At 39.2% G+C, this 230686-nt stretch carries 198 protein-coding genes and 1 tRNA gene (2 of these 199 only partly in view); 92 read left to right on the forward strand and 107 right to left on the reverse strand.

The features are described 5' to 3' along the window. The 6 genes in view from lpxD to Q4534_RS08970 are tightly spaced (at most 52 nt apart) and all read left to right on the forward strand, a layout consistent with a single transcriptional unit that may run on beyond the window. Positions 1-28 carry the 3' portion of a UDP-3-O-(3-hydroxymyristoyl)glucosamine N-acyltransferase gene (gene lpxD / locus Q4534_RS08945; RefSeq protein WP_303612828.1) on the forward strand. 992 nt of this gene lie to the left of the window's left edge, so the window shows 28 of its 1020 coding nt (coding positions 993-1020); its start codon lies off the left edge, out of view; it ends in the stop codon at positions 26-28. A gap of 51 nt (positions 29-79) precedes the next feature. Further along, entirely contained in the window at positions 80-1474 is a 1395-nt protein-coding gene (locus tag Q4534_RS08950; RefSeq protein WP_303612829.1) for a bifunctional UDP-3-O-[3-hydroxymyristoyl] N-acetylglucosamine deacetylase/3-hydroxyacyl-ACP dehydratase, read from the forward strand. Next, positions 1471-2250 (forward strand): acyl-ACP--UDP-N-acetylglucosamine O-acyltransferase, encoded by a 780-nt coding sequence (lpxA, locus tag Q4534_RS08955; RefSeq protein ID WP_303612830.1) that lies wholly within the window; start codon positions 1471-1473, stop codon positions 2248-2250. The genes Q4534_RS08950 and lpxA overlap by 4 nt, the downstream gene beginning before the upstream one ends. Before the next feature lie 2 nt (positions 2251-2252). Then, positions 2253-2879, forward strand: coding sequence for an ATP-binding cassette domain-containing protein (locus Q4534_RS08960; protein WP_303612831.1), 627 nt, complete (start codon positions 2253-2255; stop codon positions 2877-2879). 52 nt (positions 2880-2931) lie between these two features. Then, positions 2932-3411 carry a hypothetical protein gene (locus tag Q4534_RS08965; protein ID WP_303612832.1) on the forward strand — a complete coding sequence of 160 codons (480 nt, stop codon included), beginning with the start codon at positions 2932-2934 and terminating at the stop codon, positions 3409-3411. A 20-nt stretch (positions 3412-3431) separates the two neighbouring features. Next, a complete protein-coding gene (locus Q4534_RS08970; protein ID WP_303612833.1) occupies positions 3432-3857 on the forward strand; it encodes a nuclear transport factor 2 family protein in 426 nt (141 codons plus the stop codon). A 34-nt stretch (positions 3858-3891) separates the two neighbouring features. On the opposite strand, the gene Q4534_RS08975 is transcribed toward Q4534_RS08970, so the two are convergent. Together Q4534_RS08975 and Q4534_RS08980 are read right to left on the reverse strand one after the other, a co-directional pair. After that, positions 3892-6285 carry an endonuclease MutS2 gene (locus Q4534_RS08975; protein ID WP_303612834.1) on the reverse strand — a complete coding sequence of 798 codons (2394 nt, stop codon included), beginning with the start codon at positions 6283-6285 and terminating at the stop codon, positions 3892-3894. Continuing rightward, a complete protein-coding gene (locus Q4534_RS08980) occupies positions 6286-6636 on the reverse strand; it encodes a DUF4296 domain-containing protein (protein ID WP_303612835.1) in 351 nt (116 codons plus the stop codon). Positions 6637-6742: 106 nt separating this feature from the next. On the opposite strand from Q4534_RS08980, the gene Q4534_RS08985 reads away from it, so the two are divergent. Genes Q4534_RS08985 through Q4534_RS08995 form a run of 3 tightly spaced genes read left to right on the forward strand, consistent with a single transcriptional unit; the run spans position 6743 to position 9549 of the window. Then, positions 6743-7621 (forward strand): DUF58 domain-containing protein, encoded by an 879-nt coding sequence (locus tag Q4534_RS08985; RefSeq protein ID WP_303612836.1) that lies wholly within the window; start codon positions 6743-6745, stop codon positions 7619-7621. After that, positions 7614-8516 carry a hypothetical protein gene (locus Q4534_RS08990; RefSeq protein ID WP_303612837.1) on the forward strand — a complete coding sequence of 301 codons (903 nt, stop codon included), beginning with the start codon at positions 7614-7616 and terminating at the stop codon, positions 8514-8516. The genes Q4534_RS08985 and Q4534_RS08990 overlap by 8 nt, the downstream gene beginning before the upstream one ends. Further along, positions 8509-9549 (forward strand): VWA domain-containing protein, encoded by a 1041-nt coding sequence (locus tag Q4534_RS08995; protein ID WP_303613150.1) that lies wholly within the window; start codon positions 8509-8511, stop codon positions 9547-9549. The genes Q4534_RS08990 and Q4534_RS08995 overlap by 8 nt, the downstream gene beginning before the upstream one ends. A 327-nt stretch (positions 9550-9876) precedes the next feature. Here the strand turns inward: Q4534_RS08995 and Q4534_RS09000 are convergent, their stop codons facing one another. From Q4534_RS09000 to Q4534_RS09015, 4 genes are all read right to left on the reverse strand, one after another. Next, positions 9877-11298 carry a Gfo/Idh/MocA family protein gene (locus tag Q4534_RS09000; RefSeq protein ID WP_303612838.1) on the reverse strand — a complete coding sequence of 474 codons (1422 nt, stop codon included), beginning with the start codon at positions 11296-11298 and terminating at the stop codon, positions 9877-9879. Between the two features lie 96 nt (positions 11299-11394). After that, on the reverse strand, positions 11395-12309 hold the full coding sequence (locus Q4534_RS09005; protein ID WP_303612839.1) for an amidohydrolase: 915 nt from the start codon (positions 12307-12309) through the stop codon (positions 11395-11397). A gap of 18 nt (positions 12310-12327) precedes the next feature. Beyond that, positions 12328-13698 (reverse strand): TrpB-like pyridoxal phosphate-dependent enzyme, encoded by a 1371-nt coding sequence (locus Q4534_RS09010; protein ID WP_303612840.1) that lies wholly within the window; start codon positions 13696-13698, stop codon positions 12328-12330. Between the two features lie 113 nt (positions 13699-13811). Continuing rightward, positions 13812-17078: a VCBS repeat-containing protein gene (locus Q4534_RS09015; RefSeq protein ID WP_303612841.1), complete on the reverse strand. Its 3267-nt coding sequence runs from the start codon at positions 17076-17078 to the stop codon at positions 13812-13814. Between the two features lie 396 nt (positions 17079-17474). Between Q4534_RS09015 and Q4534_RS09020 the strand changes: the two genes are divergently transcribed. Further along, positions 17475-18980, forward strand: coding sequence for a hypothetical protein (locus Q4534_RS09020; protein WP_303612842.1), 1506 nt, complete (start codon positions 17475-17477; stop codon positions 18978-18980). A gap of 76 nt (positions 18981-19056) precedes the next feature. Here Q4534_RS09020 and Q4534_RS09025 read toward each other — a convergent pair whose 3' ends face one another. Together Q4534_RS09025 and Q4534_RS09030 are read right to left on the reverse strand one after the other, a co-directional pair. Continuing rightward, complete coding sequence (locus Q4534_RS09025; protein WP_303612843.1) at positions 19057-20661, reverse strand: SusD/RagB family nutrient-binding outer membrane lipoprotein; 1605 nt, start codon at positions 20659-20661, stop codon at positions 19057-19059. Positions 20662-20679: 18 nt separating this feature from the next. Further along, on the reverse strand, positions 20680-23904 hold the full coding sequence (locus tag Q4534_RS09030; RefSeq protein WP_303612844.1) for a SusC/RagA family TonB-linked outer membrane protein: 3225 nt from the start codon (positions 23902-23904) through the stop codon (positions 20680-20682). 587 nt (positions 23905-24491) lie between these two features. Here Q4534_RS09030 and Q4534_RS09035 point away from each other — a divergent pair. Genes Q4534_RS09035 through Q4534_RS09055 form a run of 5 tightly spaced genes read left to right on the forward strand, consistent with a single transcriptional unit; the run spans position 24492 to position 28680 of the window. Beyond that, entirely contained in the window at positions 24492-25175 is a 684-nt protein-coding gene (locus Q4534_RS09035; RefSeq protein ID WP_303612845.1) for a YggS family pyridoxal phosphate-dependent enzyme, read from the forward strand. A gap of 5 nt (positions 25176-25180) precedes the next feature. Then, positions 25181-25555 carry a DUF423 domain-containing protein gene (locus tag Q4534_RS09040; RefSeq protein WP_303612846.1) on the forward strand — a complete coding sequence of 125 codons (375 nt, stop codon included), beginning with the start codon at positions 25181-25183 and terminating at the stop codon, positions 25553-25555. Between the two features lie 18 nt (positions 25556-25573). Beyond that, on the forward strand, positions 25574-26863 hold the full coding sequence (locus tag Q4534_RS09045; RefSeq protein ID WP_303612847.1) for a D-alanyl-D-alanine carboxypeptidase/D-alanyl-D-alanine-endopeptidase: 1290 nt from the start codon (positions 25574-25576) through the stop codon (positions 26861-26863). Positions 26864-26871: 8 nt separating this feature from the next. Further along, positions 26872-27924, forward strand: coding sequence for an LD-carboxypeptidase (locus Q4534_RS09050; RefSeq protein ID WP_303612848.1), 1053 nt, complete (start codon positions 26872-26874; stop codon positions 27922-27924). Between the two features lie 6 nt (positions 27925-27930). After that, the gene (locus tag Q4534_RS09055) at positions 27931-28680 is read left to right on the forward strand and encodes a GDSL-type esterase/lipase family protein (RefSeq protein WP_303612849.1); all 750 of its coding nucleotides are present in this window, start codon (positions 27931-27933) and stop codon (positions 28678-28680) included. Between the two features lie 178 nt (positions 28681-28858). Here Q4534_RS09055 and Q4534_RS09060 read toward each other — a convergent pair whose 3' ends face one another. Continuing rightward, positions 28859-29707: an SDR family oxidoreductase gene (locus Q4534_RS09060; RefSeq protein WP_303612850.1), complete on the reverse strand. Its 849-nt coding sequence runs from the start codon at positions 29705-29707 to the stop codon at positions 28859-28861. 381 nt (positions 29708-30088) lie between these two features. Between Q4534_RS09060 and gntA the strand changes: the two genes are divergently transcribed. Continuing rightward, positions 30089-30772: a guanitoxin biosynthesis heme-dependent pre-guanitoxin N-hydroxylase GntA gene (gntA, locus tag Q4534_RS09065; protein WP_303612851.1), complete on the forward strand. Its 684-nt coding sequence runs from the start codon at positions 30089-30091 to the stop codon at positions 30770-30772. A 74-nt stretch (positions 30773-30846) separates the two neighbouring features. After that, positions 30847-31434: an urea carboxylase-associated family protein gene (locus Q4534_RS09070; protein ID WP_303612852.1), complete on the forward strand. Its 588-nt coding sequence runs from the start codon at positions 30847-30849 to the stop codon at positions 31432-31434. Between the two features lie 77 nt (positions 31435-31511). On the opposite strand, the gene Q4534_RS09075 is transcribed toward Q4534_RS09070, so the two are convergent. Both Q4534_RS09075 and Q4534_RS09080 read right to left on the reverse strand, forming a co-directional pair. Further along, a complete protein-coding gene (locus Q4534_RS09075; protein WP_303612853.1) occupies positions 31512-31904 on the reverse strand; it encodes a DUF1573 domain-containing protein in 393 nt (130 codons plus the stop codon). A 43-nt stretch (positions 31905-31947) separates the two neighbouring features. Next, positions 31948-33375 (reverse strand): ATP-dependent RecD-like DNA helicase, encoded by a 1428-nt coding sequence (locus Q4534_RS09080; RefSeq protein ID WP_303612854.1) that lies wholly within the window; start codon positions 33373-33375, stop codon positions 31948-31950. Positions 33376-33391: 16 nt separating this feature from the next. On the opposite strand from Q4534_RS09080, the gene Q4534_RS09085 reads away from it, so the two are divergent. The 4 genes from Q4534_RS09085 (at position 33392) to coaD (ending at position 35847) form a co-directional block, all read left to right on the forward strand. After that, a complete protein-coding gene (locus Q4534_RS09085) occupies positions 33392-33901 on the forward strand; it encodes an NUDIX hydrolase (RefSeq protein WP_303612855.1) in 510 nt (169 codons plus the stop codon). Between the two features lie 61 nt (positions 33902-33962). After that, on the forward strand, positions 33963-34544 hold the full coding sequence (locus Q4534_RS09090) for a hypothetical protein (protein ID WP_303612856.1): 582 nt from the start codon (positions 33963-33965) through the stop codon (positions 34542-34544). Between the two features lie 2 nt (positions 34545-34546). Beyond that, entirely contained in the window at positions 34547-35395 is an 849-nt protein-coding gene (locus Q4534_RS09095; RefSeq protein WP_303612857.1) for a DUF3822 family protein, read from the forward strand. Beyond that, positions 35392-35847, forward strand: a complete 456-nt coding sequence (gene coaD / locus Q4534_RS09100) for a pantetheine-phosphate adenylyltransferase (protein WP_303612858.1) — start codon at positions 35392-35394, stop codon at positions 35845-35847. Before Q4534_RS09095 ends, coaD begins: the two co-directional genes overlap by 4 nt. Here coaD and Q4534_RS09105 read toward each other — a convergent pair. Then, entirely contained in the window at positions 35835-36524 is a 690-nt protein-coding gene (locus tag Q4534_RS09105) for an NUDIX hydrolase (RefSeq protein WP_303612859.1), read from the reverse strand. The genes coaD and Q4534_RS09105 overlap by 13 nt on opposite strands. 83 nt (positions 36525-36607) lie before the next feature. Here Q4534_RS09105 and pyrE point away from each other — a divergent pair, with 83 nt between their 5' ends. Next, a complete protein-coding gene (gene pyrE / locus Q4534_RS09110; RefSeq protein WP_303612860.1) occupies positions 36608-37252 on the forward strand; it encodes an orotate phosphoribosyltransferase in 645 nt (214 codons plus the stop codon). Between the two features lie 102 nt (positions 37253-37354). On the opposite strand, the gene Q4534_RS09115 is transcribed toward pyrE, so the two are convergent. Both Q4534_RS09115 and Q4534_RS09120 read right to left on the reverse strand, forming a co-directional pair. Further along, positions 37355-38140 carry a TIGR02757 family protein gene (locus Q4534_RS09115; protein ID WP_303612861.1) on the reverse strand — a complete coding sequence of 262 codons (786 nt, stop codon included), beginning with the start codon at positions 38138-38140 and terminating at the stop codon, positions 37355-37357. Beyond that, entirely contained in the window at positions 38133-38693 is a 561-nt protein-coding gene (locus Q4534_RS09120; protein WP_303612862.1) for a hypothetical protein, read from the reverse strand. The genes Q4534_RS09115 and Q4534_RS09120 overlap by 8 nt, the downstream gene beginning before the upstream one ends. A gap of 148 nt (positions 38694-38841) precedes the next feature. On the opposite strand from Q4534_RS09120, the gene Q4534_RS09125 reads away from it, so the two are divergent. The 3 genes from Q4534_RS09125 to Q4534_RS09135 are packed head-to-tail and all read left to right on the forward strand — an operon-like array spanning position 38842 to position 42046. After that, complete coding sequence (locus Q4534_RS09125; protein ID WP_303612863.1) at positions 38842-40422, forward strand: peptide chain release factor 3; 1581 nt, start codon at positions 38842-38844, stop codon at positions 40420-40422. A gap of 21 nt (positions 40423-40443) precedes the next feature. Next, on the forward strand, positions 40444-41175 hold the full coding sequence (locus Q4534_RS09130; RefSeq protein WP_303612864.1) for an RluA family pseudouridine synthase: 732 nt from the start codon (positions 40444-40446) through the stop codon (positions 41173-41175). Between the two features lie 13 nt (positions 41176-41188). Next, complete coding sequence (locus tag Q4534_RS09135) at positions 41189-42046, forward strand: TraB/GumN family protein (protein WP_303612865.1); 858 nt, start codon at positions 41189-41191, stop codon at positions 42044-42046. Here Q4534_RS09135 and Q4534_RS09140 read toward each other — a convergent pair. Beyond that, positions 42043-42762, reverse strand: a complete 720-nt coding sequence (locus tag Q4534_RS09140) for a TVP38/TMEM64 family protein (RefSeq protein WP_303612866.1) — start codon at positions 42760-42762, stop codon at positions 42043-42045. The genes Q4534_RS09135 and Q4534_RS09140 overlap by 4 nt on opposite strands. A gap of 103 nt (positions 42763-42865) precedes the next feature. Between Q4534_RS09140 and Q4534_RS09145 the strand changes: the two genes are divergently transcribed. After that, a complete protein-coding gene (locus Q4534_RS09145; protein WP_303612867.1) occupies positions 42866-44011 on the forward strand; it encodes a cystathionine gamma-synthase in 1146 nt (381 codons plus the stop codon). Here the strand turns inward: Q4534_RS09145 and Q4534_RS09150 are convergent. The 5 genes from Q4534_RS09150 to Q4534_RS09170 form a co-directional block, all read right to left on the reverse strand. Beyond that, positions 44008-44841, reverse strand: coding sequence for a hypothetical protein (locus Q4534_RS09150; RefSeq protein ID WP_303612868.1), 834 nt, complete (start codon positions 44839-44841; stop codon positions 44008-44010). The genes Q4534_RS09145 and Q4534_RS09150 overlap by 4 nt on opposite strands. A gap of 2 nt (positions 44842-44843) precedes the next feature. Then, positions 44844-45806, reverse strand: a complete 963-nt coding sequence (locus tag Q4534_RS09155) for a Smr/MutS family protein (protein WP_303612869.1) — start codon at positions 45804-45806, stop codon at positions 44844-44846. A gap of 304 nt (positions 45807-46110) precedes the next feature. Then, the gene (leuS, locus tag Q4534_RS09160; RefSeq protein WP_303612870.1) at positions 46111-48885 is read right to left on the reverse strand and encodes a leucine--tRNA ligase; all 2775 of its coding nucleotides are present in this window, start codon (positions 48883-48885) and stop codon (positions 46111-46113) included. A 125-nt stretch (positions 48886-49010) separates the two neighbouring features. Continuing rightward, positions 49011-49955 (reverse strand): DUF6089 family protein, encoded by a 945-nt coding sequence (locus tag Q4534_RS09165; RefSeq protein WP_303612871.1) that lies wholly within the window; start codon positions 49953-49955, stop codon positions 49011-49013. An 82-nt stretch (positions 49956-50037) separates the two neighbouring features. Continuing rightward, positions 50038-50943 (reverse strand): mechanosensitive ion channel family protein, encoded by a 906-nt coding sequence (locus tag Q4534_RS09170; RefSeq protein WP_303612872.1) that lies wholly within the window; start codon positions 50941-50943, stop codon positions 50038-50040. 200 nt (positions 50944-51143) lie between these two features. Between Q4534_RS09170 and Q4534_RS09175 the strand changes: the two genes are divergently transcribed. The 4 genes from Q4534_RS09175 to Q4534_RS09190 are packed head-to-tail and all read left to right on the forward strand — an operon-like array spanning position 51144 to position 55760. Continuing rightward, entirely contained in the window at positions 51144-52688 is a 1545-nt protein-coding gene (locus tag Q4534_RS09175; protein ID WP_303612873.1) for a GNAT family N-acetyltransferase, read from the forward strand. Continuing rightward, complete coding sequence (locus tag Q4534_RS09180) at positions 52685-53230, forward strand: HAD family hydrolase (RefSeq protein ID WP_303612874.1); 546 nt, start codon at positions 52685-52687, stop codon at positions 53228-53230. Before Q4534_RS09175 ends, Q4534_RS09180 begins: the two co-directional genes overlap by 4 nt. A 23-nt stretch (positions 53231-53253) precedes the next feature. Continuing rightward, a complete protein-coding gene (gene kdsA / locus Q4534_RS09185) occupies positions 53254-54102 on the forward strand; it encodes a 3-deoxy-8-phosphooctulonate synthase (RefSeq protein WP_303612875.1) in 849 nt (282 codons plus the stop codon). After that, on the forward strand, positions 54099-55760 hold the full coding sequence (locus Q4534_RS09190; protein WP_303612876.1) for a murein L,D-transpeptidase: 1662 nt from the start codon (positions 54099-54101) through the stop codon (positions 55758-55760). The genes kdsA and Q4534_RS09190 overlap by 4 nt, the downstream gene beginning before the upstream one ends. A 376-nt stretch (positions 55761-56136) precedes the next feature. On the opposite strand, the gene Q4534_RS09195 is transcribed toward Q4534_RS09190, so the two are convergent. Then, positions 56137-56865, reverse strand: coding sequence for a murein L,D-transpeptidase catalytic domain family protein (locus tag Q4534_RS09195; protein ID WP_303612877.1), 729 nt, complete (start codon positions 56863-56865; stop codon positions 56137-56139). 489 nt (positions 56866-57354) lie between these two features. Here Q4534_RS09195 and Q4534_RS09200 point away from each other — a divergent pair, with 489 nt between their 5' ends. The 6 genes from Q4534_RS09200 (at position 57355) to Q4534_RS09225 (ending at position 60707) form a co-directional block, all read left to right on the forward strand. Further along, entirely contained in the window at positions 57355-57765 is a 411-nt protein-coding gene (locus Q4534_RS09200; protein WP_303612878.1) for a 6-carboxytetrahydropterin synthase, read from the forward strand. Continuing rightward, entirely contained in the window at positions 57725-58426 is a 702-nt protein-coding gene (gene folE / locus Q4534_RS09205) for a GTP cyclohydrolase I FolE (protein ID WP_303612879.1), read from the forward strand. The genes Q4534_RS09200 and folE overlap by 41 nt, the downstream gene beginning before the upstream one ends. Positions 58427-58573: 147 nt before the next feature. Then, positions 58574-59254, forward strand: a complete 681-nt coding sequence (locus Q4534_RS09210) for an SDR family NAD(P)-dependent oxidoreductase (protein ID WP_303612880.1) — start codon at positions 58574-58576, stop codon at positions 59252-59254. A 69-nt stretch (positions 59255-59323) separates the two neighbouring features. Further along, positions 59324-59587, forward strand: a complete 264-nt coding sequence (locus tag Q4534_RS09215; RefSeq protein ID WP_303612881.1) for a hypothetical protein — start codon at positions 59324-59326, stop codon at positions 59585-59587. 53 nt (positions 59588-59640) lie between these two features. Next, the gene (locus Q4534_RS09220; protein WP_368509151.1) at positions 59641-60084 is read left to right on the forward strand and encodes a hypothetical protein; all 444 of its coding nucleotides are present in this window, start codon (positions 59641-59643) and stop codon (positions 60082-60084) included. Beyond that, a complete protein-coding gene (locus Q4534_RS09225; RefSeq protein ID WP_303612883.1) occupies positions 60084-60707 on the forward strand; it encodes a flavin reductase family protein in 624 nt (207 codons plus the stop codon). The genes Q4534_RS09220 and Q4534_RS09225 overlap by 1 nt, the downstream gene beginning before the upstream one ends. Positions 60708-60851: 144 nt before the next feature. Here the strand turns inward: Q4534_RS09225 and Q4534_RS09230 are convergent, their stop codons facing one another. Then, a complete protein-coding gene (locus tag Q4534_RS09230; protein ID WP_303612884.1) occupies positions 60852-62312 on the reverse strand; it encodes a S1C family serine protease in 1461 nt (486 codons plus the stop codon). A 253-nt stretch (positions 62313-62565) separates the two neighbouring features. On the opposite strand from Q4534_RS09230, the gene Q4534_RS09235 reads away from it, so the two are divergent. The 4 genes from Q4534_RS09235 (at position 62566) to hslU (ending at position 69126) form a co-directional block, all read left to right on the forward strand. After that, the gene (locus Q4534_RS09235; protein WP_303612885.1) at positions 62566-63729 is read left to right on the forward strand and encodes a 1-deoxy-D-xylulose-5-phosphate reductoisomerase; all 1164 of its coding nucleotides are present in this window, start codon (positions 62566-62568) and stop codon (positions 63727-63729) included. 3 nt (positions 63730-63732) lie between these two features. Next, positions 63733-65052 carry an RIP metalloprotease RseP gene (gene rseP / locus Q4534_RS09240; protein WP_303612886.1) on the forward strand — a complete coding sequence of 440 codons (1320 nt, stop codon included), beginning with the start codon at positions 63733-63735 and terminating at the stop codon, positions 65050-65052. 194 nt (positions 65053-65246) lie between these two features. Further along, positions 65247-67733: an endopeptidase La gene (gene lon, locus Q4534_RS09245; RefSeq protein WP_303612887.1), complete on the forward strand. Its 2487-nt coding sequence runs from the start codon at positions 65247-65249 to the stop codon at positions 67731-67733. Positions 67734-67746: 13 nt separating this feature from the next. Continuing rightward, positions 67747-69126, forward strand: coding sequence for an ATP-dependent protease ATPase subunit HslU (gene hslU / locus Q4534_RS09250; RefSeq protein ID WP_303612888.1), 1380 nt, complete (start codon positions 67747-67749; stop codon positions 69124-69126). A gap of 28 nt (positions 69127-69154) precedes the next feature. Here the strand turns inward: hslU and Q4534_RS09255 are convergent, their stop codons facing one another. After that, positions 69155-71284, reverse strand: coding sequence for a molybdopterin cofactor-binding domain-containing protein (locus Q4534_RS09255; RefSeq protein ID WP_303612889.1), 2130 nt, complete (start codon positions 71282-71284; stop codon positions 69155-69157). Next, positions 71281-71742, reverse strand: a complete 462-nt coding sequence (locus Q4534_RS09260; protein ID WP_303612890.1) for a (2Fe-2S)-binding protein — start codon at positions 71740-71742, stop codon at positions 71281-71283. Before Q4534_RS09260 ends, Q4534_RS09255 begins: the two co-directional genes overlap by 4 nt. A 300-nt stretch (positions 71743-72042) precedes the next feature. On the opposite strand from Q4534_RS09260, the gene Q4534_RS09265 reads away from it, so the two are divergent. From Q4534_RS09265 to Q4534_RS09295, 7 genes are all read left to right on the forward strand, one after another. Further along, complete coding sequence (locus Q4534_RS09265; RefSeq protein ID WP_303612891.1) at positions 72043-73044, forward strand: beta-ketoacyl-ACP synthase III; 1002 nt, start codon at positions 72043-72045, stop codon at positions 73042-73044. 17 nt (positions 73045-73061) lie between these two features. Continuing rightward, positions 73062-73625 carry an elongation factor P gene (efp, locus tag Q4534_RS09270; RefSeq protein ID WP_303612892.1) on the forward strand — a complete coding sequence of 188 codons (564 nt, stop codon included), beginning with the start codon at positions 73062-73064 and terminating at the stop codon, positions 73623-73625. A 112-nt stretch (positions 73626-73737) separates the two neighbouring features. Next, a complete protein-coding gene (accB, locus tag Q4534_RS09275) occupies positions 73738-74193 on the forward strand; it encodes an acetyl-CoA carboxylase biotin carboxyl carrier protein (protein WP_303612893.1) in 456 nt (151 codons plus the stop codon). A gap of 29 nt (positions 74194-74222) precedes the next feature. Beyond that, positions 74223-75575 carry an acetyl-CoA carboxylase biotin carboxylase subunit gene (accC, locus tag Q4534_RS09280; RefSeq protein WP_303612894.1) on the forward strand — a complete coding sequence of 451 codons (1353 nt, stop codon included), beginning with the start codon at positions 74223-74225 and terminating at the stop codon, positions 75573-75575. A gap of 530 nt (positions 75576-76105) precedes the next feature. Further along, the gene (locus Q4534_RS09285; RefSeq protein WP_303612895.1) at positions 76106-78421 is read left to right on the forward strand and encodes a PSD1 and planctomycete cytochrome C domain-containing protein; all 2316 of its coding nucleotides are present in this window, start codon (positions 76106-76108) and stop codon (positions 78419-78421) included. A 1-nt stretch (position 78422) separates the two neighbouring features. Beyond that, complete coding sequence (locus Q4534_RS09290) at positions 78423-79880, forward strand: DUF1501 domain-containing protein (RefSeq protein ID WP_303612896.1); 1458 nt, start codon at positions 78423-78425, stop codon at positions 79878-79880. 37 nt (positions 79881-79917) lie between these two features. Continuing rightward, positions 79918-82059 carry a c-type cytochrome domain-containing protein gene (locus Q4534_RS09295; protein WP_303612897.1) on the forward strand — a complete coding sequence of 714 codons (2142 nt, stop codon included), beginning with the start codon at positions 79918-79920 and terminating at the stop codon, positions 82057-82059. A 28-nt stretch (positions 82060-82087) separates the two neighbouring features. Here the strand turns inward: Q4534_RS09295 and prfB are convergent. The 9 genes from prfB to Q4534_RS09340 all read right to left on the reverse strand — a co-directional run bounded on the left by prfB (position 82088) and on the right by Q4534_RS09340 (position 91647). Next, a protein-coding gene (gene prfB / locus Q4534_RS09300) for a peptide chain release factor 2 (RefSeq protein ID WP_303612898.1) occupies positions 82088-83192 on the reverse strand; the annotation gives its coding sequence in 2 pieces (ribosomal slippage) (positions 82088-83131 and positions 83133-83192; 1104 coding nt in all). A 185-nt stretch (positions 83193-83377) separates the two neighbouring features. Beyond that, the gene (locus Q4534_RS09305; RefSeq protein WP_303612899.1) at positions 83378-83893 is read right to left on the reverse strand and encodes a hypothetical protein; all 516 of its coding nucleotides are present in this window, start codon (positions 83891-83893) and stop codon (positions 83378-83380) included. A 44-nt stretch (positions 83894-83937) separates the two neighbouring features. After that, positions 83938-85005: a branched-chain amino acid aminotransferase gene (locus Q4534_RS09310; RefSeq protein ID WP_303612900.1), complete on the reverse strand. Its 1068-nt coding sequence runs from the start codon at positions 85003-85005 to the stop codon at positions 83938-83940. 6 nt (positions 85006-85011) lie between these two features. After that, positions 85012-85560, reverse strand: coding sequence for a cob(I)yrinic acid a,c-diamide adenosyltransferase (locus Q4534_RS09315; RefSeq protein WP_303612901.1), 549 nt, complete (start codon positions 85558-85560; stop codon positions 85012-85014). 21 nt (positions 85561-85581) lie between these two features. After that, entirely contained in the window at positions 85582-86298 is a 717-nt protein-coding gene (locus tag Q4534_RS09320; protein WP_303612902.1) for an ABC transporter ATP-binding protein, read from the reverse strand. A 78-nt stretch (positions 86299-86376) separates the two neighbouring features. Then, positions 86377-89145, reverse strand: coding sequence for a M48 family metallopeptidase (locus Q4534_RS09325; RefSeq protein WP_303612903.1), 2769 nt, complete (start codon positions 89143-89145; stop codon positions 86377-86379). Then, a complete protein-coding gene (gene gatC / locus Q4534_RS09330) occupies positions 89145-89432 on the reverse strand; it encodes an Asp-tRNA(Asn)/Glu-tRNA(Gln) amidotransferase subunit GatC (protein WP_303612904.1) in 288 nt (95 codons plus the stop codon). Before gatC ends, Q4534_RS09325 begins: the two co-directional genes overlap by 1 nt. Positions 89433-89449: 17 nt before the next feature. After that, a complete protein-coding gene (locus tag Q4534_RS09335; protein ID WP_303612905.1) occupies positions 89450-90184 on the reverse strand; it encodes a 1-acyl-sn-glycerol-3-phosphate acyltransferase in 735 nt (244 codons plus the stop codon). A 92-nt stretch (positions 90185-90276) separates the two neighbouring features. Continuing rightward, complete coding sequence (locus Q4534_RS09340; protein WP_303612906.1) at positions 90277-91647, reverse strand: nodulation protein NfeD; 1371 nt, start codon at positions 91645-91647, stop codon at positions 90277-90279. Positions 91648-91793: 146 nt separating this feature from the next. Here Q4534_RS09340 and Q4534_RS09345 point away from each other — a divergent pair, with 146 nt between their 5' ends. From Q4534_RS09345 to rpmF, 4 genes are all read left to right on the forward strand, one after another. Beyond that, positions 91794-92978 carry a LysM peptidoglycan-binding domain-containing protein gene (locus Q4534_RS09345; protein ID WP_303612907.1) on the forward strand — a complete coding sequence of 395 codons (1185 nt, stop codon included), beginning with the start codon at positions 91794-91796 and terminating at the stop codon, positions 92976-92978. A gap of 176 nt (positions 92979-93154) precedes the next feature. Further along, positions 93155-94174, forward strand: coding sequence for a 4-hydroxythreonine-4-phosphate dehydrogenase PdxA (gene pdxA, locus Q4534_RS09350; protein ID WP_303612908.1), 1020 nt, complete (start codon positions 93155-93157; stop codon positions 94172-94174). 69 nt (positions 94175-94243) lie between these two features. Continuing rightward, complete coding sequence (locus Q4534_RS09355) at positions 94244-94792, forward strand: DUF177 domain-containing protein (protein WP_303612909.1); 549 nt, start codon at positions 94244-94246, stop codon at positions 94790-94792. Between the two features lie 17 nt (positions 94793-94809). Further along, positions 94810-95001 carry a 50S ribosomal protein L32 gene (rpmF, locus tag Q4534_RS09360; protein WP_014019078.1) on the forward strand — a complete coding sequence of 64 codons (192 nt, stop codon included), beginning with the start codon at positions 94810-94812 and terminating at the stop codon, positions 94999-95001. A gap of 56 nt (positions 95002-95057) precedes the next feature. Here rpmF and Q4534_RS09365 read toward each other — a convergent pair whose 3' ends face one another. Beyond that, positions 95058-96641 (reverse strand): hypothetical protein, encoded by a 1584-nt coding sequence (locus tag Q4534_RS09365; protein ID WP_303612910.1) that lies wholly within the window; start codon positions 96639-96641, stop codon positions 95058-95060. Between the two features lie 139 nt (positions 96642-96780). Here Q4534_RS09365 and Q4534_RS09370 point away from each other — a divergent pair, with 139 nt between their 5' ends. The 3 genes from Q4534_RS09370 (at position 96781) to Q4534_RS09380 (ending at position 100390) form a co-directional block, all read left to right on the forward strand. Further along, positions 96781-97932 (forward strand): 2-isopropylmalate synthase, encoded by a 1152-nt coding sequence (locus Q4534_RS09370; RefSeq protein WP_303612911.1) that lies wholly within the window; start codon positions 96781-96783, stop codon positions 97930-97932. Between the two features lie 161 nt (positions 97933-98093). Continuing rightward, positions 98094-99347 carry an amidohydrolase/deacetylase family metallohydrolase gene (locus tag Q4534_RS09375; RefSeq protein ID WP_303612912.1) on the forward strand — a complete coding sequence of 418 codons (1254 nt, stop codon included), beginning with the start codon at positions 98094-98096 and terminating at the stop codon, positions 99345-99347. 14 nt (positions 99348-99361) lie between these two features. Further along, positions 99362-100390 carry a metallophosphoesterase gene (locus Q4534_RS09380; RefSeq protein ID WP_303612913.1) on the forward strand — a complete coding sequence of 343 codons (1029 nt, stop codon included), beginning with the start codon at positions 99362-99364 and terminating at the stop codon, positions 100388-100390. 33 nt (positions 100391-100423) lie between these two features. Here Q4534_RS09380 and Q4534_RS09385 read toward each other — a convergent pair whose 3' ends face one another. Continuing rightward, positions 100424-100774: a Spx/MgsR family RNA polymerase-binding regulatory protein gene (locus Q4534_RS09385; protein ID WP_303612914.1), complete on the reverse strand. Its 351-nt coding sequence runs from the start codon at positions 100772-100774 to the stop codon at positions 100424-100426. Between the two features lie 539 nt (positions 100775-101313). Here Q4534_RS09385 and Q4534_RS09390 point away from each other — a divergent pair. Further along, positions 101314-104430, forward strand: a complete 3117-nt coding sequence (locus tag Q4534_RS09390; protein WP_303612915.1) for a DUF5107 domain-containing protein — start codon at positions 101314-101316, stop codon at positions 104428-104430. 78 nt (positions 104431-104508) lie between these two features. On the opposite strand, the gene hemL is transcribed toward Q4534_RS09390, so the two are convergent. The 9 genes from hemL to Q4534_RS09435 all read right to left on the reverse strand — a co-directional run bounded on the left by hemL (position 104509) and on the right by Q4534_RS09435 (position 115512). After that, positions 104509-105795, reverse strand: a complete 1287-nt coding sequence (gene hemL / locus Q4534_RS09395) for a glutamate-1-semialdehyde 2,1-aminomutase (protein ID WP_303612916.1) — start codon at positions 105793-105795, stop codon at positions 104509-104511. Positions 105796-105801: 6 nt separating this feature from the next. After that, positions 105802-107460 carry an ABC transporter substrate-binding protein gene (locus tag Q4534_RS09400; RefSeq protein WP_303612917.1) on the reverse strand — a complete coding sequence of 553 codons (1659 nt, stop codon included), beginning with the start codon at positions 107458-107460 and terminating at the stop codon, positions 105802-105804. A 150-nt stretch (positions 107461-107610) separates the two neighbouring features. After that, the gene (gene guaA / locus Q4534_RS09405; RefSeq protein WP_303612918.1) at positions 107611-109140 is read right to left on the reverse strand and encodes a glutamine-hydrolyzing GMP synthase; all 1530 of its coding nucleotides are present in this window, start codon (positions 109138-109140) and stop codon (positions 107611-107613) included. A gap of 1459 nt (positions 109141-110599) precedes the next feature. Next, the gene (locus tag Q4534_RS09410) at positions 110600-111004 is read right to left on the reverse strand and encodes an HIT family protein (RefSeq protein WP_303612919.1); all 405 of its coding nucleotides are present in this window, start codon (positions 111002-111004) and stop codon (positions 110600-110602) included. Positions 111005-111067: 63 nt separating this feature from the next. Further along, positions 111068-111541: a transcription elongation factor GreA gene (gene greA, locus Q4534_RS09415; RefSeq protein WP_303612920.1), complete on the reverse strand. Its 474-nt coding sequence runs from the start codon at positions 111539-111541 to the stop codon at positions 111068-111070. A gap of 140 nt (positions 111542-111681) precedes the next feature. Beyond that, the gene (locus tag Q4534_RS09420; RefSeq protein WP_303612921.1) at positions 111682-112614 is read right to left on the reverse strand and encodes a 2-hydroxyacid dehydrogenase; all 933 of its coding nucleotides are present in this window, start codon (positions 112612-112614) and stop codon (positions 111682-111684) included. A 7-nt stretch (positions 112615-112621) separates the two neighbouring features. Then, on the reverse strand, positions 112622-113989 hold the full coding sequence (mgtE, locus tag Q4534_RS09425) for a magnesium transporter (RefSeq protein WP_303612922.1): 1368 nt from the start codon (positions 113987-113989) through the stop codon (positions 112622-112624). Further along, positions 113977-114759: a 16S rRNA (adenine(1518)-N(6)/adenine(1519)-N(6))-dimethyltransferase RsmA gene (rsmA, locus tag Q4534_RS09430; protein WP_303612923.1), complete on the reverse strand. Its 783-nt coding sequence runs from the start codon at positions 114757-114759 to the stop codon at positions 113977-113979. Before rsmA ends, mgtE begins: the two co-directional genes overlap by 13 nt. Before the next feature lie 234 nt (positions 114760-114993). Next, positions 114994-115512, reverse strand: coding sequence for a septal ring lytic transglycosylase RlpA family protein (locus tag Q4534_RS09435; protein ID WP_303612924.1), 519 nt, complete (start codon positions 115510-115512; stop codon positions 114994-114996). 437 nt (positions 115513-115949) lie between these two features. Between Q4534_RS09435 and Q4534_RS09440 the strand changes: the two genes are divergently transcribed. Together Q4534_RS09440 and Q4534_RS09445 are read left to right on the forward strand one after the other, a co-directional pair. Then, positions 115950-117185, forward strand: a complete 1236-nt coding sequence (locus Q4534_RS09440) for an exonuclease subunit SbcD (RefSeq protein ID WP_303612925.1) — start codon at positions 115950-115952, stop codon at positions 117183-117185. Beyond that, complete coding sequence (locus tag Q4534_RS09445; RefSeq protein ID WP_303612926.1) at positions 117182-120220, forward strand: SMC family ATPase; 3039 nt, start codon at positions 117182-117184, stop codon at positions 120218-120220. The genes Q4534_RS09440 and Q4534_RS09445 overlap by 4 nt, the downstream gene beginning before the upstream one ends. Positions 120221-120279: 59 nt before the next feature. Here Q4534_RS09445 and Q4534_RS09450 read toward each other — a convergent pair whose 3' ends face one another. From Q4534_RS09450 to Q4534_RS09470, 5 genes are all read right to left on the reverse strand, one after another. After that, entirely contained in the window at positions 120280-121482 is a 1203-nt protein-coding gene (locus tag Q4534_RS09450) for a glycoside hydrolase family 57 protein (protein WP_303612927.1), read from the reverse strand. A gap of 3 nt (positions 121483-121485) precedes the next feature. Beyond that, positions 121486-122766, reverse strand: coding sequence for a glycosyltransferase family 4 protein (locus Q4534_RS09455; protein WP_303612928.1), 1281 nt, complete (start codon positions 122764-122766; stop codon positions 121486-121488). An 11-nt stretch (positions 122767-122777) separates the two neighbouring features. Further along, positions 122778-124694, reverse strand: coding sequence for an amylo-alpha-1,6-glucosidase (locus tag Q4534_RS09460; protein ID WP_303612929.1), 1917 nt, complete (start codon positions 124692-124694; stop codon positions 122778-122780). Between the two features lie 565 nt (positions 124695-125259). Next, positions 125260-125335, reverse strand: a tRNA-His gene (locus Q4534_RS09465). Between the two features lie 78 nt (positions 125336-125413). Further along, entirely contained in the window at positions 125414-126757 is a 1344-nt protein-coding gene (locus Q4534_RS09470) for a dihydroorotase (RefSeq protein WP_303612930.1), read from the reverse strand. Between the two features lie 69 nt (positions 126758-126826). On the opposite strand from Q4534_RS09470, the gene Q4534_RS09475 reads away from it, so the two are divergent. Further along, a complete protein-coding gene (locus tag Q4534_RS09475) occupies positions 126827-128182 on the forward strand; it encodes a DEAD/DEAH box helicase (protein ID WP_303612931.1) in 1356 nt (451 codons plus the stop codon). Positions 128183-128233: 51 nt separating this feature from the next. On the opposite strand, the gene Q4534_RS09480 is transcribed toward Q4534_RS09475, so the two are convergent. Then, positions 128234-129088, reverse strand: coding sequence for an esterase family protein (locus tag Q4534_RS09480; protein WP_303612932.1), 855 nt, complete (start codon positions 129086-129088; stop codon positions 128234-128236). Positions 129089-129268: 180 nt separating this feature from the next. Here Q4534_RS09480 and Q4534_RS09485 point away from each other — a divergent pair, with 180 nt between their 5' ends. Next, on the forward strand, positions 129269-130225 hold the full coding sequence (locus tag Q4534_RS09485) for a sugar phosphate isomerase/epimerase (RefSeq protein WP_303612933.1): 957 nt from the start codon (positions 129269-129271) through the stop codon (positions 130223-130225). 92 nt (positions 130226-130317) lie between these two features. Here the strand turns inward: Q4534_RS09485 and Q4534_RS09490 are convergent, their stop codons facing one another. From Q4534_RS09490 to Q4534_RS09500, 3 genes are all read right to left on the reverse strand, one after another. After that, on the reverse strand, positions 130318-130773 hold the full coding sequence (locus Q4534_RS09490; RefSeq protein ID WP_303612934.1) for a DinB family protein: 456 nt from the start codon (positions 130771-130773) through the stop codon (positions 130318-130320). A 140-nt stretch (positions 130774-130913) separates the two neighbouring features. Beyond that, on the reverse strand, positions 130914-131501 hold the full coding sequence (locus Q4534_RS09495; RefSeq protein ID WP_303612935.1) for a hypothetical protein: 588 nt from the start codon (positions 131499-131501) through the stop codon (positions 130914-130916). Between the two features lie 167 nt (positions 131502-131668). Then, positions 131669-133168, reverse strand: a complete 1500-nt coding sequence (locus Q4534_RS09500) for a M28 family peptidase (RefSeq protein WP_303612936.1) — start codon at positions 133166-133168, stop codon at positions 131669-131671. 175 nt (positions 133169-133343) lie between these two features. Here Q4534_RS09500 and gcvP point away from each other — a divergent pair, with 175 nt between their 5' ends. Next, the gene (gene gcvP / locus Q4534_RS09505; protein WP_303612937.1) at positions 133344-136226 is read left to right on the forward strand and encodes an aminomethyl-transferring glycine dehydrogenase; all 2883 of its coding nucleotides are present in this window, start codon (positions 133344-133346) and stop codon (positions 136224-136226) included. Positions 136227-136301: 75 nt separating this feature from the next. On the opposite strand, the gene fumC is transcribed toward gcvP, so the two are convergent. The 5 genes from fumC to Q4534_RS09530 form a co-directional block, all read right to left on the reverse strand. Next, on the reverse strand, positions 136302-137702 hold the full coding sequence (gene fumC / locus Q4534_RS09510; RefSeq protein ID WP_303612938.1) for a class II fumarate hydratase: 1401 nt from the start codon (positions 137700-137702) through the stop codon (positions 136302-136304). A 122-nt stretch (positions 137703-137824) separates the two neighbouring features. Continuing rightward, complete coding sequence (locus Q4534_RS09515; RefSeq protein WP_303612939.1) at positions 137825-138307, reverse strand: hypothetical protein; 483 nt, start codon at positions 138305-138307, stop codon at positions 137825-137827. A gap of 28 nt (positions 138308-138335) precedes the next feature. Next, a complete protein-coding gene (locus Q4534_RS09520) occupies positions 138336-138716 on the reverse strand; it encodes a RidA family protein (protein WP_303612940.1) in 381 nt (126 codons plus the stop codon). 76 nt (positions 138717-138792) lie between these two features. Beyond that, positions 138793-139482, reverse strand: a complete 690-nt coding sequence (locus Q4534_RS09525) for a response regulator transcription factor (protein ID WP_303612941.1) — start codon at positions 139480-139482, stop codon at positions 138793-138795. Beyond that, on the reverse strand, positions 139479-141194 hold the full coding sequence (locus tag Q4534_RS09530; RefSeq protein ID WP_303612942.1) for a sensor histidine kinase KdpD: 1716 nt from the start codon (positions 141192-141194) through the stop codon (positions 139479-139481). The genes Q4534_RS09525 and Q4534_RS09530 overlap by 4 nt, the downstream gene beginning before the upstream one ends. A gap of 196 nt (positions 141195-141390) precedes the next feature. Here Q4534_RS09530 and lysA point away from each other — a divergent pair, with 196 nt between their 5' ends. Beyond that, the gene (gene lysA, locus Q4534_RS09535) at positions 141391-142623 is read left to right on the forward strand and encodes a diaminopimelate decarboxylase (protein ID WP_303612943.1); all 1233 of its coding nucleotides are present in this window, start codon (positions 141391-141393) and stop codon (positions 142621-142623) included. Between the two features lie 369 nt (positions 142624-142992). Next, entirely contained in the window at positions 142993-143232 is a 240-nt protein-coding gene (locus Q4534_RS09540) for a hypothetical protein (protein WP_014019116.1), read from the forward strand. Between the two features lie 597 nt (positions 143233-143829). Here the strand turns inward: Q4534_RS09540 and Q4534_RS09545 are convergent. The 6 genes from Q4534_RS09545 to htpG all read right to left on the reverse strand — a co-directional run bounded on the left by Q4534_RS09545 (position 143830) and on the right by htpG (position 150730). Next, on the reverse strand, positions 143830-144414 hold the full coding sequence (locus Q4534_RS09545) for a bifunctional precorrin-2 dehydrogenase/sirohydrochlorin ferrochelatase (RefSeq protein ID WP_303612944.1): 585 nt from the start codon (positions 144412-144414) through the stop codon (positions 143830-143832). A gap of 6 nt (positions 144415-144420) precedes the next feature. Then, positions 144421-145197: a uroporphyrinogen-III C-methyltransferase gene (gene cobA / locus Q4534_RS09550; protein WP_303612945.1), complete on the reverse strand. Its 777-nt coding sequence runs from the start codon at positions 145195-145197 to the stop codon at positions 144421-144423. Next, positions 145194-147296: a nitrite reductase gene (locus Q4534_RS09555; RefSeq protein WP_303612946.1), complete on the reverse strand. Its 2103-nt coding sequence runs from the start codon at positions 147294-147296 to the stop codon at positions 145194-145196. Before Q4534_RS09555 ends, cobA begins: the two co-directional genes overlap by 4 nt. Before the next feature lie 37 nt (positions 147297-147333). Next, a complete protein-coding gene (locus Q4534_RS09560) occupies positions 147334-148059 on the reverse strand; it encodes a phosphoadenylyl-sulfate reductase (RefSeq protein ID WP_303612947.1) in 726 nt (241 codons plus the stop codon). A gap of 129 nt (positions 148060-148188) precedes the next feature. Next, the gene (locus Q4534_RS09565; protein WP_014019122.1) at positions 148189-148605 is read right to left on the reverse strand and encodes an Rrf2 family transcriptional regulator; all 417 of its coding nucleotides are present in this window, start codon (positions 148603-148605) and stop codon (positions 148189-148191) included. A gap of 241 nt (positions 148606-148846) precedes the next feature. Beyond that, a complete protein-coding gene (gene htpG, locus Q4534_RS09570) occupies positions 148847-150730 on the reverse strand; it encodes a molecular chaperone HtpG (protein ID WP_303612948.1) in 1884 nt (627 codons plus the stop codon). Between the two features lie 234 nt (positions 150731-150964). Between htpG and Q4534_RS09575 the strand changes: the two genes are divergently transcribed. After that, positions 150965-153358, forward strand: a complete 2394-nt coding sequence (locus tag Q4534_RS09575; RefSeq protein WP_303612949.1) for a glycoside hydrolase family 95 protein — start codon at positions 150965-150967, stop codon at positions 153356-153358. Between the two features lie 451 nt (positions 153359-153809). Next, positions 153810-154187: an ester cyclase gene (locus Q4534_RS09580; RefSeq protein WP_303612950.1), complete on the forward strand. Its 378-nt coding sequence runs from the start codon at positions 153810-153812 to the stop codon at positions 154185-154187. Between the two features lie 106 nt (positions 154188-154293). Here the strand turns inward: Q4534_RS09580 and Q4534_RS09585 are convergent, their stop codons facing one another. The 4 genes from Q4534_RS09585 to Q4534_RS09600 form a co-directional block, all read right to left on the reverse strand. Then, positions 154294-155196, reverse strand: coding sequence for a TraB/GumN family protein (locus tag Q4534_RS09585; RefSeq protein WP_303612951.1), 903 nt, complete (start codon positions 155194-155196; stop codon positions 154294-154296). A 171-nt stretch (positions 155197-155367) separates the two neighbouring features. Further along, a complete protein-coding gene (locus Q4534_RS09590; RefSeq protein ID WP_303612952.1) occupies positions 155368-155601 on the reverse strand; it encodes a hypothetical protein in 234 nt (77 codons plus the stop codon). A 436-nt stretch (positions 155602-156037) separates the two neighbouring features. After that, a complete protein-coding gene (pafA, locus tag Q4534_RS09595) occupies positions 156038-157678 on the reverse strand; it encodes an alkaline phosphatase PafA (RefSeq protein WP_303612953.1) in 1641 nt (546 codons plus the stop codon). 122 nt (positions 157679-157800) lie between these two features. Further along, the gene (locus Q4534_RS09600; protein WP_303612954.1) at positions 157801-158445 is read right to left on the reverse strand and encodes a carboxypeptidase-like regulatory domain-containing protein; all 645 of its coding nucleotides are present in this window, start codon (positions 158443-158445) and stop codon (positions 157801-157803) included. 147 nt (positions 158446-158592) lie between these two features. On the opposite strand from Q4534_RS09600, the gene Q4534_RS09605 reads away from it, so the two are divergent. The 3 genes from Q4534_RS09605 (at position 158593) to pruA (ending at position 161466) form a co-directional block, all read left to right on the forward strand. Beyond that, positions 158593-158976, forward strand: coding sequence for a metalloregulator ArsR/SmtB family transcription factor (locus Q4534_RS09605; protein WP_014019128.1), 384 nt, complete (start codon positions 158593-158595; stop codon positions 158974-158976). Positions 158977-158982: 6 nt separating this feature from the next. Continuing rightward, a complete protein-coding gene (locus Q4534_RS09610; protein WP_303612955.1) occupies positions 158983-159678 on the forward strand; it encodes a YjjG family noncanonical pyrimidine nucleotidase in 696 nt (231 codons plus the stop codon). Positions 159679-159825: 147 nt separating this feature from the next. Beyond that, the gene (pruA, locus tag Q4534_RS09615; RefSeq protein WP_303612956.1) at positions 159826-161466 is read left to right on the forward strand and encodes an L-glutamate gamma-semialdehyde dehydrogenase; all 1641 of its coding nucleotides are present in this window, start codon (positions 159826-159828) and stop codon (positions 161464-161466) included. A gap of 163 nt (positions 161467-161629) precedes the next feature. Here the strand turns inward: pruA and Q4534_RS09620 are convergent, their stop codons facing one another. From Q4534_RS09620 to Q4534_RS09670, 11 genes are all read right to left on the reverse strand, one after another. Continuing rightward, positions 161630-163141 carry a glycoside hydrolase family 32 protein gene (locus Q4534_RS09620; protein WP_303612957.1) on the reverse strand — a complete coding sequence of 504 codons (1512 nt, stop codon included), beginning with the start codon at positions 163139-163141 and terminating at the stop codon, positions 161630-161632. A gap of 16 nt (positions 163142-163157) precedes the next feature. Further along, positions 163158-164366, reverse strand: a complete 1209-nt coding sequence (locus Q4534_RS09625; RefSeq protein WP_303612958.1) for a HAMP domain-containing sensor histidine kinase — start codon at positions 164364-164366, stop codon at positions 163158-163160. Between the two features lie 130 nt (positions 164367-164496). After that, a complete protein-coding gene (locus tag Q4534_RS09630) occupies positions 164497-165807 on the reverse strand; it encodes an ABC transporter permease (protein ID WP_303612959.1) in 1311 nt (436 codons plus the stop codon). Beyond that, a complete protein-coding gene (locus Q4534_RS09635) occupies positions 165797-166699 on the reverse strand; it encodes an ABC transporter ATP-binding protein (protein ID WP_303612960.1) in 903 nt (300 codons plus the stop codon). Before Q4534_RS09635 ends, Q4534_RS09630 begins: the two co-directional genes overlap by 11 nt. Before the next feature lie 67 nt (positions 166700-166766). Next, complete coding sequence (locus Q4534_RS09640) at positions 166767-167654, reverse strand: hypothetical protein (protein ID WP_303612961.1); 888 nt, start codon at positions 167652-167654, stop codon at positions 166767-166769. A gap of 69 nt (positions 167655-167723) precedes the next feature. Then, the gene (gene dnaJ, locus Q4534_RS09645) at positions 167724-168839 is read right to left on the reverse strand and encodes a molecular chaperone DnaJ (RefSeq protein ID WP_303612962.1); all 1116 of its coding nucleotides are present in this window, start codon (positions 168837-168839) and stop codon (positions 167724-167726) included. A gap of 6 nt (positions 168840-168845) precedes the next feature. Beyond that, positions 168846-169412 carry a nucleotide exchange factor GrpE gene (locus tag Q4534_RS09650; protein ID WP_303612963.1) on the reverse strand — a complete coding sequence of 189 codons (567 nt, stop codon included), beginning with the start codon at positions 169410-169412 and terminating at the stop codon, positions 168846-168848. A gap of 80 nt (positions 169413-169492) precedes the next feature. Then, on the reverse strand, positions 169493-170482 hold the full coding sequence (gene obgE / locus Q4534_RS09655; protein ID WP_303612964.1) for a GTPase ObgE: 990 nt from the start codon (positions 170480-170482) through the stop codon (positions 169493-169495). A gap of 116 nt (positions 170483-170598) precedes the next feature. Then, positions 170599-171171: an adenylate kinase gene (locus Q4534_RS09660; protein WP_303612965.1), complete on the reverse strand. Its 573-nt coding sequence runs from the start codon at positions 171169-171171 to the stop codon at positions 170599-170601. Positions 171172-171198: 27 nt separating this feature from the next. Beyond that, complete coding sequence (gene hpt, locus Q4534_RS09665; protein WP_303612966.1) at positions 171199-171735, reverse strand: hypoxanthine phosphoribosyltransferase; 537 nt, start codon at positions 171733-171735, stop codon at positions 171199-171201. Between the two features lie 78 nt (positions 171736-171813). Continuing rightward, entirely contained in the window at positions 171814-172731 is a 918-nt protein-coding gene (locus tag Q4534_RS09670) for a M20/M25/M40 family metallo-hydrolase (protein WP_303612967.1), read from the reverse strand. A gap of 175 nt (positions 172732-172906) precedes the next feature. On the opposite strand from Q4534_RS09670, the gene Q4534_RS09675 reads away from it, so the two are divergent. The 4 genes from Q4534_RS09675 (at position 172907) to Q4534_RS09690 (ending at position 176284) form a co-directional block, all read left to right on the forward strand. Beyond that, positions 172907-174178 carry an OmpA family protein gene (locus Q4534_RS09675; RefSeq protein ID WP_303612968.1) on the forward strand — a complete coding sequence of 424 codons (1272 nt, stop codon included), beginning with the start codon at positions 172907-172909 and terminating at the stop codon, positions 174176-174178. Positions 174179-174249: 71 nt separating this feature from the next. After that, positions 174250-174888 carry a uracil phosphoribosyltransferase gene (upp, locus tag Q4534_RS09680; protein WP_303612969.1) on the forward strand — a complete coding sequence of 213 codons (639 nt, stop codon included), beginning with the start codon at positions 174250-174252 and terminating at the stop codon, positions 174886-174888. Between the two features lie 14 nt (positions 174889-174902). Then, positions 174903-175829: a calcium/sodium antiporter gene (locus Q4534_RS09685; protein ID WP_303612970.1), complete on the forward strand. Its 927-nt coding sequence runs from the start codon at positions 174903-174905 to the stop codon at positions 175827-175829. Beyond that, complete coding sequence (locus Q4534_RS09690) at positions 175826-176284, forward strand: hypothetical protein (protein WP_303612971.1); 459 nt, start codon at positions 175826-175828, stop codon at positions 176282-176284. The genes Q4534_RS09685 and Q4534_RS09690 overlap by 4 nt, the downstream gene beginning before the upstream one ends. A gap of 48 nt (positions 176285-176332) precedes the next feature. On the opposite strand, the gene Q4534_RS09695 is transcribed toward Q4534_RS09690, so the two are convergent. From Q4534_RS09695 to Q4534_RS09705, 3 genes are read right to left on the reverse strand one after another with little or no spacing between them, the layout of a single operon-like run. Continuing rightward, positions 176333-177289: a hypothetical protein gene (locus tag Q4534_RS09695; RefSeq protein WP_303612972.1), complete on the reverse strand. Its 957-nt coding sequence runs from the start codon at positions 177287-177289 to the stop codon at positions 176333-176335. Between the two features lie 24 nt (positions 177290-177313). Beyond that, the gene (locus Q4534_RS09700) at positions 177314-178633 is read right to left on the reverse strand and encodes an outer membrane beta-barrel protein (RefSeq protein WP_303612973.1); all 1320 of its coding nucleotides are present in this window, start codon (positions 178631-178633) and stop codon (positions 177314-177316) included. Then, the gene (locus tag Q4534_RS09705) at positions 178614-179162 is read right to left on the reverse strand and encodes an RNA polymerase sigma factor (protein WP_303612974.1); all 549 of its coding nucleotides are present in this window, start codon (positions 179160-179162) and stop codon (positions 178614-178616) included. Before Q4534_RS09705 ends, Q4534_RS09700 begins: the two co-directional genes overlap by 20 nt. Positions 179163-179570: 408 nt before the next feature. Here Q4534_RS09705 and Q4534_RS09710 point away from each other — a divergent pair, with 408 nt between their 5' ends. The 6 genes from Q4534_RS09710 to Q4534_RS09735 all read left to right on the forward strand — a co-directional run bounded on the left by Q4534_RS09710 (position 179571) and on the right by Q4534_RS09735 (position 186160). Further along, entirely contained in the window at positions 179571-180293 is a 723-nt protein-coding gene (locus tag Q4534_RS09710) for a hypothetical protein (RefSeq protein ID WP_303612975.1), read from the forward strand. 68 nt (positions 180294-180361) lie between these two features. After that, positions 180362-181240, forward strand: coding sequence for a lipoyl synthase (lipA, locus tag Q4534_RS09715; RefSeq protein WP_303612976.1), 879 nt, complete (start codon positions 180362-180364; stop codon positions 181238-181240). Positions 181241-181481: 241 nt separating this feature from the next. After that, positions 181482-182078 carry an SPOR domain-containing protein gene (locus Q4534_RS09720; RefSeq protein ID WP_303612977.1) on the forward strand — a complete coding sequence of 199 codons (597 nt, stop codon included), beginning with the start codon at positions 181482-181484 and terminating at the stop codon, positions 182076-182078. A gap of 109 nt (positions 182079-182187) precedes the next feature. Further along, complete coding sequence (gene recJ, locus Q4534_RS09725; RefSeq protein ID WP_303612978.1) at positions 182188-183888, forward strand: single-stranded-DNA-specific exonuclease RecJ; 1701 nt, start codon at positions 182188-182190, stop codon at positions 183886-183888. A 2-nt stretch (positions 183889-183890) separates the two neighbouring features. Next, complete coding sequence (lptB, locus tag Q4534_RS09730) at positions 183891-184622, forward strand: LPS export ABC transporter ATP-binding protein (protein WP_303612979.1); 732 nt, start codon at positions 183891-183893, stop codon at positions 184620-184622. Positions 184623-184642: 20 nt separating this feature from the next. Next, positions 184643-186160, forward strand: a complete 1518-nt coding sequence (locus tag Q4534_RS09735; RefSeq protein WP_303612980.1) for a GH3 auxin-responsive promoter family protein — start codon at positions 184643-184645, stop codon at positions 186158-186160. A gap of 471 nt (positions 186161-186631) precedes the next feature. Here Q4534_RS09735 and mazG read toward each other — a convergent pair whose 3' ends face one another. Then, positions 186632-187435, reverse strand: a complete 804-nt coding sequence (gene mazG, locus Q4534_RS09740; protein ID WP_303612981.1) for a nucleoside triphosphate pyrophosphohydrolase — start codon at positions 187433-187435, stop codon at positions 186632-186634. A 74-nt stretch (positions 187436-187509) separates the two neighbouring features. Here mazG and Q4534_RS09745 point away from each other — a divergent pair, with 74 nt between their 5' ends. From Q4534_RS09745 to Q4534_RS09755, 3 genes are read left to right on the forward strand one after another with little or no spacing between them, the layout of a single operon-like run. Further along, complete coding sequence (locus tag Q4534_RS09745) at positions 187510-187740, forward strand: hypothetical protein (RefSeq protein WP_014019156.1); 231 nt, start codon at positions 187510-187512, stop codon at positions 187738-187740. A gap of 49 nt (positions 187741-187789) precedes the next feature. Next, the gene (gene glmM / locus Q4534_RS09750; RefSeq protein WP_303612982.1) at positions 187790-189178 is read left to right on the forward strand and encodes a phosphoglucosamine mutase; all 1389 of its coding nucleotides are present in this window, start codon (positions 187790-187792) and stop codon (positions 189176-189178) included. Positions 189179-189202: 24 nt separating this feature from the next. Next, a complete protein-coding gene (locus tag Q4534_RS09755) occupies positions 189203-190351 on the forward strand; it encodes a cysteine desulfurase family protein (RefSeq protein WP_303612983.1) in 1149 nt (382 codons plus the stop codon). Between the two features lie 7 nt (positions 190352-190358). Here the strand turns inward: Q4534_RS09755 and Q4534_RS09760 are convergent, their stop codons facing one another. Further along, on the reverse strand, positions 190359-191315 hold the full coding sequence (locus Q4534_RS09760) for a pyridoxal-phosphate dependent enzyme (RefSeq protein WP_303612984.1): 957 nt from the start codon (positions 191313-191315) through the stop codon (positions 190359-190361). Between the two features lie 151 nt (positions 191316-191466). Between Q4534_RS09760 and Q4534_RS09765 the strand changes: the two genes are divergently transcribed. The 4 genes from Q4534_RS09765 to Q4534_RS09780 all read left to right on the forward strand — a co-directional run bounded on the left by Q4534_RS09765 (position 191467) and on the right by Q4534_RS09780 (position 194931). After that, on the forward strand, positions 191467-192174 hold the full coding sequence (locus tag Q4534_RS09765; RefSeq protein WP_303612985.1) for a peptidoglycan DD-metalloendopeptidase family protein: 708 nt from the start codon (positions 191467-191469) through the stop codon (positions 192172-192174). Beyond that, the gene (locus tag Q4534_RS09770; protein WP_303612986.1) at positions 192158-193288 is read left to right on the forward strand and encodes an amidohydrolase; all 1131 of its coding nucleotides are present in this window, start codon (positions 192158-192160) and stop codon (positions 193286-193288) included. Before Q4534_RS09765 ends, Q4534_RS09770 begins: the two co-directional genes overlap by 17 nt. Before the next feature lie 4 nt (positions 193289-193292). Further along, positions 193293-194447, forward strand: coding sequence for an alanine racemase (gene alr, locus Q4534_RS09775; protein ID WP_303612987.1), 1155 nt, complete (start codon positions 193293-193295; stop codon positions 194445-194447). 79 nt (positions 194448-194526) lie between these two features. Next, positions 194527-194931, forward strand: coding sequence for an META domain-containing protein (locus Q4534_RS09780; RefSeq protein WP_303612988.1), 405 nt, complete (start codon positions 194527-194529; stop codon positions 194929-194931). Positions 194932-195034: 103 nt separating this feature from the next. On the opposite strand, the gene purU is transcribed toward Q4534_RS09780, so the two are convergent. The 4 genes from purU to Q4534_RS09800 form a co-directional block, all read right to left on the reverse strand. After that, entirely contained in the window at positions 195035-195889 is an 855-nt protein-coding gene (gene purU / locus Q4534_RS09785) for a formyltetrahydrofolate deformylase (RefSeq protein WP_303612989.1), read from the reverse strand. A gap of 49 nt (positions 195890-195938) precedes the next feature. Next, the gene (locus Q4534_RS09790; protein WP_303612990.1) at positions 195939-198875 is read right to left on the reverse strand and encodes a DEAD/DEAH box helicase; all 2937 of its coding nucleotides are present in this window, start codon (positions 198873-198875) and stop codon (positions 195939-195941) included. Positions 198876-198973: 98 nt separating this feature from the next. Continuing rightward, complete coding sequence (locus Q4534_RS09795) at positions 198974-200197, reverse strand: FtsX-like permease family protein (RefSeq protein WP_303612991.1); 1224 nt, start codon at positions 200195-200197, stop codon at positions 198974-198976. Positions 200198-200269: 72 nt separating this feature from the next. Beyond that, positions 200270-200659: a ribosome-binding factor A gene (locus tag Q4534_RS09800; protein ID WP_303612992.1), complete on the reverse strand. Its 390-nt coding sequence runs from the start codon at positions 200657-200659 to the stop codon at positions 200270-200272. A gap of 121 nt (positions 200660-200780) precedes the next feature. Here Q4534_RS09800 and Q4534_RS09805 point away from each other — a divergent pair, with 121 nt between their 5' ends. After that, on the forward strand, positions 200781-202151 hold the full coding sequence (locus Q4534_RS09805; RefSeq protein ID WP_303612993.1) for a hypothetical protein: 1371 nt from the start codon (positions 200781-200783) through the stop codon (positions 202149-202151). 21 nt (positions 202152-202172) lie between these two features. On the opposite strand, the gene rpiB is transcribed toward Q4534_RS09805, so the two are convergent. From rpiB to glyA, 3 genes are read right to left on the reverse strand one after another with little or no spacing between them, the layout of a single operon-like run. After that, on the reverse strand, positions 202173-202607 hold the full coding sequence (gene rpiB, locus Q4534_RS09810) for a ribose 5-phosphate isomerase B (RefSeq protein ID WP_303612994.1): 435 nt from the start codon (positions 202605-202607) through the stop codon (positions 202173-202175). Positions 202608-202617: 10 nt separating this feature from the next. Then, entirely contained in the window at positions 202618-203463 is an 846-nt protein-coding gene (gene tatC / locus Q4534_RS09815) for a twin-arginine translocase subunit TatC (protein ID WP_303612995.1), read from the reverse strand. Between the two features lie 11 nt (positions 203464-203474). Further along, positions 203475-204743: a serine hydroxymethyltransferase gene (gene glyA, locus Q4534_RS09820; protein WP_303612996.1), complete on the reverse strand. Its 1269-nt coding sequence runs from the start codon at positions 204741-204743 to the stop codon at positions 203475-203477. 449 nt (positions 204744-205192) lie between these two features. On the opposite strand from glyA, the gene Q4534_RS09825 reads away from it, so the two are divergent. Both Q4534_RS09825 and Q4534_RS09830 read left to right on the forward strand, forming a co-directional pair. Next, positions 205193-205564 (forward strand): UDP-glucuronosyltransferase, encoded by a 372-nt coding sequence (locus tag Q4534_RS09825; RefSeq protein ID WP_303612997.1) that lies wholly within the window; start codon positions 205193-205195, stop codon positions 205562-205564. Positions 205565-205638: 74 nt separating this feature from the next. Then, the gene (locus Q4534_RS09830; RefSeq protein WP_303612998.1) at positions 205639-206562 is read left to right on the forward strand and encodes an AEC family transporter; all 924 of its coding nucleotides are present in this window, start codon (positions 205639-205641) and stop codon (positions 206560-206562) included. A gap of 6 nt (positions 206563-206568) precedes the next feature. On the opposite strand, the gene Q4534_RS09835 is transcribed toward Q4534_RS09830, so the two are convergent. The 13 genes from Q4534_RS09835 to Q4534_RS09895 all read right to left on the reverse strand — a co-directional run bounded on the left by Q4534_RS09835 (position 206569) and on the right by Q4534_RS09895 (position 220854). Beyond that, a complete protein-coding gene (locus tag Q4534_RS09835) occupies positions 206569-209580 on the reverse strand; it encodes an AsmA family protein (protein WP_303612999.1) in 3012 nt (1003 codons plus the stop codon). A 343-nt stretch (positions 209581-209923) separates the two neighbouring features. Further along, on the reverse strand, positions 209924-210532 hold the full coding sequence (locus tag Q4534_RS09840) for an NADPH-dependent F420 reductase (protein WP_303613000.1): 609 nt from the start codon (positions 210530-210532) through the stop codon (positions 209924-209926). A gap of 224 nt (positions 210533-210756) precedes the next feature. After that, positions 210757-211554, reverse strand: coding sequence for an inositol monophosphatase family protein (locus Q4534_RS09845; protein ID WP_303613001.1), 798 nt, complete (start codon positions 211552-211554; stop codon positions 210757-210759). Between the two features lies 1 nt (position 211555). Continuing rightward, complete coding sequence (gene rsmI / locus Q4534_RS09850) at positions 211556-212236, reverse strand: 16S rRNA (cytidine(1402)-2'-O)-methyltransferase (protein ID WP_303613002.1); 681 nt, start codon at positions 212234-212236, stop codon at positions 211556-211558. 7 nt (positions 212237-212243) lie between these two features. Next, on the reverse strand, positions 212244-212474 hold the full coding sequence (locus Q4534_RS09855; protein ID WP_303613003.1) for a 4a-hydroxytetrahydrobiopterin dehydratase: 231 nt from the start codon (positions 212472-212474) through the stop codon (positions 212244-212246). Positions 212475-212485: 11 nt separating this feature from the next. Further along, positions 212486-212752, reverse strand: a complete 267-nt coding sequence (locus Q4534_RS09860; RefSeq protein ID WP_303613004.1) for a DUF493 family protein — start codon at positions 212750-212752, stop codon at positions 212486-212488. 96 nt (positions 212753-212848) lie between these two features. Beyond that, positions 212849-214963, reverse strand: coding sequence for a SurA N-terminal domain-containing protein (locus Q4534_RS09865; protein WP_303613005.1), 2115 nt, complete (start codon positions 214961-214963; stop codon positions 212849-212851). A 94-nt stretch (positions 214964-215057) separates the two neighbouring features. After that, entirely contained in the window at positions 215058-216317 is a 1260-nt protein-coding gene (locus tag Q4534_RS09870) for a hemolysin family protein (RefSeq protein WP_303613006.1), read from the reverse strand. Then, on the reverse strand, positions 216317-216535 hold the full coding sequence (locus Q4534_RS09875; RefSeq protein ID WP_303613007.1) for a hypothetical protein: 219 nt from the start codon (positions 216533-216535) through the stop codon (positions 216317-216319). The genes Q4534_RS09870 and Q4534_RS09875 overlap by 1 nt, the downstream gene beginning before the upstream one ends. Positions 216536-216544: 9 nt before the next feature. After that, complete coding sequence (gene lptC, locus Q4534_RS09880; protein ID WP_303613151.1) at positions 216545-217036, reverse strand: LPS export ABC transporter periplasmic protein LptC; 492 nt, start codon at positions 217034-217036, stop codon at positions 216545-216547. A gap of 494 nt (positions 217037-217530) precedes the next feature. Then, a complete protein-coding gene (locus Q4534_RS09885; RefSeq protein WP_303613008.1) occupies positions 217531-218835 on the reverse strand; it encodes a tetratricopeptide repeat protein in 1305 nt (434 codons plus the stop codon). Positions 218836-218846: 11 nt separating this feature from the next. Then, complete coding sequence (locus Q4534_RS09890; protein ID WP_303613009.1) at positions 218847-220142, reverse strand: hypothetical protein; 1296 nt, start codon at positions 220140-220142, stop codon at positions 218847-218849. Beyond that, positions 220129-220854: a type III pantothenate kinase gene (locus Q4534_RS09895; RefSeq protein WP_303613010.1), complete on the reverse strand. Its 726-nt coding sequence runs from the start codon at positions 220852-220854 to the stop codon at positions 220129-220131. The genes Q4534_RS09890 and Q4534_RS09895 overlap by 14 nt, the downstream gene beginning before the upstream one ends. Positions 220855-220959: 105 nt before the next feature. On the opposite strand from Q4534_RS09895, the gene Q4534_RS09900 reads away from it, so the two are divergent. The 3 genes from Q4534_RS09900 to Q4534_RS09910 all read left to right on the forward strand — a co-directional run bounded on the left by Q4534_RS09900 (position 220960) and on the right by Q4534_RS09910 (position 225002). Further along, positions 220960-222051 (forward strand): anhydro-N-acetylmuramic acid kinase, encoded by a 1092-nt coding sequence (locus Q4534_RS09900; RefSeq protein WP_303613011.1) that lies wholly within the window; start codon positions 220960-220962, stop codon positions 222049-222051. Positions 222052-222074: 23 nt separating this feature from the next. Continuing rightward, entirely contained in the window at positions 222075-223301 is a 1227-nt protein-coding gene (locus tag Q4534_RS09905) for a Glu/Leu/Phe/Val dehydrogenase dimerization domain-containing protein (RefSeq protein WP_303613012.1), read from the forward strand. A gap of 177 nt (positions 223302-223478) precedes the next feature. Then, entirely contained in the window at positions 223479-225002 is a 1524-nt protein-coding gene (locus Q4534_RS09910; protein WP_303613013.1) for a sodium:proton antiporter, read from the forward strand. A gap of 326 nt (positions 225003-225328) precedes the next feature. Here the strand turns inward: Q4534_RS09910 and Q4534_RS09915 are convergent, their stop codons facing one another. Beyond that, positions 225329-225892: a hypothetical protein gene (locus tag Q4534_RS09915; RefSeq protein ID WP_303613014.1), complete on the reverse strand. Its 564-nt coding sequence runs from the start codon at positions 225890-225892 to the stop codon at positions 225329-225331. Between the two features lie 5 nt (positions 225893-225897). After that, the gene (gene gpmI / locus Q4534_RS09920) at positions 225898-227427 is read right to left on the reverse strand and encodes a 2,3-bisphosphoglycerate-independent phosphoglycerate mutase (RefSeq protein ID WP_303613015.1); all 1530 of its coding nucleotides are present in this window, start codon (positions 227425-227427) and stop codon (positions 225898-225900) included. Between the two features lie 249 nt (positions 227428-227676). Here gpmI and Q4534_RS09925 point away from each other — a divergent pair, with 249 nt between their 5' ends. After that, entirely contained in the window at positions 227677-228078 is a 402-nt protein-coding gene (locus tag Q4534_RS09925; RefSeq protein ID WP_303613016.1) for a DUF4783 domain-containing protein, read from the forward strand. A 43-nt stretch (positions 228079-228121) separates the two neighbouring features. Further along, positions 228122-229000, forward strand: a complete 879-nt coding sequence (nadC, locus tag Q4534_RS09930) for a carboxylating nicotinate-nucleotide diphosphorylase (protein WP_303613017.1) — start codon at positions 228122-228124, stop codon at positions 228998-229000. On the opposite strand, the gene Q4534_RS09935 is transcribed toward nadC, so the two are convergent. Next, on the reverse strand, positions 228957-230686 hold the 3' portion of the coding sequence (locus tag Q4534_RS09935) for an ABC transporter ATP-binding protein (protein WP_303613018.1). 82 nt of this gene lie beyond the right edge of the window; only the last 1730 of its 1812 coding nucleotides appear in the window; the start codon falls outside the window, past its right edge; it ends in the stop codon at positions 228957-228959. The two genes, nadC and Q4534_RS09935, sit on opposite strands and share 44 nt — an antisense overlap.

A 230686-nucleotide genomic window follows, 5' to 3' on the forward strand; every position in this document is an offset into this window, starting at 1 on the left:
CAAATTAAGAGAGCTTGAAAAAAAATAATAAATTTGAAAATTGAATTGGAGCACCTCTAGTATATAGTTATATATTTAAATGAAAGTAAAACAGCATACCATAAAAAAACAAGTTACCCTGAACGGTGTAGGTCTACATACGGGAGTAGTAGCTAACATGACCTTTTTGCCCGCCAGTCCTAACCATGGGTATAAATTCCAAAGAATGGATCTGGAGGGACAGCCAATAATTGATGCTGATGTAGACAATGTGGTAGATGTATCAAGGGGGACTACACTAGAGCAAGGTGGTGCAAGGGTATTTACTGTTGAGCATGTATTGGCTGCGCTTGTAGGAATGGAAATAGACAATGTGCTGATCCAACTTAACGGGCCTGAGCCGCCAATTTTGGATGGAAGTAGTATCCAATTCATCAACATCCTAGAAGATGCAGGACTTGAAGAACAAAATGCCTTAAGGAGATTTTTTGAAGTTCCCGAAAGCATCCATTATAGAGACAGCGCCAGAGAGGTAGAAATTGCTGCTTTGCCATTAGATGATTTTCGAGTTACTGTAATGGTAGATTACAACTCTCCCGTATTGGGAAGTCAGCATGCCTCCATAACAGACATCAGCCAATTTCGACAAGAAATCGCTTCATGCAGAACATTTTGTTTCTTGCATGAGTTGGAGATGTTGTATAAAAACAACCTTATAAAGGGTGGTGATCTCAACAATGCCATTGTGGTTGTAGACAGAATAGTGGAAGAAAAAGAACTTGCTAACCTTGCGAAAATGTTCAATAAGCAAAAGGTAGAAGTTAAAAAAGAGGGCATATTGAATAATGTTGAGTTAAGGTATAAAAATGAGCCTGCCAGACATAAACTTTTGGATGTGATCGGAGACTTGGCATTAGTAGGACGACCACTAAAAGCACAAATCTTAGCAGCAAGACCCGGCCATGCCGCCAATGTAGCCTTTGCGAAAAAAATAAAACGAGCAATGGAGAAAGCAGGGCCCATGCACATCCCATATTACGATCCTAAATCACCACCTGTACTAGACATTAATCAAATTAGCAATATCCTACCGCACAGGTATCCTTTCCAATTATTAGACAAGGTGATCTACCTGGATGATAAAGTAGTGGCCGGTGTAAAGAACGTCACTATTAATGAACCGTTTTTTATGGGGCACTTTCCCAATAATCCTGTCATGCCTGGCGTTTTGCAAGTAGAAGCCATGGCTCAAACAGGCGGAATACTGGTTTTGAGTACTGTAGAAGATCCGGAAAATTATTGGACCTATTTTCTTAGTATAGAAAACTGCAAATTCCGGAAGATGGTACTGCCCGGTGACACATTGATTTTTAAATGTGAGTTACTTAATCCAATAAGAAGAGGAATAGCAAAAATGAAAGGGGAGGCATTTGTTGGAAACGCCTTGGTTTGCGAAGCAATTATGACTGCCAGCATTGTAAGAAAAGACGCATGATCAGTAAACTATCCGAAATAAGTGAAAAGGCCCATTTGGGGGAAAATGTTTCAATAGAAGCTTTCACGTCTGTCCATCCTGATGTTGAAATTGGGGATGGCACGTGGATAGGTTCAAATGTCACCATTTATCCTGGAGCAAGAATTGGTAAGAATTGCAGAATCTTTCCCGGAGCAGTAATCGCTGCAATTCCCCAAGATTTGAAATTCAATGGCGAGCCATCTTTGGTTGAAATTGGAGACAATACAACCATCAGAGAGTTTGTAACAATTAACCGAGGAACCGCAGATAAACAAACCACCAAAATCGGTGATAACTGTCTGATAATGGCCTATGTTCATATTGCCCATGATTGCATCATTCAAAATCGTGTAATCATTGCTAATTCCGTACAAGTAGCAGGACATGTTACCATTGATGATTGGGCTTTTGTGGGAGGGAGTAGTGCCATTCATCAATTTGTGAAAATAGGTATGCATAGCATGATCTCAGGAGGTTCTCTTGTTAGAAAAGATGTACCACCATTTACTAAAGCCGCTAGAGAGCCTTTGAGTTATGCGGGGGTAAATTCATTGGGTCTAAGAAGAAGGGGCTTTGAAAGCAATACCATTAGTGAAATACAAGAAGTGTATCGATTCTTATTTTTAAACAATTGGAACAATAGCAAAGCATTGGAAGAAATCGAAATCAATCTACCTGCAACCAAAGAGCGGGACGAAATAGTCAATTTCATCCGATCTTCGGAAAGAGGTGTAATGAAAGGTTATATCCAATAAGTATGTTGTCTGTAAAGCTGGAAGGGGCAGGAAAGAAATTTCAGCGAGAGTGGATATTTAGAAACCTAAGTCTTGCACTCAAACTAGGTTCAAAAACCGCTATAATAGGCAGCAATGGCTCTGGAAAATCCACATTGATTAAATGTCTATCCTCGCAAATGCCTTTGACAGAAGGAAAGTTGAGTTTCAATTGGAAGCAAAAGGAGCTTGCCATAGAGGATGTTTATAAATATTTGTCCATTAGTGCCCCATACCTAGACTTACCTGAAGAATTTTCTCTTAAGGAATTTTTAAAATTTCATTTCAAATTCAAAACACCTAGTGAGGGATTAAATATTCAACAGATTATAGAGATAATGTATCTGGAAAATGCTGTCAACAAACCCATAAATTATTTTTCCTCGGGGATGAAACAGCGATTAAAACTCGGCCTTTGCTTTTTTTCCAATTCACCATTAATGCTATTGGATGAGCCTACCTCTAATTTAGACGAAAGAGGCATTCAATGGTACCGTGATTTAATCCATCAATATGGAGGTAATAAATGCATCTTCATTGCCTCAAATGATAAAAGAGAGTTTGATTTTTGTGAAGAAATTGTTTCAATTGAAGATTATAAACTAAAGTGAATACTTTGATAAAATCCGGAAATGATTAATTTTACCTTTTAAGGATATGGATATGAGAGCGCTAGTGAGAAATTATTTTATTTTTATTTTAGTAGTATTCGCCGCTTGTACTGAGGGCACTAGTGGTGAACCGGAAAAAACTGCCGAAGAAACAGCCACTGAACTTTTGGCCGGCTTGGAAGGCAGTCAGACTTGGACACTAGCAAACGGAGGCTCCGTTTCTAAAGACGGAACCACAGTCACCAACGATTTCGAAGGCTTTGAACTCCGCTTTATAGCCAACAATACGGGTAAGTCCTATACTACAATAAACAGCAACCTATTGTTTGACAGCAATGGAAACTGGGTCTTTTCAGGATCAAATTACGATAAAATCACCCTTTCAGGCATTCAACCCGCATCAAACAAAGAAATTTCATTTACTAAAAACCAGGAAAAGTTACGCTTGGAATTTGTGGTGCCTGCACCTCAAAACGCCCGCGTTAATGCTTTGGCCGGTTTTTATGTCTTTGACTTAACCCTTCTCAATTAAACTCACAAAACAAGTAGAAAATGTTTAAATACTTCTTTACCCTATGTTTCCTTTTTTCTTCAGCATTAATGGCTCAAGAAAAACAAATCGTGGCAGTAGAAAATGCCGTTGCTGAATTAGTGGATGCCATGGTGGCCGGTGATGCCTCTCGCCTTGAGAAAATCACAGATCCAAACCTTAGCTATGGCCACTCAAACGGCTTGATTGAAAACCAAAGTGAGTTTATTAAAGCCTTGACTTCTGGGGTTTCAAACTTTACTGAAATTGACATTCAAAATCAAACCGTCAGTGTTACAGGGAAAACCGCTCTTGTCAGACATTTTCTAATAGGTAAAACGCACAATAAAGATAGTGCCCCGGGCCCTGTAAACCTTGGTGTATTAACGGTATGGCAAAAGAAAGGTAAATCTTGGATTTTACTTGCTCGTCAGGCCTATAAAAGATAAAAAAGGAAAACAGGGGTAACAGTTTTAACCGCTGTTAATCTTTAAACTGCACCAATGTTACCCCTGAACCTCCCCTATCTGCATGTTCATCAGAAAACCCTGCCACTGAGGAAGAATTTCTGAGGAGGTTTCTTGTCAATTCCCTAAGAATCCCATCACCTTTTCCATGGATTACCTTCACATCATTGATGCCCAGCATATGTGCTTCATCAATAAAATTCTGAATCAATCCAAAAACTTCTTCACCTCTCTTACCTCTAATGTCCAAGTTGGGTGAGAAATTAGCCATCTTAGAAGTGGTGTCATAACTCATTCTTTTATCGATTGCCCGCTTTTCTTTTTTAAGAGAGGTATTGGATATTTTTTCCAACCGATTAAGCTTCACTGTTGATTTTAGGTCCCCAATGACTATGGAAACCTGCTTGCCTTTGATTTCCAACACCTCTGCCAAGGCGCCATTGTCTTTGATCCTCACTTGATCCCCAAGGCCTATGGCTCCACTTTCCACCTTTATGGTTTCCTTCTGTACGATTGGTTTCTTTTCCGGTTTAATTCCGGCTTTATGTTCATCAAGTTCCTGCCTTATTTTTTTGGTCGCTTCCTTATTGGCTTGTGATTCTTTAATGGAGCGGATGGTATTTTCAATTTTCCGATTGGTATCGTCTAATAACAGCTTTGCTTGGGCTTTGGCTTCATTTAATATGGCCTTTTTCTGATCTTCAAGAGTTGCCTTCAGTGCATTGTATTCTTTCAGCCTGGAAGCCAGCAATCGGTCTTTGCGCTCAGCTTCAACTATTAGGCTCTCATACTTGCTTTTTTCACTTTCCACCTTTAAAAGCAACTTGTCATAGCGCACCCTAGTTTCTCCGATCTGGGCTTTTGCATGAAGTACAATTTCCTTCGGTATACCAATTTTACCTGCAATTTCAAAAGCAAAAGAACTTCCGGGCTTCCCTATCTCCAGCTCATATAATGGTTCTAGGCGATCCACATCAAACCTCATCGCTCCATTCACCATCCCATGACTCTTAGAGGCCAGCTGTTTTAAATTACCATAATGAGTAGTTACCAAACCAAATGCACCTGATTTATTCAATGCAATCAATAGTGCCTCTGCTATGGCACCACCAAACTGTGGTTCCGTACCTGTACCAAATTCATCAATAAAAAATAGCGTTCGCTTATTGGCAAAAAAGGTAAAGTGCTTCATATTCATCAAATGCGAACTATAAGTACTGAGGTCATTCTCAATATTTTGTTCATCTCCTATATCAATAAAGAATTGATCAAAAATAGCACACTTCGACTTGGGCTCCATCGGAACAAGTAAGCCACACTGAAACATATATTGCACCAATGCCACGGTTTTAAGTGTCACTGACTTCCCTCCTGCATTGGGCCCTGATATTACCAACAAGCGATGATTGGGGTCCAACTTTATGGAAACAGGCACAATGGCTTTTCCCTGATGCTTGAGAGACATTTCCAGAAGTGGATGCCTGGCTTTTTGCCAAGCCATCTCCCGTTCTTTTACCATCTCTGGATTAATCCCATTGATCTTTAATGCAAACTTGGCCTTGGCTCGAATAAAATCAACCATGCCCAAAAAATGAAACGCTCTCTTTAATGTGGGGATATATTCCCGGAGCTCATCGGTAAGTTTGGTAAGGATCTTTTGCACCTCTCTTCGCTCCATATACAAGAGGTCTTTGATATCATTGTTGATATCCAAGACCTCTGCAGGCTCTAGATATACAGTCTGGCCTGTTGCCGACTCATCATGAATAAACCCTTTGATGCGTCTTTTATACTCTGCTAGAATCGGGATCACCATTCTCCCTCCCCTGATGGTAATGGATGCATCTTCAGGTGTAAAACCCTGAGATTTTGCAGACCTATAAATACTATCGAGCACTTTTCGTATCCGATTTTCTTCATAAGCAAGCTGTGTCCGCACAATGTTTAACTCCTTGGAAGCATTGTCCTTCATTTTCCCCTTGTCATCCAAGACCCGGTCAATACTGAATGTGAGGGAAATATTATCTTCTACCATCCCCAAGAGCTGAAACAGTTGCGGGTATTCTTCAGCATTCTTTTTGAAGAAAAGCACGCAACTTTCCAGGGTCTTTAGACCCAAGCGGATTTCATGAAAATCCTCCTCAAACAAAAAGGTACCTTCTATTTTAGCCTTATTGAGGTAAGGATAAATATTGATATAATTGTTATTGGGAAATGCTTCTCCTGAGACCAATATCTGCCTGAACTCCTCAGTTTGGGTCAAAAGCCTGCTGAGCAACTTCCTGTCTTTTGAGAAAGCAATTTTTTTTACAAAATCAGCACCCAGTACACCAGTACATTCCTCTCTTATTAAATCTTTGATTTTATCAAAGTCTATTTTTTCCTCCAAATTTTCTGGATACAATTTCATTTATGGCTGTTGGTTTTGCTGTGCTTCTTTTTCCTTTACGGACAATGAATCTATGGTCCGTTCATATAAATATTCCATTTTGGCAGCATCCCTCAAATAAAATTCCAAACTTTTTATATAAACAGATTCGGGGACACCATGTTTCTCAAAAATTCTCCTTTCCAAAATTGGATAAAGCACCTTTGATGAATCATAGGGAATGGAGAGGGATTGCACAAAGCCCTCTGTCAGATGTATATCCACAAGAATATTAACCATGGTATCTTCTGACAAAATGTCTTCGGCTTCATTATTCTTTGCACAAGAAAATGTCCCGAAAAGGAAAGCAAAAGCTATAGATAGGTATTTCACATTTCAAAATTACCTAATTCCTTTTAAAATTGACAATAAGTAAAGGCTAAGTCGTTTTATTATTCGAATATGACTGCTAAATTAGGCCTCTGATTAAAAAATAAAAATGAATCAACTGATAAAAAAGCTTAGAAAATATGAAATCCTTCTGAGGAAAGTGGCCAATAGCCACCTTCAAGGAGACCATCAATCTATTTTCAAAGGTGCGGGCTTAGAGTTTGATGACCTTCGCCCCTATCAGTATGGTGATGATGTCCGGACGATTGAATGGAAGGTGTCTGCAAAAGGCCATGGAACTTTCGTAAAGACCTTCAAAGAAGATAAAGATCAAAGTGTATACTTTCTTTTGGATGTAAGTGGTTCACAAGACATCGGCAGTAAGGAAAGGAAAAAAATTGACCTTGGAAAAGAAATTGCAGGGGTCTTGACATTGGCCTCTATCCATGATGGCTCACAAGTTGGATTGATTAGTTATTCAGATCAAAAGGAAAAAATCGTACTGCCTGGAAAAGGCACCCGACAGGCCGTAAAGGTTATTCGAGGAATATTCAGCCAAGACATGAAATCAAAGAAAACAGACCTTGATGGGATGTTTACCTTTAGTCTCAATCTCATTAAAAAGAGGGCAATAATCTTCGTTATATCTGATTTTATTGATGAAGGATATGAAAGAACCTTAAAAGCTATGGCGTTCAAACATGATTTAGTGGTATTACAAATGACCGACCCAATAGAAGCAGCATTACCCTCGTTAGGAATTATACCTGTTTTTGACAAAGAAGAAGACAAAACCACTTGGGTAAATACTGCCTTTGGTGGGTTCTCCAAAAAGATCGCCTCATCCTTCGTCTCTGAACGAAACCATCTTAAGGATTTTTGCAAAAAAAACCAGATCAATTACCTTCAGATAGCCACAGATCAAGACATCGTCCTACCTTTGATGGAATTATTTAAGTCAAGAAATAAAACCATGAAACGTGGATAGAATAGTAAAACTAAGTTATTTGCTTGCCTTTCTTATCTCACCAATCTCCTTTGTACAAGGTCAAGATGTCACTGTAGAAGGGTATTTCCTGCAAGACTCTGCAAAGTTAGGTGAAAGGGTGGGCTATGTCTTAAAATCTAGCTATCCCAGCGAGCTTCCGATTATATTTCCGGACTCCACCTATGACTTTGGCGATTTTGAGTATTTAGACAAACAAATTTTCACTTCTTACACTAAAGACAGTATCACTTTGGACAGTGCTGTCTACTGGATTTCAAACTTTTCCTTGGATTCTATTCAAGAGTTTAAAATCCCAGTGTATGAAGTATTAAATTATGACAGCATAAGCCACTTCCCACAACCTGCTCCTTTGGCCCTTACTTTCACCATTGAGGAAATCCCGGAGGAGTTGGCTTTTGAACAAAACAACAGCTACCTCAATATCCCACAAGCTTTCAATTACCCCTACCTAATTATTGGAACCGTGGCAATCGTGCTGCTAGTAATATTGGCCATTCTGATTTTCGGAAAAGGACTGATTAAAAGGTGGAAAGCCTATCGAGAGCGTAAAAAGTGGCGCAAATTCCTTTCCAATTGGGAAAGCTCTATGCAGCTATTGATAAACAAACCCGGCATTCAGGAGGCCGATGAATTACTCGGCCTGTGGAAAAATTATTTGGAGAATTTGACAGGAAGTCCATATAAAGAATGGACAAGTACTGAGATCGCTGAGCATTTAAATAAGCCTGAAATAATAAAAGACTTTCGAAAAATAGAACTGATTATTTACGCCAATCGGGTAGATGATAATATTCGGGAAGCCTGTGATAATTTATTGAAAATATCAGAAGGGCTATTGGAAGAAAAAATTGATAAAATCCACAACCATGACTGATGTCTCTTCTTTTTTTTCTTGGAGCTGGTTTTCACCTGAAACCCTGCGAAGTTTTGAGTGGGAGAATTTCTTCTTACTCCATCTGATTTGGATTATCCCAATATTGTTATTGATCAGAAAGTTTATTAAACTGATTAAAAAACCGGTTTTAGAGCTTTCCCTTCCAAAAATAGTACCGACGAAGAACCCATGGACCTACCTTCGTCTTTTGCCTTCATTCTTTTTTCTTTTGGCTCTTTGGATGGTGGTGATTGCACTGGCCAGACCCCAACGTACCAATGAAAAGGTGGAACAGTATACCGAAGGAATTGACATCATGTTGGTAATGGATATTTCAGAATCCATGGATCTGCAAGACTTTACCCCTAACCGGCTGGAGGCAGCTAAGGAAACAGCAATAGATTTCATCAATGGCAGAATTGCTGATCGGATTGGCATGGTAATTTTCTCGGGAGAAGCATTCTCTCTAGCTCCCCTTACCACAGATTACGAACTTCTTACCGACTTGGTCAATAGTATTACCTTCAATATGATGGACGCTAAAGGGACGGCCATAGGCAGTGCCGTCTCTACAGGCATTAACCGTATGAGAGAATCAGAAGCCAAATCCAAAGTTATGGTTTTGCTTAGTGATGGAGACAACAATGCAGGAAATGTAGACCCGGTGTTTGCTGCCCAGCTAGCAGAAGCCATGGACGTTAAGATTTACACCATTGCCGTAGGAAAAGATGGGATGGTTCCTTATGGAACAGATTTTTTCGGTAGACCTCAGATGATTGAAAGTTACCTTAATGAAGAAACCTTAAGGAACATTGCCCGCATAACCAAAGCAGAGTTTTTTAGAGCTTCTGATGACAAAGCCCTAGAAAATATTTTCACAAAAATTGATGAATTAGAGAAAGCTGAGATTATTGAATCCCGCTATAAAGAAACCATGGATTATTACAGGCCTTATCTCATTTGGGGAATTATCTTTTTCTTTATCTGGCTGACTCTAAAAAATACGTTTTTCAACAATTTCCTCTTGGATTAATACTCAAGACTTTGTCCTTTACAAAACCAAAAAACCACTCAATTTTCAACTATTTAGTGGAAGCTAAACCTATCAATGGTATTTTCAAGTGATGGCCTCTTTTCGTTTACCAAAGCTTAGGTAAAAAATTTCAACAGTCCATCAGCCCAAGAAGGTAGAACAATATTCTTGCTTTTAAGCCTAGAAATAAAAAGACCGATTTAAATATAAAATCGGTCTTTTTATTAGAATATTGTGAACCGAGAAGTTGGCCAGCAGGCCTTGACCAGCAATATGGCATCTGGTTTTAGCGCTTGATCATTGACATTCTTCAGGTTAACGTTGAGCTCAGCTCATTTCCCAACCACTTCTTACTGGTTCTTTAATATATTTATCAGCCTCTGCAAGGCCGGTTGCCTTAAGATTTTCGGCATCCCAGTTAATTTTTTGTCCTTTCATCCTTAGAGAAAGTACTCCCAGCAATGTAATTTCCGTTAAATGCGCTCCATATTCAAAGTTTGAACTGGCTTCAGGACCTCCTTTAATCGCATTCACCCAATCTCTAAAATGTCCTTTAGAACGAGGAATAACTTCTTTAGGCTTTTTAATATTCTCCGCCAAACTCTTTGGAAAGACCTGTGGTTTTCGGTCTCCTCCATTCACAATAATCCCCTTGTCTCCTACAAACATCGCAGCTCTAGATGGCCATTGGTATCCTTCAGGCAATGCCGGATGTAATTTTGGCTTAAGTCCACCTGAATACCAGGTCAGTTGAATAGGCTTTCCGGTATTGTTATCAGGGAAATTATAGTAACCTATTTCCCCGTATGGGGCAATATTCTCATTGCTAAATCCTGATGGAAAAACCTCAATGGAATCCGGGTGCCCCAGTTCAAAAGCCCAAGTTGCGGCATCCATGTCATGGCAACCGAAGTCCCCTAATGCCCCACATCCGAAATCCCAAAAATCTCTCCATGTAACAGGGGTGTACCATTTATGGAATGGTCTATTGGCTGAAGGCCCTAACCAAAGGTCCCAATCAAAGCCATGTGGCTTTTCGGTATTGGTGGTAGGCACCCCTTGCATTTCATCTATCCACCTTGAAGCAGGTACCCAAGAATGGGTTTCCCTAACTTCTCCAATCACTCCTGCCCTCAAGTATTCCACTGTTTGTCGAATACCATCAGTGCTATGCCCAACATTTCCCATCTGCGTGGCCAAGCCTGTCTCTTTAGTCAATTGTTTGATCATCCTCGCTTCCCAGATATTATGGGTTAGGGGTTTTTCGCAATAAACATGCTTGCCTAACTTCATGGAAGCATATGTAACAAAAGCATGAGTATTGTCAGGGGTGGAGCAGCACACAGCATCAAGTCCTTGTTCTTTTTCAAGCATTTCACGAAAATCCAAGTATTCATTTACTTTGAAATTTTCGGTTTTATCTTCATAATGATCTTCTATCAAGCGCTTTACAGGCTCTCTACCGGCAATGGACCGATAATAAAAATTAGCCAAATCCCAGTACTCTGCAGGGTCTGCTATAGCAGTGATCTGTACATCGTCCAACTTCATTAAATCTATGGCATTTTTCCTACCTTTACCCCCTACTCCTATCATGCCGATATTTACTTTATCACTAGGGGCTACATACCCCTGTCCACCAAGCACGAATCTTGGCACAATAAAAAAACTTGCAGCACTTAATGAGGCAGTTTTAATGAAATCTCTCCTGGAATCAGGCTTTTTATTTATATCTGGTTTATCAAGCATTATTGAATTTTTAGTTTATCAAAAGAGTTAGCCTACTAATAATTTCTCTATAAATTTAGAAAAAATCCACTTTAAATTAAATTTTCCCCTGCTATATTATACCCTATAAACAGATCTAGCATTTTGGTGGTACAATTTTTTCTTTTCACTTGATGTCAATAATTTAGACAAGGCATAGAAGTCCCTAATCCAATCTTGATAACTGGCAGCTCGCAATAATACCGGCCAATCGCCACCAAAAATAACCCTATCAATACCAAAGACATCTAACACGGTATTGAAGTAAGGTCTCATTTGATCCAAGCGATTTCCCGATTGATTCGTCTTGGTTAACATTCCTGAAATTTTACAACTCACATTAGCTAAGGAAGAAAAAGGTAATATGGCTTTTGACCAAACTTTCCAATCCATATTCCCAATGTCCGGATTCGCAATATGGTCCAAAATGATCACAAGATCAGGGTTGGCTTTTGCAAATGAATAAGCTGCAGGCAGCTCAGCAGGCCTAATATTTAGGTCATAAGAGTAACCCATCTTTTTAAGTATTTGGATACCTGCATTAAACCCTGAATGCTCTGGCATAAAAGCCTTTCGAATTCCTCTAACAATATCCCTTTCAGCCAAAATCTCCATTTCTTTCATGCCTCCCTCCCCTTTCTCCAAAGGGAAATATGCCACCATTCCTGCTATTCTATTCTCTTTTTCTCGAACACCAATAACCCAATCTACTTCCTCAAGGTATTGATTTGGGTCACGTCCACACTCCACAAAAACCATTTTTTCAATCGGACAGCCTTGAGTGGCTATATGGTAATCTTTCAAAAGAAAATTTCGGGAAAGTATATTATTTGGATTTTTTAACCAAGGATAGTCCAAGCGGTCTAAATCCCATAAATGGAGATGTGTATCAACAATAGGAATTTCATCATCCATAATAAAAGGAGCGTATTGCGGTAGCGACAGTGCGCCACCGATCAACCCTCCTTTTCTTAAAAAACTTCTTCTATCCATGTAATGCTCCCTTCCTCCTTAAGCGGGGATTTCGGGGGTATTAAGTTTAGCAATAGATTTATCAATCTCTTCTTGTCCTAGTTCATGACTTTTAATATTACCGGAAAAATAATCGTCATAAGCCTTCATGTCAAAATTACCATGTCCGCATAAATTAAATAGGATGGTTTTTGAAACCCCTTCCTCCTTGCATCTCTTAGCCTCCTTGATGGCTGTGGCAATGCCGTGATTGGCTTCCGGAGCAGGAATAATTCCTTCTGACCTGGCAAAAAGAACGCCTGCATCGAATATTTCAAGGTTATCATGAGATTGGGCTTCAATCAATTTATCTTTCAGCAATTGGCTGACAATCACTCCAGCTCCATGATACCGAAGCCCACCAGCATGAATTGGTGCCGGTATAAAGTCATGCCCTAGGGTATACATAGGCAATAAGGGTGTCATTCCTGCTGTATCACCAAAGTCATACCTAAAAACCCCACGGGTAAGTTTTGGACAAGAGGAAGGTTCGCTGGCAATGCAACGAATATTTTTACCACCTTCCAAATTCAAACGTAAAAATGGAAAAGAAAGACCTGCGAAATTTGAACCTCCACCAAACGGTGCAATTACAATGTCAGGCATATCACTCCCGGCTTTTTCAAGTTGCTTGATGGCCTCTAAACCTATAATCGTCTGGTGTAATTTTACATGATTCAGAACACTTCCCAGTGCATATTTGGTATCCTCCCTGGTAGCGGCCATTTCTACGGCTTCTGAGATGGCTATCCCAAGGCTTCCCGGGGAATCAGGAAACTCTGCCAAAATCTTTCTTCCTGCTTCAGTCCTGTCTGAAGGAGATGGGTAGACATTGGCTCCCCAGGTATTCATCATCATTTTTCTATAAGGTTTGTCCTTATAAGAAAGCCTCACCATATACACATCACATTCAAGACCGAAATGCTGACAAGCAAAGCTCAAAGCACTCCCCCACTGTCCGGCACCGGTTTCTGTGGTGATTCTTTTCACTCCTTCTTGTTTGTTATAATAAGCCTGAGGGATGGCGGTATTGGGCTTATGGGAACCTGAAGGACTAACCCCTTCATATTTATAATAAATTTTTGCCGGTGTATCTAAAGCTTTTTCCAAGCCATATGCACGATACATTGGCGTAGGTCTCCATATGGAGTACATAGTCCTTACCTCATCCGGTATTGTAACCCATTTATCGGCCGTTACTTCTTGTTTTATCAAAGCCTCCGGAAATAATGGTGCAAGTGCTTCAGGCCCTATGGGCTCCATGGTACCGGGGTTCAATGGAGGCAAGGGTTTATTAGGCATATCAGCTATGATATTGTACCAATTTTCAGGAATCTCGCTTTCTTCTAAGATTATTTTTCTGTTTTTCATTTATAGAATGAATAAAAGGTTAACGGATATTTACTTAATATGTATCTCCCACCTAAAGCCGTGATTGTAGGGTTCATAATAACAATCACTTCAGGAGTGATACTACTAATTTTTTATTTGCTGTTTCCATTTAAATTATTGGTTGATAAACTTTTATTGAGCACATAGGCCTCCACCCCTTGGTTATTTATTCCCACCAATAATACCTTTAGATATGATAAATCTATTGTTTCGATACTTTTTACATCGCCTACAAATTTTAAACCTGAGACTGAAGGGGAAGCATGCGTAAACTCTCCATTTCCACTTCCTAGGTAGACCTGACCAAAATTTGCATCGATCATCCCCAACCGTAATCTGGTTGTATTTTGGTTTCCTCCAAGGATAAAATCTAAATCCCCATCTTCATCAAAATCCATGACACCAATGGCATAGACGGGTGCAAACTGAGCCTCAACCGGCAACTCATGTCTTACCAATTTATCACCTTTATTTTCTAGATAAATAGTCCTCAATTCATTTAACTCCACCTTTTCTGCCTTATCGATAGCTGTTTCACTAAATAAATCCTTTAGTTTAGCCTTAGAAAAAGAAGCATAATCAGTAAACTTACTCCGCATCCCATACATTTGATCCAGAAGCTCATCCCTACTCATAAATGGAAACAATTCCCCATCGACAAAGTGGTTTAAAATAGGGTCAACAGATCCATTTCCATCAAAATCAGCATAGACTAAAGTCAATGGTTGCTTTTCATTTGCCTTTAATTGGCTATTGGTCCCAAAATTACCAACTATAAAATCAAGGTCCCCATCCCCATCAAAATCACCGGAAGATAATTTAGACCATTTCCCTACCAAAGGTTTATTAAAGTATTGATCGGTTCGGTTAATGAGGGATTTACCCTTATTGTTTAAAAACACACTGATAGGCATCCAATCACCAACGATTACCAAATCATCCCAACCATCTTTATCCAAGTCCAGCCAAGCAGCATCGGTCACCATGCCTATTGCAGCTAATTCAGGTAGCAAAATTCCCGATTGGTCTTCAAACTTACCATGACCATCGTTGATTAGAATATGGGAAGAGGCAGGTTTTGGATATTGACCGGGGATAACCCTTCCACCAATGAATAAATCCAAATCCCCATCTTTGTCAAAATCTACTGCCTTTACCACACTTCCGCTGGTTTTAATATTGGGCAATGCTTCTTTTACTTTTTTAAAATTACCAGCCCCTTGATTGATATACAAGTGGTCTCTTAATTCAGGAGAATCCCTTTCAAAGTCATGGTATCCTCCTTTAACTAAATACAGATCTTCCAAACCATCCCCATTTGCATCAAAAAATATAGCATCAGTGGTTGCTGTTCCTGTCTCCTCCGATAAGTCTAAACCTTGAGATTCAAGGAACTGTCCGGTAGAAACCTGAAAATACAATTTGCCTGGTTTTTCAGAAGTTCCTCCGACAAATACATCTGTGAACCCATTGTTATTTACATCCCCCTTAGCAATTACCGGTCCGTTAGGTGACAACATATGTGACAAAAGCGGTTGCCTTTTGAAATCATTAAATCCAGCCTCTTCATGTTGGTATGGAATAGGTGAAACAATTTTGGTAAAAACAGGTGTTTGAGGTATATTATTTTTATCTGATTGCTTAATGGCCTCCCCCTCTTTTAATACAAGTATTTGATTTGCAGACACATTTTGCATCCATTGTTCCTTACCTCCGGGCCAGGTTATATTCAAAGAATCAATGTGATCAGCCATTCCCAATCCTAAATGCATGACATGGCTTACGGAAGATTGAAATCCTCTGGTAGGTTGTTGCTCTAGGTACTGTTGCTTGGCGTTGTAATACACCTTCACTTTGGCACCAATTCCACTTGAATTTAAACCATTCCCCTGTAATTTCAGCTTCAAGAAATTTCCTCCATTTTTTTCGGGCTTTAAAATATTGGCATAAATTCCTGCAAAGTCATTCAAGTGATTGATCACCAAATCCAGTGCCCCATCATTGTTTAAATCTGCGTAGGCTGCACCATTTGAGAAATTCGGATCTGATAGTCCCCAATCCTCAGACACCTCTTTAAAATTTATGCCATTTACGTTTTTAAACAGGTAATCATGGATAGGGGTAGAGCTCATACTAGTAACTAAATGAAGCGTATCTGCCTTTTCTTTTGCCCTGGCTTTATTGAAATAATAATCACCTTTGTATTTTAAAAAATCACGATTGGTATAATCGCGGAAATAGCCATTGCTCACGAATAAATCTTTCCAGCCGTCATTGTCAAAATCAGTAAAAAATGCAGCCCAACTCCAGTCAGTATTAGACATCCCGGCCAGCTGCCCTATTTCGCTAAATAAGCCTGTCCCTTGATTTATATGGAGCATATTCCTCATATTTTGATGGTAAAAACCCTTCATTACCATCAAGGCATACTGTTCATAATTCTCCGGACCGTAAAGCAATTTTTGACGTTCGTCATCCTCGGGAAGCATGTCTAATGTAAAAATATCTACCAGCCCGTCATTATTGACATCCGAAATATCAGAGCCCATGGAAAAATAAGATATGTGCTGCAAATTCTCTGTTAAACTTTCCGAGAATGTACCATCCCCATTGTTTATATACAGGTAATCCGGCTCTATATAATCATTGGAAATATGGAGGTCCGGAAAGCCATCATCATTGATATCAGCGACCGCTATCCCCAAACCAAAACCCATAGAGTTGCCCATAATCCCTGCACTTTCGCTTATATCGGTAAATACGCCTCCATCATTTCTAAACAATTTGTCACCTGCCAATGGGTTCCTATCCTTTCTTTTGGCATCAAAATCAATTTCATTAATCACTTGGGTGTTGTGGTTAAGCAGATACATATCCAAGTCTCCATCCAGATCAAAGTCAAAAAAAGCAGCCTGAATACTATTGGCCGGGTCTGCCAACCCATATTTTTCAGCCTCATTAATAAAAGTATTGTCTTTTTGATTGATGAATAACTCGTTTTTTCTAGAAGCTTCATTTCCTTTTCCGGAATAGCAAACATAGATATCTAAATAACCATCTCCATTGATATCAACCATTGTAGCCCCTGTAGACCAAGCATCCTTACCTCTTACACCGGAAGTTTTTCCAATATTCTTAAACTTAAAGTCACCTTGATTCAGGTAAAGTGTGTTTGGAGTCATGTTACCTGTAAAAAACAGGTCATCAAGACCATCGTTATTTATATCCCCGATGGCCACTCCTCCACCATTATAAAAATATTCGTAGGTTAAAATATTCCTTTGTTGATCTTCTATAAGTTTGTTTTGAAACTTCACCCCTGTCTTTCTTCCCGGAAGCTTTTCAAAACCCTGTGACATTGAATTAAAATATACTGCTTGAAAGATTATTAACAGAAAGAGGTATGTTATTCGCTTTTTTATCATTCAATCCTTTGCCTTTTATTCTTGTAATTATTTTGCTTATCAAGCAATAGTAAATCTACATTTTTTCAAGGGATCGAACAATAGCAAAAATTGCACAATAAAATGTTTAATTTAAAATATACATGCATTTTAACTACTCCCTTATATTAAATATTACACTTCACCTTTAACACCGTCAATCTTAGACTAAGGAATATTGTGAATCAAGGGAATAGACAAACCGCTAACTTGTAGCTCTAGCATAATAATAACAATTAGAAGCCGACTACCATAAGCTTGTCCATTGCTTAAAATTTCATTATTATTATTCTTTCGTCAACTTCCCAAGAAATGCCATCCCCTAAAACACTTTCAATTCTTTTTTATATAATCTTCCTAATCGTAATTGTCTCTTGTAATAAAAAAGAAAATAGCCGGTTGGTTTGGGAGTCAAATTTCCCAATCATTGGGTCTCAATCCTCCCCAAGAGCTGCAGACCTAAACAAGGATGGCGTTTTGGATTTAGTAATTGGTGCAGGGAAGAATGAATATGAGTATACAGCATCAGGCATTTTAGCCATCAATGGTCTGGATGGGAAATTGCTTTGGACGCAGGAAACAGTAGATCAGGTTTTTGGTGCTGCTACCTTTTTGGACATAAACCAAGATGAAACCCCTGATGTGTTTATTGGTGGACGTGGACCACACTTAAAAGCAATTGACGGACATACCGGGAATTTGATTTGGCAGTTTGACACCTTAGACCATCTCCACCATCCCATCCTTCAAAATGCACGGTTTAATTTTTACAATAGTGTGACCATTCCTGACCAAAATGGAGATGGAATCGAAGAGTTATTAACCAGCAACGGAGGAAATGCGAGGGTGGAACCCAACCAAACCGAAGGAAGATTTCCTGGTGTATTAATGGTAATTGACCCGGTTAATGGAGATATTTTGGCGGCAGACACCATGCCTGATGGAGGAGAAACCTATTTATCGCCCTTATTTATTGAACAAAAAAAGTCAGGAGAACAGCAAGTGTTATTCGGTAGTGGTGGGGAAACCCTTTCCGGAAATTTATATTTAGCTAAGCTCAGCGACCTTATGGGTAATAATTTATCCAATGCTAAGACTTTGGTACGTGAAAAAAACCATGGATTTATTGCTCCTCCGGTATTGGTTGACTTAAATGAGGATGATTTTTTAGACATAGTGGCCGTCTCACATGCAAGTACCATCACTGCAATTTGTGGGAAGAGCTTGGAAGAAATTTGGCAACTTAATGTACCAAAAACAGAAAGTAGCAACAGCTTTGCCGTAGGGCAATTTACAGAAGACGATATCCCTGACCTGTTTACCTTTGTAAGTAAAGGTGTCTGGCCTAAAAACACAGGTTTGGTCCAAGTTTTAATAGACGGGAAGTCAGGAAAAATTTTACTGGAAAAAGAAATGGGATGTTCCGGCTTTTCTTCACCAATTGCTTATGATTTAAATGGAGACCAAATAGATGAAGTCATATTCAGTATCAATGAATACGATTGTAATCGACCTATTGATGATCGATCGGCTTTTTCCATTGAAAACAAACTGGTACTGTTGGACTTTAAAGCCGACACAACCTATTTGCTAGACCAAACTAAAAGTTTTAAAAATATTTTTTCTACTCCTTGGTTGGGCGACATAGACGCTGATGGATATCTTGACTTGGTGCATTGTCAGTATTTTAGCAATTCGGATATTTTATCATTTTTAGGTATGAAAGTCAAGCGAATTGATTTACCTATTAGGATTAAAGAAAAACCGCTTTGGGGAAGTTTTATGGGCTCAGAAGGCAAGGCCATCTATAAAAAATAAAAGGCTGCCTGATGGCAGCCTTTTATAAAACACTAAATTAACCAAGTAAATATAAATATTTCCTAAATACTCCTGCCTAATTGGCTACATCCCACCATACTCGGGTGGTATTTACATCCGGTAGTGTAGCTCCAGCCTGAAAATTTGCATTTGCTGCTACTTCAGCTGCAGGGTACTTAAGTTTTCTCATGATCTGGCCTTGAGTGATATTTCCCGGGTAGTTAGTAGGGGTTAACTGAGGGTAGCCGGTTCTTCTCCAGTCAGACCATGCTTCCCACCAGTTGAAAAACTTACTCACCCACATTTGCTCTCCAATCATTTGAAGTGCCGGCTTCTCTTCCCCGTAAGGGTGTCTTGCGAGATAAGCTTCTACTTCTTCATCAGAAACCGTCAAGGATGCATCAAATGGTGTATACATTTGCATGGCTCCTTTTACACCTGATTCATAATGTTCCTTAGCAGAATTCGGGATCCCTGAACCAATCCCTCTTTCCAGGGCTTCTGCTTGCAAAAAGGCAGATTCAGCATAATTCATAAATATATACGGATCATCCAATTGCAACATCAAGTAGTTGATTCTTGAATAGGTTGTCACCAAATCTACAGTCTCCCCTGCCAGCTCATCTAGGCCTGCAGCATCGTATCCGTTTGGCATACCTTTCTGCTCCAAAGGGTTGGTATTGATTGGTGTCCATTCCAAAGCAGACCAATCGGCTATTCCACCACTAATTATCATCAACCTTGGATCTACTTCATCAGGGGCTGTAGCATCAGCTTTTAGCCAGTCAACTAGGGTATTACTCAAGTAACTCGGTTGCCCGCCATCACCAGGATAAAAAGCCCTGGAGATACCATTTTGATTGATCCACACACTAGGACCTGTAGCCATTGGTACCCAAGCATTGTCATCGTTGCTTTCCATGACTCCACCGGCAATGGCCTTGGTTACATATTCATCAGCCATTTGAGGAGCAACATTGGATACCCTCATCGCCAAACGCAACATTAGGGAATAACCAAATTTTTTCCATTTGGCAATATCTCCTTCATAGATTATATCAGCAGCAGCAAAGCCTTCATCAGGATTGGAAGTGCTCAAGGCAGCAGTAGCCTCTTCCAACTCTTTCAATAAATCAGGGTAAATTTCTGATTGTTCATCATACTCAGGAAAGAATACCCCTTCCATGCCTTGAAGGGCATCGAAATAAGGTATATTTCCATAGAAATCAGTTAACCGGTGAAAATTCAAAACCCTAATAATCCTTGCGGCATTTCTGGTGTTTATTTTATTTCCTTCATCATAACCTCCGGGACCTGTTTGCTTGATCACTTCTGAAAGATTCTTGAGTGCATCTCCATAGAAAAACTCAAAAGGTGCATTGTTTGACTCGAAGTTTTCAGTGTATTTATCCCCCGGAGCGATTCCCCCTCCTGCATTGGCTAGGTGTTGAATCAAGTAGGCTGTCATGCCTATATTTGTCCGCCAATCAAGGTATCTGTTATCTCCAGCAGAACCGCCTGAGGCTGACCCAAGCTGTGCTGCAGTAAACATGAAATTCAGATCAATTTCATTTACCGCTTGGGGGTTGATATTGAGATCATTTAATTCCTCTGTGTTACAGGAAGTTAAGCATAAACTAACCGCCAAACCAAATAGAAGAAATTTATTTATAATTTTCATAATTCTTTCTTTTAACGATTAAAACGAAGCTCTTAAATTGAATCCATAAGACCTTGATTGAGGCATTCCAAAATAATCAAGTCCTTGACCATTGCCTGAAGAATAACCTGACTCCGGATCTACATTATCAATGTTCTTCCAAAGGATAGAAAGGTTTCTGCCTACGAAAGACAAACTCACATTAGTAAATGGCGTTTTTTCCATCAAGCTTCTAGGGAAATTATACCCAAAAGTTATTTGTCTCAATTTGGCAAATGAGCCATCGTATATAAAATGATCCTGTACCCTATTGCCCATTTGGTTCCAATAATTATTGGCCTCTCCGGGTGATAAGGTCTTCGTGAAATCTTCATAAATAGGTGTGCCATCAGAAGTCGTACCTGATTGTATCACTCCACTTACAGTAAGCGGTTCTTCACCTTCTCTTCCCTGTAAGGTTTGCTTGTGCAATCCCCATTGGGTAAGCCTCACATTGGTTCCCGAATAGATTTCTCCACCCACTCTAAAGTCAATTAGTGCAGAAAGATTAAAGCCTTTATAGGTAATGCTATTGCTAAAACCACCAGTAAAATCAGGAATACCATTTCCGATTACTTCCATTTGGCTCGACTGTACCGGAGCCCCATTTTCTTCAAAAACCGGCTGTCCATCAGGGGATGTCTGTTGAACCCATCCTGCCAGCACTCCAAAAGGCTGCCCTGTTCTGTGTTGTACAAATACCGTTCTGGTTCTTGGCTCCTCTACGTTTAATATATCTGTTCCTTCAATCAAAGAGATCACTTTGTTTCTATTTCTGGCAATATTAAAAGAAACATCCCAGTTGAAATCACTTGTTCGGACAGGTGTTCCTGTGAGCAATATCTCAACTCCTTTATTTTCCATTTCCCCTAAGTTTACCAATGTTGACCCAAAACCTGAAGCCCTGGAAATTTGCGCATTCAATTGGTCATTGGTGCTTTTTTGATGGTAATATGTGAAATCCAAGCCCAATCTATTCTGAAACAAACGAACATCTAAGCCAAATTCTATTTCAGTAGATAGAAGTGGGACTAAAAATGGGTTTGGAATGGTCCCATTATTATTTCCAGCTGTGGCATAGGAGGCCATAGGGACGGTATTTCCTTCAAATCCAACTGCCGGAGCACCTAATAATGTATAGGTGTTTTGGATCTGATAAGGACTTACAGTGGAGCTTCCTACTCTGGCCCATGAAGCCCTTACTTTACCAAAACTTAACCAGAAAGGAAGGTCTTCCAATGCATCTGAGAAAACGAAACTACCGCCGACTGACGGGTAAGTGATGTCATTTAAAGAAGGGTCCAATGTGGAGAACCAGTCTGTCCTACCTGTTCCTGTCAGGAATAGTATATTTTTATAATTAAATTCAGCAGATCCATATACTGAATTTATTCCCCATCCTGAATAACTGTATCCAAAATTTCTTGCCTCAGCATTGTTAATGGCATGAAAGAAAGGCACGTTAAAGTTGGTTCCGTTTGCTGAGATATTTTCATTTTCTCTTCGCATCCTATTGGCCCCTAAAAAGGCCACTACACCAAAATCTCCAAATTGCCTGTTATAGCCCAACATGGCTTCCAGGTTTATTTCATTCACCCTTCGCTCTGATTCAGACATGTTTCCACCTCTAGAGTAACCTGTTCCTTGTGGAGTCAATGTAGTTCCTCTTCTAGTGTACCAATCCATACCTGCTCTTCCGGACAAATACAGATGATCAGTTATCATGTATTTTAAAGATCCAGAAGTGATTATTCTGTCTCTGGTATCGCTGATAGACAGTTGGTGCGTAGAGAAATAAGGATTTTGCCCCCAAGGGTTATTGGTCATCAGGTATTCTTCTTGCTCTGCAAAACCCCATACATTTAAAAGAGCCGGGTCAGTTCCTATAGGTATGGTCCCCAATCTATTAGGGTCTCCTTGTCCCCAAAGCACATTGACATTGGGGGGCAAAGCAAAGATGGACTGAAAAGCATTTCCCGGAGAATCAGATAACCTGGGGCGATTTTTGGTTCGTTCATTGGAATAAAGCACTTTGGCATCGAAAGTCAGCTTTTTACCAAATTTACCGCTTGTGGACAATGACATATTGATACGGTCAAATCCTGCATTAGGTATTACTGAAGTACTCCTTAAGTCAGTTACATTGAAACGGAAAGTTTGGGTATCGCTACCTCCTGACAAAGACAGGCTATTGGTAAATGATTTTCCGGTTTCATAAAAACGATTCCAATTGTCTCCTGCATATACATATGGTCTTTCAACCCCATCAAAATGCATGGCAGTACCGGAACCTAATCGTTCCCCCCAAGCTTGGGTTCCCCAATCATAGCCATCCCTTACAGTGGTTGGCCTTACTGCGCTCCCTGTAATTTGATCTCCTTGAAACCTTCCGGATCCAAATTCAGTTTGCATGTCGGTTTGATTATTGATCCTTTCAAACACGGCATTGGAATTGAATTCTACACCAATTCCTTTTCGTGAAGTACCTCTCTTGGTGGTGATAAGAATTACTCCATTTGCTGCGCGTGACCCATACAAGGCAGCCGCACTGGCCCCCTTTAATACAGACATGGATTCGATGTCATCCGGATTGACACTGGTCATGCCATCTCCCTGATCTGCTCCACCCCAAACGCCTGCTTGGCCAAAATTGGTATTGTCCATTGGCACACCGTCGATTACATATAATGGTTGATTTCCTCCTTGAAGGGAAGTGTTTCCTCGAATAATAACCCGAGACGATCCGGCTGGACCTGAGGCTACATTGCTTACATTCACCCCGGCTACCCTACCGGCCAGCTGATTGGCAATGTTATTCTCTCTGGCTTGGGTGAATTCCTCTCCTCCTACTTCTGTCATAGAATATTGGAGGGCTTTGACATTTCTTTCTATACCTAAAGCGGTTACTACCACCTCATTCAACTCAGAGGCATCTTCAGATAAGCTAACATCAATTGTACTGCGATTGCCAACAGTTTCTTCTACTGCTTCAAACCCAAGAAAGGAGTAAACCAGAACGGTCTGAGGTCCCTCTACATTGAGTTGGTAATTTCCATCCACATCTGTGGCGGTACCTGTGGATGTCCCCTTGATCAGGATAGACACTCCGGGTAATGGCATTCCATCTGAACTGTCAGTAACTTTACCAGTGACAGTTTGCCCCAGGACTCTTCCACTCATAGAAGTAAGAATTGCCATGAGGACAATAAGTAATAGGTTTTTCATAAAAGGTTATTTTGGATAAAACAAATCAGAAAGACCATCTATTCTTTTACACCAATGGTGAAACCACAAAATCACTATCTTTAATTTTAAGAAACTAAGCCCTTTTAACTAAAAACAATACTATTTATAAATGGCACCAAATAATGATGAAAGGTTAAATAATCTTAAATCTCGCAGAAATGTAGAATATAAAAAACAGAAAAAAAAATACTGGCATCCATTTTTCCGATTCTGAATTGAAAATATTTTTTTACAACCGGCGAATCAACCATTAATCCAACCTTATGAATTCAAGCTTCAACTGAATTCATTTAGGTGAAAAAAAACTTTATCACAGCTTTAATAAGTTACTGTTTTTGCATTAAAATTATCGACTAAATTAAAACATACACTTTTTCAAAAAACCTAAAAATTCAATATCAAAAGCAAAAGACCTCTTTACTAATTCCTCCCTTCATAGGAATATTTCTTTGGTATGCTATTATTAAAATAAACTTTCAGCTTGTTTAATGGATAATTTTTAGCAATGTCTCCAATATACCAATATCTTTGTTTTGATATTCTATTCTAGAGTAACAAATTCGAAAATGCAAACAATAGATATAAGCAAAAACCTAAAGGAAATCAAAGACACATTCCTTAATCCGGAATGTCTACTTGTGGCTGTTAGTAAAACAAAACCAATTTCAGCGATTCAAGAAGCCTATGAAGCGGGAATTAGGGATTTTGGCGAAAATAAAGTACAGGAAATTACTGATAAAGCCCCCTCATTACCCGAAGACATCAGGTGGCACATGATCGGGCATTTACAACGAAATAAGGTGAAATATATCGTCCCTTTTATTCATCTGATCCACAGCGTGGATTCTTTTCGCTTGTTGAAACAAATTAACAAAGAAGCTGAAAAAATAAACAAAACGATTCACTGCTTATTGCAAGTCCATATCGCCAAAGAGGGAACCAAATTCGGTTGGAACAAGGAGGAATTAAACGAGTTCCTTTTGGGAGATGAAATTAAAACCATGCATAATATTAGAATCATGGGGCTTATGGGGATGGCTACGAACACAGCAAATAAAGAGATAATTAAGGAGGAGTTCAGAACATTAAAGACACTCTTTGAAGCATTGAAGACACAGTCCTTACCTGAAATTGTGGAAATGAAGGAAATCTCTATGGGCATGAGCGGTGATTATCTGCTCGCACAGCAAGAAGGAAGCACCATGGTCAGGATAGGAAGTGCCATTTTTGGGTCAAGAAATTATAATTAACCATCATGAATTCAAGTAATCTTATTCAAACAGCTGCTGTATTTGGTGCCCTCGCAGTTATTTTCGGTGCTTTTGGAGCACATGCTCTGGAAGAGATGTTGGTGAGTACCGGAAGGTTAGACACTTATGAAACAGCGGTCAGCTATCATTTTTATCATAGTTTAGCCCTGCTAATGGTGGGTATATTAAGCCTGCAGTTTCCGGATAAAAAACGAATAAATTATAGTGCCCTATTTTTTATAGCAGGGATATTAATTTTCTCAGGAAGCCTATACATCCTTTGTTTAAGCCAAGTCACCTGGTTAGGTGCCATCACGCCTCTTGGTGGACTCTCATTTATTATAGGATGGGTAATGTTGCTTCTCAGTTTCGGCAAATAATAATATAAGATTGATTGTATGAAGTTAAAATTTTTAGCAGCTGCTATTGTATGGCTGGCCATTTTTCAAGAAACAGAAGCCCAAGATTTAAGATCTTCGTTTTTAGGATTGGACGAATTAATGGGGGAAAACTCATTTTTTGACAACCACCTTACAGGATTTATGCTATATGACTTAGATAGCCAGGTGGTTCGCTACGAAAAAAACAGTCATATTTATTTTATACCTGCCTCTACCACCAAGTTGTTTACCTTTTTCGGAGCTTTGATGGTGCTTACAGACAGTAGTACTTTTTTGCGGTTTATCCCTGAGGGAAATAAGGCAACGATCTGGGGCGCCGGAGACCCCTCATGGAAATACCCGCCCCTCCCAGTTCCTGCTATTAAAGATTTTTTAGCCAAATACGACACCCTTTATTATTCTGAGAGCAATTGGAAAAACGAGCCTTTTGGTTATGGTTGGCAATGGGATGATTTCACCTATTCCTACGCTGCAGAAATGTCCCCTATCCCCCTTTTCGGAAACTTGGTTAGTGCAAAAAATGTAAATAACAAGCCTGTTTTAAGCCCTGAAATTTTTAGCGTGGGCTATTCAGACAAATCCGTGAAAAATGTACAACGAAATTGGCGTAACAATCAATTTTATTATAACCCAAGAACCTATAATGGCAGGGACAGTAAAGTTCCGTTTATGACCTCAGCGGAAACTTTTGCAGAACTTGCAAGTAAAGAATGGGGCATACCTGTGAAGCTTTCTAATGCCACCCTTCCTCCTGACCATTTTGTATTGAAAGGAATACCTACCAAAAAACTTTATAAAGAGATGTTGCTGGAAAGTGACAATTTCATTGCAGAACAACTGCTTCTTCAAATTTCCGACAAGTTGTTTTTTGAACTGGACAGTGAAAAGGCCATTGAATACATTAAAAAAACGTATCTTTATGACTTACCTGATGACCCTCAATGGGTTGACGGATCCGGGCTATCAAGACACAATCTGTTCACCCCCCGTACCATGGTATCATTGGCTGAGAAAATTTACCGCTTATTTCCAGACGATGAACTATTCAGCCTTTTGCCGACCGGAGGAAGAACAGGGACTTTAAAATTTAACTATTCAGCGTCCAGGCCATATGTAATGGCAAAAACAGGGACCATTAGTAACCACCATAGCTTGGTTGGCTATTTAAAAACCAAAAACAATAAAATCTACGCCTTTGCCTTCATGAACAATAATTACCCCTATAAAGCCACAGTGGTAAGAAAAGAGATGGAAAAGGTGCTGTTATATATTCGCGATAACTTCTAATTGCAACCATGAAAAAACGACATTTTTTACAAAAAATGGGCCTAGGGCTTGGCGCTTTACCGGTTCTAGGTTTCACCCCTACCTCAACAAATTCTTTTGCCCCAAAAAAGGTTTTGCCATCCGCTTTACAAAAAGGAGACTTGGTTGGCTTAATAAGCCCTTCGGCAGCTACTGCAGATTTGATGCAATTTACTTTTGCCAAAGAAGCCATGGAGGCTCTGGGTTTAAAGGTAATTGAAGGAAAATACCTCAAAAGCCGTAGAGGACATTTGGCAGGCACCGATGAAGAAAGAGCAGCAGACCTGAATGAGATGTTCGCCAACAAGTCTGTAAAGGCAATTATCTGCATAAGAGGTGGCTCAGGAGCCGCTAGGATTCTCCCCTTAATTGATTACAAAACAGTTAAAAACAACCCGAAGCCTCTGCTTGGCTACAGTGACATCACAGCACTCCATAATGCCCTTTTTGCCCAAACAGGGCTGATTACTTTTCATGGACCAAATGGCTCGGGAACATGGGGTAAATTTAACGTAAATCAGTTCAAACAAATGTTCTTTGAACAAAATGAAAAACTGGTCTATGAAAATGAAGCAGAAGAAACAGAAGACCTGGTCGTGAAAAAAAATAGAACAAGGACCATCTTCCCTGGCAAGGCGACAGGAGATCTGGTAGGCGGAAATCTTACAGTCCTGACTTCTTTGGCCGGTTCCCCTTACCTTCCTTCCTTCAAAGGAAAAATTCTTTTCCTTGAAGACATTGGAGAAGAACCATACAGAATCGACAGAATGATGAGCACTTTAATGCTTATGGGGGTCTTCAAGGAAATTAAGGGCTTTGTTTTCGGGCAATGTACCGACTGTGATCCAAGCGGCGGATATGGAAACCTTACCTTAGACCAGATATTTGATGATTACTTGCTACCTCATAAAATCCCTGCTTTCCGTGGATCCATGATTGGACATGTCCCCAAGCAGTTTCTATTACCTCATGGAGCCCGAGTAATTATGGATGCAGATCAAGGAACTTTGACTACGGATCAATCCATTTTCGAGACCATTTAACCAAAAGTGGCAAACTGTTTATATGTAATTCTAAGCAAAGGAAAATACCATCTTCCTATTGCCTACCTATTGATACTTTCTGCATGTAATTACAATCAAAAAATGCTTGGAAATAAAAACAACGCTACAAATAAGTCGCCAACAAGAGCAATAAATTACTTGGCCTTGGGAGACAGTTACACTATTGGTGAAGGGGAAACGACACAAAATGCTTACCCTTGGCAAATCGCAAAAATATTAGCCAATGAGGGAATAAAATTTAACACAAAAGTGATTGCCAAAACAGGGTGGACAAGCAGTGAATTACTTCAGGCATTGAGTCAAGAGAAAATCGCTCCCAATTCTTATGACATCGCCAGTATACTTATTGGGGTAAACAACCAATACCGAGGGCAATCAACCGAACAATTCCATGAGGAGCTGATTGAACTGATTGAAACCACTCAAAGTTTCTTAAAGAGTAGTAAAAAACATATAGTGCTTGTTTCTATTCCCGACTGGGGAATTACACGTTTTGGCCAATCCAGTAAAAAACCGCAGGATCAAATTTCAAAAGAAATCAATGCTTTCAATAGAGTGATAATTCAAGAAGCAACAAAATACGGCCTACCATATATAAATATTACAGATAGTTACCGAGAAAATGGAGGTAATGCTGAAAACATGGTGGAAGACGGACTACATCCAAGTAGGTACATCTACAAAGAATGGGCATTCCAGTTAAGTAAAATTTTCAGGGAACTGCAACAACTATAAGTATTCACCTAAAAGCCAACAAAAATATAATCTTCAAAAAAAACGCCTTGTTTCTTTTGAATTGTCACACTACCCAAATTGTTTGGCAATTTATTTTTTCGATTCGAGTCCAAATCATATAGGCGCATGATTTAATTAGATTTTCACTGCATCTTTTGACAAAATTAAATTCAACCAATTACCCTCCAATCAATTCTCCCCCATTAATATGGATAAATTGTCCGGTCACATAACTACTATCTTCACTAGCAAGATACACATAGGCCGGGGCCACTTCGCTTGGCTGTCCAGCGCGTCCAAGAGGAGTATCTTGCCCAAATTGGGATACATCATCAAAAGTAGCTGGAATTAGTGGAGTCCAAATTGGGCCTGGTGCAACACCATTAACCCTAATTTTCTTTTTAGCCAGATTTTGAGAAAGAGAGCGTGTAAAACTTACTATTGCTCCCTTGGTACTTGAATAATCTATCAAATGTTCACTTCCTCTGTAAGCTGTAACTGACGAGGTGTTTATTATGGTATCACCTTCATTCAAATGAGGCAATGCTGCTCTAGTCATATAAAAGAAAGAGTATATGTTTGTTTCAAATGTTTTTTGAAGTTGATCACTATCGATTTCATTCAAGGAATCCTTTGGAAATTGCATCGCAGCATTGCAAATCAAGCTATTCAACCCCCCTAATGAATCAATGCATTGTTGGACAACTTCCTTACAAAAACTTTCTATCCTGATATCTCCTTCTATCAACACACACTTCTTACCTTCTTTTTCGACCAATTTCTGAGTTTCTTTAGCATCAGAAACTTCATTTAAATAAACAATAGCTACATCTGCGCCTTCTCTTGCAAAATGAACGGCAACACTCCTTCCAATACCACTGTCCCCACCAGTTATTAATGCAATTTTATTCTCCAACTTGCCGCTTCCTTTATAATTTTCTCTAATTACCTCAGGAATTGGATTCATTTTGTACTGATCACCAGGTTGGCTAAGAGACTGATCCGGAAATTGCTTCGGTTTATTCATATTTCAATATTATTTTTTAAAAAAACCAATTTAAGTAAGGGAAATATCACTTGAGCACTCAATTAATAAATTATTTAACTCATATGACAACATGAATCCAAAAAGACAGCGCTCTCTTTTTATAGAGCTTACAGTAAGCTTCCTACACATTGGAAAAGTGTTTGGAACAGTCTGAATCCGGCAAATTTCATTTAAAGCAAAAACCAAATTAGGGTTGTTTGAAATGATATTTCTTGAGTCTAAGGAATTGGATTAAAAAAATCATTGAGTTGATACTATTACTAAAATAATTAGCCCAAAAAAATCGCTTTATGCAAAAGGTCTAAAATTTGCAGTATTAACCCCATAATGAAAACGTTAACCAACATAAATTCAATTAAAATGAAACCCAACACCATAATTTCAAATACTGAGGCTAAATTAAAGGATATAAAACAAGCGTATAAAGAATTTATTATCGATAAAAAACACCCTTGTGTAATGGCAAATGCTGTATTCTCTTTAAATAATTTTGAAATGAAATTATTTAAGAAATTTGCTTCAAAAGATACTGCTCTAAAAATGCTCATTGCAATCAAAGCTTATTTGGCTAATATCGATTTTGAAAGCAATAAATTTAAATCTTTTATAGCTGTATTTCCAGAAACTCAAATAAACTCAGAAAAGGAATTTGAACATTTATTGTGGGATCAACTTCAATACATTCATGACATCGATGAACAGCCTTGGGATCCAAATGTAAGCTGTGACCCTGAAAATGCTTCATTTAGCTTTAGCATAGCAGGTCATGCATTTTACGTTGTAGGAATGCATCCTAAGAGCTCTCGATTAGCCAGAAGAACCCCTTACACCACCTTGGTATTCAATTTACATAGCCAATTTGTGAAATTAAGAGCCAATAAATCCTATCATAAAATCCGCGATAAAATAAGGGAACGTGATATCGACTTCCAAGGATCTGTCAACCCTGTCTTAAAAGACTTTGGCGAAAGCAGCGAAGCTGTTCAATATAGCGGGAGACAAATCACCGAAAAATGGCAGTGTCCATTCCATTCGAACAGTTGATTTCAGATTGTTAAAGAATATAATAAGTTGGAAAAGAGGTATTTAAAATAAAAAAACTAATCTAGTTAAGCTAAATGAACACAATTAATAAACAATCCGGAGTAGCTTTTGAATTAAAAAAAGGGCAAAAATTAAAAGTTATCGATCCTCAAGGTGGACAAGTAAGTGACATGGTATTGTTTAATGCAAATGATACTTTAGAAAAAATATCTTCTGGTAAAACATTGGATTTTGAAGAAAACATTCTCATTACTGCTGGTAATTTCCTTTGGAGTAACAGAGGAAATAAAATGATGGAAATTTTAGAAGACACCAATGGCAGAAATGATTTCCTACTAGCCCCGTGCAGTCCAGAAACCTTCAAGATCATGTATAATATTGATGATTATCACCCAAGTTGCTTTGAGAATCTGCATACCTCTTTGGCTCCTTATGGGATTAACCCTGATGATATTCCTACGGCTTTTAATATTTTCATGAATGTACAATTTGACCAAAAAGGGAGATTAAAAGTACTGCCTCCATTAAGTAAAGCGGGAGATTATTTGCTCTTTCAAGCTCAAATGGATCTTATTATTGCACTTACGGCATGCTCTGCTGAAGACAGCAATGGAGGAACATTTAAACCTATCCATTATGAAATCCTTGAAAGCAACCTTTAAGCACCTCTCATAAAAAAGCCTGCCTCCAATCACTCGGGGCAGGCTTTGTAAATTATGGGAAATAAAAACTTTATTTCTTATTTAGGCAACACATTTGAAATCAATGATACCTTCTCAATAGGTTCGCTGGCATTGGAATAAATTCTAACCACGCTGTTTTGTTTACCCATTTTTCCGGCACTATTAAATGAGACTTTGATTTCAGCTGTTTTACCAGGAGCTACCGGCTCCTTTGGCCAGCTGGGCACGGTACAACCACATGTTGCAGCCACGTTTGAGATAATCAACGGTTCGTTTCCTGTGTTGGTGAGTTTAAACACATTTTCCACCTTATCTCCTTGCTTGATATCACCAAAATCTTTGGAATCTGCCTCAAATGTAATGACAGGCCCCTTTACTGCTTTTTCTTGGGCAATTGCAAGTGCTGAGCTTAATACAATTGCCATTACTACTGTTAATAACCTTTTCATATATGTCAAATTTAATTCTTTCTCATTTTTATAAAAAACACTACTATTTAATGAAGAAATTGTTGTGAAAGTTCACCATAAACAATTCTTTTCTGGCACGTGTCATGGCCGTATATAGCCATCTCACGTAATTTTTGTCAATTTGTTCTTCGTTCAAATAACCTTGGTCAACAAAAACCGCATCCCATTGTCCACCTTGAGATTTATGACAAGTAAGCGTATAGGCGTATTTGACTTGCAGAGCGTTTAAATAAGGATCTTTACTCATCGCTTCTCTGATCTTACTTTTTTGTTCCAAATCCTGATAGTCCTCCTCCACCAACTGATAGAGCGCTTTCCACTCTTCCATTCCCAAAGCAGGTTTATTTGAATGTAAGGTATCCAGTATCACCCGTGCCTCAAAAGGGACTTCGTCGGGATAATCTATCAACCTCAATTCTAGCGTAGCAAACCTTAGGCCATAAATTTCCTCAAAAGAACGAATTTTAAGTATCTCTACAAAATCTCCATTGGCCAAAAAACTAACCTTCTCTGATGACTCCATATAGCTATAGTTATTTTTAACAATCATTAACCTTTCACCGGCACTTAACTCGTCTTCGTAATAAAAAATCGCATTTCTGATGTATTTATTGTATTGGACCGCAGCCTTATTGGACCTAGTAATAATCATGGTATTGTCCAGTCCAAATTTATCATAGGCATAACGTAAACCATCTTCCAGCCTCTCCCCGGTCATCCGGTAAAAATCTTTGAATCCTTTGGTGTTAAATGATATACTAGGTTTAGGCTTTTGGACTTCATTTCTAAGGGTAGTGGCATTGGCCAATATTCCTGAATCTTGCTCTTGTCTGGTTACTATAGTAAGTAATGCCTCATTTACATCCAATTTGAAATTTCTTATTAGGTAATTTTTATCTAACCCAGGACTGTCTTCACTTCCAACCGGAGGCAATTGGGCAATATCTCCAATCAATAGCAGCCTGTTTTCCGGATTTTGGAAAACAAAACCTATCAGATCTGCCAAGAGGGATTTCCCTCCCATTCTATCATCGGAAAGCATAGAGGCTTCATCCACAATAAAGACAGATTTTTGGTAATAATTTTTTTGAACAACGAATCCTTCCCCACCATCTACAAGCCCCTGCTTTGCTCTGTAAATTATTTTATGAATAGTAAAACCTGTTTTGTCTGCATAAGCACTCATAACCTTGGCCGCACGCCCGGTGGGAGCTAACATCACAGCCCTTAGGCCCAAAGAAGGCAAAGCTCTGACCAAAGCAGCTAACACAGTAGTTTTACCGGTACCTGCATAGCCTTTGAGAATATAGGTTGCCCCTGTAGGAATTTTTTTATCTAAAAAAGCATCCATGGCATTAAAGAAATACTCCTGGTCAGTCGTAGGGCTGTGGGGGAAATATTTTCTAATCCTTTGGGAAGGCTTTAAACTTGCGTGACTATCTTTATGCATCTATTGCGAAACTAAGATGAAAAACCCGAACATAAAAAAAGACATAATTGATAATTTCGGAAACCGCCTCAGGACGAGGGTTAACGGCATATTGATTCAGGAGAATAAAATTTTAATGGTCAAACATCAAATGGGCGATAATCACTATTTTTGGAACGTACCCGGAGGTGGAATGCAGTATGGTCATGATGCCAAATCGAATTTAAAACGGGAGTTTCTGGAGGAAACCGGATTAGAAATTGAGGTTGGAGCGTATCAATTTCTCCATGAATTTTTATCCCCTCCCTTACACGCTATCGAATTATTCTTTGAAGTTAGCCAAACAAATGGTAAATTAGAGGTTGGAATTGATCCTGAGTTAGAAACCGACAAACAGGTAATTGAGGAGGTTAAATTTCTAAGCATGGAAGAAATAAAAAATATCCCGTCTGATAAAAAACATGCACTATTTGGAAGAATAAATTCTTTGAATGATGTAAGAATATGGAAAGGATATTTTAATTTTGGAAATAAATGCATAAAATAGCATTCTAATACGAACCATCAATTCTTTATAATAATTTAATTACGCTTTAAAGCTATTCAAAATGACATTGAGTAAAATCTTATCGATTGTTTTTCTATTGGGAGCCTTAGGTCTCGGGTACAAGCTTTATCTGGGTGTAGATGAAGTTGTGGAAGAGGAAAAAATTCTCCAAAGGACTGAAGAAAGAATAATTGAGAAACTGGAAATGCTAAGAGATGCCCAAATCGCTTATCAGGCAGCAAATAATGAGTATGCTTCCACCTGGCCGGAACTTAAAAAGTTCATCCAAGAAGGTAATATTTACCTTATTCAAAGAACAGAAACTACCAAGTTGTTAGACTATGGTAAAGAAGAAACTACAGTAACATTGGATACATTGGGAGCTGTAAATGTTCAGGATTCATTATTCAGCACGGATAAATACCCTGATTTTGAACTTGACTTATTAAACGTAGTTCCTGGTTCAGGAGGTAAAACATTTGAGTTCTTTGCAGACAAGATCGAACGTAGCAATAGAGAAATTGCTGTGTTTGAAATCAGAGACCCTGCACCTCGCAACCCTGAAAGAAGAAGAAACAACAATGAGAAAGCACTTAGAGTTGGTTCAAGAACTGATTCTTCGACTTCAGGAAACTGGGAATAAATTTGGATAAGGTAGGATCCCATATTCAAAGTAAATTCATTAGCGATAAATATGATATGCAAGACATATCCTATTTATCGCTTTTCTTATATGAGAAACTTCTAGCCGTTATAGCCCATACGGAGGAGAGTCAAAAAATCACTGCTTCTTTTATCTATTCCTTCCAGGAACAGGAAACGGTAAATCAGATCATAGAAACAGAAGAAATTTTTAATGCCCCCAACTCTGAAGGTAAGCTTTACCTCCATCACCAAAGATTCACCCTTGTCCCCACTCAATTGTTTAATGCCTCTCAATGCTCCAAATACTTGAGCTTTGCAACTGAAGTAAATGAGGCGGAAGACAATATCACTTATACAGGCATTGCCAACAATGGTATCCAAGTGTTAGGCACTGCAGACAAGCAATTATTAGATCAACTAGACAAGAAATTGCCTGAACTGGAAATTGCACATGGGGCATCCCATGTTTTAGATTATTTCCTGAGTCAAAATCAAGACTTCCTAAACCAAGAGTTATTCATACATTCTTCACCTGACTGTATGTATTTGGCGGCTTTTACCGAAGGAAAACTATCACTATTCAACCGGTTTATCATTGCGGACGAAGCCTCATTTCTACGGTATGTATTTACATTTATCCAGCAGATGGCCTTTGACAGAACGCATTGTAAGATTCGTTTTTTTGGCAATCCTGAATGGCTTCACACCAGCAAGGAGGGCATGGATTTATACTTCAAAAACATACACATAATCACCCCTGAGCAAAACGTTTCCTATCTCTCGGGGGCAGAATCCTTTTTAAACACCCATCTTTTAGAGGCTTTCTGGCAACAAAAAATTATTTCATGAAAAAGACAGCACTGTTTCCAGGCTCTTTTGACCCTTATACAAATGGTCATCATGACATTGTCATGAGAGGATTAAACATCTTCGATGAGGTAATTATTAGTATTGGTCACAATACCACTAAAAAAAACAGGTATTTTGACATTGATTTTATGGTAGAGAAAATCAAGAAAACCTACAAGAACATTCCCTCCGTAAAAGTTATTGTTTATGATGAATTAACTTCCTCATTGGCAAAAAAACATGACGCCAAGTATTTGCTTCGTGGTTTGAGAAATACTACTGATTTTGAATATGAGAATACCATCAGTCAAATGAACAGGTATCTCAATGAATCGCTGGAAACAGTCTTTCTAATCACTACCCCAAAATATGCTGCAATCAGCTCTACTATTATCAGGGAAGTGCATAAATACGGTGGCAACGTCAATAAATTCCTTCCTTATAAGGTTTGAGCAATTTTAGGTGTCATTTTTAAAAACCTCTTGTACAAATAACGCATAGAGGGATAAGAATTAATCAATGCAGTTTTTGCTTCATGATGCTGCAGCCATTTAATATCATCGATCCCTTCTTCCACCTGAGGTTTCATCATTGAATCATCGATACTTTTCATTTTGTACCAATAAGTTTTTTTCAAAATACTTTTCTTATTTTGAGTATAGGTATGCCAAGTAATACAAATTGGCTTATTGAGCTTCACTTTTATATTGCATTCTTCCTCAACTTCCCTTACAGCGCATCCTTCCGGTGTTTCCTTCTTTTCAAACTTACCTTTAGGAAGATCCCATTTCCCAAGTCTATGGATAAACAATATCTTGTCTCCCTTAGTAACGACTCCTCCTGCCGCTTTTATTATTAAAAACCTACTTTTTATAAACTTCTTAAGGATTGCTTTCTCTTCAGTAACCAAAGTGATACTGTCCAGGTTTTTAAGCTTTCTGGACCGCAATAAATAAAGCAATTGGACGATTACATCCTTAGAGGGGTTTTTTATCAACACATCGTCATGAAATTCTGCTGACGGCGGTAATTCTTTAGGGTTATCATAAACACATTCAAAGGATTTTTTTGGCAAAAAATTCTTTGACCCAACTAAGTCTAATGGCTTATCGTTGATGAATATTTTCATAAACAGATCTAATTTTTCTAAAATTGCAATTTTTTTCCAGCGTGCACAACCCTGAGTAAATATTAAATGGTTAAATTTATCGCATGGAAATTTATGATCAAAGCACCGCTTCTCAAATTGCAAAAAAGCTACTTGAAATAAAAGCCATCAAACTATCGCCTAAGGATCCGTTTACCTGGGCATCTGGATGGAAATCACCTATCTATTGCGACAACAGACTTTCACTTTCTTTCCCTGAGGTAAGAAAATATATTCAGGAAAAATTAACAAGTGTAGTACGTACGCATTTTTTAAATATTGAAGCCATTGCAGGAGTAGCCACAGCTGGTATTCCTCAAGGTGTGCTTATTGCTGACAAGCTTGATGTACCCTTTATCTATGTGCGGTCTAAAGCCAAAGGCCATGGGATGGAAAACATGATTGAAGGGAAAATCACCCCCGGACAAAAAGTGGTGGTGGTAGAAGACCTTGTTTCAACAGGTGGAAGTTCTCTTAAGGCTGTAAATGACCTTAGAGCAGCAGGATTCGAAGTCTTGGGTATGGTTGCCATTTTCACCTATGGCTTTGAAATATCCGATCAAAATTTCGAAAAAGAAGGTGTAAAACTATACTGCCTAAGCGATTACAGTTCTTTACTACCACAAGCTCTCGAGCAAGGTTATGTTTCTGAAGCCGATATGAATACATTGGCTGACTGGAGAAAAGGACCGGATACTTGGCAGCCTTAAGAAAGAAAATTCTATAAATTATAAAGTCTACCCATAGCCAATCCCTCAGATCAATTGATTTGGAGGATTGGCTTTTATATGGAAATAAATCCCTTGTTATAATTACTTCAAGTTCATTTTTTGTTCCTTTTCCAAGACCCCTAAACCGAAGAGCGCAAAATCATATTTAATAGGATCTGCAGCATCCATCAGCCTTAAATTCTGTGTCAGTTCCATGGCTGTTTGCCAGTCAGTTTGTTTTCGCCGGATGAGGCCAAGCGTACGCCCTATTCTGTCTACATGTAGGTCACAGGGACATACCAATTGAGCCGGAGAGATTTTATCCCATAAGCCAAAATCAACCCCCTTCCCATCCTTTCTCACCATCCACCTTAAAAACATATTGATTCGTTTACAAGCAGACTTTTTCTTAGGACTAGCTATGTGTTTTCTTGTGCGCATAGGGGCCTCTTCTGATTGAAAAAACAAATCATGAAAATTGCTGAGGAGTACCTCCATGGCATCCACATCCTCACTATAGCCATGCGTAAAGGCCTGCTCTAAACTCTTATTTTCCTGATAATACCTTGAAAAAAAATCTATAAAATAAAGGGTATCTATATCATTAAAAGTTCGATGCTTAAATTTCATCAACTGTTTAAGCTCTTTTTCAGAGTGGTTTAAAACAAAATCATAGGGACTATTGCCCATCAAATCCATCAATTCCAAACTCTTATTAATGATGGTTTTACGCTGTCCCCAAGCAAGAACGGCAGCAAAGAATCCTGAAATCTCAATATCTTGCAACTTTGAAAACCGATGCGGAATGGAAATAGGATCGTCTTCAATAAACGAAGGCTGATTAAAAAGCATTACCTTTTCATCCAAAAAATCTTTGAGATTATCCATCAGTTAAAATAACTTTTACTTCTCCTCCTTGGGTGCCGTCAAACCATTTAAGTAATATACCTCCCTCGTCCTTTGAAGCAATATGCCAATCAAAACACTTAATATTCGCTAAACTTATTAAATGATCATCCTCAGGTTTGTAGAGACAAATATCGAAATCCGGGATATTGGCCAATTCGGTAGTATTCCATCTTTCCAGCAGCCATCCCTCAGGCAAAATAATGATCCGTTTCCCAAAGATAAAATCTTCAATAACTGAAGGTATCCCATCATTTCTTCTGAGATGATAACACTCCGGACCGAATATTATTTGTTTATGAAGTTTACCTTCAATTAACTTTGACTCCTCTGTCATTTGAATCCACTCAGATTTATTCTGTATTTTAGTATTGGGACCACCAATTTTCGTCAAAAGAGAAGATAGCCAAGAGAAAAAATAGGTTATACCAATAAATAACAGCCCAAAAGTTGCAAGTACGGGGTAAGTTAGGACGAAAATGGCATTCCAAATAAATTTGAAAAACCTATGGAAGAAAAGTTCAATTGAATTCATTATTTACCAATACAATTTCAAAATTAAGCCAAAATACCCAAACAAGCAAAAATCAAATTTTGCTAAACAATCCCTACTCCCACTAGGATAAAACCTGACATTGTCAACTGATTTGCCTACCTTTGCAGGCTGAAAACACCTAAGCACCATGACCCTAACTGAAGAGATAGCGAAGAGAAAGACTTTTGGAATTATAGCTCACCCTGATGCAGGAAAGACCACCTTAACAGAGAAAATGCTGCTTTTTGGTGGTGCCATTAAAACTGCGGGGGCTGTAAAGTCAAATAAAATTGACACAGCGACCAAGTCCGATTGGATGGAAATTGAAAAACAGAGAGGAATCTCCGTAGCCACTTCCGTTATGGGATTTGAATACAAGGGGCAAAAAATAAACCTACTTGATACCCCCGGACACCAAGATTTTGCTGAAGACACCTACCGTACACTGACAGCAGTTGACTCTGTCATTATGGTTATAGATTGTGTAAAAGGGGTGGAGATTCAAACCGAGAAATTAATGGAGGTTTGCCGAATGAGGAAAACTCCCGTTATCTGTTTTATCAATAAGCTGGATAGGGAAGGACGAGACCCCTATGACTTACTGGATGAAGTAGAAACCAAATTAAACATACAGGTGAGGCCCCTATCCTGGCCCATTTCCATGGGTAAATCCTTTAAGGGAGTATACAATTTATATGACAAGCAGTTGAACCTGTTTACACCTAGTCAGCGGAAATTAAGTGATGACAGGGTAGTCATTGAAGACTTGAGCTCAGAAGTATTGGATGACCGAATAGGCACCAGCTTAGCAGACCAACTTAGGGAAGATGTAGAATTAATTGATGGAGTTTATCCAGAATTTGATCCCAAAGAGTACCTTGAGGGAAGTGTTGCACCGGTATTTTTTGGATCAGCTGTCAATAACTTTGGGATCAAAGAAATGCTGGACACTTTCATTAAAATAGCCCCCGGTCCCAAAAGTCGCCAAACAGAGGAGAGAGAAGTTGTCCCTACAGAGGATCAATTCAGTGGATTTATTTTCAAAATCCACGCCAATATGGATCCAAAGCACCGAAACCGTATTGCATTTTTAAGGATTTGTTCCGGTAAATTTGCTCGAAACAAGCCTTACAACCATGTAAGAGGCACCAAGCCCCTGCGCTTTTCTAATGTCACCTCCTTTATGGCGCAGGATAAAGAAATAATTGAAGAGGCATTTCCTGGGGATATTGTAGGTTTATATGATACAGGAAATCTAAAAATTGGGGACAGCATCACTGACGGGGAAGACCTCACTTTTAAGGGTATCCCAAGCTTTTCTCCGGAGATTTTCCGAGAAGTGGTTAATAAGGATGCCATGAAAACCAAGCAGCTTGAAAAAGGATTGCAGCAATTGATGGAAGAAGGCGTCGCCCAGCTTTTTACTTTTGAAATAGGTTCAAGAAAGGTTGTCGGAACAGTTGGTCAGCTTCAATTTGAAGTAATAAAATTTAGGTTGAAAAACGAATACAATGCCACAGCTGATTTTGTACCAATGAACTTGTACAAAGCATGCTGGATCACTAGTACTGACAAAAAGAAACTGGATGAATTTACCCGTTCCAAACAAAGGCATATTGCCAAAGACAAAGATGGTAAACTTGTATTCATGGCAGAAAGCAAAGCTTGGCTTCAAATGGTTAAAGACAATTTTCCTGAAATTGAATTTCACTATACATCAGAATTATAAAATCATTAAACCTGATCAAACATGAAAAAGCCATTTAACGTTATATATGAGGACAATCATTTGCTGGTCGTTAACAAGGCTGCAGGTATATTGGTACAAGGAGACAAAACCGGAGACAAGACACTTACTGACTATTGCAAAACCTATATAGCCAATAAGTACAACAAACCCGGCGCAGTGTTTCTACATCCTGTACACCGGCTAGATAGGCCTGTAAGTGGTATTGTGGTTTTTGCAAGAACCTCCAAAGCCTTGGAAAGAATGACTGCTTTATTCAGGAAAAGAGAAGTTCATAAGGTGTATTGGGCAGTGGTTAAGAGAAGACCCAAAGAGGAATCAGGAAAATTAACGCATTGGCTGGTTAAAGATTCAGATAAAAACACCTCCACCGCCTATGACAAAGAGGTACCCAATTCCAAAAGATCTGAATTAACTTATAAGAGCTTGGGAAAGCTAAATGATCATTGGCTATTGGAGCTACGCCCTATTACAGGAAGACCTCATCAATTGCGCGTGCAGCTATCTACTATGAATTGTCCGATTAGGGGTGACATAAAATATGGGTTCTCAAAGCCAAACCCTGATGCAAGTATCAACCTCCATGCCTTCCATTTGGTATTTATTCACCCCATCAAAAAAGAAAAATTATTCTTAAGAGCTGCATTACCGGAAGAGCCGTTTTGGGAGCAGTTTTTGGAGTTCGAAAATATAAAATCAACCGACCGCCACTTAGATAACACATTTAGTGGCTAAATCCTTTTGCGTAATGTTGAAGAAATATTTTTTCATCTGTCTTTTAATTCTCGGGTCAATTTCAGCTTTTGGCCAGGAGGAAGAGGGGGTTTTTTGGGAAATTACCGGACCTGATTCCCCAGCACCCTCTTACCTTTTTGGGACAATTCACCTTATTTGTCAGGAAGATTTTGTAATCAATGATAAGATTTCCGACAAGTTAAAAAAAGCTGACTTCCTTGTATTAGAAATTGACATGGATGACCCTCAACTTCAGGTAGCAATGCAGCAGAATCTTTACAATAAAGAAGGCCAAAAAATCACAGATTTCCTCTCTGTGGAAGCTTACCAAACCATACATACTTTTATAAAAGAAAGGACAGGAATGGACATGGATATGTTAAAAGAAATGCGTCCTATGGTATTGATGTCACTTTTATACAACAACCTCTTGGAATGCGAAACCATGTCCTTAGAGATGGAATTGATGTCATTGGCAAATTCCGGAGACTTAGAAGTGCTTGGCTTGGAAACTGTTGAAGACCAAATGTCACTTTTTGACCATATCCCACTAAGTAATCAGTACGAAAGCTTTTATGCTTATATCAAGGATATTGAAAAAGGACAGGATGAGTTCCGTGAGCTTATCAATGCTTATAAAGAAGAAAATATCATTGACCTGTTACAGATGGTCGCCGAAAGTCCTGAATACAAAGATTACCAAGACGTATTCCTCTATGAAAGAAACAAAAATTGGCTAAAACCCATGACAGGTATAATGAAGGAAGGTCAGGCATTTTTTGCTGTTGGCGCCGGTCATTTAGCAGGACCAAAAGGATTAATCCACCTATTAAAAAGCCAAGGTTTTACGGTAAAAAGAATAGATTTTTAATTCCCTTTCTTAGAAACGGACTTGGTGAAAAAGGCATAAATCCCTACTAAGCTTACGATCAACAGGACTGCAATGAGCACATATTGCCAAACTGAGGATTTGGAAGATAGGGCTTCTTGTATACTCCCGGCCAAAGCCCCAGACGAAAAAGCTAGCAAGGTTCTGGGTAGCATACCTAAAAGCCCAAACCACAACACCCGCTTTATCCCTGTTCTCAGCAAAGCAAATACCAAATTTGAGATGGCAAAAGGGATCACAGGGCTTATTCTAACAAAGAATATTAAACTGCCCATTTGCCCTTTTTTCTCCAATATAAGCTTCTTTGCTTTCGGGTAAGGTTCCAAGAGTAAATCAAGGCTGTCTTTTTCTAAAATTCTGCCTAGAAAATAGCCTACTGCACTTGCGAGCGTATAAGCCAAAACCAAATAGGGAAAAGCCTGCCAGCCAAATACATACCCGGAAATCACAGCAAAGAAAGTAGTAGGAACAAAGGCCAACCCCATTAAGACAGTACCTGAAATGCAATAAATTAAAGCAATTTCTGGCTCAATTATTGGGGCCAAATTTATTTCAGACCAATGCCTATAAATCCAGTTTCCAAGCATTAAAGCACCTATTGAGGGAAGGATGCTTACCCATAGAATGGCTACAAGAACCCAGGGGTTTTGGTTATAGATATTCCTGAAATGCTTGAAAATAGGCGGTTTTTTATTCATCTTTGAACAAAACTAGAAATAATTCTGACTAAAATTTAACCGGACCAAGGCTTAATTAAAAAATTGTCTTGTTTGGTCTATAAAATCTATATAAATCAACCTTATGAAATTTGCTACAAAAGCCATACATGCAGGGATAAAACCGGACATCGGTACAGGGGCAATTATGACCCCAATTTTCCAAACTTCTACATATGTTCAAAAATCACCGGGAGACCACAAAGGTTTTGAATATTCAAGGACACAAAATCCTACCAGACAAGCTTTGGAACAAAATTTGGCTGCATTGGAAAATGGTCAGCATGGTTTGTGCTTTTCTTCCGGTATGGCCGCTATAGATTGCATACTTAAGCTTCTAAAGCCGGGTGACGAGGTTATCAGTACCAACGATCTTTATGGAGGGACTTATAGAATTTTCACCAAAGTATTTTCCAAATATGGAATAAAGTTTCATTTTGTCAACATGGAAAAACCTGAGGAAATTCTTCCCCTTATCAATGAGAATACCAAAATGATATGGGCTGAAACACCTACCAACCCCATGATGAACATTATTGATATCAAGGCCTTAGCAACAGTTGCCAAAAGCAACAACCTTTTATTGGGGGTAGACAATACATTCGCAACGCCATTTTTACAAAGCCCACTGGACCTTGGTGCAGACATTGTGATGCACTCCGTTACAAAATACCTTGCCGGTCATTCAGACGTGGTCATGGGAGCAATTGTAGTAAAAGATCAGAACCTTGCAGATGATTTGGCCTTTATTCAAAATTCCTGTGGAGCTGTTCCAGGGCCACAAGATTGCTTTTTAGTCTTGAGAGGAATCAAAACCCTACACCTTAGGATGGAAAGGCATTGCCAAAATGGAAAAACCATCGCTGCCTATTTAAAAAATCACCCTAAAGTTGAAAAAGTTTTTTGGCCCGGATTTGAAGACCACCCAAATCATACCATCGCAAAAACCCAAATGAAAGATTTTGGAGGCATGCTATCTTTTACCTTGAAGGGCAACAATATTGAAGATGCCATAAAGATCTTGGAGAATTTTAAAATATTCGTATTGGCAGAATCTTTAGGTGGAGTTGAATCACTTTGTGGACACCCTGCCACTATGACTCATGCCAGTATTCCAAAATCTGAAAGGGAAAAAGTAGGTTTATCCGATTCTTTGATCAGGTTAAGCGTAGGAATAGAAGATGCTGAAGACTTAAAAAATGACCTAGCTCAAGCAATGGGAAAACTTTAGTGGAGCATTCTTGTAAATAGCTGCTGACACCTGATTTCAATAGCATTGGTCAATTCCTTGTGATTCTTTTGTAAGAGGGTAAGTACCGGTTGGTATTTTTTACTTACATCTTCCTTCTTACCCAAATGGCTGCCCAAATGCTGGAGAAGAAGTTGATTTTTATACCAAGTATCCATATTTTTGGAAAGGATATCAATTTCTTGGTGAACTACATGTGTAAAAACTGAATTCAAGCCAATAGATAATCTGATTTTTTCCAGAGCAGTAACCTTCTTCAAACCTTTGTAAATATCGCTAATCGTTTGCGCATCTAGTCTCGTCTTTGTCCCAAAATAAAAATAGTCAATCTCTTCATTGATTATCTGATTGATTGCAGTATTAATATTCAAGATTGACATCCCTTGAGAAAACTTATAAATATCTCGGTAAAGGTCTTCCCATTGATGTAAAGGAACAGAAAGTATCAGCTCGTAGACTTCTGTATAAACCCTATCTTTATCTGAGGAAATAAGTTTCTGGTAGTCTGAGTACTGTCCTTTATCTGCCATATGGCTCGTAAATCCCTCTTGAATAAAGCGAATGTGTTTAACTTTACGAAGGTTTTTTTGAAGGGATTTAAAAGGAGAAAATATTTTACCAATCTTTTTTTTCTTATTGAAATGAACCCTTTCCAATAACTGGATATATACACTAAAAAAATCCAAATGGGCCTCCAGCTCGATGGCTTTCTTTGACCTCATTTTCTTTGAAAGTTCCTCAAACAATACCTTCCCGGCATCGTAGTGCTTGTCAAAAACATGTAAAACCAAGGGTAAGGTAGATGCTTCCATCGCTATTCATTTATTTTTACAGTTGTGGCTCCATATCCAAAATTAGTCTTTTGACTGTCTTTAAAGTATTTAATCCCTTGAAGTTGACTTAAATACTTGTGTATGTTTTTTCTTAAAACCCCATTCCCAATACCATGAATAAAAACAATCTCGTCCATTCCCGAAGCAATGGCATCATTGAGATTTGATTCAAATGTTTTCATCTGCAATTGTAACATTTCACTGTTACTCATCAGGTCATGGTCTTTAGTCAATTTATCTATATGTAAATCAATAGAAGCAGGAGGCCTTTTTATCTTTGCCGCAGGATAAACATCTTGTGGACTAGGATTAAGCTCCTTATTCAATTGATTTATATTCAATGTCTTGACAGCATTATCTAACCTAAAAAAATAGGCTTCTTTATTTATTAATGGCGCTTTCCCTTTATTTTTAAAAAATGAGGAAGCTTTTAATTTTATATTCCTTAACTGTACAGGTTGTTGTTTATCAAATCGTTTGTTTAAAAAAACCATCATTACACTGAATGGAGGCCACTGCTCGAAATCAGGAAGCATTTTTTCTCCTAATTTGGTGAAGGACTTTCCTTTCACTACACCGGCGCCCATATTTTTAGTGTTGTTCTGCTGATGTTCGTCAAAGGAATAAAGACAATCCTTGGTGAGGTTATTGATAAGTACCAGGTCATAAACCTGATCATTATAAGGAACATAAGCTACAAACAACCCTTCTTCAGAAACTGCAGGATCACTTTTGGAAAGCGTAGATTGAAATCCTGATGTTTTTTTTGGTTTGGTATCGAAATAAGCCTCTTCAGCCTCATTGATAACCACCACCTCTGATTTGAGGGCAGGGATTCTAAATCCATCCTCAATTTCAATTTCAACCTGGCCACCGGAAGAAAGTTTGGTAATTATACCTTCCTCTTTTCCATGCAACAACCTTACTTTATCCCCTATATTCATGTCTCAAATTTACCAAATAGATTGGGGAAATTCACATTTAATCACTTTTGATTCTAGGAATCCCCTTTAATTTCTATTTCAAGATTCGACAATCGTCTATCACAGCAACCTGATCTCCACCTGTATTCCTCTCCACATTTACTTGATCAAAATCTCCGATGTCTTTAGGTAAATCTCGGTCCTCAACCTCCACATTCCATTATATAACAAGCAAATCAGAAAAAAAAATCATTACCGGTTATAACACAAAGGCAATAAAACAAAAATAAACCCATTTCAAAATAAAATGGGTTTATTTTTACACTTATAATACAATATTTACAATTTTTCCCGGAACTACGATAACTTTTTTAGGCTGCTGTCCTTTTGTCCATTTTTGAATTTGCTCATCTTTTAAAGCAGCTTCTTCAATTTCCTGTTTTGAAAGACTCAAGGAAAGCTCAATTTTAGCTCTCATTTTACCGTTAATAGAAACCGGATATTGATGGCTATCCTCAGTAAGGTATTTCTCCTCAGCTAGGGGAAATTGAGCATGGATAATGGATTCCTCATGACCTAATAGCTCCCACAGTTCTTCTGAAATATGTGGTGCATAGGGAGACAATACTATCAATAGCGGCTCCAACACCTCTTTATTGTTACACTTCAAAGAGGACAGTTCGTTGACGCAAATCATAAAGGAAGAAACGGAAGTATTGAAAGCATGCCTTTCAATGTCCTCCTCCACTTTCTTCATGGTTTTGTGTAAGGATTTTAACGCTTCCTTAGAGGCCGGTTTGTCTGAAACATTCCATTTACCATTTTGATCATGAAACAACCTCCAAAGTTTTTTCAAGAATTTAAAGACACCATCAATCCCATTGGTGTTCCAAGGCTTGAATTGCTCCAAAGGCCCCAAGAACATTTCATACAATCTTAAAGTATCTGCCCCATAACTTTCAATGACATCATCAGGGTTGACTACATTGTATTTGGATTTAGACATTTTCTCCACCTCAGCCCCACAATTGTATTTACCATCTTCCAAAATAAATTCAGCATCTTTCAAATCAGGTCTCCAATTGCGAAATGCCTCTATATCCAACTGATCATTGTAAACAATATTAACATCTACATGCATGGGACTTACCTCATGATCACCAATTAAACCATGGCTCACAAAGGTATTGGTACCTTTTTTACGATAAACAAAGTTTGACCTACCTTGAATCATCCCTTGGTTGATCATTTTTTGGAAAGGCTCTTCTATAGAAACAAAACCTCTATCATATAAAAACTTTGTCCAAAATCTTGAATATAACAAATGTCCTGTAGCATGTTCAGCTCCTCCAATGTATAAGTCGACCGAGCCCCAATAATCTGCAGCAGCTTTGCTTACAAACTCCTCCTTATTTTGGGCATCCATATAACGGAAAAAATACCAACTAGACCCTGCCCATCCCGGCATGGTACTCATTTCTAATGGAAAAGTTCCTTCTGAAGTCTTGTACGTCCAGTCTTTGGCTCTACCAAGTGGCGGGGCTCCATCTTCTGTTGGTAAATATTTATCAACTTCAGGAAGAGGTAATGGCAAATCACTTTCCTTTACCAAATAGGGTAAATCATTTTTGAAATAAACAGGAAGTGGCTCACCCCAATAGCGTTGGCGTGTAAAAATAGCATCCCTCATTTTATATTGGATCTTCCCTTTACCTATTTCATTTTCTTCAAGAAACGCAATGGCTTTGTCCATTGCATCTTGCATTTTTAATCCACTTATGAAGCCGGAATTCATGATGGTACCGCCTTTTCCGGGAAAGGAACCTTCTGACATATCCCCTTCTATCACTTGTCTTTTTTCTAATCCAAAATGGTTGGCGAAATTATAATCACGCTCATCATGAGAGGGCACCGCCATAACTGCACCTGTTCCATAACCCGCCAATACATAATCTGCAATCCAAATCGGAATACTTTCCCCATTAAAAGGATTTTTTGCGTAACTACCGGTAAAAGCACCAGAGATAGTCTTGACATCAGCCATTCTATCCCTTTCAGACCTGTTTTTTGCCTGGGCCACATAACTAAGTGCGTTTTCTTTCTGATCTTCAGTAATTAACTTCCCTACCAATTCATGCTCTGGAGCCAATGCCAGATAGGTCACTCCATATATGGTATCAATCCTTGTGGTAAAGACCTTAATTTTTTCATTTAGACCTTCTACATCAAACACCATTTCTGCGCCCAAGGACCGGCCTATCCAATTCCTTTGCATTTCCTTAACAGGGTCAGGCCAATCCAAATTTTCCAAACCATTTAGCAATCTTTCAGCATAGGCGGTAATCCGCATACTCCATTGCATCATGCGTTTTCTTTCGACGGGATGCCCTCCCCTTTCAGAAAAACCATCCTTGACCTCATCGTTGGAAAGGACCGTCCCCAATGCGGCACACCAGTTGACAGTGGTCTCCGCCAAATAGGTAAGCCTATACCTTAGCAATACCTTTTGCTTTTCCTCTGTTGAATACTTCGCCCAATCCTCAGCACCAAATATTTGAGTATCTTCATCAGAAGCCGCTTTTACCCCTTTGTTACCTTCTTTTTCAAATACGGAAACAAGGTGAGATATTGGCATGGCCTTATCCGCTTCCAAGTCATAATAACTATCAAAAAGCTGCATAAAGATCCACTGCGTCCATCGATAATATTCAGGATCAGAAGTCCTAACTTCCTTACTCCAATCAAAGGCAAAGCCAATGTTTTTAAGTTGTTCGGTATATCTTTTTATGTTTTCTTCCGTCGTTATGGCCGGATGTTGCCCCGTTTGAATCGCATACTGCTCTGCCGGAAGCCCAAAAGAATCATAGCCCATAGGATGCAATACATTGAATCCTTTTAACCTTTTGTAACGTGTTACAATATCAGAGGCAATGTACCCTAATGGATGACCTACGTGAAGTCCTGCCCCTGAAGGATATGGAAACATGTCCAAAGAATAAAACTTGGGTTTATTAGTTTCCGGACTAGCATTGAAAATCCCCGTTTGCTCCCAACGGTCCTGCCATTTTTTTTCAATGGCGCGAAAATTATAATCAGACATTTTCAGTAATTGTAAAATTATTGGTCAATTCAATTCCAAAAGTATAAAAAATATCCCTATTCATTTCGAATATGGATAACTATATGTAAATCACTTTTAATTAAAAAATAATATGGCGAGTAATTCTACCAATTTCTAAATGCTCTGCCTCTTCTTTGGAAAACCCAATTTCTCCAAAATCCGTATGAAAAGTTAATTTCAGCACCGGCACTCAAGGTAAAGTATCCATCATACCGAGCACCGGGCTCGTTTAGTCTTGGGTCACCACTCCCTCTTCTTGCACTGCCCTTCGTACTTCTGATCAACTCTATATTAGGTTCCCCATTTGGGAGTAAGAACCTCTCTTGCCTCACTGAAAGCCGAAGTCTATCAGGGTCTTCTCCGGAAATATAATCTTCTATCAATTGGTCATAAAAGCCTGAAATATCATATGCACTGACATCATCTAAGTAATCAGAAAATGTAAACCTATAATTGCCTTCAATAAATACATCCAAATATAAATTTACTTTATATTTTATTCCTAGCCCCATAGGCATGATCACAACAACGTTATTATATAGCTCATTTTCAGTCCTTAATGGACGCAAAGCCACCCAGTTATCGCTGTAATTAGTATAAGGGTCAATTGTCGAAGCCCCCAAACCTAAAAAGACATATGGATTTAAGAAGGCTCTGTTGATATTGAATTTTTTTACTGGTTTCAAATAGTACTCTATCAATAAGGCAGCCTCAAAATTTTTACTTCGGAAATTTAAATTCCTGGGGATTCTACCACTATTCGGGTCAGCTTGATCATCCTGTCCAGAAATTTTGTAATACCCAATATCTCCTCTGGCTTTCAGATTGGTCCCAAAGGTGTACCTCCCACTAAAACCTGCGTAATAATCCGGATGGATCCCTTCCTTGTATTGCCATAGTGCATACAGGTCCCCAAAGTACTGTGAAGGTCCGCCTTGAACAGAAAAAGACCATAATTCCTCACGTCTATACTTGTTAAACCCTTGACCGAATGTTTGTAATAAAATACACGTTAAAAAAAATGTTATAAAAAATAGTTTCTTGCTCATCTTACGCTAAACCTAATCCCTCGCCATTAACCTATTGGCTATAAACCCCCTAAAGATAATATAGAAAGCAAGAATAAAAAAATTACTTTGTCGCAATTTTATCCAGACCTGAGCGGATGTGTAAATCTCGCTGAGGGAAAGGAATTTCAACATTTTCTTCCGCAAACTTTTTAAAAATGGCATAGTACAACTGACTCTTCAAGACATTGGGTTTGTTGGTGTACTCAGTTGTCCAAACCCTCAGATTAAAATCAATACTACTATCATTGTATTTATCAAAGAGCACATCAGGCTCGGGCTTCATGAGTACACCAGGATACTCTTTCACCACTTCCAATAATATTCGCTTTATCTTATCAGGGTCTTCCTTATAGGATACGCCAACAGGAATATTAAAACGGATATTGCTGTCATTGTGTGACCAATTGATAACTGAATTGTCAATAAATTGGCTATTTGGAACAATGATAGAAATATTGTCATTGGTGAGAATTGTGGTGGATCTGGCAGAAATTTTCTCCACATCCCCATAAACTTCATCCACCTCTATTCTGTCACCAACCTTAATTGGTCTTTCCAAAAGAATGATCAAACCACTAATGAAATTATTGGTGATATTTTGAAGACCAAAACCAATCCCCACACCTATGGCCCCAGCCAAAATACCTAATGCACTCAGGTCTACATTGCTGTTTTGTAAAATAGTAATTAATCCAATAATAATCAGCAGATACTTAAAAAAGGCAGCTATGGATTGACGGATCCCTAATTCAATTTTATATCTGGCTAAAATTTTATTGGCAAGAAACCTTCTTGCCAACTCGGAGACAATAAATACCAATACAATGGATATGGTAAGCCCTAAAAACAAACCAATGGTCAACTCAGTTTTACCTACCATCAGTAACTTGATATCGAGAAATTCGTTTAATTTATCAAATAAGGTGGCAAAATCTCCATTCCTTATATTTTGTAATAATTCTTTCATTTAGTTTGTCCTTAATCCACGAATTAAACCCTAGTAAGCTATTGAAAATAAAAAAGAAATGCTTTCAACACCCCCTTAACTAACACACTTATAAGCAAATAGTTAAACAATTTATAAGATAATACATTTAACCATTAAATTTTCTATTCTATTCCATTAAAAGCCCACATTTTAGGTACATTTGTTGCTAATTTCATGCCATGAGTAAACAAAACGAAGAACTCGAACATAGACTTAAACTCAGAAACATCAAACATTCTGATTTTAATGACATAAGGGAAATAATGCTTTCCACTTACAAGACAGAGGCCATGTCTTGGACCAAGGAAGAATTTAAAAACCAACTTAATGCTTTCCCTGAAGGCCAAATCTGCTTGGAAGACAATGGAAAGGTCGTAGCTGTGGCGCTTAGTATCATTGTTGACTATGCTAAATATGGCGACAATCACTCCTACGAGCAGATCATTGGCTATGGCAAGTTTGACACCCATGATGAGATGGGGGACACGCTCTATGGCACCGATGTTTTTGTAGACAAAGAATACAGGGGCTTGCGTCTGGGGCGAAGGCTTTATGATGCGCGAAAAGAGCTATGCGAAAATCTAAACCTTAGGTCAATAATTGCAGGTGGAAGAATTCCCGGGTACAGTAAGTTTGCTGACCAAATGTCTCCACGCAAATACATAGAGTTGGTGAAAAACAAAGAAATATTTGACCCGGTACTTTCCTTTCAGCTTGCCAATGAATTTCACGTAAGAAAAGTGATCACTAAATACCTACCCGAAGACACAGATTCTAGGGCATATGCCACACTTCTTGAGTGGATCAATATCTACTATGAAAAAGAAGAAAAGCTAATAGGGAATAAAAAAACCATTGTCAGACTTGGGCTGGTGCAATGGAAAATGAGGCGATTCAATGATGTAGACGACTTGATGCAGCAAGTAGAGTTTTTTGTTGACACAGTATCTGATTACCAATCAGACTTTTGCTTATTTCCGGAGTTCTTTAATGCTCCACTCTTGGCAGGTTTTAACAAGATGGACGCCTCGGAAGCCATCCGGAATTTGGCAGATTACACAGAAGAGATCATTAACCGCATGCGAGATCTTGCCTTGTCTTACAATGTTAACATCATAGCAGGAAGTATGCCTGAATATGATGGCAAGAAACTTCGCAATGTGAGTTATTTGTGCAGAAGGGATGGCACCATGGACAAGCAATACAAGCTCCATATCACTCCGGACGAACAATCCTATTGGGGACTACAGGGAGGAAATGGCATAAGCGTTTTTGACACCGATGCCGGAAAGGTGGGAATACTCATCTGTTATGATGTAGAATTCCCGGAGTTAGGACGTATTTTGGCTGAAAAAGAAATGGACATACTTTTTGTTCCCTTTTGGACAGATACAAAAAATGCCTACTTAAGGGTAAGCACCTGTGCCAAGGCCAGGGCCATCGAAAATGAATGCTATGTTGCCATCACAGGTTCCGTTGGAAATCTCCCTCGGGTAGAAAATATGGACATTCAACATTCCCAAGCAGCCATATATTCACCCTCTGATTTTTCTTTCCCACACGATGCAATCATTGGTGAAGCCTCCCTGAATACAGAAACTACTATTGTGGCAGACGTAGACCTGGCTTTATTAACCAAATTACGAAAAACAGGAAGTGTTCGAAATCTTGAACAACGCAGGCTAGACCTTTACTCAATACAATGGAAAAAAAATAGGCAATGAATCACTTCAATATAATAAATAAAGAGGTCCTTTCTAAAGCTAAAAATATTAAGCTTATTGTAACAGACCTAGATGGTGTGTTAACAGATGGAGGAATAGTCTTGGATGACAATGGAATGGAATACAAGAGGTTTCAGGTAAAGGATGGGCAAATTATCCGTTTCCTCCGTGAGTCCGGCATTAAAACAGGTGTCATTACCGGTAGAGATGTACCCGTATCAAAATTCCGTTGTGAACAAATGGGCGTAGATTTTCACCTGCATGGTGTAAATGACAAATGGCCTACATTAAAATCCGTTATTACAAATATGGATATAAAGGCCAGTCAAGTTGCGTATATAGGAGATGATATAATCGACTTGGAATTATTAACTAATGCCGGATTTTCTGCTGCTCCGGCAGATGCCATCTTCTATATCAAGGATAAGGTGGATTATGTTACTTTAAAGAAGGGGGGAGAAGGAGCCTTTAGAGAATTGGCAGATTTAATACTGTATGCCAATGAAAACCTTCCTTCTAACCCAAATACAACCGATAATTAATTGACCAAATAACAAGCTTAAAGATGAATATTAGCCAGCATACGATGACCATCAACAAAAATTTAAATCTAGGTGGAAATCAACCTGTATTATTTTCCGGCCCCTGCGCCGTCGAAAGTCCGGAAATATGTCTGGAAATAGGCACCAAAATAAAAGCCCTATCTGAAAAACATGGCTTTGGTTATGTTTTTAAGGCTTCCTTTGACAAAGCCAACCGAACTTCGACAGATTCATTTCGAGGCATTGGATTTGAAAAATCTTTACAAGTATTGGAAATGGTAGGTAAAACCCTTGATGTTCCTTTGGTTACCGACATTCATGAAAGTTATCAAGTGGAAGCGGTAGCTGAAGTAGTAGATGTATTGCAAATCCCTGCATTTCTTTGTAGGCAAACAGATCTACTAATTGCTGCCGGGAAAACCGGAAAAGCCATTAAAATTAAACGCGGCCAATTTATGGCTCCTGAAGACATGCAATATGCAGTGGATAAAATACGTGCTACAGGTAACGACAATGTGGCCCTCACTGAAAGAGGATTTTCTTTAGGATACCATAACCTTGTAGTAGACATGCGTGCCCTACCCATCATGCGTCAGTTTGCTCCTGTAGTTTTTGATGTCACCCACAGTGTTCAGCAGCCCGGAGCAAATAAAGGCAGCAGTGGCGGACAAAGACAGATGTCACCCTATCTTGCAAGAGCAGCAGCTGCTGCAGGTGTGGACGGCTTTTTTATAGAAACACATCCCAATCCTGAAGTTGCCCTAAGTGACGGCCCAAATATGGTCCCTTTAGACCAAATGGATGAATTTCTCGCCATGCTTAAAAATGCATGGATAATAGGAAATCAGTATAAAAACTATTCCTTGCTATGATGAAGGCTAAGTGGTTGTACTTTTTACTTTGGTTTGGGCAATTGTTTTGCTTTGGCACTAGTATCTTTGCTCAAAACCAACCGGTAAGTGACCAAATTAGAACACTTATTGAGGGAGACAGCACCTACTTTAACATTGCATTTGATCAATACCCTTTACACGCGAGAACGGAGCTAATAACATTTTATACGGAAAGGGCCTTTCAACCGGGATGGTCAAAAGATGAGCAGTTGACTTGCAATGCCATGGAACTCCGCTACCTTATTCAAAATGCCTCTTATGATGGCTTGCTCCCTGAAGATTACCACCTTGATGGGTTAAATACATTTTTTGAAAAATATTTTTCAGGAATACCCTTGACTCCATTAGACTTGGCCAAGGTAGATTTTCTGCTTAGTGATGCCTTTATCCTATATGCCAACCATATTTTTGGAGGGAAAGTCCATCCTGAACACCTGCATAGCACTTGGGAAATCCTGCAAAAAGGGAAAGAGCCCAAAGTATTGGAAAATCTTTATTTGGCAGTGTCGGAGAATAACGTGAAAAAACAACTTTTCAGCCTGCAGCCAAAATTTGCAATTTACCTTCGCATGAGGCAATCTATGAAAAAATACTTGGAGCTAGAACAAATTGACTCAGGAAATAATTGGGAGAAGATTTCGGTAAACGAATCAATTGAGCTGCTTCAAGAAAGTGAAGAAATAAACACCATACGAAAAAGGCTGCAGTTCTGGAAAGACCTAAAGCCTTATTCCATGCAACCCGGAACCGAAAATACCTATGACTCCGTTTTGTATCAAGGCGTAAAAAACTTCCAAGAAAGAAATGGGCTACATCCCGACGGCGTGCTAGGAAAGGCTACCATTGAAGCATTAAACAAGTCCCCTCAGGATCTAATCAAACAGGTAAGTGTAAATATGGAAAGGCTAAGGTGGCTTCCCGACACAACGCTACAGGAATTTATTTTGGTCAATATTGCCAACTACGCTTTAGATTATATCAACAAGAAGGACACCGTGCTTCATTCCAATGCCATTGTAGGAAAAACCTACAGAAAGACCCCTGTTTTCAATGGGGCAATGAGCTATTTGGTATTTAGCCCCACCTGGACCGTCCCTCCTACTATCTTAAAAAATGATGTAATTCCTGCTGTTAAAAAGAACCAGAATTACCTTCAGTCAAAAAACATGCGCATTCTTGACTTTTCAGGAAATGAAATCTCCCCTTCTTCAATCAATTGGAGCAAAGTAAATGGGGATAATTTTAAATACATGGTGAGACAAGATCCTGGCCCATCCAATGCTCTAGGAAGGGTGAAATTCATGTTTCCCAATAAACACAATGTTTATATTCATGACACCCCTTCAAGGTCACAATTTTCCAAAGAAGACAGGGCTTTAAGTTCAGGTTGTATTCGTATAGAACATCCCGTAGACCTGGCCAAATTATTACTTTCAGACCAAGAAAAATGGACAGATGAATTAATAAAAGAAGCACTTGCAGACAGTAAGGAGCGGTCAGTTAGCCTTACGAGAAAAATACCCGTTATTATACTCTATTTAACCTTGTGGACAGATAGCAGAAAAAAAGAGCAAGTCAGAAAAGACATCTATGATAGAGACAATGAACTCTATAAATTGATGCAAAAACCTATATAAACCACAGCTCGATTTAAATTGTCTTTAAAATGGCTACGTTGTTGTCTCAGCGAACCCTTTATGTGGCTTGCTGAGCTAGGAAAAGGTGAAGCAGTCTCGTCTGGGATCTCCAATGCTTCTTCTACTCAAATCCCTCCTTAAGCCAACCGATGACAGATTTTAAAAACCAGAGATAAGGCGCCAATGGAATTAGGGAAAAGCCGGTTTCACTATTGCGCTTACTGAAAGCTAATGCCCTAAAAAGCCAATGCATTAATACCCTGTCCTTCATCGGCTTACCCGAGGCTACAAAGATTGCATCCACCGGAATGCTGCATTGAATACTGTCATTTCGGAAATGTCAGGTCTCGGAATGACGATTTTTTTATAGTGAATATTAGCTTAAATCCTTCCCTTTTATATAAACAGATTGACTCCTATATTGAGGTTCACTTGCGTGGACAAACAAGCAGCTTTTTTCTTTGATCAAATCAATAATGGCTTCAAAATTATCTGAGGGCAAAGCCGGACATCCTAAACTTCTACCTAGCCTTCCATGACGTTTAACAAATGATTTTTCAGCATAAGCTGCTGCGTGCATTACAATGGCTCGTGCCCTGGCATTGTCATTAATCCCCTCTTCCATTCCATCTAGACGCAAAGATTTCCCATGCTTACCAAAATAGGTCTCTCCTGTCAGGTAAAACCCCAGACTACTCATATAGCTTTCCGGCACATTGGAGAACTTGCTCGCATGCAATTCGCCTGAATTCCTACCATGAGCCACAAGAGAAGCATATTCCAAGTCTTGATTGTCAACATCAATTACCCATAGCCTTTGATCAGATGAGGGCAAATCAAAATCAACTATTGTCAATGGCCTACCTTCTTCAATCAAGCCATCGTCTATCATTTTCAAATAACCTTTATAGGCCATGGACAAAACTTCCTTTTTTAGCAATGGGTGTTTCTGCCGGATATTGTCCCATAGACCATCTACGCTATAACTCCTTGCCTTAACTTCATCTTTTTCTAATGGATCTAAATTGACAAAACCGGAAGGTTTCATCTCGAACGAAAAGACAGGAAATACTACTAAAATTGTAAAAGCAATTATTTTCATCATAAGCAAACGCAAACATGTAAAGGCTAGTCCAAAGGGATAAACCACAATAAACCACAGCAATATAAGTCAATTTGACACCCAATTAATTCCCGAATAGTAAAAAAATCATGAAACATTTCGGATAGACTTGGTACAGAAGTTGAATAAAGCCATTCAAAAACAAATGAAATCAATTAATTTTGAGGGTTTTTAAACACTAATTTTATCAAGAGAATTAAAAAATCTTATAAAAATCCGCACAATCAAAGGCCTCTATGGGGAGATTTAAATTGCGAATCTATATTAATGTCCGGTCACTCTTTGACCTTTATTTGATTAATTTTGAACCGATTTGGTCTAATAATTTGTTCTTTCGGTTGAAAAAGGTGAAATGGCCTAAAAACATATTATAAGCCATTTAAAAAAAGCTTGAAACATTGCGATTTCTCCATCTTCAAGGGTTTAGAAACTTAAAAAAAACAATATTACAGGTATCCTGTTAATTAATTTATGAAAATAGCCATCTATAGAAAGGAACACTTTAATGCTGCCCATAGGCTTCACAACCCAAAGTGGTCAGCAGAAAAAAATGATGCAGTTTTCGGAAAATGTAACAATCCAAGTTACCATGGCCACAATTATGACTTGGAAGTAAAGCTTACAGGTCCAATCGATCCTGAAACAGGCTATGTCTATGACATGAAGCTATTGAAGGATGTAATTAAAGAAAATGTTACGAAAAAGTTTGATCACAAAAATTTAAATTTAGATGTCGATGAATTCAAGAACCTTAATCCAACTGCAGAAAACATTGCTGTGGTTATTTGGAATATTTTGAGAGAGAAAATTGAATTAAAATACGACTTAACAATTCGATTATATGAAACAGAAAGAAACTTTGTTGAATTCAGCGGGGATTGATCTCAATCAAGCCATTGACGACATAGGAGATGATCATATTTCTTCTTCCCATGAAACTCCATTGCGGGAAGATGCTTTTGAAATGGACGATGATCTGAAAATGGAATTGATTGAAAAACATTTTAAAGAAATCATGAATATTCTTGGCTTGGACCTGAAGGACGATAGTTTGAAAGGTACCCCAAAAAGAGTAGCGAAAATGTTTGTGAAAGAAGTTTTTTCAGGGCTGGATCCAAAAAACAAACCAGAGGTTAAATTATTTGCGAACAAATACAAGTACAATGAAATGCTGGTTGAGAAAGACATCACCTTTTTCTCCCACTGTGAACACCATTTTGTACCTATTTACGGAAAAGCACATGTTGCCTATATCTCCAATGGCAATGTAATCGGATTGTCTAAAATCAATAGAATTGTTCAATATTTTGCTAAAAGGCCTCAGGTTCAAGAGAGACTTACCGTGCAAATTGGTAATGAGCTAAAAAATGCCTTAGGGACAGATGATGTAGCTGTAATAATGGACGCAGACCATATGTGCGTTTCTAGTAGAGGCGTAAGCGATACTAGCAGCAGTACTGTCACCTCTTTTTATAGTGGTCAATTTGAACATAACAATCAAAAAAGAAATGAATTTCTCAAGTACATTTCTCTTTCAAGGTAAACGTTCGTTTACTTTTTAAAGCACTGCATTTAAAGCTGTTATTTCTAAGAAATAGCAGCTTTTTTTATACCCTTCCCCTTATATCCAAAAAAATATTAAACAATTTGGCTGCGAATTAATTCTACTTAGTAAACATTGCTTGTGTATATGAAGGGAAAGAATATCGTAATCATTGGTGGAAATAGTGGAATTGGTAAAAATGTAGCTGAAAACCTCAATCGAATTGGTGCCGAGGTATATACCTATTCAAGGTCATTATCAGGAGACCAACACTTGGATGTCGTAGAGGATATTGAAGCAATCCCCAATTTGCCTGAAACAATTCACGGAGTTGTCTATTGCCCCGGAACAATCAACTTAAAGCCTTTTAAAAGACTAACCATTGATGACTTCAGGCAGGACTTGGAGGTCAATTACCTCGGAGCTGTAAGAACGCTCCAGCTTTTGGAGAATTCATTAAAAAGATCGAAAGCGGCCTCTGTTGTTCTATATAGTAGCATTGCAGTACAAACCGGCTTGGGTTTTCATAGCTCTATTGCCGGAGCCAAAGGTGCCATAGAAGGACTCACTCGGTCTCTCGCAGCCGAATGGGCAAGTTATGGTATCCGTGTCAATGCCATTGCACCATCACTTACAGACACCCCTCTGGCTAAAGCTTTGCTTTCTACGGACGACAAAAGAAATGCTGCTGAAAAAAGACATCCTCTTGGACGGGTAGGAAAAGCAACTGACATTGCAGCCTCCACTGAATTTTTACTTTCCGACCAATCATCATGGATTACCGGACAGGTAATTAAGGTTGATGGGGGCATTTCGGCAATAAAATAATTGCCCCAAACAACGGGGAAAATAGAGCAGATAGGCAAGGATTGCCTGGGTATTTTAAACAGCTAAGTAATGAGGACTCCACCGGAATCATATCTAATTTTTAAAGCAGAACTAAAAAAAGCCAAGCTTGAAAAAGAGCAATTGAAGCGAGAATACGAAAACAAATTCATGAAGATCAACCAAGAATTATCCCGATTGAAAGAGCAAATTTCCGTACAGCAAGATCTTATGAAAACAACCATAAATTATGCAGTAAAGCTTGAAGATGACTTGGAGAATTTCAAACAGTTTGTGGAAGAGGAGAAAAACAAAAGAAAAAGCTCTTTTCATTAATCAATTATTTACTTTACCTATCGAACAGGTTTTGGATAAGAAAAAGAATGATTATGACTGATACCTTGAATAAGCAAACGTTGCAAAATTTTGAAATTGCTTTTGAAGAAGAATATGCAAAGGTGGAAACCAATAATTCAAAAGGGATAATCATTTGCACCTTATTGGTAGATTATGTACCTATTACTAACTTTAAAGCCATTTTTCACAAAATCACCAATATTGTAAAAAAAGGCAACTACAACAAATTCATCTTCGATAAAAGAGCTTTAAGGGCTTTTCACCAACCAAGTATGGAATGGTATTTTTTAGATTGGAAGAAGGAAGTTTTTTCTTATGGAATCAAAACGCATAGGAAAATTTTACCAAAGGAAGCATGGTTTGTAAAACTGGTCATGATAGCCAAAAAACAAATCGCACTGGAAAATCCCGGCAATATTATTCGGGACCTTGATATAAAATATTGTGACAGCATAGAAGAAGCCATAGCCGAATAATGAAACGATTTACCAAAGACAATTTAATCAACAAAGGCAAAGCATTTAATAGAAATTTCGTGAATTGCCTGAGTGGGTACAAAAGCCTAAACCTTATTGGGAGTATAAATACTGAAAACGCTAAAACCAATTTGGCCCCTTTTAGTCAAGTTTTTCATATTGGAGCCAACCCTCCTACCGTTGGTATTTTATTTCGCCCCCATTCCGTGGAAAGGCATACCTTGGAAAACATTCTTCAAAATGGATGTTTCACACTAAACCATGTAACTGAAAACTTTTATAAAGAGGCACATCGATGCAGTGCTAGATGGGAACAATCAGAATTTGAAGCTACAGGACTGGAGGAAGAATACCTGAATGACTTCAAAGCTCCTTTTGTAAAATTAAGTCCTTTGAAAATTGCTTGTGTCCTAAAAGATAAAATCACCTTGGCTGTAAATGAAACAGTCTTAATCATTGCTAGCATAGAAGAGGTATGGGTGGCAGCCAATGCTGTTGAAGAAGATGGGTTTATTGCATTAGATAAGGTTGGGAGCATTACTGTCTCGGGCTTAGACAGCTACCACAGCACAAGCAAATTGGAAAGGTTACCCTATGCTAAACCCTCTCCAAAAACTGAATAGACCAAAGCTTCTTTATTCTTAATGGAATATTGACCAATTCCTAAACATTAATAAGCCGAAGCGGAACAAAAACTCATCTTAATTAGAAACACATTCCACCCACATTGATCAATGTAGGTGGAATGCGTTTCTTACAAGATAGGGCTATCGGACAGAATAAGATTGTGCAAAGGAGCGGCCTCCCGGTGTTAGACCTTCCACCCTTAACTGCCCACTAAATTCTTCTAAAAACTCCCCTACTTTTTCCGGGTCTTTTGCCGGCTGGTCATTGATATCAGTAATGATAAATCCATTTCCAAATCCAAGATCATTAAGATAGCCCCTGGTCATGGAAGATATTTTTACTCCATAGGGTATACCATACCGATCCATTTCGATCGCATTGATGGTTTCAAGTTTCGCCCCCAATAAGGCTGAAGCATAAAAAGACCTTTTAATTACTCCTGTTCCACCCAAGAGGTTCTGGAGGGTCAATTGAACAGTATTTAGTTTTCCTCTTCTTTGATAAGTAATATTGATTTTGTCACCCGGATAGTAATAAGACAAGGCCTCCTCAAAACTTCCTTTTCCGGAAATTTCAGTTCCATCAATTTTCACAATCACATCATTGACTTCCATTCCTGATTTTTCTGCCGCTCCATTTCTTATGACATGTGAAACAATGACACCATCTAAAGACTGTAGATTCATTTCCTCAGCCAAGTCAAGAGAAATCTCTTTAATTTCAATTCCCGGAATAGCTTTTTGAACTTCGCCATATCGAATGAGATCATTGGCAATTTTTGTAGCGATATCAACAGGAACAGCAAAACCGTACCCGGTATAGGATCCTGTTCTACTCAAAATAGCTGTATTGATTCCCACCAACTCCCCATTTACATTCACTAAGGCTCCTCCTGAGTTTCCTGGATTAATTGGAGCATCTGTTTGGATAAATGATTCCAAAGGAAACTCACCACCCATGATGTTAATCTGCCTTTCCTTTGCAGAAACGATTCCTGCGGTCACTGTGGAAGTAAGGTTAAAAGGGTTGCCCACTGCTAAAACCCACTCCCCTATCTTCAATTCCTTACTACTCCCAATTTCTATGGCCGGCAGATCATCCGCTTCAATTTTCAAAACTGCAATATCCGTATTTGCATCTGACCCTATTAAACTGGCTTTATACGTTCTTTTCTTATGAATCACTTCAATGGTCTCTGCTTCTTCTATGACATGGTTGTTGGTAATGATATAACCATCTTCAGAAAAAATCACACCAGAACCGGTACTAACTGTCTGTTGGGCCATTCCTTGTCCGAAGAAATAATCAAATATACTATACCTTCGAGAATCAGTCCCGGAAAAGTTTTTAATAAATACCACAGAGTTGGTACTGTTTTCAGAAGCTTTCACAAAAGAATCCGGCACCGGACTCATCAGATTTTGGTTTGCTTCTTCAGATGGAGACAGATGACGCACTTGGGACATCGGAATTTCTTCGGACTTGCTGAATTGCGCAGGGTTATTTAAAGACAATTCTTCGCTCAAATACTGTTGAAACACCCAAGATCCAATAATCCCACCCACAAATGCAACGAGAACTAAACCAATATTTTTTAACATAACTAAAGACTTTGAATATTTAATTAAATACGGCCATTTGTTAAATCAAGCCAATTTATTTAACATTTTTTAAACTTTCTTATGACAAAAAATCACAATATAAATTCATTTCCAATTTTGTGCCAAAAAAACATATGGTTTAAAAAGTTTGAAAAAAACGGGAATACTGGTTTTACCTTGTAAATTTGTCAGTAGAAAATAACGTATAATGCCAAGTTGGGCATTGTGCTTTTTTTGAAAGTAAAAAAATTCCATGTCTACAATGAAACGTGTGGCCATCTTAGGCTCAACAGGTAGTATAGGTACACAAGCTTTAGATGTGATTCAGCAGCATTCTGACAAATTTGAAGTTGAGGTCCTTACGGCTTTTAATAATAAAGACTTACTAATCAAACAGGCGTTAGCCTTTCAACCAAATGTTGTAGTCATTGGCAATGAGAGCCATTACCTTGAAGTTAAAGAAGCTTTGAGTAAACAACCGATCAAGGTTTATGCAGGAGATAATGCCCTGGCCTCAGTAGTAGAAATGGATACTATTGATATTGTGCTTACTGCTTTGGTGGGCTATGCAGGGCTTATTCCCACCATCAAAGCGATAGAAGCAGGCAAACCCATTGCCTTAGCAAATAAGGAGACTTTGGTAGTGGCGGGCGACCTTATTACCAAGTTAGCCAAAAAGAAAGCTGTAAATATATACCCGGTAGATTCAGAACATTCTGCAATCTTTCAATGTTTGGTTGGTGAATTTCACAACCCCATCGAAAAGATTATACTTACGGCTTCTGGAGGTCCCTTCCGAGGCAGAGACAGGGAATATTTAAAAAATGTAACCAAAGAACAGGCGCTCAAACATCCCAATTGGGACATGGGTGCCAAAATCACGATAGACTCAGCTTCATTGATGAACAAGGGACTTGAAGTGATCGAGGCAAAATGGCTTTTCGGATTGGATGCTAGCCAGGTTGAAGTAGTTGTTCACCCTCAGTCAATTGTACATTCATTGGTTCAATTTGAAGACGGTTCGATCAAAGCACAACTTGGATTGCCCGACATGCGTATTCCTATTCAGTTTGCCTTGTCATATCCTGATAGAGTAAAATCAAATTTTGAAAGGTTTGATTTCATGGACTACCCGAACCTTCAGTTTGAGAAACCGGATCGAAAAACGTTTAAAAACTTGGACTTGGCTTTCACTGCACTGGAAAAAGCAGGAAATGCTGCTTGTTCACTTAATGCTGCCAATGAAATCGCTGTGGCTGCATTTTTGCAGGATAAAGTCAAATTTCTTGAAATGTCAGACTTGATTGAACAGAGTATGGAAAAAATTAGTTTTATTAAAGACCCAAGTTTGGAAGACTTAATTGCTACAGACAAGGAAACAAGAATAATTTCAGAAGAATTAATTAGTAGAAAATAAAGAATGGATACATTAATAATGGTAGCGCAATTGCTACTCGGATTGTCGATATTGGTCGGCTTACACGAATTGGGACACCTACTGGCAGCTAAAATGTTTGGCATGCGTGTCGAAAAGTTCTCTATTGGATTCCCTCCAAAAATAATTGGTTTTCAATGGAAAGAAACAGAATATTCCATAGGAGCAATCCCTCTAGGTGGATTTGTTAAAATATCTGGAATGGTAGATGAATCCCTTGATTCAGAGCAACTATCTGATGAACCTCAACCTTGGGAGTTTAGATCCAAACCTGCATGGCAGAGATTAATTGTGATGCTTGGTGGTATCATTGTAAACGTAGTCACTGGAATTATCATATTCGTATTTTTGGTATACAGTAAAGGTGAGACCTATTTCTCAAGAGACCAAGTAATTGAACATGGGATTGTCGCCTATGATATTGGTCAACAAATAGGCTTACAGGATGGAGATAAAATACTAGACATCAATGGAGTTCCTTATGAATCATTGAATGATCTAAGCAGTGGCAATGCCTTGTTAAGCTCAGACGGCTATTATACAGTAGAAAGAGATGGTGAAAGAATGAAGATAACAATCCCAAGAGGGTTTATCAATTCTTTTTCTGATGAAGAAAGCATGTCTAACTTCATTAGCATTCGATTCCCTTTTAAAATCCTTGAAGTAAATCCTGAAGGGACTGCTGTTGAAGCAGGTATTCAGAAAGGGGATGAAATTGTAGCAGTAAATGATCAACCTATCCAATACTTCAATGAGCTTCAAGCCGCATTGGCAACGCACAAAGGTGAAAATGTGGAACTTACGATAGTTAGGGATCAACAAGAAATAATTACCAGTACAGAAGTATTAGAAGATGGCACCATTGGTATAGCAGCAGAGAATTTAATTGAGCCTGTTCGAAAAAAATACACCTTTGCGGAATCTATTCCTTTGGGGACCGAAAGGGCTTTCAGCGTGGTGATCATTAATGCCAAAGCCATGGGCAAAATGTTTACAGGTGAAGTTTCTACTAAAAACGTTAGTGGACCTATAGGAATGGCTAAAATTTATGGATCTACTTGGGATTGGATAAAATTTTGGTCTATTACCGGACTAATTTCCATGATCTTGGCATTTATGAATTTATTACCTATTCCCGCCTTAGATGGAGGACATGTAATGTTTTTGTTGTATGAAATGGTTTCAGGTAGAAGTCCTTCAGATAGATTTCTTGAAAATGCCCAGAAAATTGGAATGGTATTGCTGTTAGCAATCATGGTATTTGCCATAGGGAATGACATCCTTAAGCTTTTTTCCGGCAGTTAACTACTGAAAAAAACGAAAAAGGGGAAATAATATCCCCTTATTTTTAAATCGCCCTTAATATTTATTTCCTGACAATTTGTTAAAGGAAATAAATTGGCATAAGCCTTGGACAGGGTTTATATAATAACCTTATTCATAGGGGTTTTTCATATTTCAACAAATTAACATGACACAACACCTGTCATAATGTCTGTATGAACAATAACGACAATCAATTATACCAATCACTAATGATGGGGGATTTTTCGGGAGAAGGCGACCTAATTCAGTTAATTACTGATGATGAGGATGAAAATGGCCAAAAAGACGAAAACTACGCCAAAGAAATACCTATTCTTTCCGTCAGAAACACCGTCTTGTTTCCCGGTGTAGTAATCCCTATCACTGTTGGAAGAGAGCGATCCATTAAACTTGTAAAGAAAGCCCAGAAAGGGGACAAGTTAATCGGTGTATGTGCACAAAGGAACCCCAATATTGAAGACCCCTCTTGGGACGACATCTATAAGGTAGGCACCTTGGCTAAAATTGTGAAGATGATCGTTTTGCCGGATGGCAATACCACCATCATTATACAAGGAAAAAAGCGTTTTAAAATAGATAATGAGTTAACAGAAGACCCTTATTTTCAAGCTAATGTCACTTATTTAGGAGAGACATTCCCTAAAAACGATGAAAAAATAGAGGCGTTAGAGCAATCCTTAAAGGAAGCCGCCTTTAAAACCTTACAGCTAAACCCTGAAATTCCCAGGGAGGCCCAGGTTGCCCTAGATAATATTGACAGCACACCTTTTCTTACTCACTTCCTCTCTTCCAATATCAATGCACCTGTTGAGTCCAAACAAAAATTACTCGAAATCAATGATGGCATAGAAAGGGCCACCCTATTGCTTGAGTTCATGATGAAGGACATTCAAATGCTGGAGCTGAAAAATGAAATCCAGAAAAAAGTCCATACTGACATAGACCAACAGCAAAGGGATTATTTCTTGCGGCAACAGATGAAGGTTCTTCAAACAGAACTGGGTGATGAGGGGCCGGACAAGGAAGTCGAAGAATTAAGGGCACGTGGTAAAAAGAAAAAATGGCCCAAAGTAGTGGCTGACCAATTCAATAAAGAATTGGATAAAATCATGAGGATGAATCCTGCCACAGCAGAATACCCTATTGCCATTAACTATGCAGAGGTTTTAGTAGATCTTCCTTGGAATGATTTTACTACGGACAACTTTGATCTTAATAGGGCCAAGAAAATCCTCGATCGTGACCATTCCGGATTAGACAAAGTCAAAGATCGAATCATTGAATATTTAGCAGTTTTAAAACTAAAGCAAGACCTTAAAGGGCCGATACTTTGCTTATACGGACCTCCCGGTGTAGGAAAAACATCCCTAGGAAAATCCATCGCTAAAGCTTTGGGTAGAAAATATGTAAGAATGTCCTTGGGAGGACTCCATGACGAGTCGGAAATTAGAGGACATAGAAAAACCTATATTGGCGCCATGCCTGGTAAAATCATCCAAAACATGAAAAAAGGGAAATCATCAAACCCCGTATTCGTATTGGATGAAATTGATAAACTGAGCACTGATTTTAGAGGAGATCCATCTTCTGCCTTTTTAGAAGTATTAGATCCCGAGCAAAACAATGCTTTTGTGGACAATTACCTGGAGGTAGATTACGATTTGTCAAAGGTACTATTTATTGCCACTGCCAATACACTGGAAACTTTGCAGCCTGCGCTTAGAGACCGTATGGAGATCATAGAGGTCACCGGTTATACCATGGAAGAAAAAGTGGAAATCTCAAAAAAACACTTGGTTCCGAAACAGCGTAAAGAACATGGGCTAAAAGCCAAGGACATTACTTTTTCCAATGAATCTTTGATTAAAATCATTGAGGATTACACCCGGGAATCCGGTGTTAGGAGCCTGGAAAGACAAATTGGTAAGGTCATTAGGAATATTGCCAAGTCCATAGCAATGGAAGAGCCTTATCAGAAAAAAATAACACCGGCCTTGGTTCGGAAGATATTAGGTGGTGAAATATTCGACAAAGAATTTTATCAGGACAATTCACTGGCAGGAGTAGTCACAGGCCTTGCTTGGACCTCTGTGGGAGGAGAAATTTTATTTATTGAAGCAAGTATTAGCAAAGGAAAAGGAAAACTAACCCTTTCCGGTCAGCTGGGAGATGTCATGAAAGAGTCTGCCATGACAGCCATTTCTTATTTAAAATCTCATGCAGAAGACCTAGACATTGACTATCGGGTATTTGATCAGTATGATCTGCATATTCATGTACCTGCTGGAGCTGTACCTAAAGACGGGCCATCTGCCGGAATCACCATGCTTACGGCCATCGCATCTGTTTATACGCAGAGAAAAGTAAAAACAAAATTGGCCATGACAGGGGAAATCACCTTGAGAGGCAAAGTGATGCCCGTTGGTGGAATCAAAGAAAAAATACTGGCCGCAAAGAGGGCCGGTATTGAAGATATTATCCTTTGCAAAAGAAATCAGAGAGACATAGAAGAAATTGATGATTCTTACCTCAAAGGAGTCAAATTTCATTTTGTAGACCATGTAAGCGAAGTATTAGCCTTGGCGCTTCTAGAGGAAAAAGTGTCTAACCCAGTGAAATTCAGCTTCGAAAGTGAGGTCAAGAAAACTGAAGCATCGTAAAAGAACTGAAAACATGAACCATTTAACACCAAAGCAAATTGTTGCTGAACTGGATAAATATATAATAGGACAGACGGAGGCCAAAAGGAATGTTGCGATCGCCCTAAGAAACAGGATTCGTCGCCTTATGGTGAAATCTGACCTTCAAAAAGATATTGTTCCCAATAATATATTGATGATTGGCTCTACCGGAGTGGGTAAAACTGAGATCGCTCGCAGGTTAGCTAAAATAGCCAATGCTCCTTTCACTAAGGTAGAAGCTTCCAAATTCACCGAAGTAGGCTATGTCGGAAGGGACGTAGAATCCATGGTAAGGGATTTGGTGGAGCATGCAGTAAATCTGGTTAAGGAAACGAAGAATGAGGAAGTAAAGGAAAAAGCAGCAGTGATTGTTGAAGACATGCTTCTGGATATTTTAATTCCTCCGGTTAGAGGTACAGGTTTCAGTACTACACAGAAGGAGAACTTTAACCCTGACAATGCAAGCGAGCAAGAGCTCAACGAAAAAACAAGGGAGAGATTCAAAGAAAAATTGAAGCATGGAGAACTGGAGGATAGGAAAATAGAAATCAATGTTAAACAGTCCTCTCCTGCAGGTATTGGTATGGTGGGAAATGGCATGATGGATGAAGCCAGCATGGCAGGCATTCAAGACATGCTTAGCAATATGATGCCTAAGCGCACCAAAAAAAGAAAAGTCACCATTTCTGAGGCCCGAAAGATTTTGATGGAAGAAGAGGCTGCCAAACTTATTGATTTTGATGAGGTAAAAGAAGAAGCCATCAAGCTTGCGGAAAACAATGGGATCATATTTATTGACGAAATAGATAAAATTGCCTCTAGTTCAAGTAAATCAGGTGGACCGGATGTCAGCAGAGAAGGTGTACAAAGAGATTTGTTACCTATTGTAGAAGGCAGTGCTGTCAATACCAAGTATGGTTTGGTACATACAGACCATGTATTGTTCATCGCTGCAGGCGCATTTCATGTAAGCAAACCTTCAGATCTAATCCCCGAACTGCAAGGAAGGTTCCCAATTCGAGTAGAACTTACCAGCCTAACCCAAGAGGATTTCTATAAGATACTCAAAGATCCAAAAAATGCCCTGACCAAACAGTATCAGGCTTTATTTGAAGCAGAGGAAGTTTATTTAGAATACACAGATGATGCCATTCAGGAGATTGCCGCGCTGGCATTTAGCATCAATGAGGAAGTTGAAAACATTGGCGCAAGAAGGCTGCACACAGTCATGAGTCATTTACTGAATGACTTTTTGTTTGATGTTCCGGATTCAATAGGTCCCAATAGCAAAATTATGATTACCAAAGATCTTGTCAATGAAAGGTTAAGCTCTTTGGTGAAAAACAGAGATCTTTCCCAATTCATCCTTTGATACAATTGAAAGCAAGACTAGTTACCCATCAGGTGTGCTCAGGAACCACACCTGATGGCAACATGGGCAGTTTATGAAGCTTTACCCCACAAGCATCATGAATTGCATTCCGCAATGCAGGAGCGATACAAACGATGGGAGCCTCTCCGGCTCCGGAGGACGGAAGATCCTCGCGATTCAATAATACTACTTTCATCTCCGGCACATCACTAAACCTAGGAACTCGGTAAGAAGAAAGACCGGGATTGGTCAGTTTGGCATCATTAAAATCTACCGCTTCAAATAGTGCCCCACCTAAGCCTTGTAGTACACAGCCGATAACTTGGCTCTTAAGGTGTCGAGGATTGATGATGACACCACATTCAAAAGCTGTCACCACCCGACGTACATTCAGTTTTCTCGATTTATTTTCAACCTCTACCTCAACAAAGGTAGCTACAAAGCCTCCTTTTACCGTACCGCAAGCCATTCCATACCCTATATCAGGTTGCCTCTTTTCCTTTCCCCAATCAAAGGCCTCGGCCCCCGCTTTTATTACATCGATTAATCTAGGTTTATCCAGATGCGCAATTCTAAACTGCAATGGATCTAATTTTAAGTCGCCTGCCAAATCATTGACGATGGACTCAATGGCAAAGATGTTGGCAGTAGAGGACAAGGCCCGATAGGATCCTTGCCGCAAGGGTGAAGATGAGCGGTGAAACGCTACATGTTCTTCTGCCCCTGAATAAGGAAAATCAATACCCGCAGAACCAGAGTTATAATTATGGAACTCCCAAGTATTAATCTTCCCATTATTTACAGAAGCCTTGACCTCAATCACTCCCGCTGGTCGAAAATAAGCCCATTTGAATTCTTCTTCCCTAGTCCAGCAAACTTTTACAGGACGGCCAACCGCCTTTGATAATTTAGCAGCTTCAATCCCGACTTCACTGCTTTGCTTTCCTCCATAACCTGAACCTGTGTCAGGAACATGAACGTGTATTTTATCTAGGGACAGGTCAAATTCTTTGGCCAAGTCTTCATGTAAACCAAAGGGGCGTTGTGTCCCTGCCCAAACCTCTACTTTTCCATCTTTCCAGTTGGCTAGTGCTGCTCGGGTTTCCAAGGGCACATGCGCGATATAATCAATCTCAAACCGCTGACTTATTCTCAATGGTGCTCCTTCATAGCTAACTTCCAGGCTTTTACTTTTGGGTTTTCCTCCCTTGGAGTTTTTGACCAAATGCTCGAAAAGCTCACTACGCTCAAGAAGAGTGCCCGGTCCCCAAGAGCAATCGATAGAAGCCAAAGCCATGGCTGCTTTTCCTGGACTATCTGCTACAAGCCCAATAAAATCTCCCTCGCTTACCAGCATTGTGCCGGGGATATCTTCGGCCTTTTTCGTCTCGATTCGAAGCAGTTTAGCTCCATAAGCGGGGGGGCGCAATACTTTCCCATAAACCATATTGGGCAAAACCATATCAGAAACATATTTATGGCTTCCTGTAATAAAATCCCTTCCGTTAATCTTGGGTATAGAATGCCCTGCAACTTTCCATCTGGCCGGGGCTATTGTTGCTGTTTCTTTATTGATTTTTCTCAGTACTTGTTTCCCTTCTAATAAATCCCCAAAGTCAACACTATTGGCTGAGCCGACCTCCAACACCTTCCCATCTTTTAATTGCAATTTGGAAGAGGATATGCCCAATACCTTTTCAGCTTCTTCCAATAAAATCTCCCTTAGGTTAGCTGCAGCAAGCCTAAGAATAGGAGAAATTTGAAGTGTGGTCAGGCTTCCATAGGTACCTCGGTCATAAGGGGTCAGTAAAGTATCCCCCATGATCATTTTAATTTTTTGAGGAGCAACAGACAACTCCTCTGCCACTACCTGACTTAAGGATGTCCGTATATTCTGTCCAATTTCCACCTTTCCTGTAAAAACAGTAATTATTCCTGCTTCAGAAATATGAATCCATGAAGAAACCAGGTCTTTGTCCGGAAATTCAAATTTGTCATCAACGGTAGCAGCTGAAGAAACGAAAACATCTGAAAGCAAAACATATGTGGCCACACCGGCTCCCATAAGTTTAAAAAACTTTCTTCTAGACATGCCTTCATCGGGACTTTTAAAATCACTTAAAGTTGGAGAAGCGTTTTTATCTCGTTTTATGCTCATTGCTCAGCTTTCTTTTGACTTAATTTGGATAGTGCATCGATAATTGCCGGGTAGGTACAGCAACGGCAAATATTACCGTTTAACCCTGAGATCAATTCCTGAACACCGGCTTCAGGTTTCCTTTCCAAAAGAGCGACAGCTGAAATGATCATTCCTGAGGCACAAAAGCCACACTGAAAAACATCTTCATCCAGAAAAACTTTTTGTACAGGATGCAACTCACCTTGGCGCTCTAATCCTTCAATGGTTACTATTTTTTTACCCACTACTGAAGTAAGTGGGGTTATACAAGCAGGAAGGGGGGTATCATTGATTAAAACTTTGCACGCGCCACAAGCTCCTTCACCACAGCCATACTTGGTTCCGGTGAGGTTCAATTGATCTCTCAGCACCTCCAACAGACTAGGGTTTCCGGCTGCTTCTACCAAATATTCTTTACCATTTATACTAACTTTCATTATTTCATAGGGAAGGTTTTCACTATTTTATAATTTAGGAATTTTTCCGTCCTGATACAACTTGAGAGGGAATTTGGTTAAAATATTGATTCTCATCATGATTTATTTTTCACATATCCTCAAAATCCTTGGTGGACAAGGACATTTTAAATAATTTTGGGATTCGAAAATTTAATACTGTTGACATCATCTAACAAAAACAGTGTTACTAAAAATGGTATTTGCCCTTGACGACTTTCAATAATAGATCGCAGGAAAGTTAGGGTCGACCATTTCCAATATGAGACTAGAAACAATCAGATGAAAAAAAGAGCTGTTATTACAGGTGTACATGCCTGGGTACCCGAGTATGTACTAGACAACAAAGAACTGGAAACCATGGTTGATACCAATGACGAGTGGATCACCAGTCGGACAGGTATCAAAGAAAGACGAATTTTAAAAGGTGAAAACCAAGGAACTTCAGTCATCGGCACGGAGGCAGTCAAAGGTTTATTAGAAAAAACCAACACCAATCCGGAAGATATAGATTTAATTATCTGTGCCACCGTTACTCCGGATATGCTATTTCCTGCAACAGCCAATATTATCGCTCACAATGTAGGGGCAAAAAACTGTTATAGTTTTGATATTTCTGCCGCTTGCTCCGGATTCTTGTATGCCCTTTCCATGGGGAGTCAGTTTATTGAAACCGGCGCGCATAAAAAAGTGATCATCATAGGAGCCGATAAAATGTCTTCCATCGTTAATTATCAGGACAGAACTACCTGTATTATCTTCGGTGATGGTGGTGGAGCTGTATTACTGGAGCCTACGGAAGAAAATATAGGTATAATGGACTCAATGCTTCATACAGATGGGTCTGGTGCGGACTTTCTTCGAATAGAAGCAGGGGGAAGTAGAAAACCTGCCTCTTTAGAAACGGTAACTGGTAGAGAACACTTTGTTTATCAAGAAGGGTCTACGGTATTTAAATTTGCTGTAACCAATATGGCAGAGGTTAGTGCCCAGATCATGGAGAAAAACAATTTGACTGCAGATGACATCACCTGGTTAGTACCACATCAAGCCAACAAAAGGATAATTGATGCAACTGCAAGAAGAATGGGGATAGGTCCTGAAAAAGTCATGCTTAACATTGAAAAGTATGGCAATACTACCGCAGGCACCTTACCTTTATGCCTTTGGGATTATGAATCCAAGTTAAAAAAAGGAGACAACTTAATTTTGGCTGCTTTTGGAGGTGGATTTACCTGGGGAGCAGTATATTTAAAATGGGGATATGACCCTAAAAGCGTTTAACCAAAATTTAAGCAAATATGGCAAGTACTGCTGATTTCAAAAATGGCCTTTGTCTGGAATTTAATCATGATATCGTAACAATTGTTGAATTCCAACATGTAAAACCCGGAAAAGGCCCGGCCTTTGTTAGAACCAAGCTGAAAAGTCTTACCAATGGTAAAGTCGTTGATAAAACTTTTAGTTCAGGTGAAAAAATAACAACCGCACGAGTAGAAAAAAGGCCCCATCAGTACATTTACAATGATGACATGGGTTATCACTTCATGGATACAAGCACTTTCGAACAAATTCCAATTGAGGAAAAACTTATTGAAAGGCCGGAATTATTAAAAGAAGGTCAGATGGTAGATATCCTTATCCATGATGAAACTGAAACACCTCTAGGTGTTGAACTTCCGCCATTTGTAGAATTAATGGTTACCTATACGGAACCCGGCATCAAAGGAGATACTGCTACCAACACATTAAAACCAGCCACCCTAGAAACAGGGGCTGTGGTGATGGTTCCATTATTTGTTGACCAAGACATAATGATTAAAGTAGATACTCGGGATGGTTCCTACTCTGAAAGAGTTAAATAATCCTTTATTCACTATAATTATTCACTAATTTACCTAGTTTTACTTAAGATAAAATCAAGTATATTTGAATCAGGGTGGCCAAATACCGGGTAACTCTCAAAGAAATAGATTTATGAAAGCAAAAGAAATACAAGAATTAATAGACTTTATCTCTAATTCAGGTTTAGCAGAAGTCAAAATAGAAACAGATGAATTCAAGCTTTCCATTAAAAAGAATTCTGAAGTTCAAGCCGTAGCTCCGGCTGCAAGTCCTGCGCCTCAAGTGGCTCAGGCACCTGTTCAGCCTTCTGCACCGGCTGAGACAAGCAGCGCCCCCGCTGATAACCTTTTAGAAGTGAAGTCTCCCATGATTGGCACCTTTTACAGGTCTCCAAATCCTGATGCTGAATTCTTTGTCAATGTAGGTGATTCAATCCAAAAAGGCCAACCTGTATGCATCATTGAAGCAATGAAATTATTTAACGAAGTGGAGTCAGAAGTATCCGGTAAAATCGTGAAGATTTTGGTAGATGATGCCTCCCCCGTTGAATATGACCAACCTCTCTTTTTGGTTGAACCTCAGAATTGATCGTTTTCTAACCAAACTGACCTTATAAAGTGTTTAACAAAATATTAATAGCCAACAGAGGAGAAATTGCTTTAAGGATCATCCGTACTTGTAAAGAAATGGGAGTAAAGACCGTTGCTGTCTATTCCACTGCTGACAAAGATAGCCTACATGTACGTTTTGCTGATGAAGCGGTTTGTATAGGCGCTGCATCAAGCAAGGACTCTTACCTCAATATCCCTAGAATTATAGCTGCTGCAGAAATCACCAATGCAGATGCCATTCACCCCGGCTACGGTTTCCTATCTGAAAATGCAGAATTTTCAAGGATTTGTGAAGAATACAATATTAAGTTTATTGGGGCAAGTCCTGAAATGATCAATCAAATGGGTGACAAAGCAACAGCCAAAGCTACCATGGCTGCGGCAGGAGTGCCTACCATTCCCGGTTCTGAAGGCTTGCTAGCTTCCATAGAAGAGGGCCTACCCTTGGCAGAAAAAATTGGTTATCCCGTAATCCTTAAAGCCACTGCCGGTGGAGGAGGAAGAGGCATGCGTATCGTGAAGGATCCTTCGGGCTTCAAAAAAGCATGGGACGATGCCAGACAAGAATCTGCTGCTGCATTTGGCAATGATGGTTTATACCTTGAGAAATTCGTAGAAGAGCCGCGCCATATTGAAATTCAAATCATTGGAGATTCTGCCGGTAAGGCCTGCCACCTGTCTGAAAGAGATTGCTCTATTCAAAGACGTCATCAAAAGTTAGTCGAGGAAACTCCTTCTCCATTTATCACTGATGATTTGAGAAAAAGAATGGGTGAAGCTGCCATCAAAGGGGCAGAAGCAATTGCTTATGAAGGTGCCGGAACCATAGAGTTCTTGGTAGACAAAAACCGAGACTTCTACTTTATGGAAATGAATACCAGAATTCAGGTAGAACATCCAATAACGGAAGAGGTGACAGATTTTGATTTAATCAAAGAACAAATCAAAGTAGCTGCAGGAGAAAAAATTAGCGGAAAAAATTACTTCCCGAAATTGTACGCCATGGAGTGTCGAATCAATGCGGAAGATTCTGCGAATGGATTCAGACCTAGCCCTGGGAAAATCGTCAACCTCCACCTTCCCGGAGGCAAAGGTGTGAGGATTGACAGCCATGTATATGCCGGATATGTTATTCCGCCAAACTATGACTCCATGATTGCTAAACTTATCGTGAGTGCACAATCTAGAGAAGAGGTGATTGTACGTATGAAACGTGCCTTGGAAGAGTTTGTTATTGATGGCATTAAAACCACCATTCCTTTTCATTTGGCCTTATTGGAAGACCCGGAATTCAATGCCGGAAATTTCACCACCAAATTTCTTGATGATTTTGACTTTTCAAAGGTTCAAAAATCATAATCAAATTAAAAGCTATACTTAGCTATAAAAGGAGAGGTTTTCAACCTCTCCTTTTTTTGTTGCTTGCTATTAGCTACTCTCCTACCCAAATCAACACACTACCGCTATTTTTTAACCCGAAATATTTACTTGCAGAAATCGCTTCAAAATCAGCATCTTCGTTACAGTATTCATCTCAGCCTACCGGCAGACAGGTCCACCTTAGGGATACTATGCTTAAACCTCCTAACAACTTATTTATTTTTACAATTGCAACACTCCCTGAGAAAGTTTAGAACAGGGATCACTTACTCTATTGCTTCACTCCCAATGATAATACCTTGTTAGTATCCTCTATGAGCCTCGCTGTAAAGAATACAGAACTGTAATTTTTCGTTTTTAATACAGAGCCGTATCGGGACAGTCGGAAAGTACTTCTCACTAAAAACTACGTATTTTATACCCTTAGGCATTTTTAAATATTGCTTGTATATATAGGTAATTATTAGCAAATTGTTCACTATTAACAATATAAGAGCCCTCACAAAATTATGCTAAGGCATTTATCCTATATATTATTGATTCTATTAGTGACTTTGCTGTCTTGCTCAGAAAAAGGATCCGATTCCACAACGCTGACATCAGGAGACCAGATCAGTTACAATTTCCATATTAGGCCAATCCTATCAGACAACTGTTTTGCCTGCCATGGCCCGGATGAAAACAAAAGGGAATCGGGCTTAAGGCTTGACAATGAAGAAGGGGCCTATGCTGCCTTAAAGGAAAACCCGGGAGCCCATGCCATCGTACCAGGGAAACCTTCACAATCAGAAGTCATTAGCCGGATAGAAACAATGGAGGAAACAGAGAAAATGCCTCCGCCTGAATCTAACCTCAAATTATCTCCTGAAGAAATTGACCTGATCAAAAGCTGGGTCAAACAAGGTGCTAAATATGAACCTCATTGGGCATTCTTACCTCCGATTAAAGCCAGCCTACCAGATGTTTCTGACCCTGTTTGGGTAAACAATGAGATCGATCATTTTGTGTTAGCAAAGCTTGACCGTATAGGTTTAAAGCCCAACGGAAAAGCCGACAAAATGCTTTTGCTCAAAAGACTAAGCCTGGACCTTACAGGACTTCCTCCCTCAGAAGAACTAATGAAATCCTTTGAAGCCGATGCGTCTGAAAAGGCTACAGAGAAAATTATCGACAAATTATTGGATAACCCTTCATTTGGTGAAAGAATGGCTGTGTTATGGATGGATATCTCGCGATATTCAGATTCTTACGGTTACCAGGATGATAATATTCGTACGCAATGGCCTTATAGAGATTGGGTAATACACGCTTTCAATAAAAACCTTCCTTACGATAAGTTTATCACTTGGCAATTGGCAGGAGACTTATTACCCAACCCGACCAAAGAACAAATTCTGGCTACTGCATTCAATAGAAACCACAAATACACCGAGGAAGGTGGCGTAATTCCGGAAGAATACCGGGTGGAATATATATTGGACAAAACAAACACCTTTAGCAAAGCAATCATTGGGATGACGGTGGAATGTGCACAATGTCACGACCACAAGTATGATCCTATTTCTCAGGAAAATTACTTTGAGATGTATGCTTTTTTCAACAATACACCCGAACAAGGCTACGAAGGTGATGTGAGTGTTTCTAAACCTGCCAAGCATCCCATCATGTGGGTGGAAAAGGAAGACTTGGAAGGTGTATTGGATTTCGTGAACCACCAGGACACTAGCAAAATTATGGTGTCCGTTATGGAAGATTACAAAGACTCTTTGAGAAGAACGTTTGTATTAGACCGTGGGATCTATGACCAACCAACCACCGAGGTATTTCCTTCCACTCCCAAATCCATACTTCAATTTGACGAGAGCAAATATCCTAAAAACCGCCTAGGACTGGCCCAATGGACTTTTTCTGAAGAAAACCCATTGACAGCCCGGGTTTTTGTGAACCTTATGTGGCAGGAGTTTTTTGGAGCAGGAATTGTAAGATCTGCGGGTGACTTCGGCATGCAAGGCAAACTACCCACGCACCCTGAGCTTTTAGATTGGCTAGCAGTTGATTTTCAAGAAAGTGGTTGGGATGTAAAACATTTGGTCAAAAAAATAGTAAGCGCTGCCACTTATCAGCAATCCGCTTCCAGCGATAAAAAGAAAATGGAGTCCGATCCTGATAATTTTTATTTGGCAAGTTATCCCAGGATTAGATTAAACGCCGAGCATATTCGGGACATGGTCTTAGCGAGTAGTGGACTTTTGTCCAAAGAAATCGGTGGTCCAAGTGTGAAGCCATATCAACCTGAAGGCTTATGGGAAGCAGCCACTTCCGGCAGAGGAGAATTGGCTGAGTACAGGCAGGACAAAGGCGATAAATTGTACAGAAGAGGCTTATATACCTTTATCAAATTAACCTCCCCACCACCGAAACCCATCATTTTTGATGGAAGCAATAGGGATGTATGTGAGGTGACCAGAAACAGGACAAATACTCCCCTTCAAGCCTTGGCTATGTTAAACGACCCATTGGTTCTTGAAGCCTCACGTGTGCTTGCCAATAAATTGATCGGAGAAGGAAAGGAAAATGAAGAAGCGATTCAAGAAGCTTTTCTAAGAATCATTTGTAGAACGCCCAAAGCGGAAGAATTTGAATTATTAAAGGAATACTATCAGGAAGAGTTGAAAAGGTTTAAGCAAAAGCCGGAAACAATTTTAGAGACAGTAAATGCCGGAGAGTTTCCTTTAGACCAATACAGCGACAGCCCTGAAACAGCCGCCCTGATGCAGGTGGTGGTCGCTATTTATAATGTTGAAGAAGCAATTACCAAAACTTGATATGGAAAAAGAAATTTTAGAAAACGGATTAAATGAGAACAGGAGAAAGTTCCTATCCAAATTAAGTCTAGGATTAGGTAGTGTTGCTTTGGGATCCTTATTGGTGCCCGATTTATTTAATGGTAGCCCCCAAATAGACACTGATAAATTAATGGCAAGTGTACCACATTTTGCTCCCAAAGCAAAAAGGGTTATTTATATGTTCCAAAATGGCGCGCCTAGCCAGTTGGAATCTTTCGATTATAAACCCATGCTGAATAAAAAAATCGGGGAAGAGCTTCCCGACTCCATCAGACAAGGGCAACGACTTACGGGAATGACTGCCGGGCAGTCTTCTTTTCCTTTGGTTGGCTCTGCTTATGGGTTCAAAAGGTATGGTCAATCAGGTGCTTGGGTCAGCGACCTCTTTCCACACACAGCAAAAATAGTTGATGACATTTGTATTGTTAAATCCATGCATACGGAGGCCATTAACCATGACCCTGCCCTCACCTTCTTCCAAACGGGAGCCCAGGTAGGAAACCGACCTAGCATGGGTGCATGGCTAAGCTATGGTTTAGGCTCTGAAAACAATAACCTTCCGAGTTTCTGCGTACTACTCTCTAGAGGAAAAGGAAATGGACAAGGCGTTTACTCCAAACTGTGGACAAATGGATTCCTAGAATCAGTTCATCAGGGTGTGCAATTTTCCAGTGGAGATGACCCTGTATTGTACCTCAATGACCCGGAAGGAATGAGCAAAATAGACAGAAGAAGGATGCTCGACAAAATTGCTGCTTTAAATCAAATAAACTATGAATCCTTCGGAGACCCGGAAATCAGCGCCAAAATCCAACAGTATGAAATGGCATACAGAATGCAAACTGCGGTACCAGAAGTCACAGATGTCAGCAAAGAACCGGACAGCATAGTTAAATTATATGGTCCGGAATGTTTGGTTTCCGGCACCTATGCAGCCAATTGCTTACTTGCAAGAAAGCTATCTGAAAATGGCGTCAGGTTTGTACAACTTTATCACCAAGGCTGGGATCAACATGGTAATTTGCCCAATGAAATGGCCATGCAAGCCAAAGATACCGATCAGGCATCTGCTGCACTGATTACTGACTTGAAGCAAAGAGGCCTGTTAGACGAAACCCTGGTAATCTGGGGAGGGGAATTTGGTAGAACCAATTATTGCCAAGGAAGGTTTTCTGCGGACAACTATGGTAGAGATCATCATCCAAGGGCTTTTTCTATGTGGATGGCAGGCGGAGGAATAAAACCTGGGGTTACTTATGGAGAAACAGATGATTTTGGATACAATATCATTAAAGATCCGGTACATGTTCATGATTTCCATGCGACCATGCTTCATCTACTAGGAGTGGAACATGAGAAACTCACCTTCAGACATCAAGGAAGAAGATACAGGCTTACCGATGTTGCAGGAAATTTAGTCAAAGGCATTATGGTCTAACAATTTGAACCCTTGGTAACCACCCTATTCTCGTCTTATGTTAACAAATAAATTGAAGGCCATTCTTGGCCAAATACTTTTTGCTGCAAATGTTTTTGTACTATTCATCGTGTTGGCAGAAAGTAAAATAATAATTCCGGACTGGCTCCATGTATTCGGAAGAATGCATCCATTGTTGCTCCATTTCCCTATTGTAATCATTTTATTGGCCATAGTATTGGTAGGTTTTCCTGACCTGCTGCCCAAGAAAGAAGATAGTACGCTGTATGGCAAAGACTTTTTACTATTGGGAGCATTCACTGCGGGGTTTACCGTTATCGCAGGGCTTTTGCTTTCCCATGAAACAGGCTATGATAAAGAAGCGCTCTTTTGGCACAAATGGACTAGCTTGGGTATTTTCTGGCTTTCTTCTCTATTGTATTATTTTATTGATAGACAAAGCCCTCTGGCCATTAAAATCTCAGCTACTTTTTTAGGTCTGATAGTCATTGTATCCGGTCATCTAGGTGCTTCCATCACACATGGGGATAACTTTATCACAGCCCCCCTTGAAAACAAGGAAACCCAAATGGTAAGCCTTGAAGAAGCGGAAGTATTTGCGCACGTAGTTTATCCCATCATCGAAAACAAATGCCTGAGTTGCCATAAGGCTTCCAAACAAAAAGGGGAGCTAAGAATGGATAGCCCGGAACATTTATTCAAAGGCGGGGAATCAGGGCCTGCTGTCGAGCCTTTCGATTCAGAAAACAGCTTATTAACCCAAAGAATTAATTTACCTGAAGAGGATGAAGACCATATGCCTCCAGAGGGAAAACCTCAGCTAACTGAGGAAGAGAAAGCTATACTAGAAGCTTGGATTGGTTCAGGTGCCATTACAGATCAAAAGGTCTTGGCACTTGCTGATACCAGCAGTATTTATCCATTGGCCATCAAAAAATTTGAATCGGCTCCGAAAGTTTACGCTTTTGATCCGGTATCTGATGATATTTTGGAGCCTCTAAATAACTTTTACCGAAAAATTCAACCTTTAGGGATTACCTCTCCGGCCTTGTCTGTTAGTTATTTTGGAAGGGCAAATTTTGACCCTGAATCACTTAAGGAACTTGCGCCCATTCAGGAGCAAACCGTTTCCATTAACCTAAACAGTATGCCGATCAAAGATGAACACTTGGCATCACTTGGTTCGTTTCCTAATCTGGAGAAACTTTATTTGAATTTCACGGACATTACGGGTCCAGGTCTTCAGTCCTTAGTAGGACTAGAAAACCTAACCCTACTGTCACTTTCAGGAAATAATTTAACCGAAGAAGCTATCGCTCCTTTATCACAACTAAAAAATGTAAAAAAACTCTTCCTTTGGAATACGGGCTTAACAGAGGAATCTCTTGAGAAATTAATTGCAGCTTTACCTCACACGACCATTGAGATCGGCACTGAGGAAAGGACTACTTTATTGATGTTGAATCCCCCAGTAATTAGTTTCGACAAAGCATTTTTTAAGGACAAATTAAAAGTTGAATTAACGCATCCTATTGGCACCACAAGCATCTATTATACACTGGACGGAACAGAGCCGGACAGCAGTAATTTCTTACTTTATGAGAAACCTCTCGAAATCACAGAAAATGCATCTATAAAAGCAAGAGCTTTCGCAGAAGGATGGATTGGCAGCAAGGTTTCAGAAGCGGAATTCATAAGCGCAACTCTCAGTCCTGCGTCTTTTGAAATGAACTATGCTCCTGAAGACAGGTACAAAGGAGATGGTAAAAACAGTCTTTTTGATAAAAAGAAAGCAATTCCTGATAGTTGGAACCTGAACTGGCTTGGCTTTATTAACAGTCCGTTAGAAGTGGAAATGGAATTTGAACAACCAACTGATATTTCCTATATGGCCATCTCTCTATGGCAGAATATAGGTGCACGTTTTTTCCCTCCTCAAGAGGTAAAAATTTGGACTCGACCGGATAAAAATCAGGACTGGAAACTCTCAAAATCCTTTCGACCTCAACCCTTGAGCAAAGACGACGATTCTTACTTACGTCAGGTTGAAATTCCTTTTGCAGAAAAGAATGTTCAATACCTTAAAATGGAAGCCAAACCACTTGCGAAGTTACCTTCCTGGCACGGTGCTGCCGAGAATAAAGCCTGGCTAATGGTAGATGAGATTGTGTTGAATTAAAAAAAGCCTGAAAATTCAGGCTTTTTATTTAATCTTCGTCTTTCACTTCTTCTTCACTCTGTGCCAACAGGTAAGCTTTAATGAATTCATTCAGCCCTCCATCCAGTACCGCTTGCACATCTGATGTTTCATAACCCGTCCGTGCATCTTTCACCAACTTATAAGGATGTAAAACATAGTTTCTGATCTGTGAACCAAAATCTATCCTCATTTTACCGGACTCCACTTTGGCTCTTTCAGCATTTCTTTTTTCCATCTCCAGTTGATACAAACGAGATTTCAACATCTGCATGGCCTTTTCTCTATTCGCTAATTGTGAACGTTCAATTTGGCACACAACAACTATCCCTGTAGGTTTATGAGTGAGTTGCACTTTCGTCTCTACCTTGTTTACATTTTGCCCTCCAGCTCCACCGGATCGAGAAGTATGTAACTCAATGTCTGATGGGTTGATGTCAATATTAATGGTATCATCCACCACGGGATAAGCATATACAGAAGCAAAGGAGGTATGTCTCCTACCCCCACTATCAAAAGGTGAAATTCTTACCAATCTGTGCACTCCACTTTCTGACTTCAAAAATCCGTAAGCTAAGGGGCCCACAAATTCCAAGGTAGCAGACTTAATCCCTGCGACTTCACCTTCCTGGAGGTCAACTTCTTTTACTTTATAACCATTTTTTTCTCCCCACATGATGTACATGCGAAGCAATATTGAAGCCCAGTCATTACTTTCAGTACCACCTGCACCGGGATTAATCTCAAGCATGGCACTCAGCTGATCCTCTTCACCGCTGAGCATCTTTTTCAATTCTAGGTCTTCAACCAATTTGAGATTCTTATCATATTCTGCATCTACTTCCTCTGCTGAGACCTCCCCTGCATTGTAGAACTCAAACAAAACCTCCAAATCCTGAACCCCTGTATCAACTGTTTCATACTGTGAGGTCCAGGCCTTTCGCGCCTGAATCTGCTTCATTACTTTTTCGGCCTCCTCTGTATCGCTCCAGAAATCGGGCTGTGCAGAAATGGCTTCAAACTCTTCTATTTCAGATTTCTTACGATCGTAGTCAAAGATACCTCCTCAAGGCCGTTACTCGGGCCTTCAAATCTTTCAATTGATCTGATGTCATAATGATAAATTTTATTATTTACTTAAAATGCAAAATTGCTTAATTCCCATTAAACTACCAATCTAAAATTAAAATTTGCTTGGCAGATAATGGCGCCCGAATTTTGAATCTTTAAAGCCCAACAACCCTTAATTTTCCTAATCTCCCTCAACTTGGAAATAAAAAAATGCAGGTTTCATCGCGCATTACTCCAATTCATTTTCTCTGACCACCATTATTTTTCTCTTCCCTCCTACCTTGAATTTTTTGTAACGAAGTGATTTAAGGATAAAACCCGAACCTATCAAGGCTGCAGCTGTCGTTAACACACCGGAACTGTATTGTAGACTGCCATCATCGGCCAAACTATTAATTCCTCCTGCTACTAACAAAAGCCCAGCTCCTGCAAATGGAAGCATGGTTAAATTAGCTAACGTTTGGTTTCGCTCGTCCTTGTATCTAATATCTATTGCTTCTATTTGCTTCAGGCTCAAAACATTTTCACGCAAGGCGATATAATCCTTATCAATTTCACGGATAAAATCCCTGATATAATAATCATTACCTTTCTGTAAATAAATCAGCTCATCTCCTACTTCGTAGCTGATACGTGATTTCTGGTTGGCACCTTTTTGTAGGATCAAATAGTTTTGTGCGAATAACTCGACTTGAACAAAAACGATTAAACCGATAAGAAGGATACCTCTATTGAAGAGATACATAGGCAAATTAAAATTCAATGGTCAAAAACTGACCGGAAGATCAACTAATATTTCGTAATCCAATTGTATTTATCCTCCACTTTACCATATTTAATATTGTCAAGGGCTTCCAAAATACGAATAGAAAAAGCAGTAGGAGCCACTTCTTTTAATTCATAGTCTTTACCATGAATATTTATTAAGCGGATAAAAGCTACAGTAGCTGCCGTACCTGTTCCGAAGGCTTCATCCAGTTTCCCGGAATTTAGTGCTTCTTCCAATTCTATCACTGTTAAAAATCTCTCTTCTACAGGCATACCCATTTCCTGTGCCAAGGTAAGAACGCTATCCCTGGTGATTCCTTTTAGAATGGTTCCGGTAGTGGTTGGCGCAGTAATTAAAACACCATCAATTACGAACATTACATTCATGGTACCACTCTCCTCTATGTATTGATGGGTCTTGCCATCTGTCCATAGGAGTTGATCGTAGCCGTCTTTTTGGGCCTTCAATGCCGGATAAAGTGATCCTGCATAATTGCCGGCAGCTTTTGCAGCTCCTGTACCTCCTTCGATGGCCCTGGCAAATCTTGTTTCAACTTTTACAGCTACTGGTTTGGCATAATACTTCCCAACCGGTGAGGCAAGAATCATGAATTTATATTTCTTGGAAGGTCTGATTCCCAGGTAATCATCTGCAGCAAAAATAAATGGCCTCAAGTATAAGGAACAACCCGCTTGCTTAGGCACCCATTCTCTATCTACTTCAAGTAGGCATCGCATTCCTTCCATGAAAATCTCTTTCGGGACTTCCGGAATACACATTCTTTTGGCCGATTCATTTAACCTTTGTTGGTTGGCATCTCCTCGGAAAACCAATATTTCACCTTGCTCATTCCTATAGGCTTTTAATCCTTCAAACACGGATTGCCCATAGTGAAGGGTCGCATTTGCAGGATTGAGCAGCAGTGGTGCATAGGGTTCGATTTTCAAGTTTTGCCATTCCCCATCTATATAGTCTGCCACAAACATGTGGTCACTGGTAATCTGTCCAAAAGCAAGCTCATCAAAATTTGTTGTTTCTAATTTTGAGCTTGAAGCTTTAGTTATATCTATTTTCAATTGCTCGTCCATATCTTATTATTCACTTGAATGCCAAGTGATTTCATTTACATTTAATTCCTTCGCCAATTGTCTTCCCAATACAAACAAAAAATCGGAAAGCCGGTTGACATATTCCAACAATATTCCATCTACCGGAGAATTTTCTGAAAGCAAAACCATGGATCTCTCAGCTCTTCTGCAAACGGTACGTGCAATGTGAGTCAAAGAAACCACCGGATGCCCTCCGGGGATAATGAAATTTTTTAATGGGGGTAGATTTTCCTCCATTTTATCTATTTCTATTTCAAGAAACCGAATGTCTTCTTTTTTAAGAACAGGTAGCTTCATCCCCGATTTTTCCGGCTCAGTGGCCAAAATAGCCCCTAAAACAAAAAGCCTGTCTTGTATTTCGTAAAGAATCTTAATAATGAATTCATTAGCTACTTGATCCTTCAATAAACCTATATTTGCATTTAACTCGTCAATGGTACCGTACGCATCAATTCTTAAATGAGATTTATTGACCCTAGTCCCTCCAAAAAGGGATGTTTTTCCTTTATCTCCCGTTTTGGTATAAATTTTCATTCAGTTAATCAACTATGAGATTCAAATAATTGTTTTGTCCACCACCGTTGGATTGGGGTTTCTCTCATCAGATTCTACCAAGCCATCTCTTAACCTGATGACTCGGTGCGCATAATGTGCTATATCATCCTCATGCGTAACCATGATAATCGTATTGCCCTTTTGGTGCAAGACATGAAAAAGGTCCATGATTTCATAAGACGTCTTACTGTCCAAATTACCCGTAGGTTCATCGGCTAAAATAATACTGGGATCATTTACCAAAGCCCTGGCAATGGCCACCCTTTGCCTTTGTCCACCTGACAACTCGTTGGGTTTGTGATGAATTCTGTCATCCAAACCCACACTTTTAAGAGATAGAAAAGCTTTTTCTTCTCTATCCGTCTTATTGTATCCTGCATAAATCAAAGGCAAAGCTACGTTCTCTAAACAAGTAGCTCTTGGCAATAGATTAAAGGTCTGAAAAACAAAACCTATCTCCTTATTCCTGATTTCAGCTAGCTCATCTTCAGTCATATCACTCACATCCTTGCTATTTAGAATGTATTGTCCTGAACTGGGTGTATCCAAACAACCTATAATATTCATTAATGTCGACTTGCCTGAACCTGAAGGCCCCATAAAGGCCACATATTCACCCCTGTTTACGCTCATGCTTACCGATTTGAGTGCTTTCACCTCCTCGGTTCCCATTTTGTAAACCTTACGTATTTCTTTGGTTTTAATGATTTCTGGCATGGCTCGACATTTTAAATGTGAAGATAGGGTATATTGCTCAAAAACAGGAATTCAGCCTCTTAAATTATATCAAAGGAATTATAGGAATTTTAACTGTAATTCAGTCAAATCATCTTCCTTAATCCATTCCTCCATTAATTTTAAGTTGGTACTGGCATATTGATCCAACCCAATTATACGACAATATTTAACTAACGTTATCCATAATAGTGGATCTTTATTGAATTGACAAGCTTCTTGTAGCAATTCATACCGCTTCTCGTCACCCTCTACTTGCTCAAGTCTAGCCAAAATCAATGGCGTCAAATAGGGATTAAATCCTCCATCTAAAGCAAAGCCCGTATCTTCATTCCCTAATTCCTTTACCCTATTGAGATAAGCTTCCAAGGAAAAATGACGCCCTGTGGATTGTTCGTAAACTTTCGCCAATGAAAGCATTTTTTTGATCTCTTCTTCCTCAAGCCAATGAGACTTTCTTTCTAAAATCTCTTTAGCAAGTACACCTTTATTCACTTCATTTTCCAAAGATTCAACCGCAGGCATAAGATCTTTCCCAAGCATGGTAGGGACATTGGCCAATTCCCTGTATAGTTTCACGGTATCATTGCTCACAAGCTGACCGGAAGCGTCAAAACGCATCCATTTAGGAAAGGTCACATTTTGGGTGCCCGAAATAAAGACTGCCTCCTCTTCCATCCCTCCAAAATACAAAAAGGGCAAATGGGCCGGTGTAAACTTAAGGTATCCCTTTAAGGTCGCTTGTTTCCATTCTATGGCAGCTTTTTCAAAATCGCCAAGGTCGGAAAGTAGCCAGCCTGCAAAGGCATGGTAATAACCGGCATCTTGACTGAATCGAAAGGCCATACCATTTAAGTAGGTCAGTAATTGATTCATTCTTCCGGTTTTATACTTCAAAATCAGATCTGACTCCTTTAAATTTTGCTCAACAGTCAGGGAACTGGTTTCCTGCGCCAACATGGAGTCCAATTCCATCTGAAAATCCGGTCCGGTAAAACCTTTCTCAATATTGGTAAGGTAATTTCTAAGCATAGCTCTTCTTACAAGCACATTGTCAGCCTCCTTTTCGGTCGAATCTAAGACCATTCTACCTAGCCCATACCCCATATTCTTTGCTGCCAAAAGATTAACAGTATTTTTCAAAGACGATGCAATCTTCTCATCTTCTTCCAAAGGAAGGCCTTGAGCCACCTTTATCCCTATCCTATTTTGGATATCAACTGATTCAAACCCATCCATTCTATCCAGCGTGCTTAAGGCTTTTTGAGGCAATTTCATTCTATGGTATACCAATGCAAGATTATTTGCCAAATGAGGATTTCCCGGGTAATGATTCAACCCTTCTTCCAAACAATAGACTGCCTCGTTTGTTCTGGATCGCTTCTCCAACAGTCGGCTAAGCAACAAAATATCCTTCACCTGAGGGTTTTGTTCAAAACTTCGCTCTAAAGTTTTAAGTGCCAAGGTAGGCTGGTTTTGGTCGAGGTAAATATTACTCAAAGCATAAAGTGCCCTGTCATTTGCCCTGTATCTATCAAAAGCATTTTCATAAAGAACTGAAGCTTCTACAGGTCTTTTGGTGGTAAAATAATAATCTGCTGAAAGTTGGGTAGATGAAGTGCTGAATTGTATACCAATTATTCCAGCTGCATAAACCATCAAAATTAAAAATGCGATCGTTCCTCCCAATCTCATGTGAAAATAGGGGAAAAAGGGAGGGTTGTACATTATTTTTTCAATCGCATTACCACTATTGATTATGGCTGAAAAATTTACCCATATGTACAAAACAAACATTACACTAAATCCCAACTGGCTGTAGGCAAACACATGATGTAAAAAATCAAGCATAGGTGTATTACCGGAAATTTCTGCTTTGAACAAGACCAATAGACAAACAGCAAAACCTCCCAGGTAAAACACTTTCCCCACCCATCCTTCATTATAAGTTTGAGGAAAATACTTTGTTTTATAATAAGAATCGAAATAACCAACAACCCCTACCAAAACAAGTAAAAGCTGGAATGATGGGAGGTACCATTTATTCCAATCACCGGTAACTTCTAGGAAAACCAAAGCCATCAAGACCAAGTATAAGCTTGAAATAATAGCATAATGCCAACCAATTTTGATTCCCACATCCCTATTTAGCTTGGCCAAAAACAAATAGGCCCCGGACACAAAAGCATGCCCAATGTAGAGCATAAAAGCGGCGGCCATCACCAAAGCCATTAGAAATATATTCTCCGAAAATAAATAGGTAGGTGAAACTGCTTGAGAAAAATAAATTAAAACAGCCAAGCCCAGTAGCCCAAGCCCAATTATCAGTACTAGCCTAAGGCCTAAACCTATAATATCATTAAAAAACAGGTGGATGACCGATGCCGGCACCAAAAGGAACAGTAAGCTTATGGCCAAGGCATAATTGGTGCCAATCCCACCGATATTCAAACTATTCACTCCGCTTATACTCAGAAGCAAGATCAATAATCCCGCCCCAATCAAAAATGCTTGGCGCTTCAGTAAGGTCACTAAGACAATAAACAGCAACAACAGTAGCCAAATGCCAATCCCCATCACCTGTATTAACTTGGGAAAAGCTTGAGGAGGCAAAGGATCGAATTGATCAAATAAAAGAAAATTTTGAACCTCAAATTCAAGCAATCCCGAAGTAGACTGAAAACTATCCAAAGGAACATTGATTCTCTCTGACAAGGTTATTAGACCAATAGGGTCTAAAGCGTTTACCCACAGTAAGCCTGCTCCTGCACTTATCAGTACAGCCGAAAAAATATAAAAGAAAACATTCTGCCAGACCCTCCGGCACATTACTCCATAACTTTAGGGACACGGAAATAATCCGAATCTCTTTGGGGGGCATTTTTCAAACCTTTCTCATGATCCAAATGAGCGCCTACTACATCTTTTCTCATGACATTTTCCTCAGAAGACATGGTTATAAGTGGTTCCACATCACTGGTATCCAACTCATTTAACTTCTCAACCCAATCAAGGATTTGAGTCATGTCCGCTGTCATTTTTTTTGCACTTTTTTCATCAAACTCAAGTCTGGCCAAGTGCGCAATTTTTTTGAGAGAATCGATATCTAATTTCATGAATTGTCTATTTAAATTTAGTTCCGGGCATTGTCTTTATTCAATTGTTCCTGAATGATGGTGAAACACTTAGATTTAAGTTCCTTCACATCATTTGGCCCACATCCTTTAACGGCAATGGGTTCATGTATGACTACCTTAACAGGTTTATAACGTAATAAAAACTTCCCATCGTCCGGCAAAATTAAGTGATTGTATGATAAAGTGACAGGAATAATTGGAATTTGTTTGTCCAAGGCCAATTTAAACGCTCCATCTTTAAATTTAGCCATGGCTGGGGGAGATTGGCTTGAAATCCCTCCTTCAGGAAAAAAAACCACACTTGCTCCTTCATCTAATTCTTTTCTAGCCTTTAATATAGACTCGCCCCTACTCTTCATACTGTTTCTATCCACAGCAATATGAAGATTTTTAAACATGTATCCGAAAAGAGGCACTTTGGCAAGCGATTTTTTGCCAATAAACACAAGATCAAATGGAATCAACCCTAATGCCGGTATATCCAAGTAAGAAAAATGGTTGGAAACAAAGATAAACTGATCACTTTTTTTCAAGTGGCAACGATTTTCTATGTTCACCTTAAAGAAAAGCATTCCAAAAAACAACTTAGACCAGACCCTGTTCATTTTTCTCCCTTGGCCCTTTTTCCCGGATATCTCGATCGTATATATAAATATTGGCAGTAATAGCAGAAACGCCGAAATAAAGCCAATGCTACCATAGATAGAATAAATTCTTCTAATCAATTTCATTCTTGCAAAAAGAGGATTTTATTTCCGAAATTAAGTAAAAATCAAAAAGGCATGGTCCATACGCATATTTTTTATTCCTCATTAAATACTGATTAAGCCTCTACTTTCTTCACTCTCAGAGAGGTACCCTCTGTACTTATAACTTTAATTTTTTCACCCCTGTCAATAAACTCCCCCCTGGAATAGGCATCATATTGTTCATCCTCGATAATCACCTTACCACTAGGCATTAAACGAGTGTAAGACATGCCTTCCTTACCAAGCAGTTCAGCACTATAAAAAGACGAGGTATACCCTTCCGATTTCTGTTGGGTGTCGGCTAAAGATATCCGGCTAAAACTCTCCCATTGATTGATTTTGGGCGTTAAGGTGAAAATCAACACCGTTGCTATTGTTGCGGCTAGAATCACTGTTAACAAGGCTGAGAAGAGCTTCCCGGAGCTTACAAAAGTAAAATCAAACTGTTCATTTGGTAACATGCCCATCGTAAGTCCGCCCAAGACGCAAATGATCCCCAAAATGCCGAATACACCAAAACCCGGCACAACAAAAATCTCAACGGCCAGCAATATAATTCCTACAATAAAAAGTACCATCTCCCAATTACTGGCAAGCCCTGTTAGGTAATAAGGAATAAAATAGAGAATAACGGCAATGGCACTTGCAGCGAGAGGAAAGCCAATGCCCGGTGTTTGTATTTCAAAATAAATCCCAGCAAAAATAACCAGTATTAAAAAACCGCTTACTGCCGGGTTTAAGAAAATGGAGATTATATCCTCTGAAAGAGAGGGCTGATATTCATATATTTCAAAATCTTTGAACCCAAACCTATCCACAAGCTCCTCAATGGAAGCAACTTCTCCTTCACAGAACCCGTTTTCTATGGCTTCAGAAACGGAAAATGTAATTACTTCTCCTACTTTTGAAACCCCTTCGACTTCCAAGTCTTCGTCTACCATGGCTTCTGCAATTTTGGGATCCCTGCCTGTGGCCTCAGCAGTACTTCTCATCATGGAGCGCATATAAGACTGGTATTTGTCTGGAGCAGCTTCCCCCGTATCTCCCATTACCACTGTAGCAGCACCTATGCTTCCACCTTTGGCCATATAAATACTATCACAAGCAATAGAAATTAAAGCTCCCGCAGAGGCGGCATCTTTATCTATATAGGACACAATCGGGATATCGGATTCCAAAAACAGTGTCCGAATTTCATCCGCGTCATTAACTGCTCCACCATATGTATCCATGTGCACAATAATCAGGGCCGCATTTTTACGCGCTGCATCCTCCATCGCCATCCTTACTTTTCTATTCATCCTGGGATCTATATTATCCATCATTTCAAACACATAAACCGTTTGTAAAGAATCATCGGTCCTTTGCTCTGACTGGGCTTGCAAGCAAGGATTAATAATTAAATTGACAATAGTATAGAAGGCAAGACTAAAAATGAGTTTCATTTTAAATACCGGTTTAATATTTCTGTTTGAATATACCAATAAAAATGATCATCGCCCCTATTGGTATAAAATGGAGTTGCAATTGATAAAATAAATATCAAATTTGCATGATTATTAGAAATTTATTGTAAAAAACCGTTAGTAAAATGAAGTGCTGGATATTGATTTTAGGGATGATAGGCTTAGCTATTCCATCCAAAGGAGCATTACTTGTGGGATCTGATTCTGTAGGAATAGAAAAGATAGGAGGGAAATCCTATATTATTCACCAAGTAGATCCACAAGAGACTTTATTTGGAATTTCGCGACGGTACAATACTCCGGTAAGTGATATTGTCCAAAATAATGATTCTTTAAAAGATGGGCTTAAAATCGGCCAACGCATTAGAGTGCCTTTTATTGAGCAAACAATGATTCCTGAAGGGGCAAAAGTCCACCATGTAACTCCCGGTGAAACGCTCTTCTCGATCGCCAAATCCTATAATATCAGTATGGATCAATTGATGGCTTCAAATGGACTAAAAGGAACAGACTTGAGTGTCGGACAGGCCTTAATTGTAGAAGGAGTAAAAGAAAAAGTAATACCAGAAAAGGAACAGCCTGTAACCCAAAAGCAACAACCCGTAGCCCCTCAAAAGGTAGAGGAGACGGCAGAAATTGTAGATCAAACGGTTGCTGTTACCACCGAAAAACCGGCCCCTAAGAAGAAACAACCCAAGAAAAAAACAGAGAAGCCTGTTGCTCCAAAAGTTGAAACTCCGACAACCTCTCCTGCTTCCCCTTCCGTCTCTACTACAGGCAATTGGATTTCACATAAAGTAACCCAGGGTGAAACTTTATTTGCCATCGCAAAAAAATATGATGCCAATGTGGCCGACATTATAAAATGGAATGGCTTATCTTCTAACAATCTATCGGTAGGTCAAACCCTTAAAGTGGGGAGAGAAACCAATGCCAACATTCCCGTTACCCAAATGCCCGGAAACACCAAACCTACTTCGGAACCCACAAACTCCAAAACAGCTGTGGAAAGCCCTTCAAATAATGTGAGCACTTCTACTGCTTTCAAAAATGTAAGTGAAAGCGGTCAAGCAGAAGTTATAGAAGGCACTGGAAATCATAAAAAATTTCTGGTCCTACACAGAAACGCACCGGTAGGAACCATCATGAGAATAAGAAATGAAGAAAATGATGTAACCATATTCGCTAGAGTAGTTGGCGTTTTACCGGAAACAGGGGACAACAATAAATTATTAATCAAGCTATCTAAAGCCGCTTTTGATCAATTGAAAGCAGTTAATTCTCGATTTAGGGTTGAAATTTCCTATTAATTTTCACTTGTTTATTCTAATGTAAACCGTGAAATTTACTTTATCAGAAAACCCAAGGGTGTAGTCTTAATACTTAAAGACCAAGAGTGTCCTCAGATTGGGTAAAGAAATATTAATTATTACAAGCGATTGAATCATTCTCACATGTCAATCGTTAAGCCATATACAAAAAGGCCATGAATATAAAAAAGAATAAACCCGTAATCGGAATTAGCATAGGCGACATCAACGGAATCGGAGCAGAGGTCACCATGAAAGCCCTGCTTGACAACCGACTCCAGAAAATGATTACTCCGGTGATCTATGGCCATGGCAAGGCGCTTACTTACTACAGGAGAGCCTTAGACATGAATGATTTTAATTTTATTCAAGTCAAGAGTATAGAAGATGTACACCACAGAAAGATCAATGTAATCAATGTGGTTCAGGATTCTCCAGAGGTGATGCCTGGAGTAGAGACCAGAGACGCCGGAAGCATGGCTCTTGCAGCCATTGATCAGGCCATTATAGATTTAAAATCCGGTCACTTGGACGCCTTGGTTACAGCGCCACTTAACAAAAACAATATTAATAGCACAGAAACTCCCTTTGTGGGCCATACGGAGTACTTGACTGAGGCCTTCGACACTAAAGAAAGCATGATGTTTATGGTGTCAGAAGACATGCGAATTGGTCTGGTTACCGGACATCTCCCCTTACGAGAGGTAGCTGATGCAGTGACAGGCCCAGCCATTAAGGCTAAGCTGAAAATCATGATCCGATCACTTAAGGAAAATTTTGGAGTTTTAAAACCAAAAATCGCCGTTCTTGGATTGAATCCACACGCTGGAGAAGATGGCCTTTTAGGAAGTGAAGAGATGGAAACCATCCAACCTGTTGTAAAAAGCTTTAAGGAAGAAGGGGATCTGGTTTTTGGACCCTATCCTTCGGACGGTTTCTTTGGAATGATCCATCAAAAAAAGTTTGATGGTGTTTTAGCCATGTACCATGACCAAGGTTTAATCCCCTTCAAAACAATATGTTTTGATTCAGGGGTAAATTTCACCGCAGGCTTACCAATAATCAGGACTAGTCCTGACCATGGTACAGCATATAATATTGCCGGAAAAAACAATGCGAACCCGGGGTCAATGCGGTCTGCCATATTTTTGGCACACGATATGGTTAAACAAAAAGAAAACTTAACTGCTACTTAATGAAATTATTAAGGGGTAGATTTTATTAATCAGAAATATTTTTCTAAATTTGCGGTCTTAATTCAGAAAATGAAATTCATAAGGAAATTCGATATTGACATTATTCGGCTGAAGGAAGGGAAGCACAATTTCAATTTCGAAATTGATTCTGAATTCCTAGATCATTTTGAAAACAGTCGAGAGATAGTAAATGATGTTGCCATTAAGGCAAACATAGAACTTGACAAAAGGATCAACCTGATTGAGGTTGTATTCCACTTAAAAGGGAAGGTAAACATCACTTGCGACAGAAGTCTTGAGGATTTTGATTATCCTTTGGACTTGTCACATAAGATCTTGTACAAATACGGTCAAGAAGAAAAAGAGATCAGTGATGAAATCTTTTTTATCACGGCCGACACCCAAAGCATCAACGTGATGCAATTGATCTATGAGTTTATTTTGCTTGGTATTCCAGCAAAGAAAATTCATCCGGATCATTTGACAGAAGAAGATGAGGATGAAGGTGAGGGTTGGATCGTTTATGAAGCAGGAGAAAATAATTTATCAGAAGAACAAATAAAAGACGACCAAAACCCGTTTTGGAAAGCTTTAAAGAATTTAAAAAATAAAGAATAAGCTAAAATTACATAGATATGGCACATCCTAAAAGGAAAATTTCCAAAACCAGAAGAGATAAAAGAAGGACACATTATAAATTAAATGCGCCTGGTTTGGCTAAGTGCCCAACCACTGGTGAATTTCATTTACCACATAGAGCATTTTGGCTAGATGGCAAACTGTACTACAAAGGACAGGTAATCATGGAAAAAGAGGTAACTGTTTAATTTACCCTCTAAAATCTTAAAAAGCTGCCTGATCTGATTAAGATCAGGCAGCTTTTTTATAGACCATTGTCTACCATCCTACTTTTTTCCCGCTTGACTTTCTCAGAGAATTTTTGCTGAATGATATCCTGTACAGGTCTATTCTCAATTTTACTCTCCAACCAAGAAATAATATCTAAATACAGAAATGCCCTCTTCTCGAAAGGATGGTTTTCATAAACGATTAATTTATTTCTTAATTGGATAAAAGCTCCCTTGAGTTCGTGGTCGTAGATCCGGCTAAGGTTTCTAATGAAATGCATCATTTCCTTTTGTACCTGATGCAAATCGTCCATTTTTATCAAGAACCGGTAAACATTTCTGATTTGCCCATCTAACTTTTCATCAATTCCTGCCTCATAACTAGCAATCAATTTCAAGATATGAGCAAAACATTGCAGGTCTTCTCTCAATCCAATCTGGCTATTTTGAATAACTTGCTCTAAATAAAGAATTGCTCTTTCATTGTCCCCACTACCAAAATAGAGGCAGGCAATTTTATAATGCAACACCATCAAATGATGGACATCAAGTTTTCGCTTAATCGGAGAAATATCCCTTAGTAAATCAGGTACTATTTCTTCCACCCCTTTGGTGAAATCCCCCTTGAGAAAGTAAAAGTTAATAAGATTGGAATAAAGGTAGAGAAAAGACAAAATCTTACTATTGCCATCAAATACGAAATCCTCTTGCTTCAAACTGTGTCTAAACTCACCCAAAACCTGAGCAAAACGCTCGTAATAACCCATATAAAACAAGGTATCCAATAAATAATGATACGCCTTAAGATAACTACCTGTTGCCACCCTAATCATTTGTGGAGCCGCCTCAAAAAGATCTACCCAGTGCTGGGCAGCTCGATAACAAACCGGGAAATCTTGAATGATATGGTAATACCAAACTTGGGCTTGAAACAAATACATTTTTTCATAAAAACCCAGACTCTGGAAATCATATACCGGCATGCTTTGCTTATAAAACTTCTCTAGCATTTCCCTCCCCTCTTTGTCTTTAATATAACCGGTTTTCAAATATATGCCGTACAACTGCAGTGAGAGGCTTGAAAATCGGTTTTTGAGATCCACTTTTTCAGACAAATGAGCTGCCTCATGACTGAGTATATCAGCCCTGTTTTCAATACTTCTTGTTATGTGTTGAGACTCTATCACCTTCTCCATCTCCACCACACGTAGCATGATAGTATTGAGACCATACATACTTGCCACCTGCTTGGCTTTATCCAGGGTTTTCAAACTTTGCATGTACAGCCCTTTGTTGTATAGAATTCTTCCAAAATCAATCTGCTCATTCAATTGCAGTTCAATATTCCTATCGGCATATAACAGCCTCAAAGAGGTCAGTACTTGCTTGTATAAATGTGCCTTCATATTAGACAATTGCTTCTTACTTACAGGTGTTTTTTCAAGCAATTGCCGCTCATTATACACCTCCATTTTGTCCATCACATCAAACAGCCTAAGAAACTTAGCTCCTTCATTTGATGACAGCCTCTTTGCAAAGAGTTTAAAATTTCTTTTTTCAGAGGGGGATAAGCTATTTATTAAGTCAAATAAAAAATCTTTTTTATTATTGGATATCATAATTTTATACTACTTAAATATCTGACTACCTGTTATTTAAACTGTTTTAAACATCATTAGACGTCGGACATATAAAGTTAATCGAATTTATTCGCTAATTGTAAGGTTCTACTTTAGATTTTATAAAAATATTATAACTATGGATGAGAATCACGTATTGATCTTTGACACAACCCTTCGCGATGGGGAGCAGGTACCCGGATGTAAATTAAACACTCCTCAAAAAATAGAAATTGCCCAACAACTGGAGGCTCTAGGTGTAGATGTGATCGAAGCAGGATTTCCCATTTCTAGCCCTGGGGATTTTAATTCCGTTATTGAGATTTCAAAAAACATAACGGAGCCAATTGTTTGTGGCCTATCCAGAGGAGTAAAAAAAGACATTGAGGTGGCTGCTGAAGCATTGAAGTATGCTAAGCGCCCAAGAATACATACTGGAATAGGAACTTCCGATTACCACATCAAGCACAAGTTTAATAGTAATAGGGACAATATCCTACAAAGGGCTTCAGGTGCTGTTGCTTATGCCAAATCTTTTGTAGAGGATGTTGAGTTTTATGCTGAGGATGCCGGCAGAACAGACAATGAATACCTTGCCAGAGTTTGTGAGGCAGTCATTAAAGCAGGTGCCACCGTGCTAAACATTCCTGATACTACAGGCTACTGTTTGCCTGATGAATATGGCGCAAAAATAAAATACCTGGTAGATAATGTAAGGGGTATTGAAAATGTGATTATTTCAGCGCACTGTCACAATGACCTGGGATTGGCTACTGCCAACTCTATTGCCGCCATCACCAATGGAGCAAGACAGATTGAATGTACTGTCAATGGAATTGGTGAGCGGGCCGGAAACACCTCCCTAGAGGAAGTGGCCATGATCATGAAACAGCACCCTAGACTTAATGTTACCAACAATATAAATTCTAAATTGCTTAACCCAATTAGTCGACTTGTAGCTGAAAAGATGGGCATGATGGTGCAGCCAAACAAAGCAATTGTAGGCTCAAATGCTTTTGCCCATTCTTCCGGTATCCATCAAGACGGTGTCATTAAAAACAGGGAGACCTACGAAATTATTGACCCATTGGAAGTTGGTGTAGATGAATCCATGATTGTGCTTACAGCAAGATCCGGAAGGGCAGCTTTGGCATACAGGGCACATAAAGTTGGCCATTCACTTACAAAACTTGAATTAGACAAAGTTTACGACGTCTTTCTTAAACATGCGGACATGAAGAAAGAAATATTGGATGATGACATTCATCAAATTATCGCAGAAGCTGTTTAAAGAGACTTCAAAAGCTTCTATTAAAAAAACGGAAGGTGCAAACTTTCCGTTTTTTTTTGTTTATATCTCCTACCGATCAACAAATTTCATTTGCTAGTCATAGGCATAAAGGCTAAATTATCCCCATAAATTGAATAACAACTAACACCACTATTTTGAAAATGAACAACTTTATAAAATTCACCTTTACTATTGCCTTATTGGCAATATGCTCCTTACAGGTTATGGGGCAAGAATACGATCTTTTGATCAAAGGTGGCCATGTAATTGACGCTAAAAACAATATTGATGAACCCATGGATATTGCCATTAAAGGTGATAAAATTGCCTTGGTTCAAAAATCAATAGGAGAAGACCTTTCCAGTGAAGTAATCGATGCTACCGGTTTGATTGTAAGCCCAGGTTTAATCGATATCCACACGCACAATTTCTATGGCTTGGACAAAAGAGGGCAGTACAGCAATGGTTATAGTGCCATTCATCCTGACGGATTTACTTTACCATATGGGGTAACTACTGTGGTAGATGTAGGAGGTTCAGGATGGAGAAATTTTGTTCAATTTAAAGAACAAGTTATTGACAGGGTAAGAACCAGAGTATTTGCCATGCTCAACATCGTGGGACATGGGATGAAAGGTGCCCTTTATGAACAAAACCTTGAGGACATGGATCCAAAAATGACTGCTTTGGTAGCCAAGCAATATCCTGATCATATTGTTGGGGTAAAAGTTGCTCATTATTCAGGTCACAGATGGGAACAAATCGATCGTTTGGTGCAAGCAGGAGAAATGGCAGATATTCCTGTTATGGTTGATTTTGGTGGAGCCAACCCTCCACTATCTCTAGAAACCCTTTTTATGGAAAAGTTAAGACCGGGAGATATTTACACACATATTTACGGTGGTGGCGGATTTGGCAGAGAAGCTTTGGTGGATCCTGCCGGTAGATTAAGGCCCTTCATTAAAGCGGCTCAAGAGAGAGGTGTGATATTTGATGTGGGCCATGGTGGGTCCAGTTTTGCCTTTAAGCATGCTATTCCTGCCATGGAGCAAGGAATCAAACCAAATACGATAAGTACTGACAGTCACATGAGCAGTATCATGAGTGGGATGAAAAACATGACCAATGTGATGTCCAAATTCCTTAACATGGGCATGAATATGCAGGAAATCATTGCAGCTTCTACATGGAAACCTGCACAGGTAATAAAGCATACCGAATTAGGTCATTTAAGCGAAGGTGCTATTGCTGACATCGCTATCCTTAATGTATTGGAAGGAAATTTTGGTTTTACTGAAAAAACGGGCATTGGCAAAATGATGGGGAAATACAAGATAGAAAATGAACTAACTGTCCGTTCCGGTAAAGTAGTATGGGATCTGAATGGCCTTACTGCTCCATTGTGGAATGAGTAAAACTTGATCTGTTTATGAAAAGAAGACACTTCTTCCAGAATGCAGGGGTAATATCTGCAGGCTTAGCCTTAGGTTTAAACGAGGAATTAAACGCTACACAACCTAAAGCTGACTTCAAAAAACATCCTTTTATTGTTAGCATAAACGGGCATAAAATAAATTTTAACGTACATGATCTTGGCCAAAAAGTCAAGATCATGCATGTTACCGATACGCACCTGTTTAAAGACGACCAAAGAGGCGAAAAGTACCAACAATACAGTGGGAGAATGGCAAAAGCCTACAATAAAACCCATCATTTCCTTACCGGAGAATCTACCCATCCCGAAGAAGCTTTTGAAGCAACACTGAAAATAGCAAAAGAGGTAAAAGCTGATGCCATTACCCTCACCGGTGACTTGTTCAGTTTCCCTTCCGAGGCAGCAATTGAATGGGCATTTGAGCGCCTTGAAAAAACAGGAATTCCTTATTTCTATTCTAGTGGCAACCACGACTGGCACTATGAAGGCATGGAAGGAAGCCTTCACGAATTGAGGGAAACCTGGATCAATAAGCGGTTACTCCCACTCTACAAGGGCAGAAACCCGCTAATGTATTCAGCAGAAATAAAAGGGATCAATCTGGTAAATATTGACAACAGTTATTACGAAATCCTACCGGAACAACTGGAATTTTATAAAGCTGAGGCCAAAAAAGGCCTACCCATGCTTTTAATGATGCACATCCCACTATACGCTCCCGGAAGAACCTTGGGATACGGATGTGGTCATCCCGATTACAATGCAAAGAACGACAGAAACTTTAAAATTGAAAGGAGACAACGCTGGCCGGAAGAAGGTCATACCGAGACCACCATGGCCTTTCATAAAGAAGTGTTCAACACCAAGAATCTTCTAGGCGTATTTGCAGGTCACATCCACAAACAAACCATAGATTGGGCCAGAGGAATTCCTCAATTCCTTACCAGCCCAAATGCCTCCGGTGGTTATTTGGAAGTAGATTTCTTGCCTATGGAGAAAAAGGATGAGACTAAATTTTCTTAAGTAAGCCTTTTAGCCATGTCCTTTTAGCATTTATTAGTATTTTGATCGTATCAAATCTTCATCAAATCCTGCCTGCATACTACCATCTTCAAACACCAAAATAGGTCGTTTTATCATACTGCTTTTTTCTTGGAGTATGGGGATGGCTGTATCTATTTTATCCAAAGCTGATTTTGTTTCTTCATCAAGCTTTCTAAAGGTGGTACCTCTGCGGTTAACTACGGTATCCAATCCAAGCTTATTGATAAAACTTTCTAAAAGTGCCTTATCAGGCTTTTGTTTTTTATAATCAGTAAACTCATAACTCTCTTCAATTGTATCAAAAAGAGTAAAAGTTTTCTTCATCGTATTACAATTCTTAATTCCATATATTTTTACTGCCATCTCACTTGATATTTTATTCAACACAATAACTTTTACTGCTATGCTTTTGGCATATTAATTGCGATTTTTCACCCAATAATGAAAAATGCAAAACTTAAATAAAGACATTAATCCGCGCATAAAAAGTTCCGGAATGCAAGAAATTTGTACGATTCATACGCGTGAAAATTGAGGAATAATTTCTCAAAACACATCATTAATTGTTTTGATGCGTTAAAACAATATCACCATTGAAATTGTTGAATGCAAAAAAACCAACTAGTATTAACTACCATTCAACATAAGAGGAGCTTTAGGCTCCTCTTTTTTTATATATAAACAAAAAACCCCTCATCAAAAATTTATTGATTCCTAGCTTAGAATAACGAAATTTTACTCTAGTACCGGAAACTGAATTTCAGGCAGTTCCCTTGATACTGATAAATTACAGGACAGCATAACATCAAATCCTTGAAAACAACTTACCTCTAAGATCCGGTTAATTGCTTATATTATAACCGAAATCCATGAAACTACCCTAATCAAATATCTTATTGTCTATGAATTTAAAAATAGCAGTGCTCTTAACACTATTGCTAACCACGGTAAAACTTGGTTTAGCGCAGGAAGTGCAGATTTCTCAACAACCAACCGTTTTTGAGACCTATCCATTTTCGGATCCCAACCCTGTACCCTCTCTGGCTTACAGGCCAAACATTTACCCTTACTATAATTTTGAAGGCTATAGTACCAAACCGGAAAAAATAGAATGGGACCTTATCACCATGGAAAATGATTATCTAAAAATCACAGTCATGCCTCAAATCGGTGGGCGAATTTGGGGTGCCATAGAAAAATCAACCGGTGAAGATTTTATCTATGAAAATGAAGTAGTCAAATTCCGAAATATTGCCATGCGGGGCCCATGGACATCAGGTGGTATAGAATTTAATTTTGGCATCATCGGTCATTCTCCCGCCACCGCTAGTCCTGTTGATTACGTGTTTTATGAGAATGAAGACGGCAGTATTACCTGCGTGGTGGGCACAATTGATCTTCCTTCCAGAACGCAGTGGAGAGTCAAAATCAATCTACCTAAGGACAAAGCCTATTTTGAAACAGAAGGCATCTGGTACAATCCTGAACCACTTAGACAACCTTATTATAACTGGATGACCGCTGCGGCGCATGTTGCAGACGACCAAGAGTTCTTTTACCCGGGCCACATCGCCTTACAACACAGTGGAGAAGTAAAGGACTGGCCTAAACAAGACGGAATAGCCATTAACCATTACAAGAACAATAATTTCGGCGGAGCCAAATCCCAACACATTGCCGGCTCATTTTTAAATCATTTTGGCGGATATTTTCACAATAAAGGAATAGGTTTTGGACATTTTTCCTCATACGATGACAGTCCCGGAAAAAAACTTTGGCTGTGGGCCTTGTCTAGAAATGGCGGAATTTGGGAAGACCTGCTAACAGACAATGACGGACAATACATGGAGTTTCAAGCCGGAAGGATGTTGAATCAATTTTCACCTTCCAAGAGTGTAGACACACCGCTTACTAAGGCTGGATTTGCCCCTTATACGCTTGACCAATGGTCCAATTACTGGTTCCCCGTAAAAGAAATTGGTGGCATAAGTGATGTTTCAAAAACAGGTGTGGTTCATGTGGAGAAATCCGAAAACTTGATCAACCTAGGTTTCAATCCATTCCAAAAGGTGGATGGTGAACTGGAAATCATTATCAATGGAAAACAGGAACAAACAGTAGCTGTTCAAGCCATGCCGATGGAGGCAATCAGCCATGAAATAAAATATGATCAGCCGGTCAAAGAACTGGAGGTAATTTATGCAGGTGAACAGCTGTATAAATGGACCGAAAAAGACGAGATGAAACTGTCTCGCCCGTTTGATAAAACCAATGCTCCACAACTATCCGAAAACCAAAAACTGTATTTTGAAGCCCGGCAGTACTATTATAGCCGAAATTATAAGGAGGCGAGGTTTGCCTACGAGCAATTGCTTGAAAACGCGCCAGGGCATATGCAGGCAAGGATAGATTATGCCGAACTACTTTTGCGCTACACAGCGTATGAGGAGGCATTAGACAATATTTATAAAGCATTGGCTACCGACTATTTTGACCATCAGGCAAACTTTGTTGCCGGTAGCATTTATAATGCAATGGGACAAACCAATCAGGCCCTTGAGGCTTTCGGTTGGGCCGCCCGATCTATGGAATTCCGATCTTCTGCTTATGCCATCATGTCGGAGATTTATTTGGCAGATGGGCAACTCAATCAGGCTGTAGATTTTGCCAATAAAGCCCTTAAGAACAACACAAGCAATATCATGGCCCTACAGGTTTTGGCTGTCAGCCAAAGGCTAAAAGGAGAAAAAGCACAGGCATTAAAAACCCTAGATCAGCTTTGGGAAATTGATCCTCTCAACCATTTCATTCGATTTGAGCATAACCTCCTTGACAAGGATCAATCCTCCCTGGGAAAATTCAAAGCAATGATAAAAAATGAAATGCCTTTTCAAAGCTATTTGGAATTGGCTACTGTGTACAATAAGTACAAGCAAAAAGAAATCGCGATTCAAGTGCTAGAAAACAGCCCCAAACACCCACTGGTGAATTTGTGGTTGGCCTATCTGGATCCTGCCCAAAAGGATGCACAATTGAATCAGATGATCGCTCAGCCCTCAGCATTTGTACTGCCATTCCGGAAAGAAACATTACCTATGCTTAAGTGGGCAAAGTCTGAAATTTCTTCTTGGAAGGTGGATTATTTCCTTGCCCTTAACCTAATGGCTTTAGGACAAGAAGAAGAGGGATATCAGTTGCTTGAAGCAATTGGACAATCTGCAGATGAAGCTACTTTTTATCTAAGCAGGGCTTTATTATTGAATCAGCAAGGGGATGAAAAGAAACAAGAAGACCTGGAAAAAGCCCTGTCCATGGATCAATCACAATGGAGAACCTGGTTTCAACTCACCAAGCATTTTACCAATAAGGGGGAAAATCAGAAGGCATTGACATTGGTAAAAGAAGCAGTAAAAGCTTTTCCGGGAAATTATGTATTGGAAATGGAGTACATCCAATTACTAAACAAGGCCGGCCAATACAAAACGGCGATGAAATTACTGGATAAAATTGAGGTATTACCACATGAAGGTGCCGGTGGCGGAAGAACACTTTATGAAAGCGTTTACCTTAATGCAACCTTGCAGGACATCAAGGCCAAGAGATGGAATACGGCTTTGACCAAAATAGAAAAATCCAGGCTTTGGCCTGAAAACCTGGGGGTAGGTAAACCCTACAACCCCAAAGAGATCTTGCAGGACTACCTTACGGCAATGGTTTACAAAGCGAAAAATGAGCAAGGTAAATCCCGTGATTACCTAGAGGCTATGATTGCACAGGCAGATAAGGTCAATATCAATAGCCAAGAGCAGGCTCTTGTATTTTTGGCCTTGAGAAATAACGGACAAAAAGAAGCTGCAGCTGAGTTGATGGAAAAAATCAAAAAAGAAGGCAAAGCAGCTTCAGTAGCAAAAATTGAACAACTTATAGATTACGCTGAAAATAGCGAATCGGCTCCATCGGATCTTGAGAACGATAATGGAATCGTTAAACAGATTATTGAAGTCGGTCAATCTTTGTAAAAAAAGAAACATTTGAAACAAAAAGGGCTTTTGGAAAACCAAAAGCCCTTTTTTATTGCCAAGCCCAAATAAACTTATTTATAGACTTTTTAAAGTTTCTTCATTTGCCTCAAGAATTTTATTCAAGTGGGCATCCTCCAAAGCTGTAGACAGAAAGAGACTTTCATATTGAGAAGGAGCCAGATAAATGCCTTTTTCAAGCATTCCTCTAAAATACTTCCCAAAAACCCCGGTGTCACAGGTTTGGGCATCTGCAAAGTTCTTTACATTTTGATCTGTAAAGAAAAGCGTGTACATACTTCCCAAATTATTTATGGTATAAGGAAGCCCCAAACGTTTAAGGCTATCCTTAAGTCCGGCTACCAAGGTTTCCCCTGTATTTTCTAACTGAGTATATACATTAGGGTTTTCATCCAAGTATTTAAGCATGGTAAGCCCTGCAGCCATGGCAATGGGGTTTCCTGAAAGTGTTCCTGCCTGATAAACAGGCCCTGAAGGAGAGACAAAATCCATAATTTCGGCTTTTCCACCATAAGCTCCCACCGGCATTCCTCCACCAATAATTTTACCCATAGTGGTGAGATCAGGCGTAACCCCTAAATACTGTTGGGCACCTCCGGGAGACAACCTAAATCCGGTCATTACCTCATCAAAAATCAGCACGATTTCTTCCGCATCACAAATTTCCCTTAAACCTTCCAAAAAGCCCGGTTCAGGCAATACACAGCCCATATTTCCCGCAACCGGTTCCAAAATAATGGCTGCAATTTCCCCTCTATTCGCCTCCACAACTTCTTTGACTTTCTCCAAGTCATTGAAAGGAGCTAAAAGGGTGTCTTTGGCTGTTCCTGAAGTAACTCCGGGGGAATCGGGGTTACCCATTGTAATGGCTCCTGAGCCTGCTGCGATAAGAAAGCTATCCCCATGCCCATGGTAATTCCCTTCAAATTTTAAAAATTTATCTTTCCCGGTAAACCCTCTTGCAAGTCTTACTGCGGACATGGTGGCTTCAGTACCACTATTTACCATCCTTACTTTCTCCACGGAAGGAACCATTTTGGTAATCAGTTCCGCTATTTCTACTTCCATCCCTGTAGGTGCTCCAAAGGAAGTTCCTTTCTCCATGGCTTTGATTACGGCCTCACGCACCAAAGGGTGGTTATGTCCTAGCACCATTGGCCCCCAACTGTTGATGGCTTCTATGTATTCATTACCATCAACATCATAGATATAGGCACCTTCTGCATGAGAAATAAACAATGGATCTCCTCCAACAGCTTTAAAAGCCCTGACAGGTGAGTTTACTCCACCCGGAATAAATTCTTTCGCTTTCTCAAAAAGTTGCTTGCTTTTACTTGTATTCATTTTCAATTAATCTTCAATAGTCAAAACGCCATCCACCAAACTTAAAATGGGGACGTAATTATTAAATTTCACTCCTGAAAAATCAAAACCAAAGGTCAAATTTCCTTCAATAAAATTGCTTCGGTCAAGGTTTTTCTGAAAATCAAACCCTTCTTCATCATTGATGACCTTTGTTACAAAATCTGCCAACTCATAGCCCATGTAGGCAAAGGAAGTTGGGTAATCCTTGTAAACATTTAAGTAATTCTCTCTAAAATCATCCAAGAGCTCATTGTTAAAGTCAACCGTATTGTTACCTATAAAATGAAAGTTTTGCGCTTCCATCATGTCATAATTGGCAAAGTCAAAATACAACCAGCTCTCCATCACCACCACAGGCATCCCTGCACCTAAAGACTCTACAAGTCCAAAGGTTGGTGAAGCAATATTGGGGTCATCAGAAAATACTACCATAATATCAGCCTCAGGATTGCCATTTGCACTCAAGTCCAGACTTTCGAAAAACTCATGCATGTCTCTGGTCGAAACCTTTTGATTTCTTACTATTTGAAGCCCACTCTTTCTGGCCATTTCTGCAAAGCTCCCTGCCAACAACTCATCCCTACTGGTTCCTGAATAGGCCAAGGCGACCCTCCTGCCCTCAAATTTTCTGCAGTAGTTCAATACTTTTTGACTTATGGCCTTTATGGATGGTCTAAATAAATAGGCGTACTCGTAGCCATTGATATTGTCATCAATATTGGAAAGGGGATTTATTTGAGGTATTTTATTTTTTGCTGCATAATTAGCTACAAGTGCTGTCTCTTCAGGGTATAGCGGACCGATAATAATATCAGCCTTTTGCAAAAATGGATCTTCGAGTATCCCCCTTACCTTCGCATCATTTCTTTCAGTGTCAAAGGTCTTAAAGTTTAATTTTACGCCATTGGATTGGGCTTGTTCCAAAGCCAATTTAATACCTTGGTGAAGCTGCAAAACAAAATTATTGGCTTTCAAAAATTGTGCACCTGACCTGCCTTCATAATTGAATGGTAACACTATTGCGATATCTAAAACATCATCCTTCTCAGCTAGAAAAGTATTTCCATCCCCTTTAGAAAAAGACCTGTTTTTTATTTGATCGTAAAGCTTTCTTTCGTTTGTCGACATTGATCCTTGTGTCTCCAGTCTTTGCTTAAGGGCCATTACCAAACCATCATTTTCGGGAAAAAGGCCATATTGAACAGCAAGTGAACTTGAGGCACTTACTTTAAGGAAATTATAAGTGGCACGATAAGCTTCTTCTTTTAAATCTTCGTCTGAGATTTCTTTGATCAACCGCAAAGCATCATTGGGGGTCGACTGCTGGAAATAACACAAAGCCAACAAGTAACGTACATCGTCCTTTTTTGCAAACCCACGAGTATCAAGAAGGGAGTTCAAAGCCTCTTTCGCTAGCTCAAACTGCCTGTTTTCATAGGCTGCCCTGGCAAAATGAAACCTTGCATAATCAGAAAGCGAGGCATACTTCTCTTTGTCGAGATAGGGGCGCAACAACTCCATGGCCTCCGATTGATTACCTTGCTGAATTTGTTTTTTTGCCTGCTCAAACTGCTCAAAACCTTCCTGCGAAAATGCAGGCATTACAGGCAGGATTAGAATTAGAAAGTATAGTAATATTTTCATTTGGTGAAGAACGCTTTAATGGTGTAGTTTCAAACTTCGTACCTTTTTTCACAAAAACCAGTCAACCATTCAAAATTACGAAATTAAATTTTCCTTAAGGGCATTTACATAAAAAAGCCTGATGAAGATATCAGGCTTTTTATGTTTTCTTTATTCCCACTCAATCGTTGCAGGTGGTTTGGAACTGATATCGTACACCACCCTATTTACTCCTTTTACTTTGTTGATGATATCATTGGATACCTTTCCTAAGAAATCGTAAGGTAAATGCACCCAATCCGCTGTCATCCCATCTACAGAAGAAACAGCTCTAAGGGCCACTACTCTTTCATAAGTTCTTTCGTCCCCCATGACCCCTACCGACTGAACCGGTAGCAGCATGGAGCCTGCTTGCCATACATCATCGTATAAACCTGCATCTTTTAAACCTTGGATAAAAATATAATCGACTTCTTGAAGGGTTTGTACTTTCTCGGCTGTGATATCACCCAATATCCTTATCCCTAGCCCGGGACCCGGAAAAGGATGCCTTCCAATGATCGTATCGGCTATTCCTAAAGCTTTACCTACTTCCCTTACGCCATCTTTAAAAAGCGTATTCAGTGGCTCCACTACTTTTAATTTCATAAAGTCAGGCAACCCTCCTACATTGTGGTGAGATTTGATAGTTGCCGAAGGACCATTAACAGAAACGGATTCGATCACATCAGGATAGATGGTGCCTTGTCCCAACCACTTCACATCTTTAATTTTATGCGCTTCATCATCAAAAACCTCGATAAAGGTTTTTCCGATGGCTTTTCTTTTTCCTTCAGGGTCTGATATACCGGCCAAAGCATCGTAAAACTTCTGCTTGGCATCTACTCCAATGACATTAAGTCCCATTCCTTTGTAGGAATCCAGGACTTCTTCAAACTCATTTTTTCTTAACAAACCATTGTCAACAAAGACACAGGTCAGTTGATCACCGATGGCCCTATGAATAAGGGTAGCTGCCACAGAAGAATCAACCCCTCCCGATAAGCCCATTACCACACGATCCTTTCCTATACTTTCTTTCAATGAGGCTACTGTAGCATCTATAAACACATCAGATGTCCAATCCTGAGCACAATCGCAAATTTGAACCACAAAATTTCTCAAGAGGTTTTTCCCCTCTTCAGAATGGGTTACCTCCGGATGAAATTGAATACCAAAGGTCTCCTCTCCTTGAACCTGATAGGCTGCTACCTTTACATTCTGTGTACTAGCTATAATATCGAAGCCTTCCGGTAGCTCTTTGATCGTATCACCGTGAGACATCCACACCTGAGAATCATGCGTCATCTCTTTTAGTAAAGGCGAATGGGTATCTAAATAAGAAAGCCTGGCCCTGCCATATTCCCTGGTATCTGAGGGTTTTACCTCTCCACCAAATTTCTGCGCCATCAACTGGGCACCATAGCAAACGCCCAATAGGGGAAGCTTCCCTCTCAAAGGGCTCAAGTCCAAGTCTGGAGCATCACTGTCCTTTACAGAACAAGGGCTACCGGAAAGGATAACTCCTTTAATATCGGAAGTGATGGGTGGAATTTTATTGTACGGGTGAATTTCACAATATACATCCAGTTCTCTAACACGTCTGGCGATAAGCTGCGTGTATTGAGAACCAAAGTCTAGGATTAAAATCTGTTCTGCCATGTGCAAATTTAATCAGCCCTTGCCAATTCCCGAAATAAAAAGATGAATTTCCAAAATAATATTTGGGGTTAATGGTTTGAGAAAAATGCAGAAAGCCAAAAAAACAAGTGGCACAGGGCCCTGAGCGGAGCCAGGGGTAGGTGTTTCGGATTCGTCACCCTAAGGCTTCGGCTCCGCTCAGCCGCCGGGATAGAGGTATGTTCCTTGATTTATTATTTACGATTGAATTACATTTCACGAACCCCCCCCCCTTTGTCACCCTTTGAAGGGGGATTTGTATCGTTTGTATTAGCGGATTCATATTTACATTTCACTTTCTCAGCCCAATCAAATTCCATTAGGTTAGCCTCGAAATCCTTTGCTGCAACTCCCCCTTAATCTAAGAGGGCTAGGGGGATTTTAACGAAAATGGAATAGCCGAATTGTCCTAAATTAATTTACCGATAATTATGGATAAGATAACCGGACCCTGAGCGGAGCCGAAGGGGTAGGTGTTTCGGATTCGTCACCCTAAGGCTTCGGCTCCGCTCAGCCGCCGGGATAGAGGTATGTTCCTTGATTTATTATTTACGATTGAATTACATTTCACGAACCCCCCCCCTTTGTCACCCTTTAAAGGGGGATTTGTACAGTTCGTATTAGCGGATTCATATTTACATTTCACTTTCTCAGACCAATCAAATTACACCAGGTTAGCCTTAAAAGGCCTTTTGCTGCAACTCCCCCTTAATCTAAGAGGGCTAGGGGGATTTTAACGAAAATGGAAAAGCTGAATTGTCCTAAATTAAGTTTACAGATGATTATGGATAAGATAACCGGACCCTGAGCGGAGCCGAAGGGGTAGGTGATTTCGGATTCGTCACCCTAAGGCTTCGGCTCCGCTCAGCCGCCTGGATAGAGGTATGTTCCTTGATTTATTATTTACGATTGAATTACATTTCACGAAAAAAATCTCCCTTACCCTCCGCCGTGGCGGAGGGATTTGTATCGTTTGTATTAGCGGATTCATATTTACATTTCACTTTCTCAGCCCAATCAAATTACACCAGGTTAGCCTTAAAAGGCCTTTTGCTGCAACTCCCCCTTAATCTAAGGGGGCTAGGGGGATTTTAACGAAAATGGAAAAGCTGAATTGTCCTAAATTAAGTTTCCCTATAATTATGAATAAGATAACCGGACCCTGAGCGAAGCCGCCGGGATAGAGGTATATTCCTTGATTTATTATTTACGATTGAATTACATTTCACGAAAAAAAATCCCCCTTTGTCACCCTTTGAAAGGGGGATTTGTATCGTTTGTATTAGCGGATTCATATTTACATTTCACTTTCTCAGCCCAATAAGCGAATCCAAGTGGTTTGGTATTAAGATAACCAGACCCTGAGCGGAAGGGGTAGCTAATTTCGAATTCGTCACCCTAAGGCTTCGGATCCGCTCAGCCACCGGGATAAAGGAAGGTTTTAATTCGCTTTATCGAAAGCTTGCTTAATTTTATTGGCAATTTCTTCCATTTCTGAAGGCTCCAATTGTAGCTTTGGCCTGCTGAAATTGATATCATCCATGCTTCTTAGCGGTACCAAATGGATATGTACATGAGGTACCTCCAAGCCGATGACAGCCACACCTATTCGGGTACATTTGATGACTGACTCTTGGGCTTTGGCGACTTTCTTGGCAAAAAGGTGAAGACTAGCATACAATTCATCATCCAGGTCATAGATGTAATCTACTTCTTCCTTGGGCACCACCAATACGTGGCCTTTTACCAAGGGCATGATGTCTAAAAAAGCAATATGTTGCTCATCCTCAGCAACGATATGTGCCGGGATTTCTCTGTTGATAATCTTTGTGAAAATAGAAGGCATAAGTAAGGAAGTTAATGATTGATCACAAAAAAATCCCGATGCATCGCAACCGGGATTAAAAAATTATATGCTTATTTCAAGCACTTCAAATTCCACCAAACCGGCAGGGGCTTGGATTTGAGCAATTTCTCCAACTTTTTTACCCAAAAGACCTTTACCAAAAGGTGAGGCTGATGAAATTTTGTTGGCTTTCAAATCTGCTTCTTCTTCAGATACCAATGTGTAAGAAACGGTCATGCCATTTTTTACATTTTTTATTTTTACAGTGCAAAGAATACCTACCTTAGACGTATCCATTTTGGAGTTGTCCAATACCCTGGCATTACCAATGACGTTTTCCAGTTTGGCAATCTTCAATTCCAAATGCCCCTGAGCATCTTTGGCTGCATCATATTCTGCATTTTCACTCAAATCACCCTTATCTCTGGCTTCCGCAATTTGCTTGGCAATATCTGTTCTGCCCTTGGTCTTTAGGAACAAAAGCTCATCTTTGAGCTTCCGCAATCCTTCTTCTGTATAATACTGTATGCTTCCCATATTTATTAATTGTTAGCCTCTTATTAAATAAAATAACGGCCTCAACCTTGAGACCGTTTCCATATGCTTCCTTTATTTTCTATATGCAAAGATAAAATAAGAATTCATATTTTACAATTTAACTATCTTTTATTAAGACACTAACCCTTCCATTGACCGGCAATTTTAGCTACTAAAACCTCATTTATCTTACGATAAGACTCATTGGTCCACCCTGCTACATGTGGCGAAAAAAGGACTTGCTTGAATGTGGTCAGCTCCTCAAAAGATGCGCGCTCCATTGGTGTTAAGGTTTTGAGCTTTTCCTTTTCCAATACATCCAAAGCAGCTCCTTTTATTTTTCCACTCCGAAGTTCCTGTATCAATGTCTTTACAGAGATAACCTCACCACGAGCTGTATTGATCAAATAAAAAGGCTTCTTAAAACCTTGAATCACCTCAGGTGAAAAGAAAGCCCTGGTCTCTTCTGTCAGTGGCACATGAATACTCAATATATCCGCTTGCGCTTGAATGGTTTCAAAGCTGCATTCTTGCACATATTCATCCCCGAAGCCCTTTTTGTATTTATCGTAAACAAGTATTTTCACACCAAAGCCCTTGAGTCGCTGAGCAAAAGCCGCCCCCATATTACCATAGCCAAATATCCCTACAGTCTTTCCACAGAGCTCCACACCTCTATTTCCCTCTCGGTCCCAAACACCACTTCTTACCTGCTGATTTGACTGTATATAGTGATTAAACAAAGCCAGGAGCATACCAAGGGCATGCTCTGCCACCGCATCTCTATTACCTTCAGGTGCTGAATAGAGAGCTATGGAATTTTGCTCCAAAAAGTCCAGGTCAATATTATCCAAGCCTGCCCCTGCCCTGGCAACAAATTTTAATTGCGCCCCTTTTTCCAATAAGCCCCGGTCAATAGGAGTTTTGGAACGGATTACCAGCCCTTGGTAGTCGGGAAGAATCTGGAGAATACCTTCCCTATCGATCTCCGGTCTATAATGCACCTCATGCCCTTTTTCTTCCAAAAGAGGTACTATGCTCTCATGCATGAGGTCAATGATTAAAATTTTCATGTTTGTATTAAAGATTCAACAATAATGTAGCAACCATAAAGTAAACGGCTAAACCCATCAGGTCATTGGCCGTGGTAATAAAAGGCCCGGATGCCATGGCTGGATTTATCCCCAACTTATCTAAAATTATCGGTGTCAGGGTTCCCATAAATGAGGCAAGCAAAACCACACTGAACAAGGCGATACTCACGACCAAGCCAAACTTAACCTCCTTATCATATAAAAAAACCACTGTTCCCATAACAAACAAGGCCAAAACTAGTCCATTCAACACGGCCACTAAAAACACTTTTAGCAAACGTTTCGTGAGACTATCTTCAAAGACGGAACGATTGGCCAAGCTCTGAACGATTAAAGTAGAGGATTGAATACCCACATTACCACCTGTGGCAGTAATAAGTGGGATAAAAAATGCCAAAGCTGTCACTGCATTTAGCCCTTCTTCAAAGAAGCCGATAAATCCTGCCCCTAATAGTCCGCCAACCATTCCAATCAATAGCCAAGGTAATCTTGCTCTTGACAGTCGGTACACAGAGTCGGATTCCTCCACATCGTCTGAGAAACCTGTCATCGCCTGAATATCCTCTTCCGCCTGATCTCTTATCAGGTCTAGAATATCATCTACAGTAATTCGTCCTACCAGTTTGTTTTTCACATTCACCACAGGGACAGCCTCTAAATCATATTTTCTCATGATTTCGGCCACCTCCTCACCTTCCATATAGGTGGGAACAGATATGATGTTTTCTTCATACAAATCAGCCACCTTGGTATTTGAGGAGGCTAAGATCAACTTTTTCAGGGCAACCCTTCCAAGTAACTGTTCCTTATTGTCTACCACATAGATGCTGAAGATCTTTTCGACGTTTTCTGCCTGTCTCCTAATCTCATCGATGGTTTGTACCACCGTCCAGTTAAGGTTGGCCTTTATGATCTCTTTGGCCATCAAACCACCAGCGCTGTCCTCGTCATACCGAAGTAACTCAATGATGTATAAGGACTTTTCTTTGACCTCAAGATGGCTAATCACCGCTTCCCGATCATTGACTACCAGTTGATTGAGTATATCCACCGCATCATCTGAGTCCATATGATCTATCAAAGTCGCCAATTCCTCAGGGGGCATGGCCTTAATTACTTTGTATTGTGGATCCTCATCCAGCTCATTGAGAATGTCCGCAGAAAAATCAGGATCCAAAGCCCTTAAGACAAATAAGGCTTCCATCATGTCCAACTCATCCAATATCGCAGCAACATCTGCTTTATTGATGTCCAACATGGACTCCTGAATAAAGGCTACATTTTCACTTTCTATATTTTCCCTGAGCGCCTCCAGGTATTCCTTGGATAGCTCAAATGAGTTTAATTCTTCCAAGATGTTTCTAGTTGTTGGGTTAAAAGAACAAATTCATCTACTCCCAGTTGCTCGGCCCTTGAATCTAATATTGGTAATGCTTTAAATTCATCTGAAAGGCCCATTGGTTTCAATGCATTTCTTAGGGTTTTCCTTCTGGTACTAAAAGCCTGTTTGACAAGTCTGAAAAACAGCTTTTCATCACAATCCAACTTCTCTACATTGTTTCGGCTGATGCGGATCACCCCACTGTTCACTTTGGGAGGAGGGTCAAATACTTCCGGTGGCACCGTAAATAAATATTCAACATCATAATAAGCTTGTAACAAAACACTTAAAATACCATAGGTCTTGTTTCCTTTTTTCGCAGTCATCCTTTCCGCTACTTCTTTCTGCAACATCCCTACTACTTCTGTCACCAGCTCTCTCTTTTCCAATACCTTAAAAAATATTTGACTGGAAATATTGTAAGGAAAATTGCCAATAATCGCATGAGGGCCCGCTAATTTATCCTTGAAATGATAATTCAAGAAGTCCCCTTCAATGATGGTTAGTGAATCCGGCTCATATTTTTTCTCAAGATAATGGATAGATTCTTTGTCTATTTCTATCAGATGTAATTCCCAATTTTTCTCCAACAAAAAATCAGTTAGCACGCCCATCCCCGGTCCAATTTCTAACACTACATTGGCACCCCTATGCCCAGTAAGTGCTCCAGCTATCTTCTCTGCAACACTTAAGTCTTTTAGAAAATGTTGGCCTAAATGTTTTTTAGCTCTCACTTTACTCATAACAATGCTAATTTAAAGGGATTTTAAGTCACCAAAAGTAAACAATATAATGCTACGACCATAACATAAACTGAACAGCATTAAAAAATATAAAAAGCCTTTTACCTCAACATTTCTATCCAATTTAAATCATATACGCTAGCTTAAGCTACCCTATTGGATGTGGCATTATTTTACCTTTTCCTTTCCATAATTACAAAGGCTATAACAGTATTTCCGTAGGGCCAAGCTCAGTCAAAATACTTTCTTTTTAATTTTAGTAAGTTCTTGCTCATCTTTCTTAACGCTTATTTCAGGATAATAACTCCTCAGGCGAATATCTTGGGGCACATTATTGTATTGGTCTCTCAACCATTCTACAGCCGAAGCACTTAATAGCGAAAGTTTCACAGGAACGATCCCATCATTTACCATGTCTAAATGCTCGGCTACCCCTTTGGAAAGGTCGATTATTCGCTTAGAATTTTGCGGCAAGCGATCATTTATTCTTACAATGGCTTGCAAACCGTTCTTTTGATTGGTCACCTTCACCAAAGTTCCAAAAGGCAAGTGCTTGTGGGCCGCGGTAAATTCCCGCATATTGTAAACTTCTCCATTCGCTGTCCGACGATTATGAAATCGAACACCATAATAACTGGCAATTCCTTCTTGAATGACCAACAGGGAGTCTGGGTAAGTAAAGGGAGATTGTGCCCATGAGATGCTTTCGAAGCCAATGACAAGCACAAGGCATATAGCCAAAATTCTTTTCATAACGTTTTTACTCACAACAATTGTTCCACTAGGATTAGGAATTGGGTTTTTTACCTATTCGGCAAAACGCATTTTATTTTGACCCATTTTAATCCCATAATACAAGCGACAATAGTCTCTTCAAGTGAAAATTCCTTCAAAATTACATAAATGTCCTTGTCCTACTCTGTCTTTAACGTAAATTTATCTATAGGTTATGTATTGAATTTTCGGTATTCTTAAAATATTAGTAAGCAACAGAAGAGCATCAATACCTTGAAAACGAAAGAATAGGGAGTAAATTAAAGGAAATAAAATGAGCCAAACTGCAGCTTTTCAACTATGGAACAGAGGCAAAATGTTTAGTTTCATTACCAGTATTAGACAAACCTACTTCAACTATTGAAAACCATTTGATCCATTTAAACCCCAATAGGTTAACCATATTATTGTCGACAATGAAGCAAATTAAAATTTTACATACAGCCGATTGGCATTTGGGAAAAAGACTTCAGGAAGCTTCCCGATTGGAAGAACAAAAGCTTGTCCTCGAGGAAATAATCGACATTGCCAATTCAGAAGATGTTGATTTGGTTTTACTTGCAGGAGATATATTTGATGGGTTTAACCCAAGCCACGAAGCGATCGAATTGCTTTACAAGACACTTCGAAAGCTTTCCAAAAATGGGAAAAGGCCGGTGGTTGCCATTTCTGGCAATCATGATAGCAGCCAATTTATAGAAGCGCCGGACCCCTTGGCTAGGGAGATGGGCATATTTTTTTACAGCAGATATGACAGCGTTATCCCCACAGGTAAACTTGACAGTGGCATTGAAGTGGTGGTCTCAGACAAAGGTTTCATTTCATTGCAACTACCACATTTGGATTTTCCGGTACGAATAATATTGGCTCCTTATGCCAATGAGGTCTCTTTGCGAACCTATTTAGGAGAAGGAGATAGAGAAAATGAGTTGCGTAAAGTATTGGAAGAAAAATGGAAGAACTTGGCGGATCAGTATTGTGACAGCTCGGGTTTGAATGTATTCCTCGGGCATTTCTTCTTTGTCAAGGAAGGCACCACTCCTGAAAAAGAACCGGAAAGTGAACGCCCCATTCTGCATGTGGGAGGAACGCAGGCCCTGTATACATCAAATATCCCTTCACAAATCCAGTATGCCGCATTGGGACACTTGCACCGCTACCATGCCGCTAGCAAAAGTCCCGTTCCGGTCGTTTACTCCAGCTCTCCTTTGGCTTATTCTTTCAGTGAGGCCGGCCAGGAAAAACAGGTGGTCCTCATTACCGGCACTCCCAATGAACCGGTTAATTATAAACCTATTCCCCTAAAACAAGGCAGGAAACTGGAAAGAAAAAATTTCAGTGACTTGCCTACCGCTCTGGAATGGCTGGAAGAAAACCCTTATTGTTTTGTGGAATTGACCTACGAAACTGACGATGCCATAGATGCAGCCACAAGAAAAAGTCTTTTGCAAGCACATGACGGGATCATCAACATTATTCCCCAAATTAAAAACCTGGGAAACGAGCAAGACCAACAGCTTCAGGTAAAAGATTTAGAAAAAGACATGACAAGTTTATTTAAAATGTACTACCAAAGTGAAAAAGGGCAACTTCCCAATGAAGCCCTGTTGTCAGTATTCAATGAAATCCTTAGCCAAGACGATAAAATATGATTCCTTTAAAGCTTTCCGTTCAAGGACTTTATTCCTACAAGGAAGAACAAACCATAGATTTTGAAAAACTTACTGCAGCAGGAATTTTTGGCATTTTCGGTGCCGTCGGCAGTGGGAAATCCTCCATTTTGGAGGCCATACTTTTGGCCCTGTACGGTAGCACTGAAAGGCTGTCGGACAGAGGTGAAAAAAACAGCATGGTCAACCTGCAAAGCCAACAGTTGCTTATCAATTTCGAATTCAAAGCAGGGAAAAACAACAGTCAGATTTATTTAGCCAGGTATGCAGTCAAGCGGAACAGCAAAAGATTTGATGAGATAAAACCTGCAGAACACACATTTTATCTTAAGGAAGGAGATGCAACCACACCGCTGAATCAGAATGCTGAAGCCATAATCGGCATGAAAAAGGAGCATTTTAAGCAAACGGTGATTATTCCACAAGGTAAATTCAGGGAATTTATAGACCTTACCCCCGGACCTAGAGCTGAAATGATGAAGGAGCTGTTTGGCTTGGGACGCTTTGATTTGTCAGCCAAAACCGGCAGTCTCTTAAAAGCGGTCAGGGGAGAATTGATCCGACTGGAAACACAATTGGAAGGCCTAGGCGATATTTCTGCAGAAGTTTTAAAAGAAAAAGAAAAAGCACAGCAAGAATTAACAAAAACTGTGAATGCTACCTCAGAAAGCCTTGAAAAGACCAACTTACAATTTCAATCCCTTCAAGCACAAAAGCAAAAGCACAGCCAACTGCTGGCCTACCAAAAGCAGTGGGAGGTTCTTCAAAGCCGAACGAAAGAAATTGAAACCAAGAAAAAGGAGCTGAAAGCCTTTATACAGGCAAATAGCTATTTGAAACCGGTTTGGAATCAAATAAAAGATGAGCAGTTAGAGCTAGAAAAAGCCACCATAGGACTTGCAGATTGCAGCAGGTTTAAGCTAACCTACGCAGAACAAATCGACAAGCTGGAGCAAGAGGAAGAGGATTTGAGGAAAAAGGCTGACAAACGCCCAGAGCGGGAAGCCAAAATTAGGGACTTGGAAAAGGTTATAGCGATTCAAATCATCCAAAGGAAACTGAACACCGCTCAAAAAAAAGTTTCTCAGATTAAACCCACTTTAGAAGAAGGCCAAACCCAACAAAAAGCCTTAGAGAAGCAACTTGATTTATTGGAAAAGGAGCTTGAAGAGAATAGAAACCAGTCCAATAGTACACTCATGGCAAGACTTACCGGCGACTTAAAGGATTGGAAAAGCCTCTCCTTGAGCATCAAAAGGCTGGAAGAGGCCATTGCCAAGTTAAAATTGGAAAATGATTCCATTCAGATTGAGGAAAACAAAATTCTAGCCATGATTCCTGCCCAATTCACGAGTTTGGAACTCTGGGATTCTTGGGAAAAAGAAAACATCAAATCTATAGAAGAGGCTAAAGCAAAGTTTATCGAAAAAAAGGCTTTACAGGCCCATATCAAAAGTTTGAGAAATGGAGAACCTTGCCCACTATGTGGAGCTGTAGACCACCCTTCCCCACTTACTTCAGATCATACTGAAGAGAAGGTAAACGTCTATAATCAACAAATCGACGAGGGCGGGCAGAAACTGGAAAAAATCCAGCAACTTTCCCGCAAGCTATACGATCAGGAGCTCCAAAAAGCCAATCAAACTAAACTAATATCCGACAAAACCGGAGAACTGCAGGACTTAAACCATCAATTCAACACCCTCAAAAATGAGTTAAGCACTTTAGGTATACATACTCTGGAAGATATCAATGAAAGGCTCTCAGTCCTTACGGATCAAATTAAAAAAGAAGATCAACTTCACAACAGTGCTCGGGATTATAGAAAAAAAATAGACATTCTGCGGACTCGAATAGATGGTGCCCATCAAGAACTGAGAGAGGAAGAACAGCAGGCTATTGCCCATGCCAGCACCTTACAAGCAAAGGAAGATGAAATCAGTGACAAGGCTTTCTGTGAAAAATACATGGATTCTTCTACTGAGACCATCCAGCAAATGATAGCCAGTGTTCGAAAGGACATTGAAGACACGACCAATTTATTGGATGGGAAACAAAAAGTACTGAAGGAAAAGCGCCAAGATGCTGCAACCAATTTGGCCAATCTGGAGAATTTCAGCAAAAACAAAGAGGAAGCATCTATCAAACTGGAAAAGTTGAAAAATGAATTCGATGCTTTGAAAACCCAGTATGGACAAACAGATCAGGCTCAGTTGGAAAAACTATTCAACAGCAAGTTGGATGAAGACAAGCTTGATCAAGAAATACGGGAATATGAGCAAGACTGTTCCGTAGTTCAATCCCACTTGGCAACTCTAGAAGCTGAAGAAGGCATCAAAACCTTTGACCAGAATTACTTTGACGAAGTTGCAGAAAATCACGCAAAGAAGAAAGAGGAATTGGAGCAGGTTCAAAAAGAGAAAATAAACATAGACCGAGATGTTTCAGACATTAGGGAGAAGCTTGAGACAAAGAAAGGTTTACTAAAGATATTGGATACCATGGAAAACAGGGCTTCCAATTTAAAAGAATTGGAACAGTTGTTTAAAGGCAGTGGCTTTGTGAAATTTGTCAGCAGCATATACCTTAAAGAATTGTGTAACACGGCCAATAAGCGATTTACACAATTGACAAAAAACAGCCTAAGACTGGAAATTGATGACAACAATACTTTTTGGGTGATAGATTATTTAAATGATGGACGAAAAAGGTTACTCAAAACTTTATCCGGAGGCCAAACCTTTCAGGCATCCTTATGTTTAGCGCTGGCTTTGGCAGAAAAGGTAAAATCACTCAATCAAGCGGATCAAAGTTTTTTCTTTTTGGATGAGGGCTTTGGAGCTTTGGACAGGAAGTCCCTAAGAATAGTTTTTGAAACCTTGAAGGCCCTAAGGCATGAAAACAGAATTGTAGGTATAATAAGTCATGTAGAAGAATTGCAACAAGAAATTGGTGTTTATGCCAATATAGAATTAGACCCTGAAAAAGGGAGTCAAGTAAATTACAGTTATCAATAAAAAAAAGCATCCCTGGACATCAGGGATGCTAACAATTTCACACAAGTACATCAATATAATTATACCCTGACTTTTTCCGCTTGTTTAATTCTAAGGATAAAATCACTAAGTACGTTCATGTAATTGATAAATGCTTCATATGGGCTTTCGTAAGGACTAAAGTAAGCATGAATATCTCCATCAGAGAAGAATTTGGTACACATGTAATAAAAGTGGTCACTAGTCTGTAAATACCGCCAATCTCGGTAAAGGTCAGGGTCATCACAGTTTTTGACTCTTTGCTCCAGTTCGAACAGTCTATCAAATGCTTCATCCTGGAGGTCATTACCTAACCAAGCGGTAAGGTCACGCTCCTCATCGGCCCAAGAAATCGGGGTTGGCACATTGATCTGCCCTACAGGGGATGCATTGGCGATTACCTCCGATGGCGTAGAAAAGCTAAAGTCAGTTTGTTGGAAAATTGCCCCCGGAAGATCTTTCATAAATTCAAAAATGCCTGTCTCCTTCCATTGGTGTTCACCAAATGTCTCATAATCCATAAATAGATTGATCACCTCATCTTCTTGGGGCACTTGATTGAGCCAGCCGATAAACTTATCTGTGGTGAGGGGATAATCCGTCCAGGTTTTTTCACCAAATCTAAAGGCTATATCATCACTAAGCCTAAAATTTTTAAGCAGTACTTTCAGTTTGGGTTCAATTGAATTTACATATACAAAATTGGGGCTTTTCCATCCCAGGATATGCTTGGCTCCTTCAGACAGGATCCCATCAAAACCCATTTTTGCGACCATCGCCCCTATTTCATCAGAGTAGATCAACTCTGTATTTCTAAATACCTTGGGTTTATAGCCATTGAAATGATGCTGAATCTTCTCCTGATGCAGCTTTACCATATCTTTAAACTCAGTCTCACTTTTGAGGGCACAAAGTGAATGCCCATAAGTCTCATTGAGTAATTCCACATGACCTGTAGCCACCAGTTCTTGAAAACTGTGAAGTACTTCCGGGGCATAGGCTTCCATTTGGTCGAGAACCGTACCTGAGAGTGAAAAGCACACCTTGAACTTCCCATCAAATTTCCTGATTAATTCCAACAAAAGTTGATTCATTGGCAAGTAGCACTTTTTGGCTACCTTATTCATGATGTTTCTGTTCGAGTAGTCATCCCAATAATCATGATCATCCCCAATCTCAAAAAAGCGATAAGGTTTTAATCTAAAGGGTTGGTGTACTTGAAAATAAAAACAAATGGTTCTCATATCCTATTGATTAACGGTTTGCTTATAAATACCTATTACTTTTTCGGCAACGTGCTCCCATTTGAGCCTTTTTAATTCTTCTCTACCCATTTCTTTAAACATTTTGGAGATCCCATTGTAATGTAGCAATGCAAAAATTGCATCAGCCATAGCATCTATATCCCAAAAATCAACCTTTACAGCGTTTTGCAATACTTCGGCTACTCCAGACTGTTTGGAAATAATTACGGGAGTATTATGCCTTACTGCTTCAAGGGGTGATATACCAAAAGGTTCTGATACAGAAGGCATGACATACACATCACTCAAGGCAAACATTTTGTCCACATCATCCCCTTTTAGGAAGCCCGTAAAATGGAACTTTGTACCTATCCTTAGTTCAGCAACCCTTTGGATCATGCGGTTGAGAAGATCTCCCGATCCTGCCATCACAAATCTGACATTTTCATCTTTCTTTATCACTTTTGCCGCAGCTTCCACAAAATATTCAGGTCCTTTCTGAAAGGTTATCCTTCCTAAAAATGTGACAATTTTTTCGGGCACCTTCTTCTCTACATGGGACTTGATGATACTTGTATCCAAAACAGCATTATGAACCACGGTTACCTTTTCTTCAGGTATGCCATATTTGGTCACTATTGTGTTTTTGGTGAGTTGGCTTACAGCGATAATTTTATCCGCTGCTTCCATGCCTGCTTTCTCTATATCAAAGACCCTTTGATTTACAGTTTGCCCGGAGCGATCAAATTCTGTGGCATGTACATGTGCAATCATGGGTTTCCCACTGATCTGTTTGGCGGCTATACCTGCGGGAAAGGAAAGCCAATCATGGGCATGAATCAAGTCAAACTTTTTATTTTTGGCAATTTGAGCGGCAACCAGGGCATAACGTGACACTTCCAGTATCAGGTCTTTACCATATTTACCGCTAAAACTAAATTTATTGGCCAGTACACTGGATTCTAGCTCATCCTGATCTTTAAGCAAACGTTCGGTATGGTTATGATATTCCTCAGGACTGAGGTAGGGGACCAGAAAAGAACTTACCTCAAGGTAGGTCAGGTTTTTCCATATGTCACGAAAACGGCGTTCCCTATAATCAATTTCTATTTCACTCGCGTTCACAAATTCAGCCAATGGATCTTCATCACCCCAGAGTTTTGGAACAACAAAAATCAGGTCTTGTTTGTGGTGGTCCATTCCTTTAACTAAACCATAACAGGCAGTACCTAAACCACCAGAAATATGAGGAGGAAATTCCCAACCAAACATTAATACTTTCATATATTGTCCCTTTACAAGTTGTTGATTAAATATTTCATCCTTAACAATTCACCTACACTCCAAGCTTGAGAAATTGCTCCTTTGGGCCTGTGGGGAGGGTCACCTTCATAAATTTCCGCAATCGTTCCAATCCCATATTGCGTCATCACCTCATCAAAGCTATCGATCATGGTTTCCACCAGTTTCTTGCCTTCTTTTCCATGCAGTTTCAAATAACCTTCCGCAAAATGTCCCAGTAACCAAGGCCAAGCTGTTCCCTGATGGTATGCATTGTCTCTTTCGGTTTGATCCCCTTTATAATAGCCCCTGTATCGCGGGTCACTTGGTGCCAAAGTCCTTAAGCCCCTATGGGTAAACAAATTGGTTTTCACTACCTCCAATACACTGTCTTTTTGCTCATTAGAAAGCGGGCTATAAGGCAAAGAGGTGGCAAAAACCATATTTGGCCTAATGGACCAGTCTTTTTCTTCATCAGTAATCACATCTGCCAAATAGCCTTTTTTCTCAGACCAAAAACGATCCACAAAGCTAACCCCGACCTGATCCGCCAATTCACGGGCTTCATCATCTCCGGTCATTTCATGATAAAACCTCAAGGCATTGTACCACAAGGCATTGATTTCTACAGGACAGCCAATTCTAGGTGTCACCGGCCCTTCTTTGGTCACCGCATCCATCCATGTCAAGCCAACACCTTCTACACCTCCACTGATAAGCCCATCTTCCTGTACATGAATTTTAAAATCTGTCCCTGCCTTAAAGCCATCTATTATCCCTTTGCATTTATCTATATATTTGGACAGAATGGTCTCCTTGTCACCTGTGAAAACAATATATTGTTGCAAGGTCCAGAAAAACCAAAGAGGAGCATCTATGGAGTTCATATTTGTAGATACCCCACTCCCTACATTTGGAAACATGGCTCCTTTCAGATCCTTGGTCATGGAATCCATAACATCTAAAAAGGTTTGGTTATCGTCCATGGTCAAGGTAAGCCCGGGCAATGCGATAAAAGTATCTCTACCCCACCAGCCAAACCAAGGATACCCGGCGATCACACGCGTTTCCCCATCGCGTTTGCTTATAAACTGACCGGCAGAATTTCTCAGACAATTTTCAAAATTATCTCTTGGTATCCTTCTTTTAATTTCCTCATTAAAATTATCATGAAGCTCAGCTGTATTGGCTACTTTTAATCCGGCCGAAAAAATAACTTCATCCCCTTTTTCCATCTCAAACTCGAAGTATCCGGGAACATATAGGTCTTCTTGATAATCGTAGCCTCGCTCTATTTCTTTGGAGTACTCTATATTGTAAAACCAATCAGGCACGGGAACAAAATCGTTACCCATCGAAACCTGTAATGACAAAGGATCATAGGCTTCATAAAGCTGAACCTGTACGCCATTTTCAATTTTCTTTATTTTTTTATTTACATAGGTATTGGCTTTAGATAATCCATGGTAACCACGAAAAGCCAAAAAAGGATTAATTCTTATCTTAGTAGGAATAACGGCATCTGCCAATGTATACCTTATCATTACCCGGTCTGTTGTAGAATCCAAGATAATCTCTTTTTCAAAAATCACCCCACCCACCCTGTAAGTAAGTTTTGGGATAGGTTCTGAATCAAAATCTTCAAGATATTTATGTCCTCTTGGGGAGTAGGTACCCGGGTATTTATTAATTCCTAAGTTAAAAACGGCATCTTTTTGAACAATGCTCTCATGCACGTTGGATAGCAGCACGTGCAGTTGACCGTCTATTTGAGGCTGTGGAGCAACGAGCAGCCCATGGTATTTCCTTGTATTACAGCCAATAATGGTAGTACTCGTATAACAACCTAAGGGGTTGGAACGAATGATCTCTTTTTCTAAAGAGTAATTGAGGTTAATGAGTTGAGTCTTATCAAAGTGTATATAGCTCATTTAATCAAAAGTTTGAGGTTTTTATAAAAATACTTTAATACTTCGTAAAGAAAAATATTTAAGATAAAAACTAAAGCAATTAAGCTAAATGATTAAAATACGGCTGACTGTTTGACAAAAAAAAAGAACTCAAATAGAGTTCTCTTGGAATATTATATTTTCAACAGCTACTCAAGTAGCTTCCTTTTGAATTTTTTCTAGATTCTTAATGGATTCCTCAAATTTCATCATATACATCTGCACATGATTTAAATTAACATATTTTATTTGAGGGAAATTTTTTGAAGGTTGAAGTAACTTAAACATGATCTTCTGAAATTAAATGAATTCTACAACAATCGCTAATCAAATAACATGCCATAAACATGAATACCTTCTGCTTGGAAAACGAACAAAAACGAATTATAAATCAAGCCTAGTGTATTGCTCTTTAACCATTCAAAAGACGAGAAAAGAGACTGTTCCCATTTACCCTGCATTGCCCTCAAACTTCTCGGCATATGAATAAACCCTTTGTTGGATGCAGTTATAAAAAAACAACCCTCCCTAATCAAAGGGAGGGTTTGGGTGAAAGACCGGTTTCGAACCGGCGACCTCTGGATCCACAAACCAGCGCTCTAACCAGCTGAGCTACAATCACCATTTTATTTCATTTTCTGATTCTTTTATCAGATGGGATTGCAAAGGTAATATGCTTTTTTCAGTCACGCAATACCAAGCTAGATATTTCTTGAAAATTTAAGTCTTTCACCCCTTTTTTCTTCATTAAAGACGCCATTTTCATAAGCCAAATGACCTGAAACTATTGTATGAGTAACTTTTGACCTAAACTTTTGTCCTTCGAAAGGTGACCAACCACATTTAGAAAGCACATTCCCTCTGTTGACTTCCCAAGAATCATCCAAATCTACCAATACCATATCTGCAAAATAGCCTTCTCTTAAAAATCCTCTGTTTTCAATTTCAAAAAGTATGGCCACATTATGACTCGTTTTCTGAACGATTTGTACCAAGCTTATTTTTCCATTATGATACATTTCAAGTAAGGCCATCAAACCATGTTGCAATAAAGGCCCTCCTGAAGGAGCCTTAAGGTAAGGCTTTTCTTTTTCTTCAATGGTATGTGGAGCATGATCGGTAGCAATTACGTCAATATTGCCGTCCAGCACCCCTTTTAATATGGTATCCCTGTCATTTGAAGTTTTGATGGCCGGGTTCCATTTGATCCAATTTCCTTTGCTGTCATAATCTTCTTCGGAAAACCATAAGTGATGTATGCAAGCCTCTGCGGTAATCCTTTTTTCTGCAAGCGGTAAGGTATTGTCAAATAAACCCACTTCTTTCCCCGTACTGATATGCAATACATGCAACTTGGTACCATGGGTACGTGCCATTTCAACTACAATTTTGGAGGCATCATAACAGGCTTCCTCCGACCTGATTTTCGGGTGAAATTTTGCCGGAATCTCCTCTCCATACCCCTGCTTAAATCTTTCTAAGTTTGCTTTAATGATGTTGTCATTCTCGCTATGGGTAGCTATCAAAATCGGACATTCTTTGAATATGGCCTCCAAACTGTCCGGATTATCTACCAACATATTGCCGGTGGACGATCCCTGAAAAACCTTCACTCCACAAACATTTTTTACATCAACACTTTTAATGGTCTCAATATTATCATTGGTTGCCCCTAAATAAAAAGAGTAATTTGCTAAGGACTTGGCCGCACCAATGGCATACTTCTCCTCCAATAGCTCATGTGTGGTACTTTGAGGGATGGTGTTTGGCATTTCCATAAAACTAGTCACACCTCCGGCTACTGCCGTTTTACTTTCCGTATAGATCTCTGCCTTATGGGTCAATCCCGGCTCTCTGAAGTGAACCTGATCATCAATTAAACCAGGCAATAAGTATTTCCCATTGGCATCTATCACTATATCCGCCTCTTTTCCTGACAAATCTCCTCCCACTGAAAAAATCAAGCCCTCCTTTATATATACATCTCCACGTATAATCTTACCTTCATTTACTATATTTGCATCACGGATTAGTATTCTTTTCATAGCATTTGTTTTTTATGGTAGGTGCTTGGGTCGAAACACCTCTAAATATTTTCCTAAATTTATAAAATCATGTCCGATCAGCTATCATCTTTCGAAAATTTTAAACTGAATAACCAACTTTTAAATGCTGTGAAGGAAATTGGTTATGAAAAACCTACCCCTATACAGGAAAAGGCCATTCCATTAGCATTGGCCGGTCACGATATTCTTGGCATCGCCCAAACAGGAACGGGTAAAACCGCAGCTTATGTCTTGCCCTTATTGTTTAAGGTGAAATATGCACAAGGCCAACACCCTCGTGCTTTAATAATGGCCCCTACCAGAGAACTGGTGATGCAGATTGAAGAGGCAGTGGTGGGTTTTGGTAAATATACCGACCTAAGATATGTTTGCCTTTACGGAGGATTGGGCCCTAAACCACAGATTGAAAAATTACAAGAAGGAGTAGACATTATCATTGCTACTCCCGGAAGATTCATAGACCTTTACCATAAAGGCGAAATCTATACCAGAGACATTAAAACCATGGTTTTGGATGAAGCTGACAAAATGCTGGACATGGGCTTCCTTCCCCAAATTAAAAACATTCTGGAAGTGATTCCTGTCAAACGGCAAAACCTCTTATTCTCAGCTACCTTTAGCCAACGAGTAGAAAACCTCTCTTTTGAATTCCTTGAATTCCCCGAACGTGTAGAAGTAGCTCCTCAAGCCACTACTGCCGAAACCATCGAGCAGGTAAAATATTTTGTCCCCAATATCAGAACAAAGCTAGACCTATTGCTAAAACTTGTCAACGAGGATGGTTTTGAAAGAGGGATTATCTTTACCAAGTCTCGCAAAAATGCTGACACGGTTCATCAATACCTTCAAAAAAATCAATCCGGAAGTATCCGGGTCATCCATGCCAATAAAGGCCAAAATACAAGGATCAACAGTATGGATGATTTCAAAAAAGGAGAGGTGAAAATTTTGGTAGCAACAGATGTAGCAGCCAGAGGCTTAGATGTAAGTCTGGTCAGTCATGTCATCAATTTTGATGTACCCTTGATTTATGAGGATTATGTTCATCGAATCGGTCGAACAGGGAGGGCAGAAAATGAAGGCAAAGCAGCTACATTTATAAACCCTGCCGAAGCTTTTCATTTTGAAAAAATAGAGTCGATCATAAGAATGCTTGTACCCGAGCAGGAAATCCCTGAAGAAATCACCATTCACAAAACCCCTTTTGAAGAAAAGCAGGATTACGAAAGGGAGATCGACAAACAAAAAAGAGGCGATGACCCTGAATTTAAAGGGGCTTTTCATGAAAAAAAGGGGTATGCGAAACCTTATAAGGAGAAAGAAGAGAAGCGTGGCAACAAAAACAGTAAAGCCAAGCGGAACAGAAACCAAATGAAGAAAAAAAGCAAGCATAAAAACAAATAGGGAAAAGTCTTCCCCTATTTGTTTTTCATTTCTGAAATTGAAATTAAATGGTTATTGATGGAAGGTTTCTGAAATAAAACTCAAGACATTCGGCAGTGATGCCCTCCAATAGGTCCAGTTATGAGCGCCATCACGAATCCTAAACTCATGGGGAATTTCCTTTTTCTTCATCGCAATATGTACGAGGCTATTCCCTTCATACAGAAAATCATCATCTCCACAATCAAAAAACCATTTCACCGATTTAATCTTCTCAATATCATTAAGCTCCAGCTGCCTTAAAGCCTGATGCTTTTCGTAATAAGCTTTCAATTGGTCTTTATCCTTGACTTCCCCCTGATATCTTTTTAAAAAATCATCATACGAAGTATTCCTTAATGATGCACTAAGAGGACAAGCCGATGAAAACAAATCCGGCCGATGCATGGCATAGAAATAGGTTCCACCTCCTCCCATAGAAAGCCCTGAAATCGCCCTATATTTCTTTACACTCTTGATTCTGTACTGAGACTCCACATAAGGCATTAATTCTTCAAAGAAGAAATCTTCATACCTCCAATCATTTTTTATGTCATTAAAATAACCCCTTTTCCCTGTATTGGCATCCGGCATTACGATAATCATGGGAGTGGCTGAACCATCTTCAAAGGCATTGTCTGCTATTCGTTGCACTTCTCCAAATTGAACCCAACCGGTTTGATCGTCACCTGCACCATGCAATAAGTAAAGAACCGGGTAAGATCTTTGAGAATATTCATATCCCGGAGGCAGGTAAACAGCAAATTTTCTTTCCATACCAAGGATCTTGCTTTCCATTGTCAATGCATCAAACACCCTGCTTTCCTGGGCCAACAAGCCTGAGAAGGAAACTAAAAACAAGGGCAATAATATTCGTAAAATTTTCATCTTATTATTGGTTTATTTTGCTAGGGAAAGTAAAGAATTATTCTTATTTATCTATTTATTTAAAGCCTAAATATCACACCCTTTTAGAGAATTGACTGAATTAATGGGTATGTATCCAACAAAGCAATGGTATTTTTATTATTTTAACCTTAGAATCAAGGTCAATGCATTCATTCAATTATGGAAAGGAGAAAATTTCTAAGCAATTCAGCGCTTGCCTTATTGGCGGCAGGCACCATGGGAAACGGGTGCTTAATCGCCAAAACCAATACGGCGAGAAAATTTAAGATAGCCCTAAACCCGGGCAATATCGGAGTCAAGGCAAACCTTACCCAAACACTGGATTATGCCATTACCTATGGGTATGAAACCATAAGTCCTTTTGTAGAAGAGGTCATGCTGGATTATTCGCCGGGGCAATTGGCAGACCTTAAGAACAAAATGAAGGCAAATGAAATAGGTTTTGGCTCCACAAATCTACCTGTTGCATTCAGAAAAGACAATCGCAGTTTTCTTGAAGATTTTAAAAAGTTAGCACCCTTTTGTAAGACGATGGAAAAGCTTGGAGCCACCCGCATCAACACCTGGATTATATCTTCTCACAATTCCCTAACCTACAATGAGAACATGAAGCAACATGCCTATCGTTTGGGGGAATGTGCCCGTGTCATGAAGGATTATGGAATTAGACTGGGGCTGGAATACCTTGGAACAAGACCTTTGCTCATTCAAAACAAGTATCCTTTTATATCCACTCTGAAAGAAGGGAAGGAACTCATCGCAGCCACCGGTCAAAGTAACGTGGGATTCGTATTGGATTCATTTCATTGGTATACTGCAAATGACAATAAAGAAGACATCCTCCAACTCAAGGCAGAGGACATTGTGGTGGTAGATATAAATGATGCCAGAAAGGGCTTTAGCAGAGAAACTCAGGTGGATTTAAAGCGAGAGCTCCCCTTGTCAACAGGCGTTATCAATCTCAAAGCTTTTATGGAAGGCTTGGTGGCCATTGGGTATGATGGTCCCATTAGAACCGAGCCTTTTAATCAGGTGCTCAATGATATGGAAAATGATGCCGCACTCCAAGCAAACAAAGAGGCCATCAATAAGGTACTGGCTTTGGTAGACCTGTAAAACGCTTGGTTAAATATCGATCAGGAAACGGTTAACTGACCTGCTATTTCTTAATCCGTATCGAAGCAAAAGTAGGCCAGATTAAGTCCGCACTAAATAAATTTTCGAATACTCATTACATAGCCCATGTGTAGTCCTTCATGAAAATTATTGAATACTAGGGCATCCTCCACAGAGCTCAGGTGAAAACCTGTTTTGGTGGTCCTTTCATGATAGGTGGCAAACTTACCATTATAAAAGTCGGATTCGGTTTGCGGAATTAAATCCATTAGAAGCGCTTTCAATACTCCATATTCATCCTCAGACACCGGGACTTCCGGCTTGGTTCCTATACCATACCTTCCGAACATCTCATCGGGCAGGTGGGTGGGCAATCCGGACCCCTTGTACACAAGCCCTTGTTGGGCTACAATTACATGACCTATATTCCAAATCAGGTTGTTATTAAACCCTTGCGGAATTTGGTTTAACTGATCGAGCTTATAACTTTCAAGTAAAGTAAGAAAAAGGTTTCTACTTGTTTTCCAGGTTTTAAAGGTAGCTTCCATCCAATGGTTCAAAATATTAACTCAGTCAATCAAAGGAACTTGCCTTTCCCTAACCAAGACTGATAAAGACAAAATTTATAAAATAAAGAATTAACCCCGGAATTGTTTTCGCGACGGTAAATTCAGCCTGCAACCCTCACCTAATCTTTTGGAGGGCTAATCATGATATGTGCCCGATGTGTCCCCGGGTCCATTATCCATGGCATGCCGGGGAAATCAGGTTTTGTAGACAAACCCGTACTTTCCTTAGTAGCCCATGGGATATAAACCACATAGCGGAGGTAGGTATTGTCAACTTTGCCTTTCATGGGGTCAAAATCGGCTTTATCTGCCGTCAATACATAAAGGGAAGCAGGCTCACCGGGCATTTTAAGACTACCACTTTTGGCTTCTTTCTCACGGGTGTCAAATATTTGCTTAAAGTTCTTGCCTTCCTTTTTCAATGCTCTTCCTCTTTCCATAAAAGGTTCCAAATCTTTATGGTAACAAGAAACACTGAAACCCTCTGTCTGGGGATTATCTGCAATACAAATCATTTCATTATTACCTTCCCTAAGCACAGTCCAATCTCCATTGGCATCATATCCGTACACCTTGGCTCCTTTTTTAAAATCTTGAGGCGCAGCCAAGACTGCAGCCTTAATCTGAGCGGCTTTATCGGGAATTTGTTGAGCTTCTAACTTACTTGCTAAAAATAAAACGAAAAGACTGAATACTATTTTTTTCATGGCCATTGTTAGGATTGGTTCCAATTAGAGTTTATGAATATAATCAAAGTTTTTGAGTCCCATAAAGGTTTGTGGAGAAAACTGATAAGACGGACAACTATAATAAGCAATAAAGGGCTTAGGTATTGCAACCTAAGCCCTTTATCAATCAATTTTTGACAGCAATATTACCTCTCCGTCCGATTGTTTGTACCGTCCACAGAAGTTCTATTTTCACGATTTGCCAAATCCCAAGCTGTATGGAAAATCAGTTTCGCTCTTTTCTCCATCAAATCAAATTCAATTTTATCTACCGTATCAGTGGGTTTATGGTAATCATCATGAACACCATTAAAAAAGAATATTACAGGAATATTATGCTTGGCAAAATTGTAATGATCGGATCTGTAATAAAACCTATTGGGATCGTCCTCTGCATCATACCTATAATCTAAAATTAGATTGGTATAGGTTATATTATTGTATTCATTGATAATTTTTAATTGGGAAGACAGCATTTCAGAACCTATCACATAAACATAATCTTGATTTTCGGCATCCTGGTATTCATAGTCAATCCTTCCCACCATGTCGATATTGATATTATTTACCGTATTTTCTAAAGGGAAAACAGGATTTTCGGAATAGTACTCAGAGCCAAGCAAACCTTTTTCTTCACCAGTAACATTTAAGAACAGTATGCTACGTCTTGGACTATATCCATCCCTAGCAGCCTGAGCAAATGCTTCGGCAATTTCCATTACAGAAACTGTTCCGGACCCATCATCATCCGCACCATTGTTTATTTCTCCTGTGCTGCTTACACCGATATGGTCGTAGTGAGAAGAAATCACCAAAACTTCTTCCTTTTTATCGGTCCCTTCAAGGAAGGCCATTACATTTTCAGTATCAATATAATCTTTTTGCTTTACCACCTTAAAAACGGCTTTTTGAGAAGGAATTATTGACGGATCATTTTTGGCCGCTTCTTTCAACACATCCACTGGTGTTTCAAAAAGCTCTCCCATTTTGATTGAACTGACCATAAACACCGGCTTTTGCTCTGTGGGTTTATCAAAGCCCATCCTACCCTTACCTGTCAAGCTTTTGTAGCGATTGGCCATTCTATCAAAATTGGCTTGTCCCTCCATGGTTACAATCAAAGCCCCAACTGCACCTGCATCCATTACTTTATTTATGGCTTGCCCAACATTATTTCCAATGGCCCATAAGCCAACTATTTTTCCTTCCACTTCTACTTTTGAAATGTTCTCATCTGAGGCTAAACCTAAAAAAACCAAATCAGTCTTTTTATTCCTCTTCATATTTGCATCTCCCACAAATACAAAATCCTCATTTAATATTAATTTGTTTTTGCCAATTTTTAACGAGACTTCTTTCCAGCTTACACTTGACAACTGAAAAGGCTGAAGATAACTTCCATCTACAGGCCCCTTGAGATCGTTAGCTTTGTAAAAATCTATCAAGTAATCTGCTGCCAATTTTTGACCCTCAGACCCCGTATCTCGTCCTTTTAGTTCATCAGAAGCTAAATACGTCAAGTGCTTTTTTAAATCGCCTGACTGAATTGTTGATGCATATTTTAATGAGAGGTCCTCCTGTCCAAAAATTGGATTTGAAAAAACTACAAAAATAAATAATGCAACTAAAGTTGATTTATTTTTCATATTGGTTAATTAAGTTTATAGCTAAGGTAGATTTTGCCAATATCTCCCATTTTAACTGGTTTATATGAAGTAATTTAAGCATAAATAAAAGACCTAAATCAGCTAATATTTTTAACTTTGCGGATCGATTCAAGATCTATTGGCCGCGCCAAAATTAATCATATTTTATCTTTTTATGAAAATCAATCTCGCTTCATCCGAAAAATTTAGAAATAGACATATTTCACCTTCTGAAAATGAGCTTCAGGAAATGCTAAACACCATAGGAGTAGATTCCTTGGATACTTTAATTGATGAAACCATCCCCAGCACCATCCGACTAAAGCAGCCTTTACAACTTCCCAAGCCTCTTTCTGAAAATCTATTTCTTAAATCTTTCAAAGCTACCATTGGTAAAAACCAAATTTTTAAATCTTATATTGGATTAGGATATTACGATACCTTGGTACCGGGAGTTATTCAGAGAAATATTCTTGAAAACCCGGGATGGTATACGGCTTACACCCCCTATCAGGCCGAAATCGCCCAAGGGAGATTGGAGGCCTTAATAAATTTCCAAACCATGGTGAGTGAGTTGACAGGAATGGAGTTGGCCAACGCCTCTCTTTTGGATGAAGGAACAGCTGCAGCAGAAGCCATGACCATGTTGAGCGCAGCAAAAGCCAGGAATAAGAAAAAGGCAAATACTTTCTATGTAGACGAAAAGGTTTTTGAGCAAACCAAGGCGATATTAAAAACTAGAGCTATACCCATTGGCATCTCATTAAAAATTGGTTCCTTATCTGACCTTGACCTGAGCGATCCGGGATTATTTGGTATACTTATACAATACCCCAATTCAGATGGAGAAGTTGTCAATTATGAATCCTTGGTAAGTGCTGCAAAGGAAAACCAGGTAAGTACAGCTTTTAGTACCGATCTATTGAGCCTTACCTTACTTAAGCCCCCTGGGGAAATGGGAGCGGATGTAGTGATAGGCAGTACCCAGCGATTTGGTGTTCCTATGGGATTTGGAGGTCCTCATGCAGCATTTTTTGCAACAAAAGAATCCTTTAAAAGACAGATCCCCGGAAGAATCATCGGTGTATCCGTGGACAAGTCAGGTAAAAATGCTTACCGAATGGCTTTGCAAACGAGGGAGCAACATATCAAAAGAGAAAGGGCTACCTCCAATATCTGTACAGCACAGGTATTGTTGGCTGTAATGGCCGGAATGTATGCTGTTTATCACGGACCCAAGGGCTTAAAAGCCATTGCTTCACGCACCCATGGCTTAGCAGTTATGACAGCTAAATGGCTTAGTGAGATTGGCTTTGAACAAATCAATAAGGCCTATTTTGACACCATCCGTATCAAGGTAGATCAAGTACAGATGGAAAAAATCCGTGCCTTTGCAGTTTCCAAAAAATTAAACTTCAGGTACGATAAAGGCCATATTCTATTGAGCTTCGATCAGGCAAAAACCAGGCAGGATGTAGTCGAAATTTTTGAAGTATTTGCCAAATCCACCAATAAGTTACAACCGGAAGTTCCGGAGATCCCAAGTCAAATTGAAGCAACCATTCCTTCTGAATTAGAAAGAAAATCCAAATTCCTTGAGCATGAGGTATTCCAGAAATACCACTCTGAGCATGAAATGCTACGCTACTTGAAAAAACTTGAAAACAAGGATTTATCTTTGGTTCACTCCATGATTTCTTTGGGCTCTTGCACCATGAAGCTCAATGCCACCACTGAAATGATCCCCATTACCTGGCCGGAAATTGGACAGTTGCACCCCTTTGCACCCCAAGATCAAGCGGCAGGTTATTATGAGATGTTTCAAGATCTTCGGAATTGGCTTAGTGAAATTACAGGCTTTTCTGATACCTCCTTGCAGCCCAATTCAGGGGCACAAGGAGAGTATGCTGGTTTAATGGTGATCCGTGCTTACCATCAAAGTAGAAATGAAGACTTTAGAAACGTAGTCTTAATTCCTTCTTCGGCCCACGGAACCAACCCGGCCTCTGCAGTCATGGCAGGAATGAAAGTAGTGATTGTGCCTTGTGATGAAAAAGGAAATATTGATGTAGCTGCTTTCAAAGAAAAAGCAGCTACCTATAAAGACCAACTTTCTGCCCTTATGGTAACCTATCCATCTACCCACGGGGTCTTTGAAGAGGCGATTAAAGAAATCTGTGACCTTGTACATGAATATGGCGGACAAGTATATATGGATGGAGCCAATATGAATGCACAGGTGGGACTGACCAGCCCGGGTTTGATCGGCGCAGACGTTTGTCATCTTAATCTTCACAAGACTTTCTGCATTCCTCATGGAGGAGGTGGACCGGGAATGGGTCCCATTTGTGTAGCCAAGCATTTGGTACCATTTCTACCGGGAAATCCTTATGTAAAGACCGGAGGTACCGCTGCCATTACCCCGATATCTGCAGCCCCTTTTGGCAGCTCAAGTATTTTACCAATTCCTTATGCTTACATTGCCATGATGGGCGAGGAAGGCTTATCAAAAGCTACGAAAATTGCCATTTTGAATGCCAATTACATTAAAACCCGCCTCGGTGCTGATTTCCCTATTCTGTATACCGGAGCCAACGGTCGGGCCGCACATGAAATGATTTTGGATTGCAGGGCATTCAAGGCCTTTGGTGTGGAAGTGGAAGACATTGCAAAGCGACTTATGGATTATGGTTTTCATGCGCCTACCGTTTCTTTCCCTGTACCCGGCACACTTATGGTGGAACCTACAGAGTCTGAATCTAAGGATGAACTGGACCGTTTCTGCGAAGCCATGATTGCCATCCGTCAAGAGATCAGAGAAGTAGAAGAAGGTAAAGCGGATAAACAGGTGAATGTATTGAAAAATGCGCCCCACACTGCTGCAAGTATTATCTCAGACAACTGGGAAATGCCTTATAGCAGGGAAAAAGCCGCTTATCCACTACCTTTTGTTAAAGAGAATAAATTTTGGCCGGCGGTGGGTAGAATAGATGCTGCCTATGGTGACCGAAACCTTATGTGTAGCTGTATCCCAACCTCGGATTTTGAGACCGAATAAAACGGCTAAACAAGCTAAATAAATGGCCCAACTTGAAATTCAAGTTGGGCCTTTTTATTATAGTAAAAAAGAATTTTACTTCAAACTTCCTGTCATGTCTTCAGGACGTACCCATTCGTCAAACTGCTCGTTGGTCAATAAGCCAAGATCAAGAGCTGCTTCGCGCAAGCTTGTACCTTCCTTGTGGGCTTTTTTAGCAATTTTTGCGGCATTTTCATAGCCAATATGGGGATTTAGCGCAGTAACAAGCATCAAGCTATTTTCAAGATGCCTTTTGATAAAAGGAACATTTGGTGCAATACCTACCACACAATTGTCTGTGAAGGAAACACAAGCATCTCCCAATAATCTTGCGGAGTTAAGTAGATTATTTACCATCATAGGTTTAAATACGTTCAGCTCAAACTGACCGCTCATTCCTCCTACAGAAACGGCAGTATCATTTCCTATAACTTGAGCACAAACCATGGTCATGGCCTCTACCTGTGTAGGGTTAACTTTACCTGGCATGATGGATGATCCCGGTTCATTCTCAGGAATCAAGATTTCACCAATCCCGGATCGAGGGCCTGAAGACAACATCCTGACATCATTGGCAATTTTCATCAGGCTTACAGCCAATTGTTTCAAGGCTCCATGGGTCTCTACTATGGCATCATGGGCTGCCAAAGATTCAAATTTATTGGGAGCAGTTATAAAAGGATTGCCTGAATAATGTGCAATTTTCTCTGCCACCAACTCAGCATAACCATTAGGGGTGTTCAATCCTGTACCAACAGCAGTACCTCCCAATGCCAATTCAGAAAGATGAGGCAGGGTATTTTTAATGGCTTTTATGGCATGGTCTAACTGCGCAACATAGCCGGAAAATTCTTGCCCGAGTGTGAGCGGAGTAGCATCCATAAAGTGAGTCCGCCCTATTTTGACTACCTCCATAAACTCATCAGACTTGGCCTTAAGGGTATCTCTAAGCTTTTGCGCACCTGAAAGTGTAGTGTCTACCACCATTTTGTAAGCCGCGATATGCATGGCAGTTGGAAAGGTATCATTGGATGATTGAGATTTATTTACATCATCATTCGGGTGAATTTTCTTTTTCTCATCTTGCAAGCTGCCACCCAAAAGCACATGAGAACGATAGGCAACTACCTCATTTACATTCATATTGGACTGGGTGCCAGATCCGGTTTGCCATACTACCAAGGGAAATTGATCATCAAGCTTACCTTCAAGAATTTCATCACAGGTTTGGCTAATGATATCGGCTTTCGCCTGATCCAAAACACCAAGTGCAGCATTGGCCTGTGCAGCAGATTTTTTTAAAATGGCGAAAGCATGCACGATCTCCAAGGGCATCTGGTGTTTTGCTCCACCAATTTTAAAGTTGTTCACAGACCTTTGGGTTTGTGCACCCCAAAATTTATCTGCAGGAACCTCCACCGGCCCCATGGTATCTTTCTCTATCCTGTATTCCATTTTAATATTTATTGAAAGTTTATAAATTGACTAATTGATCCGCTAAAATACGACAGGGCAGCCACAATCCATAAAGGAGAGGCAAAATCTTGATTTCTTAAGCTTATTTTAATTGTCAGGATTTAAAGCTTCATTAGTTCGTGAAAAAGGGATTGACTTTCTTTTACCTTTCTCTTGAAATGTGCCCATGCAAAACCATAATTTCCCAATCCTACCAAAAAACAAAGCAATGCCAACTTCCAATCTTGCACTACGGATAAAAACAAAACCGTTAGGCCAAATGATACAATGGCCCAAAATCCCAGAAAAAAAGAAGCCCCAGGAAAAAAAGAATAATTTAAAGAGACCAGACAGCCTTTGGGAAGTGGTGCTATCTCCCCTTTTATCAAAGGCAAAAAACTATCCGCTCTATCAATAATTTTTGAAATTCTAAAACTATTATCCCCAATGTTCCCATTAAAAAAAATAGCTTGCCCTGGAGGCAGGTACTTCGTTTCCTCCAGGTAGTCTACAGGTCTGGTTATTAAGGCTACTCTTGCCATCACCTCCTTACTTCTCAAGGTGCTTACAAAAGTTTCACTATAGTTAGGAACCAGTCTCACCATACCACAAAATACTAAAGCCCCACAGGTGTTACAAAACAGCGATACAAGAAATCTCCACCTGAACATCTTTTGGAAGGCGGCTTACCTCTACGGTTTCTCTGGCCGGTGGATTGGTCTTGAAATACTGTCCATAAGCCTCATTGATGGTAGAAAAATCAGCCATGTTTTTAACAAAAATACTACATTTCACCACGTTAGAGAAGGTAAGTCCCGAGGCCCTAAGAATGGCATCCAGATTCTTCATAACCGCATGGGTTTCTTCTGTAATATTGGCGTTAAGCAATTCACCGGAATCTGCATCGAGGGCAATTTGACCGGAAACAAATAGCATTCCATTGGCTTTTACAGCTTGACTGTATGGACCTATAGGAGCAGGAGCATCCGGGGAATTGACAATTTCTTTGGACATAATTTCTTAAGTTATTGATTTGAACACAAATTAAACTTTAATCGCTTAAATAATCAATTAACTTAAAAAAAAGCCACTAGTTGACAACCAATTTAAACCCTTCTCCATGCAGGGTAATGATTTGAACAGAGCCATCATTTTTAAGCAATTTCCTGATCTTACTTAGGTATACATCCATGCTTCTTGCATTAAAATAACTGTCGTCCCCCCAAATTTGCTTCAACGCAAAAGAACGACTCACATTTTCATTCAATGAAGAAGCCAATAAACGAAGCAGCTCATTTTCTTTGGAAGTAAGCTTATTCGTCCCCTCAGGTCCTTCCAGCAACTGTTTGTCATAATGCAGGGTAAAGTTGCCGAATACATAAGATTTCAAAGCTGTCTTTTCACCCTGACTATTGGTTCTTCTCAAAATAGCATTGATCCTCATCAGGAGCTCTTCCATGCTAAAAGGCTTGGTGATGTAATCGTCTGCACCAATCCGAAAGCCCTTGATAACATCTTCTTTCATGTTTTTTGCCGTTAGGTAAATAATAGGGATATTTTCTTCCACTTTTCTTATCTCCTTCCCTAAGGTGAAGCCATCCTTGACCGGCATCATTACATCTAGCAGACATAACTGGTAGTAATCTTTCTTGTATTTATTCCAGCCCTCTTCTCCATCCCTACATAAAATTACTTCAAAGCCTTTTACGCCTAAATATTCCTTCAATATATCTCCCAAGTTGGGATCATCTTCTACCAATAAAATTTTGATCTTGCTCATTTATTTTTGGGTAAGTTTATAGTAAACACGCTTCCCTGCCCGGGATCGCTATCTAACCTTATCGTTCCATTATGTGCTTCTACCATTGTTTTAACATAGGAAAGCCCTAATCCAAAACCTTTGACATCGTGCAAATTACCTGTTGGCACCCGGTAAAATTTGTCAAATATTTTTTTCTGCGCCTCTTTACTGATCCCAATTCCTCTATCACTTATGGACAAGGTAAAGTTTGTTTCCGTCTCCTCAACCTTTATTTTTATTATCGGAGCATCTTTGGAATATTTGGTGGCATTGTCTAGCAGATTGTTAAGGATATTGTTCAGGTGAAAAACATCCACTTCCAGTTGCCCTGTCAAAAGAGAATATTCTGTCGTTAAGGTACCTCCTCTATTTTCCACGAGCAATTCAAAATGCTTTTTGGTAGCTTCAATAAGTTCTTTTAAATCAACCTTCTCAATCTTAAGATTAAAATCATTTTTTTCAAGGGCAGCAGCTTGCAACACTTGCTCAACCTGCTTACCTAGCCTTATATTTTCATCCTTAATGATGTTCAAATACCTTTTGCGCAAAGCTTGCTCTCCAAATAAATCTGGATCCTGTAGGGCTTCTACAGCCAAACTTACGGTAGATATTGGTGTTTTAAACTCGTGGGTCATATTATTGATAAAGTCATTCTTTATTTCTGAAACCTTTTTCTGCCTGATAATCACCTTTATGGCATACACAAAGCAAACAATAATGATGCACATAAACACCAAAGAACTGCCCAATGGTAAAAACACTTGTTGCATCAGGTAATTTTGTTTTTTCGGAAAATAAATGACCAAATAATTCTCTACTCCCAAAAGGTCACTTGGGAACAACTCTGCTTTTATTCCTTGATTTTTAAGAAATTCCAAATCACTTACGTGGCCTATACCCACGATCTCGTTTTTATTACCAACGATCCCTAACTCAAAGGGTTGATCAATATTCCTATTGATTAATTGATCCCTGACTTCTTTTTTTACCATCGTGGTATCAAGTCTGTCGAGTACATGCTGATTCCCTTGGGCCAGCAATTGATGAATTACCACCTCTACCAATTCAATCTTCATATTGGCCTGAACAATACTTTCTGCCACATTTCGTGACACATTTAACTCCTCTATAATAAAATTCTGTCTACTGTTGGCATACTGTCTTTTGCTCATTTTCCTGTCCCTCTCACTTAGAAAATTCAGGTACCGTTCTTTTTCGGCAAGCAAAATTTCCAACTCATCCGGAGTAAAAAGACTGGAAGCCACCGATGGTGACATGTAAAAGTATTTTTCAATTTGGCTGAAAGTTTTGGGTTCCCCCTCTTTTGAAGCAACTAATTTCCTAAAGGTAGGGGATATTTGAGGCATAGGCTGATCAAAAAGCGAATCCAATACTGAAGGCCTGTTTACGGCCACTTTTCTCCTTCTTACTTGCAACTGTATAGGCTCTATGGGTTGCAGCAAAGCCTTTTGAAAAATCGTATCTCTGGCGAGGGAACTCAACAATATATCACTGGCTTCTCCTTTCTCTATACGGTCGGAAGTTGAGGAAAGTGCTTGATAAACATTTTGCTCAAAACGCTCTTCATTGATTTTAAGCACATTCCCTACCCAATAGAACTGAAAACCTATCAATCCTAAACTTGCTAGGGACATCAAGAAAACAATGATTTTGATACTCGTTTTTGACATATTACAAATCTAAATGATTAGCTCCTCTAAATCACTTCCTTAACTTTTTTTAACAGGTAAAACCTTAGCAAAATCCTATTTGGTATTATTTAATAACCCAAATTAATCAATCAAGATTCCGTTTTTTCAGGACTTATCTCTTTTACATTTTAACTTTACCATCCTTTATCTATCTTTGCTGGCTAAATCACAAGCGATGGAAATCAAAAACCAACAATATTGCATAGGGGAAATTCCCTTACTGAATATTGCCGAGAAATACGGTAGCCCTGTATATGTTTATGACGGGGAGAAAATCCTTCATCAGGTAGAAACTTTGAAAAAAGCTTTTGCTGATGTAAAGATGAAAATAAAATATGCTACCAAGGCACTTTCTAACATCAACATATTAAAGTTGATGAAAAAAGCCGGTACCGGGGTAGATGCTGTCTCCATAGAAGAGGTAAAGCTTTGCCTGCACGTAGGTTTCTCTCCTGAAGAGATCATGTACACTCCTAATTGTGTTGACTTTGAGGAAATCAAGGAGGCTGTAGCTTTTGGGGTTATGGTGAACATTGACAGTATTCCCATGCTTGAGCATTTTGGAACAGAATATGGAAATGATGTTCCCATTTGTATCCGTTTAAATCCACATATTTTAGCAGGCGGAAATGCAAAAATCTCTGTAGGCCATATTGATAGTAAGTTTGGTATTTCCATCCTTCAGTTAAAACACGTCATTAAAGTAGTTCAAGCCTATGATTTAAATGTTGTAGGCCTCCATGTACATACCGGTTCAGATATTCTTGATGCTGAAGTATTCTTACAAGGAGCAGAGATATTATTTGATGCCGCCAGAGAATTTAAGGATTTGGCATTTCTTGATTTTGGAGGAGGATTTAAGGTCGCCTATAAAAATGGTGACATCACCACCGATATTCAGGATGTAGGAAAAAAAGTTTCTGCCGCATTTAAAGCGTTCTGTAAAGAATATGGTAGGGAACTGGAAATATGGTTTGAACCGGGGAAATTTTTGGTAAGCGAATGCGGCTATTTACTCACCAAAGCCAATGTAGTAAAACCTACGCCGGCCACCACCTTTGTAGGTGTCAACTCAGGCCTCAATCATTTATTAAGGCCGATGATGTATGATGCCTACCATAGTGTGGTAAATATTTCAAAACTTGATGGCCCCGAAAGAGTCTACACCATTGTGGGTTATATCTGTGAAACAGATACCATTGCTGCAGACCGCAAAATCAAAGAGGTCAAAGAAGGAGACATCATAGCGATCAAAAATGCCGGAGCCTATGGATATAGCATGTCCTCCAATTACAATTCAAGGTTTAGGCCTGCCGAAGTTTTGATCCTTAACAAGAAAGATTACCTGATTCGAAAGAGAGAGAGCATGGATGATATACTCAAAAATCAAATTTCAATTGATTTTTAATAAAAAGGGGCAAAAATTTTTGCCCCTTTTTATTTTTTCACTTTTTGTTACTTTCCCCAAAATTCCCGATGGAAAATTCATTTTTCACTCCACCAAATAAAACTCCGTTTATCATACAATTTCACCCATTAAATTATTTTTAAATGCGATTTGTATATTCCAATTTAATTCTATTATTTATAGAAATATAACAGCAATTAAGGATTTCATTAAACTGTATTTCAATAACATAAAATAATATTTCAAAAATTGAATTACAAAAAATGACTTTCATAAAACAAATTACATTATCTGAAACAGTATTTTACTCAAATAATTGAGTAAAATATTAATCGGAAAAGAAAATTTTTACTAACTAACTATTAAACGATGATGGCGTCCAAAACAAAGGCAATTATGCAGGTCCATTTGGATCAAAGAAACAACGGGGGTATTGGAGAAGACCTTCTTGAATATGCGGAAACCTTAAGTGAAGCATTGGGAATGGATACTGTCAAAATCCATCAAGAAATGCAGAATGGTGATTTAAGCCATTTGATCGCAACTTTCAACAAATATTTCAGTGATTATATCGAATTACTTGACACTGATCAGGCAATTGATTTATAATTTCAGGTTGAAGATTGATTGAATTTGGTTCTCAACCTAAGAGAAATTTTTAAACTTTTATTTTTTTCATGCAAAAATAGCAAAATTATTAATCTACTTGAAATGGCTTTTTATTAAGCTAAAATCTTAAAACAGCAAAATCCATAATTAGAATCGACTAGCAGTTATGGAAAATCCAATGAAACTTCACCTTTCACTTCTCAGCATTTGCATATTGCAGTGACTGATTCGTTATGAGAAATTTTATGGGTAAACCAACTGTGATTTTGATCCATGAAAAACGGAATGGTGGGACAGATTAATCTGCATCGTGGCCTCTTGGATAATTGTTAGCTTTTGTCAGAATTCATTGACTAAAGGTATATGCTGTACGGTTATTTTTAATAAAAAATGCCCAATAAACTGGCCTTTTTTCGAATTAAATATTATATTTAATTCTACAAATAACCTAAAAAACCATGTATAGACATATTGATCGCTTCTTACAGTCCGATTTAAAACTGAATGAAGAACAAAAATTAAAATTATTGAAATCCTACATCAATGATTTGAAAAATGAACAAATAAAAAGGGGCTAAAAAGCCCCTTTTTATTTGTTCATTCTTTATTATTCTTCTTCATCAAGCCTACAGTTAGTTTATTCAAGGCATCCACCTTCTCCTCAAAATCACCTTTTAAAGTAGCTCTATACTTATTGATGTTTTCAACCATCTCATTGATATCCTCCGGAATTATTTCCTCAAAAAGTTGTCGCAACCTTTTGGCGGTAGTTGGGCTTTTCCCATTGGTGCTGATGCCAATTTTTATATTCCCTTTTGTTACAATTCCCCCAAGGTAAAAATCACAATACTCCGGGGTATCAGCTACGTTAACAAGCAGAAACCGCTTTTTGGCATCCCTATACACCTCCTTATTGACCTCCTTATCGTCGGTTGCCGCAATAACCAAGTGTTTCTCATTGAGATACTGCTCATTATAAGCATCTTTCACCAATATTATATTGGGATTGTTTTTGGCTATTTCAACAATTTCTTCCAAAAAGGCTATGGAAACAACAGTCACTTTAGCATTCGGACTTGATTTCAACAGAAAAGTTAATTTTTCCAATCCGACATTTCCACCACCAACCAATAAGGTTTGCAGTTGGTGCATCTTTAAGAAAACCGGATACAATTCATTCATCCTTAACTAATTCAGTTTATTTTCAAATACAACAGCTTCATAAACTGCTTTCAATTTCGGACTTTCTCGAACCACATCACCAATAATAATTATAGCAGGTGCCCCAACTTGATCGTCATGCGCTTTCTTTTCAATATTGGAAATAGTCCCTGCTACGATTTTTTCATCCCGGGTGGTCCCACGCTCTATGATAGCTATGGCCTTATCTGTATAGCCCTGTTCTTCATATATCCGCACAATCTCACCCAGCTTCTTTGTCCCCATTAAAAGGACAACCGTAGCTTTGGATTTACTAGCCAGCAACAAATCTCTTGACAATTCACCATTCGATGTGGTGCCTGTTATCACCCAATAGCTTTCTGAAACACCCCTTTTTGTAACAGGTATTCCTGCGGCTGCAGGAACGGCAACAGTGGAAGATATTCCGGGAACAACATCCACTTTAATACCGAACTGTTGGATATAATCCAATTCTTCCGCCCCTCTTCCAAAAACAAATGGATCCCCTCCTTTGAGCCTTACCACATGCCCAAATTTTTTGGCATAGTAAACACACATCCGGTTGGTTTCCTCCTGTGGATTTTTCTTGCTCCCATTTCGCTTGCCAACATAGATCCTTAGGGCCTTATCAGGTGCATGATTGAGCAAAGAGGTATCTATCAAGGCATCGTACAAAACTACGTCTGCCTTGTTAAGTGCCAAAATGCCTTTCAAAGTTATCAATTCCGGGTCACCGGGACCGGCACCTACCAGGGTAACCCTTGGTCTAATCTCATTCATCATGCATGTACTTCTTTAGCCCTGTAATCGTTTATTGCATCAAATACCTGTTCTGCAATTTTATAGTAAGCCAAAGCAAAGGTTTGTGACGGTTGATTTTCTTTGATTTTATAAACCAATTCAGAAAAAGAAGCAGGAAGATTAATCTTGCCACTTTCTGTAAAATGCTTGTCAAATTCATTGACGATATGGGCATAGCTATTGGTTTTGGCTCCTTCTGCAGTAAGTATGGCTTTGGCAGCGTTCATCATACTGGTATAAGTCTGATAGATACCGTCTGACCATTTTTCTGCTTTCAGACTATCTTCTGCCCCTGCCAATTTCTCTCTAGCTTCCAATAGCAAGGTAGACACCAAGTCAATCACAACTCCAGCACATTCACCTACACCGATGGCTTTTACATAGGCTTCATCGTTACCCCAGTCAATAAAGTCACTGTCTATGATATTATCTGTGCTGGCCAAAGGCTTCAGCATTTCATAGAAATACATTTGACCTTTTCTTTCATAATAAGCCGCATAGCTCTCATTATTCTCTGCCCCTGCCTTGAAATCGTTTAACAAGACACGCAAAGCTTCAGGACCTCTTTTACTAGGCACCTTGATTACTTTATCTGAAAATTTTCCCTGCCCATCTCCAAAGGTGGCGCCTCCCAACAATACCTGTAGTGCCGGCAAGACTGCCTTCCCTACTTTCATTGACATTCCTTGGAAGCCTATTGAAGCCATATTGTGCTGCCCACAGGCATTCATACAACCGGAAATTTTAATGGTCAGGTCTTTATTTAATAAAAACTCAGGATATTCATCCAAAATCACCTTTTCCATCACTGCTGCAGCACCGGTACTACTGGCAATACCTAAGTTACAAGTATCTGTACCCGGACAAGCTGTAATGTCTCCTACAGAATTGTAGCCATAGTCCACCATGCCTAATTTTTCCAACTCCTGATAAAAGAAAGGAATTAACTCTTCTTTCACATCTCTTATCAATAGGTTCTGACGAAGTGTAAACCTAATTTCATCACTGGCATATTTTTTCACCAAAGCAGCCAGTTGCCGGGCTTCTTTCAAATAAAAATCACCAAGATGAACCTTCACACCAATTGAAAAATAACCTTCTTGCTTCTGAGGCAATACATTGGTCAACTTCCAACGTCTGTAATTCTCATCCGTGGGTACAGTAAATTCAGGCATCTCCGGATTAGGCAAAACCCTTTCAGCTTCATATGCAGACACATCAATTGGGTAAGTTTGGAAAGGAAGGGCAAGCTTTTCCTCTTCTACCAATTTCAAAAACTCCTCAACCCCAAGATTGGTGATAAGGAATTTCATCCTGGCTTTCATCCTCTTCGCTCTTTCTCCATGTCTGTCAAAAATTCTAACTACCCCTTCAATAAATGGGATGATTTGATCGGTAGGCAAGAACTCATAAACAACATCACCATGTCTGGGCTGAGAACCTAATCCTCCACCCAACAATACTTTAAATCCTCTGATTTCTTCCCCATTTTCATGCTTCACTTTGGCAATAAAACCAAGATCATGTAGGTACGAAAGTGCAGTATCCTCATCTGAAGAGGAAAAACTTATTTTGAACTTCCTACCCATTTCCTGACTAATGGGATTCCTAAGCATGTACCTAAATGTAGCATCGGCATATGGCGTTACATCAAATGGCTCATTAGGATCTATCCCTGCCGTTTCTGAGGCAGTTACATTTCTAACAGTATTACCGCATGCTTCTCTAATGGTAACATCATCCTTATCCAATTCTGCCCATAGTTCAGGTGTACTGTCTATGCTGACATAATGTATTTGAATGTCCTGCCTTGTGGTGATATGCAACCTTCCTGTAGAGTACTTTTCAGAAACATCACAGATCCTGTTAAGCTTGCTGGAGGTCACTCTACCATAAGGCAGTTTAATACGTATCATTTGAACACCTTCTTGGCGTTGCCCATATATTCCACGAGCTAATCGAAGACTTCTAAATTTTTCATCATCAATTTTCCCATTTTTAAAAAGGGCTATTTTTTTCTCCAGTTCTAGAATATCTTGTTCTACTACCGGATTTTCTATTTCAGTTCTGAAACTTTGCATCTTAAATATTTTTCAGTTTTAGCTGTAACTAATTTAATTAGGAATTATTGGCAACGGCTCCCTGCTCATGCAGGCCACATTCTTTTTGAGAAGCTTCCCACCACCACCTTCCGGCGCGGGCATCTTCTCCCGGCGTAATCGCTCGGGTACATGGGGCACAACCAATACTGACAAATCCTTTGTCATGAAGGGTGTTGTAAGGAATCCCCTCTTCCTTGATATAACCCAACATTTCTTCCATGGACCAATGCAATAAAGGGTTGTACTTCAATATCTGATTCCCTTCATCCCATTCCAATAACTGCATGTTTTGGCGATTTGGACTTTGTTCTGCCCTAAGCCCGGTAATCCACACTTTATTCCCTTGCAATGCACGCTTCAAAGGCTCAACCTTCCTTACGTAACAACAAGACTTTCTGTTTTCTACCGACTGATAGAACCCATTGATTCCATTGCTACTAACCAAGTCCTCTACTGCAGCTGTATTGGGGTAGTAAGGCTTGATCGATACTCCGTATTTGACAATCGTTTTGGACCACAAGTCATAGGTTTCATAAAATAACCTTCCTGTATCCAAGGTAAAGATTTCAATTGGAAGCTTATTTTTAGCTATTTTCTGAGTTATCACTTGATCTTCCTGACCAAAGGATGTGGAGAATATAACCTCATTAGGGAATAGGTCTACCAAAAGCCCCATAGTCTCTTCAATGGATAATTTTTCTATCCTTTGAATAAGTTCTTTAATTTCACTTGCTTCAATCATATTACATCGTTTTGCTGAAGGTGATTGTGGGTTAGAAAATCACCTTTTCCCCGGCCATGACTTACACAGTCTTCCGGAAACACAAAAGTACACAAAACCTACAAATATTATAGAGTAAATGGTAAAAAATTATTCCCGCTCCAAAATATCTTGTAAGGTTTTCATTTCTAATATTTTAAGGGTCTCATCTCTCACCTCTGCCATTACCATATTTAGCCCACATTTCTCCTGACTGGCGCATTCCTCACAGGGTTCATAGTAGTTCAAGCTAACACAAGGCAACAAAGCAATGGGACCATCAAGCAGTCGTATTACCTTAGACAAAGGGATTTCATTGGGAAGTTTGATTAGGTAATAGCCTCCTCCTTTGCCTTTCTTGCTGCCCAGCAAACCTGCTTTCTTCAATTCAAGTAGAATATTTTCTAAAAACTTGTGGGATATATTGTGGTGGGTAGAGATTTCTTGAATTGGAACAGCTCCCTGGTCTTTATGTTTACCCAAATAGGTCAAAGCATGAAAAGCATATTTTGTTTTTTTTGATAGCATGGGTTTTGTAAAGGTTTGCTTAACGTTAAACCGGAAAAAAGCAGCAAAGATTCATTCTCTTGCATTACTCACCGAAGGTCTCCTTGACTAATTCAACTTAAAGATAATCACTTTCCAATAAAAATTTAATTTCTTAGGTTTGATTATAACAATTTGAAAAATAAATGGGCATAAATAAAAAACAAGCGCCTGAAATTAACCAAGCGCTTGTCTCATTATAATAAGGAAGAAAATCAGAATATTAGATCAAATCTACACTTCGTTTAACAAAGGCTGTCAAGGCTTTGCCTGTCAACAATCCCTGAGAAACCAAAGCCAGGTCGAATGCTTGCTTGGCAAGTTTCAATTGTGCTTCTTCATCTTCAGTTTTCAAAATTTTATCTATTACCGGGTGGTTCCCGTTGATTCCCACTTTATAATTGTCCGGCATGGCTCCATAAAAGCCCATTCCACCACCATTTTGAGCCATGTCTTTCATCCTACGCATAAATTCATCCATGGTAATGGTCACTGGCATTTCCTCCGGACTTGCGCCCTCTACTTCTACCGAATAAGATTGATTGGCAATGGATTTTTCAAAAATCTCTTTTACTTTCTTGGATTGATCTTCGCTCAATAGGTTTTCATAGCCACCTTCTTTTTCAATAAGCTTATCCACCACATCAGCATCCACCCTCTTCAAACTAGTGTTTTCCAGCTTGCTTTCAATGTTTTGGATAAAATGACTGTCTATTGGTGAATCCATCAACAACACATCATAATCCTTTTTATTAGCAGACTGAATAAAAGTATCTTGCTTGTCTGCATCTGTTGCATACAGGTAAACCAATTTGTCATCTTTCCCCGTCTGTAGAGGCTTTACTTTTTCTTGGTATTCGTCCAAGGTAAAATATTCCCCATTGGTATTGTTCAGCAAGACAAAATCTTTGGCTTTCTCATAGAATTTGTCTTCTGAGATCATGCCATATTTCACAAAAAGGCCAATGTCCTTCCATTTGTCTTCATAAACTTTCCTGTCTTTTTTATAAAGCTCTCCTAGTTTATCGGCTACTTTCTTGGTAATGTAGTTGTTGATTTTCTTAACATTACTATCTGCCTGTAAGAAACTTCTAGATACATTCAGTGGTATATCTGGTGAGTCTATTACCCCATGAAGCAACATCAAAAATTCAGGCACAATGTCTTTTACTTCATCCGTAATAAATACCTGACGACTAAAAAGTTTGATTTTATTCCTTTGAAGCTCAAAGTCATTCTTTACCTTAGGGAAATACAATACTCCGGTAAGGTTAAAAGGATAATCTACATTCAAGTGAATCCAAAAAAGTGGGTCTTCACTCATTGGATACAGCTCCTTATAAAACTTCAGGTAATCTTCATCGGTAAGCTCACTAGGGGATTGGGTCCAAATAGGATCGGTTGTATTGATAATATTGTCAACCTCCACCGATTTCCATTTCTTCTCTCCTTTATCATCCACACCATCCTCTACACTTTCCGTCTTGGTCTCAAATCGAATCGGTACAGGTAAGAATTTAGCATACTTGTCTAAAATCCCCTGAAGCTTGAATTTATCCAGAAATTCTTCCGATTCGCTATTAATATTTAAGGTAATCTCTGTACCTCTTTCTGTCCTAGTCCCGGGGGAAATTTCAAACTCAGTACTTCCATCACAGGTCCATTTGGCAGGTTCTGCACCCTCTTGATAAGACAATGAGTCTATCTCAACGGTATCGGCCACCATGAATGCAGAATAAAAACCCAAACCAAACTTACCAATGATCTCATTGGCATCCTTGGCATCCTTGAATTTTTCCACAAATTCGGAAGCACCCGAAAAGGCGATCTGATTGATGTACTTTTTGATTTCCTCGGCCGTCATACCCAAGCCACGGTCAGTAATTTTGATCCACTTTTTATCCTTATCAAAACTTACATCTATGGTTAAGTCTCCTAACTCACCTTTGTACTGACCCAAAGTAGCCAATCTTTTGATTTTCTGTGTAGCATCCACTGAATTGGACACCAACTCTCTTAAAAAGATTTCATTATCAGAATACAAGAACTTCTTGATAATGGGGAAAATATTTTCGGTATGAATCGAAATTGTACCTTTTTCCTGCATGGTATTTTTTATTTTTATTTAAACAATGTCAATTATTTCGACTCGCTTAAATCAAGACTTGTTCCAAACTCACTTTAATGTCAAATTGTCAGTGCTTGCTTGGAGACTGATGTAAAATCAAGGCTTAGGGGTTAAATTTAATACTTGTCTAATTTATAGACTCCGTTTACAGTAATTTAAGAAAAGGAATGAAAATATTTTAGTATTATGCCTTTCCATCAAACCCAATTGAGCATGCGTTCCACTATTCTCTTAATCCTAATGAACCTGACATTGTTTCTAGGAAGCTGTCAAAGCGAAGCCCAGAAGACCGACAATTCAAAAAAAATGCAGCTTTGGTACACTTCTCCTGCCGATGAATGGCTTGAAGCACTACCTATAGGCAATGGGAGATTAGGCGCCATGATTTTTGGTGGGGTGAAGGAGGAACAAATTCAGCTCAATGAAGAAAGCCTTTGGGCAGGAATGCCGGAAGACCCTTACCCCGAGGATATACAACAGCATTATGCAGCCTTCCAAAAATTGAACCTAGAAGGTAAATACGAAGAAGCTTTAAATTACGGCATGGAACATTTGGCTGTATCGCCGACTTCCATTCGGTCTTATGAACCCCTTGGGGAATTGCATATTACTTTTGACCATCAAAAATCTCCTGAAAATTACCGCAGGACCCTAGACATGGAAACCGGCATTGTATCTTCCACCTACACTATTGATGGGAAAAGATACCTACGGGAAGCATTTTCTTCTGACAAATACAATGTAATTTTTTATCGTTTTGAAAGTTTGGATGGAGAGCCGATCAACAGTACCATTCGTTTTGATCGAGAAAAAGACATTGTTCAAAGCATAGGAGAAGGCGAAATACTATTTGTGGATGGTCAGGTATTTGACGACCCTAATGGTTATGATGACAATGTAGACGGCTCAGGTGAACCCGGCTTGCACATGAAATTCGCCTCTCAAATAACGGCAACTTTGGATAATGGCAGCATCAGTGGAATGGAGAACACCCTCAAGATCGAAAACAGCACAGGGTATACGGTTATTATCAGTGCAGCAACGGATTATAATTTAGCCAAGCTGAACTTTGACAGAAACATTGATGCAAAAGACAAGGCCTTAAAAACACTAGTTGGAGCCCTGGAAACTGCTTATAACACAGCTAAAGAGGCGCATACTGCAGCACACAGTGAAATGTTTAACCGGGTAGCCCTATCTTTAGGAAGCCCACTTCAGGACACTATTCCTACTGACAAACGACTAGATCAGGTGCGAGAAGGCACCAATGACAATCACATTACGGAATTGTTTTTTCAATACGGCAGGTATCTATTGATGGGCAGTACTGTCAATAGGGCCATACTACCTGCCAATTTACAAGGCATCTGGAACAAGGAGATGTGGGCTCCCTGGGAGTCAGACTTCCACCTGAACATCAACTTGCAAATGAACTACTGGCCTGCTGATCAGACCAACTTGTCCGAGGCCTTTGTTCCTTTGTCCAATTTCATGGAGAAACTGGCAAAAAATGGGGAGACAACTGCAGAAAAATATATTGGATCCTCCGGATGGATGGCCCACCATGTTAGCAATCCTTTTGGAAGAACTACTCCATCCGGATCAACCAAGGACTCTCAAATGACCAATGGCTATTCCAACCCACTTGCCGGAGCATGGATGTCCCTCTCCTTGTGGAGGCATTATGAGTTCACGCAAGACCAAGACTATTTAGAGCAAACTGCTTACCCTGTCCTGGCTGGTGCCGCACAATTTATTTTGGACTTCCTAAAGGAGAATGAAAAAGGTGAATTGGTCACCTCCCCTTCTTACTCTCCGGAAAATGCCTATATAGATCCAAATACAGGTAAAGCCACAAAAAACACTACGGCAGCCAGCATGGACATCCAAATCATCAATGACATCTTTAATGCCTGCATGAAAGCAGAGGAAATCATTGGTAACAAGCAATTGACTACAGCCATAGAAGAGGCGTCAAGGAAATTACCTCCAATCAAAATCGGGGGAAATGGTACCCTTCAGGAATGGTACGAGGACTATGAAGAAGTGGAACCCGGCCACCGACACATGTCTCATCTGTATGCCTTGTATCCTTCCAACCAAATTACACAGGCTACACCTGAATTATTTAAAGCAGCAGAGAAAACCATTGAAAGGCGATTGACTTACGGTGGTGCGGGACAAACGGGCTGGAGCAGGGCCTGGATCATCAATTTCTTTGCTCGCTTGCAAAAAGGAGAAGAAGGACTTGAACATATACATGAAATGATGGCCACTCAATTGTCTCCCAATATGTTTGACTTGCTGGGTAAAATTTTCCAGATCGAAGGCAATTTTGGTGCAACCGCAGGCATAGCCGAAATCCTAGTACAGTCACATGAAGAAGGAATTATCCGATTACTACCAGCCCTACCTCAAGCCTGGAACAAAGGTGAGGTAAAAGGGCTCAAGGCCAGGGGCAACTTTGAAATAAGCATGGAATGGGAAGATGGTAAACTTAAAAAAGCAGCGATTCTGTCCATTTCCGGTGGCAAGACAAAGGTTGTATGTCAGGGCAAGGAATGGGAAATAGACCTTGAAAAAGGAGCTTCACAAGGGCTTTTATAAATTTAAATAAATTGTAAGATCTGAGGGTGATATCGTTCCAACCAGTTAAACTTCATTTTAGAACAGCCAAAGAAGCCTATAGGGCTTCAACAACAATAACCGTGCGGTGTCAACCCACGGTAAAACGAAATATATCGCCAATCGATTTTGGCGGTATTGTTGCTTTTTTTCTGCAACAATACTGACAAAATCATAACGTCGCTTTCCTAAATAAAAACTAAATCCTAATCAATACGCAAAACAAAAACCCCGGCAGGGGTGACATGATTATAGCCGGTGGCATCAGCTACCGGAATGGTGAATAAAACGCCAATTGATTTTGGCGGCATTGTTGATTTTTTCTGCAACAATGCTGACAAAATCATAACCTATGAGATAGCTAAACGTTTCTTATTGGAAAATTCAGAATGTATTATCCCATTTAATCATTATTGCAAAAGAACCTAAATCCATGAATACGGACACAAATAAGAAAAACGCCATCAGCTTTTACAAAACTGCCTACCTCGGGAAGCCAAAAGAGGCGGTAGAAAAATATGTGGGTAAGGAATACATTCAACACAACCCCGCAGTAGCCAATGGCACACAAGGTTTTATTGATTATTTTGATAAAATGCAGCGAGAATACCCCGATAAATCCATCGAATTTTTACGTTGTATTGCTGAGGGTGATCTGGTAGCCCTTCATACCCGGCAGATCTGGCCAGGAAATGACCAATACGTCACCATGGACTTTTTCAGATTTGATGAGGCCGGAAAAATCTGCGAACACTGGGATGCCATCCAACAAGTACCTACCGATGCAGCCAATAACAATAGCATGTTTTAGTCTTGTAGTTGGTTTGCAGTAATTGAATATTTCATATCTTTCACTTATAAATTCCCTTTAAATACGAAGGAGTAGATGCAATCTACTTATAGCAGGGGAAGACCTCCTACTGATTTACTATCACCGGTGAGATCGTATAAGACTGGTTTTGCAATTGCTTAATTAATCCACATTCGTACATCAAATGACTTAAGCCTACTGCAATGAAACAATTGTTCGAGTCAAGCAATTTGACAATGTCACTCATCCATTTATTATTCCTATCGGTAAGCAGTAAGTTATTGCTACAAGGCAGATTGAATTGATAATCAATTTCCATTTGCTTGTACCATTCTGTTTCCTCACAGTAATTGTTATTTCGACTCTTGATTTTTGCAATAATATTTGACAGCCTTCTTTTATGTACTTTTCGTGGCATGCCTTCAACGTCTTTATTGATAAGTTCTATTTGCTCTTCCGTTGTTTCAAGACCAAACAGTTTTGCATTATGCTCCTTGGCTTTTAGGGCTATATAGTCATCTAAGGTAAGGGAAGGATCAGTTTGGTCTTTTGACAGACAAACTTGTTGATTAAAATACCTGTTCAGGAAAACATACATTTCTGTTGGTGTCATTTTATAAAAATTGGTTGGACTGGAAGCGAACAAGTTTTTAACAAAAGCAAGCTCATCTTTTTTCAAGTATTTGGACCATTTGGTCTTGACTGTTCTCCTATTGATTATGTCTTCTGCCAAATGCCCTGAAATATTCAAGTTTTCTTTTATCAGCACTTCACTAGCTAATAAAGCTTGGTGGACATTATATAAAGTGTCGAAGAAGGATTTTCCAAATGCATGGTGGGTACCAAAAAGATAAGAAACCTTGTTCGAATGGCTAGAAGTGACTTTAAATAACACCGTATTCAAGGTGTCGACACCTATTTTATTTTCATCCTGAGCCCAAACAAATTGACAAGAAATAAGCTGAAGATAAAACAGCATGATAACTGTCCGACTCAATTTGCCTCCCATATTATTTTTTTGTCATTATTCTCGTTTAGTAAAACCAAATAGGGCTTGGGTGTGCTTCCATCAAAAATCAATTTAGAAGAAAACAACAGCTTTTCATTGCCCAAAAAAGCTACCCAATGTGGGGTAAGAAGTGCTGCTTGTTGGTAGATGTTTTTTTCTTTTTTGATTTTTCTACAAGTTCAAATGACCTTTTTCCCCAATACGCCAAAAGCAATGTGCATTATGGAAATCGGCATCGAAAATTTGATTTCTATTTAGGGGTGCCTCCTCCACTTCATCTTCTGTTAATTTGGGCCAATGTTCCAAAATAACACCGTTTTGTTGTGTTAAATAACAATCATTCTCAGTCAATATTAGGATGTTATTGTTTTCTACTGCCCTTATTCTCTTTATGGCTTGATCCAACTTAAAACAAGTTGAAGGTTCCCCCCTTTTTTTAAACGATATATTTCAGGGTATTTACCAAATACCATTTGATTGTCGGAAAGCATAAAAAAACCACCTTCTCCAATTCGCCAATTTATTCCCAATATTAACTATTGATAACTAAGACATTAACCTATTTAAACATAATAAAAATGAAAAAAATATCCAAATAATTTACTGTCAAACCTAGGCCAAGTAAATAAAGGAGAATTTAATCTGCATTATGTAATAGGATTCGTAATAGCAGCGAAGTGATTGCTTTTGAAGTGATTCCATCAGGTAATAGAAGGTTTATTGCATATTTCGGTTTAAAAATTGACTTGACCAATAAAATGCAATACGGCATGTTCTGCCCAAAAAAAAAATGCCTGACTTTAAGCCAGGCATTTCCAATACAATAAACTAATTATAAGAATTATTTTGCATCAACAATTTCAAGGATAGGTTGACCAGTAGCTCCGTTTGGAAGCCTGGTTTTTAACATCATGGATAAAGTTGGGGCAATATCTGTAATGGTCGCATACCTGCTACTGCTACCCGGTTTTACACCCCAACCATAAAATACAATTGGTACATTGGTATCATAGGTAAAACCTGTGCCATGTGTAGTACCCTTTCCTGCATTGGCAAGCCAAGCAGGTTCCATAACCACCATCACATCCCCGGAGGCCTTGTGATTGTAACCCATTTGCAATAAATGTTTCAAGCCGGTGGTAAATTCTTGGTTGCGCATCGTTTCGCCGGTATAAGTCTCCTTAATCCCATCAAAGGTCAGCAAGTAATTTGCAATCTCAGACTGAACCTCAGCCAGCGAAAGCCCTTTTTCTGCAATCAACTCTCTGTTAAGGAATATTTGCTGATTGGAGAAATTGGAAATCCAGTCTCCTTCTCCATATTTTTCTTTGATAAAGTTATCCAAACCGGTAGTCAAAGCTTTGGTATCCAAGCTTCCTGCTGTTATGCGCTCACTTTTCATATAGTTAACCACATCTGCAACCCCGTGATCAGCAGTAAGGAAAACCAAGTATTGGCCTTTACCTATTTCTTTGTCCAAATAATCAAAAAATTTGGCTAGGTCTCTGTCTAGACGCAGGTAATTGTCTTCCACCTCTATGGCTTGAGGACCAAATCTATGGCCAATATAATCCGGAGTAGAAAAGCTTACAGCCAAAAAGTCAGTTTCACCTCGCTGCCCCAATTCTTCGCCTTGAATGGCTGCCATGGCCATGTCTACAGTGAAAGTATTGCCATAAGGGGTAGAACTGATCATACCCAAGCCCCCATTGTCCTTCTGCAATTTTTTCAAATCATATGGAAATGTAGGTCTGGCTTTTCCCTTAAAAGGTGATTCAAATTCATTGTCATCTGACGCCCCCTGGATATAGGTTTCTATTGGAAAAAGCGTTTCCCAGGTCTGGTCAAGGTATTTTGCAGCCAACTTTCGCTCATTAAAACTTTTTACCCATGCAGGCAATTCCTCATAGTAATAATCTGAGGTCATAAAATTACCGGTACCGCCATCAAACCAATAGGCATCCCCTAAATGCCCTGCAGGCAAGGCTGCTCCTCGGTCCTTAATGGCTACGCCTACGACCTTGGATCTTTTACCTGTGGCAAACCTCAACTCATCTGTAATGGTAGTTGTGAGTAAGTTTCTGGGAGATATTTCCCCCTTACTTGCACTTCCTCCAACAGCTGAAACAGTACTATCTTCGGCACAATAAATATCATCATCCATCGCACGTATGTACCAGTTATTGCCAATGATACCGTGAGTAGCAGGAGTAGTACCAGTATATACGGAAGCGTGGCCCGGACCGGTATAGGTAGGGATATAATTGTAATGACCGTTCTGCATCATGAAACCATCATGCATCAATCGCTTTAATCCTCCTTCAACATATCGGTCGTGGAACCTGTAAAAATATTCCTGTCGCATTTGATCCACAACAATTCCTACCACTAACTTAGGTCGCTCTACTTCCCTAGCGGAATATTCTTGAGCAAAACTGAATTGGGAAAACAATAAGCATCCCAAGATTATCAATCTTTTCATATGGTCTATAATTTAAAATTTCGCGTGTAAATATACCTTTTCATAAACCCAAAGTGAGGAATATGCATCACAAATGCGTAAAATTGGGATAAACGGAAAATAAAAGTTTTAAACCTTAACAATTAGTCTTTGTTCTTCAAATCTCCATTTTTGATGGATTTGATAAACTGTGCCCAAGCAAATGGATTAAGCAAAGGTAAGGGTCTAGGTCCGTAGCGATCCATTGTTTGTTGCGTTTGCTGGTTGGTAAATTGTCTGAAATTCTCATTGCCCGAGGCAGGCATTTCAGCTGCCCAACGCAAGAGCAATTGAGGACTAAGATTCCCTCTATTTAAAGGAGGTTCAGCATCTACATTTACAGCTAAAATTGCATTTTTAAACTCTTCTTCCGTAGGGTAAGGCATCACCTGAACTTCCTCAAGGGCAATTTCATCTTGCACCATGGTAAGTATATAACTCACCTCGTCCTTTTCAATGTCTTCGGGTATGGTTACTGTTTGTCTTTTTAAGCCAATATAAGAAAAGACAATGCTATCTCCGGCAAGCACCGGCATTGAAAAATAGCCGAACCTATTACTACTTGTCCCTCTACCTTTTTTTGGCACATAGATATTTACGCCGGGAATGGCAGTCGTACTGTCTGCATTCAGAATGATTCCTGAAAACTGAATTATTTTTTTATCATTGGTTTCCTGAGAAAAGACATCTCTTGAATTTCCCAAAAGCCCCAATAAAACAACAAATGATAGGATTAGTCTTTGTCTCACTTTTACAATTTTACTCGAGGTATATCCCCCGATATATTAACAAGAAATTTCTGACTATTTGTAATTAGCCCAATGAATTTACGATATTAAGTGAATTACCTTTGAATTCATTAACTTCAAAGCGATTTATTTGTTAAAGTTAATTAAATGCGGTTAAAAAACATAAGTTTAAACTATGGAATGCGGGTCTTTAAAGCCCTTTCCGAAGAAGCCCGGGTTAGAATACTCCACTTGCTCATGCAAAATGAAGAATTATGTATTTCAGATCTCGAGCATATTTTAGAATTCACCCAAACCAAAACAAGCCGACATGTCACTTATTTGAAAAATGCAGGTTTGATTGGCAGTAGAAAAAAAGACCAATGGACATTTTATTATGTTTTGGATGAAGCTCATGAGATTCTAAACCAAATTTTAAAATTCATTAAAAAAGATCAAAACCTTCTACGTGACCAGGAGGTTTATGAGATATTGCATTCCAATAGGGAATTGGCCATCAATAAAATTGAAAACAACCCTTATAGAAAATAACAATTAGTGAAAAAATACAGCCATCTACTATTTGACCTTGACCATACCTTATGGGATTATGACAGCAATGTCAGGGATTCCCTATTGGAGCTATTTGCCAATTATGAATTGGGAAAACTGGGCAATCCTAGCTTTGAATTGTTTTTTGAGGCCTTTCAACTAACCAATCACAATCTCTGGGAGCAATTTAACCGGGGTTTGGTAGACAAAGATCAACTTAGGGCCATGCGTTTTAAGCAGGTTTTCACCAGGGCCAAACTGCCGGTAACTAAAATCCCAAAAGGCTTAGAGGAAGAGTTTATTTTGCGAACATCCTCCAAACCAAAAGTAATGGATCAGGCTTTTGAAATCCTGGACTACCTGAAAACCAAATATCAATTGCATATCATTACCAACGGTTTTAATCTAAGTCAATACAATAAACTCAAATCTTCCAAATTGGATGCTTATTTTGACTTAGTTGTAACTTCTGAAAATTCTGGTTTTAGAAAGCCTGACAAAAGGATTTTTGAACATACTTTGATTCAATTAAAAGCCAATGCCCGGCAATGCCTGATGATTGGAGACAATCCTTTATCAGATATTCAAGGTGCACAAAATGCCAAAATCGATCAGGTTTATTACAATCCCCTAAATACAAAAATCACAATTCAGCCAACATTCACAATAAAGCACCTATCAGAGCTTGGAAATATTCTATAAGCACATCAATTCTTTAAAGCGAGTGATAATTTGTATATTTGATTTATAACCACATTATTAATCAACTTCTGTGTGAGGGAAAAAAGTCGAATGACAAAGAATCAAAGGATTGTTCTCTCATAACCGGAGTAAAAATACCATACAACTATGCTTAAAGGCTTTTTTAATGTTCCGGAACCAAAAAATGAACCCGTAAAAAATTATGCACCCGGATCTGAAGAGAGGGCATCTTTACAAAATGCCCTAAAAACAGCGAGAAACCAAGAGGTGGACATACCGATGTATATCGGTAGTGAAGAAGTGAAAACCGGAAACACCACCGCCATATACCCTCCACATGACAGAGCCCATAAAATCGGTCAATTTCATTCGGGAGATAAAGAGCATGTTACTCAAGCCATCAATGCAGCCCTAGGCGCCAAGTCGGCTTGGGAAAACATGCAATGGGAACAAAGGGCAGCCATATTTCTAAAGATTGCTGATTTACTGGCCGGTCCATACCGTGATAAAATCAATGCAGCCACCATGCTTGGCCAATCAAAAAATGCCTTTCAGGCCGAAATAGATGCGGCCTGTGAATTGATAGATTTTCTTAGGTTCAATGTCAAATTCATGACAGAAATCTATGCCCAGCAACCTCCAATTAGTGGGGATGGTGTTTGGAATAGGCTGGAGCAAAGACCTTTGGAAGGATTTGTTTTTGCGATTACTCCTTTCAATTTTACGGCCATTGCTGGTAATTTACCCACAGCTCCGGCCATGATGGGAAATACCGTGATTTGGAAACCCGCCGAAACTCAGATTTACTCTGCCAGGGTTTTGATGGAGGTATTTAAGGAGGCAGGCCTTCCCGATGGTGTAATCAACCTGATCTATGTAAATGGTCCTGATGCAGGGGATGTTGTTTTCTCTCACCCTGATTTTGCCGGGCTACATTTCACCGGATCTACAGGAGTGTTCCAATCCCTCTGGAAAATAATTGGAAATAACATATCTAAATACAAAACCTATCCCAGGATTGTCGGAGAAACAGGCGGCAAAGACTTTGTAATCGCCCATAAATCCGCTAATCCAAAAACTGTAGCTACAGCCTTGAGTCGTGGAGCTTTTGAGTTTCAGGGACAGAAATGTAGTGCTGCATCAAGAGCCTATATTCCTTCTAACCTTTGGGAGCCTGTCAAAGAGCACCTATTGGCTGACCTTGCTTCCATGAAAATGGGAGGAACAGAAGATTTTGGTAATTTCATCAATGCTGTAATCGATGAAAAAGCGTTTGATAAAATAAGTGCTTATATAGAAGATGCCAAAACAGCAGCAAATGTAGAAATACTTGCCGGAGGTAATTGTGACAAAACCAAAGGATTCTATATTGAGCCTACGGTAATTTTGGTGCAAGACCCCCTGTATAAAACCATGGTGGAAGAAATTTTCGGACCTGTATTGACCCTATATATCTATCAGGAAGATCATTTTGAAGAAGCACTGGAACTGGTAGATCAAAGTTCCCCATATGCCCTTACAGGAGCCATCTTTTCCAAAGACAGGTATGCCATTGAATTGGCTACATCCAAACTCCGACATGCTGCAGGAAACTTTTACATCAATGACAAACCTACTGGAGCGGTAGTGGGGCAACAACCATTTGGTGGATCCAGGGCTTCCGGAACCAATGACAAGGCAGGGTCAATGATCAATTTGCTTCGTTGGGTTTCTCCAAGAACAATCAAAGAAACCTTTGTAAGCGCCAGCGACTATAGGTATCCATTCTTGGGCGCTGACAAGGAATAGTCTAGCGAAGCTCGTTTATTAAGTAGGACCACAGTTGCATTGGCTATTTTCTTTCAGGGTGCCTAGGCCTAATCTAAAATCCAATCAATGGTGAACTGATAATTTATTGGCTTAAACAATACCTACAGAAAAGGCAATATTGCTGACAATATTGCCTTTTCTGTTACCATATCTCTTTCAGGGAATAAAGTTTATTCTTTGTCTCGAAACCTTTCAGTTGAAGGTCAGTATAGGCTGCTGTAGGAAACACTAAGGCAGTCATAACAAGTGCTCCGTCATTGACAAAAACTTCAATGGAAGCCCTATCCAAGTAGATGTCAATATCATTTACCTCTAAATCCTTCAATGGAGCTTCAATAATGGAAGCAAATTCTTCATTGAAGTCGGTCAAGCCTGACTTGGTTCTGTCAATGAATAATTTTCCTTCTTTTTTTCCTATAACCAGCATTTCCCCAGACCCATTTTTAAAGGTTGCCGAAAAATCACTTTCTTTTGGTTTAAGGGCTATTTCAAGCAATTCATGTTCAAGTGCTATATTCTCTCCTTCTAATGAAGCACTTTGACCCCTCAATTGTTCTAACTCCTCCACCGGCTTGGATGCTATCCATAATTCATTCTTATTTTCATACAAAGACAAGGTTCTTGGAACGGTCATTGCCGAACGCCAAACCTTGGTGGGCACTACCTGCGCATAATTCCAATTACTCATCCACCCAATAAATAGGGTACGTCCATCTGATGCGGGAATATTTGACCAGGTTACTCCTGCATAATTGTCGGTACCATGATCGAGCCATTTGACTTCCTTCTGATTGGTGGTAAAAGTTTGCCCATCAAAATCACCGACAAAATACTGCGTTGCGGATCCTCCATTTGGTCCACCTGGATTAATGCTTACCAATAAAACCCACTTTCCTTTTCCATCTTGAGTTTTCAAAGGAAACAAATCAGGACATTCCCAAACTCCTCCATACGCAGCCCATTCGGGATTAAAATCACTCATGTGGGACCATTCGATAAGGTTTGGTGAGGAATAAAAGCTTATTTTGTCCTTCACGGCCAGTGACATGATCCATTTTTCCTTTCCTTCGACTACGACCTTCCTCACCTTGGGATCCCTAAAATCTTTTATCCCCGGATTGGCAAGAACTGGGTTTGCTTTGTATTTTTCCCAAGACCTCCCATTGTCTAAACTGTAAGCTATACCTTGGGTCTGAAAATCAATCCTTCCGGCATCTCCTTTTATATTATCATGATAAGTGTAGATCGCAACTAACGGAGGGGCTTCTTGGGTACCAAGTCCGCTACTATTTTCACTATCCAAAACTGCAGAACCGGAAAAAATCCACCCAAGGCTGTCCGGCGCTATGGCAACAGGTAAGTTTTCCCATTCTACGAGGTTTTTAGAAACGGCATGTCCCCAATGCATGGGACCCCAGACATTGCTATCCGGATAATATTGGTAAAAAAGGTGGTATTCTCCTTTGTGAAAGACCATTCCATTGGGGTCATTCATCCAGTTGGCAGGTGGACTAAAGTGAAATTGTGGTCTATAAGCTTCCTTGTAGGTCCCCATTTGATCGGCCAAGTCATCCATTTTTTTCACTTGAGAAGTACAAGAAAAACCTATCAGTGAAATTAGAAAAAATACAAGTGCCTGTTTACTAAGATTCATAGAGATCTATTTTTATTTATTCCATCTCATCTCTTTCTTTGACTCCATGCAAGACAATCCTAAAAGAAGTGCCTTTACCTAATTCAGAAGTGTTGACAAAGATACGCCCATTATGATAGCCTTCGATAATCCGTTTGGCCAAGGTCAAACCCAAGCCCCAACCTCTTTTTCTGGTAGTAAAACCGGGATTAAAAACCTTGGTAAACATCTTCTTCTCTATACCTTTTCCGGTATCAGCTATATCAATAAACACAAATTGCTCACTTTCTTTGACGATATTAATGCGAATTGCACCTTGACCTTTCATGGCGTCTACTGCATTTTTACAAATATTTTCTACCACCCATTCAAATAAGGACCTATTCATTTGGGCATAAATATTTTCTGCATGAGAATTAAGCTCAATGCTGACTTTATTGGAAATTCTTGGTCTTAAATAATTGATAGCGTCCCCTACTACTTGGTATACGTTTTCGGGTTTTATAACTGGTGTACTTCCTATATTACTAAACCGCTCAGTTACCACGGTCAATTTATTAACATCTTTCTCAATTTCTAGGATCACTTCCTTGTTTTCATCAAATACAGGAGAATTTCGGAGGTAGTCTATCCAAGCCATGAGTGAGGCCAAAGGGGTGCCTAATTGATGAGCTGTTTCCTTGGTCAAACCTGCCCATAATCTATTCTGCTCAGCTACTTTACTTTGATTCAGGAATGCATACGCAAGAAGTCCAAACACCAAAATTACAGAGAGCTGTACATAGGGATAGTATTGCAATCTTGTGAGTAAGTCTGAATTCCTATAATAAATAAAAACATCATCTGAGAGACTGATCGGTTCATACAAGGCCTTCATGGATTCTAACTCACCTAATAAATAGTCCCTAATTTCGTCTTCCGTGCTATTTGAAGGGAAATTGATGTTTTTATATTCCATTGGCTCTCCAGCGGCATTCACCGTAATTACCGGAATGGATTTATTTTCTTGAATAATTACCTGAAAAACAAAGGTCAGGTTGTCAGAATTTACGGAGGCATATTCCAATGCTTCTGCGTACAAGTCTACTTGGCGTTTTTCACGAATTTTAAGCTCTTCAACTAGGGTATTGGTATACCATATTGAACCCAAGCCTATAACAACGGAAAAAACAAATATGGCCCATTTTACTTTTTCCCTGTTCTGATAGAGGTCTAAGGAGGCAAGGTCTTGGAATTTTTTCTTCATTGCAATTTGATGTTCCCGAACTTAAGTAAGTTCATAATGAGAAACAATATAAAGCGCGCATTATTGCCTAGAAAGGCAGAAAATTCCACATTTCACCCAGCATTTTAGCAAACAAAGAATTGCTTTGACCTTAATTTTGCTTCAACCATTTCCAAAGCACCTTATAATTCACCTTGGAACCATGAACTAGAATTCCAATCCGATAAATTTTCCCCGCCAGCCAAGCCGTTGACAAAAAACCTGCCACAAGTAATGAAATTGAAAGCGCCAAATGATGCCAAGGCACCCCAAAACTAACCCTACCCATCATGGCTACTGGGGAAGTAAATGGGATTATGGAAAGCCAAAATGAGACATTACTATTGGGGTCATCCAACACAAAAATAAATAACCCCATATACGCTACCAATAAAGGTATGGTCACAGGGAACATAAACTGCTGCGCATCAGATGGGCTATCTACTGCAGCTCCTATCGCGGCAAAAAAGGCACCATAGAGCAAGTAACCACCTACAAAATAAATCAAAAACGTCAAGGTAATCTGCACAAAGTCCAGCCCTTGAATCATTTGCAAAATTTCAACTATTTCCGGGTTTCCATCAGCAGGAAAAAGGCCTTGCTGCGCAGACATTTCCAGCATTTGTTGTTGAGGCATTTTCATACCAAAATACCCCATAACCAGAGAAGACACCAAACCTATCAGGAGTATCCAGATTAAAAACTGTGTCAAACCTACCGCGCCAATACCTATAATCTTGCCCATCATTAATTGAAAGGGTTTCAATGAAGAAACCAGGATCTCGATAATTCTACTGGATTTTTCCTCTATCACTCCTTGCATGACCTGATTCCCATATACAAATATGAAGGTGTAAATCAATATCCCGGCAAGAAAGCCGATGGCATAATTTACAACAGAATTTGAAATGCGTTCTCCTCCGGCTTCACTAACAATGATCGACTGAATGTCTACATTTGTTTTAAAGGCAGATAAAAGAAGTGGGTCAATACCTGAGGCTTGCAGTCTGAGTGACTCCATTTTACTCTGTAAGGAGGCTTCCAAATTGGTAATCATGGATATTGGCGGCGTTTCTTCGCTGTAAAAAACTATCCCTTTCGGATTTTGTATGTCTAGTTTTGGAATGTAAAGAAAACCAAACCTCAGTCCTTCTTGCACCAATAACTTGGCATCTTCTTGCCCCAACTCGCTGTAAGAAAATGAATACAGTTCATTGCTCTCTAAAAAAAAGGAATTGTTCTCATCTACCACCTCTATCACTTTTCTGTTCTCTCCAACGGTGTCGGACATGCCCACCCATAAAAACAAGCCTAGAATTGTAGGAAAGATGAGTGGTGTGATGAGTGTTGCCAAGAGAAAAGATCGCTTTTTAACCCTTGCTAAGTATTCTCTTTGGATGACTAAGAAGATTTTATTCGCCATGACTTTCATTAATTTTCTGAATGAATATCTCTTCTATACTTGGCACAATTTCTTCGAATCCAAGAATTTCTCCTTTTGACATGAGCATACCTAAGAGCTCATTGGGTTTTTGGTCTTTTAATTCCAATTTAAACTCTAGCATCCCATCCTGCCGACGAAGCTCCTCTCCCATGGGAACGTATTCCATGCTATCAGGAATCATTTTAACTCTAAACACATTGGTTTTGGCTTCCTCCTTAATGGTCTGAATGGTGCCGTCTAGGATTTTTTTCGACCTATTGATCATTGCTATTTCATCACAAAGCAATTCAACAGATTCCATTCTATGGGTTGACAATACTATGGTAACTCCTTGGTTCCGCAATTCAAGAATTTCATTTTTGATAATTTCTGCGTTTACCGGATCAAAACCTGAGAAAGGTTCATCCAAAATCAGTAAGTCAGGTCTATGAATAACGGTGGCGATAAACTGTACTTTCTGCGCCATACCTTTGGACAGGTCCTGGATTTTTTTGTCCTTCCATTGGCTGAGATTAAGTTTTTCCAACCAATTGGTGATTTTTTGTTTGGCATCTTGTTTTCTTAAGCCTTTAATTTGAGCAAAATACAGCAATTGCTCCTTTACTTTCATCCCCTTATAGAGCCCCCTTTCTTCGGGAAGATAGCCTATATTCCGGACATGATCCATTTTTAAGGCTTGTCCATTGATATAAATCTCACCTGAATCTTTGTCTATTATTTGATTGACGATTCGAATGAGCGTTGTTTTACCTGCACCATTGGGGCCCAATAAGCCAAAAATTTTACCCTTACTAACAGAAAGATCAAAATCCTTGAGGGCAACATGTGATCCATAAGATTTATTTAATGATCGAATGCTTAATATTTCCAAATGAACGAAGGTTTATCAACTGATTTGAAACATTATAATGAACGGAAATCACCATTCAAAAATCTAACTATTCCAAAGATACGGAACCCACTGAAACATCAATTAAAAAGGTCATGAGATTTTCAGCATCTTTTGAATAGCCCTTACTCACATAAGTTTTATCATCAATCTTTTTCAAGTTGAAAGGCAGTTTGGTTCGGCACATTGCTGTTGACTTAATCTTGACCAAATACGGGAGGTTCTTAGGAGGTAATTTTATTTTCACTGAACCGGCTCCCACCATGGTGTGTATTTGGGAGGCTCCGGCCATGGTATCATTAAAGGTTAGATTGACGGAACCATAGTTGACATCAAACATCAAAAGGCGGGCATTTGAAAACTGCATGTCGTTGGCATACACAGAGCCCATATTAATGGCTACTGATAAGGTATCCATATTTACAGAATTGGACACCTGATTGGCATAGTCTAAAAAAACATCGGCCGAGGCAGTTTTTACAATACAATTGGAAACAGGCAAGTTTGAAAAATCAATTCTGGCTTTTCCAATCCCAAACTGAAAATGAAGGTCATAAAGGTAATTAGGGTCTAACCCAACATCCCACTTGTGATCATAGTCATCATCACTGCTTGAGAAAAGCCTATAAGAAAGGTTTTTACTTAAACTTTCCGACTCTACATTTTTATGCACCAATCTGGCATGAAGTACTCCATCTACCAAATCATGAGTAAATGAAGGCAATATGTTTACCTTCCCTAGTTCTGCATCCACATACAAAGGTACGCCATGATAGGACCTATTGATATGAGATACCCCCTTATAGCTAGAGAAATTTAGGCTCACCAGATCTATGTCATTTCCTTCTGCCACTTCAAAATGACGCAGTATTTGTGCATCAGTTGAGATGACCATAAAAATGACCAAACATATCGATATATTTAATTCCTTAAACATAGGGAATTAATACGATAGAAGATGGAAAAGGTTTCTATAAAGAAAAGGCCGGTGGCCGACCCTCTCATTTTAGAAAAATTCTTTAACTTTATCAAATATACTTTTCTCAGATTGTCCAGGATTCGGTTTGAAGTTTTCAGAATCTCGCAATGACTCGAGCTTTTCTCTTTCTTCTTTACTTACTTCTTTTGGCGTCCAAACATTGATATGAATCAATTGGTCACCTTTTCCATATCCATTAAGTTCTTTTATACCTTTCCCTTTCAATCTCAGGATTTTCCCTGACTGAGTTCCCGGTTCAATTTTTATTTTAACCTTCCCATCTATGGTCGGCACTTCTAAAGATGCCCCAAGAGCTACATCTATAAAGCTGAGGTATAGGTCATAGACAACATTGTTTCCATCCCTTACCAACTCATCATCCTCAATCTCTTCTATAAGGATCAATAAATCACCCGGTATTCCGCCGGGCACTTCATTTCCTTTACTGGATAAGCTTAGCTGCATACCTTCCGAAACACCGGCAGGAATATTAATAGGTATAATTTCCTCTTTCACTACCAATCCGTTGGCATTGGCATTCGGGGGTCTTTTATCTACGATTTGACCACTGCCTTCACAGGAAGGGCAAGTACTTGCAGAGACCATCTGCCCCAGCATGGTATTGACAACTTTTTTTATTTGTCCTTGACCTTGGCAGGTGGAGCAGGTTTTAAAAGTTACTCCGTCAGCAATCATGTGACGTTTTACCTTGATCTTTTTCTCTACACCATTGGCAAGCTCCCTAAGGTTAAGCTTTAACTTCACCCTAAGATTGGTTCCTTTTTTGGTGCGTCTGCCACCACGTCCTCCACCACCACCAAAAAATGAATCAAATCCTCCGCCACCGCCGAAGATATCTCCAAATTGAGAAAAGATGTCATCCATATTCATGCCACCACCGCCATAGCCGGCATTTCCACCTACGCCTTGGTGACCATATTGATCGTAACGCCTTCTTTTTTCCGGATTACTTAGAATCTCATAAGCCTCCGCTCCTTCCTTGAACTTATCTTCAGCAGTAGGATCACCGGGGTTTTTATCCGGGTGAAATTTAATGGCCAATTTTCTATAAGCCTTTTTTATTTCTTCTTGGCTTGCACTTTTCGCAACTCCCAGAACTTCGTAATAATCTCTTTTAGCCATAAGTTTTTAGTTTCCTATTACCACTTTTGCAAATCGGACCACCTTATCTGAAAGCATGTATCCTTTCTCAACTACATCTACAATTTTCCCTTTCAAATCCTCTGAAGGAGCGGGAATTTGAGTAATTGCTTCATGGTATTCTGCGTCAAATTCCTTTCCTATTAAATCATCCATCGGTAACAAACCTTTGGATTCAAGAATCTTTTCTAATTTATTATAAATTAGCTTGCTTCCTTCTTGGTCATTTCCCTCAACCTTAAAAGACCTTTCAAAATCATCCATTACAGGAAGAATTTCTTGGATCAGGTTTATAGAAGCTGTACTAATCATCTCCAGCTTTTCCTTAGCTGTTCTTCTTCGATAATTTTCAAATTCAGAATACAACCTGACATATTTGTCTTTCAGTTCTTGGTTTTCTTTTGCCATACTGTCTGACTTCGCTTCGCCTTCTACTTTCTCTTCGATATCTTCCTGAGCGGATTCTTTGTTCAGATCTTCTTCATTTTTAAGGTTTTCGCTTGTACCTGCCTGATCTAAGCCTTGTTCCTTTTCTTCATTCACATTATCTGTCATTATTCAATTCTTTTATCTTCAATCAAACTCCTTTAAACAATTAACTTGCCATTTTCAATTAATATGACATTCTGACACATTTACTGCAATGCACTCCAAATCAAATCTTTAAGTGCAGGCAACTGAAAACCTGTCACGGATGAAAAATAAAGATGTGGCACATCTTTCGGTATTTCAGGTTTTAGTGCTTCCATAAGCTCTTCATCCAATAGATCTGCTTTGGAAATGGCCAAAATCCGTTTTTTATCCAGTAGCTCAGGATTGTATCTTTTAATTTCATCCAATAGAATAGCGTATTGCTCACCAATATGGTCTGCATCTGCAGGCACTAAAAACAAGAGTATGGAATTCCTCTCAATATGCCGTAGGAACCTAAGTCCTAACCCCTTACCTTCTGCAGCTCCTTCAATAATACCCGGTATATCTGCCATCACAAAGGATTTACCATCTCTATAGTCCACTACTCCTAAATTTGGGATGAGTGTGGTAAAGGCATAATCCGCAATTTCAGGTTTTGCTGCAGACACACTGGCCAATAAAGTTGATTTACCTGCATTTGGAAAACCCACCAAGCCCACATCCGCCAATAGCTTAAGCTCCAAAATGATCCATTCCTCTATTCCTTCACCTCCGGACTGTGCATAATGAGGAGCTTGATTAGTCGAGGTCTTAAAGTGGTCATTACCTTGCCCTCCTCTACCTCCTGGAGTCAAAACAAACTCTTGTCCATCTTCAGTAATTTCACACCTGAACTCACCTGTTTCTGCCTCACGTGCAACAGTACCAATGGGTACTTCTAAAATGACATCCTTTCCATCTGCACCTTTTCTTCTGCCTCCTTCACCATTATTTCCTCTATCTGCAATGACATGTTTTTTGTATTTTAGATGAAGTAGGGTCCACAACTGGGCATTTCCTCTTAGAATAATATGGCCTCCTCTGCCACCATCACCACCATCAGGACCGCCCTTGGGCACATGTTTTTCTCGTCTGAAATGTACTGACCCATTTCCTCCTGCTCCCGATCGGGAACAAAATTTTACATAATCAATAAAATTGGATCCTGCCACTACTTTCCTCGTTTAATTAGTACTTCTTTATTATTCTTCTCCTACCAAGGTTTGGATGAAAAGAAAATGGCCAAGCTTAAAAGCTCAGCCATAAAATTATCATGCAAAGATAGTGATTAATACTTATCTACAACAGCACAAATCTTTTGAAAGATTTCATCAATGGCACCAACACCATGAATTTTGGACAATTTCCCTTGCTTTTCGTAATAATTCGCAACCGGCAAAGTCTCTTGATTGTAAACCTTAATCCTATTGTTAATCTTTTCTTCGTCTTGGTCGTCCACTCTTCCTGAAGTCTTACCTCTTTCCATCAAACGGTTTTTCAACTCTTCCTCAGGAACCTCTAAAGCTATCATCCCTGAAATGGCTGTCCCTTTTTTGGTCAATAAAGTGTCAAGTGCTTCCGCCTGTGCAACAGTCCTAGGAAAACCATCAAAAATCACCCCATTGGCATCCAAAGAATGGTTGATCTTGTCTTCTACCATACCAATTACAACTTCGTCCGGAACAAGATTTCCTTCATCCATGTATTTACGGGCCAATTTACCTAGCTCAGTACCTTCACCCAAATGCTTTCTGAATAAATCCCCAGTGGATATGTGTTCAATATTGTATTTTTCTATCAACTTTTCACTTTGGGTCCCTTTACCTGCTCCGGGAGGGCCAAACAAAACGATATTTAACATAAGTGTAATTTTAATATGAATAGAGTATTAATTTTTATCAACTATTTGGTATAAATCTCTCAAATTTCTTCCCAGACCTTCAAAATCCAAGCCATATCCCACCACAAATAAGTCGGGAATTTCAAAACCTACATACTTAATATCAATAGGTTTTTTAAGGGCATCCGGTTTGGTCAGCAGGCTGACCACCTCAACACTTTTTGGGTTTTCGGCATTAATTGCTTCAAGAAGGTGCGACATACTAGTACCTGTATCCACAATGTCTTCGACTATTATAACGTCTTTCCCTTGAAGCGACTCCTCTAGGCCTATCAAATCCCTAACTTTCCCCTCAGATTTCACGCCGGAATAAGAAGCAATTTTAATAAAGCTTACTGTAACATCTACAGTTACTTCTTTGCAAATATCAGACATAAACATAAAACTACCGTTTAAAACAGCTAAAAAGATGGGATTTTTTCCTTGATAATCATGATTTATAGCATTGGCAAGTTCTTTTACCCTTTTTAGAAGTACAGCTTCTTTTAGAAATTGCTCAAAAACCAGGTGCTTTAATTGAATCATTCTAACCGGATGTGTTTTGGGGTCGTAAAGTATTTGTCTAAATAATATGGTTATAAATTAAGAACATAATCAAAACCATTACAAATATTGCAATAAATATTGGTAGAATTTTACCATACTTTCCAAATCTGACAAAGCCACCTTCTCAATCGGACTGTGGGGGTTTTCCTCAGGAAGTCCAATAAAACACCAATCTATTGGATAGGGGCTCATTTGAATTTCCCTTCCATCGCTTCCACCATAAGCTTCAACCTCAAGTTGAAAAGGAATATTGGATCTACGGGCCATTTCGATAATTTTATCGACAAATTTCTTACGTGGAATAAAGCTATCTCTCATGGAAATGACTACCCCTTCATTAAAATGCACCCCTTCGGTAACCCAAGTTACATCCGCTATAAGCGCTTGTTTAATTTTCCAATGGTCATAAATAAATTTAATCAGGAAAGGAACAGAACCACCACCATGCTCTTCATAAGTACTAAACACAAGCACTCCATTTTCTAGTGTTTCACACAATTGTAGCAAGGTATACACCCCCAATCTATTGTCTAAAAAGGCACCCTCAAGATAGCCGTCTCCCACTTTAACATGCTGTTCGAAGGAAAGCAAAGTACCTGTTTGAATCTTTCTAGGGAAATCATGGTATACATTCCCATCAATTTCTTTGGCTTTACACCTAATGGGTCCGGCCTCATCTTGACCAACCAACCATACGCCATCCAAAAGTTCCGGACCACCAATGGGCACAAGTTGGTTCTCATACCTAGCCGTAAAACCTACAGTATCCATATGTGCGAATACAGCAGTTCTGGGCTTACCGAAAACAAGAACAATATTGTCTTGAAATTCTTCGCCAAAATAAATTTTTGGTGTAACTTTCCAGTTGACTTTACGTTCTAAAATATGGTTTAAGATAAAAGCAGATATATTTGCTTCATCACCTGACACACTTTCTAATTGAAGAATTTCTTTTAATAAATTTGTGAATGGCATAGTTTATGTTAAATATTTTTATAAATTTCGGGATCAAATTAGTTTTTATTGAAACAATTGACATAGATGTTTAAAGTTCCCGTAAATTAATATACATTTGTATCATAAACCGAGTAAAAATCTAATAGCAATCAAAATCAATTAAAACACTGAATGTTGTAAAAAATTTTTTATCATGAAAAAAATAATACTATCAACACTAATGGTTGGTGCTTTAGCTGTAGGTGCTAATGCTCAAGACGACTTCAACAAATGGTCTGTAGAGGTTAATGGAGGGTTCAACAAACCAATGGCTCCAATGACGCCAGGTTATTTCTCACCTACCCTTAATCTTGGACATGCCGACCTTGGGGTCAGGTATATGTTTAACGAAAAATTCGGAACCAAACTAGATTTTGGTATCGGTAGCTTCAAAAATGCTAGCGACACTCCTGATTTCTCATCAAACTATTACCGTCTAAACCTACAAGGAGTTGCAAATCTTGGAAGAATCCTGAACTGGGAAACCTTTTCACAGACTTTCAATCTTTTGGGTCACTTTGGCGGCGGAATTGGCCAGCTTACAGCTCAAGAAAACCAATTTGCAGACATAAAAGACAAACAGTACAATGTTAGTACCGGTATGACCTTGCAAGTTAAATTAAGTGACAGAGTTGCCCTTAACGGTGACATCACTAATTTCGTTGCAGGACGTCAATCAGTAGCTTTCGACGGAGCTTCTGACATTACTGCCGCTGATGATGGATACTACGGAATGAATTCTGTATGGTGGACTGGTACTTTAGGTCTTACTTTCTATCTAGGAAGTAACGATACACACGCTGATTGGTACATCAGAGAAAACAAATATGCTACTAAGGATGAATTGGCAACTCAGATCGGTGAGATCAAAGACATGCTAAAAGATTCAGATGGCGATGGTGTTCCTGATTATTTGGACAAAGAGCCTAACACTCCGGCTGGAGCAAGGGTTAATTCCGCAGGTACTACTATGGATTCTGATGGAGATGGTCTTCCTGACCACTTAGACAAATGTCCTTTCGTTCCAGGTCCAGCTTCTCTTGAGGGATGTGCTCCTGAAGACACTGAAGAAGTTGATTACCTTGCAAAAGCGATCAACGATCAGTATGTAAACGTTTATTTTGCATTCGATAGCTCTAAACCACTAGGGTACTCTGCTTCTTCTGCTAATTATGTAGCAAACTTCATGAAGAGAAACCCAGGTGTTCAGGTTGAAATCAAAGGTTATGCTGATGAGTTAGGTCCTGAGAACTACAACATGAAGCTTTCTGAAAAAAGAGCCAAGTCTGTTTATGATTTGCTAGTAGCTACAGGAGTAGATGCATCTAGACTTTCTTACAAAGGTTATGGTGAAGACACAAGCGTAGACAAATCTTCCACAGATGCTAGACAAATGGCTAGAAGAGTAAGTTTTGAGATCCAATAATAGGATTCATAAATAAATATTTAAAACCCGATCTTAAAAGATCGGGTTTTTTTGTTTTACTTTGTCCTATCATGTTTATTCTAAATCAAAACAATTCAATTGCCAACCAGTTTTTGGCTGAGCTTCGTAACATCCACATTCAAAAGGACCGACTACGATTCAGGAAAAACCTTGAAAGAGTAGGCGAAATATTAGCTTATGAGGTTTCTAAAGGGCTTTCCTATGCGCCAAGCACCATAACTAGCCCATTGGCAGAAGTAGAAACGCCTTTACTAAAAGAACAGCCTGTGATTATTGCCGTTTTGAGGGCTGCTGTTCCTTTTTATCAAGGAGTTTTGAATTTTTTTGATCAAGCTGATAGTGGTTTTATTGGAGCCTATCGGAAGGAAGGTGATAATATAGAAATTTCTTTAAATTACCTGGCAGCCCCGGATCTTACTGGAAAAACAGTAATCATGGTTGACCCAATGCTCGCTACAGGAAAATCTTTTTTAAAAAGTATTGATGCCCTAAAAGGGCATGGTCAGCCAAAACAAATTGAAATTCTTAGTGCCTTTGCGGCCCCTGAGGGACTAGAATATATAAAGGAAAACCTAGGCCTTCCCTATCGTTTTTGGATAGGGGCTTTAGATGAAAAATTAAACCAACAATCCTACATCGTCCCTGGTTTAGGGGATGCTGGTGACCTAGCATTTGGTCCTAAAATTTAAAATATTATTTACACATGAGCTACTTAATACTGGCCCTAGGTTTCCTAATCCTGCTATTGGGAGGGAAATTTCTTGTTGATGGCGCATCGGCTATTGCTGCTAGATTGGGACTAAGTCCCGGCTTAATAGGACTAACAATTGTTGCTTTTGGAACTTCTGCACCTGAGTTATTGGTAAGTGTGACTGCTTCACTTAAAGGGGCAAGCGACATTACCATAGGAAATGTGATCGGTAGCAATATCTCTAATATCAGTCTTGTATTGGGTATTAGCGCTATAATATTCCCCATATATATACAAAAATCCACACTAAAATTAGATTATCCATTTACTTTAATTAGCTCCGTATTATTTTATATAATGGCCTTCAACGGTGTCATCTCCCTGTATGAAGGAATAATTTTATTTTCTTGTTTCATTGCCCTAAATTGGTATTTTTTCAAAACAATTGAAAGGGTAGAATTTACTGAAGAAGAAGCCGTTTTAATGAAAAAGCAATCTCCATGGCTGGCTATTTTACAGTTAGTAGGGGGAGCTGCAGGCCTTTATTTCGGTTCCGAGTTGGTCGTAGGTAATGCATCATTAATCGCAAGAAACTTTGGGGTAAGTGAGCGAATAATTGGAGTTACAATCATCGCCATAGGTACTAGTTTGCCTGAACTAGTCACCTCAGTAATGGCTGCATTAAAGAAAGAAACTGAAATGGCTTTAGGGAATATTTTAGGGAGCAACATAATGAATGTATTCTCTATTATAGGTATTACTGCACTCATCAAACCAATCGACGTAGCCACAGAATTTATTTTTACAGACTTCGTATGGATGCTAGGGTTTACTATCCTCCTCCTCCCGATCATGCGAATCAATTATATTATCACTAGAATAAAAGGAGCCGGTCTATTGATTGGATACCTCTTATATATTTATATCCTTATTTCATGAGTGAGTACTTGATTACATTTGCAGGAATATATTTTCTCTGCTTGTTTAAATTTATTGCCGGCCCACTATTAGGGGCAGCGGCAGGCTATAGTTTGATAGAGATAATTCTGGTCACAGTTTTGGGTATGATGACATCAGTATTTCTATTTACATTTTTGGGAGAATGGTTTAAAAAAAACTGGACCATCATAATCAAAAAAAAATCAAAGAAATTCTCTAAACGAACAAGAAATACCATCAAAGTGTGGAAGAAATTTGGCATTTGGGGGATTGCTTTTTTAACACCACTTATCTTAACACCAATTGGAGGAACTGTGGTTTTGACATCCTTTGGTGTTGCCAAGAAGAAAATTTTGTTTACAATGTTAGTAAGTGCTCTTTTTTGGTCAATTATTTTTGGATTAAGCATTGAAGAATTATTAAAAATCCCTTTGTTAAGAGACCTTTGGACATAAAAAAAGGGATTGAAGTACAATCCCTTTTTTAAGCTTTTTTGACGATTATTAATTGACAGAAAGGACTTCTGCTTTAAATAAAATCGGAGTAAATGGTCTTACCAAATCTATTTGTTCTCCCAAGTCTACAAGATCCTCTCGGATTACTGATGGGAAAATTTGAATGGATTGGTCATATGCCTTGAAAGAGGTAGACAGTATCTCCAATTTCTGATCAGGATAAACATCAATCAATCCCTCATTCAAAAATTCCAAACCGGAATTTCCAACAGAAACAGAGGTAGGCTGATTACTTTCATATGACTCGTAAACGGGTTCATCTGCTCCCAACTCAAACAATTCGAAATCTACCGAAACCGTACTCCCCAGCTGAGATTCAGTTTTGGAATCATCTCCTTCAGTTATTGTACGCACATACACACCTTCTTCAACTTCCACAAAACCTTCTAATTGTTCCGCCGCAATGTAATCTGCGATCATTGCTTCCTCTCGCTCCTTAAGCTCCTCTTCCGTATATTTGGCAGCATACTTTAATTTAATGATCAAATTCGAAGATGATAAAATTAAAGTTTCATAGCTATAATTACCAAAAGCCAGGTAAGAGGGAGAATAAACGGTCATTTCTTCCCCAACATTAGCCAAACCTGAAGCATAAGTAATGGCTATTGGCCATAATCCATCCTGACTATATTTAAATATTTTAGGCTCCAAACTTTCATCCAAATGAGAATCTATCAATTGGCCATCCAGACTTTTGATTTCATAATAAACCCCAATATAATCATCACTTACAAATTGGTCTCCATCAGGATTTTCAACGGTTTTAGCATAATAATATCCTGATTGAGTTTTCGTAGCATCAATATTATTTGAATTAAGGTAATACTCCAAGGCAAGATCATCTCTTTCCATATCCAACTCAATCTCTGATGGAGAATCATCAAGACAGGATGTCATTAAAATGAATAGACCTAAAAGCCAAGTAAATTTGTTCTTTAAAATCATGGTGATCAATTAATTTTTGGTTTGTTATTTATTTTTAAAATTGAAATTCATTCTTAGGTTAACTCCGCCAATTGAGAACTGCTGATTGGCAAAGGTAAGGCTCCCAAGTGGTAATTTATAAAAGGGCTCAAAGGAGACATAAAACCCCTTATTTAACTTATACTCATATCCGAAGGAGAGGTTCAAAAGACCTGCAAAATCAGCATTACTTTGGCCACTTTCAGGTGTATATACATTACTAAAGCTTTGCACAGAAGGAGCATATTCCAAGGCTCCATTGACACTATTTGCATTGAACAAAGATTGCGCTTGATAGGACTCAACAGTGTTCTGATCTAAATATACCATACTTGACAAACCTGTGATAAAATACATGCCTGTTTGCTCTTTATCATAGAATTTATACTTTAAGTTTATCGGAATATCCAAAGAGGCAAAGTTAAGCCTATATTCAGTATCTATAATATTACTGTTGGTTTTTTGGTAATTCCCATCCGGTACTGCAAGCATCTCTCTCATACCTTGGTTTGCTTGTGCCCCCATGCGTTGATTTGCATAGGCCAAACCTACATCTAATTTTAACTTCTTACTCAAGGAAATCTCAGACATTATTCCCGCCCCCAAATTCATTCCAGACACAGGATTGGAATTGGCTTGGGGACTTACCATTAGCCCTAGTTTAAAGGTCCTTTCAGGAGATACTACTTCTTTAGACTGCTCTTCTGAGCTCGGTGATTTCCATTGATCCACCAATGATTGGGCCTCAGCGACAGACATTGCCTGATTGCTTCTTAAGTCCAAGGCAGTACTGCTTTGTAGGGTATCAAAACTCGCTTCTATTGCAGCCTGAAATTCATCCCAAGTATAGGTGAAATCTTCTATTATGGAGGGGATTATACTTTCCTCCTGATTAGGAACTATTGGAACCTGATCTCTATCAATATTAATATTTTGTTCAGCTTTTAAACCGGAAGTCTTTGATCTATAGCTACCATTATGTCCTTCTTCAGTATCCACTTCTGCACTTGATCCAATATTATTCCCAGACACAGTATTCTGTTCTTCTTTTCCGAAAGAAGGTAATTTTTCTTTTACTACTGCATCAGTAATGGATTTTACCTTTTGCCCAATTTCTTCTTGTTTCGGAAAATATAAGAAAAAGAACAATAAACTAGCCGCAACCCCGGCAGTCACAAAAGGCCAATAGATCATCCAAGCCTTTTTCTTAGGCTTAAAATAAGCATCTGAAAACTTCTCCCACTGTTTGGGATCAAATGGCTCCTCATGATTGCTGAAGGAGGCTTCTATTTTCTCCGCTAGTTTCTTATCGAACTGCTCCTTCATTTTTTATATAATTAAGTGCAATAATTTTGTCTCTTAACCTCTCCTTAGCCCTTGCCAAATAAGTGCGACAGGTACTTGAGGGAATGCCTAACTTTTCACTAATTTCAGCATGCCTATACCCTTCTATTTCGTACATATTGAAAATCACTCTCAAAATATCAGGTAATTCGCCAAGACAATTTAAAATATCCTCCTTCGAAAGCTCATCTATGATATCAGGATTGTAAGTTTCGGCATGCGCTTTTTCAATTTCCATGATCCCTTGATGTTTTAAATTCTTCCGGTAATAATCAACGGAAGTATTAATAATTATCCGTCGAAACCAAGACTTGAAAGAATTGTCTAAGCTAAACTGATCCAACTTATCAAAGGCTTTCATGTAACTATCATTTACAATCTCGCAGGCCTCTTCCCGATTTCCTGAATACCTTAGTGCAATACTCATAGCATAGCCATAAAAGTGCCTATAAAGCCTTTCTAACGATTTCTTATCTCGCTTCTGTGCTTCTTGTATGAGATTCTTCTCCAAAAGCCTATTTTTTATTGGGTATATTTTTAACCTATACGGACGATACTTGAAAAACGCTACATCAACTGTAATATTTTCCTGCTATTTTTTATCAGGACTTCTCACATACTTATAAAAATATAGCTATACTATTATCATTCAGCGTTTTGCATATTGTCACAAAAAAGAAAAAGAATAAATAAAATAATATAAATGAGTCCATTCTATTTCATAAATCATATTGGTCAATAGCTTCCTAATTTGAAAAGGACTCTTTAGGGCCATAATTCATCAATCCTCCCCCTTCAATAACTCAACTTAATTTATTGCTTTTGCATGATAAACTTTATCTGACTATTTTTAGTACCTGATAAATAACAATAAATGTAAATTTAGCGTTTAAATTGTTAATCGCTTATAACTAAAGAAATGAAATATTTCCTATTGTTTACTTTCCTATTCGCTTCCTGCTTCAATTTAAAGGCGCAGGAAGAAGAATCCGGCAACTATGACTATGACAAAGAGGTTCTCTTTGGAATCAATAAGAACACCAATGGTGGATTGATTGGGGGAATAAGTTTTAAAATTGGTTCCAGAATTAATGACAACTTGTTTCAATTTTTTAATTTAGAACTGGCCAATGTCAAAAACCCCAAGGAAGTGAGGTACCCTACTGCTTTAGGAAACACTTATATTTTCGGTAAATCTAATTACCTCTATGCCATTCGTCCACAATATGGTCGAGAAATTATAGCTTTTAAAAAAGCTCCTCATCAAGGGGTACAAATTTCATTTTTAGCAGCCATTGGGCCAACTATTGGTTTACTTGCACCTTATTATATAGAATATTACATTAATCGGACAGAAACTGTGCGAGAACCTTATGATCCGGAAGTCCATCAGAGCAAATTTGATATACTAGGCCCGGGCCGACTTTTTGAAGGAATCGGAGAATCTGAAATAGCTTTTGGGGGAAATGCCAAAGCAGCCATCAATTTTGAATTTGGTTTTTTGAAGTCAAATGTAACAGGTCTGGAACTTGGTTACCAATTAGAAGGTTTTACCAAAGAGATTCCCTTAATGCCTACTACCGAAAACAGACAAATCTTCCAATCGGCGTTTGTTACCCTCTACTATGGGTTTAGAAGATAGAGAGTTCGGCATTCATTTGGGTTAACTCAAATTTAATGACTAATTTTGAACGGATTTAACAACCCGATATGATAGAATTACCTGTAATTTCTGAAGAACAAACCAAAAGAAAAAAGCCCAATTGGTTAAGGGTTAAATTACCTGTGGGTAAAGAATATGCCCATGTTCGCAAATTAGTAGATGAGCACAAACTACACACCATTTGTGAAAGTGGAAATTGCCCAAATATGGGCGAATGCTGGGGTGCAGGAACTGCCACCTTTATGATTCTAGGCAATGTTTGCACAAGGTCATGTTCTTTTTGTGCGGTAGCCACAGGCAGGCCGCCGGAGTATGATGAAGACGAACCAAGGAGAGTTGCTGAAGCCATAACATTGATGCAAGTCAAACATGCTGTGATCACATCAGTAAATAGAGATGAACTGAAAGACAAAGGCGCAGATATTTGGTACCGAACAGTAGCCGAAACCAAGAAAAGCTCCCCAGAAACCACTATTGAAACCTTAATTCCTGATGTAAAGAGTAATTGGGACGCATTGTACCGAATGATAAGTGCGGGGCAAGAAGTGGTGTCACACAATGTCGAGACGGTTGAAAGGCTCTACAGAAGGGTGAGGCCTCAGGCCAAATATCACCGATCACTTGAGCAAATCAAACTTACCAAGGAATTTGGCAAAAGGACAAAAACCGGCATTATGCTAGGCTTGGGTGAAAAACAAGACGAGGTGCATAAGGCCATGGACGATTTAGCTGAAAATGGTTGCGACATATTAACGCTTGGTCAATATTTACAGCCTACCAAAATGCATATAGAGGTTGCAGAGTTTATTCACCCGGATCAATTTGATGCATACCGGGAAGAAGGACTAAAAAGAGGCTTGAAATATGTAGAATCAGGCCCACTTGTAAGGTCTTCTTACCATGCAGAGCGACATGTTAACGTATAATTTAACAATGCTTTAGCTGTCTTATTCCAGTAAACATTTCCTACTCACGCAAAGACAAAGAATAAGTGACTGTAAAGCAATGGCTTATTCCAAGATAAAATCCCAGCACCCCAGCCAATATCCCAGTAGAAAGCCGGGGTGCTATGATTTTTTTTAGGAAGGAAAGGATAATGGCTAATTTTTTGTACCTTATGCCTGTCTATACCTTAGCAAAATAACGGGATTTTAAACGTGCATTAAAATGACTTTTACCAAAACATTACTAATAGTAATTATCGCTACAGTTTTTTTCAACTGTTCTTCTAAGACAGTAGGTGGGCTAACAAAAGAGGAGTACAAATCCTGGAAACAACAGAAAAAAGAAATGAGCCCTGAGGCATTTAAAGCTTTAGTTGAGGGGAAAACCAAACTGTCCCAAGAGAATTTCAACCTTTTGGAAAAAATATCCTATATCGAGCAACAAATCAGCAGAAAAGAAAATGAAATTGACAGGCTCGCACGACAGGTCATAAGCTTAAGTACTGAACAAAACCAAGAATCGAACGAAAACAGAAACTCCCAAGAGGATGAGTGGAGTAAGGGACTTGTTTTTAAAGTTCAATTGGCTGCATTTGATGAGCTAGACTTAAGGGAACTTACCGAGAATGGCAGTGACATGAAAATAATCGATGAAGATGGCTATATCAAATATATTTTGGGTCAATTCAGAGATTACGACATGGCGGATCTATTTAAGAAAAAACTCAGAAAAATCGGAGTCAAGGAAGCTTGGATAGTTCCTTACAAAGACGGGAATAGGGTCCCCCTTAAGGAAGTCATTACTGAAGTCATTGAATAATTGGTAATGTACTCAATGCATGGACATTAAGTAAAACGAATAATTTATAATAAAATTATTAAGGTGTTTTTTTAGTTGAATCGCCTGTTTGTTTTGTAATTTACGCGCCATGGACTATAGATGGAAACATAAAGACAAGGCAAATTCCGAATTAGTAGAACACCTAAGCAATGAAATTAACGTAAACCCAACTCTTGCAAATGTGTTGGTGAACCGCGGCATTTCTGACTTTCAACAAGCTAAGGATTTCTTCCGACCAGACATAGATAAACTACATGACCCCTATCTCATGAAAGACATGGATGTGGCCGTTCACAGGTTACATCAAGCGATCGAGAAAAATGAAAAAATACTGGTTTATGGAGATTATGATGTAGATGGGACTACCTCAGTGGCACTTTTTTACGGATTTATTCAATCATTTTATCCAAATGTAGCATTTTATATTCCTGATAGATACAAAGAGGGCTACGGTATTTCTGAGAAAGGAGTTCGCTTTGCAGCAGAAAATAATTTCAGCTTGGTGGTTTCCCTTGACTGCGGGATCAAAGCCTTAGACAAAATTGATCTGGCCAATGAACTGGGGGTAGATTTTATTATTTGTGATCACCATACACCAGGCGAAACCCTACCTCAAGCCATCGCAGTTCTAGACCCTAAAAGAAAAGACTGCCCCTACCCTTTTAAAGAATTAAGCGGCTGTGGAGTAGGCTTTAAACTCATACAAGCTTTTTCTCAGTTTACAGGCAGAAATCAAAATACCCTCTACGCTTTCCTAGACTTGCTGGTGATCAGTATTGCATCAGACATTGTCCCTATTTCAGGAGAAAATCGAATTTTGGCCTACTTTGGTCTAGAAAGACTGAACAATAATCCTAGGCCCGGGATTAAAGCGCTTATTCTAAAAGGTAAATTAGAAAAAGACATCAACATTACAGACATTGTATTTAAAATTGGTCCAAGAATCAATGCATCAGGAAGGCTGGAACATGCCAAAGCATCAGTAGAACTTCTTATTTCAAAGGACCTAGACGAGGCTGTTCGACGGGCAGAACTTGTAGAGGATGTCAATGCAGCACGGAAAAATTTTGATGAGAACATCACCCGCGAAGCATTGGAAATGATTGAAACCAGAGAATTGGACGGAGAGTTTAAGAGTACCGTTCTATTCAAAGAAGACTGGCACAAAGGGGTTATCGGCATAGTAGCTTCTCGTTGCATTGAGAAATATTATCGTCCAACCATTATACTTACGGAGTCCAACAATAAAGCAACAGGCAGTGCTCGGTCCGTATATGATTTCAATATTTATGAAGCCATAGAAGAGTGCAGCGACCTGCTAGAGCAGTTTGGAGGACATAAATATGCGGCCGGCCTCACGCTATCAGTTGCGAATGTACCTGCATTTCAAGAGAAGTTTGAATCGGTAGTAAGCAGAAGGGTAAGTGAAATCCATATGAAACCCATTTTGGAGATAGATGATGAATTAATCCTAGACCAAATCAATTATAGATTTTACAATATACTTAAACAGATGACTCCCTTTGGACCGGGAAACCCTGAACCTGTATTTTGCGCCAACCAGGTCTTTGCAGAAAACGTACGTGTGCTAAAAGACAAACATCTACGTTTTGACATTATTCAAGATGGACAGAGTACCAAGCCCGTTTGCATCGGGTTTGGCTTTGCAGATTATTACGACTTATTAAATAGCAAAATGCGATTTAATATCGCGTTTGAAATACGAGAAAACACATTCAGAAACACCAGTAGTTTGCAACTTTACGTTAAGGATATCAAATTTGATTAAACATGATATTAAAGGCAGAGCACCTTGTTAAGATATACAAGAAAAAGAAGGTAGTTAACGACATTTCCGTGGAAGTAGGGCAAGGAGAAATTGTAGGGCTCCTAGGCCCCAATGGAGCAGGAAAAACCACCTCTTTTTATATGATAGTGGGGCTGGTACAACCTAACGGGGGAACCGTGTACTTGGACAACCAAGACATTACACCTTTGCCAATGTACAAAAGGGCAAAGCTAGGTATTGGATACCTTGCCCAAGAGGCCTCTGTTTTCAGAAAACTAACCGTAGAGGAAAATATCATGGCTGTTTTGGAAATGAGTGATATCCCCAAAAAAGCACAAAAGGAAAAGGTTGAAGAGTTATTAGAAGAGTTTAGCCTAACCCATGTTAGAAAAAATTTGGGAATGGTGCTCTCCGGTGGGGAAAGAAGGCGTACAGAAATTGCCAGAGCACTATCTGTAGATCCTAGTTTCGTATTGCTTGATGAGCCTTTTGCCGGAGTGGATCCAATTGCTGTAGAAGAAATCCAGAGCATCGTAGCCAAATTAAAAAATAAAAATATCGGTATACTCATTACTGATCACAATGTGAATGAAACCTTATCCATTACAGACCGTGCTTACTTAATGTTCGAAGGCAAACTCCTGAAGGCAGGAACCGCTGAAGAATTGGCAGCCGATGAGCAGGTAAGGAAAGTTTACCTGGGAAAGAATTTCGAGCTGAAAAGAAAAATATAAAAACGGACCAAACCTCCACCATGGAATTGATCAATACTTTTATGACCTGGATCCTAAAAAACCGTATAGGCCAGATCGAAAAATTCAAAAATAACCCACTTGAGACCCAAAGAGAGATCTTATTCAAGTTGATTCATACGGCAAAACATACGGAGTTTGGAAAGAAATACAATTTCGGGAAAATTTCCGCTTACGAAGACTTTAATGCATGGGTGCCTGTTCATGATTATGAAGCCATAAAACCCTATATTGAGCAGACCATGAAAGGCCAGCAAAACGTTCTTTGGCCTACTCCCATTCATTGGTTTTCAAAATCTTCAGGTACCACTTCTTCCAGGAGTAAATTCATCCCTGTCTCCCCGGAAAGTCTGGAAGATTGCCATTTTAAAGGAGGAAAAGACATGCTTTCCCTCTATATCAACAATTATCCTGAAACCAAACTATTTACAGGGAAGAGCCTTACCATAGGGGGAAGTTTGCAGACGAACAACCTTGATTTTAATGAAAACAGCTTTTCAGGAGATATTTCAGCCGTTATCACAAGAAACCTACCGGTATGGGCCCAAATGGCCAGGACACCAAGTTTAGAGGTAGCTTTGATGAGTGAGTGGGAAGCGAAAATGGAAAAGATGGTTGAAGAAACCCTGAAAGAAAATGTCACCAGCCTTACAGGAGTTCCCACCTGGACCTTAGTCCTTCTTAAAAAAGTACTAGAAAAAACCAATAGTAAAAACATCTTAGAGGTATGGCCAAATCTGGAAGTATTCTTTCATGGCGCAGTAGCCTTTGGACCTTATAAAAGCATTTTTGAAAGCCTAATTCCCAGCCCAAATATGCATTATATGGAAACCTATAATGCCTCAGAAGGTTTTTTCGGCATCAAGGATCAAAAAGATTCTGATGAATTATTACTGATGCTCGACTATGGTATCTTTTATGAATTCATACCTATGGAAGAGATTGAAAGCGAGCATCCGGAGATTATCCCTTTGGATAAAGTAAAAAAAGATAAAAATTATGCATTGTTAATTTCAACCAATGCCGGATTGTGGAGATACAAAATTGGAGACACGGTTAAATTCACCTCAATTGACCCTTACAGAATAAAGATTTCCGGAAGGACCAAACATTTTATCAATGCTTTTGGCGAGGAGCTGATTGTAGAAAATGCTGAGAAAGCCATGGAAATCACCTGCAATGCCACAGGAGCGACCATTAGCAACTTTACCGCTGCCCCGGTCTATTTTGACAGCAATCACCAACAAGGTACACACGAGTGGATTATTGAATTTGTCAAGTTCCCCAATAACAAGGATGAATTCCTTCAAAGACTGGATCAGGAATTGCGCAATGTGAATTCAGACTATGATGCAAAAAGATATAAAGACATGGTATTAAAACTACCTGTTCTCCATTTTGCTTCAGAAGGCTTATTTACAAAGTGGCTCAAATCAAAAGGACGCCTGGGTGGTCAAAATAAAGTTCCACGACTATCTAACAATAGAGAATATATTGAGGAAATACTAAAATTTGTTTAAGCCAAATCATGTTATAGACCATTTATGGCTTGGTAGAATTGCTTTCAAATCAGACTTATTATAAACACACTACCCCTAAAAAAACGAATGATTTACCCAGTCTTTCCTAGCCCTGATAAATTCATTTTGACACCTGGAAGATAAACCAAAGAAGATTCTAAATCAGGATGAAATCAGCAGTGAAAAACAAATGCTATTTACCTAGAAAGCATGGTGAGAAACAAACCTAAAACAGCCTGCATTTAGCGCATTTGAGGAATTAAAAAAGCAAGAAATATTTATCCACAATTCATAATACTTATCCACACACACCTACAACAAGGTGTTAAGTTACTGTTTTTCAGCTATTTATCAAATATATAAAATTTGCGTTTTTGTGGAAAACTTAAAATAAGTATATTTTATTTATTTTAATCTAAGTGTAAAAGGTGGATAACTCCACGTTCAGAATTTTCTTTTAAATCTCGTTTATTATTCCTTCTTTTTCGCAGCTTCCCAGTAGGCATTCATTTCCTGCAGACTCATCTCAGCCAATGTTTTCCCTGAAGCTTTGGCGGCACTTTCAAGGTATTGAAACCTATAGATAAATTTTTTATTGGTCTTCTCTAAAGCTTCTTCAGGGTTTACACCAATAAACCGGGAATAGTTAATCAAGGAAAACAAAAGATCCCCAAATTCTTTAGTGGCCTCCTCTTTATTGACAGGAACTTCATCTGTGGCATCAAAATTTTCTCGGAATTCAGCCATCTCTTCTTCCACCTTTCCCCAGACCTGCTGCTTCTCCTCCCAATCAAAGCCAACCCCCCGGGCTTTTTCTTGTATACGCATGGCTTTGATCAGGGCCGGTAAAGACCTTGGAACGCCACCGAGCACACTAGTATTCCCTTTTTCCTTCAGTTTGATCTTTTCCCAATTTTGCTTTACTGCCTCTTCATCATCAGCTGCAGTATCTCCGTAAATATGAGGATGTCTCCGAATCAATTTTTCATTCAGCTGTTCAATAACTTTCCCAATATCAAAGGCATTCTTTTCATCACCCAAGCGTGCATAAAAGACAATGTGCAACAGAATATCACCTAGTTCTTTACTAATCTCTTCCAAATCATTGTTTAAGATAGCATCTGAAAGCTCAAATGTCTCTTCAATAGTCAAATGCCTTAAACTCTCAATGGTTTGTTTTCTATCCCAAGGGCATTTTTCACGGAGTTCGTCCATGATGGTCAATAGCTTGTCAAAAGCAGCTAGCTGCTCTTTCCTTTTTTCCGGATTATTCATAAAAAGGGAGGAAACTTATATTTCGGTATAAACGTTTTGAAAGTATTACGTAAATTTGCAGAAATAAAATTGATATGACAACTGTATATTTAACATTGGCATTCCTGGCATTATTTTTCATTTTAATGTCTGTAAGGTTAATATTCTTAAAAAACGGACAATTTAAAGGCACTTGTGCCTCTCAAAACCCCTACTTAAACAAGGAAGGCGAAACTTGTGGCTACTGTGGTAAAAAAGTAGATGACGGAAGCTCCTGTGGCAATCCTGACAATGAAGTAGACAAGGTCATGGCTAAATTCAAATAAGAATAATCATCCAATACTCATTTTTATAACCTTCCATTAAATTCTTTAAATGGCATTAATTAAATCGATTTCCGGTATTAGAGGAACTATAGGCGGAAAACCCGGAGATGGACTTTCCCCTTTAGACATTGTGAAATTCTCAGCTGCCTATGGGGCCTGGGTTTTAGAAAATTCATCAAATAAAAAAATTGTATTGGGTAGAGATGCCAGAATCTCCGGAGAGATGGTTTCTCAATTGGTCGCAAGCACCTTGCAAGGATTAGGCATTGATGTCATTGACTTGGGCTTAAGCACCACCCCAACTGTGGAGCTTGCTGTTCCTAAAGAAAACGCAGGTGGAGGTATTATTATTACAGCCAGCCACAATCCCATTCAATGGAATGCACTAAAACTTCTCAATTCACAAGGAGAATTTATTTCAGATATTGAAGGCAAAGAAGTGCTGGACAAGGCTGAAAAAGCAGATTTTACTTTTGCAGAGGTTAGAAAACTAGGGAATTATACCCAAAGGGAAGATTACCTTGACATCCATATTCAACATGTATTGGACTTGAAACTGGTGGACCCTGCTGCCATCGCTGCAAGAAAATTTAAGATCGTCATAGATTGTGTCAACTCTTCAGGGGGACTGGTAATTCCAAAATTATTAACAGCTCTAGGAGTAGAGGTCATTGAAAAAATGTACTGTGAACCAAATGGCGACTTCCCCCATAACCCAGAGCCATTACCTGAACACCTAAGAGATATTTCTCTAAAGTTGGAAAATGGTAATTTTGATCTTGGAATTGTAGTTGATCCGGATGTAGATAGGCTGGCCTTTTTAAATGAAGATGGCAGCTTTTTTGGAGAAGAATACACCCTTGTAGCAGTGGCCGACTATGTGCTTTCTCAACAAAAAGGCAATACAGTCTCAAACCTTAGCTCTACTAGGGCTTTGAGGGATGTAACTGAACTAAGGGGAGGTGAATACAATGCAGCAGCTGTAGGAGAGGTAAATGTGGTAAACCAAATGAAAGCAACCAATGCAATTATTGGAGGCGAAGGCAATGGTGGAGTCATTTATCCTGAATCACACTATGGTAGAGACGCCTTGGTAGGCATAGGTTTGTTTCTTACTCATCTGGCCAAATTTGGAAAATCTGCAAGCAGACTGAGAGCAAGTTACCCCGGTTATTTTATTTCAAAAAATAAAATTGAACTTACTCCTTCAATCAATGTTGACAGCATTTTGGAGAAGATTCAGCGCAAATACCAAAAATACCCTATCAACACCATTGATGGAGTAAAAATAGAATTTGACAAAGAATGGGTGCATTTAAGGAAATCAAATACAGAACCTATTATAAGAATCTATTCTGAGTCAGGAACTTCAGCTACCGCAGAGCACCTGGCCAATAAAATTATCCTAGATATCAAAGAGATAATCTCAGAGAAATAATCTGAAACTATCCATGCATTTACCATGAATGAATTGGCAAGCCTATATTTTGACAATGCAGCAACAACTTCTATAGATGAACGTGTGCTGGAGGAGATGTTACCTTACCTCAAGCGTAATTTCGGCAATCCTTCTTCGGTGCATAGTCATGGCAGGGATGCCAGAGCCGCATTGGAAAAAGCCAGAAAAAAAATTGCAGGTTTACTTAATGTCAGTCCCGGGGAAATCATATTTACTTCAGGTGGCACAGAAGCCGACAATATGGCCATTTGTGGGGCAATCGCCACTTATGATATAAAACATATCATCACCTCTCGCATTGAACACCATGCTGTTTTGCATGTGGCCGAAAAACTGGCTGAAAAGCAAAACATAAAGTTAAGCTTGCTGGAATGTGACCTAGAAGGCAGGCTAAATATGGAGCAATTGGCAAACCTATTGGAGACTGAGCCCAATAGCCTGGTGAGTTTAATGCATGGAAACAATGAAATTGGAAACCTGAATGACATAAATAAAATAGCTGCACTGTGTGAACGACACGGCAGCTATTTTCATTCGGACACGGTTCAGACTATGGGGCATTACCCTCTTGATTTAAAAACAATTCCAATTCACTCTCTCTCCGGTTCAGCACACAAATTTCATGGCCCAAAGGGGGTGGGATTTATTTACATCAATAAGAATAAAAAAATTGACCCTTTCATTTTTGGCGGTGGGCAAGAAAGAAGCTTTAGAGGAGGGACTGAAAATGTTGCCGGCATAATTGCTTTGGCAAAAGCCCTTGAATTGTCTTATGAAAACCAAGCGATCCATACTGAAGAGATCCTAGCGTTAAAAACTTACTTTAGAGATCAAATAATAAAAGCCATTCCGGGAGTAACTTTCAATGGTTTGTCAGGTAATCTCGACGAAAGCTTATATACTGTGCTTAATGTAAGCTTCCCACCTTCTGAAAGCAATGAAGGAATGCTTTTGTTCCACCTGGATCTAAATGGGATATCCGTATCCGGAGGATCTGCATGTTCTAGTGGTGCTCAACTAGGCTCACATGTTCTGAATGCGCTTGGTACAAATCCACGTAGAGAAAACGTTAGGTTTTCCTTTAGTCGCTTCAATACTAAAGCTGAAGTTGACCGTGTCATAAAAACATTGACTGATTTGTATCTTCCATAAAATAAGCTTACTTAAAAGGCAAATGGGCTAAATCCACATTACCTCCTGAAAGGATAATGCCCACATTTTGATCGGCAAATAAATCTTTGTTTTTCAGAACAACAGCCAATGGCACAGCACTACTTGGTTCAATCACAATTTTCATGCGCTCATATATCAAACGCATGGCTGATACAATCTCTTGGTCGGAAACCGTAAGAATTTTGTCAACATCTTTCAAAATAATTTCAAAATTTAATTTCCCTAAAGAGGTCAGCAACCCATCAGCTATCGTATTAGGTGATTGCACGGGTATTCTTTGACCGGCTTCAAAAGACATTTTAGCGTCATTTGCCCCTTCAGGTTCTGCCCCAATGATTTTGGTAGTTGGAGAATAAAACTTTGCAGCCAATGCAGTTCCTGCCAATAAGCCTCCTCCACCTACCGGTGCGATTAAAAAATCCAAAGATCGATAAGTCTCAAAAAGCTCAAGGGCACAAGTAGCCTGACCTTCCACCACATCGAGATGGTCATAAGGAGGAATAAAAGTGGCTCCATACCGATTTACTACAGCTTCTAATCCTTCCTCCCTTGCCTTTAAGTTAGGTTCGCATTCAATTACAATCCCACCATATTCCTCCACAGCATCTCTTTTTACCTGAGGAGCATTTTTGGGCATCACAATATAAGCTGGAATATCGGCCATTTTTGCCGCTCGAGCCAAAGCGGCTGCATGATTACCTGAGGAATGGGTTGCTACCCCCTTTCTCTTTTTCTCTGGAGCCATTTTAAGCACCGCATTGGCTGCCCCCCTAGCTTTAAAAGCACCTACTTTTTGAAAGTTTTCGCATTTAAAAACCAAACTACAACCAGCCATTTTACTGATGGCTTCTGATTGCATTACCGGAGTACGATGAACCATATTATCAATCCTTTCTCTTGCTTCTCGAATACTTTCGCCTGATATATTTGGCTGTTCCTTCATATTTCAAAATTGCAGATTATCTAAACAATAGGCAATTAATCTAGAAGGATTATCTACTAGGAAGAAAAATGGCCACTGCCCTTTGGCAACAAACTATATTCCCTATATTGAAAAAAATTTTTGACTTACATTTGCATATTATTTGAGCAATATGTCAATAAATCACCTGGAATTTTACCCGATAATGGGGGAAACGCTGAATGGAAACAATACCATTTCACTAGACATGAGTACAAACAATTTGGGCTTAAAGGAAATTGATCTTTTAGACACCCACGCTTTTGAGCGTTATGTCACCAATCTTTTGGCCCAAAACAACAAAGTGTATGGCATTGGCGGGTATTTGGAGATGCGAAGCATTTATCAAAGAAGTAGTGTTTTTGAAGACAGTTCAGCAAGTAAATTCCGAAACATTCACCTTGGAATAGACATTTGGTCCGCTGCCGGAACCCCTGTCCATTGCCCCATAAATGGTGTCCTTCATAGTTTTCAGGACAATAAAGGCTTTGGCAATTATGGACCTACAATAATCCTCATGCATTCATTCCAAGGAAAATTAATTTACAGTCTTTATGGACACTTAAGCCATAAGGACTTGCTGCATTTAAAAGTAGGGCAAACATTTGAAAAAGGAGAGAGAATTGGGCATCTTGGTTCATCCCCGGAAAATGGCAATTGGCCTCCTCACCTTCATTTTCAATTGATAAAAGATTTAGGGGGGAAATCAGGGGATTATCCGGGCGTATGTTCAAGCTCAGAAAAGGAATGGTACCAAGAAAACTGTCCGGACCCAATAACATGGCTTGGCTTACTAGCTGAGGGTATTAATAGAAAATTACATAATGAATCCTATAATTAAAGAAATAAGCACATTTCGTAAACAACTGCATCAGGCGCCGGAAATTTCAGGAGAAGAAAAATACACCTCCCGAAAAATCAAGTCCTATTTTGAAACTTTATCACCAGATGAAATTGTAGAAGGCTTGGGTGAACATGGTTTGGCCATTGTATTCAATGGGGATGAGAAAGGGCCAAGCACGCTGTTTAGAGCTGAACTCGATGCTTTACCTATTACTGAGAATAACAACTTTGCCTATAAAAGCAACACGCCTGGAGTAGCCCACTCCTGTGGGCATGATGGACACATGGCCATACTTTGTGGCATTGGACTGACATTAAGTAAGCAAAGGCCAAAAAAGGGGCGAGTGATCTTATTGTTTCAGCCTGCGGAAGAAACAGGAATGGGTGCAAAAGAAGTTATTGACTCACCAAATTATAAAAAAATAATACCGGATTTTGCCTTTGCCCTACATAACCTCCCCGGTTATACTTTGGGAGAAGTGGTATTAAAAAAGGGAGCATTTACCGCTGCCTCCAAAGGCATGATCATTGCCTTGAAAGGTAGAACTAGTCATGCAGCCCACCCTGAAGACGCCATAAGTCCAGCAAATGCAATCTGTCAGTTGATTTCAGCATTACAAGAGCTCCCAAATCAGGTGTCTGGTTTTTCCTTGGTGACCATCATCCATGCACAACTGGGTGAAGTGGCTTTTGGCACCACACCGGGAGAGGCCAAAGTGATGGCTACCCTTCGGACTTTTGACAATGATATCATGACAAACTTGACAGACAATGCTTGTACAATATCACGCCGAATTGCAGCTGATCAAGGCTTGGAATGTTCCATTAGTTTCACCGAAGAATTTCAAGTGGTGGAAAATGAAATGAAAGCCGGTGAACTCGTAAACGAAGCAGTCGATAATTTGGGATTGCAAAAAAGGCAGGCAACAGAACCATTTCGATGGTCTGAAGATTTTGGAGTATTATCGGCTACTACTAAAAGTTATCTTTTTGGCTTGGGTTCCGGAGTCAATCATCCGCAGCTGCATGAAAACAGCTATGACTTCCCTGATGAATTGCTACCCATTGGAGTCGACATATTTCGCACAATTATACAAAGATTAAATCATTAAAATAATGGAGCACACCTCATTCCTGGCGATTAGCAAAAGTGCATATAGTAACAATATACGATTTATAAAAAGTCAAATAGGAGAAAACGTAACCATCTCTTCAGTAATAAAAGGAAATGCTTACGGTCATGGGATAGAAAATATTGTAAAAATTGCTGAAAATGTAGGCATAAGGCATTTTAGTGCTTTTAGTACGGATGAGGCCATTCGGGCGCAAAAAGCATCAACAAAGAAAAGCCAAATCATGGTAATGGGAATGGTAGAAAATGAAAACCTTCCCTATTTAATAGAAAATGGTATAAGCTTTTATTGTTTTGAAATGGATAGATTAGAAGCAGCGATTAACAAAAGTAAAGAGCTGGGTATAAAAGCAAAAATCCATATTGAAGTAGAAACAGGCTTTCATCGAACCGGTTTTGAATGGGAGGAAAAAGAAGAATTATTGGCTAGTCTATTAGAGAATAGCGATCATATTCAGCTAAGTGGTCTATGTACCCACTATGCGGGGGCAGAAAGTGTAGCCAATTATGTTAGAATACAAAATCAGATCAAGCAATACCATAAGTTCAAAGATTGGTTCAATAGTAAGGGAATTAGCTTTGAACGCTATCACACCGCTTGTTCAGCAGCCTCACTAAGCTACCCCGAAACCATCATGGACATGGTAAGAATTGGTATTGCACAGTATGGTTTTTGGCCAAGTCAAGAGACTTATATGTTTAAATTCAAACAACTGGCTCCCAACAAGAAGAATCCCCTAAGGCGTCTGATTAGCTGGAAAAGTCAAGTCATGAGCCTAAAAAAAATAAAAATAGGTGACTTTATTGGGTATGGTAATAGCTATATGGCATCAAGAGACATGCTTATAGCTCAGGTACCAGTAGGTTATTGCCATGGATTTGGAAGAAGCTTAAGTAATCTCGGAAAGGTATTGATTCATGGAAAGGTGCTATCTGTGGTCGGTAATGTCACCATGAATACCATTTCAATAGATGTCACAGACCTTAAAGAAGTAAATAAGGGGGACGAAGTTGTAATCATTGGGCGGCAAAAAAGGAATGAAATCACCGTTGCTTCCTTTGGAGAGTCCACCCAACAGGTCAATTATGAGCTATTGACCCGGCTTCCTCATGATATTCCGAGAAAAATTGTTACATAATTCGTTTTTAGAATGGTGTTTGTGGTGTTAAGCTAAAAGGGAATTTTTATCCCAAATGTATAACAAAACCCATCATACAATGAATTTATATTTAAAATCAGGTCTTTTCTTATTCTTGGCTGTATTCCTTTTCTCGTGCAATTCAGAACCTGTAGAATTAGCAGATCATGATTGGAAAGTGACAGACCTCTCCGGATCACCTGTGAGCAAAAGCGAATTGGCAAAACTCTCTTTGGAGTTTAAAGATGGAAAAGAAATCGGTGGATTTGCAGGTTGCAACGATTATAGAGGAGGGGCAACATACAATGAGGAACAAATTCAGTTTTCTACCTTATACACCGACAATAGGTCCTGCAAACTTAAGCAACTGGAACAAAGATTTTTATCCAATCTTGAATCCAGTAAGCAATATTCCTATTATGCCGGCAAACTTATCTTACAAGATGAAAGTGGGAATATACTTGTAGAACTGGAGCAGCTATAATTTTGCAATAAGGATATATTGCTTAACCTACTAAAGTGGATTGCATAGTCTTCAAACTTTGATATCATTTCAAGAAATCCTTTAGGTCTTGGATGGTTGAAGCCTAATTGAAAATAATTGTGCGATTGCCCACCACCTGAATTTTCCTTGCCAAGTGGTATTTGATGGCTTTGGAGAGTACAACCTTTTCCACATCCTGACCAATTTGCACCAATTCGTCAATGGTATTGTGGTGACGAACCCGTGCCACATCTTGTTCGATAATAGGCCCTGCATCTAGCTCTTCGGTAACATAGTGGGCAGTAGCACCAATGATTTTCACTCCTCGTTTATAGGCTGCATGATAGGGTTTTGCCCCCACAAAAGCCGGTAAAAAGGAATGGTGAATATTGATCACACTATTAGGGAAATTTTTTATAAAGTCCCCTGATAAAATTTGCATGTACCTGGCCAAAACAACAAAATCTACCTGATGCTCTTTCATCAGCTCCAGTTGTTTTTTCTCCTGCGCCAACTTGTTCTCCTTGGTCACAGGCAAATGATAATAAGGTATGCCGAATGCTTTTACTACAGGCTCCAAATCCGGATGATTTGAAATCACCAAGGGAATCTCCACATTGAATTGGCCGGAATAATACCGGCTCAAAATATCAAAAAGGCAATGTGATAATTTGGAGACAAAAAGTGCCATTTTAGGTTTTGGGAAATTGAATGAAAGAGAATATTCCATTTCATATTTGATCCCTACCTTTTTTTTGAATTCCTGCAAAATGGAATCCTTTTCAATGGCAAAGGTTTCGAGCTCCCACTCCGCACGCATAAAAAAATCGCCTAATTCCTCATCGATGTACTGATCTACGGCTAGGATATTGCCATTATTTTCATAAAGAAATTGAGATACGGCAGCTACAATACCTTTGTTATCCTTGCATTGTACAATTAATATGGCTGTATGCATTTTTATAGTGCTATTGTGAATGAATCAATATTTTTAAGCAAGGAAGTTATCAATCGAGTAAAGCAACGATATCCTCCTGGTTCAGGCTCTTTATAAAGCTCTCTTCGGTACTAATCAATTCACCTGCGAGGGCCATTTTACGCTCCTGAAGTTCCATTATTTTCTCTTCAACAGAGTTACGCGTGATAAACTTGTAAATAATCACTTTATTTTTTTGCCCTATCCGATGTGCCCTATCAATGGCCTGCGCTTCTACAGCCGGGTTCCACCAAGGGTCCAGCAAAAATACATATTCTGCTTCTGTTAAGTTGAGCCCTACACCACCTGCTTTTAAGGATATCAGGAAAACTTTGATATCCGGATTCTCCTGAAAGGAAGCCACCTCCTTTTGCCGGTCTACAGTCGCTCCATCAAGATAGGCAAAAGGTATTTTTTCATCATTAAGAAAATCTTTAACAATGCTGAGATGTTTTACGAATTGACTAAATATCAAAACCTTATGACCTTCGCTGACAGTAGATTTCACCATATGAGAAATATCTTCCAATTTCCCTGAATCTCCTTTATAACTTTCATCTGCCATCTTAGGGTGATTGGCCATTTGCCTCAATTGAGTTAGTCCGCGCAACAAAGTAAGCGATTTTTGGGATTTACCAATCTTTGCCGCTTCATCAATGATCTGTTCTCTGAAGTAGTTCTTCACATCTTCATATGCTTGCTCTTGATCAGGTGTCATAGACGAATATTTAACGTTTACAACTTTTTCAGGCAGGTCGGTCGCAACCTGAGATTTTAACCTTCTCAATATAAAAGGCTTGATCATGGCATTGAGTTTCAAAATCTTATCTTTGTCATTCTTTTTTTCAATAGGCAATAAAAATTGCTTTTTAAATGCTGTTTGGCCTGCCAAAAGCCCTCTATTGATAAAATTCATTTGTGACCATAGATCCATTGTCCCATTTTCCACCGGAGTACCGGTTAGTATTAATTTATGGTTACTTTTCAATTGCACCACAGCCTTGGAAATAATACTGTCTGGGTTTTTTATGGCCTGGCTTTCATCAAGAATAATGTAATTGAAATAAAATTCCTTAAGAACATTAATATCTAATCTTGTTATCCCATAGGAAGTCAGCACTAAGTCATAGCGTTCAAATAACCTACAATCTTTTACCCGTTGAGTCCCTGTATAAATTAAGATTTTTAATTTGGGAGTAAATTTCCTGGCCTCAAGTTCCCAGTTGTAAATCAAGGAAGTTGGCATGACCAGCAAAGAGGTGGTCCCTTCAGAACGTTCCTTTTCCATGGCCAACAAAGCCAAAGTTTGGACAGTTTTACCCAATCCCATATCATCTGCCAAACAGCCGCCAAAGTTGTATTCATTTAAGAAACGCATCCAGTTGTACCCGGCTTTTTGGTAAGGCCTCAAGGTCCCTTTAAAATAGTTTGACAATTCATAATCATCAATCGTAGAAAAGTCCTTTAACTTGTTTAACCTCTCACTTAAGCCAAGTTTGACCAGGTTACCTTTTTCCAACTCCTGGGCCAAGGCTATATGGTGTTTTTTCAATTTATATTTTCCATCGGTATTCTGCTCCTCTTCGATAAAGGAAAATATCTCCCCATAGTTTACAAACCAAGACTTTGGAATAATCCCCACTTCTTTATTTGGTAATTCTATTTCAGACTTTCCCTTGAGCAATAACTTCCTAAACTTCTGAAAAGATATTTCATAATCCCCAAAGGAAATAACAGCCTCCACATCAAACCAGTCAATTTTCTCCTTTATTTTAACAGAAATTTTGGCTGTACCCATGAAGTATTTCTTGCCGGTATCATTGGTGGTTTGCTGGATTTTTATTCCCAAATCTTCCAACTGAGGCTTATTGTTGATAATCCAATCATAGGCTTCCCGCTTGGGCATAGACTGTCTACCGACACGGACTGCAAGTCCATTGTTTTTTAAAAAATCTCCGTAGAAGCTTTCCTTTTTTAAGTTTCGTACCACCTTATAGAAGACATATTCATCACCAATTTTCTCAATCTCAACATTGGTTGGTTTGATCTGGTCTGCCCTAAAAGAATAATCCCCGTAATGATACCTTAGATCAAATACCATTTTCTCCTCTTCCTCCTCAGCGATCTTTTTACCAAACATATCCACCGAAGGGTTTTTCGGTAACTCTCCAAGGTACAGAACAGGTTCAGGATTGTCTCGCGCTACCTTTATTTCAAACCCTTTGGCATATACATCAAATGAAGCAACAAGCTGCGTGACAAATTTCCGGTAATAAGAATCCTCCACTTTCCGAGGAATGACAATAAACCTTTTGTTTAAGAAAGGTCTTAATTTTTTACCATCCACAGCTTTCTCAAAGCTCACCAACATGGAGTCTACTACCAACCATGCAGGTTGATGGCAAATTAAATAACTGCCTTTATACTGCCACTCTAGCTTCTCACCTTGGTATTTTATGGAAGGAAAGTAATGGGTATTCTCTTCATTTCTCCTAAAATGAAACAAAACGGAGGCTTTTTCAGGCATGATGGCAATTTCTTTCCATACAGGATTCCCATCATTCCCCATTTCAAAAAGCCTTTTATTCTGGATTTTATCCAAGATCTTAGACCTTGTAATCTCAAGCTTTCCTTCTATAAGTTTCTGAACTTCCTTATTAGCCTGGGTGGCATGCTCTTGATCAAAGACCTTTCTTAAAAACTCTTTGGGCTTGGTATTTTTAACATTGTACTTTTTGACAATGGCTTCTTGCTGCATGCTGTCCATCAGCTTAATTAATTCCAGGTCGGTATCATCAAGCCCCTCACCAAATTCTCTTGCATTTTGATAGGAAATGTTCTGATAAGCAAAGGACAATCTCCCTTTTTCATCCAATTGGATTGCAAAAGATTCAAAAAGAATCCCCAATAACTCATGGTTAAAAAGGGAATAAACTATTTCAAATGGCTTATCTGAAGCTACTTTCATTAAAACAAGATTTAAACTAAATGGTGCTTTTTTAAAAATTGGCAGTTTGCAAATTACAGAATTATTTAAAAGAAATAAATAAATACTGCATTTAAACCTTACAGATGAAGGGTAGTCTTCACTTTAGAGGCGATCAAAGCCGGCCTATAAGAGGCTATCATCGTGATTATTACCACACTGACACTTGTATACAAAAAATCCGTCCATTGCATTTTCACAGGATAGGCATCTACTACAGAAGAAGTCACTCCCAAAGATACCAGCCCATAATTGTCTTGTATCCAACATATCAAAAACCCTAAAACCAGACCAACCAAGGCTCCCGAAAAAGCTATGATTGCCCCTTCTTTCAAGTAAATGGAACGTATCAATTTCTTTGTCCCTCCCATGGCCAAAATAACCGCTATGTCTTTTTTCTTTTCTATGGCCAGCATACTCAGTGAGAAAAATATATTAAAGGATGCCACGGCTAAAATAAAAGTAAGGGTTAGGAACACAAACAATTTCTCCAACCGAATAGTCATTAAAAGACTTGCATGTTGCTCATCACTGTCTTGCACTACAAAAGCCTCTCCCAGTAAGTCTCTCAGTTCAGCCTTCACTTTTTGAACATTGTAATCAGGAGACACCATTATTTCCAGGCCTGTTCTCCTATTCCCGTATTCCAATAAATTGGAAGCAAAACTCAAGGGAACGATCAAATATTCATCATCAATTTGCTTTTCAACACTAAAAATCCCCGCAGGCTGAATCACTTCTCGGTTGTACATACTGGAAGGGTCAATGCTTCCTGATTTGGGATCTTTGGGATAAAACACCTGAATCAACTCAAAATCATTATCCAGATTGAGTAATAAAAAGTAGGACAATCCCCGCCCAATCAAAGCTTTGGGCCGCTTTTCTTCTCCCAAACTCATCTCTCCACTTAAGTAACCTGCTTTAAACCTATCTTGTGCAATAAAATTATCTGAAACACCTTTTAAAGTGGCTACTACTTGATGCTCCCCGTATCGAACCAAGGCATTGTCCTCGATCACCTCTGTTAAAATCTCCACACCTGCTATGGCTTCAATTTGCCCAAGAAAATCATCATCTACTTCAAAGGATTTGCCTTCCATTGGCATTACCTTTAAGTCAGCATCAAAAGAAGCATACAATCCTTTGATCAGATCCTCCAACCCATTAAATACAGACAAAACCACCACCAAGGCCATGGTTCCCACAGCCACTCCTACCATCGATATTCTCGACAGCACGGTAATAAAATTTTTCTTGGCTTTACTTTTGAAATACCTGGATGCTATAAAATAGGAGAGATTCAATGCTTGATTTAATTAGCCTAGTTGATTTTGCAAAACAATCTTAAAAATGAAAATATAAACCCGTACTTACAATTAATCGTCTTCCTCATCTTCCTCATCCTCTTTCTCAGGTGCTTCAGGAATGTCAAGTTTAGAGATTACACCATCCATATGTTGCGCATAGGCAGCGGACTCATCCAAAAAGAAAGCCAATTCAGGGATAATTCTTACTGATTTACCTATTCTTCTTCCCAAAAATTTCCGGATTTGGCTCTTATTATCATCCACTATATCGATTAATTCCGCTGGTTCAGCCAATAAAAAGCTCAAATTAATTTTTGCCAAACCCAAGTCAGGGCTCATCAAAACACGGGTTACGGTGACCATGGCCTTACCCACAATTGGCCTGCCCTCTTTCTGAAATATCTCACCCAACTCCTTTTGGATCAATTTGGAATATTTCTGTTGTCTTTTACTTTCCATTTTTAAATATTTAATCGTTACAAATTTAGTGAAATATACGGGTAACCTTTAATTTCGTAAATTGAGTTTAAAATAAATATAGACCTTGCTGGAATTTTTCAAAATTAATGACCCACTGCGAATGGCAGGAATCCTATTCCTTTTCATTTTATTGCAGACCCCCTATTATTTAATGGACATCCCTACCTTGCAGCCGGAGTTCATCTGGAAGCTATTAGGCCAGCAAATCAATTCAGGGGATTTACTCTATGTGGCTATCATCGACAATACCGGTCCTTTTTCAGCTATGGTCTACCGGCTCAATGATAGCATGTTTTCCAACTCATGGCTCTCTTTCCGTATAATAGCTTCTATCATCATATTTTTTCAAGTGTATTATGCCAACCATATGCTCATTGAAAACAATGCTTATGATGAATCCAATTATTTACCGGCATTTATAATGCTGTTATTGTACCAACTTTCCTTTGACTTCATGACCCTCTCCCCGGCTTTAATGGGAAGCACATTTGTTCTGTTGGCCTTATCTAAATTATTAAGTCAAACCTCTGTTAACACAAACACCGTACCCTCTGTCTTACTTATGGGTATTTATGCAGGGATTGCTTTTTGTTTTCACTTTCCCTACCTCTTATTTTTGCCACTATTAATTTTTTCAGGATTACTTATTAATGGGTTCTCTTTTCAGCAACTTGCACTCATTCTTACAGCATTCTTATTACCTACAGCTTTCTGTGCCTTGTTCTTCTTCTGGCAAGACGCCCTACCTAATTTTATCGAATTGTATTTTACCCTAGCCTTAAAGCTAGAAAAAATCTACCATGTCAATTTTACAGACCTCAGTTATATCTATTTCTTGCCCTTACTCATTGCAATCATGGGATACTTGAAAAACAATATTCTTAGAAGATTGACGGTCAATCAGCAAAAGCAAAACCAATTGTTTTTGCTATTCCTTCTTTTTAATATCGCTATGTTTTTTTTAATGGATAGGGTAAGCCCTTACCAGTTTATTAGTATCGTACCTGTATTGGCCTATTTTATCACCCATTTTTTCTCCATTGCAAAAACCAAACTAGCGCAAAATGTTTTGGGATACAGCTTATTGCTGATAATACCTTTAATAGGATACAGTTGGACATTTTATTTATTGAATGACAATACTTTTAGCAAATACAAACTGGAGAATTCAGCAACCTATAATATTCCCGACGGTGAAAAAGTAATGGTTTTGGGAAGTGACCTGGCACCTTATCAAAATGCAAACATGGCCAGCCCTTACCTTAACTTCAGACTTACTGAAATCTATTTTGAAAAGATGGGGGAGATGAAGAGAAAAATCAGGTTTCACCAAGACTTAAAAAAAGAACAGCCGGAGATCATTATTGATGAAGCCGGTGTTTTCGAAGAATGGATCGATGGCCTACCAAAAATAAAACCCCTATACAGCAGATCCAATAATGGTCTGATATATAGGGGTGATCAGGAATAAACCTGAAACCTTTATTTTATATTAACAGGGTATTTTCCCTACTCTTCGGGCATGTCTTCCTCCCTCAAATTCAGTAGAAAGAAAAGTATCAACCATTTTCTCTGTCAATTCAAAACTTACAAATCTTGCCGGGATGGAGATTAGGTTTGCATCATTGTGCTGCCTTGAAAGGGCTGCCAATTCCTCATTCCAGCAAATAGCTGCTCTAATTCCTTGGTGTTTATTTGCCGTTATGGCCACACCATTCCCACTGCCACAGATGATAATCCCTCGTTTCATTTCCCCAGAAGTCACTGCATTACACAATGGGTGGATAAAATCAGGATAATCTACAGACCCTTCAGAAAAAGGGCCAAAATCCTTTACTTCGTAACCTTTATTTTGAAGGATTTCTATCAACTTTTGTTTATAGGTGAATCCTGCATGGTCACCTCCTATAGCAATTATTTCTGACATAACTATTGATTTATAAATCGTCTTCCAGCTCTTCTTCTCTGCGCTTCTTTTCCAAACGTTTGGCAATGATAATACCTGCTTCATAAAGCACCAATATAGGCATGGCAATCAATATTTGACTGATCACATCCGGTGGAGTGATCACTGCCGACAGTACCAAAATCACTACTATGGAATGCCTTCTATAAGCCTTGAGCATGGCAGAGGATACAAGTCCGGCCTGTGTCAAGAAATAGATAACTACCGGAAGTTGAAACATTACCGCAGAGGCCAATACCAACATTGATAAAGTTGATACATAGGATGTAATATCAAACTCATTCGCAATAGAAGGATCAAGCTGGTAATTGGAAAGAAAGTTTATTGAAAGTGGAGATAAAATGAAATACCCAAAACTGGCCCCCATAAAAAACAATAAACTCACAAAGAAAACTGCTCCTCTGGCGGCATTTCGCTCTTTCGCATATAGTCCGGGACTAATAAATCTCCATACTTCCCAAAAAACATAGGGAAAAGCAGCAATCAAGCCTACCACCAAACTGGAAGTAATGTGCATGGAAAACTGCCCTGTCATTTGCCTACTTTGGATAATAAAGGGGAGCTTCTCAATACATAGGGCAGGAAGATAAAATAGTTCAGACAACTTACAAAGCATTCTGTAAGTCACAAAATCTACCTTTGAAGGACCAAGAATTACCTGACCAAACACAAACCCTTTGGAAAGGAATGCAAGGACCATGAAAATTAGAATCGCTGATATCGATCGCAGTAAATGCCATCTCAACTGTTCTAAATGATCCAAGAAGGACATGCCATTCTCTTCTTCCTCTTCTTCGTTATATTGATCGAGTGCCACTTATTTCTAATTTAATATAAAGGAAATTGAACCATCCAGTCGTTAACAGTCGCTTTAATCTCTTCTAACTTAGCCTCATCTTCATGATTCATAAGTGACTGATCGATCAAATCCACAATTTTCAACATATCCGCTTCTACAAGCCCACGTGTTGTGATGGCTGCAGTACCAATACGCATTCCGGAGGTTACAAATGGAGACTTGGTATCGAATGGAACCATATTTTTATTGATGGTGATATCCACCTTACCAAGTGTGTTTTCAGCAATTTTGCCTGTTAATTCTTTGTTTCGAAGGTCTATTAACATCAGGTGATTGTCTGTACCTCCTGATATTAATTGATAACCTTTTTCAACAAATGCTTCAGCCATAACTGCGGCATTTTTCTTAACCTGAATGATATAATCCAAATATTCATCAGAAAGCGCCTCTTCAAAAGCAATGGCTTTGGCAGCAATAATATGTTCTAAAGGACCTCCCTGGGTGCCCGGGAATACCCCTGAATCCAATAATGCTGACATTTTCCTTAACTCTCCCTTTGGATTTTTAAGACCAAATGGATTATCAAAATCTTCTCTCATTAGAATCAAACCACCTCTAGGCCCTCTAAGGGTCTTATGGGTGGTGGTGGTGACCACATGACAGAATTCCAGCGGATCGTTGAGCAAACCTTTGGCAATAAGCCCTGAAGGATGTGAGATATCAGCAAGCAAAATAGCTCCAACCTCGTCTGCTATTGCCCTTAACCTTTCGTAGTCCCAATCACGGCTGTAGGCAGATGCACCACAAATCAATAATTTAGGATTAACTTCTTTGGCCTGTGCTTCAACTTTATCATAGTCGATCACGCCTGTTTCTTCCTCCACACCATAAAAGTGGGGATCGTATAACTTTCCGGAAAAATTTACCGGTGAACCATGAGTAAGGTGTCCACCATGTGAAAGATCAAAACCTAAAATGGCATCTCCTGCTTTTAAACAAGCTAAAAACACTGCTGCATTGGCTTGTGCTCCGGAGTGAGGTTGAACATTTGCCCAAGTTGCTCCAAAAAGAGCTTTGGCCCTATCTATGGCAATCTGCTCTATGTCATCCACTATTTCACAGCCACCATAATACCGTTTCTTGGGAAGACCTTCAGCATATTTATTGGTAAGCACGCTTCCTGCGGCTTCCATAACTTGCTTGCTTGTGAAATTCTCAGAGGCGATCAGCTCTATTCCTCTTTTTTGTCTGTCCTCCTCCTTTGCTATCAGGTCAAATATTAATTGATCTCTTTTCATGTAATGATCTGTTCTATTCACTGAGTTTACATCCTTCCTTACCTACGTAAAAATAATGTAAACCAGACTTGATTCTAATTCGAATGCCAAAATTACTCTTAAACAATGTATAATCCAATTGTCTTTTCAATTTGATTGTTGGTAAAATCAATATATTTCAAGCTTTTGCTAGCGAGAATCCTAACAATCCTATCCGCCCAAGAAAATAAATGCCTTTTTTTGAAAATATTGAGGACTATATTACATGAATTAGTTGGTCGTCCCTCTTAACATCAAACTTTTTATAGGTACAATCAAGTTAAAAATTAAGCTTAAACCTCAGATTATTATTAAAGAAAGCTTTGCAAAAACCAACCACTAAAAATATAATTTCCTTAACCTCAAATCAATTGATAAGCGCGTAGGTTTTATTTCGATTTAGCGGTTAAATGACATATATTTGCCTGAATATGAATTTTGACTTTCAACCAAAGACGTATTTTAATGAAACCGCTGCCAATGCCCTGATAGCAAAGCTTACCTATCCTGAAAGTCAATGGGGAGAGGAAATTTGCATTTTTGCTACCTCGGTAGATGGTATAATTTATTTTGAAATAGTCGATTTTTATGGAAATGAATATTCTATAAAGCCCAGTGAATGCAGAGATCCCCTGCCATTACAGGAATTGATTCTACTGATAGAATCAATGGAGGTAGATAAGAAAGGTGAAATGGGAGCAATTAACGATACCCTATTGGGCATTCCCTTGGCGGAAAGCACGCTTTACCCACAGTTAAAGCATTATTTTGATCAAAAGAGAACCCATTTCGGGTTCGTTTGAATAATATTGCAGGCCTTCTTTCTTAAAATTAGTCGCCCGATCTGATTTTACATTGGCCCAAAGACTCCAGTACTATGGCAAATATACTTATCGTTATTACCTCGATTCTCATAGGTTTGATTCTACAGAAAGTCAGAAACTTTCCGGTGGAAGCACCTAAGGCATTGAATGCCTATTTGATTTATGTAGTTTTACCTGCTGTCTCTTTGCTGCACATTTCAAAGTTAAACTTAGGTTTGGAATTGCTACTGCCGGTATCAGTGGGATGGATTATTTTCACCATAACCTGGATCCTTTTTGGCTACTTAGGCAAACGTTTTGGCTGGGACAAAAAAACCATTGGATGCCTTATTATATGCGGGGGGCTTTCCAATACCGGCTTTATCGGTTATCCTGTAATCGAGGCCATATATGGTGCTGAAGGACTAAAAATAGCTGTCCTCATTGATCAAACCGGCTCTTTTCTAGTGGTCAGTAGTCTTGCCATCATTGTCGCCTCTCTGTATGGATCGGAAAAAATGAGGAAAAGAGATATCTCAAAACAAATGCTACTCTTTCCACCGTTTTTATTTTTTATTCTGGCCCTCTTACTTAATATATTCCAAATTGAAATCAGAGGTGTGGTCCAAAAAGTGCTCGAGAGTTTCTCTGCCACACTTACTCCCATTGCTTTAATTGCCGTGGGCTTACAAATAAAAATTAAAGTTTCTGACATCAAAGACAATTACCTTTGGTATGGACTTGCCCATAAACTGGTCCTCATCCCTACCTTAATATATGCCATTTATCATTGGATTCCGGCGGAAAACCCGGATCAAAACCTAATTTTTAAAGTAAGTGTCATGGAAGCCGCCATGGCCTCCATGATCACTTCTTCAATAATTGCGACCAATTACAATCTTCGACCTAAACTAGCCTCACTTTTGGTGGGAGTAGGCATCCCTCTTTCTGTAATTACCCTTACCTTTTGGTATTACCTCTTAGAATATTTTCGCTAGTCCTAGTTATTCAGGATTAGGCGTTTCTTTCTCTTCTGTAGTGGTAGGCTTATTCCTATTGGTAAATCCCTTGAGAAGGTTTTTCACTTCATTGACTGCTTTTTCTTTGGTCTGATCCACCAACTTGGAGGCTTCTTGTACCACACTGTCTTTGACCACTTCAGATTTCTCCTTAAATTCTTGTTTTAAACTATCTTCTTTTGCTTTGAAGTCAGCGGCAATTTTTTCTTGAACATCCTCCTTCTCTCCGTCCACCTTACTTTTCAAGGCATTGGAGATATAGCTATCCAAAGTCTCAGAAGATGCCAATCCTACATTTGGACGGGCATAACTACCACCAATATTGAAGGCCAATGGCACATTGGTGTCCGACAAGTCAGCTCCGACTAAACTGGTAACCAATCCATTAATCTTTGAACCAAATTTACTCGCAGGAACATCTATGGCTACCAAATAATTGATCCGACCGTCAAAGCCGGTGCTACCCTGAATTTTTGCAGGGTAATCCCATAATTGCAATTCAAAGGGAGGAATGTTCAACATCCCATCTTCTATTCTGGCTGAAATGTTCATGGGTTTTAGACTAATGGTGGCTGTATCGTCTAATTTGGTCAAGCTTGTAATCCCTTGGATAAGTGGGCTATCTTTGATAGCCGTTTCAGCCAATTTTATAAGCCCTGAACCATCTAGGCTTGATAAAACAGGCATCATGTCCTGCCCCAACAAGCCGGAAAAAGAAAATTTTGTAGAGAAACTCCCTGTTACATGCTGTGCTATAGGGGCAAATGTTTGCACCGTCACAAAGGACTTGAAGGCATCCTGAACACCCAATTTACTGATATCCAAGGTCATGTCGAATGATGGCTTTGAAATATCTTTTGAATTATAACTACCGTCAAATGCGATTGAGCCTCCTAACATATCTGTCTTAAACCCTTCCAGAGAAAGTACAGCATCCTTCACCTTCATTTTCCCCTGAGCATTGGTAAGCGAAAGGTTATCATAAAGGATTTTATCTGCTTTCACATCCATGACAAAATCAATATTATCAGGCAATGCAATGACCTCCAAAGAAGTAGTATCTTCATTGACGCTTTCAGTTTCTGTCATCCATTCATTGACGTTGAAATTACTAGAATAAACGGACAAATTCCCTTGCAGCTCATTTCCTTCATCACTTAACAGAAATGCCATATAGTTGGATAAAGTACCGGTAGCCTCCACAGGACTCTCTCCCAGTCGGGCGTCCATTTTGATAAGATTGATAGCTTTAGGACTGAAGTTGGCCGTAGCTTCATTGATTCTTACCCCTTGCGGATAATCTTTATCCGCATAATAAAAATCATTGACCACCATTTCCCCTTTGGTGTCAAGTGCTCCGAAACGGTTAGCCTCAATGGCAGCATAGCTTCCTTTTGCATCCAAGTCTGCTTTAATATTCCCTTCCAGCAAGACATCTTCCATAGGGATAATTGTGGCAATCTTACCTAAGTCAACAGCCCCGTGTACGGCAAAATCATAATTCATTTCTTCTAGGTCACTAAATTTTAAAGTTCCTTCAATCTTCTCTCCTTCTAACTCAAAACCAAATGATGGAACATCAATGGCAAAATCATTCATTTGACCTGTATTATTATTAGCAATTGCCCGCACATTAATATTGTCTATGGGAGCCGGATACGCATCACTTTTCACATATCCATCTGATAAATCAATATTCGCATTGATTACCGGAATAATTTGTGCCACACTATCATACCGCCCTTTGGCAGTGGCATCTATGGCCAGTTGCCCTTTTAGTTCCATCTCTTCAATTGGGAAAATTGAAGTCATTTCCAATAAATCCAATTCACCTTTAAGTTGACCATCCATCTCGTAACTGACCAAATCATTTATTTTCAATCTTCCTGAAACCGGCTGTTCTCCAAATTGGAGCGCAAAAGTGGAGAGATTAATGCTCGTATAGTCCAGATCCCCTGATTCATTGACAACTTTTAAATCCATATTTACATGCTGAACCGGCCTTGGAAGGTCCGGATACTGAAACATCCCTTCCTTTATAACAAGACCAAACTGAAAAGCAGGAAAAGAATTTTCATTGTAGGTTCCTTTCAATGCTCCTGAAAAATCCATTTCACCGGAAGTTTTCAGCTCATCAAATGAGGATGAATAAACCCCGGGAACCAATGAAAGGGCACTTTTAAAGTCATTGTCTTGCCCATAAAACTTAGCGTCCATCTCCATGTCATCTCCAGGCATCGCAAGATATCCGTCAATACCAAATCCAAAGTCATTCAATTTAAACTTTGCTTCTTCAACCCCAAACTTCATATTTTCAAGATCAACACTGATTTCCGAGTCGATGGAAAGCACTTTATTGGTCAAATATTCAACACCTTCATAGGCCACATTGACAATATTCCCCTCACCGGCCACCATCAGATCATAGACATCAAGGGTAAGGTCTCCGCTGCCTTCAAAATTCATTTCGGACATAACCATTAGGAAATCTAGAGATCGATCATCATAGATAAAGTCAAGGTTTTCAATTTCAATTAAATCAATGCCCAATTGAAAGTTTGATGTGGTAGTATCCACTACTGCTTCCTCTTCGCTTTCAAACATGATATCATAATTGGCTTGCCCATCTTCTAATACCTTGACATAAAATTGACCGTCCTTCAAGCGAATCCCTTGTAAACTTGGATTGTCACTAAATATAACGGACCATATATCCAAATCAACCTGCATTTCCCCTAGGTGCACTAAAGTGTCATTTTGGAATGGTGGGTTTCCTTTAATTCCAAAATCCCCTAAACCTGCAGACAAGCTTGGGAAGTTACTAAAAACACTTAGACTAACTTTATCTCTGTCGTAGTAGACGGTAGCATTCACACTCTTCTCAAGTTCTTCATCCAGCTTATCAAAGATTTTATCTTTGAAAAAATAAGGCACGGCTACCAAGACCAATAGAATAAGTGCAAATAATGCAAAAATAAAATAAGCAATTTTTTTCATGGCGTATATATTAATAGAAAAATTTAAACTTTTAAGAAATTCTGACCCAAGTTCCATTCAAAGGCACGCATACCCTTATAGATAATTTAAACGAAAATATGCAATAAAGTTATTTGGGCTAGATCATTATTTTTAAATGACAAAGCTTTCCTTTTAATTGAAATACAACAGTAGGATAAACAATATAGTCTGAACCTATATCAGTTCCTAGAAAAAAGGAAAACTGTGATTCAATAGAAAAAACCAAAATGGGCGTTCTATTTGCTCAACTATGATCAACAAAAACGATACCGATAAAAACAAAGTATCCTAAAAAATAATAAAAAATTGGAGTATAGGGCTACTATACTGACATTAACCTAAAATGACAATCCCCGGCTTTGGCAGTAGATATCTCTTTACTAAGATGATAAACGGCCTCAAGTAAGGGTGCATTCTTGATTGTACCGGCATCAATTGCTTTAAAGCCTATCAGCTCAATTAATTTTTTTATTACCAATTTATCCTTGGTATCATCTCCACAGAAGTAAGTTTCTTTGATCAGTTCCAAAGGGTCGGATTTGGGATAATCTAGCCCAAGATTATTGAAGGCCTTGAAAACGTGCTGATGTCCTGTCTCTTGTCTTATAAGCGTGGTGTTGCAAACGACACTTTCATCATTCACCCCATTCGTACTGTCAACAATCAGCATATCCGGTGAACTGTATTCCTTTAAGTATTTGCATACCACAGGTAGAAACTCATTTTCACAACATATGATCACTACATCCGAGTTGGAAATCACTTCAGCATAGTTTAATACATTGTGGTTATGCATTTTTAGAATTCTCCATTCTACTTTGCGGGTACTGAATCCCTCCCTGACACCAAATGCCACATTCATTCCTCTAGCAATAAATTTATTGCCTAAGTTTGTCGCCAAATTAGTACCGCCTAAAATTCCTATATTCATGTTATTCGAATTGTTAAATAGTGAACAGCCTATTTCGGTAGAATACGCGATGCTCAGCTAAAGTTGAACGAGGGGTGATAAGTCCGAAAAACAGGTTGTTATTTATTAAATAATTGAAAACTAATCAATTGTAGCTAAATTACAAATAATTTTTTTACATATGAAATTAATTTCTTTGAATTATGTTTTTTGTAGTTAATCACAAGTATTGAAAGGCAATTCCACTACTTTTGAAGGAATTTTTCCGAAAGCGCCTTTTCAAAAACCCCATGTAGCTTGGTATTGGAGGCTAACATCTGTCCACCAAATATAAAATCATCTCCTCCGGAAAAATCGGTAACCTTTCCTCCGGCCTGTTTAACGATCAATGTCCCGGCAGCAACATCGTAAGACTGTAAATTATACTCCAAGTAGCCTTCCACCCGACCACAGGCAACATAGCATAAATCTACAGCTGCTGAACCCAAGCGACGAAGGCCATGGCTATTTTTGATAAAATATTTTAGCAATTGTAAATACTCTTCCAATTTCCCTCCATCATCATAGGGAAAACCTGCTGCCACCAAACTATCTCCTAAGGCATCGGCTTCACTAACCTTAATAAGTTTTCCATTGCAGGTAGATGCTGCTCCTTCATAAGCTGCATAACATTCATCAAGGTTGATCTCATAAACTACACCAACGATGATTTCAGATCCCCTGGCAAGTGCTATGGACACGGCGTACATCGGTATTCCATGAACGAAGTTGGTGGTACCGTCTAAAGGATCCACAATCCATGTTAAAGGTTTATTTTTATCTGACCTTGTTCCTTCTTCTGTGATAAAACCTGCTTCTGGTACAATCTCAGCCAATTCTTTAACAATAATCTCTTCAGCACCTTTGTCTACATAGGAAACCAAGTCATTGAAGCCTTTCTGTTCAACTTTATTAAGGTTGAAACTTTTGCTTTCTTCTCTGATAAATGCACCTGCTTTTTGGGCAACAGCTTCTACTTTTTTAGTAACTTCTTGGAGATTCATATTAATTTTTTCCGGCAACTGTTAATACTATTTCACCTTTGAGGGTGTGGGTTGTAAAGTAATCTATGAGTTCTATAAGGCTTCCCCTTACATTCTCTTCATGAATTTTGGTCAATTCCCTGCTTACACATGCCTCTCTTTCAGGCCCGAAAACTTCAGAAAATTGATTCAACGTTTTAATCAGCCTATATGGAGACTCATAAAACACCATGGTTCTACGTTCCTCTGCTAAGCCTTCTATACGGGTTTTTCGGCCTTTCTTATGGGGTAAAAACCCTTCGAAAACAAACCGGTCATTCGGAAGTCCTGAGTTAACCAAGGCAGGGATAATGGCAGTAGAGCCGGGCAAACTGCAGGTTTCTATATCAGCAGCAATCGCTTCCCTCACCAGAAGAAACCCAGGATCAGATATTCCTGGCGTACCTGCATCGGTTATCAACGCAAAAACAGTTCCCTGTTTCATTCTATCGATAAGCCTGGAAATGCTCTTGTGTTCGTTATGAATATGGTAACTCTCTAAAGGTCGCTTGATTTCGTAATGTTTTAGCAGCTTGCCTGAGGTTCTTGTGTCCTCTGCCAAAATTACATCTACTTCCTTGAGTGTATCCAATGCCCTTAAGGTAATGTCCCGAAGGTTTCCGATGGGTGTAGGTACTAAATAAAGGCCAATGCCTGATTCCATGGACATATTAAATTAAACGGTCTATGGCTTGGGCTAATTCACGGTCTTTCTCAGTCACAGTGCTCCCCTTATCGTGGGTTGTAAGTTCAATGTGCACCTTATTGTAGGTATTGCTCCAATTGGGATGGTGTTGCTGAGACTCTGCCAAAAGGGCTACCCGAGTCATAAAGGCAAAAGCTTCACTAAAATCTTTAAACTCAAAAGTTTTAACTAATTTATTATTGGCTTCTTTCCACATAAATCGAATATTTACAGTGCAATTACTCCTTTAATTTTTGCTGCTTTTTCATAAACATCAATGATCGACTGACTATTCGGCATCATTGATTTGATCGTCACGCTTACATATTTCCCCTTGGAAGAAGGTTTTAAAACCATCTCGTTGTTGGGCAACAAAACTCCAATCTCATTTTCTTTGCCATTGGGTACAATAAATTTAAACATGTACAAAGTAGGGAAACTGGTCTCTTTTTCCAGCTTCTCTTTGAAGGTTGAATTATTCGCTATTTTTTCCATCAATTAATCAACCAATTTTTTTTAAAATTAAATCCCTAGAAAGCAAAAAATCCCATTCTGAATTCAGAATGGGATTTTATAAACCTTTCAGGTATCTTAAAAAAACTTGTACCTATAATCTTTCACTCCGGCAAGCTCTTCCATTGCCATCATTATCATATAAGCAGTTCTTTGAGAAGCACTGGCTGTAATTTCATTTTGATAGCGGGTATAATCAGCAATCTCTGTGGCCGGTATAAGGCTATTAAGCTTGGCTACAATTACTCCTATATCTTCAGATATTGGCGCTGTCATATCTCCTGAGTTTTGAAGACCAAATACTGCGCCGATTGCTTTAGGGGCAAAACCTATGCCGGGCAATACACTCGCATTCATCTTCAAATCCGGAGTTGTTCCAATAGAAGCATCAGGATATACTTCTTTGATGGCCTCTAATGTCTCCAATCCTTTGATCTTCTCTTTTATTATTTCTGCTTTCTTCTCATTTCTCAAGGCGATAGTCGCTTGTGCCCTAATTTCAGGATTTTGTATTGTTCCTTCTCCTTCCTCAGTCATGCCTGTCAAAAGCGCAACAACATATGCATCATCCAACTCAAAAACAGTGGACACTTTGCCAATAGAAGCATCATTGAAGGCCCATCTTACAATTTCCCTAGCGGAAGTCATATTGTTCAGGGTCCTTGCATTGGCTCCCACATTATTGGCGGCCAATACCTGATAATTTTCCGTACTTGCATTTTCCTCAAATGAAGCTGCATCATCAGAATTAGCTGCAAAGAAATCTGCATTCCTGAAAATATCATTTCTGGTAATATCACTGGCAATAAGTTCCAACTCAAGAACAGCTACTTTTTGATGTTTGGTCTGTGCCAGTTCAGTAACCTTAATGATATGGTATCCATATTCCGTCTCCACCAATTTATTAATTACACCAAGAGATTTGGTAGCAAAGACGGCATCTGCAAATTCCGTCACAAAGTTATCTTTAAAAAACCATCCTAGATCACCCCCTCGTTGGGCTGTTCCGTCTTGCCCATATTGGGCAGCTGCAACCTCAAAGTTTCCTGTTTCATTCACCTCATCCAATACTTCTTGAGCTCTGGCTTTCACTTCTGCTTTGGCATCCTCATCCATTCCTTCAGTACTCAAAAGAATATGACTGGCTCTCATTCTGGCTGGACCTTCGTAGCTGTCAGTAATTTTATAACTCAAATAACTTGAATTATTACTCAAGAATGGCCCATAAACTACACCTACCTCAGGATTATCCACGTTGTTAGTAAAATTAACTGGCAATGGATCTCCGGGAAAAACCGTAATAAATGGATTGGCCGCTTCTGAATTTCTAATTACAAATGCAGAATCTGATGGTGTCTCTTTTAACTCTACTGTTAAGTTTTTAATCGTTTCCAAGGTAGTAGCGGAATCTTCAGCACTAGGCTGCAGCGGAAAGCGAACATACTTAATGTTTCTGCTTTCTTCCACTTTATATTTATCTTGGTTTTCATTTATATAAGACTTTATCTCTCCCTCTGAAAGAGAAACAACAGAATCAGACACTGCATAATATGGGATTTGAATATGACTAACATCCGCAATGGTATTGGCCATTTTGTGTTGCATTTTGGCTTCCACAGAATTCGCATACTCAGAAGTAGCCAACATATTGTCATATTTGATTCTTAATCTGGAGTCTGCAAACAACTGTTCTTGTTGCGCCCAAAACATTTGTTGTTGTGGATCGGCAGATTCTAGCGATTGAAGAAATGTGATCAACTGAGACCTGTCAAACTCTCCTGTTTCCGGATTTGTTAATTGTCTTCTTAGTTCTCCAATGATGTTTTTACCTTGAACCATATCAACAAGCTCCTCATCCGAAACCTCTAAGCCTAACTCTTCATATTGCTGGGCAAATATTTTTTCCACAATAAGCGCTTGCCAAGCTTGATCTCTGATACTGGAAAGTTCATTCTCAGAAGGGTTTCTCCCAGTGTTTTGCTGAAAACTGAGTTTGGTTTGTTCAATTTTCTGAACATACTCTTCGTAGGAAATGTCTTCTCCTGCAATTTCGCCAACAGTCGTTCTGCTGGATCCCAATAACATGGAGTTGGGTCCTAAAAGGTCGCCTCCTACTAAAAAGAATATAAGTCCTACAGCGATCACACCGATCGCAAGACCTGTTCTTTGTCTTATTTCTTTAATTAATGCCATTCTCCTATTTTTTGAAGTGTCGCAAAATAATTACATATAGTGGTAAATTCAAAATATTACTGCATCTATAAATAAAGTATTTCTACAACGTTGGTTATTCTATCTTAATTTTTACTGTATCTATTCGATGATCTTGCTTGGAAACGATGGTAAAAGTAAAAGGCCCATAGCTCACAAATTCTCCTTTTTGAGGAATACTTTCTGTCAGGGAGAGTATAAATCCCGCCAGTGTTTCAAACTCTCCTTCAGGCAAATTCCATTCATATTTTTCATTCAGGTAATCAATTTCATGTCTAGCGCTGAGCAGATACTCTCCATCAGCTACTTTTTGATCAATTAAATCATCGTTATCATATTCATCTTCTATCTCTCCAAAAATCTCCTCTATGATATCTTCCATGCTCACTATCCCACTTGTACCCCCAAACTCATCCACTACCAAGGCAAGGCTCTTCCGCTCTTTTATAAATTGAACCAATAATTCATTGGCCAAAGCAGATTCGGGAACAATAATGATGGGGGTCAAGATATCTTCTATCTCTTTGGGTTTTTTGAATAACTCTAGGTGATGACAGTAACCTATTACATCATCAATGGTTTCTTTATAAATAATAATTTTGGAATGCCCACTTTCTACAAACAATTCTCTTAAATCGGAAATAGGATCTTCCACCTCCATCGCCACTATATCTGTTCGCGGAACCATGCATTCTCTAACCTTTACTTTTTTAAAGTCTACAGCATTGTCAAAAATTTTGGCATCAATATCAATATCCTCCCCTTTGGTGTCCATATAGTTTTGGATAAAACTATTTAGATCTGTGATGGTATAGGCAGGTTTATCATCATTATAATCCAGATTAAGCACCTTAACGATAACAAATTTAGACAGCCCTACTACCACCCACACTACCGGATACATCAAATAGTAAATCACAGCAAATGGCAAAGAGAAAAAGGCAAGCAACCTGTTGGGATTCAGTATAAAAATACTCTTTGGAATAAATTCTGCAGTAACCAATACAATCAGGGTAGACAATATGGTTTGAACAATCATAATCCCTGCTTGCGTATTGATCGCTTCCGGCAAAAACAAACTCAAAGGTGGCTCTAATAAATAGGCCATAAAAATACCATAAAGCACCAAACTAATGGTGTTTCCCATCAAGGAAGTACCAATAAACTGTCCTGGATTCTGGATAAACCCGGCTAAAATTTTCCCGGAAAACTTACCTTGTTTTCCCTGAAGTTCTATCTGCAAACGGTTGGCTGACACGAAGGCAATTTCCATTCCCGAAAACAAAGCAGAAAAAAACAGACTGATGAGTACTAAAAGTAAATAATTACTGTCCATTAATTTTTCTTGCGTTTACTTTTATGCTTACCCGGTTTTTTTTCTTCCGGCTTTGACTCTTCCATTTTATTCCTTTGGTACATGTGCCAAAACAAAAGCACTATAGCAAACATGAAAAGTGGATAAGAAGCCACGATTCCTGCCTTTATGGTTAAATGAGCCCCTATCACCACCAAGGCGGCTGCTAGAGATAATAAAACTGCACTACTTATTTTCATTTTATTATTTTAGAGAACATTATCTATTTCGCCCGAAACTTTTGTGAACTTATACTGATTAAACCCTTCATCAGCTTCCATTCCTGTACCTTTGATAATTCGGTCAGGCTCTTCCACTGTAACGAATTTGTCAGTATAAATTTTCTTTTTGTTTTTGTCCCAAAACAGCTCTTCGGAATTTAATTTCTGTTCTTTTTCAATGTTATGTACCTGCACATCACCTTCCCCTCTATAAATATTGGTTTTTCTTTCCATATAGCCCCTATCGGCGCGAATGGTCGTGCTTAATTCACCTTCTTTATTATAGAAATGAATAACTATCCCATCAGGAAACTCCGCATCACCATTTCTAAATTCCAGCTGCGTGTCTGCCATTAACTTGGTCCTAACAATCGCCGAGTCACTGTGAAGAAGTTCAACCTCATAACTTGTCCGGTATGGACCTTCATAGGTAGCCAATTGCGTTTTATCCACATCCTCTCTGCAGGCAAAACTACCCATTACAGCCACAGCAAACCACAGAGATTTGAAACCTGTACTTGTTGCACTAATTTCAGTCACCTTTCCAAAGATTTGACGGCACAAATATCGAATGCTCAAACTATTACTAAACTTAATTTCCCTACAAAGGTAAGGACATTTTGGGAGGAATTTTATTTTTTCAAGGGGGATTATGCATGACCATTCATAAGTCTCGAATAAAATGGAGGTTTTCGGCGAAAAACATCCGGCAAATAGACAAAAGGTTTTTAACCGGAAACATGCAATAGACCTTCTATTACGGGCAAAAATCGCTTCATAGAGCCTGATATTCTTGTGATTTAACACCCGCTGAGAAAGTTCCGGACAGCCATCCTAGATCCTATAACATAAGAATGGTTTAACAAAAAAGCGTCTGGTGATTACAATAGAATCACAAAGCCCCAATAGGGCAAAATAAAAGAGACGGTATAAATACCGTCTCTTTTATTCTATGATAGGATAATAATGTATACTTAATCTCTAGAAGCTAAAGTGACCGTCTGGCCTACCCAGCAACCGGTGTTGATGGTTTGACCAACTTGGAATCCTTCTGTGAACAACTCTTCTTTAGAAGGGAACCTTGCTTTGGCATTTGCCATGCCTTTGCTGTCTCCTGCCACTGCGTAGGCATTGTAAGCCGCGATAAAGATAGAATAATCTTTTACTCTACTTTGACCACCTTTACAGATGGATGCAGATGACATAATCAATCCTCCTACGAATGAGTAGGCATCACTTTTTAACTCTTCATTTAGCTCAGCTGCTTTCAATGCGGAAGATCTGGCTTGACCTCTACGACCTAAGTTCGCATGAACCTTAGCCATATCCCATTGGATTTCAGCTTTTTCCTCATCGGTAGTTGCCAAAGTTAAGGCTTTTTCGAAAAGCTCACCAGCTTTCTCATATTCTTGGTTCTGCATGTATCGCATACCCCTTACCTGAGAAGTGGTAAAAGTAGGATTGTCGTTGTCTATGGTTTCAAGCGCCATTAGGAAAACATCACTACTTGTACATTTTTGTTTAATTGCGTACTTAAATATTTGTTTTGCCAACTTTAGGTTGGTAGGATCTTCAGCCAATTTAGGTCCCATATTCTTCTCAATGAAATCACAATTGATAATTTCCATGGCATTTAACAATTGATCAAGCGTACCTCTAGAACTGGCAACATCAGTGCCTGCAGCTTCATCTTCATCAAGCTTACTCATAATAAATTCATATTTCTCAATGACTTCTTCAGGAGTGTAAGCTTTATTGTATGCAAAATTCCTATAGATTGCATCAAAATAAGCTGCATTCAATTGGGAAGGCTCTAGTTTCCCATGAATTTCTATTGCTTTTTCAAACAAATCAGGTACTATTCCAATCTTCTCTTTGTTACTTTTATAATATTGATACGCATAGTATGCCTTATTTACGATCCATTGAGGCTCGTTGTCATAAAGCTCTTTTCTCAAATCATAAATGGTTAGGACAGAATCTTGATAAACACTAATCTCTGCCTCGTCTGTAGCCTCCTTGGCTGCACCATCATAAACTGTTACACCATTAATATAAAGCGCCTCATTTAAGTCGGGGACATTGACAAGCAACCAATTCAAGGGAGCTTTAGCCTTTATAAAATCTTCCGAGTTCATGTAATCATTATACGCAGCGTTTAGCTCTCTTGCTTTTTGTTCCATTTCTGGATCATCCGGAAAATTCCATCCGTCTTGCGCTTGAGCTAGTCCAACCATGAGGAAGGACAAACATCCGATAATTGCAATTTTAATTTTCATGTTTGTCAACATCATTCAAATACTTTTTTGTAAAACCAACTGTTGTCATTTATTGATAACCCTAAAGAAACTTTTATATAATTTTCTCTAACTAATCCATCATTTACTGTTCCTCTTGTTCCTGCCTTCAATGCCAAATTCAATAGGGATAGACTGTATATCGGAATTGAAGTACCAAAATTAATGCCAATATCATCAACATTATTTTGATTCACCTGATAAGGTAGTCGTTCGTATTCAATCCCTGCCCTAATTGTAGACCTACTCAGCAAACTTTCAAGAGAAAAGGCATTGGGTATATATTGCCCCCCAACTGAAATTTTATAGGCTTTTCCCATATTTTCGCTTGGTGAGGAAGCATTAAAAGCCTGATAGGTGGAAAAATCCTGAAACTGCGCTTCAACACCAACCGCAAATTTATTAATTTTTTCATAAGTTACACCATACCCTAGCTTTGCAGGTATGAAAACACTTCCGGAAATATTATCAGCGATAACATCTCCCACACTATTCGGGATGCTAGCTTGGCCAGATTCCGCCATTTTCGCAAATTCACTTCCATTAACGTTACCAAAAACCTGATAAATGGCACCTACATTTAAATATTGCTGATTACCTAATGGTTGGGCATAATATATACCACCCTTAAAAACTACATCACTAAAGGTAAGTCTTTCATAATATTCTGAAGAAATGCCTACTGCATTTAAGTCGGCATCCAAAAGATTCAATTGATTGGTGCGAATGGTGGAGCCAAAAGTATACGCTCCCTCTACGCCTAAACTTAGATTTTTGTAAACTTGAAAACCACTCTGTAAATAAACCTGACTCAAGCCTCCTGTCCCTACGATGGTGTTATTGGATACTAAATCTGTATTTACTACCGGAGAATTGACCGTAATATTATAATCCACTCCTGTCAATTGGTTGAGACCAATACCCATGGTAAACTTTCGTGGGATTATGGGAAAGGACATGGCAACATAGCTTAAGCCTCCTCCATCCAAATCTTCAGAAGACAGCTCTGTTGCAGCAGTCAATTTATTATAATTGAAAGCAGCTTGAAACCCGAAAGCTCCATTTTTTACGGAAACAGCAGGGTTGACATGGTTTACGCTATAGCTATTTCCAAAGCTCACTCCCATTCCTCCCATTCCTTGGTTCTGGGTGAGTCCAGAATTATTGAACACACCAATACCTAAAGAGCTATAGGTAGAGGATGAAAACTGACCGTAACTGATATGATGGATAGCAAAACATCCCATGAATAAAATCAGGGTTGCTACATGTATTTTATTTTTCAACATTGTATATTAAGATTCTGTCCAATCCGTACAGGACCAAATTGGGGATTACAAATATGTGGTCTTTTATTAAGCTTTCAAAGATTTCTGCATCTCCACCACAAATAAAGACCTCTATATGACCAAAATCCTCCCTATACCGCTGAATAAAACCTTGAACTTCTTCTGCTATTCCGTGGTAGATCCCTGAGGCCATACAAGAGGCTGTATCGGTGCCTAGATAAGAAATTTCTTGGTTTTGAACATTTATTAGCGGTAATCTGGCAGTAAATTCATGCATTGCTCTTGCCCTCATCTTTAACCCAGGAGAGATGGCTCCTCCCTGATAAATATTTTTTTTATTTAAGAAATCATAGGTAATGCAAGTTCCCATGTCAATGACTAAAATATTCTCTTCGCTTTTAAAAGCTTTGGCACCGATAACACCGGCCAACCTATCGAGACCAAGGGTTTTTGGAGTCTTGTAGGAATTTGTGATTTCAAGAGGCGTTTCATGATCAAAATACAAGAATGGAAAGGAGAAGGTCTCTTTCAATTCTTTCAAAGACAATTTAACCGAAGTAATCAATACCTTGTCTCCTTTTTTAGGCATCAGGTATTCATTGCATTTGGATAGCTCCGAAAACGAATTTGACTCAAGTAGAGAACCATTTTCAAAAAGTCCGGTTTTTATGCGCGTGTTGCCAATATCGACAACCCAATGCCTTTGTTTCATAACCTTTTAGTAATCTACTTCAAAATTAGTCATTTTACTTTGGAGGCTGATGAGTGATCTGTTATTTTTAGGTCAAGTTTTTCTTTATTTAACAAACTTTAACCCATGGGACCGCAAAGTACTTATACAATCATAGGCCTAATGTCCGGCACATCCGGGGATGGACTTGACGTAGCTTGCTGCGATTTTTACAAAAATGAGACCTGGGATTTTAAAATTATCAAGGCAGAAACCATCCCTTTTCCAGCTGAATTAGAACAATCGCTAAAGGACGCTCACTTGTTAGCTGCAGCAGAATTAGAAGGTCTTGACCTAGAATTTGGACAATGGATGGGGCAAACATGCGCTGAATTTTGTTATAAACACAAGTTAAACCCCATGGCCATTGCATCTCACGGCCATACAGTTTTCCATAGACCGGAAATAAAATTGACCAAGCAAATAGGAAATGGTTATTCCCTAAGCGAAAGCTCCGGTCTACCTGTAATCAATGATTTCAGAAAATTGGATGTGTTTTTGGGAGGTCAAGGTGCTCCCCTAGTCCCCATTGGGGATGCTCAGCTTTTCCAAGAATTTGATTTTGCCCTTAACCTGGGAGGTATAGCCAACATTTCAATGGATGATAATGGAGAAAGGCTCGCTTTTGACACTTGCCCCTTTAATTTACTTTTCAATTACTACGCGTTGAAGTTAGGTAAACCTTTTGATGAAGGTGGGGAATTTGCAAAATCAGGAGTTGTAATTCCTGAAATTCTGGATGCCCTAGAAGGACTATCTTTTTATAAACAAAAAGGGGCCAAATCACTGGCAAGAGAAAACATAACAGAAGACTATTTACCTGTTTTGGACCAAAATAATCAACCCACGCAAGACATTCTAGCCACCTTATCCGAGCATTTTGCGAGTTGTATTGCTAGGGAGGTTTTAAGCCATACCAAAGCTACATCAATTTATCAAAAAATATTGGTAACAGGAGGAGGGGCTTACAATTCCTTTTTTATTCAGAAGCTTGCAAGTAAAATTGAGCCTAAAGTAAACCTAATAATTCCAGAAAAGCAGATTATAGATTTTAAGGAGGCATTGGTATTTGCATTTTTAGGCCTTTTGCGACTTCGCAACGAAAATAACTGCTTGGCTTCAGTGACAGGAGCTTCCCGAGACAACTCTGGTGGGACTGTCTTTGGATACTTCAATTAAAATTGAACAATAGAAATCAACACATGAGAGAATTACTAAAAAAGTTTGAAAACCTGCAGCCGGAAATTGTTTTTGAGTGGAATGACAGTGAAACTGAAGCTGAAGGTTGGTTAGTTATCAATAGTCTAAGAGGTGGAGCAGCTTGGGGTGATACAAGAATGAAGCTTGGACTCGATAAAAACGAAGTGATCCGGTTGGCCAAAAACACAGCAATTAAAAACACTATTTCAGGTCCGGCTATAGGCGGGGCAAAATCCGGAATAAATTTTGATCCCACAGACCCCAGAAAAGCAGGCGTACTGAAGCGTTGGTTCAAAGCAGTTTCTCCGATATTAAAAAGTTACTACGGCACTAGTGCCGGAATAAACATCGATGAAAACAGTGAATTATTGCCCTTATCCGAGGAATTTGGCCTTTGGCACCCTCAGGAAGGCATCGTAAACGCATTAAACAAGAAAGGGGAAGCTGAAAAAATCCGAAAAATTGGTCAATTAAGGCTTGGGCTATCTAAAATTGTCGAAAACCCTCACTATTTACCCACTGCCTCCAAAAAATTTCAAGTAAGAGATGTAATTACAGGTTTTGGTCTTTCTGAGGCCGTGCTACATTTTTATAAAATTTGGGGAGGAAATCCCACCGGAAAGAAAGCCATTATTCAAGGCTGGGGAAATGTAGGCGCTGCGGCTGCTTATTTTTTAGCTCAAAAGGGTGTACAAATCATTGGAATCTTATCATTAGAAGGAGCGATTATTGACAAGGATGGGATAGCACCGGAGACCATTACCTCCCTCTTTTTAAATAAAGAAAACAATAGACTGATAAGTACCAAGCTAATCCCCTATGAAGAGGCGAAGGATCAACTATGGGACTTACCTGCAGAAATTTTTATTCCTGCTGCAAAATCAAGACTGGTTCAAAAAGAGCACCTGAAAAAATTAATCAGTGGTCGACTAGAGTTAATTGTATGTGGTGCCAATTTCCCCTTTGTTGAAAACGATATATTCCTTGGACCGGTCACTAAAATGGCCGATGACAAAATTGCACTAATCCCTGATTTTATATCAAATGCAGGTTTGGCACGAATAGCCGCCTATTTAATGTCTGATAAAGCTCAGATCACAGATGAGGCCATGTTTCAGGATGTGAGTAAAACCGTTTACAATGCACTTAAAAAATGTCACACTTTTAACCCTCAAAAGACAAAAATCGCTCAAACTGCTTTAGAAATAGCCCTCCAAAAATTAAAATGAAAAATACAGCAATCCATTAATAGTTATTAAAATCAGGTTTTTTAACCACTGCCAAGAATTTATTTGGTTACTAATCGACAAAATAGCTAGCTTAGGGAATTAAATAAAGACTACTAAAAACTCCAACAATAATCAAAATTCCTAACTTATCAATCTTTACATAAAAAATATAAGTGAATGAAGAAATATATAGCTTCATGGCTCCTATTCATTGGGCTAATAAGCGTATGCATCCCTGCACATTTACAAGCCCAGGACAATACCAATAACCAGTACATCGCTCAAGCGGAACAACACGAAACAAGTGCAGCGTCTCACGATCAAATTTTGCAAACTGATGCAAATGTTGACCACGAGGTTGAGCACCACCATGCGCCTACTTGGCTGGTTATTCCTTTTGTAGCTCTCCTTCTAATGATTGCTACCGGGCCATTATTTTACGAAAGTTTTTGGCATCACAATTACCCTAAAATTGCTGTTGGCTTGGCTGTAATGGTCGTGCTTTATTATTTATTTGTACTAGGGAATGTCCATAATCCGGTGCATGCTTTGGCAGAGTATGTCCAATTTATATCCTTATTGGCTTCACTGTTTATTGCCTCCGGAGGAATCCTAATTAATGTGGATAAAAAGTCTACCCCTTTGGCAAATGTTCTCTTGCTGCTGACAGGTGCTTTGATATCCAATCTAATTGGTACTACCGGTGCATCCATGTTATTGATCAGGCCTTTTATTCGGTTGAATAAAAACAATATTCAAGCTTACCACATCATATTTTTTATCTTTATGGTAAGTAATATAGGAGGTTCACTTACACCTATTGGAGACCCTCCTTTATTCCTAGGGTTTTTGAAAGGCGTTCCTTTCTTTTGGACACTGGCCCACAACTGGCCGGCTTGGATCTTAGCTTTGATCATTTTAGCTGTACTATTTTATTTCGTCGATCGAAAATACGGAGGCAAAGGGGATGGTGTGGTTCTCGAGGAACAAACACAATACAGTAATAAGATTTCCCTTAAAGGAACGAAAAACTTCCTTTGGCTTTTAGTAATCATCATTTCAGTATTCTTGGATCCCAATGTCTTAGAATGGGTACCTGCAATACATTACGATGGACAGAAATTCAGTTTCCTTCGGGAGGCTATCATGCTATCTGTAGCCTATTTCTCCTATAAATTTGCTGATCAGGAAGCCTTGTCAGGAAATGAGTTCAATTTTGAACCCATTAGAGAAGTCGCATTTATTTTTATCGGCATATTTGGAACCATGATGCCGGCCCTTGAACTGGTAGGCACCTTTGCTCAATCCGAAGAGGGATCTGCTTTGATTACACACAACACCTTGTATTGGGGCACTGGAATCCTTTCCGGCTTCTTAGACAATGCGCCGACCTACTTGAATTTCTTAGCAGCCGCCATGGCATCTCAAGGAGCTGATATAAATATCATTCATGAGGTCAAGGATTTTGCCATGAACAATTATTTAAACTCAGCCTTTGAGTTGATGGCTATTTCTATCGCCTCTGTTTTCTTTGGGGCCATGACCTATATTGGCAATGGACCAAATTTTATGGTAAAATCAATTGCAGAACAAAGTGGAATCAAGATGCCTTCCTTTTTTGGATACATATTAAGGTTTTCAATTCCCATCTTGCTTCCAATCCTGTTCATTACATGGTTGGTGTTCTTTGCTTTTGTTTAAAACCAAAACAACCAATAGGTATTACCTTAGGTATTGAAACCACTTTAACTCAGCATTTTAGTTTTCACCCTACCTTTTGAAAGGTAGGGTGAAAACTTATTTTTTATTTTAGCGATGGGAAGCACCTATACAGCGCCTATAGCTGAATTCAAATCAATGGGGAAATTGAATAGGATATCAATAGGTAGATGTCCTTACAAATCATTTAATTTACCCTTAGAATTATAAAAGAAAAAGACCTAAAATAAATCTTATTTACCGAGTGTGAAAAAGAAAAAAGGCCACTTAGTAAATCCTAAATGGCCTTTTTCTATAATTTATAAAGGTTATATCACTTCTGCTTCCACTTGTAATTTGGTCCCCGGAAGAAACCATACTTTTTGGTCACCGGACAAAGTATAAGAATCAATGCCTTTATCTTCAATAGTTATCTTCCCTTCTACCGTAGACTTGTAAAAAAGATTATTGACAACAGAAAGAATTACTATTTCCACTACCTTTCCTGACTGCTTTTTAACTTCTATTCGTTTGATATCCCCTTTTTCACCAGGTTTAAGCCGATGTATCAGAAGACCTTGTGTTTCCTCAGTTTCATAGGAAGCAGCCAATGCGGCTTTGTTAATATCTGCTTGGAAAAAGAAAACCATTTCCTGTCTCCAAGTCAAACTATCCATGACAAAATCCACCGATTCGGTTTCATCATTAAAGCGAATTACTTTGCGGACTTCAGCAGAGCCAAGCATTTCAATATTTTCTTCCAAGAAATCGGAAAGTGGGAAATAAGCTTCAATCTGTATAGGATTAGCAAATACCACTTTCTCATCATCACTACAAGAAATCAAACAGCCCAGTACTAGTAATAGGCACAATACTTTCTGGCAATTGCCCATTATAATTATCCTTTCAGAAGAACATCTCCTGTCATTTCGCTAGGTTTGTCTACACCTATTAATTGAAGGATGGTTGGTGCCAAGTCTCCTAATTTACCGTCATTTACCTCCAACTGATCATGTTTATCTACCATAATGCAAGGCACAAGGTTGGTGGTATGAGCTGTATTGGGAGTGCCATCTTCATTAAGCATGACATCACTATTGCCATGATCGGCAATAACGATAATGGTATAATCATTGGCTAGAGCCGTTTCGATTACTGAAGATGCACATTCATCCACTGCCTCACAAGCCTTTACTGCCGCATCAAATACCCCCGTATGACCTACCATGTCTGCATTGGCAAAATTCAAACAAATGAAATCGGCTTCTTTTTTAGGAAGTTCTTGGTTGATCTTTTTTGCAATCTCAAATGCAGACATTTCCGGTTGCAAATCATAAGTAGCCACTTTAGGACTATTGCACAATATCCGGTTTTCCCCTTCAAATTCTTTTTCTCTACCTCCGGAGAAGAAGAAAGTTACATGTGGGTACTTTTCGGTTTCTGCAATTCTTATTTGCTTTTTATGATTTCTTTCCAGAACTTCTCCTAAGGTATTCTTAAGATTATCTTTTTCAAAAACCACACCTATATCTTTGTATTTTTCATCATACCTACTGAAAGTGACATAATCGAGATCAAGCTTTTTCATGTTATAATCAGGAAAATCTCTTTGCGTCAATACTTCGGTAATCTCTCTACCTCTATCCGTTCTAAAGTTAAAACATATTACGGTATCACCTTCTTCTATAGATGCCAAAGGTTTGCCTTCCTCATCCACTTGAATTATTGGCCTTATAAATTCATCCGTCACCCCATTGGCATAAGATTTACGGATTGCCGACAGCATGTCTTTAGATTTTTCACCTTCACCATTTACCATGGCATCATATGCCAATTTGACTCTTTCCCATCGGCTATCCCTATCCATGGCATAATACCTACCAACAATGGAAGCCACTCTTCCTGCGGAGTTTTCACAATGATTTTTAAGGTCTTCTAGAAACCTTAAGCCGGATTTTGGATCAGTATCCCTCCCGTCGGTAAAGGCATGTATAAATACATTTTCATCCAAACCATTGGCCTTAGCCGCATCACATAAGCCTTTTAGGTGGTAAATATGTGCATGCACGCCGCCGTCCGATACCAGTCCAAGAAAGTGGACTTTTTTACCATTGGCCTTGGCTTTAGCAAATGCTTCTTTCAATACCGGGTGATCATTTAAATCCCCATCTTTTACTGCATTATTTATTTTAACCAAGTCCTGATAAACCACCCTACCGGCTCCGATGTTCATGTGACCAACCTCTGAATTGCCCATTTGGCCTTCAGGAAGGCCAACAGCCAAACCTGAAGCTTCTAATTTAGAATGAGGATATTTTTCAAATAAACTGTCGATAAAAGGCGTTTTGGCTTTATCAATAGCAGAAACTTCAGGATTAGGAGCGATACCCCATCCATCTAGTATCATCAATAAAACTTTTTTATCCATGTCTTTTTCTATTGGTTTCTATCAAATAAAAATTCCGAAGGAAGTACTGTAATTGCACCTAAAATTCATTAGTATACTCATCCCAGCATTTCATCCATTACCACGCAAATATAAGACAATAAAAGAAAGAGGTCAGCAAATTGAGGAATATTATCCGTAAGGGATTGTCAAAAACAAAGCTTGTAAAATTTCATTAAACAAAATTTCATATTACTGATATTTTGGTCTGGAATTTGATAGAGATTTGAAATGTTACGCTTTAATTCAAAATTTCTACTTGTAGGTATTTTCTTGTTTGCCCATTTATTTGTAGGCTTGGCACAAGAAAAAAACGCATCCATCATCACCGCATTTCAAAAGGGTTCAAGCAAAGCCCTTTCCTCTTTTTTAGGCAAAATGGTTGAGATCCGTTTTGACAATAGCAAAAAAGATTTCTCCAAAAGTCAGGCAGAAATCGTTCTGGCCAATTTTTTTAAGAGCAACCCGGTAAGGAGTTTCAAACTACAAAAAGAAAATAAAATTGATGCTAAAAACAGCTTTCTAATAGGTACTTACACTTCAATTAACAATCAATTCAGTGTATTGATCAAGGGTAAAGAACAAGATGATGGCAGATGGCTGGTAAATAGTCTGGATTTTGTTAAGAAATAAATTATCCTGTTGGTAGGAAATAATTTCTTATTTTTGGCTTATCATGAAAGACTATATCACAGCAGAAGGGTTAAATCAATTTATGGATGCCGCATTTAAGGAAGATGTAGGCGTGGGAGACCACTCCACATTGGCATCCGTTCCAGCCAATCAACAAGGAAAAGCAAGCCTTTTAATTAAGGAAAATGGCATCATTGCCGGGTTGACCTTGGCTGAAAGGATATTTAACCACTATGACTCCAACTTGGAAGTCAACTTACTGATGAAGGATGGGGATGCTGTAAGCTATGGAGACATTGGCCTTACCGTCTCGGGAAGTGCCCAATCCATACTTACGACCGAAAGACTGGTATTGAATTGCATGCAAAGAATGAGTGGTATCGCCACCAAAACACATCATTTCAATCAATTAATCCAACATACAGAAGCCCGATTATTGGATACTCGAAAAACCACTCCTAATTTCAGAATGCTGGAAAAATGGGCAGTGGCGATAGGAGGAGGACAAAATCATCGGTATGCCCTTTATGACATGATCATGCTTAAGGACAACCACATTGATTTTGCCGGAGGAATAGCAGAAGCAATCCATGCCACCAAAGCTTATTTGAAAGACAATAAGCTTGACTTAAAGGTGGAGATTGAAACCAGAAATTTAAAGGAAGTTAAAACTGTACTTGAAATAGGTGGTGTAGACATCATCATGCTAGACAATATGTCCCCACAAGAAATGAAAGAGGCGGTTGGCCTAATTGATAAGCAATACACAACAGAGGCATCCGGAGGTATTAATGAAAGCTCCATCGTCGCTGTAGCTGAATCCGGAGTGGATTTCATATCAGTAGGCGCCCTTACCCATCAGGTTCAAAGTTTAGACATTAGCTTAAAGGCCGTAAGGTATCATCCGCAAACTGCAGATTAACCAAATGTGCATAATGTCCACCTTCTTTGGCGCTTAACGCCTCGTGATTTCCTTCTTCGATAACTTTACCATCTTTAATCACATAAATTCTATCTACCTTCCTAATGGTAGCCAATCTATGTGCTATAATAATGGTGGTTCTTCCCTTCATTAATTTATCCAGCGCTTCTTGAACCAATGATTCCGTTTCGGCATCTAATGAGGAGGTAGCTTCATCCAATATCAAAATAGCCGGATCCTTTAATATTGCTCTTGCAATGGCTATTCTTTGCCTTTGCCCACCTGACAATTTGATTCCTCGCTCCCCAACCAAAGTATCAAAGCCATCAGGGAATTTATCAATAAACTCCAATGCATTTGCCTGTTTAGCAGCCTTTACTATTTCATCATCACTGGCACCGGGCTTAGCATACCTGATGTTTTCTCGGATAGACCCACCAAACAACAACACTTCTTGTGGCACCATTCCAATATTCTTTCTTAAGCCCTGAGGATCCCAATCTGCAATGGATTTCTCATCCAATAAAATGGCTCCGCTTCCCAAGTCATAAAACTTTAACAACAATTGAATAATTGTAGATTTACCGGCTCCACTATGCCCTGCCAGTGCAATTTTTTCTCCCGGTTGCGCATGTAAAGAAATCCCATCCAGCACACGGTATTCAGGCCTGGTGGGGTAATGAAACATTACCTTATCAAACCGAATAGAACCTTTAATAGGGCTAACCGAGCTTAGGCTTTTTTGTTCCTCTGTTTTTTCATTTAAGATTTCCAATACCCTTTCAGAAGAACCAATGGCTTTTTGAATTTGCCCGTAAATATCTCCCAAACCGGCAATAGACCCTCCAATAAATGTGGTGTACAACACGAAGGAAACGAGGTCTCCTACACTCATCTCTCCTGCACTTACCAAAGTAGCACCATACCAGATTACCGCAACAATGCCCCCAAAAAGAGCGAAGATGATAAAGGAAATGAAAGCCCCTCTAAATCCGGCGGCTTTTAATGCAACCTCTACTACACTATTGAGTTTATTTCTATACCGATTAATTTCATAATTTTCTCCGGTAAAGGATTTCACTGTTGCAATGGACTGTAAGGTTTCCTCCACCACCACATTGGCTGAGGCAAGAGCATCTTGGGTTTTCTTGGATAGCTTCCTAATGAATTTTCCAAATATCATTGCTATTACCACAAGTACTGGAATCGTAATCAACATAAAAAGGGTAAGCCGCGGAGTGGTATAAAACAGAAATATTATCCCGGCTAGAAGCGTAATAATTTGTCGTAACAATTCTGCCAAGGTTATGGAGAAAGTGTCTTGGAGCATTGTTACATCAGAAGTAATCCTACTAATTAGCTCCCCCGTTCTTCGCTGGTCAAAAAATGTCATTGGCAATCTCACCAAGCGCTCATACAATGCGACTCTAATGTCCCGCATCGAGTTTTCACTGACCTTGGCAAAAAGCCAAACCCTAAAAAAGGAAAATATACTTTGAATAAATAATATCCCAATCAATACAAAGGTAATTCCATTGATATCATTTATTATCCAATCTTTCCCTGAAGCGGCATCAATTAACTTACCTGCCACATAAGGGAAAGTCAATAACATCAAGCTGGAGAAAAATAAAAAAACCATCCCAATAATAAATGGCACTTTATAGGGCATGGCAAACTTGAAAA

Source organism: Cyclobacterium sp. 1_MG-2023 (genome assembly GCF_030546805.1).
In the GTDB taxonomy this organism is placed as follows: Bacteria; Bacteroidota; Bacteroidia; order Cytophagales; family Cyclobacteriaceae; genus Cyclobacterium.

Coding starts and splice junctions, on each gene's coding strand:
- gcvP (WP_303612937.1), top strand. CDS start 133,344: ATGAAAATCAATCTCGCTTCATCCGAAAAATTTAGAAATAGACATATT.
- Q4534_RS09780 (WP_303612988.1), top strand. CDS start 194,527: ATGAATTTATATTTAAAATCAGGTCTTTTCTTATTCTTGGCTGTATTC.
- Q4534_RS09165 (WP_303612871.1), bottom strand. CDS start 49,955: ATGAGCAAGAAACTATTTTTTATAACATTTTTTTTAACGTGTATTTTA.
- Q4534_RS09700 (WP_303612973.1), bottom strand. CDS start 178,633: ATGAAGGAGCAGTTCGATAAGAAACTAGCGGAGAAAATAGAAGCCTCC.
- Q4534_RS09130 (WP_303612864.1), top strand. CDS start 40,444: ATGAAAAAGCCATTTAACGTTATATATGAGGACAATCATTTGCTGGTC.
- recJ (WP_303612978.1), top strand. CDS start 182,188: ATGGACTATAGATGGAAACATAAAGACAAGGCAAATTCCGAATTAGTA.
- purU (WP_303612989.1), bottom strand. CDS start 195,889: ATGCATACAGCCATATTAATTGTACAATGCAAGGATAACAAAGGTATT.
- Q4534_RS09475 (WP_303612931.1), top strand. CDS start 126,827: ATGTCCGATCAGCTATCATCTTTCGAAAATTTTAAACTGAATAACCAA.
- Q4534_RS09895 (WP_303613010.1), bottom strand. CDS start 220,854: ATGAAACAAAGGCATTGGGTTGTCGATATTGGCAACACGCGCATAAAA.
- Q4534_RS09605 (WP_014019128.1), top strand. CDS start 158,593: ATGCGGTTAAAAAACATAAGTTTAAACTATGGAATGCGGGTCTTTAAA.
- Q4534_RS09025 (WP_303612843.1), bottom strand. CDS start 20,661: ATGAAAATTATAAATAAATTTCTTCTATTTGGTTTGGCGGTTAGTTTA.
- Q4534_RS09790 (WP_303612990.1), bottom strand. CDS start 198,875: ATGAAAGTAGCTTCAGATAAGCCATTTGAAATAGTTTATTCCCTTTTT.
- Q4534_RS09540 (WP_014019116.1), top strand. CDS start 142,993: ATGATGGCGTCCAAAACAAAGGCAATTATGCAGGTCCATTTGGATCAA.
- Q4534_RS08995 (WP_303613150.1), top strand. CDS start 8,509: ATGACTGATGTCTCTTCTTTTTTTTCTTGGAGCTGGTTTTCACCTGAA.
- Q4534_RS09625 (WP_303612958.1), bottom strand. CDS start 164,366: ATGAAGAAAAAATTCCAAGACCTTGCCTCCTTAGACCTCTATCAGAAC.
- Q4534_RS09060 (WP_303612850.1), bottom strand. CDS start 29,707: ATGAATAAACCGAAGCAATTTCCGGATCAGTCTCTTAGCCAACCTGGT.
- pdxA (WP_303612908.1), top strand. CDS start 93,155: ATGAATATAAAAAAGAATAAACCCGTAATCGGAATTAGCATAGGCGAC.
- rsmI (WP_303613002.1), bottom strand. CDS start 212,236: ATGGAATCAGGCATTGGCCTTTATTTAGTACCTACACCCATCGGAAAC.
- lysA (WP_303612943.1), top strand. CDS start 141,391: ATGGAAATCAAAAACCAACAATATTGCATAGGGGAAATTCCCTTACTG.
- pruA (WP_303612956.1), top strand. CDS start 159,826: ATGCTTAAAGGCTTTTTTAATGTTCCGGAACCAAAAAATGAACCCGTA.
- Q4534_RS09710 (WP_303612975.1), top strand. CDS start 179,571: ATGAAATATTTCCTATTGTTTACTTTCCTATTCGCTTCCTGCTTCAAT.
- hpt (WP_303612966.1), bottom strand. CDS start 171,735: ATGATTCAATTAAAGCACCTGGTTTTTGAGCAATTTCTAAAAGAAGCT.
- Q4534_RS09000 (WP_303612838.1), bottom strand. CDS start 11,298: ATGCTTGATAAACCAGATATAAATAAAAAGCCTGATTCCAGGAGAGAT.
- Q4534_RS09575 (WP_303612949.1), top strand. CDS start 150,965: ATGCGTTCCACTATTCTCTTAATCCTAATGAACCTGACATTGTTTCTA.
- Q4534_RS09315 (WP_303612901.1), bottom strand. CDS start 85,560: ATGAAAATTTATACCAAAACGGGAGATAAAGGAAAAACATCCCTTTTT.
- Q4534_RS09525 (WP_303612941.1), bottom strand. CDS start 139,482: ATGAGCAAGATCAAAATTTTATTGGTAGAAGATGATCCCAACTTGGGA.
- Q4534_RS09140 (WP_303612866.1), bottom strand. CDS start 42,762: ATGAATAAAAAACCGCCTATTTTCAAGCATTTCAGGAATATCTATAAC.
- Q4534_RS09295 (WP_303612897.1), top strand. CDS start 79,918: ATGTTAACAAATAAATTGAAGGCCATTCTTGGCCAAATACTTTTTGCT.
- Q4534_RS09365 (WP_303612910.1), bottom strand. CDS start 96,641: ATGATATCCAATAATAAAAAAGATTTTTTATTTGACTTAATAAATAGC.
- Q4534_RS09030 (WP_303612844.1), bottom strand. CDS start 23,904: ATGAAAAACCTATTACTTATTGTCCTCATGGCAATTCTTACTTCTATG.
- Q4534_RS09485 (WP_303612933.1), top strand. CDS start 129,269: ATGGAAAGGAGAAAATTTCTAAGCAATTCAGCGCTTGCCTTATTGGCG.
- lipA (WP_303612976.1), top strand. CDS start 180,362: ATGATAGAATTACCTGTAATTTCTGAAGAACAAACCAAAAGAAAAAAG.
- Q4534_RS09830 (WP_303612998.1), top strand. CDS start 205,639: ATGGCAAATATACTTATCGTTATTACCTCGATTCTCATAGGTTTGATT.
- rpmF (WP_014019078.1), top strand. CDS start 94,810: ATGGCACATCCTAAAAGGAAAATTTCCAAAACCAGAAGAGATAAAAGA.
- Q4534_RS09230 (WP_303612884.1), bottom strand. CDS start 62,312: ATGTTAAAAAATATTGGTTTAGTTCTCGTTGCATTTGTGGGTGGGATT.
- Q4534_RS09745 (WP_014019156.1), top strand. CDS start 187,510: ATGACAACTGTATATTTAACATTGGCATTCCTGGCATTATTTTTCATT.
- Q4534_RS09520 (WP_303612940.1), bottom strand. CDS start 138,716: ATGTCCAAAGAAATTGTCAATTCCCCGGATGCTCCTGCTCCTATAGGT.
- Q4534_RS09200 (WP_303612878.1), top strand. CDS start 57,355: ATGAAAATAGCCATCTATAGAAAGGAACACTTTAATGCTGCCCATAGG.
- Q4534_RS09045 (WP_303612847.1), top strand. CDS start 25,574: ATGAAGTTAAAATTTTTAGCAGCTGCTATTGTATGGCTGGCCATTTTT.
- Q4534_RS09455 (WP_303612928.1), bottom strand. CDS start 122,766: ATGAAAGTATTAATGTTTGGTTGGGAATTTCCTCCTCATATTTCTGGT.
- Q4534_RS09915 (WP_303613014.1), bottom strand. CDS start 225,892: ATGGGCAATTGCCAGAAAGTATTGTGCCTATTACTAGTACTGGGCTGT.
- Q4534_RS09345 (WP_303612907.1), top strand. CDS start 91,794: ATGAAGTGCTGGATATTGATTTTAGGGATGATAGGCTTAGCTATTCCA.
- Q4534_RS09180 (WP_303612874.1), top strand. CDS start 52,685: ATGAATCACTTCAATATAATAAATAAAGAGGTCCTTTCTAAAGCTAAA.
- lon (WP_303612887.1), top strand. CDS start 65,247: ATGAACAATAACGACAATCAATTATACCAATCACTAATGATGGGGGAT.
- Q4534_RS09765 (WP_303612985.1), top strand. CDS start 191,467: ATGTCAATAAATCACCTGGAATTTTACCCGATAATGGGGGAAACGCTG.
- Q4534_RS09420 (WP_303612921.1), bottom strand. CDS start 112,614: ATGAAAATTTTAATCATTGACCTCATGCATGAGAGCATAGTACCTCTT.
- Q4534_RS09150 (WP_303612868.1), bottom strand. CDS start 44,841: ATGGAAGCATCTACCTTACCCTTGGTTTTACATGTTTTTGACAAGCAC.
- Q4534_RS08970 (WP_303612833.1), top strand. CDS start 3,432: ATGTTTAAATACTTCTTTACCCTATGTTTCCTTTTTTCTTCAGCATTA.
- Q4534_RS09460 (WP_303612929.1), bottom strand. CDS start 124,694: ATGAGCTATATACACTTTGATAAGACTCAACTCATTAACCTCAATTAC.
- Q4534_RS09355 (WP_303612909.1), top strand. CDS start 94,244: ATGAAATTCATAAGGAAATTCGATATTGACATTATTCGGCTGAAGGAA.
- upp (WP_303612969.1), top strand. CDS start 174,250: ATGTTTATTCTAAATCAAAACAATTCAATTGCCAACCAGTTTTTGGCT.
- Q4534_RS09480 (WP_303612932.1), bottom strand. CDS start 129,088: ATGAAAATTTTACGAATATTATTGCCCTTGTTTTTAGTTTCCTTCTCA.
- gpmI (WP_303613015.1), bottom strand. CDS start 227,427: ATGGATAAAAAAGTTTTATTGATGATACTAGATGGATGGGGTATCGCT.
- Q4534_RS09755 (WP_303612983.1), top strand. CDS start 189,203: ATGAATGAATTGGCAAGCCTATATTTTGACAATGCAGCAACAACTTCT.
- lptC (WP_303613151.1), bottom strand. CDS start 217,036: ATGGGTAGTTTTGCCTGCAGAGAGGATGTGGATAAAACGCAATTGGCT.
- Q4534_RS09190 (WP_303612876.1), top strand. CDS start 54,099: ATGATGAAGGCTAAGTGGTTGTACTTTTTACTTTGGTTTGGGCAATTG.
- rpiB (WP_303612994.1), bottom strand. CDS start 202,607: ATGTCAGAAATAATTGCTATAGGAGGTGACCATGCAGGATTCACCTAT.
- Q4534_RS09910 (WP_303613013.1), top strand. CDS start 223,479: ATGAAGAAATATATAGCTTCATGGCTCCTATTCATTGGGCTAATAAGC.
- Q4534_RS09320 (WP_303612902.1), bottom strand. CDS start 86,298: ATGCCAGAAATCATTAAAACCAAAGAAATACGTAAGGTTTACAAAATG.
- Q4534_RS09325 (WP_303612903.1), bottom strand. CDS start 89,145: ATGTGCCGGAGGGTCTGGCAGAATGTTTTCTTTTATATTTTTTCGGCT.
- Q4534_RS09010 (WP_303612840.1), bottom strand. CDS start 13,698: ATGAAAAACAGAAAAATAATCTTAGAAGAAAGCGAGATTCCTGAAAAT.
- Q4534_RS09670 (WP_303612967.1), bottom strand. CDS start 172,731: ATGCCATTCACAAATTTATTAAAAGAAATTCTTCAATTAGAAAGTGTG.
- Q4534_RS08975 (WP_303612834.1), bottom strand. CDS start 6,285: ATGAAATTGTATCCAGAAAATTTGGAGGAAAAAATAGACTTTGATAAA.
- rseP (WP_303612886.1), top strand. CDS start 63,733: ATGGATACATTAATAATGGTAGCGCAATTGCTACTCGGATTGTCGATA.
- greA (WP_303612920.1), bottom strand. CDS start 111,541: ATGGGAAGCATACAGTATTATACAGAAGAAGGATTGCGGAAGCTCAAA.
- Q4534_RS09375 (WP_303612912.1), top strand. CDS start 98,094: ATGAACAACTTTATAAAATTCACCTTTACTATTGCCTTATTGGCAATA.
- Q4534_RS09825 (WP_303612997.1), top strand. CDS start 205,193: ATGAATTTTGACTTTCAACCAAAGACGTATTTTAATGAAACCGCTGCC.
- Q4534_RS09015 (WP_303612841.1), bottom strand. CDS start 17,078: ATGTCACAGGGTTTTGAAAAGCTTCCGGGAAGAAAGACAGGGGTGAAG.
- Q4534_RS09235 (WP_303612885.1), top strand. CDS start 62,566: ATGTCTACAATGAAACGTGTGGCCATCTTAGGCTCAACAGGTAGTATA.
- lptB (WP_303612979.1), top strand. CDS start 183,891: ATGATATTAAAGGCAGAGCACCTTGTTAAGATATACAAGAAAAAGAAG.
- Q4534_RS09390 (WP_303612915.1), top strand. CDS start 101,314: ATGAATTTAAAAATAGCAGTGCTCTTAACACTATTGCTAACCACGGTA.
- guaA (WP_303612918.1), bottom strand. CDS start 109,140: ATGGCAGAACAGATTTTAATCCTAGACTTTGGTTCTCAATACACGCAG.
- hslU (WP_303612888.1), top strand. CDS start 67,747: ATGAACCATTTAACACCAAAGCAAATTGTTGCTGAACTGGATAAATAT.
- Q4534_RS08965 (WP_303612832.1), top strand. CDS start 2,932: ATGAGAGCGCTAGTGAGAAATTATTTTATTTTTATTTTAGTAGTATTC.
- Q4534_RS09900 (WP_303613011.1), top strand. CDS start 220,960: ATGGGACCGCAAAGTACTTATACAATCATAGGCCTAATGTCCGGCACA.
- Q4534_RS08950 (WP_303612829.1), top strand. CDS start 80: ATGAAAGTAAAACAGCATACCATAAAAAAACAAGTTACCCTGAACGGT.
- fumC (WP_303612938.1), bottom strand. CDS start 137,702: ATGGAATACAGGATAGAGAAAGATACCATGGGGCCGGTGGAGGTTCCT.
- Q4534_RS09630 (WP_303612959.1), bottom strand. CDS start 165,807: ATGGCGAATAAAATCTTCTTAGTCATCCAAAGAGAATACTTAGCAAGG.
- Q4534_RS09515 (WP_303612939.1), bottom strand. CDS start 138,307: ATGGTGAGACTGGTTCCTAACTATAGTGAAACTTTTGTAAGCACCTTG.
- folE (WP_303612879.1), top strand. CDS start 57,725: ATGAAACAGAAAGAAACTTTGTTGAATTCAGCGGGGATTGATCTCAAT.
- Q4534_RS09495 (WP_303612935.1), bottom strand. CDS start 131,501: ATGAAAAAAATAGTATTCAGTCTTTTCGTTTTATTTTTAGCAAGTAAG.
- Q4534_RS09720 (WP_303612977.1), top strand. CDS start 181,482: ATGACTTTTACCAAAACATTACTAATAGTAATTATCGCTACAGTTTTT.
- Q4534_RS09650 (WP_303612963.1), bottom strand. CDS start 169,412: ATGACAGATAATGTGAATGAAGAAAAGGAACAAGGCTTAGATCAGGCA.
- accB (WP_303612893.1), top strand. CDS start 73,738: ATGAAAGCAAAAGAAATACAAGAATTAATAGACTTTATCTCTAATTCA.
- Q4534_RS09290 (WP_303612896.1), top strand. CDS start 78,423: ATGGAAAAAGAAATTTTAGAAAACGGATTAAATGAGAACAGGAGAAAG.
- Q4534_RS08960 (WP_303612831.1), top strand. CDS start 2,253: ATGTTGTCTGTAAAGCTGGAAGGGGCAGGAAAGAAATTTCAGCGAGAG.
- Q4534_RS09620 (WP_303612957.1), bottom strand. CDS start 163,141: ATGAATCTTAGTAAACAGGCACTTGTATTTTTTCTAATTTCACTGATA.
- Q4534_RS09075 (WP_303612853.1), bottom strand. CDS start 31,904: ATGAAAAGGTTATTAACAGTAGTAATGGCAATTGTATTAAGCTCAGCA.
- Q4534_RS09080 (WP_303612854.1), bottom strand. CDS start 33,375: ATGCATAAAGATAGTCACGCAAGTTTAAAGCCTTCCCAAAGGATTAGA.
- Q4534_RS09440 (WP_303612925.1), top strand. CDS start 115,950: ATGAAGCAAATTAAAATTTTACATACAGCCGATTGGCATTTGGGAAAA.
- Q4534_RS09865 (WP_303613005.1), bottom strand. CDS start 214,963: ATGGCATTAATTAAAGAAATAAGACAAAGAACAGGTCTTGCGATCGGT.
- Q4534_RS09260 (WP_303612890.1), bottom strand. CDS start 71,742: ATGAAAGTTAGTATAAATGGTAAAGAATATTTGGTAGAAGCAGCCGGA.
- Q4534_RS09885 (WP_303613008.1), bottom strand. CDS start 218,835: ATGAAAATTAAAATTGCAATTATCGGATGTTTGTCCTTCCTCATGGTT.
- Q4534_RS09870 (WP_303613006.1), bottom strand. CDS start 216,317: ATGGACAGTAATTATTTACTTTTAGTACTCATCAGTCTGTTTTTTTCT.
- Q4534_RS09685 (WP_303612970.1), top strand. CDS start 174,903: ATGAGCTACTTAATACTGGCCCTAGGTTTCCTAATCCTGCTATTGGGA.
- Q4534_RS09210 (WP_303612880.1), top strand. CDS start 58,574: ATGAAGGGAAAGAATATCGTAATCATTGGTGGAAATAGTGGAATTGGT.
- Q4534_RS09090 (WP_303612856.1), top strand. CDS start 33,963: ATGACATTGAGTAAAATCTTATCGATTGTTTTTCTATTGGGAGCCTTA.
- Q4534_RS09490 (WP_303612934.1), bottom strand. CDS start 130,773: ATGGAAGCTACCTTTAAAACCTGGAAAACAAGTAGAAACCTTTTTCTT.
- Q4534_RS09155 (WP_303612869.1), bottom strand. CDS start 45,806: ATGAATATAGGGGATAAAGTAAGGTTGTTGCATGGAAAAGAGGAAGGT.
- Q4534_RS09175 (WP_303612873.1), top strand. CDS start 51,144: ATGAGTAAACAAAACGAAGAACTCGAACATAGACTTAAACTCAGAAAC.
- Q4534_RS09005 (WP_303612839.1), bottom strand. CDS start 12,309: ATGGATAGAAGAAGTTTTTTAAGAAAAGGAGGGTTGATCGGTGGCGCA.
- Q4534_RS09695 (WP_303612972.1), bottom strand. CDS start 177,289: ATGATTTTAAAGAACAAATTTACTTGGCTTTTAGGTCTATTCATTTTA.
- Q4534_RS09255 (WP_303612889.1), bottom strand. CDS start 71,284: ATGAGCATAAAACGAGATAAAAACGCTTCTCCAACTTTAAGTGATTTT.
- Q4534_RS09335 (WP_303612905.1), bottom strand. CDS start 90,184: ATGAAATTGATTAGAAGAATTTATTCTATCTATGGTAGCATTGGCTTT.
- Q4534_RS09445 (WP_303612926.1), top strand. CDS start 117,182: ATGATTCCTTTAAAGCTTTCCGTTCAAGGACTTTATTCCTACAAGGAA.
- Q4534_RS09840 (WP_303613000.1), bottom strand. CDS start 210,532: ATGAATATAGGAATTTTAGGCGGTACTAATTTGGCGACAAACTTAGGC.
- Q4534_RS09120 (WP_303612862.1), bottom strand. CDS start 38,693: ATGAATTCAATTGAACTTTTCTTCCATAGGTTTTTCAAATTTATTTGG.
- Q4534_RS08985 (WP_303612836.1), top strand. CDS start 6,743: ATGAATCAACTGATAAAAAAGCTTAGAAAATATGAAATCCTTCTGAGG.
- efp (WP_303612892.1), top strand. CDS start 73,062: ATGGCAAGTACTGCTGATTTCAAAAATGGCCTTTGTCTGGAATTTAAT.
- Q4534_RS09070 (WP_303612852.1), top strand. CDS start 30,847: ATGAACACAATTAATAAACAATCCGGAGTAGCTTTTGAATTAAAAAAA.
- nadC (WP_303613017.1), top strand. CDS start 228,122: ATGAAAGACTATATCACAGCAGAAGGGTTAAATCAATTTATGGATGCC.
- Q4534_RS09085 (WP_303612855.1), top strand. CDS start 33,392: ATGAAAAACCCGAACATAAAAAAAGACATAATTGATAATTTCGGAAAC.
- Q4534_RS09410 (WP_303612919.1), bottom strand. CDS start 111,004: ATGCCTTCTATTTTCACAAAGATTATCAACAGAGAAATCCCGGCACAT.
- Q4534_RS09035 (WP_303612845.1), top strand. CDS start 24,492: ATGCAAACAATAGATATAAGCAAAAACCTAAAGGAAATCAAAGACACA.
- Q4534_RS09580 (WP_303612950.1), top strand. CDS start 153,810: ATGAATACGGACACAAATAAGAAAAACGCCATCAGCTTTTACAAAACT.
- glmM (WP_303612982.1), top strand. CDS start 187,790: ATGGCATTAATTAAATCGATTTCCGGTATTAGAGGAACTATAGGCGGA.
- Q4534_RS09020 (WP_303612842.1), top strand. CDS start 17,475: ATGCCATCCCCTAAAACACTTTCAATTCTTTTTTATATAATCTTCCTA.
- Q4534_RS09105 (WP_303612859.1), bottom strand. CDS start 36,524: ATGAAAATATTCATCAACGATAAGCCATTAGACTTAGTTGGGTCAAAG.
- Q4534_RS09890 (WP_303613009.1), bottom strand. CDS start 220,142: ATGTTGAAAAATAAAATACATGTAGCAACCCTGATTTTATTCATGGGA.
- Q4534_RS09805 (WP_303612993.1), top strand. CDS start 200,781: ATGGCAGGAATCCTATTCCTTTTCATTTTATTGCAGACCCCCTATTAT.
- htpG (WP_303612948.1), bottom strand. CDS start 150,730: ATGCAGGAAAAAGGTACAATTTCGATTCATACCGAAAATATTTTCCCC.
- hemL (WP_303612916.1), bottom strand. CDS start 105,795: ATGAATACAAGTAAAAGCAAGCAACTTTTTGAGAAAGCGAAAGAATTT.
- Q4534_RS09800 (WP_303612992.1), bottom strand. CDS start 200,659: ATGGAAAGTAAAAGACAACAGAAATATTCCAAATTGATCCAAAAGGAG.
- Q4534_RS09860 (WP_303613004.1), bottom strand. CDS start 212,752: ATGGAAAAAATAGCGAATAATTCAACCTTCAAAGAGAAGCTGGAAAAA.
- Q4534_RS09400 (WP_303612917.1), bottom strand. CDS start 107,460: ATGAAAATATTACTATACTTTCTAATTCTAATCCTGCCTGTAATGCCT.
- Q4534_RS09585 (WP_303612951.1), bottom strand. CDS start 155,196: ATGGGAGGCAAATTGAGTCGGACAGTTATCATGCTGTTTTATCTTCAG.
- glyA (WP_303612996.1), bottom strand. CDS start 204,743: ATGAAAAGAGATCAATTAATATTTGACCTGATAGCAAAGGAGGAGGAC.
- Q4534_RS09450 (WP_303612927.1), bottom strand. CDS start 121,482: ATGAGAACCATTTGTTTTTATTTTCAAGTACACCAACCCTTTAGATTA.
- Q4534_RS09225 (WP_303612883.1), top strand. CDS start 60,084: ATGAAACGATTTACCAAAGACAATTTAATCAACAAAGGCAAAGCATTT.
- pyrE (WP_303612860.1), top strand. CDS start 36,608: ATGGAAATTTATGATCAAAGCACCGCTTCTCAAATTGCAAAAAAGCTA.
- rsmA (WP_303612923.1), bottom strand. CDS start 114,759: ATGAGTAAAGTGAGAGCTAAAAAACATTTAGGCCAACATTTTCTAAAA.
- Q4534_RS09470 (WP_303612930.1), bottom strand. CDS start 126,757: ATGAAAAGAATACTAATCCGTGATGCAAATATAGTAAATGAAGGTAAG.
- Q4534_RS09925 (WP_303613016.1), top strand. CDS start 227,677: ATGTTACGCTTTAATTCAAAATTTCTACTTGTAGGTATTTTCTTGTTT.
- Q4534_RS09500 (WP_303612936.1), bottom strand. CDS start 133,168: ATGAAAAATAAATCAACTTTAGTTGCATTATTTATTTTTGTAGTTTTT.
- Q4534_RS09145 (WP_303612867.1), top strand. CDS start 42,866: ATGAAATTTGCTACAAAAGCCATACATGCAGGGATAAAACCGGACATC.
- Q4534_RS09905 (WP_303613012.1), top strand. CDS start 222,075: ATGAGAGAATTACTAAAAAAGTTTGAAAACCTGCAGCCGGAAATTGTT.
- Q4534_RS09530 (WP_303612942.1), bottom strand. CDS start 141,194: ATGTCAAAAACGAGTATCAAAATCATTGTTTTCTTGATGTCCCTAGCA.
- Q4534_RS09305 (WP_303612899.1), bottom strand. CDS start 83,893: ATGTATCTCTTCAATAGAGGTATCCTTCTTATCGGTTTAATCGTTTTT.
- Q4534_RS09640 (WP_303612961.1), bottom strand. CDS start 167,654: ATGTTTAAGGAATTAAATATATCGATATGTTTGGTCATTTTTATGGTC.
- Q4534_RS09370 (WP_303612911.1), top strand. CDS start 96,781: ATGGATGAGAATCACGTATTGATCTTTGACACAACCCTTCGCGATGGG.
- Q4534_RS09215 (WP_303612881.1), top strand. CDS start 59,324: ATGAGGACTCCACCGGAATCATATCTAATTTTTAAAGCAGAACTAAAA.
- pafA (WP_303612953.1), bottom strand. CDS start 157,678: ATGAAAAGATTGATAATCTTGGGATGCTTATTGTTTTCCCAATTCAGT.
- dnaJ (WP_303612962.1), bottom strand. CDS start 168,839: ATGGCTAAAAGAGATTATTACGAAGTTCTGGGAGTTGCGAAAAGTGCA.
- Q4534_RS09285 (WP_303612895.1), top strand. CDS start 76,106: ATGCTAAGGCATTTATCCTATATATTATTGATTCTATTAGTGACTTTG.
- Q4534_RS09545 (WP_303612944.1), bottom strand. CDS start 144,414: ATGAATGAATTGTATCCGGTTTTCTTAAAGATGCACCAACTGCAAACC.
- Q4534_RS09770 (WP_303612986.1), top strand. CDS start 192,158: ATGAATCCTATAATTAAAGAAATAAGCACATTTCGTAAACAACTGCAT.
- Q4534_RS09125 (WP_303612863.1), top strand. CDS start 38,842: ATGACCCTAACTGAAGAGATAGCGAAGAGAAAGACTTTTGGAATTATA.
- lpxA (WP_303612830.1), top strand. CDS start 1,471: ATGATCAGTAAACTATCCGAAATAAGTGAAAAGGCCCATTTGGGGGAA.
- Q4534_RS09675 (WP_303612968.1), top strand. CDS start 172,907: ATGAAAAAAATAATACTATCAACACTAATGGTTGGTGCTTTAGCTGTA.
- gatC (WP_303612904.1), bottom strand. CDS start 89,432: ATGAAATTAGATATCGATTCTCTCAAAAAAATTGCGCACTTGGCCAGA.
- Q4534_RS09135 (WP_303612865.1), top strand. CDS start 41,189: ATGTTGAAGAAATATTTTTTCATCTGTCTTTTAATTCTCGGGTCAATT.
- Q4534_RS09760 (WP_303612984.1), bottom strand. CDS start 191,315: ATGAAGGAACAGCCAAATATATCAGGCGAAAGTATTCGAGAAGCAAGA.
- Q4534_RS09435 (WP_303612924.1), bottom strand. CDS start 115,512: ATGAAAAGAATTTTGGCTATATGCCTTGTGCTTGTCATTGGCTTCGAA.
- Q4534_RS09310 (WP_303612900.1), bottom strand. CDS start 85,005: ATGGACGAGCAATTGAAAATAGATATAACTAAAGCTTCAAGCTCAAAA.
- Q4534_RS09560 (WP_303612947.1), bottom strand. CDS start 148,059: ATGATTGAAGCAAGTGAAATTAAAGAACTTATTCAAAGGATAGAAAAA.
- kdsA (WP_303612875.1), top strand. CDS start 53,254: ATGAATATTAGCCAGCATACGATGACCATCAACAAAAATTTAAATCTA.
- Q4534_RS09265 (WP_303612891.1), top strand. CDS start 72,043: ATGAAAAAAAGAGCTGTTATTACAGGTGTACATGCCTGGGTACCCGAG.
- cobA (WP_303612945.1), bottom strand. CDS start 145,197: ATGATGAATGAGATTAGACCAAGGGTTACCCTGGTAGGTGCCGGTCCC.
- Q4534_RS09660 (WP_303612965.1), bottom strand. CDS start 171,171: ATGTTAAATATCGTTTTGTTTGGCCCTCCCGGAGCAGGTAAAGGGACC.
- Q4534_RS09340 (WP_303612906.1), bottom strand. CDS start 91,647: ATGAAACTCATTTTTAGTCTTGCCTTCTATACTATTGTCAATTTAATT.
- mazG (WP_303612981.1), bottom strand. CDS start 187,435: ATGAATAATCCGGAAAAAAGGAAAGAGCAGCTAGCTGCTTTTGACAAG.
- Q4534_RS09555 (WP_303612946.1), bottom strand. CDS start 147,296: ATGCAAAGTTTCAGAACTGAAATAGAAAATCCGGTAGTAGAACAAGAT.
- Q4534_RS09170 (WP_303612872.1), bottom strand. CDS start 50,943: ATGAAAGAATTATTACAAAATATAAGGAATGGAGATTTTGCCACCTTA.
- Q4534_RS09855 (WP_303613003.1), bottom strand. CDS start 212,474: ATGTGGAAAGAAGCCAATAATAAATTAGTTAAAACTTTTGAGTTTAAA.
- gntA (WP_303612851.1), top strand. CDS start 30,089: ATGAAACCCAACACCATAATTTCAAATACTGAGGCTAAATTAAAGGAT.
- Q4534_RS09835 (WP_303612999.1), bottom strand. CDS start 209,580: ATGAAAAAAATTGCTTATTTTATTTTTGCATTATTTGCACTTATTCTA.
- Q4534_RS09040 (WP_303612846.1), top strand. CDS start 25,181: ATGAATTCAAGTAATCTTATTCAAACAGCTGCTGTATTTGGTGCCCTC.
- alr (WP_303612987.1), top strand. CDS start 193,293: ATGGAGCACACCTCATTCCTGGCGATTAGCAAAAGTGCATATAGTAAC.
- Q4534_RS09690 (WP_303612971.1), top strand. CDS start 175,826: ATGAGTGAGTACTTGATTACATTTGCAGGAATATATTTTCTCTGCTTG.
- Q4534_RS09115 (WP_303612861.1), bottom strand. CDS start 38,140: ATGGATAATCTCAAAGATTTTTTGGATGAAAAGGTAATGCTTTTTAAT.
- Q4534_RS09565 (WP_014019122.1), bottom strand. CDS start 148,605: ATGCTATCAAAAAAAACAAAATATGCTTTTCATGCTTTGACCTATTTG.
- Q4534_RS09385 (WP_303612914.1), bottom strand. CDS start 100,774: ATGGCAGTAAAAATATATGGAATTAAGAATTGTAATACGATGAAGAAA.
- coaD (WP_303612858.1), top strand. CDS start 35,392: ATGAAAAAGACAGCACTGTTTCCAGGCTCTTTTGACCCTTATACAAAT.
- Q4534_RS09050 (WP_303612848.1), top strand. CDS start 26,872: ATGAAAAAACGACATTTTTTACAAAAAATGGGCCTAGGGCTTGGCGCT.
- Q4534_RS09220 (WP_368509151.1), top strand. CDS start 59,641: ATGACTGATACCTTGAATAAGCAAACGTTGCAAAATTTTGAAATTGCT.
- leuS (WP_303612870.1), bottom strand. CDS start 48,885: ATGTCTGATTATAATTTTCGCGCCATTGAAAAAAAATGGCAGGACCGT.
- Q4534_RS09380 (WP_303612913.1), top strand. CDS start 99,362: ATGAAAAGAAGACACTTCTTCCAGAATGCAGGGGTAATATCTGCAGGC.
- Q4534_RS09875 (WP_303613007.1), bottom strand. CDS start 216,535: ATGAAAATAAGTAGTGCAGTTTTATTATCTCTAGCAGCCGCCTTGGTG.
- Q4534_RS09845 (WP_303613001.1), bottom strand. CDS start 211,554: ATGAATCTCCAAGAAGTTACTAAAAAAGTAGAAGCTGTTGCCCAAAAA.
- Q4534_RS09195 (WP_303612877.1), bottom strand. CDS start 56,865: ATGATGAAAATAATTGCTTTTACAATTTTAGTAGTATTTCCTGTCTTT.
- Q4534_RS09735 (WP_303612980.1), top strand. CDS start 184,643: ATGGAATTGATCAATACTTTTATGACCTGGATCCTAAAAAACCGTATA.